The sequence below is a fragment of the Jiangella alkaliphila genome (assembly GCF_900105925.1).
Classification (GTDB): Bacteria; Actinomycetota; Actinomycetes; order Jiangellales; family Jiangellaceae; genus Jiangella; species Jiangella alkaliphila.
In genome coordinates this window covers 7,331,413-7,561,574 of the sequence record NZ_LT629791.1, presented here as the reverse complement: position 1 = coordinate 7,561,574, position 230,162 = coordinate 7,331,413, and the positions used below count along the sequence as shown (strand labels likewise).

General features: G+C 72.1%; 196 protein-coding genes and 3 pseudogenes (1 of these 199 running past the window's edge). 107 read left to right on the top strand and 92 right to left on the bottom strand.

Translation table 11 applies throughout. The annotated features are described in order from the left end of the window. Positions 1-8 precede the first annotated feature (8 nt). The 10 genes from BLV05_RS34645 (at position 9) to BLV05_RS34600 (ending at position 11,175) form a co-directional block, all read left to right on the top strand. Positions 9-1,079, top strand: a complete 1,071-nt coding sequence (locus BLV05_RS34645) for a hypothetical protein (RefSeq protein ID WP_083421466.1) — start codon at positions 9-11, stop codon at positions 1,077-1,079. Between the two features lie 189 nt (positions 1,080-1,268). Further along, on the top strand, positions 1,269-2,381 hold the full coding sequence (locus tag BLV05_RS34640; protein WP_046768950.1) for a BMP family lipoprotein: 1,113 nt from the start codon (positions 1,269-1,271) through the stop codon (positions 2,379-2,381). 97 nt (positions 2,382-2,478) lie between these two features. Further along, complete coding sequence (locus tag BLV05_RS34635) at positions 2,479-4,062, top strand: ABC transporter ATP-binding protein (RefSeq protein WP_046768949.1); 1,584 nt, start codon at positions 2,479-2,481, stop codon at positions 4,060-4,062. After that, positions 4,059-5,309 carry an ABC transporter permease gene (locus tag BLV05_RS34630; RefSeq protein ID WP_046768948.1) on the top strand — a complete coding sequence of 417 codons (1,251 nt, stop codon included), beginning with the start codon at positions 4,059-4,061 and terminating at the stop codon, positions 5,307-5,309. The genes BLV05_RS34635 and BLV05_RS34630 overlap by 4 nt, the downstream gene beginning before the upstream one ends. After that, positions 5,306-6,592 (top strand): ABC transporter permease, encoded by a 1,287-nt coding sequence (locus BLV05_RS34625; protein WP_046769025.1) that lies wholly within the window; start codon positions 5,306-5,308, stop codon positions 6,590-6,592. The genes BLV05_RS34630 and BLV05_RS34625 overlap by 4 nt, the downstream gene beginning before the upstream one ends. Further along, entirely contained in the window at positions 6,589-6,990 is a 402-nt protein-coding gene (locus tag BLV05_RS34620) for a cytidine deaminase (protein WP_046768947.1), read from the top strand. Before BLV05_RS34625 ends, BLV05_RS34620 begins: the two co-directional genes overlap by 4 nt. 38 nt (positions 6,991-7,028) lie before the next feature. Further along, entirely contained in the window at positions 7,029-7,973 is a 945-nt protein-coding gene (locus BLV05_RS34615) for a chymotrypsin family serine protease (RefSeq protein ID WP_046768946.1), read from the top strand. Between the two features lie 82 nt (positions 7,974-8,055). Further along, on the top strand, positions 8,056-9,354 hold the full coding sequence (locus BLV05_RS34610) for a thymidine phosphorylase (RefSeq protein ID WP_046768945.1): 1,299 nt from the start codon (positions 8,056-8,058) through the stop codon (positions 9,352-9,354). Between the two features lie 18 nt (positions 9,355-9,372). Further along, the gene (locus BLV05_RS34605) at positions 9,373-9,726 is read left to right on the top strand and encodes a cupin domain-containing protein (RefSeq protein WP_046768944.1); all 354 of its coding nucleotides are present in this window, start codon (positions 9,373-9,375) and stop codon (positions 9,724-9,726) included. Between the two features lie 117 nt (positions 9,727-9,843). After that, positions 9,844-11,175 (top strand): aminotransferase class I/II-fold pyridoxal phosphate-dependent enzyme, encoded by a 1,332-nt coding sequence (locus BLV05_RS34600; RefSeq protein ID WP_046768943.1) that lies wholly within the window; start codon positions 9,844-9,846, stop codon positions 11,173-11,175. An 81-nt stretch (positions 11,176-11,256) separates the two neighbouring features. On the opposite strand, the gene BLV05_RS34595 is transcribed toward BLV05_RS34600, so the two are convergent. After that, positions 11,257-11,931, bottom strand: coding sequence for an FMN-binding negative transcriptional regulator (locus tag BLV05_RS34595; RefSeq protein WP_052762486.1), 675 nt, complete (start codon positions 11,929-11,931; stop codon positions 11,257-11,259). Between the two features lie 184 nt (positions 11,932-12,115). On the opposite strand from BLV05_RS34595, the gene BLV05_RS34590 reads away from it, so the two are divergent. Together BLV05_RS34590 and BLV05_RS36375 are read left to right on the top strand one after the other, a co-directional pair. After that, entirely contained in the window at positions 12,116-13,711 is a 1,596-nt protein-coding gene (locus tag BLV05_RS34590; protein ID WP_046769023.1) for an amidohydrolase, read from the top strand. A 109-nt stretch (positions 13,712-13,820) separates the two neighbouring features. Beyond that, positions 13,821-13,982 carry a hypothetical protein gene (locus BLV05_RS36375; protein ID WP_157524378.1) on the top strand — a complete coding sequence of 54 codons (162 nt, stop codon included), beginning with the start codon at positions 13,821-13,823 and terminating at the stop codon, positions 13,980-13,982. Positions 13,983-14,049: 67 nt separating this feature from the next. On the opposite strand, the gene BLV05_RS34585 is transcribed toward BLV05_RS36375, so the two are convergent. Both BLV05_RS34585 and BLV05_RS36370 read right to left on the bottom strand, forming a co-directional pair. Then, complete coding sequence (locus BLV05_RS34585; protein ID WP_046768942.1) at positions 14,050-14,547, bottom strand: hypothetical protein; 498 nt, start codon at positions 14,545-14,547, stop codon at positions 14,050-14,052. Positions 14,548-15,041: 494 nt separating this feature from the next. Next, positions 15,042-15,203, bottom strand: coding sequence for a hypothetical protein (locus tag BLV05_RS36370; protein ID WP_157524376.1), 162 nt, complete (start codon positions 15,201-15,203; stop codon positions 15,042-15,044). A gap of 327 nt (positions 15,204-15,530) precedes the next feature. On the opposite strand from BLV05_RS36370, the gene BLV05_RS34580 reads away from it, so the two are divergent. Continuing rightward, a complete protein-coding gene (locus tag BLV05_RS34580; RefSeq protein WP_197683471.1) occupies positions 15,531-16,934 on the top strand; it encodes a hypothetical protein in 1,404 nt (467 codons plus the stop codon). After that, positions 16,931-17,815 (top strand): phosphotransferase enzyme family protein, encoded by an 885-nt coding sequence (locus BLV05_RS34575; RefSeq protein WP_046768940.1) that lies wholly within the window; start codon positions 16,931-16,933, stop codon positions 17,813-17,815. Before BLV05_RS34580 ends, BLV05_RS34575 begins: the two co-directional genes overlap by 4 nt. 25 nt (positions 17,816-17,840) lie before the next feature. On the opposite strand, the gene BLV05_RS34570 is transcribed toward BLV05_RS34575, so the two are convergent. After that, entirely contained in the window at positions 17,841-18,674 is an 834-nt protein-coding gene (locus BLV05_RS34570; RefSeq protein WP_046768939.1) for a DUF427 domain-containing protein, read from the bottom strand. 51 nt (positions 18,675-18,725) lie between these two features. Here BLV05_RS34570 and BLV05_RS34565 point away from each other — a divergent pair, with 51 nt between their 5' ends. Then, positions 18,726-19,988, top strand: a complete 1,263-nt coding sequence (locus tag BLV05_RS34565; protein ID WP_046769022.1) for a hypothetical protein — start codon at positions 18,726-18,728, stop codon at positions 19,986-19,988. 57 nt (positions 19,989-20,045) lie between these two features. On the opposite strand, the gene BLV05_RS34560 is transcribed toward BLV05_RS34565, so the two are convergent. Next, positions 20,046-21,137 (bottom strand): endonuclease/exonuclease/phosphatase family protein, encoded by a 1,092-nt coding sequence (locus BLV05_RS34560; protein ID WP_052762485.1) that lies wholly within the window; start codon positions 21,135-21,137, stop codon positions 20,046-20,048. Positions 21,138-21,257: 120 nt separating this feature from the next. On the opposite strand from BLV05_RS34560, the gene BLV05_RS34555 reads away from it, so the two are divergent. After that, entirely contained in the window at positions 21,258-21,923 is a 666-nt protein-coding gene (locus tag BLV05_RS34555; RefSeq protein WP_157524374.1) for a hypothetical protein, read from the top strand. An 85-nt stretch (positions 21,924-22,008) separates the two neighbouring features. Here BLV05_RS34555 and BLV05_RS34550 read toward each other — a convergent pair whose 3' ends face one another. After that, a complete protein-coding gene (locus tag BLV05_RS34550; protein WP_046768937.1) occupies positions 22,009-22,419 on the bottom strand; it encodes a YybH family protein in 411 nt (136 codons plus the stop codon). Between the two features lie 286 nt (positions 22,420-22,705). Next, positions 22,706-23,854 (bottom strand): acetate/propionate family kinase, encoded by a 1,149-nt coding sequence (locus tag BLV05_RS34545; RefSeq protein WP_046768936.1) that lies wholly within the window; start codon positions 23,852-23,854, stop codon positions 22,706-22,708. A gap of 168 nt (positions 23,855-24,022) precedes the next feature. Here BLV05_RS34545 and BLV05_RS34540 point away from each other — a divergent pair, with 168 nt between their 5' ends. After that, positions 24,023-24,988 (top strand): LLM class flavin-dependent oxidoreductase, encoded by a 966-nt coding sequence (locus tag BLV05_RS34540; protein WP_046768935.1) that lies wholly within the window; start codon positions 24,023-24,025, stop codon positions 24,986-24,988. Between the two features lie 5 nt (positions 24,989-24,993). Here BLV05_RS34540 and pta read toward each other — a convergent pair whose 3' ends face one another. From pta to BLV05_RS34525, 3 genes are read right to left on the bottom strand one after another with little or no spacing between them, the layout of a single operon-like run. Further along, positions 24,994-27,120, bottom strand: coding sequence for a phosphate acetyltransferase (pta, locus tag BLV05_RS34535; protein WP_046768934.1), 2,127 nt, complete (start codon positions 27,118-27,120; stop codon positions 24,994-24,996). 29 nt (positions 27,121-27,149) lie between these two features. Further along, positions 27,150-27,635 carry a DUF421 domain-containing protein gene (locus BLV05_RS34530; protein ID WP_046768933.1) on the bottom strand — a complete coding sequence of 162 codons (486 nt, stop codon included), beginning with the start codon at positions 27,633-27,635 and terminating at the stop codon, positions 27,150-27,152. After that, complete coding sequence (locus tag BLV05_RS34525; RefSeq protein ID WP_052762484.1) at positions 27,635-28,159, bottom strand: hypothetical protein; 525 nt, start codon at positions 28,157-28,159, stop codon at positions 27,635-27,637. The genes BLV05_RS34530 and BLV05_RS34525 overlap by 1 nt, the downstream gene beginning before the upstream one ends. A 53-nt stretch (positions 28,160-28,212) precedes the next feature. Here BLV05_RS34525 and BLV05_RS34520 point away from each other — a divergent pair, with 53 nt between their 5' ends. Further along, positions 28,213-29,352: an adenosine deaminase gene (locus BLV05_RS34520; protein ID WP_046768932.1), complete on the top strand. Its 1,140-nt coding sequence runs from the start codon at positions 28,213-28,215 to the stop codon at positions 29,350-29,352. Here the strand turns inward: BLV05_RS34520 and BLV05_RS34515 are convergent. The 3 genes from BLV05_RS34515 to BLV05_RS34505 form a co-directional block, all read right to left on the bottom strand. Then, entirely contained in the window at positions 29,333-29,545 is a 213-nt protein-coding gene (locus BLV05_RS34515; RefSeq protein WP_046768931.1) for a PspC domain-containing protein, read from the bottom strand. The two genes, BLV05_RS34520 and BLV05_RS34515, sit on opposite strands and share 20 nt — an antisense overlap. 71 nt (positions 29,546-29,616) lie before the next feature. Further along, on the bottom strand, positions 29,617-30,219 hold the full coding sequence (locus BLV05_RS34510; protein ID WP_046768930.1) for a uridine kinase family protein: 603 nt from the start codon (positions 30,217-30,219) through the stop codon (positions 29,617-29,619). A 40-nt stretch (positions 30,220-30,259) separates the two neighbouring features. After that, positions 30,260-30,841: a dihydrofolate reductase family protein gene (locus BLV05_RS34505; RefSeq protein ID WP_046768929.1), complete on the bottom strand. Its 582-nt coding sequence runs from the start codon at positions 30,839-30,841 to the stop codon at positions 30,260-30,262. Between the two features lie 275 nt (positions 30,842-31,116). On the opposite strand from BLV05_RS34505, the gene BLV05_RS34500 reads away from it, so the two are divergent. From BLV05_RS34500 to BLV05_RS34485, 4 genes are read left to right on the top strand one after another with little or no spacing between them, the layout of a single operon-like run. Next, positions 31,117-31,428, top strand: coding sequence for a metal-sensitive transcriptional regulator (locus tag BLV05_RS34500; protein ID WP_046768928.1), 312 nt, complete (start codon positions 31,117-31,119; stop codon positions 31,426-31,428). Between the two features lie 52 nt (positions 31,429-31,480). Continuing rightward, positions 31,481-31,690, top strand: coding sequence for a heavy-metal-associated domain-containing protein (locus BLV05_RS34495; RefSeq protein WP_046768927.1), 210 nt, complete (start codon positions 31,481-31,483; stop codon positions 31,688-31,690). 22 nt (positions 31,691-31,712) lie between these two features. Continuing rightward, positions 31,713-32,621, top strand: coding sequence for a hypothetical protein (locus tag BLV05_RS34490; protein ID WP_046768926.1), 909 nt, complete (start codon positions 31,713-31,715; stop codon positions 32,619-32,621). Further along, positions 32,618-34,834, top strand: coding sequence for a heavy metal translocating P-type ATPase (locus BLV05_RS34485; protein ID WP_046768925.1), 2,217 nt, complete (start codon positions 32,618-32,620; stop codon positions 34,832-34,834). Before BLV05_RS34490 ends, BLV05_RS34485 begins: the two co-directional genes overlap by 4 nt. Here the strand turns inward: BLV05_RS34485 and BLV05_RS34480 are convergent. Together BLV05_RS34480 and BLV05_RS34475 are read right to left on the bottom strand one after the other, a co-directional pair. Beyond that, positions 34,818-35,939, bottom strand: coding sequence for a CapA family protein (locus BLV05_RS34480; protein WP_046768924.1), 1,122 nt, complete (start codon positions 35,937-35,939; stop codon positions 34,818-34,820). The genes BLV05_RS34485 and BLV05_RS34480 overlap by 17 nt on opposite strands. A gap of 21 nt (positions 35,940-35,960) precedes the next feature. After that, the gene (locus tag BLV05_RS34475; RefSeq protein WP_160312746.1) at positions 35,961-36,416 is read right to left on the bottom strand and encodes a helix-turn-helix domain-containing protein; all 456 of its coding nucleotides are present in this window, start codon (positions 36,414-36,416) and stop codon (positions 35,961-35,963) included. A gap of 425 nt (positions 36,417-36,841) precedes the next feature. Between BLV05_RS34475 and BLV05_RS34470 the strand changes: the two genes are divergently transcribed. Together BLV05_RS34470 and BLV05_RS34465 are read left to right on the top strand one after the other, a co-directional pair. Continuing rightward, positions 36,842-37,177 (top strand): PadR family transcriptional regulator, encoded by a 336-nt coding sequence (locus BLV05_RS34470; protein ID WP_046768923.1) that lies wholly within the window; start codon positions 36,842-36,844, stop codon positions 37,175-37,177. Beyond that, positions 37,174-38,379 carry an HAAS signaling domain-containing protein gene (locus BLV05_RS34465; RefSeq protein ID WP_046768922.1) on the top strand — a complete coding sequence of 402 codons (1,206 nt, stop codon included), beginning with the start codon at positions 37,174-37,176 and terminating at the stop codon, positions 38,377-38,379. Before BLV05_RS34470 ends, BLV05_RS34465 begins: the two co-directional genes overlap by 4 nt. A gap of 4 nt (positions 38,380-38,383) precedes the next feature. On the opposite strand, the gene BLV05_RS34460 is transcribed toward BLV05_RS34465, so the two are convergent. Genes BLV05_RS34460 through BLV05_RS34445 form a run of 4 tightly spaced genes read right to left on the bottom strand, consistent with a single transcriptional unit; the run spans position 38,384 to position 42,587 of the window. After that, on the bottom strand, positions 38,384-39,256 hold the full coding sequence (locus BLV05_RS34460) for an aldehyde dehydrogenase family protein (RefSeq protein ID WP_046768921.1): 873 nt from the start codon (positions 39,254-39,256) through the stop codon (positions 38,384-38,386). After that, positions 39,256-40,698 carry an aldehyde dehydrogenase family protein gene (locus tag BLV05_RS34455; RefSeq protein WP_046768920.1) on the bottom strand — a complete coding sequence of 481 codons (1,443 nt, stop codon included), beginning with the start codon at positions 40,696-40,698 and terminating at the stop codon, positions 39,256-39,258. The genes BLV05_RS34460 and BLV05_RS34455 overlap by 1 nt, the downstream gene beginning before the upstream one ends. 8 nt (positions 40,699-40,706) lie before the next feature. Continuing rightward, positions 40,707-41,657, bottom strand: a complete 951-nt coding sequence (gene deoC, locus BLV05_RS34450; RefSeq protein WP_046769018.1) for a deoxyribose-phosphate aldolase — start codon at positions 41,655-41,657, stop codon at positions 40,707-40,709. 15 nt (positions 41,658-41,672) lie between these two features. Next, entirely contained in the window at positions 41,673-42,587 is a 915-nt protein-coding gene (locus BLV05_RS34445; RefSeq protein WP_046768919.1) for an AraC family transcriptional regulator, read from the bottom strand. Between the two features lie 73 nt (positions 42,588-42,660). Here BLV05_RS34445 and BLV05_RS34440 point away from each other — a divergent pair, with 73 nt between their 5' ends. The 4 genes from BLV05_RS34440 (at position 42,661) to BLV05_RS34425 (ending at position 47,054) form a co-directional block, all read left to right on the top strand. Continuing rightward, positions 42,661-43,680 carry an SDR family NAD(P)-dependent oxidoreductase gene (locus tag BLV05_RS34440; protein WP_046768918.1) on the top strand — a complete coding sequence of 340 codons (1,020 nt, stop codon included), beginning with the start codon at positions 42,661-42,663 and terminating at the stop codon, positions 43,678-43,680. Positions 43,681-43,715: 35 nt separating this feature from the next. Beyond that, a complete protein-coding gene (gene hisD / locus BLV05_RS34435; protein WP_046768917.1) occupies positions 43,716-45,035 on the top strand; it encodes a histidinol dehydrogenase in 1,320 nt (439 codons plus the stop codon). 5 nt (positions 45,036-45,040) lie between these two features. Continuing rightward, a complete protein-coding gene (locus tag BLV05_RS34430; RefSeq protein WP_046768916.1) occupies positions 45,041-46,036 on the top strand; it encodes a LacI family DNA-binding transcriptional regulator in 996 nt (331 codons plus the stop codon). A 64-nt stretch (positions 46,037-46,100) separates the two neighbouring features. Further along, positions 46,101-47,054: a fibronectin type III domain-containing protein gene (locus BLV05_RS34425; protein WP_152690759.1), complete on the top strand. Its 954-nt coding sequence runs from the start codon at positions 46,101-46,103 to the stop codon at positions 47,052-47,054. Here the strand turns inward: BLV05_RS34425 and BLV05_RS34420 are convergent. Together BLV05_RS34420 and BLV05_RS34415 are read right to left on the bottom strand one after the other, a co-directional pair. Beyond that, positions 47,051-47,662: a DUF1707 SHOCT-like domain-containing protein gene (locus BLV05_RS34420; RefSeq protein ID WP_052762481.1), complete on the bottom strand. Its 612-nt coding sequence runs from the start codon at positions 47,660-47,662 to the stop codon at positions 47,051-47,053. The genes BLV05_RS34425 and BLV05_RS34420 overlap by 4 nt on opposite strands. Beyond that, positions 47,659-49,344, bottom strand: a complete 1,686-nt coding sequence (locus BLV05_RS34415) for a phospho-sugar mutase (protein ID WP_046768914.1) — start codon at positions 49,342-49,344, stop codon at positions 47,659-47,661. Before BLV05_RS34415 ends, BLV05_RS34420 begins: the two co-directional genes overlap by 4 nt. Before the next feature lie 65 nt (positions 49,345-49,409). On the opposite strand from BLV05_RS34415, the gene BLV05_RS34410 reads away from it, so the two are divergent. Continuing rightward, the gene (locus BLV05_RS34410) at positions 49,410-52,610 is read left to right on the top strand and encodes a BTAD domain-containing putative transcriptional regulator (RefSeq protein ID WP_052762480.1); all 3,201 of its coding nucleotides are present in this window, start codon (positions 49,410-49,412) and stop codon (positions 52,608-52,610) included. Here BLV05_RS34410 and BLV05_RS34405 read toward each other — a convergent pair. The 4 genes from BLV05_RS34405 to lspA form a co-directional block, all read right to left on the bottom strand. Further along, on the bottom strand, positions 52,579-53,415 hold the full coding sequence (locus BLV05_RS34405; RefSeq protein ID WP_046768913.1) for an ABC transporter permease: 837 nt from the start codon (positions 53,413-53,415) through the stop codon (positions 52,579-52,581). The genes BLV05_RS34410 and BLV05_RS34405 overlap by 32 nt on opposite strands. After that, the gene (locus BLV05_RS34400) at positions 53,412-54,380 is read right to left on the bottom strand and encodes an ATP-binding cassette domain-containing protein (RefSeq protein ID WP_046768912.1); all 969 of its coding nucleotides are present in this window, start codon (positions 54,378-54,380) and stop codon (positions 53,412-53,414) included. Before BLV05_RS34400 ends, BLV05_RS34405 begins: the two co-directional genes overlap by 4 nt. 103 nt (positions 54,381-54,483) lie before the next feature. Further along, entirely contained in the window at positions 54,484-55,296 is an 813-nt protein-coding gene (locus BLV05_RS34395) for a purine-nucleoside phosphorylase (RefSeq protein ID WP_046768911.1), read from the bottom strand. Positions 55,297-55,305: 9 nt separating this feature from the next. Continuing rightward, entirely contained in the window at positions 55,306-55,875 is a 570-nt protein-coding gene (gene lspA, locus BLV05_RS34390; protein WP_046768910.1) for a signal peptidase II, read from the bottom strand. A gap of 82 nt (positions 55,876-55,957) precedes the next feature. Between lspA and BLV05_RS34385 the strand changes: the two genes are divergently transcribed. Both BLV05_RS34385 and BLV05_RS34380 read left to right on the top strand, forming a co-directional pair. Further along, the gene (locus BLV05_RS34385) at positions 55,958-57,331 is read left to right on the top strand and encodes an NAD(P)H-quinone dehydrogenase (protein WP_046768909.1); all 1,374 of its coding nucleotides are present in this window, start codon (positions 55,958-55,960) and stop codon (positions 57,329-57,331) included. Between the two features lie 81 nt (positions 57,332-57,412). Beyond that, positions 57,413-58,924 (top strand): HNH endonuclease signature motif containing protein, encoded by a 1,512-nt coding sequence (locus tag BLV05_RS34380; protein ID WP_083421465.1) that lies wholly within the window; start codon positions 57,413-57,415, stop codon positions 58,922-58,924. Here BLV05_RS34380 and BLV05_RS34375 read toward each other — a convergent pair. Together BLV05_RS34375 and BLV05_RS34370 are read right to left on the bottom strand one after the other, a co-directional pair. After that, positions 58,921-59,394 (bottom strand): NUDIX hydrolase, encoded by a 474-nt coding sequence (locus tag BLV05_RS34375; protein ID WP_046769498.1) that lies wholly within the window; start codon positions 59,392-59,394, stop codon positions 58,921-58,923. The genes BLV05_RS34380 and BLV05_RS34375 overlap by 4 nt on opposite strands. Before the next feature lie 19 nt (positions 59,395-59,413). Beyond that, positions 59,414-60,673: a hypothetical protein gene (locus tag BLV05_RS34370; protein ID WP_083421464.1), complete on the bottom strand. Its 1,260-nt coding sequence runs from the start codon at positions 60,671-60,673 to the stop codon at positions 59,414-59,416. A gap of 100 nt (positions 60,674-60,773) precedes the next feature. Between BLV05_RS34370 and BLV05_RS34365 the strand changes: the two genes are divergently transcribed. Next, positions 60,774-61,901, top strand: a complete 1,128-nt coding sequence (locus BLV05_RS34365) for a winged helix DNA-binding domain-containing protein (protein ID WP_052762579.1) — start codon at positions 60,774-60,776, stop codon at positions 61,899-61,901. 3 nt (positions 61,902-61,904) lie between these two features. Here the strand turns inward: BLV05_RS34365 and BLV05_RS34360 are convergent, their stop codons facing one another. Then, positions 61,905-63,686 carry an acetyl/propionyl/methylcrotonyl-CoA carboxylase subunit alpha gene (locus tag BLV05_RS34360; protein WP_046769534.1) on the bottom strand — a complete coding sequence of 594 codons (1,782 nt, stop codon included), beginning with the start codon at positions 63,684-63,686 and terminating at the stop codon, positions 61,905-61,907. 228 nt (positions 63,687-63,914) lie between these two features. Here BLV05_RS34360 and BLV05_RS34355 point away from each other — a divergent pair, with 228 nt between their 5' ends. The 4 genes from BLV05_RS34355 (at position 63,915) to BLV05_RS34340 (ending at position 67,781) form a co-directional block, all read left to right on the top strand. Beyond that, positions 63,915-64,394, top strand: a complete 480-nt coding sequence (locus BLV05_RS34355) for a SigE family RNA polymerase sigma factor (RefSeq protein WP_046769535.1) — start codon at positions 63,915-63,917, stop codon at positions 64,392-64,394. Further along, on the top strand, positions 64,391-65,761 hold the full coding sequence (locus BLV05_RS34350) for a hypothetical protein (RefSeq protein ID WP_046769499.1): 1,371 nt from the start codon (positions 64,391-64,393) through the stop codon (positions 65,759-65,761). Before BLV05_RS34355 ends, BLV05_RS34350 begins: the two co-directional genes overlap by 4 nt. A gap of 92 nt (positions 65,762-65,853) precedes the next feature. Continuing rightward, positions 65,854-66,420, top strand: a complete 567-nt coding sequence (locus tag BLV05_RS34345; RefSeq protein WP_082155323.1) for a SigE family RNA polymerase sigma factor — start codon at positions 65,854-65,856, stop codon at positions 66,418-66,420. Then, positions 66,417-67,781 (top strand): hypothetical protein, encoded by a 1,365-nt coding sequence (locus tag BLV05_RS34340; protein ID WP_046769501.1) that lies wholly within the window; start codon positions 66,417-66,419, stop codon positions 67,779-67,781. The genes BLV05_RS34345 and BLV05_RS34340 overlap by 4 nt, the downstream gene beginning before the upstream one ends. Positions 67,782-67,785: 4 nt before the next feature. Here BLV05_RS34340 and BLV05_RS34335 read toward each other — a convergent pair whose 3' ends face one another. Further along, positions 67,786-68,175 (bottom strand): MerR family transcriptional regulator, encoded by a 390-nt coding sequence (locus tag BLV05_RS34335; protein ID WP_046769502.1) that lies wholly within the window; start codon positions 68,173-68,175, stop codon positions 67,786-67,788. A 91-nt stretch (positions 68,176-68,266) separates the two neighbouring features. On the opposite strand from BLV05_RS34335, the gene BLV05_RS34330 reads away from it, so the two are divergent. Further along, positions 68,267-69,433, top strand: a complete 1,167-nt coding sequence (locus BLV05_RS34330; protein ID WP_046769503.1) for an acyl-CoA dehydrogenase family protein — start codon at positions 68,267-68,269, stop codon at positions 69,431-69,433. A gap of 26 nt (positions 69,434-69,459) precedes the next feature. Further along, positions 69,460-70,989 carry an acyl-CoA carboxylase subunit beta gene (locus BLV05_RS34325; protein WP_046769504.1) on the top strand — a complete coding sequence of 510 codons (1,530 nt, stop codon included), beginning with the start codon at positions 69,460-69,462 and terminating at the stop codon, positions 70,987-70,989. 159 nt (positions 70,990-71,148) lie between these two features. Here BLV05_RS34325 and BLV05_RS34320 read toward each other — a convergent pair whose 3' ends face one another. The 3 genes from BLV05_RS34320 to BLV05_RS38950 all read right to left on the bottom strand — a co-directional run bounded on the left by BLV05_RS34320 (position 71,149) and on the right by BLV05_RS38950 (position 73,510). Then, positions 71,149-71,838: a Maf family protein gene (locus tag BLV05_RS34320; RefSeq protein ID WP_063932564.1), complete on the bottom strand. Its 690-nt coding sequence runs from the start codon at positions 71,836-71,838 to the stop codon at positions 71,149-71,151. 82 nt (positions 71,839-71,920) lie between these two features. After that, positions 71,921-73,321, bottom strand: a complete 1,401-nt coding sequence (locus BLV05_RS34315; protein WP_046769506.1) for a dicarboxylate/amino acid:cation symporter — start codon at positions 73,319-73,321, stop codon at positions 71,921-71,923. A gap of 111 nt (positions 73,322-73,432) precedes the next feature. Next, entirely contained in the window at positions 73,433-73,510 is a 78-nt protein-coding gene (locus BLV05_RS38950) for a putative leader peptide (RefSeq protein WP_407717011.1), read from the bottom strand. Between the two features lie 149 nt (positions 73,511-73,659). Between BLV05_RS38950 and BLV05_RS34310 the strand changes: the two genes are divergently transcribed. Genes BLV05_RS34310 through BLV05_RS34300 form a run of 3 tightly spaced genes read left to right on the top strand, consistent with a single transcriptional unit; the run spans position 73,660 to position 78,199 of the window. Continuing rightward, positions 73,660-73,908, top strand: coding sequence for a hypothetical protein (locus tag BLV05_RS34310; RefSeq protein ID WP_152690801.1), 249 nt, complete (start codon positions 73,660-73,662; stop codon positions 73,906-73,908). Beyond that, on the top strand, positions 73,905-76,091 hold the full coding sequence (locus BLV05_RS34305) for a bifunctional polysaccharide deacetylase/glycosyltransferase family 2 protein (RefSeq protein ID WP_082155324.1): 2,187 nt from the start codon (positions 73,905-73,907) through the stop codon (positions 76,089-76,091). The genes BLV05_RS34310 and BLV05_RS34305 overlap by 4 nt, the downstream gene beginning before the upstream one ends. Next, positions 76,088-78,199 carry a glycosyl hydrolase family 18 protein gene (locus BLV05_RS34300; RefSeq protein WP_082155325.1) on the top strand — a complete coding sequence of 704 codons (2,112 nt, stop codon included), beginning with the start codon at positions 76,088-76,090 and terminating at the stop codon, positions 78,197-78,199. Before BLV05_RS34305 ends, BLV05_RS34300 begins: the two co-directional genes overlap by 4 nt. Here BLV05_RS34300 and BLV05_RS34295 read toward each other — a convergent pair. The 5 genes from BLV05_RS34295 to BLV05_RS34275 form a co-directional block, all read right to left on the bottom strand. Beyond that, on the bottom strand, positions 78,196-79,863 hold the full coding sequence (locus tag BLV05_RS34295; protein WP_046769508.1) for a DUF885 domain-containing protein: 1,668 nt from the start codon (positions 79,861-79,863) through the stop codon (positions 78,196-78,198). The genes BLV05_RS34300 and BLV05_RS34295 overlap by 4 nt on opposite strands. Before the next feature lie 60 nt (positions 79,864-79,923). Beyond that, positions 79,924-80,133 carry an acyl-CoA carboxylase subunit epsilon gene (locus tag BLV05_RS34290; protein ID WP_046769509.1) on the bottom strand — a complete coding sequence of 70 codons (210 nt, stop codon included), beginning with the start codon at positions 80,131-80,133 and terminating at the stop codon, positions 79,924-79,926. 50 nt (positions 80,134-80,183) lie between these two features. Beyond that, positions 80,184-80,582 carry a metallophosphoesterase family protein gene (locus BLV05_RS34285; RefSeq protein ID WP_052762581.1) on the bottom strand — a complete coding sequence of 133 codons (399 nt, stop codon included), beginning with the start codon at positions 80,580-80,582 and terminating at the stop codon, positions 80,184-80,186. Further along, positions 80,501-81,061, bottom strand: coding sequence for a metallophosphoesterase family protein (locus tag BLV05_RS34280; protein ID WP_052762582.1), 561 nt, complete (start codon positions 81,059-81,061; stop codon positions 80,501-80,503). The genes BLV05_RS34285 and BLV05_RS34280 overlap by 82 nt, the downstream gene beginning before the upstream one ends. A gap of 78 nt (positions 81,062-81,139) precedes the next feature. Beyond that, positions 81,140-82,723: an acyl-CoA carboxylase subunit beta gene (locus BLV05_RS34275; RefSeq protein WP_046769510.1), complete on the bottom strand. Its 1,584-nt coding sequence runs from the start codon at positions 82,721-82,723 to the stop codon at positions 81,140-81,142. A gap of 106 nt (positions 82,724-82,829) precedes the next feature. On the opposite strand from BLV05_RS34275, the gene BLV05_RS34270 reads away from it, so the two are divergent. Genes BLV05_RS34270 through BLV05_RS34240 form a run of 7 tightly spaced genes read left to right on the top strand, consistent with a single transcriptional unit; the run spans position 82,830 to position 90,272 of the window. Then, positions 82,830-85,487: a phosphoenolpyruvate carboxylase gene (locus BLV05_RS34270; protein WP_046769511.1), complete on the top strand. Its 2,658-nt coding sequence runs from the start codon at positions 82,830-82,832 to the stop codon at positions 85,485-85,487. A gap of 9 nt (positions 85,488-85,496) precedes the next feature. After that, positions 85,497-86,243, top strand: coding sequence for a biotin--[acetyl-CoA-carboxylase] ligase (locus BLV05_RS34265; protein WP_052762583.1), 747 nt, complete (start codon positions 85,497-85,499; stop codon positions 86,241-86,243). A 46-nt stretch (positions 86,244-86,289) separates the two neighbouring features. Then, entirely contained in the window at positions 86,290-86,799 is a 510-nt protein-coding gene (locus BLV05_RS34260; protein ID WP_046769512.1) for a PH domain-containing protein, read from the top strand. Continuing rightward, the gene (locus BLV05_RS34255; protein WP_046769513.1) at positions 86,796-87,818 is read left to right on the top strand and encodes an adenylate/guanylate cyclase domain-containing protein; all 1,023 of its coding nucleotides are present in this window, start codon (positions 86,796-86,798) and stop codon (positions 87,816-87,818) included. Before BLV05_RS34260 ends, BLV05_RS34255 begins: the two co-directional genes overlap by 4 nt. Positions 87,819-87,828: 10 nt before the next feature. Beyond that, a complete protein-coding gene (locus BLV05_RS34250) occupies positions 87,829-88,551 on the top strand; it encodes a nucleotidyltransferase family protein (RefSeq protein WP_046769514.1) in 723 nt (240 codons plus the stop codon). A 34-nt stretch (positions 88,552-88,585) separates the two neighbouring features. Next, positions 88,586-89,371: an enoyl-CoA hydratase/isomerase family protein gene (locus BLV05_RS34245; RefSeq protein WP_046769515.1), complete on the top strand. Its 786-nt coding sequence runs from the start codon at positions 88,586-88,588 to the stop codon at positions 89,369-89,371. 1 nt (position 89,372) lies between these two features. Next, positions 89,373-90,272, top strand: a complete 900-nt coding sequence (locus tag BLV05_RS34240; RefSeq protein ID WP_046769516.1) for a hydroxymethylglutaryl-CoA lyase — start codon at positions 89,373-89,375, stop codon at positions 90,270-90,272. Positions 90,273-90,282: 10 nt separating this feature from the next. Here the strand turns inward: BLV05_RS34240 and BLV05_RS34235 are convergent, their stop codons facing one another. After that, positions 90,283-90,798, bottom strand: a complete 516-nt coding sequence (locus BLV05_RS34235; protein ID WP_407717012.1) for a GtrA family protein — start codon at positions 90,796-90,798, stop codon at positions 90,283-90,285. A 121-nt stretch (positions 90,799-90,919) separates the two neighbouring features. Between BLV05_RS34235 and BLV05_RS34230 the strand changes: the two genes are divergently transcribed. Beyond that, a complete protein-coding gene (locus BLV05_RS34230) occupies positions 90,920-92,083 on the top strand; it encodes a 5-(carboxyamino)imidazole ribonucleotide synthase (RefSeq protein WP_231948658.1) in 1,164 nt (387 codons plus the stop codon). After that, a complete protein-coding gene (purE, locus tag BLV05_RS34225; RefSeq protein ID WP_046769518.1) occupies positions 92,076-92,639 on the top strand; it encodes a 5-(carboxyamino)imidazole ribonucleotide mutase in 564 nt (187 codons plus the stop codon). Before BLV05_RS34230 ends, purE begins: the two co-directional genes overlap by 8 nt. Positions 92,640-92,723: 84 nt before the next feature. Here the strand turns inward: purE and BLV05_RS36365 are convergent, their stop codons facing one another. Beyond that, a complete protein-coding gene (locus BLV05_RS36365) occupies positions 92,724-93,776 on the bottom strand; it encodes a hypothetical protein (protein ID WP_157524372.1) in 1,053 nt (350 codons plus the stop codon). 409 nt (positions 93,777-94,185) lie between these two features. Between BLV05_RS36365 and BLV05_RS34215 the strand changes: the two genes are divergently transcribed. Next, complete coding sequence (locus tag BLV05_RS34215) at positions 94,186-95,106, top strand: serine protein kinase RIO (RefSeq protein WP_046769520.1); 921 nt, start codon at positions 94,186-94,188, stop codon at positions 95,104-95,106. A 68-nt stretch (positions 95,107-95,174) separates the two neighbouring features. Here BLV05_RS34215 and BLV05_RS34210 read toward each other — a convergent pair whose 3' ends face one another. Then, a complete protein-coding gene (locus BLV05_RS34210; protein ID WP_160312756.1) occupies positions 95,175-99,596 on the bottom strand; it encodes a S8 family serine peptidase in 4,422 nt (1,473 codons plus the stop codon). A gap of 261 nt (positions 99,597-99,857) precedes the next feature. Here BLV05_RS34210 and BLV05_RS36360 point away from each other — a divergent pair, with 261 nt between their 5' ends. Continuing rightward, entirely contained in the window at positions 99,858-100,664 is an 807-nt protein-coding gene (locus BLV05_RS36360; protein ID WP_046769522.1) for a TrmB family transcriptional regulator, read from the top strand. A 4-nt stretch (positions 100,665-100,668) separates the two neighbouring features. Here the strand turns inward: BLV05_RS36360 and BLV05_RS34200 are convergent, their stop codons facing one another. From BLV05_RS34200 to BLV05_RS34170, 7 genes are read right to left on the bottom strand one after another with little or no spacing between them, the layout of a single operon-like run. Continuing rightward, positions 100,669-101,100, bottom strand: a complete 432-nt coding sequence (locus BLV05_RS34200; RefSeq protein ID WP_046769523.1) for a CoA-binding protein — start codon at positions 101,098-101,100, stop codon at positions 100,669-100,671. A gap of 42 nt (positions 101,101-101,142) precedes the next feature. Next, complete coding sequence (pip, locus tag BLV05_RS34195; RefSeq protein ID WP_046769524.1) at positions 101,143-102,078, bottom strand: prolyl aminopeptidase; 936 nt, start codon at positions 102,076-102,078, stop codon at positions 101,143-101,145. After that, a complete protein-coding gene (locus BLV05_RS34190) occupies positions 102,078-105,095 on the bottom strand; it encodes a coiled-coil domain-containing protein (RefSeq protein WP_046769525.1) in 3,018 nt (1,005 codons plus the stop codon). Before BLV05_RS34190 ends, pip begins: the two co-directional genes overlap by 1 nt. Beyond that, positions 105,092-105,763 carry a hypothetical protein gene (locus BLV05_RS34185; protein ID WP_046769540.1) on the bottom strand — a complete coding sequence of 224 codons (672 nt, stop codon included), beginning with the start codon at positions 105,761-105,763 and terminating at the stop codon, positions 105,092-105,094. Before BLV05_RS34185 ends, BLV05_RS34190 begins: the two co-directional genes overlap by 4 nt. Beyond that, complete coding sequence (locus tag BLV05_RS34180; RefSeq protein WP_046769541.1) at positions 105,760-106,293, bottom strand: hypothetical protein; 534 nt, start codon at positions 106,291-106,293, stop codon at positions 105,760-105,762. Before BLV05_RS34180 ends, BLV05_RS34185 begins: the two co-directional genes overlap by 4 nt. Further along, complete coding sequence (locus BLV05_RS34175; protein WP_046769526.1) at positions 106,293-107,501, bottom strand: hypothetical protein; 1,209 nt, start codon at positions 107,499-107,501, stop codon at positions 106,293-106,295. The genes BLV05_RS34180 and BLV05_RS34175 overlap by 1 nt, the downstream gene beginning before the upstream one ends. 43 nt (positions 107,502-107,544) lie before the next feature. Continuing rightward, a complete protein-coding gene (locus BLV05_RS34170) occupies positions 107,545-108,246 on the bottom strand; it encodes an SDR family oxidoreductase (protein WP_046769527.1) in 702 nt (233 codons plus the stop codon). Positions 108,247-108,377: 131 nt separating this feature from the next. Here BLV05_RS34170 and BLV05_RS34165 point away from each other — a divergent pair, with 131 nt between their 5' ends. From BLV05_RS34165 to BLV05_RS34135, 7 genes are all read left to right on the top strand, one after another. Continuing rightward, positions 108,378-109,526 carry an ROK family transcriptional regulator gene (locus tag BLV05_RS34165; protein WP_407717013.1) on the top strand — a complete coding sequence of 383 codons (1,149 nt, stop codon included), beginning with the start codon at positions 108,378-108,380 and terminating at the stop codon, positions 109,524-109,526. A 167-nt stretch (positions 109,527-109,693) separates the two neighbouring features. Then, the gene (locus tag BLV05_RS34160) at positions 109,694-110,989 is read left to right on the top strand and encodes an extracellular solute-binding protein (protein ID WP_046769529.1); all 1,296 of its coding nucleotides are present in this window, start codon (positions 109,694-109,696) and stop codon (positions 110,987-110,989) included. A 130-nt stretch (positions 110,990-111,119) separates the two neighbouring features. Beyond that, positions 111,120-111,992 carry a carbohydrate ABC transporter permease gene (locus BLV05_RS34155; RefSeq protein WP_197683466.1) on the top strand — a complete coding sequence of 291 codons (873 nt, stop codon included), beginning with the start codon at positions 111,120-111,122 and terminating at the stop codon, positions 111,990-111,992. Beyond that, positions 111,989-112,822, top strand: a complete 834-nt coding sequence (locus BLV05_RS34150) for a carbohydrate ABC transporter permease (RefSeq protein ID WP_046769530.1) — start codon at positions 111,989-111,991, stop codon at positions 112,820-112,822. The genes BLV05_RS34155 and BLV05_RS34150 overlap by 4 nt, the downstream gene beginning before the upstream one ends. Position 112,823: 1 nt before the next feature. Further along, complete coding sequence (locus BLV05_RS34145) at positions 112,824-114,305, top strand: glycoside hydrolase family 3 protein (protein ID WP_046769531.1); 1,482 nt, start codon at positions 112,824-112,826, stop codon at positions 114,303-114,305. A 66-nt stretch (positions 114,306-114,371) separates the two neighbouring features. Then, positions 114,372-115,289 (top strand): UbiA family prenyltransferase, encoded by a 918-nt coding sequence (locus BLV05_RS34140; RefSeq protein ID WP_082155329.1) that lies wholly within the window; start codon positions 114,372-114,374, stop codon positions 115,287-115,289. A gap of 109 nt (positions 115,290-115,398) precedes the next feature. Then, on the top strand, positions 115,399-116,385 hold the full coding sequence (locus tag BLV05_RS34135; RefSeq protein WP_046769532.1) for a type IV toxin-antitoxin system AbiEi family antitoxin domain-containing protein: 987 nt from the start codon (positions 115,399-115,401) through the stop codon (positions 116,383-116,385). On the opposite strand, the gene BLV05_RS36355 is transcribed toward BLV05_RS34135, so the two are convergent. The 3 genes from BLV05_RS36355 to BLV05_RS34125 all read right to left on the bottom strand — a co-directional run bounded on the left by BLV05_RS36355 (position 116,377) and on the right by BLV05_RS34125 (position 118,891). Beyond that, on the bottom strand, positions 116,377-116,646 hold the full coding sequence (locus BLV05_RS36355) for a hypothetical protein (protein WP_157524329.1): 270 nt from the start codon (positions 116,644-116,646) through the stop codon (positions 116,377-116,379). The two genes, BLV05_RS34135 and BLV05_RS36355, sit on opposite strands and share 9 nt — an antisense overlap. Positions 116,647-116,672: 26 nt before the next feature. Continuing rightward, entirely contained in the window at positions 116,673-117,749 is a 1,077-nt protein-coding gene (locus tag BLV05_RS34130; RefSeq protein ID WP_172860705.1) for an IS4 family transposase, read from the bottom strand. A gap of 179 nt (positions 117,750-117,928) precedes the next feature. Then, positions 117,929-118,891, bottom strand: a complete 963-nt coding sequence (locus BLV05_RS34125; protein WP_046769758.1) for an aldo/keto reductase — start codon at positions 118,889-118,891, stop codon at positions 117,929-117,931. Positions 118,892-118,981: 90 nt separating this feature from the next. On the opposite strand from BLV05_RS34125, the gene BLV05_RS34120 reads away from it, so the two are divergent. Next, positions 118,982-119,545 carry a TetR/AcrR family transcriptional regulator gene (locus tag BLV05_RS34120; RefSeq protein ID WP_046769757.1) on the top strand — a complete coding sequence of 188 codons (564 nt, stop codon included), beginning with the start codon at positions 118,982-118,984 and terminating at the stop codon, positions 119,543-119,545. A gap of 98 nt (positions 119,546-119,643) precedes the next feature. Further along, complete coding sequence (locus tag BLV05_RS34115; RefSeq protein WP_160312762.1) at positions 119,644-120,171, top strand: Uma2 family endonuclease; 528 nt, start codon at positions 119,644-119,646, stop codon at positions 120,169-120,171. Here BLV05_RS34115 and BLV05_RS34110 read toward each other — a convergent pair whose 3' ends face one another. From BLV05_RS34110 to BLV05_RS34100, 3 genes are all read right to left on the bottom strand, one after another. Continuing rightward, complete coding sequence (locus BLV05_RS34110; RefSeq protein ID WP_197683465.1) at positions 120,172-121,059, bottom strand: 2-hydroxy-3-oxopropionate reductase; 888 nt, start codon at positions 121,057-121,059, stop codon at positions 120,172-120,174. It abuts the gene before it with no gap. After that, on the bottom strand, positions 121,056-121,850 hold the full coding sequence (locus tag BLV05_RS34105) for a hydroxypyruvate isomerase family protein (RefSeq protein ID WP_046769755.1): 795 nt from the start codon (positions 121,848-121,850) through the stop codon (positions 121,056-121,058). The genes BLV05_RS34110 and BLV05_RS34105 overlap by 4 nt, the downstream gene beginning before the upstream one ends. A gap of 68 nt (positions 121,851-121,918) precedes the next feature. After that, positions 121,919-122,656, bottom strand: a complete 738-nt coding sequence (locus BLV05_RS34100; protein ID WP_046769754.1) for a FadR/GntR family transcriptional regulator — start codon at positions 122,654-122,656, stop codon at positions 121,919-121,921. 332 nt (positions 122,657-122,988) lie between these two features. Between BLV05_RS34100 and BLV05_RS34095 the strand changes: the two genes are divergently transcribed. Further along, a complete protein-coding gene (locus BLV05_RS34095) occupies positions 122,989-124,602 on the top strand; it encodes a cellulase family glycosylhydrolase (protein WP_046769753.1) in 1,614 nt (537 codons plus the stop codon). Between the two features lie 26 nt (positions 124,603-124,628). On the opposite strand, the gene BLV05_RS34090 is transcribed toward BLV05_RS34095, so the two are convergent. Then, positions 124,629-126,512, bottom strand: coding sequence for an ABC transporter ATP-binding protein (locus tag BLV05_RS34090; protein WP_046769752.1), 1,884 nt, complete (start codon positions 126,510-126,512; stop codon positions 124,629-124,631). An 88-nt stretch (positions 126,513-126,600) separates the two neighbouring features. Here BLV05_RS34090 and BLV05_RS34085 point away from each other — a divergent pair, with 88 nt between their 5' ends. Beyond that, positions 126,601-127,026 carry a MarR family winged helix-turn-helix transcriptional regulator gene (locus tag BLV05_RS34085; protein ID WP_052762626.1) on the top strand — a complete coding sequence of 142 codons (426 nt, stop codon included), beginning with the start codon at positions 126,601-126,603 and terminating at the stop codon, positions 127,024-127,026. A 33-nt stretch (positions 127,027-127,059) separates the two neighbouring features. Here the strand turns inward: BLV05_RS34085 and BLV05_RS34080 are convergent, their stop codons facing one another. From BLV05_RS34080 to BLV05_RS34045, 8 genes are all read right to left on the bottom strand, one after another. After that, the gene (locus BLV05_RS34080) at positions 127,060-127,476 is read right to left on the bottom strand and encodes an NUDIX hydrolase (RefSeq protein ID WP_046769751.1); all 417 of its coding nucleotides are present in this window, start codon (positions 127,474-127,476) and stop codon (positions 127,060-127,062) included. 89 nt (positions 127,477-127,565) lie between these two features. Then, a complete protein-coding gene (locus BLV05_RS34075) occupies positions 127,566-127,916 on the bottom strand; it encodes a DUF1330 domain-containing protein (RefSeq protein WP_046769750.1) in 351 nt (116 codons plus the stop codon). A gap of 26 nt (positions 127,917-127,942) precedes the next feature. Beyond that, positions 127,943-128,884, bottom strand: coding sequence for a DUF5996 family protein (locus BLV05_RS34070; RefSeq protein WP_046769749.1), 942 nt, complete (start codon positions 128,882-128,884; stop codon positions 127,943-127,945). A 4-nt stretch (positions 128,885-128,888) separates the two neighbouring features. Continuing rightward, entirely contained in the window at positions 128,889-130,307 is a 1,419-nt protein-coding gene (locus BLV05_RS34065; protein ID WP_082155369.1) for an MFS transporter, read from the bottom strand. Between the two features lie 25 nt (positions 130,308-130,332). After that, positions 130,333-130,797, bottom strand: a complete 465-nt coding sequence (locus BLV05_RS34060) for an SRPBCC family protein (RefSeq protein WP_046769748.1) — start codon at positions 130,795-130,797, stop codon at positions 130,333-130,335. 132 nt (positions 130,798-130,929) lie between these two features. Next, positions 130,930-131,316, bottom strand: a complete 387-nt coding sequence (locus BLV05_RS34055; RefSeq protein ID WP_046769747.1) for a VOC family protein — start codon at positions 131,314-131,316, stop codon at positions 130,930-130,932. Between the two features lie 393 nt (positions 131,317-131,709). After that, positions 131,710-132,183, bottom strand: coding sequence for an NUDIX domain-containing protein (locus BLV05_RS34050; protein WP_046769746.1), 474 nt, complete (start codon positions 132,181-132,183; stop codon positions 131,710-131,712). After that, on the bottom strand, positions 132,183-132,938 hold the full coding sequence (locus BLV05_RS34045) for a hypothetical protein (protein ID WP_046769745.1): 756 nt from the start codon (positions 132,936-132,938) through the stop codon (positions 132,183-132,185). Before BLV05_RS34045 ends, BLV05_RS34050 begins: the two co-directional genes overlap by 1 nt. Positions 132,939-133,539: 601 nt before the next feature. Between BLV05_RS34045 and BLV05_RS36790 the strand changes: the two genes are divergently transcribed. Beyond that, a complete protein-coding gene (locus BLV05_RS36790) occupies positions 133,540-133,749 on the top strand; it encodes a hypothetical protein (protein WP_162489671.1) in 210 nt (69 codons plus the stop codon). A 379-nt stretch (positions 133,750-134,128) separates the two neighbouring features. Here the strand turns inward: BLV05_RS36790 and BLV05_RS34035 are convergent, their stop codons facing one another. After that, complete coding sequence (locus BLV05_RS34035) at positions 134,129-134,953, bottom strand: nucleotidyltransferase domain-containing protein (RefSeq protein WP_197683464.1); 825 nt, start codon at positions 134,951-134,953, stop codon at positions 134,129-134,131. Between the two features lie 296 nt (positions 134,954-135,249). On the opposite strand from BLV05_RS34035, the gene BLV05_RS34030 reads away from it, so the two are divergent. Beyond that, the gene (locus BLV05_RS34030; RefSeq protein WP_172860593.1) at positions 135,250-136,656 is read left to right on the top strand and encodes an IS1380 family transposase; all 1,407 of its coding nucleotides are present in this window, start codon (positions 135,250-135,252) and stop codon (positions 136,654-136,656) included. 281 nt (positions 136,657-136,937) lie between these two features. Here the strand turns inward: BLV05_RS34030 and BLV05_RS34025 are convergent, their stop codons facing one another. Continuing rightward, entirely contained in the window at positions 136,938-137,789 is an 852-nt protein-coding gene (locus BLV05_RS34025; protein ID WP_197683463.1) for a mandelate racemase/muconate lactonizing enzyme family protein, read from the bottom strand. A gap of 200 nt (positions 137,790-137,989) precedes the next feature. After that, positions 137,990-139,159: an acyl-CoA dehydrogenase family protein gene (locus tag BLV05_RS34020; RefSeq protein ID WP_046772080.1), complete on the bottom strand. Its 1,170-nt coding sequence runs from the start codon at positions 139,157-139,159 to the stop codon at positions 137,990-137,992. A gap of 112 nt (positions 139,160-139,271) precedes the next feature. On the opposite strand from BLV05_RS34020, the gene BLV05_RS34015 reads away from it, so the two are divergent. Beyond that, positions 139,272-140,588 (top strand): UDP-glucose dehydrogenase family protein, encoded by a 1,317-nt coding sequence (locus BLV05_RS34015; RefSeq protein ID WP_046772097.1) that lies wholly within the window; start codon positions 139,272-139,274, stop codon positions 140,586-140,588. Between the two features lie 4 nt (positions 140,589-140,592). Here BLV05_RS34015 and BLV05_RS34010 read toward each other — a convergent pair whose 3' ends face one another. The 3 genes from BLV05_RS34010 to BLV05_RS34000 form a co-directional block, all read right to left on the bottom strand. Further along, positions 140,593-142,068, bottom strand: coding sequence for an FkbM family methyltransferase (locus tag BLV05_RS34010; protein WP_160312828.1), 1,476 nt, complete (start codon positions 142,066-142,068; stop codon positions 140,593-140,595). Between the two features lie 135 nt (positions 142,069-142,203). After that, positions 142,204-143,460, bottom strand: coding sequence for an LCP family protein (locus tag BLV05_RS34005; RefSeq protein WP_197683462.1), 1,257 nt, complete (start codon positions 143,458-143,460; stop codon positions 142,204-142,206). Between the two features lie 53 nt (positions 143,461-143,513). Beyond that, positions 143,514-144,335, bottom strand: coding sequence for an SAM hydroxide adenosyltransferase (locus BLV05_RS34000; protein WP_046772079.1), 822 nt, complete (start codon positions 144,333-144,335; stop codon positions 143,514-143,516). Positions 144,336-144,548: 213 nt separating this feature from the next. On the opposite strand from BLV05_RS34000, the gene BLV05_RS33995 reads away from it, so the two are divergent. Beyond that, complete coding sequence (locus tag BLV05_RS33995; RefSeq protein ID WP_046772078.1) at positions 144,549-145,061, top strand: acyl-CoA thioesterase; 513 nt, start codon at positions 144,549-144,551, stop codon at positions 145,059-145,061. A gap of 170 nt (positions 145,062-145,231) precedes the next feature. Next, positions 145,232-146,794 carry an LCP family glycopolymer transferase gene (locus tag BLV05_RS33990; protein ID WP_082155732.1) on the top strand — a complete coding sequence of 521 codons (1,563 nt, stop codon included), beginning with the start codon at positions 145,232-145,234 and terminating at the stop codon, positions 146,792-146,794. A 7-nt stretch (positions 146,795-146,801) separates the two neighbouring features. Here the strand turns inward: BLV05_RS33990 and BLV05_RS33985 are convergent, their stop codons facing one another. Further along, a complete protein-coding gene (locus tag BLV05_RS33985; protein WP_152691057.1) occupies positions 146,802-147,914 on the bottom strand; it encodes a COG1361 family protein in 1,113 nt (370 codons plus the stop codon). 124 nt (positions 147,915-148,038) lie between these two features. Between BLV05_RS33985 and BLV05_RS33980 the strand changes: the two genes are divergently transcribed. The 9 genes from BLV05_RS33980 to BLV05_RS33940 all read left to right on the top strand — a co-directional run bounded on the left by BLV05_RS33980 (position 148,039) and on the right by BLV05_RS33940 (position 158,960). Then, the gene (locus BLV05_RS33980; RefSeq protein ID WP_046772076.1) at positions 148,039-149,127 is read left to right on the top strand and encodes a glycosyltransferase family 2 protein; all 1,089 of its coding nucleotides are present in this window, start codon (positions 148,039-148,041) and stop codon (positions 149,125-149,127) included. Continuing rightward, positions 149,124-150,296, top strand: a complete 1,173-nt coding sequence (locus BLV05_RS33975; RefSeq protein ID WP_046772093.1) for a glycosyltransferase — start codon at positions 149,124-149,126, stop codon at positions 150,294-150,296. Before BLV05_RS33980 ends, BLV05_RS33975 begins: the two co-directional genes overlap by 4 nt. A 127-nt stretch (positions 150,297-150,423) precedes the next feature. Beyond that, on the top strand, positions 150,424-151,302 hold the full coding sequence (locus BLV05_RS33970) for an ABC transporter permease (RefSeq protein ID WP_046772075.1): 879 nt from the start codon (positions 150,424-150,426) through the stop codon (positions 151,300-151,302). Between the two features lie 10 nt (positions 151,303-151,312). Continuing rightward, complete coding sequence (locus tag BLV05_RS33965) at positions 151,313-152,098, top strand: ABC transporter ATP-binding protein (protein WP_046772092.1); 786 nt, start codon at positions 151,313-151,315, stop codon at positions 152,096-152,098. Between the two features lie 4 nt (positions 152,099-152,102). Beyond that, a complete protein-coding gene (locus BLV05_RS33960) occupies positions 152,103-153,200 on the top strand; it encodes a glycosyltransferase (protein WP_046772074.1) in 1,098 nt (365 codons plus the stop codon). Further along, positions 153,193-154,395, top strand: a complete 1,203-nt coding sequence (locus BLV05_RS33955) for a glycosyltransferase family protein (protein ID WP_152691056.1) — start codon at positions 153,193-153,195, stop codon at positions 154,393-154,395. Before BLV05_RS33960 ends, BLV05_RS33955 begins: the two co-directional genes overlap by 8 nt. Positions 154,396-154,430: 35 nt before the next feature. Then, positions 154,431-155,792, top strand: a complete 1,362-nt coding sequence (locus BLV05_RS33950) for a glycosyltransferase family 4 protein (protein ID WP_160312827.1) — start codon at positions 154,431-154,433, stop codon at positions 155,790-155,792. Further along, positions 155,773-157,470 carry a glycosyltransferase family 4 protein gene (locus BLV05_RS33945; RefSeq protein WP_152691055.1) on the top strand — a complete coding sequence of 566 codons (1,698 nt, stop codon included), beginning with the start codon at positions 155,773-155,775 and terminating at the stop codon, positions 157,468-157,470. The genes BLV05_RS33950 and BLV05_RS33945 overlap by 20 nt, the downstream gene beginning before the upstream one ends. Next, positions 157,467-158,960, top strand: a complete 1,494-nt coding sequence (locus tag BLV05_RS33940; protein WP_152691054.1) for a glycosyltransferase family 4 protein — start codon at positions 157,467-157,469, stop codon at positions 158,958-158,960. Before BLV05_RS33945 ends, BLV05_RS33940 begins: the two co-directional genes overlap by 4 nt. Positions 158,961-159,019: 59 nt before the next feature. Here the strand turns inward: BLV05_RS33940 and BLV05_RS38945 are convergent. Further along, positions 159,020-159,376: pseudogene (locus BLV05_RS38945) on the bottom strand (D-glucuronyl C5-epimerase family protein); the annotation flags it as partial. Between the two features lie 516 nt (positions 159,377-159,892). Here BLV05_RS38945 and BLV05_RS33930 point away from each other — a divergent pair. Genes BLV05_RS33930 through BLV05_RS33920 form a run of 3 tightly spaced genes read left to right on the top strand, consistent with a single transcriptional unit; the run spans position 159,893 to position 162,605 of the window. After that, on the top strand, positions 159,893-160,504 hold the full coding sequence (locus BLV05_RS33930; protein ID WP_046772071.1) for an acyltransferase: 612 nt from the start codon (positions 159,893-159,895) through the stop codon (positions 160,502-160,504). Continuing rightward, positions 160,501-161,592 carry a DegT/DnrJ/EryC1/StrS family aminotransferase gene (locus BLV05_RS33925; RefSeq protein ID WP_046772070.1) on the top strand — a complete coding sequence of 364 codons (1,092 nt, stop codon included), beginning with the start codon at positions 160,501-160,503 and terminating at the stop codon, positions 161,590-161,592. Before BLV05_RS33930 ends, BLV05_RS33925 begins: the two co-directional genes overlap by 4 nt. Next, positions 161,592-162,605, top strand: coding sequence for a Gfo/Idh/MocA family protein (locus tag BLV05_RS33920; protein ID WP_046772069.1), 1,014 nt, complete (start codon positions 161,592-161,594; stop codon positions 162,603-162,605). Before BLV05_RS33925 ends, BLV05_RS33920 begins: the two co-directional genes overlap by 1 nt. A gap of 118 nt (positions 162,606-162,723) precedes the next feature. Here the strand turns inward: BLV05_RS33920 and BLV05_RS33915 are convergent, their stop codons facing one another. From BLV05_RS33915 to BLV05_RS33905, 4 genes and pseudogenes are all read right to left on the bottom strand, one after another. Then, positions 162,724-164,037 carry a S1 family peptidase gene (locus BLV05_RS33915; RefSeq protein ID WP_152691053.1) on the bottom strand — a complete coding sequence of 438 codons (1,314 nt, stop codon included), beginning with the start codon at positions 164,035-164,037 and terminating at the stop codon, positions 162,724-162,726. A gap of 326 nt (positions 164,038-164,363) precedes the next feature. Continuing rightward, positions 164,364-164,762, bottom strand: coding sequence for a hypothetical protein (locus BLV05_RS36350; RefSeq protein WP_152691052.1), 399 nt, complete (start codon positions 164,760-164,762; stop codon positions 164,364-164,366). Between the two features lie 215 nt (positions 164,763-164,977). Next, a pseudogene (locus BLV05_RS38975) lies at positions 164,978-165,179 on the bottom strand (IS1634 family transposase); the annotation flags it as partial. 495 nt (positions 165,180-165,674) lie between these two features. Further along, positions 165,675-166,415: a twin-arginine translocation signal domain-containing protein gene (locus tag BLV05_RS33905; RefSeq protein ID WP_152691051.1), complete on the bottom strand. Its 741-nt coding sequence runs from the start codon at positions 166,413-166,415 to the stop codon at positions 165,675-165,677. A 509-nt stretch (positions 166,416-166,924) separates the two neighbouring features. Here BLV05_RS33905 and BLV05_RS36345 point away from each other — a divergent pair. Together BLV05_RS36345 and BLV05_RS36340 are read left to right on the top strand one after the other, a co-directional pair. After that, the gene (locus BLV05_RS36345) at positions 166,925-168,163 is read left to right on the top strand and encodes a hypothetical protein (RefSeq protein WP_152691050.1); all 1,239 of its coding nucleotides are present in this window, start codon (positions 166,925-166,927) and stop codon (positions 168,161-168,163) included. Positions 168,164-168,505: 342 nt separating this feature from the next. Then, entirely contained in the window at positions 168,506-169,774 is a 1,269-nt protein-coding gene (locus tag BLV05_RS36340) for a hypothetical protein (RefSeq protein WP_152691049.1), read from the top strand. Between the two features lie 180 nt (positions 169,775-169,954). Here BLV05_RS36340 and BLV05_RS37390 read toward each other — a convergent pair whose 3' ends face one another. Beyond that, positions 169,955-170,203, bottom strand: a complete 249-nt coding sequence (locus BLV05_RS37390; protein ID WP_046772067.1) for a UDP-N-acetylglucosamine 2-epimerase — start codon at positions 170,201-170,203, stop codon at positions 169,955-169,957. A gap of 232 nt (positions 170,204-170,435) precedes the next feature. Between BLV05_RS37390 and BLV05_RS33895 the strand changes: the two genes are divergently transcribed. Beyond that, positions 170,436-170,993, top strand: a complete 558-nt coding sequence (locus BLV05_RS33895) for a class I SAM-dependent methyltransferase (RefSeq protein WP_172860754.1) — start codon at positions 170,436-170,438, stop codon at positions 170,991-170,993. Between the two features lie 100 nt (positions 170,994-171,093). Next, a complete protein-coding gene (locus BLV05_RS33890; protein WP_152691048.1) occupies positions 171,094-171,795 on the top strand; it encodes a hypothetical protein in 702 nt (233 codons plus the stop codon). Between the two features lies 1 nt (position 171,796). On the opposite strand, the gene wecB (BLV05_RS33885) is transcribed toward BLV05_RS33890, so the two are convergent. Beyond that, complete coding sequence (gene wecB / locus BLV05_RS33885; RefSeq protein WP_046772065.1) at positions 171,797-172,861, bottom strand: non-hydrolyzing UDP-N-acetylglucosamine 2-epimerase; 1,065 nt, start codon at positions 172,859-172,861, stop codon at positions 171,797-171,799. 116 nt (positions 172,862-172,977) lie between these two features. On the opposite strand from wecB (BLV05_RS33885), the gene BLV05_RS33880 reads away from it, so the two are divergent. The 5 genes from BLV05_RS33880 to BLV05_RS33860 all read left to right on the top strand — a co-directional run bounded on the left by BLV05_RS33880 (position 172,978) and on the right by BLV05_RS33860 (position 179,866). Then, complete coding sequence (locus BLV05_RS33880) at positions 172,978-174,282, top strand: nucleotide sugar dehydrogenase (protein ID WP_046772064.1); 1,305 nt, start codon at positions 172,978-172,980, stop codon at positions 174,280-174,282. Continuing rightward, a complete protein-coding gene (locus BLV05_RS33875) occupies positions 174,282-175,490 on the top strand; it encodes a hypothetical protein (protein WP_052763051.1) in 1,209 nt (402 codons plus the stop codon). The genes BLV05_RS33880 and BLV05_RS33875 overlap by 1 nt, the downstream gene beginning before the upstream one ends. After that, positions 175,487-176,590, top strand: coding sequence for an acyltransferase (locus BLV05_RS33870; protein ID WP_052763050.1), 1,104 nt, complete (start codon positions 175,487-175,489; stop codon positions 176,588-176,590). Before BLV05_RS33875 ends, BLV05_RS33870 begins: the two co-directional genes overlap by 4 nt. Positions 176,591-176,696: 106 nt before the next feature. After that, on the top strand, positions 176,697-178,652 hold the full coding sequence (locus tag BLV05_RS33865) for an FG-GAP-like repeat-containing protein (protein ID WP_152691047.1): 1,956 nt from the start codon (positions 176,697-176,699) through the stop codon (positions 178,650-178,652). 74 nt (positions 178,653-178,726) lie between these two features. Then, complete coding sequence (locus BLV05_RS33860; RefSeq protein WP_152691046.1) at positions 178,727-179,866, top strand: SpoIID/LytB domain-containing protein; 1,140 nt, start codon at positions 178,727-178,729, stop codon at positions 179,864-179,866. 2 nt (positions 179,867-179,868) lie between these two features. Here the strand turns inward: BLV05_RS33860 and BLV05_RS33855 are convergent, their stop codons facing one another. Continuing rightward, complete coding sequence (locus tag BLV05_RS33855) at positions 179,869-180,858, bottom strand: glycosyltransferase (RefSeq protein WP_046772062.1); 990 nt, start codon at positions 180,856-180,858, stop codon at positions 179,869-179,871. 155 nt (positions 180,859-181,013) lie between these two features. Between BLV05_RS33855 and BLV05_RS33850 the strand changes: the two genes are divergently transcribed. Continuing rightward, positions 181,014-183,599, top strand: a complete 2,586-nt coding sequence (locus tag BLV05_RS33850) for a YfhO family protein (RefSeq protein ID WP_052763047.1) — start codon at positions 181,014-181,016, stop codon at positions 183,597-183,599. On the opposite strand, the gene BLV05_RS33845 is transcribed toward BLV05_RS33850, so the two are convergent. Then, positions 183,571-184,707, bottom strand: coding sequence for an epoxide hydrolase family protein (locus BLV05_RS33845; RefSeq protein WP_046772061.1), 1,137 nt, complete (start codon positions 184,705-184,707; stop codon positions 183,571-183,573). The two genes, BLV05_RS33850 and BLV05_RS33845, sit on opposite strands and share 29 nt — an antisense overlap. Before the next feature lie 117 nt (positions 184,708-184,824). On the opposite strand from BLV05_RS33845, the gene BLV05_RS33840 reads away from it, so the two are divergent. Further along, positions 184,825-186,033, top strand: a complete 1,209-nt coding sequence (locus BLV05_RS33840) for a metallophosphoesterase family protein (RefSeq protein WP_046772060.1) — start codon at positions 184,825-184,827, stop codon at positions 186,031-186,033. Between the two features lie 131 nt (positions 186,034-186,164). On the opposite strand, the gene BLV05_RS33835 is transcribed toward BLV05_RS33840, so the two are convergent. Further along, positions 186,165-188,126: an acetoacetate--CoA ligase gene (locus BLV05_RS33835; protein ID WP_046772059.1), complete on the bottom strand. Its 1,962-nt coding sequence runs from the start codon at positions 188,124-188,126 to the stop codon at positions 186,165-186,167. Positions 188,127-188,196: 70 nt separating this feature from the next. Here BLV05_RS33835 and BLV05_RS33830 point away from each other — a divergent pair, with 70 nt between their 5' ends. Beyond that, positions 188,197-188,787: a hypothetical protein gene (locus BLV05_RS33830; RefSeq protein WP_152691045.1), complete on the top strand. Its 591-nt coding sequence runs from the start codon at positions 188,197-188,199 to the stop codon at positions 188,785-188,787. Here the strand turns inward: BLV05_RS33830 and BLV05_RS33825 are convergent, their stop codons facing one another. Next, entirely contained in the window at positions 188,788-190,071 is a 1,284-nt protein-coding gene (locus BLV05_RS33825; RefSeq protein WP_172860752.1) for a nucleotide sugar dehydrogenase, read from the bottom strand. A 153-nt stretch (positions 190,072-190,224) separates the two neighbouring features. On the opposite strand from BLV05_RS33825, the gene BLV05_RS33820 reads away from it, so the two are divergent. Beyond that, complete coding sequence (locus BLV05_RS33820) at positions 190,225-191,355, top strand: aminoglycoside phosphotransferase family protein (RefSeq protein WP_046772056.1); 1,131 nt, start codon at positions 190,225-190,227, stop codon at positions 191,353-191,355. A gap of 228 nt (positions 191,356-191,583) precedes the next feature. Here the strand turns inward: BLV05_RS33820 and BLV05_RS33815 are convergent, their stop codons facing one another. Continuing rightward, positions 191,584-193,725, bottom strand: a complete 2,142-nt coding sequence (locus BLV05_RS33815) for an FG-GAP-like repeat-containing protein (protein ID WP_046772055.1) — start codon at positions 193,723-193,725, stop codon at positions 191,584-191,586. A gap of 85 nt (positions 193,726-193,810) precedes the next feature. Continuing rightward, a complete protein-coding gene (rfbB, locus tag BLV05_RS33810; RefSeq protein WP_046772054.1) occupies positions 193,811-194,785 on the bottom strand; it encodes a dTDP-glucose 4,6-dehydratase in 975 nt (324 codons plus the stop codon). 48 nt (positions 194,786-194,833) lie between these two features. Here rfbB and rfbA point away from each other — a divergent pair, with 48 nt between their 5' ends. From rfbA to BLV05_RS33785, 5 genes are all read left to right on the top strand, one after another. Beyond that, positions 194,834-195,706 carry a glucose-1-phosphate thymidylyltransferase RfbA gene (gene rfbA, locus BLV05_RS33805; protein ID WP_046772053.1) on the top strand — a complete coding sequence of 291 codons (873 nt, stop codon included), beginning with the start codon at positions 194,834-194,836 and terminating at the stop codon, positions 195,704-195,706. Continuing rightward, positions 195,703-196,332 (top strand): dTDP-4-dehydrorhamnose 3,5-epimerase, encoded by a 630-nt coding sequence (gene rfbC, locus BLV05_RS33800; RefSeq protein ID WP_046772052.1) that lies wholly within the window; start codon positions 195,703-195,705, stop codon positions 196,330-196,332. Before rfbA ends, rfbC begins: the two co-directional genes overlap by 4 nt. 33 nt (positions 196,333-196,365) lie before the next feature. After that, entirely contained in the window at positions 196,366-198,675 is a 2,310-nt protein-coding gene (locus BLV05_RS33795; protein ID WP_052763046.1) for a CehA/McbA family metallohydrolase, read from the top strand. Then, the gene (locus BLV05_RS33790; protein WP_152691044.1) at positions 198,660-199,052 is read left to right on the top strand and encodes a hypothetical protein; all 393 of its coding nucleotides are present in this window, start codon (positions 198,660-198,662) and stop codon (positions 199,050-199,052) included. Before BLV05_RS33795 ends, BLV05_RS33790 begins: the two co-directional genes overlap by 16 nt. Before the next feature lie 157 nt (positions 199,053-199,209). Next, positions 199,210-202,374 carry a glycosyltransferase gene (locus BLV05_RS33785; protein WP_152691043.1) on the top strand — a complete coding sequence of 1,055 codons (3,165 nt, stop codon included), beginning with the start codon at positions 199,210-199,212 and terminating at the stop codon, positions 202,372-202,374. Between the two features lie 232 nt (positions 202,375-202,606). Here BLV05_RS33785 and rfbD read toward each other — a convergent pair whose 3' ends face one another. Next, positions 202,607-203,455 carry a dTDP-4-dehydrorhamnose reductase gene (gene rfbD / locus BLV05_RS33780; protein ID WP_082155726.1) on the bottom strand — a complete coding sequence of 283 codons (849 nt, stop codon included), beginning with the start codon at positions 203,453-203,455 and terminating at the stop codon, positions 202,607-202,609. A gap of 119 nt (positions 203,456-203,574) precedes the next feature. Here rfbD and BLV05_RS33775 point away from each other — a divergent pair, with 119 nt between their 5' ends. Further along, a complete protein-coding gene (locus tag BLV05_RS33775) occupies positions 203,575-206,745 on the top strand; it encodes a glycosyltransferase (RefSeq protein ID WP_083421463.1) in 3,171 nt (1,056 codons plus the stop codon). Positions 206,746-206,770: 25 nt separating this feature from the next. On the opposite strand, the gene BLV05_RS33770 is transcribed toward BLV05_RS33775, so the two are convergent. Both BLV05_RS33770 and BLV05_RS33765 read right to left on the bottom strand, forming a co-directional pair. Next, positions 206,771-208,042, bottom strand: coding sequence for an ATP-binding protein (locus BLV05_RS33770; RefSeq protein ID WP_046771506.1), 1,272 nt, complete (start codon positions 208,040-208,042; stop codon positions 206,771-206,773). A gap of 122 nt (positions 208,043-208,164) precedes the next feature. Next, a complete protein-coding gene (locus BLV05_RS33765) occupies positions 208,165-209,334 on the bottom strand; it encodes a hypothetical protein (protein ID WP_046771505.1) in 1,170 nt (389 codons plus the stop codon). Between the two features lie 79 nt (positions 209,335-209,413). Between BLV05_RS33765 and BLV05_RS33760 the strand changes: the two genes are divergently transcribed. Continuing rightward, complete coding sequence (locus BLV05_RS33760) at positions 209,414-210,832, top strand: glycosyltransferase (protein WP_052762944.1); 1,419 nt, start codon at positions 209,414-209,416, stop codon at positions 210,830-210,832. Here BLV05_RS33760 and BLV05_RS33755 read toward each other — a convergent pair whose 3' ends face one another. Then, positions 210,833-211,486 (bottom strand): DsbA family oxidoreductase, encoded by a 654-nt coding sequence (locus tag BLV05_RS33755; protein ID WP_046771504.1) that lies wholly within the window; start codon positions 211,484-211,486, stop codon positions 210,833-210,835. A gap of 81 nt (positions 211,487-211,567) precedes the next feature. Here BLV05_RS33755 and BLV05_RS33750 point away from each other — a divergent pair, with 81 nt between their 5' ends. Beyond that, positions 211,568-211,948 (top strand): winged helix-turn-helix transcriptional regulator, encoded by a 381-nt coding sequence (locus BLV05_RS33750; protein WP_231948656.1) that lies wholly within the window; start codon positions 211,568-211,570, stop codon positions 211,946-211,948. On the opposite strand, the gene BLV05_RS33745 is transcribed toward BLV05_RS33750, so the two are convergent. The 3 genes from BLV05_RS33745 to BLV05_RS33735 form a co-directional block, all read right to left on the bottom strand. Beyond that, entirely contained in the window at positions 211,945-212,991 is a 1,047-nt protein-coding gene (locus BLV05_RS33745; RefSeq protein WP_052762943.1) for a class I SAM-dependent methyltransferase, read from the bottom strand. The two genes, BLV05_RS33750 and BLV05_RS33745, sit on opposite strands and share 4 nt — an antisense overlap. A gap of 51 nt (positions 212,992-213,042) precedes the next feature. After that, the gene (locus BLV05_RS33740) at positions 213,043-214,128 is read right to left on the bottom strand and encodes a glycosyltransferase (RefSeq protein ID WP_046771502.1); all 1,086 of its coding nucleotides are present in this window, start codon (positions 214,126-214,128) and stop codon (positions 213,043-213,045) included. A 234-nt stretch (positions 214,129-214,362) separates the two neighbouring features. Beyond that, positions 214,363-218,205, bottom strand: a complete 3,843-nt coding sequence (locus tag BLV05_RS33735; RefSeq protein ID WP_046771501.1) for an nSTAND1 domain-containing NTPase — start codon at positions 218,203-218,205, stop codon at positions 214,363-214,365. A 209-nt stretch (positions 218,206-218,414) separates the two neighbouring features. On the opposite strand from BLV05_RS33735, the gene BLV05_RS33730 reads away from it, so the two are divergent. Next, positions 218,415-218,978 carry a hypothetical protein gene (locus BLV05_RS33730; RefSeq protein ID WP_046771500.1) on the top strand — a complete coding sequence of 188 codons (564 nt, stop codon included), beginning with the start codon at positions 218,415-218,417 and terminating at the stop codon, positions 218,976-218,978. Between the two features lie 40 nt (positions 218,979-219,018). Here BLV05_RS33730 and BLV05_RS38005 read toward each other — a convergent pair. Both BLV05_RS38005 and BLV05_RS33725 read right to left on the bottom strand, forming a co-directional pair. Beyond that, positions 219,019-219,322 (bottom strand): annotated as a pseudogene (locus tag BLV05_RS38005) (IS1380 family transposase); the annotation flags it as partial. 88 nt (positions 219,323-219,410) lie between these two features. Next, complete coding sequence (locus BLV05_RS33725; protein WP_052762942.1) at positions 219,411-221,204, bottom strand: glycosyltransferase family 4 protein; 1,794 nt, start codon at positions 221,202-221,204, stop codon at positions 219,411-219,413. Positions 221,205-221,261: 57 nt separating this feature from the next. On the opposite strand from BLV05_RS33725, the gene wecB (BLV05_RS33720) reads away from it, so the two are divergent. The 5 genes from wecB (BLV05_RS33720) to BLV05_RS33700 all read left to right on the top strand — a co-directional run bounded on the left by wecB (BLV05_RS33720) (position 221,262) and on the right by BLV05_RS33700 (position 229,423). Further along, complete coding sequence (gene wecB, locus BLV05_RS33720) at positions 221,262-222,392, top strand: non-hydrolyzing UDP-N-acetylglucosamine 2-epimerase (RefSeq protein ID WP_407717049.1); 1,131 nt, start codon at positions 221,262-221,264, stop codon at positions 222,390-222,392. 82 nt (positions 222,393-222,474) lie between these two features. Next, positions 222,475-224,484, top strand: coding sequence for an acyltransferase family protein (locus tag BLV05_RS33715; RefSeq protein WP_046771498.1), 2,010 nt, complete (start codon positions 222,475-222,477; stop codon positions 224,482-224,484). A gap of 77 nt (positions 224,485-224,561) precedes the next feature. After that, complete coding sequence (locus tag BLV05_RS33710; RefSeq protein WP_052762940.1) at positions 224,562-226,376, top strand: glycosyltransferase family 2 protein; 1,815 nt, start codon at positions 224,562-224,564, stop codon at positions 226,374-226,376. After that, the gene (locus BLV05_RS33705) at positions 226,373-228,580 is read left to right on the top strand and encodes a glycosyltransferase family 4 protein (RefSeq protein WP_052762939.1); all 2,208 of its coding nucleotides are present in this window, start codon (positions 226,373-226,375) and stop codon (positions 228,578-228,580) included. Before BLV05_RS33710 ends, BLV05_RS33705 begins: the two co-directional genes overlap by 4 nt. Positions 228,581-228,700: 120 nt before the next feature. Next, positions 228,701-229,423, top strand: coding sequence for an aquaporin (locus tag BLV05_RS33700; protein ID WP_160312802.1), 723 nt, complete (start codon positions 228,701-228,703; stop codon positions 229,421-229,423). Positions 229,424-229,437: 14 nt separating this feature from the next. Here the strand turns inward: BLV05_RS33700 and BLV05_RS33695 are convergent, their stop codons facing one another. Then, a protein-coding gene (locus BLV05_RS33695) for a glycosyltransferase (protein WP_082155645.1) crosses the window boundary here: on the bottom strand, positions 229,438-230,162 show its 3' portion. Its footprint extends 1,606 nt past the window's final position; 725 of the gene's 2,331 nt are visible here — the last part of the coding sequence; the start codon falls outside the window, past its right edge; it ends in the stop codon at positions 229,438-229,440.

Sequence of the window (230,162 nt, the reverse complement as noted above, 5' to 3'; positions counted from 1 at the left end):
TGTGAGTCATGAGGCGTGTCGTCAGGGTCCTGTCCGCCGCCGTTGCCAGCGTGTCCCTGGTGCTGTCCGCGCCGGCGGTCGCCGGAGCGCGTGGCGGCTCCGGTGGCGACGACACCGGCGACGGCTACGAGGTCGGCATCGAGGTGACGTTCACCGGCGACGGCGCTCCCGGTGGCGGCGGCACCTACACCGTGCCGATCCCGCCGGTCTGCTGGTGGGTCACGCTGAACACCTCCATGCTCGACGGCACCTCGGTCGACGCCACCGACCCGCAGGCCGTGATGGAGTGGTACGAAGAGGCCTACCCGAACATCAACGGCAGCTTCACCTTCGCGCGTGAAATGTTCCCCGACCGGTCGGTGTTCGAGAACGCGATCGCTCGCGAGGCGGCCGGTGAGGACGTCACCTGGTACCGCATCGAGGCGGGCAGCTCGGGCGATCCGGGCGCGATGGCGAGCTGCTCGCCTGAGGTCAAGGAGCTCGGCGGTCCGTACGGCGACGTCCCGGTCATCTACTACCCGTGGGCCGCGGGCGACCCGCCGGAGCCGGCCATCGACCCCGAGACGCTGGCGATCGAAGCCCGCGACGTCATGGTGATCGACGAGCCGGAGGTCGACCGGAACCCGAAACTGTCCGACGGTCTCGACGGCGCCACGTTCGTCAACGTCGACACCTGGTTCTGGGTGGTCGACCCGGAGATGGTCGGCGGCAGCGGCGGCACCCGCACGATCCGCGCCGACATCGTGGGCACCGACGTGTGGGCCGAGGTCACCGCGACCACCGACGGGCTGTCGATCGCGTCGCCGAACGGCTCGCGCCAGTGCGACCCGGAGCGGGCGCTGCGCGTCTGGGAACCCGACGCGGCCGACGCCGACGGCTGCACCGTCGCGTTCACCCGTGCCTCCGTCGCCTACCCGGGCGGCTATCCCGTCACCGCCGCCACCGAGTGGACGGCCACGTGGGAGGGCCAGGAGCAGGACGGCACCACCGTCGGCGGCGACCTCGATCCGCTGCGCCGCGAAGCGACGGTGAACGTCCCGGTGGCCGAGGTGCAGACCATCGTCAAACGCACCCGCTGAGGCGACATTCGGGGCGCATTCGCTGTGCGGCGGTTCGACAGCGACTTGGTCACGGAAGTATCTCGGCTGTTCAGCGTGCGTTCAAATGGCGATATCGGCAGTTAGCCTACGCCTTGGATTCGTTCCGATTTCGGCCCCACCGGACACGAGTGGCTCGGCCGATCGACCATCTGGGGCCTGGAGGGGCAGATGAACAAGAGGTTTCGGCTTGCTGCCGTGGTGAGCGCGGTCGCGCTCGCGGTAGCGGCCTGTGGCGACGCTCCTGACGAGGAGAACGGCGGCGACGACACGTCGTCCCCCGACGGTGGCGGTGGCGGCGGCGACTTCACCGGCTGCATGGTCTCCGACCAGGGTGGCATCAACGACAGCTCGTTCAACGAGACGTCCTACAACGGCCTGGTGCTGGCCCAGGACGAGGGCATCATCGGCGAGCCGAAGTTCGCCGAGTCGCAGACCGACGCGGACTACGGCCCGAACGTCGACGCGATGGTCCAGGACGACTGCGGCATTATCGTCACGGTCGGCTTCCTGCTGGCCGACGCCACCCGCGAGGCGGCCGAGGCCAACCCCGAAGCGCGCTTCGCGATCGTCGACTTCCAGTACACCGACGACACCGGCACGCCGACGCCGATCGACAACGTCAAGCCGCTGGTGTTCAACACCCATGAGGCGGCGTTCCTGGCCGGCTACGCGTCGGCCGCCCACTCCACGACCGGCATCGTCGGCACCTGGGGCGGCGCGAAGATCCCGACCGTCACCATCTTCATGGACGGCTTCTACGACGGCGTCCAGTACTACAACGAGCAGAAGGGCGAAGATGTCCAGGTGCTCGGCTGGGACAAGGCCACCCAGGAGGGCCAGTTCGTCGGCGACTTCGCCAACACCGGCCTGGCCCGGCAGATCAGCGACAACCTGATCAGCCAGGGCGCCGACGTCCTGCACCCGGTCGCCGGCCCGCTGGCCGAGAGCGCGGCCATCGCGGCGCAGGCGGTCGGCAATGTCGCCATCGTGTGGGCCGACTCCGACGGCTTCGAGTCCGCGCCCGACTACGGCGACGTCATCCTGACGTCCGTCCTCAAGGGCATGGACCAGGCGGTCCTCGCGGCGACGCAGGAGACGGCGGACGACGCGTTCACCAACGAGCCGTACGTCGGCACGCTCGAGAACGGTGGCGTCGGCATCGCGCCGTTCCACGACTTCGACTCCACCGTCACGCAGGAGACGAAGGACGAGCTCGAGCAGATCCAGGAGCAGATCGTCTCCGGCGACCTCGTGGTCGAGTCGGACGCGGCATTCTCCTGACAGGCAGTCACGGCCACCCCGAACGGCTCGGATCGCGGGCCGTTCGGGGTACGGTCGTGCTCACTTCGCTCCGCACCACGAGGAGGGCGGTCGGCCGTTGAAGCTCGAACTGCGCGGCATCACCAAGCGCTTCGGCAGCCTGGTGGCCAACGATGCCATCGACCTGGTGGTCGAGCCCGGTGAGATCCACTGCCTGCTCGGTGAGAACGGGGCCGGCAAGAGCACGTTGATGAACGTGCTGTACGGCCTCTACCAGCCCGACGACGGCCAGATCGTCGTCGACGAGCAGAAGGTGGCCTTCGCCGGCCCGGGCGACGCCATGGCCGCCGGCATCGGCATGGTCCACCAGCACTTCATGCTGGTCCCGGTGTTCACCGTCGCCGAGAACGTCATGCTCGGCCAGGAGCACGTCGGCGCCGGTCGGCTGCTCGACATGGAGGCGGCCCGGCGCGACGTCCGCGAGATCTCCGATCGCTACGGCTTCAACGTCGACCCCGACGCCTACGTCGAGGATCTCCCCGTGGGCGTCCAGCAGCGGGTCGAGATCATCAAGGCGCTGGTCCGCAAGGCCGACGTGCTGATCCTCGACGAGCCGACCGCGGTGCTGACTCCGCAGGAGACCGACGAGCTGATCGCGATCATGCGCCAGCTCAAGGCCGACGGCACGTCGATCGTGTTCATCACGCACAAGCTGCGCGAGGTCAAGGCCATCGCCGACCGCATCACCGTCATCCGCCGCGGCGCCGTCGTCGGCGAGGCGTCGCCGGGCGCGTCCGAGGGCGAGCTGGCCTCGATGATGGTCGGCCGCGCCGTCAGCCTCACCGTCGACAAGGCGCCGGCCCAGCCCGGCGACGTCGCGTTCTCCGTCACCGACCTCAGCGTCGTCGACGAGCGCGGCTCCACCCTCGTCGACCACGTCTCCTTCGACGTGCGCGGCGGCGAGATCCTCGCCGTCGGCGGCGTCCAGGGCAACGGCCAGACGGAGCTGGTCGAGGCGATCCTCGGCGTGCAGGAGCACGTGACCGGGTCGATCCGGCTGGACGGCAACGAGCTGCTCGGCCGCGGCGTCGACGACGTGCTGAACGCCGGCGTCGGGTTCGTGCCCGAGGACCGCACCGTCGACGGCATCGTCTCCAGCTTCTCCGTCGCGGAGAACCTCGTCCTCGACCTCTACAAGCGGGCGCCGTTCGCGCGCGGGCTGTCGCTGCGCGGTTCCGAGCTGGCCCGCAACGCCGAGCAGCGGGTCGAGGAGTTCGACATCCGCACCAGCGGCATCGACACCCCGGCGGGGACGCTGTCGGGCGGCAACCAGCAGAAGGTGGTCGTCGCGCGCGAGCTGTCGCGGCCGCTGAAGCTGTTCATCGCCGCCCAGCCGACCCGCGGCCTCGACGTCGGCTCCATCGAGTTCGTGCACAAACGCATCGTCCGCGAACGCGACCACGGCACGCCGGTCATCATCGTCTCCACCGAGCTGGACGAGATCAGCGCGCTGGCCGACCGCATCGCCGTCATGTACCGCGGCCGCGTCGTCGGCATCGTGCCCGGCGACACCGGCCGCGACGTGCTCGGCCTGATGATGGCCGGCATCGCGCCCGACGAAGCGCAAGCGGAGGCCGAGGCGCACCCGACGGAGGTCTCGCTCGCCGTCGACGACGACGCCCCGAAGGACGGACAGCCGTGACCGAGACCAAGCCGCCCGCGGAGAGCGCGCCCGAGGAGCCGCCCTCGCCGCCTCAGGAGACCGTCTTCCAGCGGTTCATGCGCGAGCTGACCAGCGGCAGCATCCTGGTGACCATCCTCTCGGTGGTGCTGGCGCTGCTCATCGGCGCGGTGCTGATCGCCGTGTCGGACCCGGACGTGCAGGACCGCGCCGACTACTTCTTCTCCCGGCCCGGCGACACCTTCTCGGCCGCCTGGAGCGCCGTCAGCGACGCCTATGGCGCGCTGTTCACCGGCTCCATCATCGACGTCAACGAGTACATCGTCGGCCGCGCGCTGCGCCCGCTGGCCGAGACCGCGACCAACGCGGCGCCGCTGATCGCGGCCGGCCTCGGCATCGCGCTGGCCTTCCGCGCCGGCCTGTTCAACATCGGCGCCGAGGGCCAGATCATCCTGGGCGCCATCCTGGCCGGCTACGTCGGCTTCGCCTGGCACCTGCCGACCGGCCTGCACCTGATCGTCGGCGTGCTGGCCGGCATCGTGGGCGGCGCGATCTGGGGCGGCGTCGTGGGCCTGCTGAAGGCGCGCACCGGCGCCCACGAGGTCATCGTCACGATCATGCTCAACTACGTGGCGCGGTTCCTCATCGCCTACCTGCTGACGACGACGGCGTTCCAGCGGCCGGGCGCGTCGAACCCGGTCAGCCCGATCGTCGACGACTCCGCCCAGCTGACGCGGTTCTTCGACGACTCGCGGCTGCACCTCGGGTTCGTGCTGGTGATCCTCGCCGCCGTCGGCGTGTGGTGGCTGCTCGAGCGCAGCACCATGGGCTTCGAGTTCCGCGCGGTCGGCGCCAACCCGAACGCCGCGCGCACCGCCGGCATGTCCGTCAGCCGCACCTACATCTGGGTGATGCTGCTGGCCGGTGGGCTGGCCGGGCTCGCGGGCGTCATGCAGGTGCTCGGCACCGAGCGTTACCTCACCGCGGGCATCTCCGCCGGCATCGGCTTCGACGCGATCACCGTCGCGCTGCTCGGCCGGGCCAGTCCGTGGGGGACGGTGGCCGCGGGCCTGCTGTTCGGCGCGCTGCGCGCCGGCGGCGTGCCCATGCAGGCCAGCACCGGCACGCCCATCGACATCATCGTCGTCATCCAGTCGCTCATCGTGCTGTTCATCGCGGCGCCGCCGCTGGTGCGGGCCATCTTCCGGGTGCCCGTGCGCTCGGCCGGCCAACCCGTCGCCGGGCTGCAGAGGGGGTGGGGCGCGTGAGCGCGTCGACAGTCACGGCATCGCCCGCGCCGACCGTTCAGGACCTCGCCGTCCGGCCGAGCTGGAAGGCGCCCATCGCGTTCGCTCTCCTGGCGCTGGTCGCGCTCATCGCGTTCGGCATCCTCGGCGAGTCCGGCCAGACCAGCACGTTCGGCATCTCGACCGGCTCCGACGCCTGGCAGATCGACCCGCTGGCGCTGTCGTCGCGGCCGGTCGCGCTCGGGCTGTCGCTGGTGTGCGTCGTCATCGCGCTGTACGCGGCCTGGCTGGTGCGCGCCGGTCAGGCGGTGCCGAGTTGGCTGACCGTGCTGTTCGCGATCGCGTTCGTGCTGGCGTTCCTGGTCTGGGCGGTGGCCGGCGAGCAGATCTCGTTCACGTCGCTGATGCAGGGCGCGCTCGCGCTGTCGGTGCCGCTGGTGTTCGGCGCGCTGTCCGGTGTGCTGTGCGAGCGGGCCGGCGTCATCAACATCGCCATCGAGGGCCAGCTGCTGGCCGGTGCGTTCCTGTCCGCCGTCGTCGCGACGCTGACCGGGAGCCTGTACGCCGGGCTGGTCGCTGCGATCGTGGCCGGGTTGCTGGTGGCGTTCGTGCTGGCGGTGTTCGCGATCAAGTACATCGTCAACCAGATCATCGTCGGCGTCGTGCTGAACGTGCTGGTGCTGGGCGTGACGAACTTCCTCTACGGCCAGCTGCTGGCGCCCGAGGCGGCGACCTGGAACAGCCCCGGCACACTGCCGCGGGTGGAGATCCCGCTGCTCAGCGAGATCCCGGTGATCGGGCCGGTGCTGTTCGAGCAGACGATCATCGTCTACGCCATGTACGTCACGGTCGCGCTCGTGCACGTCGCGCTGTTCCGCACCCGCTGGGGCCTGCGCGTCCGCGCCGTCGGCGAGCACCCGAAGGCGGCCGACACGCTCGGCATCCGCGTCAACACCGTGCGGTTCCGCAACGTCCTGCTCGGCGGCGCCGTGGCCGGGCTCGGCGGTGCGTTCTTCACACTCGGCAACGTCGGCGCGTTCAGCCGCGAGATGTCCGCCGGCCAGGGCTTCATCGCGCTGGCCGCGATGATCTTCGGCCGGTGGAGCCCGCTGGGCGCGCTCGGCGCGGCGCTGCTGTTCGGGTTCGCCAACAACCTGCAGAGCGTGCTGGGCATCATCGGCACGCCGATCCCGAGCGAGTTCATGCTGATGCTGCCGTACATCCTGACGATCTTCGCGGTCGCCGGGCTGGTCGGCCGCGTGCGGGCGCCGGCCGCGGACGGCGAACCCTACGTGAAGTCGTGACGTCGATCGACTGGGCCGCGTTGCGCGCGGCCGCCGTCGAGGTGGCCGCGCGCGCCTACGCCCCGTACTCCGGGTTCCCGGTCGGCGCGGCGGCGATGGTCGACGACGGCCGCGTCGTCACCGGCTGCAACGTCGAGAACGCCGCCTACGGCGTCACACTGTGCGCCGAGTGCGGGCTGGTGTCGTCGCTGGTCGCCGGCGGTGGCGGCCGGCTGGTCGCGTTCACCTGCGTCGGCGGCGCGGACCGGCACCTGATCATGCCGTGCGGCCGCTGCCGCCAGCTGCTGTGGGAGCACGGCGGCGCGGAGCTGCTGGTCGAGACGCCGCTCGGGATCCAGACGATGGACCAGGTGCTGCCGCAGGCGTTCGGCCCCGAGGACCTGCCTGACCGCCCGTAGGGTGGGACTCCCACCGTCGACCGTCCCCGGGAGTCGCCATGGAGCTGCTGACCGCGCGTGAGATCAAGGCCGAACTTCGCCGGCGGACGGCGGTCCTGGCCGCGCCACCCCGTCCGCACACACCGACCGGCGGCGTCGCCGTCGGCGTCTGCGTCGTCGGCCCCGCCAGGTACGGGGTGGCTGTGCGGACGTTCGGGCCGTCCGAGCTGGCCGACGAGGTCATCGCCGCCGGCCGCGAACTGGCCGGTGACGAGTGCGACATCCGCGACGTCGGCGTGGTGCGGGCGCAGCAGTGGGAGCCCGGCGAGCTGCAGGGCCGCCACCGGCCGCTGCGGCCGGGGCTGTCCGTGGCGCACCTCGACGTGACGGCGGGCACGATCGGCGGGTTCGTCGTCGACGACTCCGGCGCGGTGCTGGTGCTGTCGAACAACCACGTGCTGGCCGACTCCGACCGCGGCGCCGCCGGTGACGTCGTCGTCCAGCCGGGTCCGGCCGACGGCGGTGCGGCGGCCGCCGACCGCATCGGCGTCCTCGACGGCGCCGTCGCCCTCGACGAGGTGGCGCCCAACCTCGTCGACGCCGCCACCGCCCGCCTCGACGACGGCGTCGAGATCTCGGCGGAGTACCCGGGCGGAGCGCTGACCGGCTGGGTCGCCGTCACCGACGACATCGCTGTCGAGAAGGCCGGCCGCACCACCGGCGTCACCCAGGGCCGGGTCAGCGCCATCGAGATCGACGGCATCAGCGTCCAGTACCCGTCCGGCGTGCTCGACTTCGACGACCAGCTCGAGGTCACCGGCACCGGCTCGTCCGGCTTCTCCGCCGGCGGCGACAGCGGCTCGCTGGTCTACCGGCCCGACACCCGCGAGGCGATCGGCCTGCTCTTCGCCGGCAGCGACACCGGCGGCCCGAACGGCCAGGGACTCACCTACTGCAACCCGATCGGCACGGTGCTGGAGCGGCTCGGCGTGCGGCTCGCGTGAGCGTCACGAGACACCAGCGGCACACCTGCCGCACCGTCATCCCGCCAGCCTAAGGGCGCGCCGGAAGTGCGATGATCCCACCATGGCAGCACCCGAACCCTTCGACGCCGTCGACGTCATCCGGACCAAGCGCGACCGCGGCGAGCTGTCCGACGGGCAGATCGACTGGGTCGTCGACGCGTACACGCGCGGCGTCGTGGCCGACGAGCAGATGTCGGCGCTGGCGATGGCGATCCTGCTCAACGGCATGGCCCGGCGAGAGGTCGCCCGCTGGACCGACGCGATGATCCGCACCGGCCGGCGCATGGACTGGTCCGCCGTCGAGCGACGCACCACCGACAAGCACTCCACCGGCGGCGTCGGCGACAAGATCACCCTGCCGCTGGCGCCGGCGGTCGCGGCGTGCGGCGCCGCCGTGCCGCAGTTGTCCGGCCGCGGCCTCGGCCACACCGGCGGCACGCTGGACAAGCTCGAGTCGATCCCGGGCTGGCGGGCGTCGCTGTCGGCCGAGGAGATGCTCGACGTGCTGCGCAGCGCCGGTGCCGTCGTGTGCGCCGCCGGCGACGACCTCGCGCCCGCGGACAAGAAGCTGTACGCGTTGCGCGACGTCACCGGCACCGTCGAGGCGATCCCGCTGATCGCGTCGTCGATCATGAGCAAGAAGATCGCCGAGGGCACCGGCGCGCTGGTCCTCGACGTCAAGGTCGGGTCGGGCGCGTTCATGAAGGACGCCGAGTCCGCGCGCGAGCTGGCCGAGACGATGGTCGCGCTCGGCACCGACGCCGGCGTGCGCACCGTCGCGCTGCTCACGAACATGGAGACGCCGCTCGGGCTGACCGCCGGCAACGCGCTGGAGGTGCGCGAGTCGGTCGAGGTGCTCGACGGCGGCGGGCCCGAGGACGTCGTCGAGCTGACGGTCACACTCGCCCGCGAGATGCTGGCCGCGGCCGGGCTCGACGGCGGCAAGGACCCGGCCGACGCGCTGAAGGACGGGTCGGCGATGGACGTCTGGCGGCGGATGATCGCGGCCCAGGGCGGCGACCCGGACGCGCCGCTGCCGGTCGCGCGCGAGACGCACGCCGTCCTCGCGCCCGCGGCCGGCCTGCTGACCAGGCTCGACGCGTACCAGGTCGGCGTCGCGGCCTGGCGGCTCGGGGCCGGCCGGGCGCGCAAGGACGAGTCCGTGCAGGCGGGTGCGGGCGTGGAGCTGCACGCCAAGCCGGGCGCCGTCGTCCGTGCCGGCGAGCCGCTGCTGACGCTGCACACCGACGAGCCGCTCCGGTTCGACCGCGCGCTCGATGCCCTCGACGGCGCGTACCTCATCGCGCCCGCGGGCGGCCGGCCGGACCTGCCGCCGCTGGTCATCGACCGCGTCGGCTGACGCGTCTACGCTCGGGTCATGGTCAGACTGATCGACGCGCCGGCGCGCATCCCGGTGCCCGGCGGCAAGGTCATCGACGAGTACGTCGGTCGCGTCGCGACCCAGAACGGCGCGGTCTCGGTGGCCCGCATGCAGGCGCCGCCCGGCTGGGACGAGCCCGCGCAGACGCCGGAGTTCGACGAGATCACGCTGGTGCTGAGCGGCAGCGTCGTCGTCGAGCACGACGGCGGCAGCACCACGGCCGCCGCCGGGCAGGCGCTGTTCACGGCGGCCGGCGAGCGGGTCCGGTACACAGCCGGCCCCGACGGCGCGGAGTACGTCGCGGTCTGCCTGCCGGCGTTCGCGCCCGACCTCGCGCGCCGGGCGGACTGACCGTTCGCCGCGCTTTGCAATGAGCACCAATACGCACCGCTCCGGCGGCCACGCCTGGTGGTGCGTATCCGTGCTCATTGCAAGGAGGGCCCCAGCTGTACCAGTACAGTTGCGGGCATGGCAGCCGAGCAGGTGATCGCCGGCCGCACGTCGCGGGCCATCGCCGACAGCGTCGAGGCGGCCATCGAGGGCGGACGGCTGGCCGAGTCCGAGCCGCTGCCGTCGGTCCGCGGCCTCGCGGCGCGCCTCGGCGTCAGCCCGACGACGGTGTCCGCCGCCTACCGCGACCTGCGGTTGCGCGGCGTCGTCACCAGCGAGGCGGGCCGGGTCACGCGGGTCGGCGTCCGGCCGGTCAGCCGGGCGCAGCAGTACGGCCCGGTCGGGCCCGGCGTCCGCGACCTCAGCGACGGCAACCCGGACCCCGAGCTGCTGCCCGACGCCGGCGCCGCGCTTCGTGAGCTGGAGCTGCCGCCGTTCCTCTACGGCGCGCCGGCGGTGCTGCCTGAGCTGGCCGAGATCGCCCTGGACCAGTTCGGCGACCTCCCGGCCGGGCTGCGGGCGAGTGCCGGGCCGGTCGCCGTCGTCGGCGGGGCGATGGACGGCGTCGAGCGGGTGCTGGCCAGCCGGGCCCGGCCCAACGACCGCGTCGCCGTCGAGGACCCCGGCTATCCGGGCGTGCTGGAGCTGGTCCGGTCGATGGGCATGGTCCCGGTCGGGGTGGCCATCGACGACGCCGGGCCGGTGCCGTCGTCGCTGGCGGACGCACTGGCCGGCGGGCCGGTCGCGTTCGTCGTCACGCCGCGGGCGCAGAACCCCACCGGCGCCGCCGTCGACGCGGCTCGGGCACGCGAGCTGCGCGCCGTCCTCACCGGCCACCCGGACGTACTGGTGGTCGAGGACGACCACGCGTCGCTGATCGCCGGCGCGCCGTACGTCTCCATCTGCGCCGGCCGCCGGTCGTGGGCGGTCGTGCGCACCACCAGCAAGGTGCTCGGGCCGGACCTGCGCACCGGCTTCCTGCTCGCCGACGCGCGCACCGCCCGCCGGGTGGCCGAACGGCAGCTGGTCGGGGCCGGCTGGGTCAGCCACGTGCTGCAGCACCTGGTCGTCCGGCTCTGGTCCGACGACGACGTCAGCGCCCGCATGCGCCGCGCCGCCGGCCTGTACCGCGACCGCCGCGAGACGCTGCTGGACCGGCTGGCCGAGCGGGGCATCGCGGCGCGCGGCCGGTCCGGGCTGAACGTCTGGGTGCCGGTGCCGCACGAGGTCCCCGTCGTGCAGGCGCTGCAGGCTCGCGGCTGGGCCGTCCGCGCCGGCGAGCCGCACCGCACGCACAGCGAGCCGTTCGTCCGCATCACGACGGCGACGCTGGCCGCCGCCGAGGCGGACCGGCTGGCCGCCGACGTCGCCGCGGTGCTCGGCCGGTCGCGGCGGACCCGGCTCGCGTGACCGCTCGCCGTTCCGCCAGGCGTTAGCAATGAGCACCTATGCGCACCGGTGCGTATAGGTGCTCATTGCAAAGGGGGTCGCTCAGCCGACGGCGCCGAGGCCGAGGAAATCGGTCATCAGCGCGGCGACCTCGCGGTCGCGGCCGTGCGCGCTGGCGGCCAGCGACGCGGCGACCCGGCGCTGGGTGTCGGCCGGCTTGTTCTGGCTGAGCTTGAACGTGCTGCGGACGTCCGCGGCGGCGAGCTCGAACGCGACGATGCCGGCCAGCAGCTTGTCGACGTACCCGAGCGACGGCGTCGGGTCCCAGGCAGTGCCGGCGTACGCCTCGGTCGCGTCGATGCTGGCGCGGACGATCGCCAGCGCCTCGTCCGGGTCGTCGACGACCCGCAGCGGCCCGCTGACGTGCACGGCCGCGTAGTTCCACGTCGGGACGTTCGGCCGGTCGCCGTCGTACCAGGTCGGCGAGACGTAGCCGTCCGGGCCGAGGAACACCGCCAGCGCCTCGTCCGCCTCGCGCAGCGCCGCGCTCTGCGGGTTCACCTTCGCCAGGTGGCCCACGATCGCGCCGCCGAGCAGCGGCTCGCCGTCGGCCGGCGGGCGTCCGTCCGTGCCGGGGCGGCGCAGCATCGGCACGTGCGTGGCCACCGGAGCGCCGGCCCCGGCGCCGCCGCAGACGATGAGACCGAACGGGTTCTCGCGGACCAGCCGGCCCTCGCGGTCCGGGGAGTCGGCGCGGAAGTGCCGGGGCGTGTGCATCGAGGCTCCAAAACGGTGTCTGCCGACCGCAAGGTGTGACGTCAGTCGGCAAGAATACTGTACTGGTACGGTTGCAGCGACCGTAACGTAACAGTCGCCGAACTGCCACACTGTGCCCGCGACGACGAGACGTGGAGGTGCGGTGGAGCTCGACCTGCTGGTGACCGGCGCCCGGATCGTGACCATGGACCCCGCGCGGCCGGCCGCCTCGCGGCTGGGCGTCTGGCGGGGCCGCATCGCCGGGCTGGACGAGGAGGTCGACGGGCTGCGGGCGCGGCGGACGGTCGATCTCGGCGGCGCGACCGTCCTGCCCGGGTTCGTCGACGCGCACAGCCACCTGGCGTGGACCGGCATGGCCGCCCGCATGGCCGACCTGTCGCAGTGCCGCACCCGCGACGCCGTCCTCGACGCCGTCGGCCGGGCCGCCGCGGCCGTCCCCGGCGACGGCTGGGTCGACCTCGCCGGCTACGACCAGCGCTCGCTCGGCGGCCACCTGACCCGCGACGACCTCGAGTCCGTCGCGCCCGGCCGCCGGCTCTACGTCAGGCACATCTCCGGGCACGCCTGCCTGGTCTCCGACGCCGTCCTGGCCACCGTCACCGGCGACGAGCTGGCCGCGGCCGGTCCGGGCGTCGTCCGCGACGCGAGCGGCCGGCCGACCGGGCTGTTGGAGGAGGGCGCGATGGCCGTCGCCCGCGCCCGCCGGCTGCCGTACACGCTGGACGAGATCGTCACCGCCGTCGAGACGGCCGGGCGCGAATGCCTGGCGCAGGGCATCACGACGGTCGCCGAGGCCGGCATCGTCACCGACCTCGCCGGGTCGTCGCCGGTTGAGCTGGCCGCCTACCAGGTCGCCCGGGAGCAGGGCCGGCTGCCGGTCCGCGTCCAGACGATGATCCCGGCGGCGATGCTGCGCCCGTCCGGCGCGGCGGTCGGCGACGGCATCGCGCGCGCGATCGACCTCGGCCTGCGCACCGGACTCGGCGACGACCGGCTGTCGATCGGGGCGCTGAAGCTCTGGCTGGACGGCGGCATGATGGCGCGCACGGCCGCGCTGACATCGCCGTACCTGACGCCGGACGGCACCGGCGGCAGCGGCACCGGCGGCAGCGGCCAGCTCGCCTTCGGCGACGACGAGCTGGCGGCGCTGATCCTGGACGCGCACCGGGCCGGCTGGCAGCTGGCCATCCACGCCATCGGCGACGCCGCGGTCGACCAGGCGATCGCCGTCGTCACCGCGGCGCAGGCGGCGCACCCGCGGCCCGATGTCCGGCACCGGGTCGAGCACTGCGGACTGGTCCGGCCCGAGCAGCTGCCGCGGCTCGCGGCGGCCGGGCTGACCGCCGTCGTACAGCCGACGTTCCTGGACGCCTTCGGCGACGACTACACGGCGATCATGGGACCCGAGCGCAGCGGCTGGATGTACCGCGGCCGGTCGTTCCTCGACCACGGCATCCCGGTCGCCGGCAGCTCCGACCGGCCGGTGGCCGACGGCGCGCCGCTGCGGGCGGTGCGGTTCATGGTCGAGCGGACCAGCTCCGGCGGCGCCCCCGTCGGCGCGGAGGAGGCGCTCACCGTCGACGAGGCGCTGGCCGCCTACACGACCGGCAGCGCCTACGCGTGCCGCGTCGACGACGTCGCCGGCAGCCTCGCCGCGGGGAAGCTCGCCGACCTCGTCGTGCTCGGCGCCGACCCGCGCGACGTCGCGCCGGCGGACATCGCGGCCGTCCCCGTGGTCGCGACGGTGCTCGGCGGCGACGTCGTGCACGGGTCCATCTGAGGTCCGCTCCGGGTACCCCTTACGGGAGAGCCCCTACGCCCAGCGGCGTAGACGGCGGCTCGGCTCCAGGACCGATGTGCGGGCCGCGTCGGGCTGGGACCGTTGACTCATGGTGTTCAGGACGCTGGCGGCGGGCTCGTTCCTCGTCGGCACGACCCCGGCGCCGGCCGACCTCGGCGCCGAGCCGGCGGAGTCGCCGTCGTCGCCGGGACCGGCCGACAACGAGCGCGAGCCGGACGCCGTCGCGGGGACGCGGCGTACCGGCTGCTGAACGGGGACGACGGAAGCGCCGGGCTCGCGGGGGACGAGCCCGGCGCTCCCGCCGGTCTGTGGTGTATTCAGTCTCTGCTCGGCTCCAGCCGCGCGCCCAGCGCCTTCGCGCCGATCACCATGACCGCCGCGGCCAGGATGATGTCCTTGAACACGTACTGCGCCTCGAGCGTCGGCGTCCCGTCCGGGAACATGTCGCCGAAGAACAGCACCAGCGGCGACATCATCCCCGCCAGCGCCCCGGCCAGGACGACCAGGCCGGTCCGCAGGAAGATGCCGGTGATCAGCGTCAGCCCGATGAAGGTCTCCATGACGGCGGTCAGTGTCACCGCTGCCTGGCCGTTCACCAGGCCCAGCGTCAAGGCGTCGACGGTGCGCATGACCAGCGGTTCCGCCGGGCTCGCGCCGGGGAAGAACTTGAGGACGCCGAACGCCAGGACCACGACGCCGAGGCTGATCTGCAGGGCCTGGATCCCGTGTGCCGCGAGCCACCGGGCGGCGACGGCGACCGGGTCGCGGCGGGCGGGAACTCCGGTGCTCTGACGTGCGGGGGCTGTGGTGGACATGATCTACCATCCTTCGTAGAGAGGGGTCCGCGGCTTGGGACTGTCCTTCTCGGCGGACCGCCGGAGTTGCCGCTCCGGCGGTCCTTCACCGACTCCGTTGGGAGTGGCTTCACGCTACGAAGGCGTGGTGTGCGGGCACGTCGGCTTGTGGGCGTATCTCCCGTCTACGTAGGGCGACGTACGGGGCGCGACGCGTCACCCAGGGGAGGTGCCGTCCGCGCGCGCCAAGCGACCGGGGGACCCGGGCGCTGCCTACGCCCAGATCCCCCGGCCATTCCCCGCGATCCCCGTCGTGCGGGTTCTGGAGGCGTTCCGCCGGCTGCGGCGGAGCACCCGAACGCCCCAATGTCAGATCAGCCGAACGGCCGACTGGACAATCGGGCTTTTCTCCACTTCCCCCGAGAATTGCACCCGTGTGATTGTTCCGTTCCCCGAAACGCGGGAACAATCCGGACGAATCACCCGCACGTTCGAATGGCGCCGCTACCGTCATTTCAGTCCGCCGCCGCGTCGGGGAAGACCGCCGGAAGGCGGCCGGCCGCGCCGTCGGGAGCGAGCGGGACGATGCGCCGCCCCTCGCGGCGGATGGGGCGCGCCTCCCACGCGTGGTCGGCGGCGTTCCAGGTCAGGACGTACTCCTTGTCGCGGTGCAGCATCGGCCTCAACTTTCCGAAACCTTCCCCAGCCCCCTGTTTCCCTGAAGTGCTGTGATCCCCCGGAAAGCCGCGGCGGGTTGCCGGGCTCGGGGTGGTCTGCCCGGCAACCCGCCTCAAGTCACGGCATCCATGAACGGTGTCGAATCGGGAGAAAGGCACCGGCCATGACTCGTGTTTCGATCATTTCGCCGGAATTGGGTGATCAGTAGGGCATCGAGGTGGGATCATCGGGGGAGGCGAGTGGGGATGGTTCGGGATTCTCCGGATCACCTGACAGCAATACGCCGAGAATGACATTATGTTCCTCCCCACGTATGTGGAGACATCGTGCGCGAACCGAACGAGCACCTTCGACTGGCCCGCGAGAGAACGCCGTCGGCTGAGGTCCCGGGTACCGCGATGTCCCGCCAGGAGCTGGCCGACCGCGTCAACGCCTACCTCTTCGAGCGCACCGGCCGGCTGCACGAGCTCGACGACAACTACGTCGGCAAGCTCGAGCGCGGCATCATCCGCTGGCCGCAGGCCACGTACCGCGAGGCCCTCCGGGCCGTTCTCGGCGTCGCGAGCGACCGCGACCTCGGCTTCGTCAACACCCGACGGCTGCAGGCCGCGCCGGTCGTCCACCTGGCGCCCGCGCCCCGGCAGCTGCTGGCCGACGCGCATCCGCCGCATCCGGGGGCCGCTCTCGAACCGGTGGGCGGTGAGCCGGACGTGAAACGGCAGGAGTTCCTCCGGGCCGCCTTCGTCGGGGTCGGCGGCCTGCTGGCGTCGCCGTCCACGCTGCTGGACCTGCTGGCGCCGTTGCGGCCCAGCGACGCGCCGAAGCGGGTCGGGCGCAGCGAGATCGAGCAGGTCCGCGGCGCCGCCGACCTGCTGGTCAGCTGGGGGCACAGCCACGGCGGCGCCGGGGTGCGCGAGGCCGCGAACGCCCAGCTGCGCTGGTTCGGCCAGCTGCTCGGCGCCCAGGCGACGCCCGAGGTGCGGGTCGAGCTGCACGAGGCGGTCGGCCTGCTCGGTCACGCCACCGCGCACATGGCCTTCGACGCGTGCGCCTACGACGACGCGCGGCAGATCTTCAAGTTCGCGCTGGCGTGCTCCGAGGAGGTCGGCAGCTGGCACCTGCGGGCGAAGGTGCTGTCGTCGCTGGCCCGGCAGGAGATCTGGCGCGGCGAGGCCGACCTCGGGCTGACGTACGCCGAGCTGGCGCTGGTACGCGCCGACCGGCTGACCGCCACCGAGCAGGCCATGCTGCACACCGCCCGCGCCCGCGCGCTGGCCAAGCTCGGCCGCTACCAGGACACCCTGCGCGCCGTCGGCCAGGCCGACGAGGCGTACGCGCACACCGAGCCGGCCGGCGACCCGCCGTGGATGGGCTACTACGACGCTGCGCAGCACGCCGGCGACACCGGTCACGCGCTGTTCGACCTGACGGTTCAGGGTCACCGCACCGAGGCCGCGCCCCGCCTGCGCACCGCCGTCGACGGCCACACCGCCGGCTACGTGCGCTCGCGGGCCATGTCGCAGACGAAGCTCGCGTCGCTCACGATGGCCGTCGGCGACCCCGACGACGCCGCCCGCATCGGCCTGGCCGCCGTCGCCGACGCCGGGGGGCTGCACTCCCGCCGCGCGGCGATGGACCTCGCCGAACTGCGCACCTACTCCGGCCGGCACGCCGGCGTCCCCGAGGTGGCCGAGCTACGGCACCGGCTCACCACCGCATTGGCGTCGTGACGTCCGACGACACCCACCGCGTTCTGCACCACGCCTGCCGACGCATCGGACTCGACCCGTCGCCGGCCCAGCTGATCCGCCGTGCCGAGAACTCCATCTACCGGCTGCCCGGCCAGGTCGTCGCCCGGGTCGGCCGGTCCGGCCAGACCGCCGCGGCCGGCAACGAGGTCCGCGTCGCCCGCTGGCTGGAGCGGTCCGGGCTGGCCGCCGTCCGCGTCCTGCCCGGCGTCGAGCAGCCGGTCGACGTCGACGGCATCCCCGTCACGTTCTGGCGGGCGCTGCCGCCGCACCAGGAGGCCGCCCACCGGCAGCTGGCGGGCGTCCTGCGGCGGCTGCACGCGCTGGACCCGCCGGGCGAGTTCGCGCTGCCGGAGCTGGCGCCGTTCGTGCGGGTCCGCGACCGGATCGAGGCGGCGCCGACGGTGTCCGCGGCGGACCGCCGGTGGCTGCTGGGGTACCTCGCCGACCTCGAGGCCCGGCACGCCGAGCTGCCGGACGGCCTTGCGGCCAGAGCCGTGCACGGCGACGCCTGGACGGGCAATGTGGTGTCCGACGATGACGGCACCGTCTGGCTGCTGGACCTGGAGCGGTTCGCCTTCGGCCCGCCGGAGTGGGACCTGGTGTCGACGGCGGTCCGCCTGACGTCGTTCGGGACGCTCGACGCCGCCGGGTACGCCGACTTCTGCGCCGCGTACGGCTACGACGTCACCGGCTGGGCCGGCTACGAGACGCTGCGCGACATCCGCGAGCTGCGCGCCTGCTCGTACATGTTGCAGCACGCCGGCCGCAGCGACGCGGCGCGGGCCGAGGCGGAGCTGCGGGTCGCCTGCCTGCGCGGCGTCTCCGGCGACCGGCCGTGGCGGTGGCGGCGGGTGTTCTGAGGCGCTGGAGTCCCGCTGACGACGGTCAGGACCACGGGGTCACCGGACGCGGCCGCGGCTTGCCGTCGACGGTGACGTCGACCCGCTCGTCGAAGAAGGTGATGCGGTTCTTCACCTCCACGCCGTCGGACAGCGGCTCCTCGTAGCTCCACGCGAGGTTCCGGCGCAGCTCCCCGTTCACCTGCGCCGACCAGTACCTGGCATGGCCCTTGTACGCACACCAGCTGCGGGTGTCGCTGGGGACCAGCAGGTCCATGCGCACGTCCTCGCGCGGGACGTAGCTGCGTGTGGGCAGGTGCGTCTCGAACAGCAGCTTCGCCCGCGTGGAGTCGGCCAGCACGACACCGTCGACGGAGACCGTGACGTGCCGGCTGGAGGAGCGCACGTCGATGCGCTTGAACGGGTCGCGCGCGTGGGCGAAGACCTCGTCGTCCTCCTCGAGCCACTGGTCGAAGGCCGACCAGTCGAGGCACACGTAGCCGGCGAGGTCGGGGTCGGCGGGCCGGAAGCCGGCGCCGTCGAGCAGCACCGAACCGCGGCGCAGCGACACCGGCTCGCCCTCGGTCGAGCGGACGGAGAACGGCGTGCGCGGGTCGAGGACGCCGCCGATGTCGGCATTGACGGCGACGGCGTGCGCTTCGGCCTGGGGGGCGGGCCCGGCCGGCAGCAGCTCGGCGTCGAGGTCGGTCTCCGGCACCGCGTAGCCGGGCACGATGCGCCGCGGCTCCCAGACGACCATGGCGGACGCGGTGTCGGCCCAGGTCTCGCCGCCGACGACGGCACGGATCCGTTTTGGGGTCGGCTCGTAGCGCAGCTCGGGCAGGACGCCCATGACCAGGCTGCTCATCCTGATGCCCATGGCTCACTATCCGCGCGCGAGAATGGGCACGTCAACGACGGAGGGGTGAACGTGGCGGCGAAGCTGACCGAGCAGGTGTCGACGGCGGCGGTGCTGGGCGCGCTGGGGGGCGCGGCGCTCGGGGCCGGACGGGACCGGCGTGCGGCCGGGCTGGGGGCGGTCGCGGGCGCCGCGGTCCTCGCCGCGTCGGAGTACGTGGCCCGGCGCCGGCAGCGGCCGGACGAGATCCCGGCGCTGCCGCATCGCATCCTGGCCAGCGGCGCCGTCGCCGCACCGCTGGGCTGGGCGGCCGGCGCGCTGACCCGCCAGTCTGCGGCACGGGTCGCGCTGGCGGCCGGCGGCGTGGCCGGCGGGCTCGGCGTCCGTCCGCAGAAGGTGCTGCTCGGCCCGGCCGTCGGGCTCGCGGTGCGCCCGGTCATCGCGGGCAGCACGCCGGCGCGGGCCGCCGCGCTCACCGTCGTCGCCTACCGGCTGGCCGCGGCCGCGCTGTTCCGCGACCCGCAGGTGTCGCTGCTGGCCGAGCGGGCCGCGCCGGCCGACCTGCCGTTCGTGGTGCCGCTGGCGGCGCAGGGCCGGTACGTCGGAACCGACTTCGTGCGGGCGCTGGCCGAGCAGCTGGACGGCGAGTACACCCGCGACGCCGCCGACGTCGGCATCGTCGCGTCGCTGGACGAGCTGGCCGGCGGCGACTTCTACCCGGCCGCCGTCGACCCGCTGGTGCGTGAGTTCTACGAGCACACGACCCGGTTCGCGCTCGACATCGTGCCCGAGTGGCGGGCCTGGGTGCGCCCGGGCTACCTGCTGTACCGGACGGCGCTGGCCCGCCCGCTCGGCCAGGCCAACGTGCCGATGAACCAGCGCCAGGCGCAACGCGGCGTCGTCAGCCGCATCGACACCGTCGACCAGCCCGACGGCGCCAGAGTCCGCGGCTGGATCCGCTCCTACGCCGACGACGACGAGCCGATCTACGTCGGTATCTACACGACCTACCGCCGCGACGGCCGCGGCTGGGTCAGCGTCGGCTTCCCGCTGCCCGGTGGCAGCTTCACCGCGACGCTCGAGCCGCGGCTGCGCCCGGGCGGCGGGCTGACGCTGACCAGCCACGGCGCGGCGGCCGACGCCGGGCACTACCTCTCCGTCGTCGACCCGGACACCGGTGAGCTGACGACGCTCGCGGTGCCCGGGTTCGGCGAGGAGCTGCAGGTCTGGGCCGACGGCGGCGAGCTGCGCGCCGACCACGCGTTCACGCTGTTCGGGCTGCCGTTCCTGGTGCTGCGCTACACCATCCGCCGCAAGCCGCACGCCGTCCCATGATCATGTTCCCTCGCGGTCGCTCAGGCGCCGCGAGGGGACATGATCATGGGATCCCGGTCAGCGGGTGAAGCGCAGCCGCGACACGACGCCGGCGTGGTCGGATGGCCAGAAGCCGGTCGGCACGGTGCGGTCGGCCTCCTCGTCGCCGATGATCTCGGTCGTGACGGCGCGGACGCCGGCGCCGGCGAGGACGTAGTCGATGCGGCTGCGCAGCCGGTTCTCGTCCAGCAGCGTCGCGGACTGGCCCGCGGTGAAGCCGGTGGCCGGGTCGCCGCCGGTGGCCAGCCAGGCGTCGGTGAGCCCGGTACCGGTGAGGATGCCGTACGCACCCGCGGTGTCGGCCGGCCGCGAGTTCAGGTCGCCGACCAGCACGGTGCGCAGCGGCGACGTGTCCAGCAGCCCGGCCAGCTCCGTCGCCTGCGCGTTGCGGATGGCGGCCGGCCCGGACGCCTCCAGGTGCGTGTTGGCGAACCGGAACGACGCGCCGAGCAGCCGGACGTCGACCGTGGACCAGCCGCGGGGTGACTGGAACGTCAGGCCGGGGATCGCCGTCGGGATCTCCAGGACCGCGCCGTACGTGCCCGACTGCGGGTTCGTCACGCGCAGCAGCGGGCGGGGGAGGTCGGCGCGGACGATGATGACGTCGCGGTCGCGGAACCGGGCCTGCTCGGTCGCCGAGATCGGCAGCGTCCCATCGAAGTTCCAGTTCGTCGCGACGGCGCGGTACGGGTGGCCGCGCTCGGCCAGCTCGTCCAGCAGCAGGTCGAGGAAGTCGTACGTGACCTGCAGCTTGCCGCCGAGCGGGCCCTTCTCCCAGAGCGCGACCTCCTGCAGGCCGACCACCTCGGGGTCGTGTCCGGCGATCTGGTCGGCGATCGCGCCGGCCCGCTCCGGGAAGTTCGTGGCCTCGACGCCGGCGTAGACCTCGCCGGCCAGCCGGACCAGCTCCTGCGGGTTCGTCGCGGTGAACAGCGGATCGAGCGTGGCGCCCAGGTAGACGTTGTAGGTGGCGACGTCGGCGGAGAACAGCGGGGGCAGGTCTTGCGCGCCGCGAGCGGCGTCGTCAGAGGCGGCGGCCGGCGCCAGCGAGAACGCGGTGGCGGCCGCGAGCGCGGTGACGAGCGCGGCGCGGCGGGTGATCCGGGGCATGGTGATCCTTCCGTGTGACCGGTGTCACTCGGGAGGACGCCTGGCACCGTGCCGAGGTTGCCTCAGGCGGGTCGCCGGCCGGTGCTGCGTGTTTCCGCAACGCTCACACACCCGCCGGGGGTGAGTGCGACGCAGAGTCGTCGGGGCTGTCATAGTCGCGTCATGACACGAAGGATGACGATCGCGGCCGCCGTGCTGGCCGCGCTGTTCACTTTGTCCGCATGTGGTGACGACACGGGCGGCGAGGACGGGTCGAGCCCGTCGGCCGGGACCGAGGACCAGACCGAGGACCAGACCGAGGACCAGACCGAGGACCAGACCGAGGACCAGACCGAGGACCAGATCGGTGGCGCCGAGGACGGTTCCGGCGACGCCAGTGAGTTGACGGGGGCCACGGTGGTCCCGGCTGATCAGAGCGACATCACTCCCGAGCAGGTCTGCGCGGCGATCCCCGTCGCCGAACTGCCGGTCCCGGTCGACGAGCTGAAACCCTTCGACGACCCCTCGCTGGTCGAATGCATGATCGACCGCACCGACAACTTGGACATCACCACCTCGGTGATCTTCTCGGCCGACACCGAGGTCGGTGGTGACGGAACCACCATCGACGGTCGTGATGCCAGTGTCATGGAGGCGCCCGGTGTTGGCTGCCTGGTGGAGTTCAGCCGAGGCGACGACTCGGTCAGCGTGGAACTGGCGACGGTCGAGTCCGCCGGCGCTGAGGGCATGTGTGACACCGCTCAGGCGATCGCCGAGGCTGTCGCGCCGTACTTCCCGGAGGACTGAGCCCGACGCTCGGCCCGGCGGTGAAGACGACCGCGTGCGCCCGCCCGAGAACCGCGAGGTAGTCGCATGCTTCGACGCCACATCGCTAGGCGCTGTGGTCGTCGGTGTCGTAGTCCGCCAGGATGCGCCACCGTCCTTCGCTCTTCCGCGAGAATGTGTGGAAGTGGCCGTGGAAGGTCTTTGTCTCACCGGTGGCGCGGATTGCGGTCAGCCCGTACACGCCTTGTTCGCTGGCGAGACCGGCGTTGACGAGACGCTCCGTGAATCGGAAGTCGATCGTGACTCGGTCGCCGCTGGCGGACAGGTCGGCGAACCATTGTCTGGTCGTGGCGGCGTATTCGGCGAAGGACTGCACCTGCTTGGTCGGACCGCCAGCGCGGATGAGTTCCGGGTCGTGCAGAGCCAGGAATCGCTCCGCGTCGCCTGTTCCGAAGGCGTGGCGATACGCGCGCCAGATGTCATGGTCCAGTTCATCGAGCACAGCAGTGAGGGTCATGTCGGGCCTCCGTAGTCGAGTGGTGGGAGATGCGAACGACGCACCACGACGGGAGGAGCGCGAACCGACCTAACGGGCAGCGGCAGACCTTTGACCGGAAATCACACAAATGATCGTGGTCAGGAGGGCGCGGCTTGTCAAACTGACCGGATGTGCCACACCGCAAGCGGCTGTTGATCTCGCCGTGTCGCTGCTTGCTGGCGCAGGCCGATCAATGCGGATAAGCCGGCGACGACGAGCAGTGCGGCATGCGGGTTGAGCAGCCAGCCGAGGTCCCATACGCCGATCAGGGCTCCCGTTGGCCGACCAGCCCGGCCGCCTGCCGCGCGATCTCCAGCTCCTCGTCGGTCGGGACGACCAGGACGGTGACGTCGGCCTCGTCGGGGGAGATGACCTGGGCGCGGCTGGCGGCGAAGGAGTTGCGGACGTGGTCGACCTCGACGCCGAGGTGGCGCAGGCCGGCCAGCGAGTGCGACCGCACCCACGAGTCGTTCTCGCCGACCCCGGCGGTGAACACGATGGCGTGCGTCGGCGCGAGCACCGCGAGGTAGGCGCCCACGTAGTGCCTGATCCGGTAGCAGTACAGCTCCCGCGCCAGCTGGGCCGCGGCGTCGCCGGCCTTGGCCAGGCGGTGCACCTCGCGCAGGTCGTTCGCGCCGGCCAGCCCGAGCAGCCCGCTGGACCGGTTGACCAGCCGGTCCAGCTCGTCGACGGAGAGCCCGGCCTCGCGGTGCAGGTAGAACAGCGCGCCCGGGTCGAGGTCGCCGGTCCGGGTGCCCATGACCAGGCCCTCCAGCGGCGTCAACCCCATGGACGTGTCGACGGAGCGGCCGCCGCGCACGGCCGTCGCCGACGCGCCGTTGCCGAGGTGCAGGACGACGAGGTTGGTGTCGGCCGGGTCGCGGTCCAGCAGCCGGGCCGCCTCGCGGCTGACGTAGGACACCGAGGTGCCGTGGAAGCCGTAGCGGCGCACGCCGTACCGGCCGGCGAGGTCGCGGTCGAGCGCGTACGTGTACGCGACCGGCGGCAGCGTCTGGTGGAACGCGGTGTCGAAGACGGCGACGTGCGGGACGTCGGGCAGCTCGCGCCGGGCCAGCCGCAGCGCCGTCAGCCCGGGCGGGTTGTGCAGCGGCGCCAGCGGCGCGAGCTCCTCGATGGCCCGCTCGACGTCGTCGTCGACCACGGTCGGCTCGGCGAACCGGTCGCCGCCGTGCACGATGCGGTGCCCGACGGCGGCCAGCCCGAGCTGGTCGAGCGGCCCGCACTCGGCCTCCAGCTCGGCGATGACCTGGCGCAGCGCGGCCGCGTGGTCCGCGACGCCGTCGTCCTCGCCGATCCGCTCGACGATGCCCTTGGCGAGGCGGGCCGGGCCGGCCGGATCGATCAGCTGGTACTTGATGGACGACGATCCGCAGTTGAGCACGAGGACGGTCATCGGGGGAGTCCGTTCCTGTCGGAGGGTGCCGTTACTGTGCGGCCTGTAGAGGGCCGTGCATACTGGCGACGACTGGGGGCCGGAGGCTCCCACGAGTCGTCGGTCCGGGCCGTGAGGTGACCGGAGCGAAGGAGTCCTCGTGCACGGGCCGAGACGTGAGGAATGTTGATGACCAACCGCCTGCAGGTCGGAATGAGCTTCGACCGATCCTTCCCGCCCGCCTTCGTCACCGAGGCCGCCCGTGTGCTCGAAGCAGGCGGCGCCCAGCAGCTCTGGGTCATCGAGGACTGCTTCTACACCGCCGGCCCGAGCCTGGCTGCCGCGGCGCTGACGGTCACCGAGCAGCTGACGGTCGGTGTCGGCATCCTGCCGGCGGTGGCCCGCACCGCGCCCGTCACGGCCATGGAGATCGCGACGCTGTGCGGGCTCGGCCCCGGCCGGGTGCTGCCCGGCATCGGCCATGGTGTGCAGTCGTGGATGGCGCAGATGGGCGTGCGGCCGGTCTCGCCGCTGACGGCGCTGGAAGAGGTCCTGGTCGCGGTCACGCGGCTGCTGGCCGGCGACGAGGTCACCAGCCACGGCCACTACGTCGACCTCGACGCCGTCCGGCTCGAGCACCCGCCGGCCGACCCGCCGCCGCTGCTGGCCGGCGTGTTCGGGCCGAAGTCGCTGGCGCTGGCCGGCCGGGTGGCCGGTGGGCTGGTGCTGGCCGAGCCGGCCAGCCCGTCGTACGTGCGCTGGTCGCTCGAGCAGGCCGGCCGCACGCCCGGCGACCCCGGCTTCCATCTCGCGGTGTTCGGCGTCCTCTGCGTGAAGAAGGACCGCGCCGAGGCCTACCGCACCATGGCGCCGTGGCTGGCGGGGCAGCTCGAGCAGCCGCGCACGCCGTACACCTCGCTGCCGTTCTTCGACGACCTCGCCGCCCGTTTCGCCGCGAAGGGCGTCGATGGCCTCGCGACCATGCCGTCGGAGTGGTGGACCGAGCTCGCGCCGGTCGGCACGCTCGACGACGCCGCCGCGCACCTGCAGGCGCTCGAGGACGCCGGCGTGCAGAGCATCGGCATGTTCCCCATCCGCGACGTCGAGGTCGCGCGCACGCAGCTGGCCGACGTCGTCGCGCTGGCCACCCGCTAGCGCGGTCACGACGCCTCCGCCGACTGCGCCTGGATCGCGGTGATCGCGATCGTGTTGACGATGTCGCGGACCAGCGCGCCGCGCGACAGGTCGTTCACCGGCTTGCGCAGGCCCTGCAGCACCGGGCCGACGGCGATGGCGCCGGCGCTGCGCTGCACGGCCTTGTAGGTGTTGTTGCCGGTGTTGAGGTCCGGGAACACGAACACCGTCGCGCGGCCGGCCACCTCGCTGCCGGGCAGCTTGGCCCTGGCGACGCTGGCGTCCACCGCGGCGTCGTACTGGATCGGGCCCTCCACGTCGAGGTCGGTCCGCCGCTCGCGGACCAGCGACGTCGCCGTCCGCACCTTGTCGACGTCGGTGCCGGTGCCGGACGTGCCGGTCGAGTACGACAGCATCGCGATGCGCGGCGCCACGCCGAACTGCGCCGCCGTCTCCGCCGACGAGATCGCGATGTCGGCCAGCTGCTCGGCGGTCGGGTCGGGGTTGACGGCGCAGTCGCCGTAGACGAGCACACGGTCGCGCAGGCACATGAAGAACACGCTGGACACGATCGAAACCGCAGTCCCTTTTCCCTTGTGGGACTCGCCGCGGCTTTGAACCTCGCGGTCGGCGGCGGCACTCGCCAGCGTCTTGATCACCTCGAACGCCGGCCTGATGGTGTGCGCCGTCGTGTGCGCGGCGCCGGACACCATGCCGTCGGCGAGGCCGAGCTGCACCATCATCGTGCCGAAGTAGGAGACGTCGGCGACCTGGTCCCAGGCGGCCTCCTGCGTGACGCCGCGGTGGGCGCGCAGCCGGGCGTACTCGTGCGCGAACCGCCCGCGCAGCTCGCTCTCCCGCGGGTCGACGACCTGGGCGGCGCCGATGTCGACGCCGATGCGGTCGGCGGCGGCCGCGACGTCGGACGGCGGGCCGAGCAGCGTGAGGTCGGCGATGCCGCGGCGCAGCACGGTGTCGGCGGCGCGCAGGATCCGCTCCTCGGTGCCCTCGGGCAGCACGATGTGGCGTAGCGACGCGCGGGCGCGGTCGACGAGGTCGTGCTCGAACATCAGCGGCGTGACGACGTCGCTGCGGGTGACGTCGAGGCGGTCGAGCAGGTCGTCGGCGTCGACGTGCCGGTCGAACAGCGCCAGCGCGGTCTGCACCTTGCGGGTGGCGTCGTAGGTCAGCCGGCCACGCACCGCGGCCAGCGCGGTCGCCGTCCCGAACGTGTCGCCCGGCGCGGTCGCGATCGGCAGCCCGACGTCGAGGCCGTCCATCAGCCGGACGATCTGCGGCGGCAGCTCGAACCCGCCGTTCAGCACGACGCCGGCCAGGGTCGGGAGCGTCTTCGACGCGTGCGCGGCCAGCACGCCGAGCAGGACGTCGCTGCGGTCGGCCGGGGTGATGACGACGGCGTCGTCGAACAGCCGGTCCAGCACGTGCGGCAGCGTCATGCCGGCGACGACCAGCCCGCCGACCTCGCGGCCCAGCCGCGACGGGTCACCGCGGAACAGCTCGCCGCCGGCGGCCGCGACGAGATCGCCCATCGTCGGCGCGGACAGCAACGGCTCCTCGGGCAGCGCGTAGGCCGGGCCGAGACCGCTCAGCGCCTCGCGGGCGGCGTCCAGCGCGTCCGGCGGCACCCGGTTGGCCACCAGCGCGGCGACCGTGCCGTAGTTCGCGGTCAGCTCGGCGGTGGCCAGCTCGGCGACGGCGCGCAGGTCGGCCGGCGACCGGTCGTGCCCGTTGAGCACCAGCACCACCGGTGCGCCCAGGTTCGCCGCCACCCGCGCGTTGAAGGAGAACTCCGTCGGGCTGTCGACGTCGGTGTAGTCGCTGCCGACCACCACGACGGCCTCGCACTGGGCCGCCACGGTGCGGTACCGGTCGAGGATGGTGCTCATGGCGGCGTCGGGGTCGGCGTGCACGTCCTCGTAGGTGACGCCCGCGCACACGTCGTACGGCAGGTCGACGCCGTCGTGCTCGAGCAGCAGTTCCAGCACGTAGTCGGACTGGGCGCCGGCGCGGACGACCGGACGGAACACGCCGACCCGGCCCAGCCGCCGGGTGAGTGCCTCCAGCGCGCCGAGCGCAACCGTCGACTTCCCGGTCTCGCCCGTCACCGATGCGACGTAGACGCTGCGAACCACCCCGAGAGGCTATATCGGGGTGGGGCCGGTCAGCTTGCCACCGCGCCGCGTTTCGGTGGCTCCTCGCCGTCGGATTCCGACTTCGTGAAGACGGAGAAGGTGCCGTCGGCCTCCAGCACCATGAGGTCGACGGCGGCGAGGTCGCGGACGCCGTGTTCGCGCGCCGCCGCGAGCACGTCGTCGACCGGCAGCCGTTCGAACCGCAGCACCGCGTCGTCGACGTGGCCGTCCTTGACCAGGATGGTCGGCTCGCCCTCGAGCAGCCGCCGCGACCGCCGGAAGCGCCAGCTCAGCCACGACAGCAGGACCGAGAGCAGCGCGAACGTCGCGACCGCGAGCGTGCCGCCGGTGAGCGACAGGTCGTCCTGCAGGACGGTCTGGCTGATCAGGTCGCCGAGCGTCACCAGCAGGATCAGCTCGAACGCGGACAGCTGCGTCACCTGCCGCTTGCCCGACACCCGCAGCACGAACCACAGCAGGACGAACACGACCGTGGCGCGGATGACGATGTCCATCAGGGCAGCACCGCCATCCGGAACGTCGCCTCGGCCAGCACCGCGCCGCCGGAGTCGACGACGGCGACGGCGTACCGCCGCAGGCTGGGCAGCTGGCCGGGTGCCGTCCGGGCGTCCAGCAACACGTGCAGCTCGTCACCGCGCGGCGGGGTGAACTCGTACTCCACCCGGTCCGGGCCGACGCTCTCGCCGTCGGCGTTCGGCGACCAGTTGTTGAAGTCCAGCCGGTCGAGCAGGCCACGGCTCACCGACACCGTGACCGGGCCGTCGAACCCGCCGGTCCGCTCGACGGTGATCTCCAGCGGGACGGGGAGGCCGGGCCGGGTGATCTGGCCGTGCCGGACGCTGAGCTCGTACCCGCCGCCGGACGCCGTCGTCGTCGCCGCTCGCGGGCCCAGCGCGCCGGCGAGCGCGGCCAGCACCAGGGCGATGAGCGCCACGATGCCGACGCGCCGCAGGTTCCGGCCGCGGCGGGCGGCGACGGCGTCGCGGGTGCTCGGCAGCGTCGCGAGATGCTGGCTCACATCGGGCATGTACCCAGCGGCGATGTACGCAACCGGAGCGGTAGGTTCGGACCATGCGACCGACCGACGCCGAGATCCTGGCCGCGCCGAAGGTGCTGCTGCACGACCACCTCGACGGCGGGCTGCGGCCGGCCACCGTCCTCGAGCTGGCCGCGGAGATCGGGCACGAGCTGCCGGCCGCCGACGAGCCCGGCCTGCGGCGGTGGTTCACCGAGGCCGCCGACTCCGGGTCGCTGGAGCGGTACCTGACGACGTTCGAGCACACCGTCGCGGTCATGCAGACGCGCGACGCGCTGGTCCGGGTGGCCGCCGAGTGCGCCGAGGACCTCGCCGCCGACGGCGTCGTCTACGCCGAGGTGCGGTACGCGCCCGAGCAGCACCTCAGCGGCGGCCTGTCGCTCGACGACGTGGTCGCGGCGGTCGAGGAGGGATTCCGGCTGGGTGAGTCGCGGGCGGCCGCGGCGGGCCGGCCGATCCGCGTCGCGACGCTGCTCACGGCCATGCGGCACGCGGCCCGGTCCCGCGAGATCGCCGAGCTCGCCGTCGCGAACCGCGAGGCCGGCGTCGTCGGCTTCGACATCGCCGGCGCCGAGGCGGGCTTCCCACCCACCCGCCACCTCGACGCGTTCGAGTACCTGCGCCGCGAGAACGCGCACTTCACCATCCACGCCGGCGAGGCGTTCGGGCTGCCGTCCATCTGGGAGGCGCTGCAGTGGTGCGGCGCGGACCGCCTGGGCCACGGCGTGCGCATCATCGACGACGTCGCGGTGGGCGCCGACGGCGCGGTGACGCTCGGGCGGCTGGCGGCGTACGTCCGCGACAAGCGGATCCCGCTGGAGCTGTGCCCGTCGTCGAACATCCAGACCGGCGCGGCGGGCTCGATCGCCGAGCACCCGATCGAGCTGCTCGCGCGGCTGCGGTTCCGGGTCACCGTCAACACCGACAACCGGCTGATGAGCGGGACCTCGATGTCCCGCGAGTTCGCGCTGCTGGCCGACGCGTTCGGCTACGACCTGCCCGACTTCCAGTGGTTCACGGTCAATGCGCTCAAGAGCGCGTTCATCCCGTTCGACCAGCGGCTCGCGCTGATCAACGACGTCGTCAAGCCCGGGTACACCGCGCTGGGTGCCCAGCGGGCGTTCGACCAGGTCCGCGCCGCCGGGACGGAACGGCTCAGTCCTCGCTCGGCATGATCAGCCAGAGCGCCAGGTAGACCAGGATCTGCGGGCCGGGCAGCAGGCAGGACAGGATGAAGAGCAGCCGCACGGTGCGGGTCTTCATGCCGAACCGCCGGGCCAGGCCGGCGCAGACACCGCCGATCATGCGGTTGCCGGTCGGGCGGACCAGACCGCCCCGGGCCTCGGGGTAATAGCTGCTTGTGCTCATACCTCAACGGTAGGCGCGCGGGCCTGCCGGCGGCGTCCGTCTCGCGGATGGTCCGTCCCGGAGTCGGCAGGTCAGGGCATCCCGGAGGGCGCATCGGCGGCATCCCTGATGGCGTTGCGAGCGTCCTCCGCGTCGGCCGGCCGGGCGCCGAGGCCGAGCTGCCGGTCGACGATCGCCTGCTCGGTCCGCATCAGCTCGCGGCCGCGGCGCAGCAGCGTCAGCGGCGGCTTGCGGTGCTCGGCGAGGTCGCGGGTGAGCCGGCGCAGGAAGTTCTTCCACGGCTTGCGGCGCAGCACGATCGCGTCGGCCAGGATGCCCCTCGCCCGGCACGCGTCGACGATGTCGGCCGCGAACAACCCCTCGGCCACGAACACCGGCACGTCACCGACGGTGAACAGCTCCGTGCCGACGGTGCGGTCGTGCGCGATGTCGTAGACCGGGATCTGCGCGCTGCCCGTGCGGCACAGCTGCACCAGCGTGTCGACGGCCCGCTCGGCGTCCCACGCGCGCGGGTCGTCCCAGTCGACGATGCCCAGCTCCGGATGGCGCGGCATGTCCGGGTCGTCGCCGTCGCGGTAGAAGTGGTCGAGGTTGAGCACCGGCAGGCCGCTCTCGCGGGCCAGCCGGGACTTGCCGCTGCCCGACGGGCCGGCGAGAAGGACGACACGATGCACGGGCGCACAGTCTGTCACGACCGGCGCCGGCCGCTTCAGGTCAGTGGAGCGTGGGCCGGTAGATGAGCTCCTGGGTGCGGCCGTCGAGGGTGCGGGTCTCGATCAGCTCGAGGTCGAAGTCGGCTGCGCCCTGGAAGATCGGCTCCTCACCGCTCCGGCCCGTGATGACGGGGAACAGCGTCACCTGGACGACGTCGACCAGGCCGGCCGCCATCAGCGCCCGGTTCAGCGACAGGCTGCCGTGCGAGCGCAACGGCACGTCGGACTGCTCCTTGAGCCGGGCCACGACGTCGACGGCGTCGCCGGTCTCGAGCGTCGCGTCCGGCCAGTCGAGGGGTCCTTCCAGGGTGCTCGACACCACCGTGGTCGGCAGGTTCCGCATCCGGGTCACCCACGGGTCGCGGACGTCGTCGCCCTCGGAGCTCTCGGCCAGCATCCGCGCGAACGCCCGGTACGTGGTGGCCCCGAAGACGATCCGCTGCTCCTCGCCGTACAGGGAGAGGCGGTGGTCGAGCAGCTCCGGGCCCTGTTTGCCCCAGTAGCCGCCCCAGTCGGCGCCGGCGGCGACGGAGCCGAACCCGTCGAGGCTGCAAAAGACGTCGAAGGTGTAGGTCGCGCTCATGGTGTTCTCCCGTGGTCGGGGGCGCCCTCGTGGTGCGCCGCTCACCTCTTCTACGTACGCGGCTACCCCGATCCGACACCGCGGCGCGGACTTTTCTCAGCGGACGATCCGGTAGCGGATGTGGGTGGCCTCCGGCGTGTCGACCACCTGGACGATCTCCAGCCGCGAACGGGTGGACATACCCTAGGGGGGTAATGTATGAATGTACGCAGACGCCGATACCGCACCGGGGTACCGTGTACGGGACGGGGTTGGCGTCGACGCGAGGAGGACACATGACCGAGACACCCGATGAGGACCACGGCCACCACGGCTACATCCACCGCAAGGACGACTACCTCAAGCGGCTCACCCGCATCGAGGGTCAGGCGCGGGGGCTGCAGCGGATGGTCGCCGAGGAGAAGTACTGCATCGACATCCTCACGCAGGTCTCGGCCATGACGAAGGCGCTGGAGTCGGTCGCGCTCGGGCTGCTCGAGGAGCACCTGGCGCACTGCGTCGTCGAGGCGGCTCGGCAGGGCGGTCCCGAGGCCGACGCCAAGGTCAAGGAGGCGTCCGACGCCATCGCCAGGTTGGTCCGGTCCTGACTCGCGAGTCCACGCAGCACTGTTCCGCACAGCCACGAGGGAAGGCTTCAGCATGACCACGTCCACTTACACCGTCGTCGGCATGACCTGCGACCACTGCGCAGGCTCGGTCCGCGAGGAGCTCGGCCGGCTCGACGGCGTCAGCCGCGTCGACGTCGACCTCGCCACCGGCAATGTCGACGTCACCAGCGCCGCGCCGCTCGACGGCGGCGACGTCAAGGTCGCGGTCGAAGAGGCCGGCTACCAGCTCGCCGGTTCCTGATCCCAACCACGGAGGTAGTGCCATGAACGCGCCGGCCAAACTCGGCGTCTACGCGCTGTGCCTCGCCGGCGCGTTCGGCCTGGCGGCCGGGGTCGGCCGCATCGTCGGCCCGATCGGCACGGACGAGGCAGCGCCCGCCGCGCACAGCGACGACGCCGGTCACGAGGAGGAGGCCGGCGGCCACGCCGAGTCCGCCGCCGACGCCGAAGGCGCCGAGCACCTGCCCGGCGGGCTGATGGTCTCCGACCGCGGCTACACGTTCGCCCTCGCCACCGACACGCTGGCGGCGGGCGAGGACCAGCAGCTCAGCTTCACCATCGACGGCCCCGACGGCGTCGTCACCGAGTTCGACGTCGAGCACGAGCAGGAGCTGCACCTCATCGCCGTCCGCCGCGACCTCACCGGCTACCAGCACGTCCACCCGGTCCGGGCCGCCGACGGCACCTGGTCCACGGCGCTGGACCTCACGCCCGGCGAGTGGAAGCTGTTCGCCGACTTCTCCACCCACGGCGAGGCGCTGACGCTCGGCACCGGCCTCTCCGTCCCCGGCGACTACCAGCCGGCCGCGCTCCCCGCCTCCAGCACCACGGCGGAGGTCGACGGGTACACCGTCACGCTCGACGCCCACCTGGACGCCGGCGAGGAGACCGAGCTCACCCTGAGCGTCAGCCGCGACGGCGTCCCGGTCACCGACCTCGAGCCGTACCTCGGCGCCTACGGGCACCTCGTGGCGCTGCGCGACGGCGACCTCGCCTACCTGCACGTCCATCCCGAGGGCGAGCCCGGCGACGGCGTCACGCCGCCCGGACCGGACGTCTCGTTCTTCGCCACCGCGGCGTCGGCCGCCGACTACCGGCTGTTCTTCGACTTCCAGCACGACGGCGTCGTCCGCACGGCCGAGTTCACCATCGCGGCGGAGGAGCACCCATGAGCATCGTCGACCTCGAGATCGGCGGCATGACCTGCGCGTCCTGCGCCAACCGGGTCGAGCGGAAGCTGAACAAGCTCGACGGCGTCACCGCCACCGTCAACTACGCGACCGAGAAGGCGCGGGTGACCTACGGCGAGGGCGTCGGCACCGACCGGCTGATCCAGGCGGTCGAGGCCGCCGGCTACACCGCGCGGGTGCCGCAGCCGACCCCGTCACCCCAGACCGAGGCCGCCGCCGACCCCGTCCGCACCCTCCGCGACCGGCTGATCCTGTCCGTCGTGCTCAGCGTGCCGGTCATCGTGCTCGCGATGGTGCCGGCCTGGCAGTTCGACTACTGGCAGTGGCTGTCGCTGACGCTGGCAGCGCCGGTGGTGCTGGGCGCCGGGCTCCCGTTCCACAAGGCCGCATGGACCAACCTGCGCCACGGCACCGCCACCATGGACACGCTCATCTCGATGGGCACGCTGGCCGCGCTCGGCTGGTCGGTGTACGCGCTGTTCCGCGGCACCGCCGGCATCCCGGGCATGACGCACCCGTTCGAGCTGACCATCGAGCGCAGCAGCGGCGCCGGCGAGATCTACCTCGAGGTCGCCGCGGGCGTCACGACGTTCATCCTGGCCGGGCGGTACTTCGAGGCCCGGTCGAAGCGACGGGCCGGCGCGGCGCTGCGGGCGCTGCTGGAGCTGGGCGCCAAGGAGGTCTCCGTCCTGCGTGACGGCGTCGAGCTGCGGGTCCCGGCCGGCGACCTCGCCGTCGGCGACCTGTTCGTGGTCCGGCCGGGCGAGAAGATCGCCACCGACGGCGTCGTCACCGAGGGCGCGTCGGCCGTCGACCGATCGATGCTCACCGGCGAGTCCGTCCCGGTCGAGGTGGCCGCGGGCGACGAGGTTGCCGGCGCCACCGTCAACGCGCACGGGCGGCTGGTCGTGCGGGCCACCCGGGTCGGCGCCGACACCCAGCTCGCGCAGCTGGCCAAGCTGGTCGAGGACGCGCAGAACGGCAAGGCCGAGGTCCAGCGGCTGGCCGACCGCGTGTCGGGCATCTTCGTGCCGATCGTCATCGGGCTGGCCGTCGCCACGCTGGGCTTCTGGCTGGGCACCGGCGGCGGGTCCGGGGCGGCGTTCGCGGCCGCCGTGGCGGTGCTGATCATCGCCTGCCCGTGCGCGCTCGGCCTCGCCACGCCGACGGCGCTGCTGGTCGGCACCGGGCGCGGCGCGCAGCTCGGCATCATCATCAAGGGCCCGCAGGTGCTGGAGTCGACCCGCCGCGTCGACACCGTCGTGCTGGACAAGACCGGCACGGTCACCACCGGCACGATGACGCTGGTCGAGGTCGTCACCGCCGACGGCGAGTCCGAGGACGACCTGCTGCGGCTGGCCGGCGCGCTCGAGGACGCCTCCGAGCACCCGATCGCCCGGGCCGTCGCCGACGGCGCCCGCTCGCGGGTCGGCGCGCTGCCCGCCGTCGAGGGCTTCCGCAACGTCGAGGGCCTCGGCGTCCAGGGCGTCGTCGACGGGCACGGCCTGCTGGCCGGCCGGCCGCGGCTGCTGGCCGACTGGTCGGTCGCGCTGCCCGCGGAGCTGACCGAGGCGATGGAGCGGGCCGAAGCCGCGGGCCGCACCGCCGTCGCCGTCGCGTGGGACGGCGCCGCGCGCGGCGTGCTCGTGGTCGCCGACGCCGTGAAGCCGACGTCGGCCGCCGCGATCGCGCGGCTGCGCGGGCTGGGGCTGACGCCGATTCTGCTGACCGGCGACAACGAGGCGACCGCCCGGACGGTGGCGCGCGAGGTCGACATCGACCACGTCGTCGCCGAGGTGCTGCCGGCCGACAAGGTCGACGTCCTCAAGCGGCTGCAGAGCGAGGGCAAGGTCGTCGCGATGGTGGGCGACGGGGTCAACGACGCCGCCGCGCTGGCCCAGGCCGACCTCGGCCTGGCGATGGGCACCGGCACCGACGTCGCGATCGAGGCGTCCGACCTCACGCTGGTCCGCGGCGACCTGAACGCGGCCGCCGACGCGATCCGGCTGGCCCGGCGCACGCTCACGACGATCAAGGGCAACCTGTTCTGGGCGTTCGGCTACAACGTCATGGCGCTGCCGCTGGCCGCGGCCGGGCTGCTCAACCCGATGCTGGCGGGCGCGGCCATGGCGTTCTCGTCGGTGTTCGTCGTGTCGAACAGCCTGCGGCTGCGCGGGTTCAAGGCAGCGGCCTGAGGTCGGTGCACTCGCGCAGGGCGGCCAGGTCGGCGGTCATCTGGTCGGCCTCGCCGCCCGACGCGAACGCCGGCAGCCCGTCGGCGCCGATCCGCGCGGGGGCCCAGCTGTCCGCCGTCACCGCGCCGTTCTCGACGGTCACCGTGAGTACGCCGGTCACGGTGGTCACCTCCCTCCGCTGCGTGTACCAGACGAAGTTGCCCAGCCCGTAGGCCACGTAGGCGTCGCCGGCCGGGGCCAGCCCGGTGCCCTGCAACTGGTGCGTGTGGGCGCCGACGACGACGTCCGCGCTCGCCGCCAGCGCTCCGGCCAGGGCGGTCTGCGACGGGCTCGGGCAGCTCTCGCCCTGGTTGCCCCAGTGCAGGTAGACCACGACGACGTCGGCCTGCGCGCGGGCGGCGTCGACGGCGGCCAGCAGCGCCGCCGGGTCGAGCGCCATCGCGACGCCGGCGGTCGTCTCGGTGGCGGCCCAGTGGCCGGTCGGATCGCCGGTCGGGTCGTCGGGCACGCTCGCCCCGATGACGGCGACCGTCGTGCCGCCGACCTCGCGGATCGCCGGGGTGAATGCCTCGGCGAGGTTCGCGCCGACGCCGACGACGTCCAGCCCCGGGGCGGTCGTGCGGGCGGCGAGCGTGTCGGCCAGGCCCTCCGGGCCGAAGTCCATGCCGTGGTTGTTCGCCATCGTCACGACGTCGACGCCGGCGGTCTGGAGCGCGGTGAGGGCGGACGGCGGTGCCTGGAAGGTGAACTCCTTGCCCGGCTCCGGCTCGCCGCTGGTCCCGACCGACGACTCCAGGTTGACGATCGTGAGGTCGGCCGCGCTCAGCTGCGGTGCGATCGGCGCCAGCGCCGTCGCCGGGTCGTCCAGCAGCGGACGCAGCTCGCCCTCGAAGTGGATGTCGCCGGCGAACGCCAGCGTGACGGGTCCCGGCGGCGGCGTGGGCGTCGGCGTGGGCGTCGAGGTGGGCGCGGGCGGAGTTGTGGCCGGCGTCGCCGAGGTCGGCGGAGCGGACGGTGCGCTGACCCCGTCATCGTCGTCGCCCGCACAGCCCGCGAGCACTACGACGGCCGCCACCGCCGCCGCGAGTGCCCTGCGCCCGTACATGGCACGAGCCTACGAGTGTGCTCACACCTTGGGTGGCGGAGAATCGTGCCGGAACTGTTTGACCCGCACCTCCCACGCACTGCGCCGGCGCTTCGCGTCGCGCCACGCGCGGTCGCGATGGTAGGTCTCCGGTGGCTTCGCGAGGCCGTAGCGGCTCGCCCACCAGTCGTCGGACGCTGGATCCAGGACCAGATCGAGGTGCGCCGGGAACACCTTCTCGCCACCGTCGCGCGTCTCGTCCCAGACGCGCATGGGTTCGATGACGTTGCCATCCGCGTCCGTCACGACGAGCAGCAGTTCGGCGACATCGACGATGCGGAGCAGTGTGGCGATGCTCGGCACGACACGTCCCGCCTCAAGTCGCGAGATGGTCGAATGCGAGACACAAATGCGCGCGGCCAGCTCGCGTTGGCTCAGATCGGCGAGGCGCCGTACCCGCCTGACGAGCCCCGGCAGTGTCGACTGCTCGATCCGCACCAGTGGCTCGTCATCTTCGGGCGGTTGGACTGGCGTCATGGGTCAAGCCTCGGGTGTCGTTGGTTGCTCCGCATGGCGCTGGACCTCGAATGTGGACAACCTTCCTGATCGGCTCGACCTGTGGACGGGCGGACCGTGGCCCGTCCGGAGGTCGCGTCGGGCGCTTTGCAATGAGCACCTATACGCACCGCCCACCGCCGGGGCTGCGTGGCCTGCCTGCGCGGGACGGGGGCGCACAGCACACCGTCTAGATCCAGTCGCGCTCGTCGTGACGTATCGCACCCGGCCTGCCTCGAGGCGACATGGTGCGTATAGGTGCTCATTGCAAAAGCGCGCAGGCCGGCAGGTCACCGAGCCCGCCGGCCGTCGGTCAGGCACGGCGTGTCGCGTCGTGCACAGTAGTGCGTAATGCATAATAGTCCGCCATGGACACCAGTCAGCTCCTCAAAGGAGTGCTCGACCTCGCCGTGCTCGCGGTGCTCCGCGAAGAGGACGGCTACGGCTACGACGTCGTGCGGCGGCTGCGCGCGGCCGGGCTGACGGAGGTCGGCGACGCCTCGGTCTACGGGACGCTGCGGCGGCTGTACCACGCCGGCGCGCTGACCACGTACGTCGTGCCCTCCGAGGAGGGCCCGCACCGCAAGTACTACAGCCTCAACGGCACCGGCCGCGACCTGCTGCGCCGATCGGCGAAGACGTGGCGCGAGTTCGCCGGGGTGCTGACGGAGCTGGTCGACCACGCCACCAAGGAGGCAGCGTGAGCAGCACCCGGGCGACGGCCCACCCGGCCGTCGCGACGTACCTCGCGGCGGTCCGCGACGAGCTCGGCGACCTGCCGGCCGACGAGCTCGCGGAGATCGCCGAGGACGTCCGCGACCACCTCGACCACGTCGCCGGCGAGTACGGCGACGACGTCACGATCGACGTGCTGATCGACCGGCTGGGCGCGCCGGCGGCGTACGCGGCGGAACTGCGGGCCGCGGCCGGGCTGCCGGAGCCGGCACCGGAACCCGCGCCGGTGCGGGTCGGCTTCGTGCGCCGGCTGCTGCGGTTCATGGTCGCGTTCTTCGGCTGGAGCGCCGTCGGCTTGGGCGCGCTGGCGTTCGTCGACACACTGTTCGGGCTGAGCGGCGCCCCGGCGTTCTTCGGCGTCCCGGCGATCGTCGCGGTCGTCCTCGCCGCGGCCGCCACCGTGCTCTTGGTGACCGGGCGCGACGACCCGGTCGGCGAATTGCGCCAGGTGCCGACAGCCGTGCTGCTGGCGCAGGTGGAGGAATGGGTGCGCAGCATGCCGTGGGGGCGGCCGGCGATCGAGCTGGTGACGTCGCTGCGCTCGGCCTGGTGGCTCGCGCGGGCCGTCGCGCTGGCGCTGATCGTGTTCGCCGTCTTCCGCAGCGCCCCGTTCAGCGTCGCGGTGTTCCTGCTCGCCGTCGTCGGGTCGGTGTGGCTGGGCCGGCGGACGGCGGCTGGCGAGGTCCGCGGGCCGCGGCTGGTCGCCGTTCAACTGGCCAACGCCGGCCTGGCGATCGGCGGCGTCGTCATGGCCGGCGTGGTGGCCGCCAACGGCACCTGGGACGGCGTGCAGTACGTCGACGGCGGCTACGACTACACCGGCCCGGCCATGGACGACGGCCCGATCTTCTACGGCGAGAACGGCACGCAGGTGACCAACATCTTCCCGTACGGCGCCGACGGCACGCTGCTGGAGAACGTCCGGCTCTACGACCAGGACGGCAACCCGATCAGCCTCGGCTGGTTCGAGGAGTGCTACGGGGGCGCCTACGACGAGCAGTCGTTCGTCGCCGCCAACCCCTGGGGCGACCACGTCTTCCCGCGGCCGACCGTCGAGGTGTCGCCGAACGGTGAGTGCGAGCAGCCGCACCTGAACGCGCCGTTCGGGCCGCAGCTCCCGGGCACGCCGACCGCGGGCACCGCGACGCCGGCGCCGGACCCGCTGAAGTGACCAGTCACACGCCGACCGGGTGCCAGACGGTCTTCGTCTCGAGGTAGGCGGTGATGCGCTCGAGGCCGGGCTCGACCAGCCAGTCGGGCTCGGCCGCGGGCGCGCGCACGACCCGCTTGAGGTTGTCGGCGGCGGCCAGTTCCAGCTCGCGGGCCCGCTCGGCGTCGCCCGCCGCGGCGGCGAGGTCGACGGCGTTGACGTCCATGTGCGCGGCCAGGATCGGCGCGGTGTCGGCCAGCGCGCCGGTGAGGATGTTCACCACGCCGCCGGGCACGTCGGAGGTCGCCAGCACCTCGGACAGCGTGATGGCCGGCAGCGGCCGGTCCGCCGACGCCGTCAGCACGACGGTGTTGCCGCCGACGATGGCCGGCGCCAGCACCGACACCAGGCCCAGCAGCGACGACCGCTGCGGCGCCAGCACCGCCACGACGCCGGTCGGCTCGGGCACGGAGAAGTCGAAGTACGGCCCGGCGACCGGGTTGCTCGACCCGACCACTTGGGCGATCTTGTCCGACCACCCGGCGTACCAGACCCAGCGGTCGATCGCCTCGTCGACCAGCGCCGTGGCCTTGGCGCGGGTGACGCCCTCGCCGGCCGCGACCTCGTCGACGAACTGGGCGTGCCGGCCCTCCATGACCTCGGCGACGCGGTAGAGCACCTGGCCGCGGTTGTACGCCGTCGCCCCGGACCAGCCGGTCAGCGCCTTGCGGGCGGCGACGACGGCGTCGCGGGCGTCCTTGCGCGAGGCCCAGGCGGCGTTGGCGAGGAACCTGCCCTTCGCGTCCACCACCTCGTAGGACCGGCCGGACTCCGAGCGCGGGAACTTGCCGCCGACGTACAGCTTGTAGGTCTTCTTCACAGCCAGCCGCTCGGCCATCAGTGCTCGCCCTTCAGGTATGCCAGCAGACCGTGCCGGCCGCCCTCGCGGCCGTAGCCCGACTCCTTGTAGCCGCCGAACGGCGACGTGGGGTCGAACCGGTTGAACGTGTTGGCCCAGACGACGCCGGCGCGCAGCTGCTGCGCCATGGACAGGATGCGCGAGCCCTTCTCCGTCCACACGCCCGCGGACAGCCCGTACGGCGTGTTGTTGGCCTTCTCGACCGCCTCGGCCGGGGTGCGGAACGTCAGCACCGACAACACCGGGCCGAAGATCTCCTCACGGGCGATGCGGTGCGCCTGGCTGACGCCGGTGAACAGCGTCGGCGGGAACCAGAAGCCGCGCTCGGGCAGCTCGCACTCGGGCGACCAGCGCTCGGCACCCTCGGCCTCGCCGACCTCGGACAGCTCGCGGATGCGGGCCAGCTGCTCGGCGGAGTTGATGGCGCCGATGTCGGTGTTCTTGTCCAGCGGGTCGCCGACGCGCAGTGTGCCGAGCCGCCGCTTCAGCCGGGTCAGGACCTCGTCGTACACCGACTCCTGCACCAGCAGCCGCGAGCCCGCGCAGCACACGTGGCCCTGGTTGAAGAAGATGCCGTTGACGATGCCCTCGACGGCCTGGTCGATGGGCGCGTCCTCGAACACGATGTTCGCGGCCTTGCCGCCCAGCTCGAGCGTCGCCTTCTTGGCCGTGCCGGCGACGCTGCGGGCGATCTGCTTGCCGACCTCGGTGGACCCGGTGAACGCGACCTTGTCGACGCCCGCGTGCTCGACCAGCGCGCGGCCGGTGTCGCCGGCGCCGGTGAGGATGTTGACGACGCCCGGCGGGAGGTCGGCCTGCTGGCAGATCTCCGCGAACAGCAGCGCCGTCAGCGGGGTGGTCTCGGCCGGCTTGAGCACGACGGTGTTCCCTGCGGCCAGCGCCGGCGCGATCTTCCACGACAACATGAGCAGCGGGAAGTTCCACGGGATGACCTGGCCGGCGACGCCGTGCGGCTTCGGGTCGGGGCCGGCGCCGGCCCACGCGAGCTTGTCGGCCCAGCCGGCGTAGTAGAAGAAGTGCGCCGCGACCAGGGGGATGTCGACGTCGCGTGACTCGCGGATCGGCTTGCCATTGTCGATCGACTCGAGGACGGCCAGCTCGCGGGCGCGCTCCTGGATGAGCCGCGCGATGCGGAACAGGTACTTGCCGCGGTCGCGCCCGGACAGCTTCGACCAGGTGTGATCGTAGGCGCGGCGGGCGGCCTGGACGGCGCGGTCGACGTCCTCGGCGCCGGCCGACGCGATCTCGGCCAGCACCTCCTCGGTGGCCGGATTGACCGACTTGAACATCGACCCGTCGACCGGCTCGACGAACTCGCCGTTCACGAACAGGCCGTACGAGCTCTTGATGTCGACGATGGCCCGCGACTCCGGCGCGGGCGCGTACTCGAACTTCGTCATGGTGCGCCTCAGTCCAGCGTGAAGTAGTCGGGGCCCGCGTAGCGGCCGGTGGCGAGCTTCTGCCGCTGCATGAGCAGGTCGTTCAGCAGGCTCGACGCACCCAGCCGGAACCAGTCGGGGTCGAGCCAGTCGTCGCCGGCGGTCTCGTTGACCAGGACCAGGTACCTGACGGCGTCCTTGCTGGTGCGGATGCCCCCGGCCGGCTTGACGCCGACCTGGCGGCCGGTCGTCTCGCGGAAGTCGCGGACCGCCTCGAGCATGACCAGCGTGACCGGCAGCGTCGCGGCCGGCGCGACCTTGCCGGTGCTGGTCTTGATGAAGTCGGCGCCGGCCAGCATGGCCAGCCAGGACGCGCGCCGGACGTTGTCGTAGGTGGCCAGCTCGCCGGTCTCGAGGATGACCTTGAGGTGGGCGTCGCCGGCCGCCTGCTTGACCGCGACGATCTCGTCGAACACCGCGCCGTAGCGCCCGCCCAGGAATGCGCCGCGGTCGATGACCATGTCGACCTCGTCGGCGCCGGCCGCGACCGCGTCGCGGGTGTCGGCCTCCTTGACCGCCAGGCTCGTGCGCCCGGACGGGAAGCCGGTGGCGACGCTGGCGACCTTGACGTCGGAGCCCTTCAGGGCCTCCTTGGCCGTCGCGACGAGGTCGGGATAGACGCAGACCGCCGCGACCGGCGGGACGGAGCGGTCGGACGGGTCGGGGCGCATGGCCTTCGCGCAGAGCGCCCGCACCTTGCCCGGGGTGTCCTGGCCCTCGAGCGTGGTGAGGTCGATCATCGAGATGGCGAGGTCGATGGCGTACTGCTTGGCCGTGGTCTTGATGGACCGCGTGGCCAGCGTGGCCGCCCGAGCGTCGGCGCCGGTCTGGTCGACCCCCGGCAGGCCGTGCAGGAAGCGGCGCAGCGTCGCCTCGGAGGAGGCGCTGTCGGGCAGTGAGCTTCGCGCGTCGTCGAGCATGGTCACGCACAGAGTCTAGTCGCGCAGGCGATGGCGGTAGCGCAGCGGCGACTCGCCGACCTCCCGCTTGAACGCGGTGCTGAACGCGCTCTCCGACGCGTAGCCCAGGTCGAAGGCCAGCGACCCGACGCGGACGTCGTCATCGCGGAGTGCCCGCTGGGCCAGCAGCATCCGCCAGCGGTTCAGGTAGGTCAGCGGCGGCACGCCGGAGACGCTGCGGAACCGCTCCGCGAACGTGGTCCGCGACATCGCCGCGGCCCGGGCCAGTTCCTGCAGGCCCCACCGCCGCCCCGGCTCGGCGTGCATCAGGCCCAGCGCCGGCCGCAGCCGCTCGTCGGCCAGCAGCCGCAGCCAGCCCGGCGGCGGCTCGGCCTGGCCGACGTAGGCGCGCAGCACCTCGAGCAGCAGCAGCTGGCCGTGCTGCCGGACCGCGAACGCGGAGCCGATGCGGTACTCGGTCAGCTCGCCGACCAGCCGGTAGAGGCTGCCGCGCAGGTTGGCCGCCGCCGTGCCTGACCCGCGGACGTGCGCGACCGGCGGGAGCGCCTGCAGCAGCAGCGCCCGGCCGGCCGGGTTGAGGTCGACGTGGCCTCCGACGACGACGTCCGCGCCGGCCCCGTGGGCGCCGAGCAGGTGGATGGACGTGAAGTCCGCCTCCGGCGTCACCTCGCGGGGCGGCCCGTCGCCGCTGCCGCCCTCGGCCGTGAGCCAGGTCCGGTCGTTGAGGACGGCGACGTCGCCCGCCTCGAGCTGGAGCGGTTCGTCGAGACCGTCGGTGCTCAGCCGGGCCCGGCCGCTCACCATGGCGAAGAACTTCAGCCCCTCGATCGCCGCGCGCGAGGCCCAGGGGCCCTGGACCGCGAACCCGCCCGACACCACGCCGCGCACCTCGACGAGGTCGAACACCTCGGACAACTGGTCGTCCGCCACCTCCGTACTATCGCGCAAGAAATACGGATCGACAAGTATTCAGAGTCCGGCCGTGCGGGCGCAGCCTGGAGGCATGACACACAAGCAGCACCTCATCGGAACCGGGTTCACCGCCGCCTCGACCGCCGACGACGTCCTCAAGGGCATCGACCTGACCGGCACGAACGCCGTCGTCACCGGCGGCCACGCCGGGCTCGGCCTGGAGATCACCCGGGCGCTCAGCAAAGCCGGCGCCTCGGTCACCGTCGCCGCGCGCAACCCCGGCCGCGCCGCGTCGCCGCTGGCCGGGATCGAGCGGGTCGACGTCGGCCGGCTCGACCTGCTGGACCCGGCGTCCATCGACGCCTTCGCCGCCGGCTACCTCGGCTCCGGCCGGCCGCTGCACGTCCTGCTCAACAACGCCGGCATCATGGGCGGCCCGCTGGTCCGCGACGCCCGCGGTTACGAGTCGCAGTTCGCGACCAACCACCTGGGCCACTTCCAGCTCACCCTCGGCCTGCTGCCAGCGCTGCGCGCCGCGCACGGCGCGCGGGTCGTCAACACGACTTCCGGGGGTCACCGGCTGTCCGACATCCGCTGGGACGACCCGCACTTCGCCAGCGGCTACGACGACCTGGGCCTGCTCGGCTACGGCCAGTCCAAGACCGCGAACGTCCTGTTCGCCGTCGAGCTGGACCGCCGCTGGGCCGGCGACGGGATCCGCGGCTACGCGGCGCACCCGGGCATCGTCGTGACGACGAACCTGGGGCCGTGGCGGGCCGAGGGCGAGGCGCGGCCGGAGTTCCTCAGCGACGACCAGCTGCGCGCCATGGGGCTGCTGGACGAGTCGGGCCGCCCGGTCGTCGACCCCGACCGGGAGATGAAGACCCCGCAGCAGGGCGCCAGCACCCCGGTGTTCGGCGCGACCAGCCCGCTGCTGGCCGGCATCGGCGGCGTCTACCTCAAGGACAACGACGTCTCGCCGCTGGACACGCCCACGCAGATCGACTTCGGCGCGAGCGAGGACGTCCGCTCCGACGTCGTGCCGTACGCCGTCGACCCCGAGTCGGCACGGCGGCTGTGGACGCTGAGCGAGCGGCTGCTCGAGGCCTAGCCTGCCTGGTCGGCGGTGGTGTATACGTATACACCATGAGGACACTCAAGGACCGCTCCGCCGCCGTCGACCGCAGCGCCGACGCCGCCGCCGTCACGGCCACCGTCGCGCGCATGCTGGCCGAGATCGAGACCGGCGGCGACGCCGCCGTCCGCACCTACTCCGAGCAGCTGGACTCGTGGTCGCCGCCCTCGTTCCGGCTGTCCGGCGAGGAGATCGAGAAGATCGTCGCGACGGTGCCGGAGCAGGCGCTGGAGGACATCCGGTTCGCGCAGGCGCAGGTGCGCGGGTTCGCCGAGCGGCAGCTGGCGTCGTTGCGGGAGTTCGAGGTCGAGACGCTGCCGGGCGTGTTCCTGGGGCAGAAGCACCTGCCGATCGCGTCCGTCGGCGCCTACATCCCGGGCGGGCGCTACCCGCTGACCGCGTCGGCGCACATGACCATCGTGACGGCGAAGGTCGCCGGCGTGCCGCGGGTGGCCGCCTGCACGCCGCCGATCCGCGGCGAGATCCCGGCCGCCACCATCGCGGCGATGTCGCTGGCCGGCGCCGACGAGATCTACCTGCTCGGCGGCGTCCAGGCGATCGGCGCGCTCGCGCTGGGCACCGAGACGGTCCCGCCGGTCGACCTCGTCGCCGGGCCGGGCAACGCGTACGTCGCGGAGGCGAAGAAGCAGCTCTACGGCCGGGTCGGGCTGGACCTGTTCGCCGGGCCGACGGAGATCCTGGTGCTCGCCGACGAGACCGCCGACCCGTTCACCGTCGCCGTCGACCTGCTGTCGCAGGCCGAGCACGGGCCGGACTCGCCCGCCGTCCTCATCACGACCAGCGAATCGGTGGCGCGGGCGGCGATCGCGCACGTCGAGGAGATCCTGCCCGGCATGCCGACGAAGGACATGGCCGAGCCGGCCTGGCGCGACTACGGCGAGGTGCACGTCGCCTCCTCGCTGGACGAGGCGTACGCGCTGGTCGACGAGCGGGCGTTCGAGCACGTCGAGGTGCTGACGGCGAACCCGCGGGCGGCGCTGTCGCGGCTGCGCAACTACGGCAGCCTGTTCCTCGGCGCGCTGACGACGGTGTCGTACGGCGACAAGGTCATCGGCACCAACCACGTGCTGCCGACGCGCGGTGCGGCTCGCTACACCGGCGGGCTGTGGGTCGGGAAGTACCTCAAGACGGTGACGTACCAGGAGATCACCGACCCGGCGTCCAGCGCCCTGCTCGGCGAGGTCTGCGGCCGCGCGTCGCGGGTCGAGCTGTTCGAGGGGCACGCCCGCTCCGGCGACATCCGCACGGCCGCCCACACCGGCGGGTCGCTGACGTGGACAGATCACGCGTTCGGGGGCGTGCGAGACTGACCGGCATGGCGAAGCCGGGCGGTCGCGGACGCCCGCCCACCAGCGTCGACATCGCGCGGGCGGCGGGCACCTCGCAGGCGACGGTGTCGCGTGCGCTCAACGGCGGCCGGGTCGCGGCGGCCACCCGCGACCGGATCCTGGCGATCAGCCGGGAGCTCGGCTACACCCCGAACGCCGCCGCCCGCAGCATGGTGACCAGCCGGACCGGGTTGGTCGGGGTGGTCGTGTCAGACCTCACCAACCCGTTCTACCCGGAGTTCCTCGAAGAGATCGCCGCCGCCGTCGCCGCCCGGGGGCAGCACATGCTGCTGCAGAACGCCGGTTCGGTCGAGCTGCTGCTCCAGCAGCGGGTCGACGGCATCGTGTTCACCGCCGCGGTCGAAGGCTCCGCCGAGGTCGCGGACCTGGCGGCCCGCCGGTTCCCGGTGGTGCTGGCCAACCGTGTGGTCGACGCGGGCTGCGACAGCGTCGAAGGGGACCATCCGGCCGGCGCCGCCGCGGTCGTCGACCACCTGGCCGAGCTGGGGCACCGGCGCATCGCCGTCCTCGCCGGACTGCCCGGCGCGAGCACGTCGGCGCGGCGGCTCGACGGGATCGGCCGGCGGCTGGCCGAGCGCGGGTTGCCGCCGCCCGACGTGCGGGAGACGGGTTTCGACTACGACCGCGCCGTCGACGCCGCGACCGACCTGCTCACCGCCGCGGCGCCGCCGACGGCGATCGTCGGGCTCAACGACCAGGTCGCGTTCGCCGTCCTCAACGCGGCCGCCGCCCTTGGCGTCGCGGTGCCGGGTGAACTCTCCGTGGCCGGCTTCGACGACGTGCGCCAGGCGGCCTGGCCGACGCTCGGGCTGACGACGGTGCGCCAGCCGCTCGCCGCGATGGCCGCCCGGTCCGTCGCGCTGCTGAACGAGCGCATCGACGAGCCGGGCCTGCCGCCGCGGCACGAGGTGCTGCCGGCCGACCTGATCGTCCGCAGAACAACAGGTCCCGTACGGACCTGACGCAATCCTTCCGGCCGGTTTCCGCGTACTCCACGCGACGCACTCCGACCGAGGAGGTTCGACCATGCACGTCCGCAGGCGTCTCATCGCATTGGTCGCAGGGCTGGCCGCCGGGTTGTCACTGGGCCTCACCGGGCCTGCGACGGCGACGGCGGGGTCCGCGCCACCGACCCCGTTCAACTTCTACGTCAACAACGTCACCGCCACGCAGGTGTCGATGCAGTGGTCGCCCGGGTACCTCACCGAGCCGACCAGGTGGCGGGTCTACCAGAACGACGTGCTGGTGACCACGAGCTTCGGCAGCGCCTACGTCGCCCGGAACCTCGTGCCGGGGCAGACGTACGGCTTCCGGATCGTCGCGGTCGACGCGTCCGGCGACGTCGCGGCACCGACTCGCACGATCACCGTCACGACCCGCGGCCCCGGCGTGCAGCCAGGAGCGCCGTCCGGCCTGCGCACCACCGAGGTGTCGCCGGCCCGGGTGCTGCTGGAGTTCGACCGCCCCGGCGACGAGTTCGACGTCGGCGCATATCAGGTCTTCGACGGGTCGACGCTGGTCGCCTGGGCGGCCGCGCCGTTCGCGCAGCCGACGGCGACCGTGACGATCCGGCAGCTGACGCCGGGCAGCACGCACCACTACACCGTCCGCGCCAGCCGGAGCAGCGGCCTGTCGGCGCCGACGAACACGCTCACGGTCACGACGCCGACGACCACCGACGTCACGCCGCCGGGCACGCCGTCCGGGCTGGCCGGCCGGATCGTCCGCTACACCTGCGACAACGCCGCGCTCACGTGGACACCGTCGACGGACGACCGGGACGCGCCCGGCGCGATCGACTACGAGGTGTTCGGCAACGGCCGGATCATCTCGGTCGCGCGCGGCACCGGCGCCACGACCGTGTGGCTGCCCGACCTCGGCGCGAACACGGTCAAGGTGCGCGCCGTAGACAGTTCGGGCAACGCGTCCGCCTTCAGCAACGCGATCACGCTGACGGTGGACCCGGCCTGCGAGCCCTAGGCGCTCTCGACACGGATGCTCCCGCCGAACATCGTGCCGGTCACGGTGACCACATGCGTCACCGTGCCCGGCACGGCGCGCCGGGAGGCGTGGTCGCGGATCCGTCCGCCGGCCGCCGCGACCCCGCTCAAGTCCACCGCGACCCCCGGCGGCACCGTCAGCCGCAACCGTCCGCCGGCCGTCGAGATGCGCAGCGTGCTCTGCCCGCCCTCCGGGAGCCGCGCCACGGTGTAGTCCAGCCGGGCCGAGCCGCCCATCATGGCGAGCTCGATGACGCGCGGCACGGTCCACGCGCCCTCGCGGCGCAGCCGCTGGCCGGCCACCTCCCACCGCACGATCTCGTCGGCCGGCGGCGCTGCCGGAACCGCCGGCGCCGGCGCGGGCGGTGCGACCGGCGCGACCGGCAGGCCCTCTGTCAGCGGCTCCAGGTCGGCGAAGGTGCGCGCGGTGAGCGCCCGCTCCACCCGCTCCTCCAGCTCCTCGGTGTCCAGCCGTCCGTCCGCGGCCGCGTCGCGCAGGATCTCGACCATCCGGTCGCGGTCGGCGTGCGAGACCCGCATCAGGCTCGCGTCGCGCTCGGCCGGGCCGCGCGGCTCCTCGGTGCTCATACCGGCTCAGCCTCCAGGCCCAGCGCGGCGGCGACGTCGGCGCGGACGGCGGCCAGCCGCTCGCGGGCGACGGCGCGAGCGGTGCCGACGTCGCCGTCGCCGACCGGCACCACGACCTCGAGGTAGCACTTGAGCTTCGGCTCGGTCCCGCTCGGCCGGACGACGGCGCGGGTGGCGTCGGCGGTCAGGTAGCGCAGGCCGTCGGTGGGTGGCAGGCCGCCGTCGCCGGCCAGCAGGTCGTCCGCCGTCACGACCTCGGACCCGCCCAGCGACGGCGGTGACGCCGAGCGCAGCCGGGCCATCGCGCCGGCGATCAGCGACAGGTCGTCGACGCGGACGGACAGCTGGTCGGTGGCGTGCAGGCCGTGCGCCACGGCGAGATCGTCGAGCAGGTCCCACAGCGTCCGGCCGGCCGCCTTCGCCTGTGCCGCCAGCTCGGCCACCAGCACGGCCGTCGAGATGCCGTCCTTGTCGCGCACCGACTCAGGGTCGACGCAGTAGCCCAGCGCCTCTTCGTAGCCGAACGTGAGGCCGGGCACCCGGGAGATCCACTTGAACCCCGTGAGGGTCTCCTCGTGCGACAGCCCGAGCGCGGCCGCGATGCGCCCGAGCAGCCGCGACGACACGATCGAGTTGGCCAGCACGCCGGTCCGCCCGCGCCGGGCGAGATGCTCGCCCAGCAGCCCCCCGACCTCGTCGCCGTGCAACATCCGCCACTCGCCGCCGGCGTCGGGCAGCGCGACCGCGCACCGGTCCGCGTCGGGGTCGTTGGCGATGACGACGTCCGCGCCGACCCGCCGCGCCAGCGCCAGCGCGAGGTCGATGGCGCCGGGTTCCTCGGGGTTGGGGAACGCGACGGTGGGGAAGTCGGGGTCGGGCTCGGCCTGCTCGGCGACGGTGTGCAGGTCGGTGAAGCCGGCCCGGATCAGCGCCTCGCCGGCCGTCACGCCGCCGACGCCGTGCAACGACGTGTGCACGATGCGCAGGTCGCGGGGGCCGCCAGGCTCGGCCACCCCCGCGGCGGCCGCCAGGTACGCCGTCACGACCTCCTCGCCGATCTCCGCCCAGCCCGACTCCGTCCGCGGGACCGAGGCGACGGAGTCGACGGCGTCGATGTGCGCGGCGATCTCGGCGTCGGCGGGGGCGACCAGTTGCGAGCCGCCGTCGGGGCCGCCGAGGTACACCTTGTAGCCGTTGTCCTGCGGCGGGTTGTGGCTGGCCGTCACCATGACGCCGGCGTCGGCGGACAGGTGGCGCACCGAGAACGCGAGCACCGGCGTCGGCAGCAGCCGCGGCATGACCAGCGCCTCGATGCCGGCCGCGGTCAGGACGGCGGCAGTGTCGGTGGCGAAGTCGTACGACCGGTACCGGGCGTCGTAGCCGACGATCACGCGGTGCCGTGCGCCATTCACCGGCGTGCGGGCCGCCAGCAGGAAGGCGGCGAGGCCGGCGGCGGCGCGGATGACGACGGCGCGGTTCATCCGGCTCGGGCCGGCGCCGATGGCGCCGCGCAGCCCGGCGGTGCCGAACTGCAGGATGCCGGCGAACCGGTCGGAGAGGTCCGCGGCGGCGTCGGTGTCACCGGCCACGGCGGCGTCGAGCACCGCCTGCAGCTCCGCCCGGGTGGCCGGGTCGGGGTCGTCGGCCAGCCAGGCGCGGGCCTGCTCGAGCACGTCGGTCATCGCGTGACCTTCCCTTCTCACGGGGCGGACACAGCGCCGCACCGTGTTCAGGAGATCCTAGGAGCATGCAGGTCTCCATCCTCGGGCCGGTGCGCGTCGGCGCGGCCGGTGAGATCCCCGGCGCCGGCGTGCGCGCGCTGCTCGCGCGCCTGGCGCTGGCGCCCGGCCGGGTGGTCGGGGTCGAGACGATCGTCGACGACCTGTGGGCCGGCCGCCCCGCCAACCCCGCCAACGCCGTGCAGGCGGCGGCGTCGCGGCTGCGCAAGGCGCTGAACGGGCACCCGGTGACGGTCGATGCGGCGGCCGGCGGGTACCGGCTCGCGGTCGGCCGCGACGACGTCGACGCCGCCGTGGCCGACGTCCTGCTGGCGTCCGCGACGGCGGCGCTGCGCGACGGCGACCCCGAGGCGGCGGCGGCCGACGCCACGCGGGCGCTGGACCTGTGGCGCGGCGAGCCGCTGGCCGACGTCGGCGACGCGCCGTTCGCATCGGTCGAGGCGGCCCGGCTCGGCACGTTGCGGCTGGACCTGCGCCGCGCCCGCATCGAGGCCGACCTGCGCCGCGGCGCCCACGCCGACCTCCCGGCCGAGCTGGTCGCGCTGGTCGACGACCACCCGCTCGACGAGGCGCTGCTCGGCCAGCTGATGCGCGCGCTGGTCGCGACCGGGCGGCCGGCCGAGGCACTGGCCGCCTACGAGGACGGACGCGAACGGCTCGCGGAGGCGTTCGGCGCCGACCCCGGGCCGCAGCTGCGCGACGTCCACCTGGCGGTGCTGACGCACGAGTTGCCTGAGCAGGCCGGTCCGAGCGTGCGGGCGCCGCGGCTGCGCCGGTCGGCGACGCCGCTGCTGGGCCGCGACGACGAGCTGGCGTGGGTCGAGCGGCTGCTGGAGGACACCCGGCTGATCACGCTGCTGGGTCCCGGCGGCGTCGGCAAGACCCGGTTCGCCACCGAGCTGGGGCTGCGGTGGCTGAACCGGATGAGCCGGCCGGTGCACCTCGTCGAGCTGGCCGGCCTGCGCGACGACGCCGACGTGCTGCCCGCGGTGCTGGCCGCGCTGGGCGTCCGCGAGGCCAGCCTGATGGAGCGCGGCACGTACCAGCTGTCGCGGTCGCCGATCGAGCGGCTGCGCGACATGCTGGCCGACAGCGACGCGTTGATCATCGTCGACAACTGCGAACACCTGGTCGACGCCGTCGCACAGGTCGTGCACGAGATCGTGACGGCGTCGGAGCTGGTCAGGGTGGTGGCGACCAGTCGGACGCCGCTGGCCGTCGACGGCGAGGTCGTGCACCCGCTGCCCGCGCTGGCGCTGCCGCCGGACGGCGACGGCGCGCTGGACTACCCGGCCGTGCGGCTGTTCCACGACCGCGCCAAGGCGGCCCGGCCGGCCGCGCACCTGGACCCGGCCGTCGTCGTGGACGTCTGCCGGCACCTCGACGGCCTGCCGCTGGCGATCGAGCTGGCCGCGGCGAAGGTGCGGTCGATGTCGGTGGAGCAGCTCGCCGCCCGGCTCGATGACCGGTTCGGGCTGCTGGTCGGCGGCCCGCGCTCGGCGCCGGAACGACACCGCACGCTGCTGGCCGTCGTCCGCTGGAGCTGGGAGCTGCTGGACGCGACCGAGCAGGCGGTGCTGCGCAGGCTGGCCGTGCTGCCGGGCGGGGCCGACGCGGCGACCGCGGCCGCCGTCTGCGGGTTCGGGACGGCCGGTGGGGCGCCGGTCGACGCCGCCGCCGTCGACGCCGCGCTGGCCGGGCTGGCCGACCAGTCGCTGCTGGTGGTCGACGAGTCCGGCGGGACGGTCCGGTTCCGGCTGCTGGAGACCGTCCGCGAGTTCGCCGACGCCGAGCTCGAAGCCGCGGGCGAGCGGGCGGCGGCGACGGCCGGGCTGGTCGCCTGGGCGGTCGACCTCGCCATCCGGGCCGAGCCGCACCTGCGCGGCAGCGGCCAGGTCGAGTGGTTCGGCGTGCTGGCGGCCGAGCACGACAACCTGGTCGCCGGGCTGCGGGCCGCCATCGACGCCGGCGACACCCCGTCCGCCTACTCCATCGCGTTGACCATGTGCTGGTACTGGGCCGCGCTCGGCCTGCACTTCGAGGTGGCTGGCTGGGGCGAGCAGCTGATCCGCATGGACGGCGCGGCCGACCCCAGCACCGCCGCCGTCCTCTACACGCTCATCGTCCCCAACTCGCTGGTCGCCGGGCCGACGCGGATGGGCGTGGGGTTCATCCGGCGGCTGCGGCGGCTGGTGCGCGGCGACGTGGAGCTGACCCCGCTGGCACGGGCGTTCGGCGAGCTGCTGCTCGCCGCGATGAACGGGCGGCCGGCCCAGCTGGAGCGGGCCCGCGTGGTCGTCGAGGCGTCCGGCGAGCCGTGGGTGCGGGCCATGGGTGCGCTGTTCTTCAGCATGATGGCCGACAACGAGGGTGAGCGGGAGCGGTCGCGCCGGCTGGCCCAGGAGGCGCGCGCGGGGTTCGCGGCGCTCGGCGACCGGTGGGGCCTGGCGATGACCTCGATGACCCTGGGCATGACGGAGGCGGCCGACGGCGACAGCGCCACGGCCGTGAAGCTGCTGGACGAGGCGGTGCTCGGCTTCGACGTCCTCGGCGCGGGCGACGACGGCCGCCAGGTTCAGCTGCTGCGCGCGATCGTGCGGGTCCGTGCCGGTGACGTCGCGGGCGGGGTGGCCGAGCTGACGGCGATGCTGGAGCGCTACCCGAACGACCCCGAGGTCGCCACCATGGCCGAGACCGGGCTGGCCGAGGCGGCGGCGCACCTCGGCGACGTCATGTCCATGCTGGCGCACTATGACGTCGCGGTGGCGGCGGCCCGGTCCGAGGAGATCGGCGGGCCGCCGCAGCTGCGGGTCATGGCGCTGGCCGGCGCGGCCGTCGCCCGGCTGCGGGTCGGTCGCGACGACATCGACGACCTGCTGACCGGCGCGTTCGACCTCGCCCTCGCCGACGGCGACCGTCCGGTCATCGGCATCGTCGCCATCGTGTACGGGCGGCTGGCGCTGGTCCGCGGCGACGGCGCCCGCGCGGCCCGGCTGATCGCGCTCGGCCGCCGCATCGGCGCCGTGGAGCTGCTCGGCGACGTCCGCCACCCGGCGCTCGTCGACCTCCCCGAGCCCGACGAAAAGCTGCTGGCGGCCGAGCGGGACCGCGCCCGCGATCTCACCGCCATCGCCGCGGTGCGCGAGATCGGGGCGCTGGTCCTGGGTGAGCGTGGCGTCACGCCTTCCGGCGATACGCCTGCACCGTGAGCGGGGCGAACACCGCGACCAGCACCGCGCAGCCGATCAGCGACCAGGCGATCGCGCCGGCGTCCGGGCTGCCCGCCATCAGCCCGCGGACCGCCGTGACCAGGTGCGACACCGGGTTGACGTCGACCCAGCTGCGCAGCCAGCTGGGCATGGTCGACGGGTCGACGAACACGTTGCTGGCGAACGTCAGCGGGAACATCGCCAGCATGCTGACGCCCTGCACCGCGCCGGCCGAGCGCATGACCAGCCCGAGGAAGGCGAAGATCCAGCTCAGCGAGAACGCGAACACCAGCACCATCAGGCAGGCGGCGACCACCTCGAGCACGGTGCCGTCCGGCCGGAAGCCCATCGCCATGCCGACGGCGAGGCAGACGGCGGCCGCCACGACGTAGCGGATGCTGTCGGCCAGCAGTGCGCCGACCAGCGCCGCTGGCCGCCAGATCGGCAGCGACCGGAACCGGTCGAAGATGCCCTTGCCGATGTCGGTGTTCAGCGAGATGCCGGTGTACAGCGACGCCATCACGACGGTCTGCACGAGGATGCCGGGCAGCACGAACTGCAGGTACTCCGTCGTGCTGCCGGAGACCGCGCCGCCGAACAGGTAGACGAACATCACGATGAAGATCACCGGCTGGAACGTCACGTCGAACAGCTGCTCCGGGATGCGGCGGATCTTCAGCACGCTGCGCCAGCCCAGCGTCAGGCTGGCCGACAGCGCACTCGGCGGCTCCGGCCGGTCGACCCGGGCGGCGGCGATGGTGCGGACCGGCCGCTCGACGGCGGCGGTCTCGGTGGTGGTGGTCATGCGGCGGTCCTCTCGGTGTCGTCGTCCTCGGCCGCGTGGCCGGTCAGGGTGAGGAAGACCTCGTCCAGGCTGGGGCGTTGCACCCCGATCTCGTCGATGCCGACGCCCTCGGCGCGCAGCCGGAGCATCAGGTCGGCGACGAGGTCGGGGTCGGCGACCGGAGCCGTGATGACGCCGGCCTCCGGGGTGCGGCGCGGGGTGGTGTCCAGCGTCAGCGCGACCAGCCGCTCGGCGAGATCGCACTGCGCCTCGTCCGCCAGGCGCAGGTGCAGCGAGCTGCGGCCCACGGACGCCTTGAGGTCGGTGCTGGTGCCTTCGGCGATGACGGTGCCGCGGTCGATGACGGCGATCCGGTCGGCCAGCTGGTCCGCCTCGTCGAGGTACTGGGTGGTGAGCAGGACGGTCGTGCCGCCGGCGACGAGGTCGCGGACGATGTCCCAGACCTGCCCGCGGCTGCGCGGGTCCAGACCGGTCGTCGGCTCGTCCAGGAACAGCACGTCCGGCGTGACGACGATGCTGGCCGCGAGGTCGATGCGTCGTCGCATGCCGCCGGAGAAGTGCTTGACCGGCCGGCTCGCGGCCTCGGTGAGGTCGAAGCTCTCCAGCAGCTCGGCCGCTCGGCGCTTCGACTGCGCGCGGCTCAGCCCGACCAGCCGCGACTGCAGCACCAGGTTCTCGGTGCCGGTCAGGTCCTCGTCGACCGAGGCGTACTGCCCGGTCAGGCCGATCAGCCGCCGCACCTGGTCGGCGTCGTCGACGACGTCGTGGCCCAGCACCCGCGCGCTGCCACCGTCGGGGCGCAGCAGGGTGGTGAGCATGCGGACGGTCGTGGTCTTGCCGGCCCCGTTCGGCCCGAGGACCCCGTACACGGTGCCGGCGCGGACGGCGAGGTCGACGCCGTCGACGGCGCGGTTCTCGCCGAACGTCTTGACCAGGCCGTGCGCCTCGATGGCCAGTGTGGGCATGCGTTCCTCCTGCGGTTCTTGGGCACGGTTGTGCTCGAGAACCAGACTCGGAGACGCGGCTGACCGGCCGCTGACAGTCCGCTGACGACGTCGCGTCAGGCTGTCAGAGCTTGGCGACGACCGCCGCGAGGAGCGCGCTGATGCGGGGACCGGCGGCCTGACCTGCCTCGATGACCTCGGCGTGGCTCAGCGGCGTCGCGCTGATGCCGGCGGCGAGGTTGGTGACCAGCGAGACGCCGAGCACCTCGAGGCCGGCCTCGCGCGCGGCGATGGCCTCCAGCGCCGTCGACATGCCGACGAGGTCGCCGCCGACGCGCTGCGCCATGCGGACCTCGGCCGGGGTCTCGTAGTGCGGGCCGCGGAACTGGACGTAGACGCCCTCGGGCAGGCTCGGGTCGATCTCGCGGGCGACGGCGCGCAGCCGGCTGGAGTAGAGGTCGGTGAGGTCGACGAAGTTCGCCCCCTCGACCGGCGAGGTGGCCGTCAGGTTGATGTGGTCGCTGATCAGCACCGGCGTGCCCGCTGTCCACTCCTCACGCAGTCCGCCGCAGCCGTTCGTCAGCACCAGCGTCCGCGCGCCCGCCGCTGCCGCCGTCCGCACACCGTGCACGACGGCGCGCACGCCGCGGCCCTCGTAGAGATGGGTGCGGGCGCCGAGGACGAGCGCGTGCTTGCCGCTGCCGTGGACGCGGATGGAGCGCAGGGTGCCGACGTGGCCGACGACCGCCGGCGCGGCGAAGCCGGGGACCTCGGTGCTGGGCAGCTCGGCGACGGTCTCGCCGATGAGGTCGGCCGCGCCGCCCCACCCGGACCCCAGCACCAGCGCGATGTCGTGTCGCTCGACGCCGGTGGCCGCGGCCAGGTGCTCGGCCGCGGCCTGCGCGGCGGCCCGCGGATCGTCCAGCAGCTCGGTCACCGGCCGACCCTACCGCGCGGTGCCGCGGCGGATGCCGTCGATGCTGACGCCGCGCCAGGTGAGGACGGCTATCAGGATGGCCGCGGCGGTGATGGCGATGTCGGCGATGTTGCCCACGAACAGGCCGCCGTAGTCGATGAAGTCGACGACGTGCCCCTCGGGGAAGCCAGGATCGCGGAACAGCCGGTCGATCAGATTGCCGAACGCGCCGCCGAGCAGCAGCCCGAGCGCGATCGCCCACGCCGTCGAGCCCAGCTTCGCCGACGCCCGGATCACCGCCGCGATCACCGCGACCACGATCAGCGTCAGCAGCCACGTCATGCCGGTCGCGATCGAGAACGCCGCGCCGGAGTTGTAGAGCAGCCGCAGCTGCAGCAGGTCGCCGACGATCTCGATCGGCTCCCGGCCGGCCAGCTCGTTCTCGGCCCACCACTTCGTCAGCTGGTCGACCGCCGTCACGACGACGGTGAGGGCGGCGAGCCGGCCGATCAGCCGCCAGTTGACCGGTGCGGGCGTTGCGGGCGCCGCGTCGCCGGCCGCGGGATCGTCGCCGGCCGCGGGGTCGGGTGTGGTCGGCACGGTGTAAGGGTGCCATGCCGGTCGGCGACCTCCGAGCACCGGGCGGGCGACGCGGCGTCGCCGGGTACGCGACAATGGCCGCGTGACACGTGTGGCGATTCTCGGCGGCGGACCCGGCGGCTACGAGGCGGCGCTGGTGGCGGCGCAGCTCGGAGGTGAGGTCACGCTGGTCGATCGCGACGGCGTCGGCGGCTCGGCCGTGCTCACCGACTGCGTGCCCAGCAAGACCCTCATCGCGACCGCCGAGGTGGTCAGCGACGCCGCGGAGTCGGCGGAGCTGGGTGTCGAGCTGGGCGACGACTCCGTCGGTGTCGACCTGCGGCGGGTCAACCGGCGGGTGCTCGACCTCGCCAAGGCGCAGTCGGCCGACACCACGGCGGCGGTCGAGAAGGCCGGCGTGCGGATCCTGCGCGGCGCCGGCCGGCTGGCGCCCGGCGACCGCGTCGTCGTCGACGACGGCGCCCACGAGTTCGTCGCCGACGTCGCGCTGCTGGCCACCGGCGCGCGGCCGCGCATCTTGCCCGAGGCCGAGCCCGACGGCGAGCGGATCCTCACCTGGGAGCAGGTCTACGACCTCGACGAGCTGCCGTCGCACCTGGTCGTCGTCGGGTCGGGCGTCACCGGTGCTGAGTTCGCCAGCGCCTACAACGCCCTCGGCTCCGACGTCACGCTGGTGTCGTCGCGCGACCGCGTCCTGCCCGGCGAGGACGCCGACGCCGCGTACGTCTTGGAAGAGGTGTTCGCGCGGCGCGGGCTGAACGTACTGTCGCGGTCGCGCGCGGCCTCGGTACGGCGCGACGACGACGGCGGCGGCGTGATCGTCGAGCTGACCGACGGGCGGACGGTGCATGGCTCGCACTGCCTGATGGCGGTCGGGTCGGTGCCGAACACCGAGGGTCTGGGGCTGTCCGAGTGCGGCGTCGCCCTCGACGACCGCGGTTTCGTCAAGGTCGACCGCGTCTCCCGCACGTCCGCCCGCGGCGTCTACGCGGCCGGCGACGTCACTGGCGTCAACATGCTTGCGTCGGTGGCGGCCATGCAGGGGCGAACGGCGATGTGGCACGCCCTCGGTGACGCCGTGTCGCCGCTGAACCTCAAGACCGTCGCCGCGAACGTCTTCACCGACCCCGAGATCGCCACCGTCGGCTGGAGCCAGGCCGCCGTCGACGCCGGCGACATCGACGCCGTCGCCGTCAAGCTGCCGCTGGCCACCAACGCGCGGGCGAAGATGCTGGGCATCCGCGACGGCTTCGTGAAGCTGTTCTGCCGGCCCGGCACCGGCATCATCGTCGGCGGCGTCGTGGTGGCGCCGCGGGCCAGCGAGCTGATCCACCCCATCTCACTCGCCGTCGAGGCGTCCCTCACCGTCGACCAGATGGCCCGCGCCTTCACCGTCTACCCGTCGCTGTCGGGGTCGGTGGCCGAGGCGGCACGGCAGCTGCACCGCCGCGACTGAGCCACCGCGACCGAGCCGCCGTCTGGGCTGGTCGCTGCCGCTTTTCTGACCTTGTCGGTGGGCCCGGCTAGGGTGGTTCGCATGTTCGAGGAAGCGCTGCTGTCTGCTCCGTTGCCGGGTATAGGCCCGGCGTCGGAGGGTCAGTGCGTGGCGCCGGACCCGTGCGATGTGATCGATCCCGACCTGGATGCTCAGCTGGACCAGCTGGCCGCCGGCTACGCCGCGGTGCCTGCGGCAGCGGTGTTCCCGCCCGACGCGGACGAGTTGCCTCCGGGGCCGGAGCTGGCGGCGATGGTCGCCCGGTTCGACCCGGCGCATGCCGAGGCGGGTGACCTGCTGGAGGTGGCCGCGGCGCTCGGCCGGTTGGAGGCGTGGACCGAGGGTCTGCAGGCGGCGGTCTCGGCCGCGCTCGCCTCACGGGCGGAGATGCGCCCCGACCAGACCGGATACAGGTCGGCGAACCCGGTGACGAACACCGCGGTCGCGGTGGCCGGGCGCCGCCACCTCACCGCCAGGCAGGCGGAGAACCTGGTCGGTCACTCGCTGCAGCTGGTCGAGGACTTCCCCGACACGCACGCTTGCCTGTCGGCCGGGTTGATCGATCTGCGGCGTGCTCGAGTCATCACCGACGAGCTCGGCGGACAGGACCCGGCCGTGCGGGAGCGGGTGGAGGCCGCGGTGTTGCCGAAGGCGCCGCACCTGGATTCTGTTGCTCTGCGGGCGCTGATCAAGCGGTTGCTGCATGAGCTCGCGCCGGTCGAGACCGCCGAGCGTCACCGGCGTGCTCGTGACCGCCGGTATGTGGCCGTCACGCCGGCGTCGGACGGGATGTCGTTCGTCGAGGCGCTGATGCCGGCGGAGGACGCCACCGCGATCGACACGGCGTTGAACGTCGCCGCCGCGGACGCCAAGCGCGCCGACGCCGCCGCCGGGAGGCCGGCCCGCACCCGAGACCAGCGCCGCGCCGACGCCCTCGCCGACCTGGGCTGGGAAGCCCTCACCGCCTGCGCCGACGCCGCCACTCGCCCCACCCCCGACCCCACCCCCGGCCAGACTGCCGCGGCTGCGACGAGCAGCGGCCCGCCCGAGCGAGCAACGGCGGTGACGACCGGGCCGCGGCGGCGGCCGATCAGCGTGCACGTCACGATCCCGTTCACGGCACTGTGCGGGCTGACCGACGAGCCCGGCGAGCTGGACGGGTACGGGCCGATCCCCGCCCACGTCGCGCGAGCCTTGGCCGCCGAGGGGGTGTGGACCTGGCTATCCACCGATCCCGGCACCGGGCAGCTGCTCGACCTCGGGCGCAGGAAGTATCGGCCCACCAAGGCGCTGGCCGACTTCATCACCGCCCGCGACCGCACCTGCCGCGCACCGGGCTGCCACCGGGCCGCCCGCAGCTGCGACATCGACCACATCGTGTCCTTCGCCGCCGGCGGCGCCACCTCGGCCGCGAACTGCCACGCGCTGTGCGAAACCCACCACCTGCTCAAACACCACGCCAAGTGGGCCGTCGAACGACAACCCGACGGCACCACCCGATGGCGCAGCCCGACCGGACACCACTTCCTGAAGCCGCCCGCGCGGGCGGGCTAGGGCTGGACGAAGTAGGCGGCGGGCTCGTCCTTCAGCGCCCGCAGCAGCCTGGCCCGGTGGTCGTCATCCAGGGGCGGTAGGTCGTCGGGCGCGAACCACCCGACCGCCAGCGACTCGTCGTCGTTCACCTGTGCCTCGCCGCCGACCGGCCGGCACCGGAACGCGACGTCCATGAACTGGACGCGGTCGCCGTTCGGGTAAGCGACGGCCGGTCCGGTGAGGACGCTGGTGATGCGGTCGACCTCGATGTGCACGCCCGTCTCCTCGAACGCCTCCCGCACGACGGCGACGGCGGGCTGCTCGCCGGGCTCGAGGATGCCGGAGATCAGCGCCCACTGGCCGGTGTCGGAGCGCTGGTGCAACAACACCCGCCCCTCGTCGTCGACGATCACCGCGGTCACGCCGGTCAGCCACAGCAGGTCGTGGCCGACGTGTTCGCGCAGGTTCAGGATGAACTCAGGAGTCGGCACGGATCAGGACGTTACCGCGTCACTCGAAGCCGCCGAAGTCGCCACCGCCGCCGTCGAAGCCGCCGCCGCCCCAGTCGCCACCGCCGCCGTCGAAGCCGCCGCCGCCCCAGTCGCCACCGCCGCCGTCGAAGCCGCCGCCGCCGTCGCCGCCTCCACCGTCGATGTAGACCGGGCTCGACATCGCAGACCCGAGCATCGTGCCGATGAGCATGCCGGGCAACAGGCCGCCGAAGTAGCCGCCCGCCCAGCCGCCGTACGCAGGCCCGGCGTCGTAGTACGGCCGCCGCTCACCGTCGTCGCCGACCGGGACCATGCGGGTCTCGGGGTCCTCCCCGTTCCTGACCCGGAACGCGTCGGCCGCGCATGCCGGGACGGTACGCGGCGCACCGCCGGCGGGCGCCCACTCGATGTCCTCGACCGACGGGCCGTGACCGGGGTCGAAGAAGCAGGGCAGCCGCCGCGCGGGCAGTGGCTCGCCCTTGGCGCGGGCGTCGACGCACGCCAGCAGCCAGCGACCTTCTTCCAGGGCGTGGGTGACCGGCTTGAGGTCGGTGGGCCTCTCGGCGCGGTCGGCGAACGTCTTGGCGTTCTCGTAGAGGTCGAGGGCGCGGCCGTACTCGTTGCGGGCCTCGATCGGGACCTTGGAGTCCTGGCGCAGGTCGAGGTCGAGCTCGGAGAGCCGCTCACCGTATTTGGTGATGTCTTCCTCGAGAGCTCCGCGGACCTGCTGGAGCTGAGCGCGTTCCTTGCTCCGCTTGTTGCGGCGGTACAGCAGGAAACCCCCACCGCCCGCCGCCGCCAGGATCGCAAGGGGCAGCAGCCCGCCGCCGGCACCGCCGCCGTCGCCCGACCCGGAGCTCGCACCTCCGTCGCCTCCGGAGCCTTGTCCGGAGATGGTTTGCTCTGCCGTGTCGACGAAGCTGGAGATGCCCTCGCCGAGATTGTCGGGGGAGTTTCCAAGCTGCTGAGTGGCCATCTGGTCGGCGTCGGTGAAGGCGGTGGAGCCGGCGCTCAGCCGCTGATCACCGAAGACCACGAGATAGGTGCCCTCTCCGAGCTGCTGGTTCAGCTGGCCGGCCACGCCGGGATCGGCCATGGCAGTAGGAAGGACAGCGACGAAGAACGTCGAGGACGCCCCTTCGATGGCGGAGCGCGCATCGGACTGGGCGGCGTCGTCGAACGTGACTCCCTCGTCGTTGAGTTCGCCGACCGCGTCGGGGTGCACGTAGAGGGGGGAACGTTCGAGCTCGGAAGCGACGTCGTCCAAGTTGCTCGCCATGTACCCATCATCCACGGTCTTGGCCTCTGTGCCACGAGCAGGTCCGCCTGAGTCGATCAGGCGGCGCGACGTTGTCGGGGACAGGTGGTTCGATGGACCCGTGGAGAAGGTCACCTGGGGCCAGGTGCTCGCCCGCCGGCTGCGGCGCCTGCACGTCACCGACCCGTCCGCCGATCTGGTCGGCACGGCGGGCCGGCTGGTCGGGCTGCACGCGCAGGTGGCGTCGTCCGCCGAGCTCATCGCCGGGGTGCGCACACCCGGCTACCGGCTGGGCGACGCCTCGACGGCGCTGTGGACCGACCGCACGCTGGTGAAGACGTGGGGCATGCGCGGCACGCTGCACCTGTTCCCGGCCGACGATCTGCCGCTGCTGGTCTCGGCGTGGGAGCACCGGCAGTGGCCTAACGTCAACGCCGCCTGGGAGCGCTACCACGGCATCAACCTCGCGGCGCTCAAACAGATCACCGAGGTCATCGGCGAGGTGCTGCCGGGCAAGGTGCTCACGCGCGAGGAACTGCTGGCCGAGATCGCCACCGTCGTGAAGGCGCCGGGGCTCGAGGAGGCCGTGCGGTCCGGCTGGGGCCAGATGTTCAAGCCGGCCGCCGCGGGCGGCCTGCTCTGCTCGGGGCCTGAGCGCGACCGCAACGTCACCTTCACCAGCCCGCGCACCTGGCTGCCCGACGTCTCGTGGGACGCGCAGCCCGACCACTCGACCGCCATGACGGCCGTCCTCGAGCGGTTCCTCGACGTCTACGGTCCGGCCACGCACGAGGACTTCAGCCGCTGGTGGGGCGTCGACGCCGCCAAGGCGCGCCGGCTGTTCAAGGAATACGCCGAGGTCATGGTCCAGGTCGAGGTCGACGGCATCGCCCACTGGTCCACGCCGGCCACGCTGGCCGACCTCCAGAAAGAGAAGGCCGACGCCACCGGGGTGCAGCTGCTGCCGGGGTTCGACCCGTACGTCATCGCGCCCATCGGGCACCGCGAGCAGACGGTGCCCGACGGCTTCATCGACCGCGTGTCGCGCGCCGCCGGCTGGATCTCGCCGGTCCTGCTGGTCGACGGCGTCGCCCGCGGCGTGTGGAGCCATGAGCTGAAGAACGGCACCCTCACCGTTACCGTCGAGCCGTTCGCGAAGGTCACAGCCGCCACGAAGAAGGCGGCCAAGACCGCCGCCGCCCGCTACGGTGAGCTGTACGACGCCGAGCCGCGGCTCACCTGGGGGTGAGGGTCAGCCCTCGATGGTGCAGATGACGGCGCCGTTGCCGATCGTCGTGCCCACCTCGGCGCTCAGCCCGGTGACCGTGCCGGCCTTGTGCGCCGTGATCGGCTGCTCCATCTTCATCGCCTCCATGACGACCACGACGTCGCCCTCGGCGACCGTCTGCCCGTCCTCGGCGACCACCTTGATGATCGTGCCCTGCATCGGCGACGTGAGCGCGTCGCCACCCGCCGCCCCCGCGGCCCCGCCGGCCCGACCGGCGGCGCGGCGCACCGGCCGCCGGGCAGTACCCGGGTTGACGGCCCCAGCGCTCGCCGACGCCCCGAGCCCGGCCGGCAGCACGACCTCCAGCCGCTTCCCGCCGACCTCGACGGTGACCCGCTCGCGCGCGTCGTCGCCCTCGGCGCCGTCTGCGTCGCCGCCGGTGAACGGGGGGACGGGGTTCGCCCACTCGGTCTCGATCCAGCGGGTGTGGACGGCGAACGGCTCGCCGTCGGCGGCCGGGACGAACGCGGCGTCGTCGAGGACCGCGCGGTGGAACGGGATGACGGTGGCCAGCCCGCCGACCTCGAACTCGGCCAGCGCCCGCCGGGCCCGCTCGACCGCCTGCCGCCGCGTGGTGCCGGTGACGATCAGCTTGGCCAGCAGCGAGTCGAAGTTCTGCCCGACGACGCTGCCCGCTTCGACGCCCGCGTCGACCCGCACGCCGGGCCCCGACGGTGGCCGGAACGTCGTGACCCTGCCCGGGGTGGGCAGGAAGTTGCGGCCGGGGTCCTCGCCGTTGATGCGGAACTCGATGGAGTGGCCGCGGACGACCGGGTCGTCGTAGCCCAGCTCCTCACCCTCGGCGATGCGGAACATCTCGCGGACGAGGTCGAGGCCGGTGACCTCCTCGGTGACCGGGTGCTCGACCTGCAACCGGGTGTTGACCTCGAGGAACGAGATGGTGCCGTCGGTGCCGACGAGGAACTCGCAGGTGCCGGCGCCGACGTAGCCGGCCTCGCGCAGGATCGCCTTGGACGCGCGGTAGAGCTGCGCGTTCTGCTCGTCGGTGAGGAACGGCGCGGGCGCCTCCTCGACCAACTTCTGGTGCCGCCGCTGCAGCGAGCAGTCGCGGGTCGAAATCACAGCGACCGCGCCATATCGGTCGGCCAGGCACTGGGTCTCGACGTGCCGCGGCCGGTCGAGATAGCGCTCGACGAAGCACTCGCCGCGGCCGAACGCCGCGACCGCCTCGCGCACCGCGGACTCGTACAGCTCCGGGATCTCCTCCAGCGTGCGAGCGACCTTGAGGCCGCGGCCGCCGCCGCCGTAGGCCGCCTTGATGGCGACCGGCAGGCCGTGCTCCTCGGCGAACGCGACGACCTCGGCGGCGCCGGTGACGGGGTCGGACGTGCCCGCGACCAGCGGGGCGCCGGCCCGGGCGGCGATGTGGCGCGCGCTGACCTTGTCGCCGAGCGCGGTGATGGCGGCCGGCGGCGGGCCGATCCAGACCAGCCCGGCGTCGAGGACGGCCTGCGCGAACTCGGCGTTCTCGGCCAGGAAGCCGTAGCCCGGGTGGACGGCGTCGGCGCCGGCCCGCTCGGCGACGTCGAGCAGCTTGGCGATGACCAGGTAGGTCTCGGCGGCGGTCGCGCCGTCGAGCGCGTAGGCCTCGTCGGCGAGCCGGGCGTGTGGCGCGTCGCGGTCGCCGTCGGCGTAGACGGCGACGCCGGCCAGGCCGGCGTCGCGGCAGGCGCGGAGTACCCGCACCGCGATCTCGCCGCGGTTGGCCACGAGAACCTTGCTGATCCGGCGGTACTCCACGCTGACTCCTCCCAGAACTGGAGGCGAGTCTAAGCGGAACGCCGGGTGTCTCCTGGTCGCGGGCAACCGGCGCGGCCCGTCCTGCGTGTTCACGGCATCGAGGCAGACAGGCGAAGCGGGGTCGTGATGCTTATAGAGTCCCCAGACGGGGAAGCCGCACCGGCCGTGGGTGCGACGGTGATCGCGGGCCGCTCCGAGCCGGACGAGGCGACCATGGAGTTCGAGGAGTTCGCCCGGGCCAGTCTGCCTGGCCTGCTGCGCTACGGATACGCGCTGACCGGGTCGCCGCACGACGCGGCCGACCTCGTGCAGACGGCGCTGGAGAAGGCCGGCGCGCGCTGGTCGAAGATCATCCGGCACGACACCGACCCGCTCGCCTACGTGCGGCGGTCGATGGCGAACGCGCACGTGAGCCGTTGGCGGCGGCGCCGGCGCGAGGTGCTGGTCGACGAGCTGCCCGATCGCGGCGTGTCCCTTCCGGACCGTCTCGACGGCGAGCCGCTCTGGCAGGCACTGGCCGGCCTGCCGCCGCGGCAGCGCGCCGTGGTGGTGCTGCGCTACTACGAGGACCTGTCCGAGGCGGAGATCGCCGCGGCTCTGGGCATCACCGCGGGCACGGTGAAGAGCCAGGCGAGCAAGGCCCTGACGAAGTGGAGGACGACCATGTCCTCGGTGGAGGGAAGAGACCGATGAACGAGTTCGACGACGAACTGCGCCGCCTGCTGGGCGACGACCGGCTCGCGCTCACACCGCGCGCCGACGCCGTCGACCGGATCGTGCGGGGCGCCCGGCGCCGCCGCGCCGCCCGGCTGGCCGCGACGACGGTGGGCTCCGTCGGCATGGTCGCCGCGCTGACTGTGGGATCGTTCGCCGTGGCGGACCAGTTCACCGCCGGTCCGGACGCTGTCGGCCCGGCGGGGACGCCGTCCGGCGCGACGGACGATCCGACGACCCCGGCGCCGACCACCACCACGCCGGCCGAGCCGGTCATGGTGTACCCGAACGAGGGCATCGACGGGCTCACCGTCGGCACGAAGCTCGCCGACCTGGAGAACCTCGACGGCGTCGAGATCACCCGGTTCGAACCGGAGGACGGGTACACCGAGCTCTGCTACGGCGAGTACCGCAGCGCCAACGCGCACGGGTACATCTCGACCCGCGGCACGTTCGGCGTGACCCCGGACGACCTGAACCCGTACTACGAGGTGTCCACCATGCACTTCGACGTGCCGGTGGCGACGCCCGAGGGCATCACGCCGGGCTCGTCCGAGAGCGACCTCCTCGCGGCGTACCCGAACCTCGACCTCTTCGGCAAGCCCGACAACGGGCACCGCGCGACGTTCGAGGGCGAGGACATCATCGTGCGCGGCTGGGAGTTCACGATGGCCGGCGGCGTGGTCACCGAGATCATGATGGAGGGCCTGCAGCAGTGCCACCGCGCGCCGATCCTCGACCCGCCCACCGGCGGCGACGAAGGCGGCGAGGGCGACGAGACCGGCGAGGAGCCGCAGGATCCGCCCGCCGGCACCGAGCCGCCGAACGACGAGACCGGCGCCGACGAGGGGACCGAGACCGGCACCGAGACGCCCGGCGGCGAGACCGACGCCAGCTGGCGGGTTGAGGGGGAGGACATCTTCGCTCCGATCCGGCTCGGCATGACGCTGACCGAGCTGCAGGCCGTCGACGGCGTCGTCATCACGCCGATGGAGGACGAGTTCGGGGTGTGCCACAGCCGCTTCGAGCTGGGCGACGACGTCTCCGGGTGGGTCTCCGTGCGCTCCGACTGGGTCACCGAGGCGGAGCGTGCGGAATCCGACGACGACTACCGCGTCACGGCTGTCACCTCGCTGGCGGCGGGCCTCACGACGCCGCTCGGCATCGGGCCCGGGTCGACGATCGAGCAGGTCCGCGAGGCCTACCCGGACGTCAGGGAGGGCGACACGTTCGACCCGTTCGTCGCGGACCCCGGCAACCCGGCGGTGCGCTGGATCTTCCTCAGCAGCGACGGCGAGACGGTGTCGGGCCTCGGCCTCGACGCCGGACAGATCTGCGCTGGCTGACCCGACAGGAACCTGCATTGGACACAGGCAACCGGACGGCTCGTCCGGGCGTCATCACAGCAACGAGGCAGAACGGGCGAAGCGGGGTCGTGATGTTCCTTCAGTCTCCTGGCGAGGAGGCCGCACCGGCGGTGGGTGCGGCGGCGTTCGCGGGCCGTTCCGAGGCGGGCGAGGCGACGGTCGAGTTCGAGGACTTCGTCCGGGCGAGTCTGCCCGGGCTGCTCCGATACGCGCACGCGCTGACCGGGTCGCCGCACGACGGCGCCGACCTGGTGCAGACGGTGCTGGAGAAGGTGGGGTCGCGCTGGGGGAAGCTCATGCGCCAGAACGTCGACCCGCAGGCCTACGTCCGCCGGGCGATCGCGAACGCGCACGTGAGCCGCTGGCGTCGTCGTCGCCGTGAGGTGCTGGTCGACGAGTTCCCCGAGCGCGCCGACCTGCCGGCCGACCGCCTCGACGGCGAGCCGGTCTGGCAGGCACTGGCCGAGCTGCCGCCACGGCAGCGGGCGGTGCTGGTGCTGCGCTACTACGAGGACCTGTCCGAGGCGCAGATCGCGGCGGCACTCGGGATCTCCACGGGCACGGTGAAGAGCCAGGCGAGCAAGGCGCTGGCGAAATTGAGGGCGAGTCTGTCCTCGGTGGAGGGAAGCGACCGATGAACGACTTCGACGACGAGTTGCGCCGGATCTTCGGCGACGACCGGCTCGCGGTGCCGTCCAGCACCGACGCGGTCGGGCGGATCGTCCGCGGCGCTCGCCGGCGACGCACGGTGCGCATGGTCGCGTCCACGGCGGCTTCGGTCGGTGTGGTGGCCGCGCTGGCGGTCGGCTCGATGGCCGTCACCGGTCAGTTCTCCGCCGACGCCGGGTACGAGCCGGAACCGGCCGAGTCGCCGGCCATGCTCGCCCCGGAGCTGACTCCGGACCCGGTGACGCTGCCGGCTCCCGCGGCCAGCCCGTCCGAAACGCCCGTCGGCGACCCCACCGGAGCGGCCACCGGAGAGCCGGCCGGCGACGTGACGGGCGACCCGACGGGGTCGTCGGCCGGTGGCGCCGATCCGGGCGGCGAGCAGCCCACGGACGTCCCGGTCCCGGTGGACGTCATCGGCCTGCCGCTGCTCGACCCGGCCGCGCCGTTCGACGGCGTCCAGGTGCGCATGACGCTGGCCGAGCTGCAGCAGGTGCCCGGGGTGCAGATCACCCGGCTGCGCGGCGACTCCGACCGGCCGGAGCTGTGCTACGGCGAGTTCCGCACCGAGCGGGCGCACGGCTACATCTCGCTGCGCGGGGCGATCGGCGAACCGCCGGAGGACATCATGGCCGCCTACGAGGTGGCGACCCTGGTGCCGGACGTCCCGGTGCGCACGCCCGAGGGCATCGGGGTGGGCAGCCTCGCCGCCGACGTCTGGACCGCGTATCCGGAGACCTCCGCGGACGACGGCGACGACCTCGCCACGGTGATCCGCGGGCTGGACGGCGTGATCTCGTTCTGGGCATTCGAGGTCACCGACGGCCTGGTGAGCCGGATCGTCCACGACGGCCTGGACAACTGCGGCGCGAACCCGCAGCCATACGAGGAACCGGACCTGCCGGTGTTCGACCCGGCAGGGCTGGAAGGCGTCCAGATCGGCATGACGCTGGCCGAGCTGGAGGCGTTGGGCAACGTCGAGATCGATACCACCCATCAGGGCGGCGCCTGCTACGGCAGCTTCGTCCGCGGGCAGGTGTCGGGATGGATCTCACACCGGCGCGACCTGTCAGGGGACGGCTCGATCGACGACAGCGAGTGGCGGGTCACGGTGCTCCGGTCCAGTGCGGAGGTCCGGACGCCGGAGGGGATCAGGGTCGGGTCGACGAGGAGCGAGGTGCTCGCCGCCTATCCGGGTCTGATCGAGGGTGACTCGTTCGACCCCTATGTGACCGTCGCGGGCCGGCCAGACCTGCAGTGGGTCATCAACTTCGCCGGCGGTGACCTGGTGGACAACTTCCATCTCGACGGCGGGCAGAACTGCTACGGGTGAACCGTCAGCCGGTGAGGCGGCCCAGGTCGGCGCGGCAGCGGCGCTCCAGTTCGGCGAGGTCGGACAGGGTGGCGTCGATGTCGCGCCGCCGCTGTTCCAGCTCGTCGCGCCGGTGCTCGATCTGGTCGAGCAGGTAGCGCAGCTGGCCGACTTCGCCGGGCTCGGCGTCGTACATGCCGATGATCTTCTTGATCTCGTCCAGCGGGAAGCCGAGCCGCTTGCCGCGCAACACCAGGCCCAGCCGCACGCGGTCGCCGTCGTGGAAGACCCGGCGGGTCCCGTTGCGGGCGGGGGTGAGCAGGCCCTGCTCCTCGTAGAACCGGATCGTGCGCAGCGTGATGCCGTACTCGTCGGCCAGTTCGGCGATGCTCCACGTCCGCTCGGTCTCGGTCACACCCACTCCTCCGGTCCCATCACTGGTACGACGGTCGAACTTACGTTAACGTAAACGTCAAGTACGCACGCGCTACGGAAGCGGGAACCACATGTTCGAGCTCTCCACCGAACACGAGGAGTTCCGCGCGGTCGTCCGCGACTTCGCCCGGGCCGAGATCGCGCCGCACGCCGCCGAGTGGGACCGCAAGCACGAGTTCCCGACCTCCGTCCTCCGGGCCATGGGCGAGCTGGGGCTGTTCGGCCTGACCGCGCCCGAGGAGTACGGCGGCGCGGGCGGCGGCCTCACCAGCCTGTGCGTGGCGATCGAGGAGATCGGCCGGGTCGACCAGTCGATGGGCATCACGCTCGAGGCGGCCGTCGGTCTGGGCATCACGCCGATCCTGTCCTACGGCACCGACGAGCAGAAGGCCCGCTGGCTGCCCGACCTGCTCGCCGGCCGCGCGCTGGCCGCGTTCGGCCTCACCGAACCCGGCTCCGGATCCGACGCCGGCGCCACGACGACCCGTGCGGTCCTCGACGGCGACCAGTGGGTCGTCGACGGCGCCAAGCAGTTCATCACCAACTCCGGCACCGAGCTGACCAGCTGCGTCACCATCACCGCACGCACCGGCGAGCGGCCCGGCGGCGGCGCGGAGATCTCCGCGATCATCGTCCCCGCCGGCACGCCGGGCTTCATCGTCGAGCCGGCCTACGACAAGCTCGGCTGGCACGCGTCCGACACCCACCCGCTGACGTTCGACGGCGCCCGGGTGCCGGCCGACCACCTGCTCGGGCAGCGGGGCCAGGGGTTCGCGCAGTTCCTGGCGACGCTCGACGACGGCCGCATCGCCATCGCGGCGCTGGCGGTCGGCTGCATCCAGGCCATGCTCGACGCGTCGGTCGGCTACGCGCACGAGCGGACATCATTCGGCGTGCCGATCGGCGCCAAGCAGGCCGTCGCGTTCCAGATCGCCGACCTCGAGGTCATGGCACAGGCCGCCCGGCTGCTGACGTACCGCGCGGCGGCCCTGCGCGACGCCGGCGCGCCGGCCGAGCAGGTGAAGCAGGCGGCGGCGTCGGCCAAGCTCTACGCGACGGAGTCCGCCGTCACCGCGACCCGGGTCGCGACCCAGGTGCACGGCGGCTACGGGTTCATGGAGGAGTACCCGGTGGCGCGCTTCTACCGCGACGCGAAGATCCTCGAGATCGGCGAGGGGACCAGCGAGATCCAGCGGCTCGTGCTCGCGCGCGGACTGGGGCTGCCGGTTCAGGCATGATCGTGCCCGTGACAGGGAGGGGCGCCGTGGGGCGCGACCACTACGCCGAGGTCGACGCGGCGCGCAAGGCGACCGAGGTCCCGTCGGACGCCGGCGCCGCCAAGCTCGCGGCGCAGGGCAAGCTCTACGTCCGCGACCGCATCGACCTGCTGTTCGACACCGGTACGTTCGTCGAGGACGGCCAGCTGGCCAACGCGCTGGCCACCGGCCTGCCCGCCGACGGCGTCGTCACCGGCCGCGGGCTGGTCGAGGGCCGGCCGGCGCTGGTCGTCGCGAACGACTCCACCGTCAAGGCCGGTTCGTGGGGCGCCCGCACCGTCGAGAAGATCGTCCGGGTCACCGAGACGGCGCTGCGCGACGAGCTGCCGGTGTTCTGGTTCATCGACTCCGCCGGCGCCCGCATCACCGACCAGGTCGACCTGTTCCCCGGCCGCCGCGGCGCCGGTCGCATCTTCCACAACCAGGTCGCGCTGTCCGGCCGGGTGCCGCAGATCTGCTGCCTGTTCGGGCCCAGCGCGGCCGGCGGCGCCTACATCCCGTCGTTCTGCGACATCGTGATCATGGTCGAGGGCAACGCGTCGATGTACCTCGGCTCGCCGCGGATGGCCGAGATGGTCGTCGGCGAGAAGGTCACGCTCGAGGAGATGGGCGGCGCCCGTATGCACGCGACGGTGTCGGGCTGCGGCGACAACCTCGCCGCCGACGACGCCGAGGCGATCGAGCAGGCGAAGGCGTTCCTCTCCTACCTGCCCGGGTCGTGGCGCCAGGCCCCGCCCACGTACGCCGCCGGCGGCGCGGCCCGCGAGTTCACCCGCGACCTCGTCCCCGCCGAGGAGTCGGTCGGCTACGACATCCACGATGTCATCGGCGCGCTCGTCGACGACGACTCGTTCTTCGAGGTCAAGCCGCTGTTCGCGGCCGAGCTGGTGACCGGGTTCGGGCTGCTGGAGGGGCAGCCGGTCGGCGTCGTCGCGAACCAGCCCGCCGTCAAGGGCGGCGTGCTGTTCACCGACTCCGCGGACAAGGCGGCCCGGTTCATCTGGCTGTGCGACGCGTTCAACGTGCCGCTGATCTACCTCGCCGACGTGCCCGGCTTCATGATCGGCTCCGAGGTCGAGCGGCAGGGCATCATCCGGCACGGCGCCAAGATGATCACGGCGGTCGCCGAGGCGACGGTGCCGACGGTCTCGGTGATCGTCCGCAAGGCCTACGGCGCCGGCCTCTACGCGATGTGCGGTCCCGGCTTCGGCCCGGACGCCTGCCTCGCGCTGCCGACGGCGAAGATCGCGGTCATGGGCCCGGAGGCGGCCGTCAACGCCGTCTACTTCAACAAGATCGCCGCCATCGAGGACGAGGCCGAGCGGGCCGCGTACGTGGCCGGGCTGCGGCTGGAGTACGAGGCCGACATCGACATCCTGCGGCTGGCGTCCGACCTCGTCATCGACGCGATCGTGGAGCCTGAGGAGCTACGGGGCCAGCTGGTCGCCCGCCTGGCGGCCGCCGCCGGCAAGGACCGCCGCTTCTCCGAACGTCGCCACGGGGTGCCGCCGGTCTAGGGGGTGTCTGATGGATCTTGGTGGATGCGGGCGGCGTCCAGTCGTCGGTCCAGCAAGGCGGAGGAGGAGATCGATGCGGTGCCATCGGGCGACGACGCCAACGCAGCTGGTCGGCGTCTGGGCGTCGATCCGCGCCGCCGAAGATCCATCAGACACCCCCTAGCCTTCGCGGGTGGCGGCGCGACGGGCGCGGCGGCGGACCGGCTCGTGGTCGGGGTCGGTGCGCCACAGCTCGGTGATCGAGACGCCGAGCCGGCCGAGCAAGGTCCGCAGCAGGGGCAGCGACAGCCCGACGACGCTGTGGTGGTCGCCGTCGATGGCGGTGACGAACGGGCCGCCGAGGCCGTCGATGGTGAAGGCGCCGGCGACGCGCATCGGCTCGCCGGTGGCGACGTAGGCGCGGATCTCGGCGTCGGAGAGGTCGGCGAAGTGCACCGTCGTGCTGGCGGTGTCGCCGATGGACCGGCCGGTGCCGCCGTCGTCGGGTTCGCGCAGGTCGATCAGCCAGTGGCCGGTGTGCAGGACGCCGGACCGGCCGCGCATGCGCCGCCAGCGGCGGACGGCGTCGAGGGCGTCGGCGGGCTTGCCGTGGATCTCGCCGTCGAGTTCGAGGACGGAGTCGCAGCCGAGGACGATCATGCCGGCGAACGTCTTGCCGGCGACCCGTTCGGCCTTGGCCCGGCCGAGCAGCAGCGGCACGTCGTGCGGCGGTATGGGGCCTCTGGCGCGGGCCTCGGCCAGGACCGCGTCCTCGTCGACGCCGGAGACCTGGACCACGGGTTCGATGCCGGCCGAGCGCAGGGTCGCCAGCCGGGCGGGGGACTGGGAAGCGAGCAGCAGGCGCACCACGGACCTCACGTTACCGAAAATGATCATCGGCGGTCGATGCCTGTGACTGGATCGACCGCCGACGATCATCGGGTGAGTATGATCACGGAGAGGTTAACGCCAAGTCGGCCGTCTTGTCTCGATCTTCGCCGCCGTCGGCGAACACGTCACCGCGCCGGTCGGAGTTGTAGACGTCGAGGTCCAGCAGGCCCTCACGCTTGGCGACGATGGTCGGGACCAGCGCCTGCCCGGCGACGTTGACCGCCGTGCGGCCCATGTCGAGGATGGGGTCGACGGCGAGCAGCAGGCCCACGCCGGCCAGCGGCAGGCCCAGCGTCGACAGCGTCAGCGTGAGCATGACGGTGGCGCCCGTCGTGCCGGCGGTCGCGGCCGAGCCGACGACGGAGACCAGCGCGATCAGCAGGTAGTCCGACACCGACAGGTCGAGGCCGAAGAACTGCGCCACGAAGATCGCCGAGATCGCCGGGTAGATCGCGGCGCACCCGTCCATCTTCGTCGTCGAGCCGAACGGCACCGCGAACGACGCGTAGGACCGCGAGACGCCGAGGTTGCGCTCGGTGACCTGCTCGGTCACCGGCAGCGTGCCGACCGACGAGCGGGACACGAAGCCCAGCTGGATCGCCGGCCAGGCGCCGGTGAAGAACTTCAGCGGGTTCAGGCCGTGCGCCCGCAGCAGGACCGGGTAGACGACGAACAGCACCAGCGCCAGCCCGACGTAGATGGCCAGCGTGAACCGGCCGAGCGAGCCGATCGCGTCCCAGCCGTAGTCGGCGACGGCGTAGCCGAGCAGGCCGATGGTGCCGATCGGGGCCAGCCGGATGATCCACCAGAGCACCTTCTGGACGATCGACAGCGCGGCCCGGTTGAACGCCAGGAACGGCTCGGCCTTGTCGCCGATCTTCAGCGCGGCGATGCCGATGGCCGCGGATACGACCACGAACTGCAGCACGTTGAACGACAGGCTGGTGGCCGCCGCCCCGGACTCCGGGTCGATCGACGTCGACGCCGTCAGTGCGAGGAAGTTGGTCGGCACCAGGCTGGTGAGGAACGCCCACCAGTCGCCGGTGCGGCCCGGCTCGGCGGCCTGGTCCTGGGTGACGGACGTGTGGTCGCCCGGCTGCAGGATCAGGCCGAGCGCGATGCCGATGGCGACCGCGATCAAGGCGGTGATCGCGAACCACAGCAGCGTCTGCCCGGCCAGCCGGGCCGCGTTGGTGACGTTGCGCAGGTTCGCGATGCTCGCGACGATCGCGGTGAAGATCAGCGGGATGACGGCCGCGCGCAGCAGGTCGACGAACAGCCCGCCGACGGTGTCGAGGGTGCTGGTCAGCCAGTTCGGGTTGCCGTCGGCGGCCGGGCCCAGCTCACGGGCCACGAGGCCGAGGACGACCCCGAGCGCCAGGCCGAGCAGGACCTGGACGGAGAACGAGGGCAGACGCAGCCGGCGGGACGCGGGCGCGCCGGCGGTCGTGGTTTCGGACATGCAGAGACCTTCCGGAACGGGGGGAGGGGACGGGGTGAGGCGGGAGCCGCGCGCGGGCAGACTGCGTCGCCGGGGCAGGGCTACGCCCTGGGCGCGCGCGGGTGCTGCGGACTAGGCCGGACAGGCAGAACTGGCCTGACGTCGCAGATCGACGTGCAGGCGCTGAGTGAGACCCCAGATATTCACCATGTCAGCGTGCTCAACGAGCCGTCATGACCTGGGTATTCCCGATTCCGGGAGATTTTCCGGGACAATTCGGCACGATCATGCCCACGAGTGGCAACATTGGCCCCAGGCGACTGCCGGCTACGCCGGCAGTGTCGACCGAGCCTGTGATCGTGCGATGGGGGGCCATCATGCACGACGTCCATCGTGCCGCCGGGACGCCGGTGTTCCTCGACCCACGCGGCCGGCGGCGCCGCTGGCTGGTCGGCTACGGGCTGGCGGTGGCGGTGCTCTGCATCCTGTACGTCGTGCTGCTGGTCGCGGGCCTGACCGCCGATCCGGTCCGGCCCGGCGGCGCGGAGTCCGTGGAACCGCCGGCCGAGCGGGCACCGCGGCCCGCCGAGGTCGGCGTCTCGCGATGAGACGCGGCCGGCCGCTCGCCCTGCAGGGCCGGCGATCGCGGGTCGTGCGCACGAACCCGGCCGCCGCGCCGCGGCTGCACTGGCTGCTGCTCAGCGTGATCGCCGTCCTCCTCGCCGTCCTGTTGCTGGTGAACGGGCTGGTGATGGCGCAATTCGGCGCCGATCACGAGGTCGAGGCGCCCGGCGGCGCCCACGGCGTGCCGGACCTGGTCCACGCCGGTGGCCCGCTGATCGACCTGCGCGGCGGCGTCGCTCGCACCCACCCGATCCCGGACCGGACCGTGGTGCTCACGTTCGACGACGGGCCTGACCCGGTGTGGACGCCGCAGATCCTCGAGGTGCTGCGCCGGCACGACGTCCCCGCCACGTTCTTCGTCGTCGGCAACCTCGCCGCACGCCGGCCGGACCTGGTCCGCGACATCCGGGCGGCCGGCGGCGAGGTGGGCGTCCACACATTCACCCATCCGGACCTCGCCTACGTGCCGGACTGGCGGCGCGAGCTGGAGCTCTCGCAGACCCAGCTCGCTGTCGCCGGCGCCGCGGGCGTGACGTCGTCGCTGGTGCGGCCGCCGTACTCGTCGGTGGCGGAGGCCGTGGACGACGTCAGCTGGCGGGCCCTGCGCTACCTCGGCCAGGAGGGCTATCTCACCGTCCTGACCACGCACGACACCAAGGACTGGGCCCGTCCCGGCGCGGCGGCGATCGTGCGCGACGCCATCCCGAGCGACGGCGCGGGCGGCGTCATACTGATGCACGACGCCGGTGGCGACCGGTCGCAGACGGTCGAGGCGCTGGACCGGCTGATCCCCGAGCTGCGGGCCCGCGGCTACCGGTTCAGCACGGTCGGTGAGCTGGTCGGGAACGAGGAGGTCAACCCGCCGGCCGGCTGGACGGAGGAACTGCGCGGCGCGACCTTGCTCGTCCTGGTGCGGGCGGCGACGGCGACGACGACCGTCCTGGCCGTGCTGACGGCAGTGGCGGGCGGCCTGGTGATCCTGCGGCTGCTGACGCTGGTGGTCCTGGCCGGCCGGCACGCACGGCGGTGGCGCAGGAGAACGCGGCGGACGGCGGTCCGCGAGCCGGTGTCGGTGATCGTCCCCGCGTACAACGAGGAGGCGTGCATCGCCGCCACGGTCCGGTCGGTGGCCCGCAGCGATCACCCGATCGAGGTGATCGTGGTGGACGACGGCTCCACCGACGCGACGGCGGAGGTGGTGGGCGCGCTGGACCTGCCGGGCGTCACGGTGATCAGGCAGCCCAACGGCGGCAAGCCGGCTGCCCTGAACACCGGCATCGCGCGCGCCCGGCACGACCTCATCGTCATGATGGACGGCGACACCACCTTCGGCCGGGACACCGTCCGCCGGCTCGTGCAGCCGTTCGCCGACCCCGGTGTCGGCGCCGTCGCCGGCAACACCAAGGTCGCGAACCGGTCCGGGGTGCTCGGCGCCTGGCAGCACATCGAGTACGTCGTCGGCTTCAACATCGACCGCCGGGCCTACGACGTGCTGCAATGCATGACGACGGTGCCCGGCGCCGTCGGCGCGTACCGGAGGCGCGCGTTGACCGGTGTCGGCGGCGTCAGCGACGACACGCTGGCCGAGGACACCGACCTGACCATGGCGATCTCGCGGGCCGGCTGGCGGGTCGTCTACGAGCCCGGCGCCATTGCCTGGACCGAGGTGCCCGCCGGCATGGGCGAGCTGTGGCGGCAGCGCTACCGCTGGAGCTACGGGACCATCCAGGCGATGTGGAAGCACCGGCGGGCCGTGGTCGAGCCGGGGCGGTCGGGCCGCTTCGGCCGGGTCGGGCTGCTGCACCTGGCGCTCTACCAGGTGCTGCTGCCGTTGCTGGCGCCGCTGATGGACGTGTTCCTCGTGTACGGCCTGCTCTTCCTCGACCCGGTCCGCACGGTCGTGGCCTGGCTCGCGCTGGTCGTCAGCCAGCTGCTGGCCGGGGCCTACGCGTGCCGGCTCGACGGCGAGCGCATGCGCGGCCTGTGGCTGCTGCCGCTGCAGCAGCTGGTGTACCGGCAGCTGATGTACGCGGTCGTGATCCAGTCGATCGTCACGGCGCTGGCCGGGATCCGGCTGCGCTGGCAGAAGCTGCGCCGGGCCGGCGGCCTGCCGGGACCGGCGGATCGGCCCGGTGCCGTCCCCGCCGCCGCGGAGCCGCCGCGATGACCGGGTCGGCTGTGACGCCTCGCGAGCGGTACCTCGACGTGTACCTGTCGGTGGCGCTGGTGTGCGTGATGGGCGCTCAGCTGGCCGGCACCGCCTGGCGGCCGGTCGTGGTCCCGGCGATGGGTGTGCTGTTCGCCGTGGCGGGCTCGCTGATGGCGCGGTCGCTGGAGCACGGCGGCGGTTTCGACGCGGTCGCCCGGCAGCTGCGCCGGCTGCTGCCGCCGCTGTGGCTGCTGGGCGCGGTGGTCGTGCCCGCGATGTTCTGGCACGGCTGGACCGTCCGCGACGGCGTCGACCCGCTGCGCTGGAACGAGCTCGTCTACTGGATCGTGCCGCTGCTGGACCCGCCCGGCAGCGCGTGGGCGGCCGACGTCACCGAGCCGCTGTGGTACGTCCGTGCCTACCTCTGGTTCGTCGTCCTGTCACCGGTGCTGATGTGGGCGTTCCGCCGCTGGCCGGTGGGTACGGTGCTCGCGCCGCTCGCCCTCGTCGTCGCGATCGGCGCCGGCGGACTGGATCCGGACGCGCTCGGCGCGGCCGCCGGTGGTGTGCGCGACTTCGCCACGTTCGGTGCCTGCTGGCTGCTCGGCTTCGCCGACCGCACCGGGGCGCTGCGCCGGCTGCCCGTCTCGGGCGCCGTGGCCCCAGCCGTCTCCGTCGCGATCTGCGCCGGCCTGGCCTGGGCGCTGACCCATCGCGGCACCGGGTGGGGCGACCTCGACGGCATCCCGCTGGCGCTCTGGTCGGTGGCGATCGTCCTGCTGCTGTTGCGCTGGTCGCCGTCGGCGGATCCGGTCGAGCGTCTGCCAGGGGCGAGCCGGCTGGTCGACTTCACGGCGGCGCGCGCCGTGACGCTCTACCTGTGGCACAGCGTCGCCATCGCCCTGGCGTGGGCGGCCGGCGACGAGTTCGGCGTCGCCCGGCTGGGGCCGGTCGCCGTCGTCGCGGCGGCGCTGACGGTGCTGGCCGCGGTCCTGTTCGGCTGGGTCGAGGTCATCGCCGCCGGGCGGCCGCGCCGTCCGTGGTGGAACCGTGGCGTCGCGGTCGTGTTCAGCCGGACCGGCCTGGCGGCGCTCACCGCCGTGCTGGTGGCCGCCTGGGCGACGGCGCCGGACCCGCCCGCGAACCCCGAGCCGGAGCGGTTCGGCACCGTCGGCGCCTACATCGTCCCGTGGGACCAGGACCGCGGCCTGGCGTCGCTGCCCGACACGGCCGGTGCGCTGAACTCGCTGAGTCCGGTCTGGTACACGCCGACGGACGGCGGCGGCCTCGAGCGCAACCAGTCCTCCGAGATCGAGCCGGTGGTCCGCCGGGCCGAGTCGCTCGGCCTGGAGGTGATCCCGTCGATCAGCAACTACCGCGACGACCACTGGGACGGCGCGCTGGTGCACCGGCTGGTCACCGACCCGCAGCTGCGGGCCGTCCACGTCGCGGCGATCACCAGCACCGTCCGCACGAACGGCTGGGACGGGATCGACATCGACTACGAGGCGCTGACCCCTGTCAGCTACGCCGCCTTCGGCGAGTTCCTCCGCGAGCTCGGCGACGCCCTGCACGCCAGCGGTCACCGGCTGACGGCGGCGCTGCCGGCGGTGACCGCCGACGACCCGCGCGGTGTCGCCGGCCTCTACGCGGTGGCCGGCGAGGCCGTCGACGAGGTGCGCATCATGGCCTACGACCACGCGTGGTCCGGCTCCGACCCGGGCCCGATCGCGCCGGTCGCGTGGGTGGCCGACGTCGTACGGTTCGCCGTCGTGCACGTCCCGCGCGACCGGCTGGTGCTCGGGCTGGCCGCGCACGGCTACGACTGGAACGCCGGCGGCGAGGGACCCGCCCAGAGCGTGATGTTCGCCGACGCCATGGCCGCCGCCGAGCATCACGCCGGCTCCGTCTACTGGGACACCGACGCGCAGGCGCCTTGGTTCGCCTACCTCGACGGCGGCGACCAGCACGCCGTCTGGTTCGAGGACGCGGCCAGCCTCGCCGCCAAGGTCGAGCTCGTCGACGAGCACGGCCTCGGCGGCGTGTTCCTCTGGCGGCTGGGCGGCGAGGACCCGCAGCTCTGGCGCGTCCTGCGGGCGCCGGCGGACGGTGACCGGCGCGGCTAGAGGCGGGCCAGGGCCTCGCGCAGCGGGTCGAGGCCGAGCGAGCCGAGGTCGAGTGCCGCGCGGTGGAACTCGCGCAGGTCGAACGCGTCGCCCTTGCGCCGCCGGGCGTCGTCGCGGGCGGCCAGCCAGATCCGCTCGCCGATCTTGTACGACGGCGCCTGGCCCGGCCAGCCGAGGTAGCGGTCGACCTCGAAGCGGAGGAACTCGGCGGGCATGCGGCAGTGCGCCCGCATGAAGGTGTACGCCGACTCCGGCGTCCACCGGCCGGCCGGCAGCCCGTCCGCCGCGACCAGCGACGCGGGGACGTCCTTGCCCAGGTGGAAGCCGATGTCGACGACGACGCGGGCGGCCCGGAATGTCTGGCTGTCGAGCATGCCGAGGCGGTCGCCGGGGTCGTCGAGGAAGCCGAGATCGGCCATCAGCCGCTCGGCGTACAGCGCCCAGCCCTCGCCGTGGCCGGACACCCAGCAAAGCAGCCGCTGCCAGCGGTTGAGCACCTCGCGCCGGTACATGACCTGGGAGACCTGCAGGTGGTGGCCGGGCACGCCCTCGTGGAACACCGTCGTCGTCTCGCGCCAGGTGGAGAACTCCTCGACGCCTTCGGGGACCGACCACCACATGCGGCCCGGACGGCTGAAGTCGTCGCTCGGGCTGGTGTAGTAGATGCCGCCCTCCTGGGTGGGCGCGATGCGGCACTCCAGCCGGCGGATCGGCTCCGGGATGTCGAAGTGCACGCCGTTCATGGCCTCGATGGTGCGGTCGGACAGTTTCTGCATCCACGACTGCAGCCCGTCGGTCCCGGTGATCTTGCGGGCCGGGTCGGCGTCGAGCGCGGCGACGGCGTCGTCGACGGTGCCGCCGGGGACGATGTCCTGCGCGACCTCGGCCAGCTCGGCCTCGAGGCGGGCCAGCTCGGCGACGCCCCACTCGTAGGTCTCGTCGAGGTCGACGGCCGCGCCGAGGAAGTACCGGGAGGCGACGGCGTAGACGTCACGGCCGACGGCGTCCTGCTCGCGGGCCGCCGGCGCCGCCGTCTCGCCGAGGTAGCCGCCGAACGCCCGGAACGCCTCGGACGCCGCCGCGGCGGCCGCGTCGAGGTCGGCGCGCAGTGCGTCGGGCCCGCCCGCGGCCAGCCCGGTGAAGAACGTGTCGGCGACCCGTGCGGCCTGCTCGGCGACGGCGAGCACCTGGCGGCGGGCCGGCGGGAGGCCCGCGGCGATGTCGGCGTCCATCGTCGCGCGGTACTGCTCCAGCGTGGCCGGCACCGCGCGCATGCGGGCGGCGATGTTCGCCCACTGCTCGTCGGTGTCGGTGGGCATCAGGTCGAACGTCTCGCGGGTCCAGTGCATGGGGCTCTCGATGACGTTGAGGCTGCGGTTCAGCCCGGCCTCATCCATCTCGACGTCGAGCGACAGCCGCTCGCGCATCGCCGCGCCGGCGACCCGCTCGCGCTCGTCGGCCGCGGTGGCCGTCTCGAGCGCGGCGAGGGTCCGCTCCGCGAGCGCCCGGCGCTGCGCGAACCCGTCCGGCGACAGGTCCGTGCTCTGGTCGTCGTAGCCGCTCAGGCCGGCGTAGGTGGCGGTGTACGGGTCGAGGGCGGCGTACTCGTCGACGTAGGCGTCAGCGATCTCGTCGACGGTGCGCGGCGGCTGCGGAGTGGTCACGTGGGTGACCTTATCCGGGCGATCCTGGGGCGAGAAGGACGCTTGACGGGCAGATCTTCGTCAGCGCGGCAGCGCGCTGGCCCGCCACGCTCCGGCGCCCGGCGTCAGAGGCGCCCGCCGCCTCGTCCAGTACGACGCCCACGCCGACCGCGGCGGACCGGACGGCGCGCGCCCACCCGCCGCCTTCGCCGTCAGCACGACGACGAGCGCGGCCAGCTCGTCGTCGGTGGGCGTCCCCTTGACGACCCGGAACAGCGGCGCATCGCTCACGCTGCCGACTCTAACGCGTCAATGCCCCTCAACGTCACTGCCCCTCAACGTCACTGCGACCGGAACGGCAGCAGCCGGTCCGGCTCGCGCCCGTAGCCGTCGACGCGCAGGTGGTCGGGGCGGACGTGGACGATCGAGTAGGCGTTGGTGTCCAGCTCGACCATGCCGCGGAACGTCACGTAGTGGACGCCGTTCCGGAAGCCGTAGTTGCCGGCGTGGTTGTGCCCGTTGAAGTAGCCGATGACGTTGTCGAACTCGTCGATCAGCGCGAGCAGCTCGTCGTCGTTCCACGCGTTGTGGGCGTTCTTCGGGAAGACCGGGTGGTGCGAGCTGAGCACGACCTTCTCGCCGCGCCGCCGGGCCATGGTCAGCACGCCGCGCAGCCAGGCCAGCTGGTCCTCGCCGACGGCGCCGTTCCAGGTCTGCGCGTTGGGCGCGCCCTGCCGCACCAGCTCCGCGTACATGTCCTGTGCCAGCTCGTGCTTCTCCGAGCCGGGCGGGTGCGCGTACGTGCTGACGTCGTTGGTGTCGAGGACGACGAACCGCCAGTCCTGGCGGCGGTAGTGTAATAGGGCGCGGGCGGGTGGTACTTCACCCGCCGCGCCTTCTCGAACGTCGGCAGCAGTTCGGCGAAGCTGCGCTCGAACCGGTCGACGAAGTCGCCCAGGTGCGTGATGAAGTCCAGGTCGGCCTGGTTGAACGTGTCGACGGCCTCGGCCAGCTTGCCGATGGACGAGCGGTAGTAGCGGGTGCCGGTGTCGGGGAAGTCGGCGTACTGGCAATCGGCGATGACGCCGAACCGGAACCCGTCCTCGTCGGCAGCCGCGGCTGTCGCCGTCCCGCCCAGTGCGAGCGGGATCGCCACGGCGCCGGCCGATGCGCCCAGGAAGCCTCGGCGGCTCAGCCTCGCGCGTGCGCTGTCGTCCATGGTGACAGCCAACCCAGCCGACCGGGCGGCCCGCGGAAGCGGCCGCGAACGCGGCGTGAACTCCCGATGACTCCGGCTTCAGAGCGGGATGTTGCCGTGCTTCTTCGGCGGCAGCGTCTCGCGCTTCGTGCGCAAGGCCCGCAGCGCCTGCGTCACCGCGACCCGGGTGCGCGACGGCTCGATGACGGCGTCGACGTAGCCGCGTTCGGCGGCGACATATGGGTTGGCCAGGGTGTCCTCGTACTCGGTGACGAGCTGGGCGCGGCGCTCGGCCGGGTCGTCGGCGTCGGCCAGCTCGCGGCGGTAGAGGATGTTCACCGCTCCCTGGGCGCCCATGACGGCGATCTGTGCGCTCGGCCAGGCGAGGTTGACGTCGGCGCCGAGGTGCTTGGAGCCCATGACGTCGTAGGCGCCGCCGTAGGCCTTGCGGGTGATGGTCGTCACCAGCGGCACGGTCGCCTCGGCATAGGCGTAGATGAGCTTCGCGCCGCGCCGGATGATGCCGTTCCACTCCTGGTCGGTGCCGGGCAGGAAGCCGGGCACGTCGACGAAGGTGAGGACGGGGAGGTTGAACGCGTCGCAGGTGCGGACGAACCGCGCGGCCTTCTCCGACGCGTCGATGTCGAGGGTGCCGGCGAACTGCATCGGCTGGTTCGCGACAACGCCGACGGACTGGCCCTCGACCCGGCCGAAACCGACGATGATGTTGCCGGCGAACAGCGGCTGCACCTCGAGGAAATCGCCGTCGTCGAGCACGGTCTCGATGACCGTGTGCATGTCGTACGGCTGGTTCGCACTGTCCGGCACCAGGGTGTCCAGGGCCAGGTCGGAGTCGGTGACGTCGAGCGAGGCGACGGCGTCGGGGAACGACGGCGCGGGGTCGAGGTTGTTCTGCGGCAGGTACGACAGCAGCGCCTTGACGTAGTCGACGGCGTCGGCCTCGTCGCCGGCCATGTAGTGGGCGTTGCCGCTCTTGGTGTTGTGCGCCCGGGCCCCGCCCAGCTCCTCGAAGCCGACGTCCTCGCCGGTGACGGTCTTGATGACGTCGGGCCCGGTGATGAACATGTGCGACGTCTGGTCGACCATGACGGTGAAGTCGGTGATGGCCGGCGAGTACACGGCGCCGCCGGCGCACGGGCCCATGATCAGCGAGATCTGCGGGATGACGCCCGACGCGTGCACGTTGCGGCGGAAGATCTCGCCGTACAGCCCGAGCGAGACGACCCCCTCCTGGATGCGCGCGCCGCCGGAGTCGTTGATGCCGATCATCGGGCAGCCGGTCCGCAGCGCGAAGTCCATGACCTTGACGATCTTCTCGCCGAAGACCTGGCCGAGGCTGCCGCCGAACACGGTGAAGTCCTGGGCGAACACCGCGACCTGGCGGCCGTCGACGGTGCCGAAGCCGGTGACGACGCCGTCGCCGTAGGGCCGGTTCTTCTCCATCCCGAACGCCGTGGAGCGGTGCCGGGCCAGCTCGTCGAACTCGACGAACGAGCCCTCGTCGAGCAGCATCGCGATGCGCTCGCGGGCGGTCCGCTTGCCCCGCGCGTGCTGCTTCTCGACCGCTCGCTCGGAGCCGGCGTGCACGGCGTCGTCCATCCGCTGCCGCAGGTCGGCGAGCTTGCCCGCGGTCGTGTGGATGTCCGGAACCTCGTCGGTCATCGGGGGCCCTCCGTCAGTCAGTCGAGCCTCTGCAGGGTAAGGCACGCGTGTCTCGCACTGTGGGGCGCGGGCACGGCGTTCCATGTCGGCTGTCTACGCTGAGCGCATGGCCTCCACTGCCACCGGATCCCGCGAAGCCGCGCGCTTCGAGATGCCCGAACGGCTCCGCGCCGACGTCAGGCAGCTCGGCGACGCGCTGGGCCAGGTGCTGCGCGAGTACGGCGGCGACGCCCTGCTGGCCGACGTCGAGCGGCTGCGCGAGCTGACCATCGCCTCGCACCACGAGGACCAGACGGTTGGTGACGACGCCGCCGCTCAGGCCGAGCAGCTGGTGTCGTCGTGGACGCTGGACCGCGCCGACGAGGTCGCCCGCGCGTTCACCGTCTACTTCCACCTGGTCAACGCCGCCGAGGAGTACCACCGCGTCCGCTCGCTGCGGGCCGGCGACCGCGCCGACCACCCGCTGGCCGGCACCGTCGCCAAGGCGGTCGAGGACGTCGCCCGCCTCGCCGGGCACGACAAGGCCAAGCACCTGCTCGACGGACTGGAGTTCCGGCCCGTGCTGACGGCGCACCCGACGGAGGCACGCCGCCGGGCCATTGTCACCGCCATCCGGCGCATCGCCGCCCTGCTGGAGCGCCGCGACGACCCCCGTCTGGGCGCGTCCGAGGACGCCGAGACGCAGCGGATGCTGCTCGAGCAGATCGACGTGCTGTGGCGGACGGCGCCGCTGCGGGTCGACCGCCCCGGCCCGCTCGACGAGGTCCGCACCGCGATGTCCGCGTTCGACGACGTCCTGTTCCACGTCGTGCCGCAGGTGTACCGGCGGGCCGAGATGGCGCTGGCCGGCGGTGCGGCGGTCGTGGCGGCCCCGCAGGTGCCGGCGTTCGTCCGGCTCGGCTCCTGGATCGGCGGCGACCGCGACGGCAACCCGCACGTCACCAGCGCCGTCACCCGTCAGGCCATGGCCATCCAGTCCGACCACGTGCTGCTGGCGCTGGAGGCGGCCTGCACCCGGGTCGGCCGCGGGCTGACGCTCGACGCCACCACCACGCCGGCGGCCACCGAGCTGCGCCGCATCCTGGCCGACGCCGAGGCCGCCCAGCCCGACCTGTACACCGAGCTGGCCTCGCGCTCGCCCAACGAGCCGCACCGCATCGCCGTCCTGTACGCGGCCGCCCGCATCGCCGCCACCCGCCGCCGCGACGCCGACCTCGCCTACGCGGCCGCGGCGGAGCTGCTGGCCGACCTCCGCGCCGTCCAGGCCAGCCTGGCCGAGGCCGGCGCCGCGCGGCAGGCCTACGGCGAGCTGCAGGGCCTCATCTGGCAGGTCGAGTCGTTCGGGTTCCACCTGGCCGAGCTCGAGGTCCGCCAGCACAGCGCCGTGCACCGGGCGGCGCTGGAGGAGATCCGGGCCGGCGGCGTGCTGTCCGACCGCACCGAAGAGGTCCTGGCGACCATCCGCGTGATGGCGCAGATCCAGTCCCGGTTCGGCCCCGACGCCTGCCGCCGCTACGTCGTCTCGTTCACCCAGTCCGCCGCCGACGTCGCCACGGTGTTCGAGCTGGCCCGGCACGCGCTCGACGGCCGGCCGCTCGCGCTCGACGTCGTGCCGCTGTTCGAGACCGGCGCCGACCTCGCGGCCTGCGTCGACATCCTCGACGGCGTCCTGGAGCTGCCCGAGGTGCGGTCGCGGCTCGAGGACACCGGCCGGCGCATGGAGATCATGCTCGGCTACTCCGACTCCGCGAAGGACGTCGGCCCGGTGTCGGCGACGCTCGCGCTGTACGACGCGCAGGACCGACTCACGGTGTGGGCGCGCGAGCACGAGGTCACGCTGACGATGTTCCACGGCCGCGGCGGGGCGCTGGGGCGGGGCGGCGGGCCGGCCAACCGGGCCGTCCTGGCGCAGGCGCCGGGCTCGGTCGACGGGCGGTTCAAGCTGACGGAGCAGGGCGAGGTCATCTTCGCCCGCTACGGCGACCCCGCCATCGCGCGGCGGCACATCGAGCAGGTCGCGTCGGCCGTGCTGCTGGCGTCGACGCCGTCGGTCGAGGAGCGGGCCCACGCGGCCGCCGCCGAGTTCGCCTCGGTCGCGGCGGTCCTCGACACCGCCGCCCGCGAGACCTACCACGCGCTGGTGCGCACCGACGGCTTCCCCGAGTGGTTCGCCCGGGTCACCCCGCTGGAAGAGGTCGGCTCGCTGCCGATCGGCTCGCGCCCGGCCCGGCGCGGGCTGACGGTGTCGTCGCTGGACGACCTGCGGGCCATCCCGTGGGTGTTCTCGTGGTCGCAGACCCGCGTCACGCTGCCCGGCTGGTACGGCCTCGGCTCCGGCCTGGCCGCCGTCGGCGACCTCGACGTCCTGCGCCGCGCGTACGAGGAGTGGCCGCTGTTCACCGTCATGATGGAGAACGCGGAGATGTCGCTGGCCAAGTCCGACCGCCGCATCGCCGCGCGCTACCTCGCGCTCGGCGACCGGCCGGAGCTGACCCGGCAGATCCTCGACGAGCACGCGCTGACCACCCGCTGGGTGCTCGACGTCACCGGGCACAGCCGGCTGCTGGAGGACCGCCACGTGCTCGGCCGGGCGGTCGCGCTGCGCAACCCGTACGTCGACGCGCTCTCGTATCTGCAGGTCCGGGCGCTGCGGGCGCTGCGGCATGCCGACGTCGAGGCCGGCTCGGCGGACGAGGCGGCCACCCGGCGGCTGCTGCAGATCAGCGTCAACGGCGTCGCCGCCGGCCTGCAGAACACCGGCTGAGGGTCGACGATGCTCGCGTGGGACGTCCACCGCGTCGCCACGACGGGGTCGACGAACGCCGACGTCGCCGTCGCGGCCCGCGAGGGCGCGGCTGAGGGGTACGCCGTCGTCGCCGGCCACCAGAGCGCGGGCCGCGGCCGGCTGGACCGGCGCTGGGAGGCCCCGCCCGGCACGTCGCTGGCGATGTCGTTCCTGCTCCGGCCCGACGGCGTCCCGGTGACCCGGTGGGCCTGGCTGCCGCTGCTGGCCGGGGTCGTCGTCGTCGACGCGGTCGCCGCGGCGGCCGGCGCGTCCGCCGTCCTCAAGTGGCCGAACGACGTCCTGCTCGACGGCGGCAAGCTGTCCGGCATCCTCACCGAGCGGATCGAGACGCCGTCCGGCCCGGCCGCCGTCGTCGGCATCGGCCTGAACGTCGCGCAGACGCCTGAGCAGCTGCCGCCCGGCGGGGTGTCGCTGGCGTCGTACGGCGCCGCCGCCGACGCCGTCCTCGACGCCGTCGCGGAACGGCTGGCCGCGCGGTACGCGGACTGGCGCGCGGCCGGCGGCGACCCGGACGCCGCCGGGCTGGCCGCCGACTACGCCAGCCGCTGCGACACGATCGGCCGCGAGGTTCGCGCCATGCTGCCCGGCGGCGACACCGTCGAGGGCCGGGCGGAGGCCGTCGACGGGTCGGGGCGGCTGCTCATCGCACCGGCCGACGGCGGCAAGCCGATCGCCGTCGGGGCCGGTGACGTCGTCCATCTGCGCCCGCGGTGAGAGTGGCGGTTCTCGCAGGCGGTGGTGACGTGCCAGGATGCACGCCATGGGGTTTTCCGACAAGCAGCTCAGTGATGACGAGCAGGTGATCTACCACCTGCATACACATGTCAAGGCGCTGATCGTGCCGGTGCTCGTACTGCTGGTGCTGGCGGCCGGCGTGGGCTTCGGCCTGGGCGCGCTGCCCGACGACGAACTGGTCGGCACGGTGGGCCGCTGGGCCATCGTCATCGTCGCCATCGTGGCGGTGGGCGTATGGGTCATCTGGCCGTTCCTCACCTGGCTGACCACGACGTACACCATCACCAGCGAACGGCTGATCACGCGGCAGGGCGTCATCACCCGCACCGGCCGCGACATCCCGCACACCGTCATCAACGACGTCGCGTACGAGATGCAGCTGACCGACCGCATCCTGCGCTGCGGCACGCTGGTGGTCTCGGCCGCCAGCGAGCAGGGCCAGGTCCGGCTGCACGACGTCCCGCGGGTGCACCAGGTGCAGCTGCGGCTCAGCGAACTCGTGCGCGAGGCGCACGACCTGGACGAGCGCACGTGACCTTGCCGCCCGAACCGCCGCGGAAACCGACTGCGGACGAGCTCGAACGGCTGCTGCTCGGCGCGTCCCGCCGTTACACGCGGGAACAGATCGCCGAGGGCGCCGGGCTCACCGTCGACGAGGTGACGCGGTACTGGCGGGCGCTGGGTTTCCCGGACGTCGGCGAGGAGCAGGCGTTCACCGTCTGGGACATGGAGGCGCTGCGCGGCGTCACCGAGCTGGTGCAGGACGAGGTGGTCGACGAGGCCACCGCGGTGCAGATGGTGCGGGCGCTGGGCCGCATGACCGGCCGCCTGGCGGAGTGGCACGTCGAGACGCTCGCCGAGATCATCGAGGACAACGAGGCCGCCGGGCGCGGCACCGGCAGCCGGCTGACGTCGGCCTACCTGGTGGCGCAGAAGCTGCTGCCCGAGTTCGAGCGGCTGCTCATCTACGCGTGGCGGCGCAAGCTGGCCGCGTCGGTCAGCCGGCTGGTCGTCATCGGCCGCATCGGCGAGGCGCCGCTGCTGGCCGCGCCCGCCTCCGTCGGGTTCGCCGACCTCGTGTCGTTCACCCGGCTGTCCCGCGGCCTGAGCGTCGACGAGCTCGGCGTGCTGGTCGAGCGGTTCGAGGCCACGACCAACGACGTCATCTTCGGCACGGGCGGGCGGGTGATCAAGACCCTCGGCGACGAGGTCGTGTTCACCGCCGACGACTCGGAGACCGCGGCCGCGATCGGCTGCCGGCTGGTCGAGGAGATCGGCGAGAACGACGACCTGCCCGACATCCGGGTCGGCATCGCGACCGGGCCCGTGGTGGCTCGCCTGGGCGACGTGTTCGGGACCCCGACGAATCTCGCCGCCCGGCTCACCGCTCTGGCCGAGCGCAACACTGTCCTCGTCGACGACGTGACGGCGAAGGAGCTGGCCGATGCGCCCGCGTTCGCGCTGCGCGCGCTGCCGCCGACGACGGTGCGCGGCCTCGGCACCGTCAACGCGTTCACCGTGACCCCGCGGCGGGATGTCCCCGGTCCCCTGTAATGTCCGCGACATGACGAGCGGAGCGACCGTGCGCCAGGCCGTGATCCTCGCCGGTGGGCAGGGGTCGCGGCTCAAGCCGTACACCGACACCGTCCCGAAGGTGATGATCGAGATCGACGGCCGGTGCATCATCGATCACCAGTTGGACTGGCTGGCCGAGGCCGGCGTCACCGACGTCGTCGTGTCGGCCGGGCACCTCAGCGAGGTCCTGCTGGCCCACCTCGACTCCCGCGAGCTGCCGGTCCGCGTGCGCACCGTCGTCGAGGACCAGCCGCTGGGCCGCGGCGGCGGGCTGAAGTTCGCCGGCAAGCAGCTGCCCGCGCCCGACGAGGGCTGGTACGCGCTCAACGGCGACATCTGGACCCGCTTCGACCTGCGCGGCATGACGGCCTACCACCGCGAGCGGCAGGCCGTCGCCACCATCGGGCTGGCCCGGCCGCGCCTGCCGTGGGGCGTCGTCGAGCTCGACGAGCTGGGCCGGGTCACCGACTTCGTCGAGTCGCCGCCGTCGCCGTACCCGATCAACGGCGGTGTGTACGTGTTCTCGCCGCAGATCCTCGACCTGCTGCCCGACGTCGGCGACCACGAGCGCACGACGTTCCCGTCGCTGGCCAAGGAGCGGCGGCTGGCCGGGTACCCGATCGAGACGTACTGGCGGGCCATCGACACCGCGAAGGACCTGTCCGAGGCGGCCAAGGAGCTGGCGTCGCTGCGCTCGACGCTGGGCGACTGAGGGACCGCCGTCCTGCGCCGGTAAGTTGGCTGCCATGGGAAGTGTGACGGTCAATCGGCACGATGATGCGCCGGGTGTCACGGAGCTGGTCCTCGACCGGCCCGAGGCGCACAACGCGATCTCCACCGACCACGCGCGGCAGCTGGCCGCGGCGACGGCTGACGTCGCCGCCGACCCGTCCGTCCGCGCCGTCGTGCTGTCGTCGTCGGCGCCGCGCTCGTTCTGTGTGGGTGCGGACCTCAAGGAACGCAACACCATCGACGACGACGGCCTGCGGGCGCAGCGGCTGGTGTTCCGGGCGATGTTCACCGGGCTGCTGGAGCTGCCGGTGCCCGTTGTTGCCGCCGTGCACGGCCACGCGCTCGGCGGCGGGCTGGAGCTGGCGCTGTCCTGCGACCTCGTCGTCATCGACGAGACCGCCGTCCTCGGGCTGCCCGAGGTGTCCGTCGGCGTCATCCCGGGCGGCGGCGGCACGCAGCTGCTGACCCGGCGGCTGGGCTGGAGCCGGGCCGCCGACCTCATCTTCACCGCGCGTCGGCTCGACGCCGCCGAGGCGTACCGGCTGGGGCTGGCCGACCGGCTGGTCGACGCGGGCGCGGCGCGTCCGGCCGCCCTCGAACTGGCCGCGACGATCGCTGCTCATTCGCCGGTCGGGGTCCGCAACGCGAAGCGGGCCATGCGGCAGGGCTTCGACGCGCCGCTCGCGGCCGGACTGGACATCGAGGACGCCGCCTGGCGCGCCACCGCCTTCAGCCGGGATAGAAAGGAGGGCGTCGCGGCGTTCAACGAGAAACGGCGTCCGGATTGGCCAGGTGAGTGACGTGGCGTTCCCAGCGAAGGTGAGCGTGCGCGAGGTCGGCCCGCGCGACGGCCTGCAGAACGAGGACCCGATCTCGACGGCCGCCAAGGTCGAGCTGATCGACGCGCTCGGGAAGACCGGCGTGCGGCGCATCGAGGCGGTGTCGTTCGTCCATCCCAAGGCGATCCCGCAGATGGCCGACGCCGACGAGGTCTGGTCGCGGGTGGTGCGCGACCCGGCGGTCCGCTACTCGGCACTGGTGCCGAACCTGCGCGGCGCCGAGCGGGCCTTGGCGGCCGGGTTCACCGAGCTCGAGGTCGTCGTGTCCGCGTCCGACACGCATAACCGGCGCAACATCAACCGTTCCACCGAGGAGTCTTTGGGGGAATTGCCTGAGCTGTCGACTCTGGTGCACGCGGCGGGCGGGACGTTGCAGCTGATCGTGTCGACGGCGTGGGGCTGCCCGTACGAGGGTGACGTGCCGGTCGACCGGGTGCTGTGGGTGGTCGAGCGGGGCGTCGCGGCCGGCGTCGACTCGCTGGCCTACGGCGACACGACGGGCATGGCGACGCCGCCGCGGGTGACCCGGCTGGTCGAGGCGACGCGGTCGGCGCACCCGGAGCTGCCGCTGGGCCTGCACTTCCACAACACCCGCGGCACCGGGCTGGCCAACGTCTACGCGGCGTTGGAGTTGGGTGTCGACGACTTCGACGCCTCGGTCGGCGGCCTGGGCGGCTGCCCGTACGCGCCCGGGGCGTCGGGCAACATCGCGACGGAGGAGCTGGTGTACCTGCTCGAGGACATGGGCATCGACACCGGCATCGACCTGCCGGCCATGATCGAGGCGGCCGGGCTGGCCGAGCGGCTGGTCGGCCGCAAGCTCGACTCCCAGGTCCTGCGGGCCGGGCCCGCGGTGCGCTGAGACCGCAGCCTTAAGTCGTCTGCTCCTGGACCCGGTGCGCCGGGAACACCCAGGTGCGGTACGACCAGAACCGGAACAGCGTGCCAAGCAGCAGCCCGACGACGTTGGCGGCGATGTTGTCGGCCAGCGGGCCGGACAGGCCCAGCACGTAGCGGGAGAACCCGAGGCAGGCCAGCGCGATGCCCAGCCCGATGCCGTTGAGCACGAAGAACAGCGTGTACTCGCGGGCCAGGCCGGTGCGGGCGCGGTGCCGGAACGTCCAGAGCCGGTTCCCGGTGTAGGTGACCGAGGTGGCGCCGACGACGGCGATGGTCTTGGCCCACAGCGGGGAGTCGTGCAGCGGGCCGACGCCGCCCGGGCCCCAGAACAGCAGCGCGTTGAAGATCGCGAGGTCGACGATGAAGCCGACGCCACCGACGGTGGCGAACTTGGCTGCCTCGCGGATCAGGTGGTGCAGGCCGTACCAGAGTCGGGACACCGCACCCGGCAGACGCGGGGTGCGGCGCTTCGGCGGTGCGGTATCCAGCACGGCCCCAGGGTAAGGCACGCCGCCCGGATAGTCGCATTCTGCTCTTTCGCCGCAGGTCAGGCGTTGATCGTTCGTCTCACGGCGTGGCTGTGCGGCCGGTGCCGTACGCTCGTGGCCCGTGGGTGATGATGCGACGTGGCCCGTGGTGGGCATGGTCGGCGGGGGCCAACTGGCCCGGATGACCCAGCCGGCCGCGGTGGCCCTCGGCGTGCGGCTGAAGGTGCTGGCCGCGACTGCGGAGGAGTCGGCGGCGCAGGTGGTCAACGACCCGGTGATCGCCGACGAGAAGGCGCTGGCCGACCTGCGCGCGTTCGCCGCCGGGTGCGACGTGCTGACGTTCGACCACGAGCACGTGCCGCCTTTCGCTCTGGAGGCGTTGGAGGCCGACGGTGTGCTGGTGCGGCCCGGTTCGGTGGCGCTGCTGCACGCCCAGGACAAGGGCGTGATGCGGTCGCGGCTGACGTCGCTCGGGATCCCCTGCCCGCGCTGGACGATCGTGGCCTCGCCGGCCGACGTCGCGCCGTTCGCCGCCTCGGTGGGCGGCGACGTCGTCCTCAAGACCACGCGTGGCGGGTACGACGGCAAGGGCGTCTGGCTGGTGCCCGCCGGGACGCCGGAGTCTTCCGAGACCGTCGCCGAGCCGTTCCGGGCCGGTGTCCCCGTGCTGGCGGAGGAGCGGGTCGACTACGCACGCGAGCTGTCCGCCGTCGTCGCCCGCTCGCCGCACGGCCAGGCCGTCGCGTACCCCGTCGTCGAGTCCGTGCAGCGCGACGGCATCTGCGTCGAGGTGGTCGCGCCGGCGCCGGGGCTGTCGTCCGAGCTCGCGGTCGAGGCGCAGCGGCTCGCGCTGGCGGTGGCGTCATCGCTGGACGTGGTCGGTGTGCTGGCGGTCGAGCTGTTCGAGACCGTCGACGGGCGGCTGCTGGTCAACGAGCTGGCGATGCGGCCGCACAACTCCGGGCACTGGTCCATCGACGGCGCCGTCACCAGCCAGTTCGAGAACCACCTGCGGGCGGTGCTGGACCTCCCGCTGGGCTCCCCGGTCGCGCGGGCGCCGTACACCGTCATGGTCAACCTGCTGGGCGGCGACCTCCCCGACGTCTACCCGGCGTATCGCCACGTCATGGCGCGCGATCCGGAGCTGAAGGTGCACTGGTACGGCAAGGGCGTGCGACCCGGCCGGAAGGTCGGCCATGTGACGGCGTACGGTTCGGACCTGGCTGAGCTGCGGGAACGGGCCTGGCACGCCGCCGACTACATCCGAGGGGACATCGATGAGTGAGGTCGGGGCCGGCACGGACGTCGGCTCGTTGGTCACGCCCCGCGGTGGGGACGCGCCGCTCGCTGGCATCGTGATGGGCTCGGATTCCGACTGGCCGGTGATGTCCGCCGCCGCCGAGGCGCTGGACGAGCTGGCCGTGCCGTACGAGGTCGGCGTGGTGTCGGCACACCGGATGCCGCAGGCCATGCTCGCCTACGGCGCGGCGGCGGCCGGCCGCGGACTGCGCGTCCTGATCGCCGGCGCCGGCGGGGCCGCGCACCTGCCCGGCATGCTCGCCTCGGTGACGTCGCTGCCCGTCATCGGGGTCCCGGTGCCGCTGAAGTACCTGGACGGCCTGGACTCGCTGCTGTCCATCGTCCAGATGCCCGCCGGCGTCCCCGTCGCCACAGTCTCCGTCGGCGGTGCCCGGAACGCCGGCCTGCTGGCCGCCCGCATCCTGGCGACGGCCGACTCCGCACTACGCGACCGCCTCGACGTCTTCCGCACGTCCCTCGAGGAGGCGGCGACCGAGAAGGGCGCCGCCCTCCGCGCCCGCCTCACGTCCACCGAGTCCTGAGCCGGCGTCGTCCGGCGTCCTTTGCGAGTTCCATAGCCGGCGACGCGCGAAACGGTCCAGTTCGGCCCCGTAGCGTAACTGGCGCTATCGAGGTCGTCCGGCCGGCCGCTCCCAGCCGGCCGGCAGCTCGATTGACGTCGGCGCCGGACTCGGCCAGTCATCGGGCCGGGGTTCTGCCGGACCGATGCCGGGAACGTCCTTCCACCAGCGGACGGGTGCTGACCGCGCATGGTTGGCGGCCAGCAGTGCCTGGAATCTCTGGGCCAGATCGCCCCTGCGCCGGAACGCGAGGTTCCACCCGAACCGGGCGACATCGAGTCCGAGCCGGCGCAGTCGCCACTCCCGTTCGACCTGGCGGGCGACGATGCGCGATGCGTCCGGGCGGTTGTCGTACTTGATCGCGCCGTCCGCCTCGAAGACGGCCCAGTGGAACGGCCACAGACCGTCGACCCGGTACTCCGGCTGGTCAGCTCCGACCCACGCGTTGGCCACCGGCATCGGCAGGCCGAACTCGATGCAGGTGAACCGGCCCAGCGTCTCGATCGGCGTCTCGGCGCATGGGTCGGCGTGGGTGGCGACCCATCGCGCGCGTCCCTTGCCCGGCCACCTGCCCATCTGGCGAAGGGCGTCGTCGAGGTCGGCGCCAGACCTGACAGCGGAATCGGCGGCGATCAGTGCGTCGATGACCGGCGCGGTGGTGGCGAGCGTGCACACAGCCCAGGCCGGACTCATGACGCCGACATCGGCCACCGTCCGGCAGTGTTCCTCAGGCAGGCGCGAGACCAGGATCCGTCCACCTGGCGTGCTCGTCGCCCCTCGCCCAGGAGCGCAAGGACGGGCGACCGCGGGTGGCATGGAGTACTGGTGGGTCGCCGGCAATCGCCACGTCGCCGCGGCCGACCACTCGGTCAGGTAGACGTCGGGGCCGCATCGACGGGCGAACGCGCGGGCGGTGATCGTATGCCGTTCGGCCGGATCGGCTCGGCGAAGCACCTCTGCTGAGGTGTACGACCCGGGGCCGAGGCGTACCAGCAGGCCGGCATCGACCAGACGGGAGAGGCGGCCGGCCGTGACACCGCCCGCCGCGGCCGCAGAGGTGTGGATGAGTCCGGCGCCGGCGCGCAGGAGCTCGGTCACGTCGGGTGGCAGGCACGTCAGTCGCGATCCCATATGGACAGCCTGTCCAGAGAAGATCATCCGGGCCGGGCCGGTCTGGTGATTTGTGGACGACTCGGCCAAGTCGAGGGCCTTGTGGACGACGCGGTGCTCGGCCGGCGGCGGGAAATTGGGTTGCGCTGGGGGTTGCGGAACGGGTTGGCTTGGCGGCGGAGAGATGGGCCGGGGTCGAGGAGACGCCCGGCGAGGCGAAGGGAGGCGTGTCCGATGGCTGCCCACTCGAGGCGGCGCGCTGTCGTCTGCGCGCCATACGGCCCTCACTTCGCCGTTCCCACCGCCTGACACCGGACTACCGGAGCCGACAGCACACGGTGGGGACCTCCTTCGTCAGGAGACCACCGCAGTGCCCAACCACGATGAGTTCCGCCCCATGCGTTCCCGCGGGCGCGCCCGCACCCGCGAAGACCGCGGCGAGGTCGCCCACCGCAGCCTCGACACCACGTTCGCGGAGTACGCCGCGAAGTACGGCCTTACCCCGCCCGGCGAAGAGGCGGTCACCGACGACCCGCCGTACGGGGACCGATGGACCACCTGGCCCGACTCGACGCCGACCCAGCGGGGTCCGCGGCCGCACCCGGACTGGGTCATCACCGAGCTCGGCGCCGTCGACACCGAGCTCGGCATCCTCAAGACCGGCAAGGAGGCCGACGTCTTCCTGGTGGAGCGGTCGGTCCCGGAGGCCACCCGTCGCACGCTCATGGCGGCCAAGCGCTACCGCGACCCGAAGCATCGCATGTTCCACCGCGACGTCGGCTACCGCGAGGGCCGCCGCGACCGGGAGTCGCGCGTCAACCGGGCCATGGCCAAGGGCAGCGCGTTCGGCCGCGAGGCGGTCGCCGGGCAGTGGGCGCACGCCGAGTTCGCCGCACTCTCGACGCTCCATAGCGCGGGCGTCGCCGTCCCCTACCCGGTACAGATCGTCGGCACTGAACTGCTCATGGAGTTCATCGACGACGACGGTGGCGGCGCGGCGCCGCGACTGGCCCAGCTGCGCCCCGACACCGCCGAGCTGCACGACCTGTGGGAGCAGCTGGCGCACAACCTGTCGCTGCTGGCGCTGGCCGGGTACGCGCACGGCGACCTGTCCGCGTACAACCTGCTGGTGCAGCACGGCCGGCTGGTGGTCATCGACGTGCCGCAGATCGTGGATGTGGTCGGGAACCCGCACGGCCGCGAGTTTCTCGACCGCGACGTGCGCAACGTCGGCGGCTGGTTCGTCGCCCGCGGCCTCGACCCGGCCCGCGTCGACCGGCTCGGCAGCGACCTCGCCGCCGACGCCAGGCTGGACTGACGTCAAAACACCGGCGCGGCGGGCCCCGAGAGGAACCCGCCGCGCCGGCGTCAGTGCTGGTCAGATCATCAACGTCCGTCGCTGACGATGTCGACCGTCGCCGCGGCCGGGTCACCGACCACGTACCCCGCACCGTCCGAGACGGTCACCGTCACAGCACGAGGTCGTGGGCTGGGCCCGCGCCTGTCGATCACCCCGACGGTCTCGACCGCGGTGGTCTGGCCGGGGGCGAACGTGACGGTGCCGTCCAGCGGCTCGTAGTCGCGACCCGGCCGGGTGTACCGGTTGTTCTCGACCGAGTACGTGACGGTCAGCTCGCCGGCCGTGGATCCGGCCGGACGGGTGAACGTCAGCGCGCCATCGGTGGCCGGCTCGACCGCGTCGGCCGTCGCCGCGACCGTGATGGCCGGCAGCGACACCGTCACGCTGTCGGAGACGGTGACCTCCTGCGCGCCCGGGTTGTCGTTGACGTGCACCGCCGAGTTCGTCAGCACCGTGCCGTCGGCGACGTCGCCGTCGACGGTGACGTCGTACGTGATGACGACGGGGTCGAGGTCCGGTCCCGCGTAGTCGGCGCACACCACGGTGTCGTTGGCGATGACGCCGGCCGCGCTGCCCGCGTTGACCAGCGACGACGCCGCCGTCCCGGTGAGGTTCTCGGTGCCGACGGTGATCGGGCCCGCCAGCGGCCCGGTGAGGTTGTCGTAGGCGAACACCAGGTCGTTGCTGTTGGTGAAGAGGAACGCCTCCATGTCGTACGTCCCCTGCGCACCGGTCGGGTCGCCGGCCAGCCGCAGGTCGTCGACCTCGATGACGGCGATCCCGGCACCGGCTGTCGCGACCGAGAGGCCGGAGTTGGCCGCCTGGTTGTAGACGATCTCCATGTCCTGCCAGAGCAGCGCCGCCAGGTTGTTCGGCCGGGCCGCCGTCGGCAGCGACTGCGGGGAGTCCGGCCGGAGGCCGTCGTTGTTGGCCCAGTCGTAGATCAGGAAACCGTCGTCGGTCATCCCGACCCCGGCGTACGGCCGGTCGTAGTGCCCGTAGGTGCGGCTGCCGAGCGCGGTGACGACGATGTCGTCGCCCTCGAGGCCGGCCTGCGCCAGAATGCCGAAGTCCTGCAGGTTCGAGTACTCCTGCGTCCCGGAGACGGGGTTGACGCACTGCGGGTTGGTCGCGCTGGTCGTGATCGTGTACGACCCCTCCGCGCCGACCGGCGTGGGCAGGGAGCCGGACCAGGACAGCACGCCGTCCTCGACGGTGGCCCCCTCGGTCGCCGACCCCTCCACGTACGTGGTGCCCTCGGGCAGGGTGTCGGTGATCGTGTAGGCGAGGTCCTCCGGCGTGACGTTCGGCGCGACCGTCAGCGTGTACCTGATCGTGTCGCCCGGCCCGGCGGTGTCGACGGACGCCGTCTTGGTGACGTCGTCGGCGTGCCGCTCGACGGTGACCGGGATGACGCCGATGTTGCCTGGCGTGTCCGGCGACGAGCCCAGCGCGACGGCGCCGAACCAGGTCTCGCCCGGGTCGAGGTCGGGCTCGTCATAGAACGCGCGGACGGTGAACGGCTCGCCCAGCGGCTGCGTCTCCGGCCCCTCGACGGTCAGGTTGCCCTCTCCGGCCGTCACGACCGCGGTGCCGAGTGTGACGGTGTCGGTGCCGCCCGGCGCCGACGCCTGCCAGTTCTGCACCAGGATCCACCACGTGCCGGCCTCCGGGCTGCCGACGTCGCAGAACTCGTCAGCACTGCCGGTGGCGCTGGAACAGACCTGGGTCGCCAGGCTCGGCGTGTCGCCGGTCCCGACGAACAGGTCGAGGTCGGGCGCGGTCGAGTCGGACAGCTGGGCGACCAGCCGCGCGGTGTCGGCCGGCACGTCGACCAGGATCGCCACCGTGCCGTTGCCGTCGTAGGGGTCGGTGTTGGTACTGTCCTCGACGATCGACAGCTGCTGCTCCTCGACCGGGACCAGCCCGCCCACCGTCGCGGTGAAGTCCTCGATCTCGATCGACTCGATCGGGTCGGACTCCTGCGAGCCGGCGTCGCGGCGGGTGTCGATGTCGATGGCGTCGGGCAGCACGCCGTTCGACGGCAGCGCGGCGACCGGCAGGTGGGCGACCGGCGCGGCCGAGCCCTCCGCCGGCGTCAGGACGACGTTGCCGAGCTGGTAGGCGTCGGTCGCCGAGCCGGAGACGTCCGCCGTGATCGTCAGCTCGATGTCCTGGCCCTCGGCGATGGTGAACGTCGACGGCTCCACCGTCACGTCGATGCCGTCGGTGATCGAGTCGGTGCTGACGGTCCAGGTGCCGGCGCCGGTCGAGGTGCCGGTGACGGTCCGGGTCCACTCGCAGGTCTGCAGGCACTGGCGGTCGGCCAGGCTGGCGGTGTTGAGCTCCTTGACGTCGCCGCCCTCGGACGGGTCGGCGGCGGCGTACTCGGCCGGGGTGACGTCCAGGACGAGGCCGGCCATCGCGGCGACGTTGAGGTCGACCCGGCCCGAGCCCATGTCGAACCAGTCCGCCGGCGTGCCGTCGTTGTCGGTGACGTCGGTGATCGACGTCGTCATCAGCGCGGATTGCGCCTCGGCCGGCGTCCAGTCGTCGCCGTGCAGCGCCTTGAGCAGCGTGTACGAGCCGGCGACGTGCGGGCTGGCCATCGAGGTGCCGGAGATGAAGCCCCAGGAGACCTCGTTGCCGAGGCCGTTCGCGGCCAGCACGTCGACGCCGGGTGCGGTGACGGCCGGCGAGATCAGCTCGACGGCGCGGTTCGGGCCGCGGCTGGAGAACGACGCCATGATGTCGCCGAGGTCGTCGGAGATCACCTCGAGGCCGCCGGACAGCGACCCCCGCTCGCCGGTGACCGACGCCATCCACGCCTTCAGCGCGACGCCGTCGTCGAAGCTGATGTGCACCGCCGGGATGACGTGCGCGTCGGCGTTCAGCGACGTGCCGCTGGCGGCGTCGTTGGCGAGGATGAAGCCCGCGGCGCCCAGGTCGCCGACGACCTGGCCCTTCTCGACCCGGCCGTTCCCGCCGCGGTCGCAGACCACGATCTGGCCGGTGAAGTCGGTGCCGGCCGGGAACCCGTTCGCCAGGCACAGCGGGTTGTCGAGGTCACCGGCGTCGACCAGCGGGAGCGTGCCGTCGCTGGCGCCGCTGAAGCCCTGGCCACGGATCGCCGGCAGCGTCGCGCCACCGTCGGCCGTGAGGTTCTGCATCTCGGCCTGCCACTGGCGGTTGTGCTGCGCGGCGCCGACGGCGGTCACCCACGGCACGTCGCCGGGCGAGCCGGTCGTGGCCGCGCCCGGGCCCTCGTTGCCGGCGGACGTGGCGACGTAGATGCCGGTGGCGCGGGCGTTGAGGAACGCGACGGAGTCGGTGTCGCTCCACGGGTCGGGCGAGGCCGACGGGCTGCCGATGGAGTAGTTGATGACGTCGACGCCGTCGATGATGGCCTGGTTGATGCTGGCCAGCGTCGCCGCTCCGGGGCAGCCGGCGGCGCAGGCGTCGTAGGCAATGACGTTCGCGTGCGGCGCGACGCCCTTGATGGTGCGGGTCGCGCTGAACTCGTGCTCGGTGCCCTCGGCGCTGAACGTGGTGGCCGAGACCTGGTTGCCGGCCGACGTGCTGGCCGTGTGGCTGCCGTGGCCGTCGGAGTCGTACGGGTTGGTGCCGTCGACGCTGGTGAAGTCCCAGGCGCCGATCAGCTTGTCGTTGCAGCCCCAGTTCGGGAGGAACGCCGGGTTCGCCGGGTCGCAGACGCCGACGTAGCTGCCCGCGCCGCGGGGGTTGGTGTGGTCGAACCCGTCGCCGCCCTCGGCCGCGGGCACGACGTCGGCGAAGGACGGGTTGGCCGGGTTGATGCCGGTGTCGATGACGCCGACGACGACGCCCTCGCCCTTCGTGCCGGTGTCGCCGGCGTCAGGGGTGGCGGACCCGTCCCACAGCGACGGCGCGCCGATCCACTCCGGGCCGACGTCGGTCTGCAGCTCCTTCAGCGTGTCGACCTGGACGGACGTGACGCCGGGCAGCTCGGCGACGGCCCGCGCCTCGTCGCTGGTCAGCTCGACGGCGATGCCGTTGAGTGCGTACGTGTAGGTGTATGCGACGTCGGGCGCGCGGCCGATCTCGTCGTCGATCCGCGTGACCAGCTCGGCCTGCGCCTCCTCGAGGTGGCCGGCGTACGCCTCGGCCGCCCGGGTGTCCGGGTCGAGCGGCGCGGAGCCGCGGGCCTCGGGGCCGGTGGCCGAGAGGCCGTCGATGCCGCCGCCGTAGGCGGGGACGGCGGCCTGCTCCAGCTGCACGATGTACAGCTCGGGCGCGTCGGCCGTGCCGAGCGTGAGCGCGACGCCCTTCTCCTGGTGCTGGACGGAGACGTCGGTCACCGCCTCGAACTGGTCGGGTAGCGGCGGTTCCGCGGGGGCGGCGCCGGCGGCCTGGGTGAGGCCCAGGGCCAGGGCCACGGCCGCCGGAAGGGTCAAGCTGCGACGCAACATGCGGGCTCCTTCAACGACGAACCCGCCGGCCACTCCGGGGTGTGGTGGCCGGCGGATCTGTAGTACGCGCGAACGGGCGGGCGGGATTGGAGTGGGTGCCGGAGACAACGCGATCGCGTCGGCATCACCGGCCTCCTCCGGAGCGAGGGTTTCCGGGCCGATGGCGTGCGGCGCCATGCATTGCCAGGAGCTGCCCGGTAACGGGTGAAACTAGACGAAGGCTGTCACCACTGTCAATGGTGACACATTAGGGTGAAGCGCATGGACACGTCCGCGAACGTCGCCGGCCTGGTCGACCTGGGCCTGACCAGCTACGAAGCGCGGGCCTACGTCGCGCTCGCCGGCCGCCGCGACGCCACCCCCGCGGAGATCTCGCGCATGGCGTCCGTCCCGCGGCAGCGCGCTTACGACGTCCTGGCGACGCTGGCCGAGCGCGGGCTGGTGGTGCAGGTGCCCGGCCAGGCGGTCCGCTATCGGGCGCAGCCGCCCGACCACGTCACCGAGCTGCTGCTGGCCGTGCGCCGGCGCGAGCTGGACCGGCTGGCGCAGGCCACGACGGACCTCGCCGGCCAGCTGCGGCCGCTGTTCCAGGCCGGCCAGGACCACGGCCACCCCTTCGACTACGTCGAGGTGCTGCGCGACCGCGAGCACGCCGTCGAGCGGGTCCAGCAGCTGTGGACCGAGGCCCGGCACGAGGTGCTGACGTTCGTCCACCCGCCCTACCTGGGCGCGGCGACGCCGACGGTCGCCGCGGTGCCGCCGGGCATCGTGCAGCGCTCCATCTACGAGACGTCCATCCTCGACGACCCGGTCATGGCCGAGCGGGTGCGCACGTGGGCGGCGCTGGGCGAGCAGATCAGGCTGACCACCGACCTGCCGCTGAAGCTGACCATCGTCGACGGCCGGTCGGTGGCGTTCAACATGCCCGACCCCGCCGAGGGTGACGGCTCGGTGACGACCTTGGTCGTGCAGCACGAGGCGCTGGCAGCGACGCTGAAGATCGCGTTCGAGAGCCTGTGGTCGCAGTCGCGGACGCTCGAGGACGTCGCGGCGGCGCGCTCGTACTGACGCGTCAGAGGCCGAGGCGGGGCGCCTCGATGGCCGGGCAGGTGTCCATGACGACCTCCAGCCCGGCCGCCTTCGCCCGCTCCGCCGCCTGTTCGTCGATGACCCCGAGCTGCAGCCAGACGGCCGTGATGCCGAGCCGCTCCTTCTCCGCGATGGCGTCGTCGACCACCTCGCCGACCCGCCGGCTGTTCACGAAGCAGTCCACGACGTCGACCGGTCCCGGCACGTCGGCCAGCGTCTTGTAGCCGGTCTCGCCCAGCGTGTCCTCGCCGCGCAGGTTCACCGGCACGATCGTCATGCCGAGGTGGTCGCGGACGAACCGGGCGACCCCGTACGCCGCGCGCTCCTGGTTCTGCGACAGGCCGACGACCGCCCAGGTGGCAGGGGTGGTCAGGAGGCGGCGGACGGTGCCGGCGTCGTTCACATGCGTGCTCACCCTTGGAGCGTATGTCGGCTCGGCGCCGTCGTCCCGCGGCTGTCAGCCGGCGAGATCGGCGGTGGCGCGGCGCAGCTCGGCGGCCACCGTCCCGCCGGTGGAGGCGTGCCCGCCGTCGGCCACGACGAGCCGCGCGTCGGGCCAGGCCCGGGCCAGCTCCCACGCCGCGCGGATCGGCGTCTGCACGTCGGCGCGGCCGGCCACCAGGACGCCCGGGATGCCGCGCAGCCGGCCGGCGTCGCGCAGCAGCTGGTCCTCCGCGAGCCAGCCGCCGTGGCGGAAGTAGTGCAGGGCCAGCCGCACGAACGTGGCCGCGAACCGCGGGTCGGCGAACGCCTCGGCCGCGTGCGGGTCCGGGTGCAGGCTCAGCGTCGCCGCCTCCCAGGCGCACCAGGCCGCGACGGCACCGTCGCGGACGGCGGGGTCGGGGTCGTGCAGCAGCCGGTGGTAGGCGTCGAAGACCGCGGCGGCTCCAGTCGCCCGCGGCGCTGGGGCGCTGAACCCCGCCCACGCCTCGGGGAAGAACCGGCCGGCGCCGCCGCCGTAGAGCCAGTCGTCGTCGGCCGGACGCAGCAGCGCGACGCTGGTCAGCACCATCGCGGTGACGCGGTCCGGGTGGGCCTGCGCGTACGCCAGCCCCAGCGTGCTGCCCCACGACCCGCCGAGCACCAGCCAGCGGTCGATACCGAGGTGCTCGCGCAGCCGCTCGAGGTCGCCGACCAGCGCCCAGGTGTGGTTCGCGGACAGGTCGGCGTGGTGGTCCAGGACCCGCGGCGTGCTGCGGCCGCAGCCGCGCTGGTCGAGCAGCACGACGCGGTACAGCGCCGGGTCGAACAGGGAACGGTGCGCCGGCGTGCAGCCGCTGCCCGGTCCGCCGTGCAGCACGACCGCGGGCCGGCCGTCGGGGTTGCCGCACTCCTCCCAGTAGACGCGGTGCCCGTCGCCGGCGTCGAGCAGGCCGTGCGCGTACGGCTCCATCAGTCGACGTCGAGGGTGCCGGGGCGGTAGGACGACATCCACGAGCGCAGCAGCTCGACCCGCTCGGAGTTGGCGTCGTTGCCGACGACCACGGGCTCCTCGTTGTAGGCCATCGTGTCCGAGCGGCGCCGCAGCTTGACGTAGAGCCCGGACGCCTCGATGGCGTAGCGCTCCATGTCGTCCTGCAGCGCGCCGACGACGGTGATGTTGTGGTCGTTGCCAATGCGCTCGAACAGCGCGACGGCCTCGCGGCGGTGCTGCTTGCCGAGGTTGCGGCCGAGCTCGTCGAGGATCAGCAGCAGCGGCCGGTCGCCGCCGCGGGCCAGCGCCGCGGCGCAGACCAGCTTGACCGCCTTCTCATCCATCTGGGCGGTGTTGCTGCGCAGCGTGTACGCGGACATCCGCTGGCCCTCGGCCCGCCGCCACTTCGGGCTGACGGTCCACCGCCACGGCTTGTCGGGCTCGGACGGCGGCTCCGGCTCGGGGTAGTCCAGCCCGGCGCCGTAGCCGCCGTATTCCTGGTCGAGGCGGTCGAACTCGGCGGCCACCTTGCGGAGCATGGTCTTGATGCCGGCCGCCAGCGACGTACGGTGCGCGCGGACGGTCTGCTCGGCCTCGCCGTACCCGAGCCGCGCGGCGTCGAGGTCGGCGGTGCGCCGGGCTCGCTGCTCGGCGATCTGCTTGAGCTGGTGCCGGTCGTGGTCCTCGTGGTCGCGCAGGTGGCCGTCCAGCGCCCGGAGCAGCGCCGCGACCAGCGACACCCGCGTCTCCAGCGCCGCGCCGGACCAGTTCGGCGTGACGAGCAGCTCGCGCAGCTCCGCGGTCAGCTCCTCCGGCGGCGTGCCGGGCGGGAAGCAGCGGACGGCGACCTCGTCCGTCAGCCGGGTGGCGTCCTCGTCCCAGGCGGCGGTCGTGCGGGCCTGCAGGTCGTCCGGCAGCTCGACGAGGTAGCGGCGGGCGGCGTCGGGGGAGTCGCCCCAGGCCTTCTCCCGGTCCAGCAGGGCGAGGCCGTCGCGCTCCTCGATCAGCTCCAGCCGCTCGGTCCCCTTGTCGCGCAGCGTCGACGCCAGCCGCTTGCGGGTGTCGCGCAGGCTGGTGATGCGCTCCTCGCGCGAGTTGTGCACGCCCAGCTCGTGGGCGTACGCGGCCTCGGCCTCGGTCAGCTCGGGGGCGAGCGCGTCGCGGTGCTCCTGACGTTCGGCGTTGGCCGCGCGCAGGTCGCCGATCTCGTCCTGCAGACCGTCGGCCCGCTGCGCCGCGTCGGCCGCCTTGGCCCGGGTCTCGGCGCGGGCCAGCGCCGTCCGGGCCTGCTCGACCACGGCGGTCGCGGCGTCGAGGGACGTGGTCAGCTCGCAGTGCGCCTCCTGCGCGGCGGCGACGCGGGCCGGCTGACCGGTGATCGGCTCGGCGAACCCGCCGATGGCCAGCACGCCGGCGGCCTCGTCGACGACGGCGCCCTTGCCGGCCCGGGCGGCGACGGCGTCGAGGAACGTCGTGAGGTCGCGGTCGCCGTCGGCCAGGACCAGCAGCGATCCGGGCAGGCCGGCCAGTGCCTTCGCCGCCTTGGCCGCGTCCTTCCGGCCGACCACGACGGCCTCGCGGTACGGGGACAGCCGCGGCTCCCAGACCTTCCGCTCGGCGGGGTCGACGGCGACGACGTCGACCAGCGCGGCGGCGTCGAGACCGGCCGCGCGCAGCCGTTCGACCTGCTCGGCTGCGACGTCGTCGCCTGACTCGGCCGCCGTCACGCGGCGGGCCGCCTCGGTCGCCGCGGCCCGGGCGACGGCCTGCGCCGCGATGGCCTCCTCCAGCGCGGTCCGCGCCTGCGCCAGCTCCGCGGCTGCGGTGTCGGACGTGCGGCCGTCGGCGGCGCGTGCCTCGTCGAGGAGCTGCCGCTGCGTCGTCGTCAGACGATCGAGGTGCTGGGTGGCGGCCAGCAGGGCCGCCTCCAGCTCGCGGTCGCGGGCGATCAGCTCGTTGCGCTTGCGCTGAGCCGCCTCGAACCGGCGCGCGGACTCGTCGTCGTCGGTCAGCGCCGCCAGCCGGTCCTCGACCGCGTCGAGCTCCTGGCGCAGCGCTGCCTCGGAGTCGTCCAGCTCGGCCAGCGCCTGACGCAGCTCGGCCGTCCGCTCGACGCCGTCGAGCAGGTGCCGCGCGCACCGCGACCGCCACGCCGTCCGGGCGTCGCCGAGCAGCTCGCGGGCCGCGAGCCGGCGGGCGATGCCGGCCTCGATGACGGCGACCTCGCCCTCCCAGTCGGCGATCTGCCGCTCGGTCTCCTCGACCTCGCTGCGGTGCCGGTGCTCGGCCGAGCGCAGCACCTGCTCGTGCTCCAGCTCGCGGTCGAGCCCGGTGAGCGTGGCGATCGCGTCGAAGATCCGGTGCGGCGGGAGGTCGTTGAGCGGCTGGGCCAGCAGGTTCGCCGCCTGGCTGGACCGCACCGACGTCGACAGGAACGACACGCAGCGCGCGTTCTGGCCGAACAGCACCCGCGACAGCTGGCCGGCGTGGAAGTCGGTCCTGCCGTTGCTGCGCGGCAGCTGCGCCCACAGCTCGTCGACGCGCGCGGCCCGCTCGGACTCCGTCGCGCCGTACGGCACGTGCAGCCCGCCGGTCCAGCGCAGGTCGAGGTAGGGCGCCTTACGGTTGATCCGCAGCCAGACGGTGACGGCGTCGTCCTGCGGCGCGCTGCCGGGCGGCGCGAACACGCCGATGACGTAGCCGCGGTCGACGTTGGACCAGCGGCCCTCCTGGGCGGCCAGCTCGGCGGTGAACAGCAGCTCGGCCGCGCCGGCGGCGCCGCTGGCCAGCTTCCACTGCTCGTCGGCGTGCAGCAGGCTCAGCGCGGCGATGAACGAGGACTTCCCGGCGCCGTTGGAGTCCTTCGGGCCCTGTCCGGCGACGGTGACCAGCCCCTGGCCGATCATCGGGACCGGGTGGGTGGACAGCCGGGAGATGTCGACGACCTGGACGCCGACGAGCACCCGCTCGCCGACGACGTCGAAGGCTGCGCTCACGTGTCGCCGTTCCTCTCTGGGGGCCGTTCTGGGGGGCGGCGCGCGCGGATGGCCGCGGCCAGCGGGCTGTCCGGCGCGGCGGCCAGGATCAGCTCGTGCTCCAGCCGCTCGCGAGCGGCCTTCGTCAGCCGGTGCAGCGCGGGTCCGGGCAGGTAGGCGGGGCCGTCGACGACGGCGGACCTCCCGCGCGGCGGCGCGATCTGCACCAGCCCGGCGGCCCGCAGCCGTTGCAGCGCGGGCCGGATCTCGCCGCGCGGCAGCTGCGTGTACCGCGTCAGCTCGTCGACCGACGTCGGGTGCGCCGACGTCCACGAGTCGCCGCTGACCAGCCCCTGGCTGCGCGGGATCGCGACCGAGTGGACCAGCACCAGGACCAGGACGGCGCGGTCGGTGCGCGACTGCGCCGTGGCGCCCTCGGCGGCCAGCTGCTCGGTGACGTCGTCGCGGAACCCGGACGTCCAGTGCGTGCTGCCGACCCGGACCAGCGTGCGGCCGAGCCGGTACAGCAGGCGTTGCAGGTCGCGGCGGACGGTCGCGTCGCGCAGCGCCAGGAGCTGCGCCTCGGCGACCGGCTCGCGGCCGTGCTCCAGCGCGGCGAACGCGGCCAGCACCTCGTCGCGGTGCCGCTCGTTCAGCTCGGCGAGGGCGCTGTCGAAGACCGTGGTCATGTGGCCCCCGCCGGTGGTGCGGGCAGCGACCGCCACAGCTCGCGCAGGGTGCTCAGCTCGGCGGCCGTCCACGACGCGACCCGCGGCCCGAGCCGGACGACGCGGGTGTCCTCGTCGAACAGCACCCAGCCGGCGCCGGCCAGCCGGCGGACCGCGCCCATCGCGGCGGCGTGCAGCGCGCGCTCGTCGCGGCTGCCGGTGATGGCCCGGAACACGCCGATGACGTGGTCGAACGGCGCCGGCACGGCGGGCCAGACCGGCCCGCTCGGCTCCGTCCAGCAGCAGCGCAGGCAGGCCGCGAGCACGCGGGCGGTGTCGTTCGGCTGGTCGACGGCGACGCCCGGCAGCCCGAGCTCGTCGAGCACGTCCGGGCGGGCGTTGTCGGGCAGCCCGGGCAGCAGCCAGACGGCGCTCGCGTCCGGCTCGACCAGGCGGATCATGCCGGTCGGGTGGGCGCTTGCGGGCGGGACGCGCTGCGGTCCGGCCGCGCGGTGCCGCGCCCACCACAGGGCGGTGTCGTCGACGCTCATCAGCCCGCGGCCCGCCGGAAGGTCCCGTCGGACACCCACGACAGGTCGCCGCCGGGGTCGACGCGGAGGCCGTCGGACCAGGTCAGCTCGTACGCGAGGTCGGGATGATGGTGCGCGGCGGTGAGGTCGGCGAGCAGCCGGCGGGCGGCGAGCCAGTCGCCGGCGTCGTCGAGCACGGCCGTCACGGCCACGGCGTCGCCCTCGCGCAGCAGCCGTTCGGCCGTCTCGCGCAGGCTCGCGGCGTCGTCGGCGGGGCGTACGTCGTCGGGCGGCGGCGCCGTGGTGCCCTCGGGGCGGGGCGGCGGCTGCCTGACGGTGTTGGCGCCGCGGCCGCTCTCGACCGCCTCGGTGAGCAGGTTCGGCGAGAACCACGGCGCCGGCGCGTCGAAGACGAACGTGTCGAGCACCCCGGCGAGGTCGTCCTCGTCGGCCGTTCGCGCGTAGCTGAGCCACGTTTCCGCCGACAGCAGCCCGAGCGCCCGCGTCGTCCCGGCCCGCTCGATCAGCCGCCCGGCCGCCTTCTCGACGGCATCGCCGTACGCGGCCAGCGCGACCCGCAGCGCGGTGCACTCGCGGTCCAGCTGCGGCCAGCGGCCCAGCACGACGGTGTGGACCTCTTCGGCCTGGCTGATCAGGCCCTTGTTGCCCCACAGCAGCTGCGCGTGGTCGCCCAGCTGCTCGGCGGTGCTGCCCGCGGCGAGGATGGCCAGCTCGTTGCCGAGATGGCGGAAGATCCTGGTCAGCCTGCTGATCGTGGTCTGCCCGGTCGCGGGCTCGGCGTCGGGCGCGGTGACGCTGACGTGCTCGAGCGTCAGCAGCTGGTGCAGCTCGGCCTGGCCGCCTTGCTCGGCCAGCCGGCGCAGGAACAGCAGCATGACGTACGGCGCGAACGCCGCCCGGTGGAACCGCTCGTTCGGGCGCTCGACGACCTTGCTGATGGCGCCGTACTCGCGCAGCACCTCGAACCGGCGGTGGATCAGGCCCGGGTCGATCGGCCGGCACGCGGCGACCGCCTGGTCGACGGTGAGTCCGTCGCGCCCGGCGTCGGCGAACGCGTCGAGGATCGCCTCGTCGACGTCGAGCAGTTCGAGGTCGCTGATCATCGCGCCGGACTCGCGCGCCAGTACCGCGAAGACCTGCCGGTAGAGCCGCTCGACGGCGGCGTCGCCGGCGAGCTGGTCCAACGTCAGCTCGGGTCCGGCGGTCATCGGGACAGCATGCCATCCGAGATGGGGCGGCTGTCCAACCGACTCAATTCCGCTGGCCGACCGGCCGGACGATGATCTCGTTGACGTCCACGTGCGGCGGCTGCCCGACCGCGTAGAGCACCGCCGCGGCGACGTCGTCGGCGTCCAGTTTCGGGTCGTTCGCGCGGCTCGGCGGGATCGACTCGGTGTCGACGAGCCCCGGTTGCAGCAGCGTGACCCGGATGCCGGTGCCGATGCACTCCGCGCGGATCGCCTGCGCCAGCCCGGTGACCGCCCACTTGGTGGCCGAGTACAGATTGCCGGGCCGGACGCCACGCCCGGCGGCGGATCCGGTGAGCAGCAGGTGGCCTTGCGTTCGGCGCAACGCCGGCAGGGTCGCGCGGGCGGTCAGCGCCGGGCCGTAGACGTTCGTCAGCACGAGGTCGCGCCACTCCTCCGGTGGCGCTCCGCCGTCGCCCAGGAAGGACGTGACGACGCTCGCGCCGGCGTTGGCGAGGACGGCGTCGAGGCGTCCCCACCGCTCCTCGGCCTCCGCGACGACGCTGGTCAGCGCGGTCCAGTCGGTGACGTCGGCGGTGCGGGCGACGGCGCGGGACGGCCCGCCGAGTTCGCCGGCCAGGGCCTCGAGCGGGCCGGGCGTGCGGCCGACCAGGACGAGCCGGTAGCCGGCGGCCGCGGCGCGGCGGGCGACGGCCGCGCCGATGCCGCGCGAGGCGCCGGTGATGAGGAAGACCGGGTCGGTCATGCTGCGACCCTAGAGCGCCGTGTCGCGCGGGCCGGCTCCGGATCGGTAATACTTTTCATCGGAAGGTCTCTTTCCGGATGGAGCGAGCAGACGTGTCGCAACGACCTGGCACCCCGAGCCTGCTGCGGGCGATGAACGACCGCAGCGCGCTCGAGCTGTTGCTCGACGCCGGGCCGCTGACCCGGGTCGACCTCGGCCGCATGACCGGACTGTCCAAGGTGACCGCGTCGCAGCTGCTCGCGCGGCTGCAGGACCGCGACCTCGTCGAGGTCGTCGGCACCCGGTCGGCCGGCCGCGGCCCCAACGCCGAGCTGTACGCCGTCCGGCCCGGCTGCACCTACTCCATCGGCGTCGAGCTCAACCCCGACGTCGCCGAGGCCGCCGTCGCCGACGTCACCGGCGCGGTCATCGGCTCGGTGACGGCCCCGGTGGCGGCCGAGATCACCGCGGTGGGCGGCGCCGACTCGCGCCGGCTCGTGCACGACATGGCGCTGGCCGCGGCCGCCGAGGCCGGCATCACCCTCGCCGAGGTCGACGACGTCGTCATCGGCATGCCCGGTGTCGTCGACCCGTCGACCGGCGACATCGAGCTCTCCTTCGACCTCCCCGGCTGGCACCGCGGCATGCGCGACCTGCTCTCCGCCGACCTCGGCTGCGACGTCACGTTCGAGAACGACGTCAACCTGGCCGCCGTCGCCGAACGCTCGGTCGGCGCTGGTCGCGACGTCGACGACATGGTGCTGCTGTGGATTGGGCGTGGTGTCGGTCTCGCGGTCGTGCTCAGCGGTCACCTGCATCGCGGTGCGACCGGAGCGGCCGGCGAGATCGGCTACCTCCCGATGCCCGGCGTCCCGTCCCCGGCCAGCGTCGAACGGCCGGCGAAGGGCGCGTTCCAGGCGCTCGTCGGCGCCGGCGCGGTCGACGAGCTGGCGGCGGAGTACGGCATTCCGGCCGACGGCGCGGCCGCGGCGGTCCGGGCCGCGCTGGCCGGCGGTGGCGCCGCGGCGGACGGTTTCCTGCAGGCGTTCTCGCACCGGCTGGCGCTCGGTGTGGCGTCCGTGTGCACGGTGGTCGACCCGGCGCTGGTGGTCGTGGCCGGTGAGGTGGGGGCGGCGGGTGGGGTGCGGTTGTGCGAGATGGTCGGCGACGACGTCGCGCGCATCGCCCCGGTCAACCCCCGCGTCGTCCCCACGACCGTCCCCGGCGCCCCCGTCCTCCGCGGTGCCGTCCTGACCGCGGTCGATCACGCTCGTCAGACCCTCTTCGCGTCGACCGAGTAGGTCGTCGCTCCCTCCGCCGTCTGCCGTACCCGAATTGGGTAGCGGGACGTTACGGAAACGTGATCACTGAGACTGGCAAGAAACCTTACAGTAGGCACAATTACTGGAAGGTTAGCTTCCAGTTCAACGTCACGCGCCCTGCTCGGGCCGAACCGGAGGAACCCGCCGTGAACAGAGCACTTCGCCTCACCGCCGGCCTGGCCGCCGCGGCGCTCGCCCTCTCCGCATGCGGCGACGGCGACGACGACACCACCGAACCCGCCGCCGACGGCGAGACCGCCGGCACGCCGGAGCCCGCCGACCTGCGGCTGTGGCTCAACGGCCCGGACACGCCCCAGCCGATGCGCGACTGGCTGATCGCCGAGTTCGAGGAGCAGAACCCCGGCTCGACGTTGACCATCGAGGAGCAGGAGTGGGAGGGCCTGGTCGACCGTCTGACGACGTCGCTGGGCAGCGAGTCGGAGACCCCTGACGTCGTGGAGGTCGGCAACACGCAGGCGCCGACGTTCACCACGGTCGGCGCGTTCACCGACATCACCGAGCTGGTGCCCGACCTGGGCGGCGACGACCTGCTGCAGGGCTTCGTCGAGGCGGGCAGCGCGGACGGCAGCACGTACGCCGTCCCGTTGTATGCCGGCTCGTCCTACATCTTCTACCGCAAGGACCTGTTCGCGGCGTCGGGCATCGAGGTGCCGACGAACATGCAGGAGTTCGTCGATGCGGCAGTGCAGCTGAAGCAGGACAACGCGAGCGTCCCGAACTTCTCCGGCTTCTGGCTGCCCGGCCAGGACTGGCGCGACGGCGCCGCGTTCCTGTGGGACGCCGGCGGCGACTTCGCCGCCGAGGACGGCGGGGAATGGTCCGGCGCGCTGTCGTCGCCTGAGTCGCAGGAGGGCCTGGAGCTGGTGCAGCGGCTGTTCACCGAGGCCTCCGGCGCGCCGAAGGACGGCAACGAGGCCGACGGCCACATCCCGTTCTGCGCCGGCGAGATCGGCATGATGCTGCGTCCGGGCTGGCTGCGCGGCCAGATCGAGGACCCGGAGCTCGGCTGCCCGGACATGATCGGGAACGTCGGCGTCTTCGCCCTGCCCGGCACTGACGGCGAGCCGGCCCCCGTCCTGCTCGGCGGCTCGAACATCGCCATCTCGGCGACGTCGCAGAACCAGGAGCTGTCCGCGAACCTGCTCGAGATCATCCTGAGCGACGAGTTCCAGAGCCAGTACGCCGAGAACGGCCTCACCCCCGCGAAGGTGTCGCTGGCCGAGGGCCTGGGCACCGACGAGTTCGCCGCCGCCACCATCGAGGCGGTCACGAACGCGAAGCTGACCCCGGCCGCCGCGAACTGGGCCACGGTCGAAGGCTCCCGCGTGCTCGAGGACCTGTTCGTCGCCATCGCGAACGGCGGCGACGTGCAGCAGCTGGCCGAGGAAGCCGATGCCACCATCGCCGACCAGCTCGGCTAGTCGGGAGGGGTCGGCCGTCCCGGACCAGGGACCCGGCCGGCCGACCCCTCCCGGCGATGCCGACCGGACCGGCCGGGGGCCGGCGGGTGATGTCGCACCCCGCCGGCCCCAACGGCCTCGACGTTCGCTGTTGCCGTACGTGCTGCTGCTGCCGGCGCTGGCCATCCTGGTCGCCGCCCTCGGCTACCCGCTGTACCGCCAGGCGGTGATGTCGTTCCAGGAGTACGGCCTGGCCCAGCAGTTCGGCCAGCCGCCGGAGTGGGTCGGCCTGGACAACTACGTCACGCTGGTCACCGACTCGTACCTGTGGACGGTCGTCCTCCGGTCGATCCTGTTCTGCTTCGCCAACGCCGCCATCACGATGGTGATCGGCGTGGCGCTGGCGGTCCTGATGACGATGATCAGCCGCGGGCCGCGGCTGATGCTGCAGATCGGCCTGCTGCTGGCGTGGGCGATGCCGCACCTGGCGTCGCTGACGGTGTGGCAGTGGCTGTTCGACTCGCAGTACGGCGTCATCAACTGGCTGCTGGTGAACCTCGGGCTGGACGGGTTCGCCGGGCACTCGTGGCTGATCGACCAGCTGTCGTTCTTCGTCGTCGCGACGGTGATCGTCGTCTGGATGAGCGTGCCGTTCGTCGCGTTCGCCGTCTACGCGGGCCTGACGCAGGTGCCGGACGAGCTGTACGAGGCGGCCGAGATCGACGGCGCGTCGGCGTGGGCGCGGTTCCGCACCGTGACCGTCCCGCTGGTGAAGCCGGTGCTGCTGATCGTCGCGCTGCTGCAGATCATCTGGGACCTGAAGGTGTTCACCCAGATCTTCGTGCTGCAGGACGCGGGCGGCATCACCGCGCAGACGAACCTGATCGGCACGTACATCTACCGGCTCGGGCTGGGCGAGGGCGAGTTCGGGCTGGCGGCGGCCGCGTCGTGGTTCGTGCTGCTGCTGACCGTCGTGCTGAGCCTGTACTACGTGCGGGTCCTGGTCCGCGAGGAGGATTTGTGAGCACCCGTTCCCGCACCCGGCAGCGGACGTTCGGCGGGCTGGCCATCGTCATCGCGCTGATCTGGATGTTCCCGGTCTACTGGATGCTGAACAGCTCCTTCCTGCCGTACAACCGCATCCGCGCGGCCGAGCCGACGTTCCTGCCGCTGAACGGGACGCTGTCCGCGTACGGCCGCGTGTTCGACAGCAACTTCTTCGACACGCTGCGGATCAGCGCGATGGTCACCGGGCTCACCGTGGTCGCGGCGCTGCTGTTCGCGTTCCTGGCGGCGCTGGCGCTGTCGCGGTTCCGGTTCAAGGGCCGGCGCAGCTTCATCCTGGCGGTGCTGATCATCCAGATGATCCCGGCCGAGGGCCTGTTCATCTCGCAGTTCAAGCTGCTGGAGGGCTGGCAGCTGCTGAACAGCGTCGTCGGGCTGTCGCTGCTGTACATCGCGGCGGTCGTGCCGTTCACGATCTGGATGCTGCGCGGGTTCGTCAACGGCGTCCCACGCGAGCTGGAGGAGGCGGCGCTGGTCGACGGCTGCAGCCGGCTGCAGGCCTTCTTCCGCATCACCTTCCCACTGCTGGCGCCGGGTCTGGTCGCCAGCGGGGTGTACGCGTTCCTGCAGGCCTGGAACGAGTTCACCCTCTCCCTAGTGATCATGACGAGACCGGAGAACATGACTCTTCCACTGTGGCTGCGCTCGTTCACCGAGGCGAATCGCGTCAGTGACTGGGCCGGTATCATGGCCGGATCCGTCCTCGTCGCGGTGCCGGTGATGATCTTCTTCCTGGCCGTCCAGCACCGCATGACGTCGGGGCTGGTGTCCGGGGCGGTGAAGGGCTGACATGAACGCCAGTGACCTGCGAGGCCTCGCCCTCGCCACGATCTTCCCGGGCTTCCTCGGCGCGCACGACGTCCCGCCGTGGCTGACCGCCATGGCGGCCGAGGGGCTCGGCGGCGTCGTGCTGTTCGGCCGCAACGTCGACCCCGACCGCGGCGACGCCGGTGTAGCCGCGCTCACGGGCGCGCTGCACGCGACCAACCCGGACCTGCTGGTCGGCATCGACGAGGAGGGCGGCGACGTCACGCGGCTCGACGTCGCGGCCGGGTCCATGCTGCCCGGCAACGCCGCGCTCGGCGCGCTGGACGACCCGGAGGCGACGGAGCGGGTGGCGGCCGAGGTGGCCGCCCGGCTGCGGGCCTGCGGCATCGACCTCAACTTCGCGCCCGTCGCCGACGTCGACTCCAACCCGCTGAACCCCGTCATCGGGGTCCGCTCGTTCGGCTTCGACCCCGACCTCGTCGCACGGCACGTCGCCGCGTACGTCGCCGGGCAGCAGGCGCAGGGCATCGGCGCCACGGCCAAGCACTTCCCGGGCCACGGCGGCACCAGCGAGGACAGCCATCTCACCGTGCCGTCCATCGACGACCCGCTCGACGTCATCCAGGCACGCGACCTGCCGCCGTTCCGGGCGGCGGTGAAGGCCGACGTCAAGATCGTCATGACGGCGCACATCCGGTTCCCGGCAATCGACGCCGACAGCCCGGCCACCCTGTCGCGGCCGGTCATCACCGGCGTGCTGCGCGACGAGCTGGGCTACGACGGCCTGGTCATGACCGACGGCATGGACATGCACGCCATCAGCCAGACCGTCGGGCACGCCGAGGGCGCGGTACTGGCGCTGCTGGCCGGCGTCGACGCGCTGTGCGTCGGCGGCGACACCGTCGGCCCCGAGACGCTCGAGGCCATGGTGGCGGCGCTGATCGACGCCGTGCGGACCGGGCGGCTGCCGGAGGAGCGGCTGGCCGAGGCGGCCGGCCGGGTCCAGGCGCTGCGCCGCTGGGTGCGCGACGTGTCGCCGTCGCCGGTGCTGCACGGGTCGGCGGCCGACGCCGCGCGGCAGGCCGTCACCGTCCACGGCGACGTCACGCTCACCGCGCCGCCGCTGGTCGTCGAGCTCGACGACGAACCGTCCGTCGCCGCCGGCCCGATCCCGTGGGGCGTCGGCCGGCACCTCGTCGACCGCCTGCCCGGCACCGTCCTGGCCCGGGTGACGGAGTCGACGGCGGACCTGCCGGCGGTGCTCGCCGCGCTGCCGGGGCGCCGGCTGGTCGTCGGCGTCCGCGGGGTGCGACGGCGTCCGTGGCAGGTCGCGCTCGTCGAGGCCGCGCGCGCCGCCCGGCCGGACCTCATCGTCGTCGACCACGACGTGAACCCGCTGCCCGAGGTGCTCGGCGAGAACTACCTGCTCACCCACGGCGCCGCCCGGGTCACCGCCGAAGCCGCCGCCGAGCGGCTGGCCGCCGCACTAGCACCACCGGGGTAACGCCCACCACCCTGATCCCTCCTACGGGGGAGTTCCGGCCCGGCCCGGACCGGGAGCATCGTCGGTATGACGACTGTGCGCACCCGGTCCGGGGCGGTCCGGCCTCGGCAACTGGCCGGCGACGTCCTGGCGATCGGCCGGCCATGGTTCTGGTTCGTCTCGCTGGTGCCGTACTACCTGGGCATCGTGCTGGCGACGCGGCAGCTCGTGCCGCCTATGGCGGACTGGCCGGTGCTGGCGCTCGGCGCGGTGGTGATCGGGCCGCTGATGTGGATCTCCGTGCTCGCCGTCAACGACGCGCACGACCTGCGCGGCGACCGGCTGAACCCGCGCAAGGCCGGGTCACCGCTGGTCGGCGGCCGGTTGACGCCGGTCGGAGCGCAGGTCCTGGCGTTGCTGGCCGGCGTGCTGGCGGTCGCCGCTGCGCTGTTCGTGAGCCCGCTGTTCGCCCTCGGGACGGCGATCGTGCTGCTCGTCGGCTGGGCCTACAGCGCGCCGCCGCTGCGGCTCAAGGCCCGCCCCGGCTTCGACGTCGCCGTCAACGCGCTGGCCATCGGCGCCGCCGGACAGCTGGCCGGGTGGTCGCTGCTGCGGCCGCTCGCGGAGTTCCCCTGGCCGATGGCGGTGCTCGGGACGCTCGTCGGCGCCGCTTTGTACGTCCCGACGACCTTGGCCGACCTCGAGGCGGACCGGATCAGCGGCTACACGACGGTCGCTGTGCGGCTCGGCCCGCGGCGGGCGTACCTGCTGGGGCTCGCGCTGTGGCTGGCGGCGGGGACGTTGTCGCTGGTGATGTCCGCCGCCGACGTGGTGATCCCGCGGTCGATGCTGCCGATGGAGATCGTGCTGGTGCCGTCGCTGGTCGTCGCGTACCGGCACCTCGTGCGGGCCGAGCGGAGCTTCCGCGGCATCGTCGCCGTCGCCGTCCTCTTCCTGGTGCCCAGCCTGACCTTCGTCCTCACCTACACCGGCACCCTCCCATGATCATCAAGGATCCGTGGCGTCATCACCCACCGATCCTTGATGATCCCCGTTGTCCACAGATCGCGAATCGGGTCTGGCACGGCGACCGTCGTCCGATCAGGCTGGACGGGTGTCCGATCTCGATCAGTTGGCCGATCTCCAGCACGGCGTGATCAGTCGCGCCCAGGCGCTGGCCGCCGGCTTGACGGTCGACGCGCTGCTCTGGTCGCTGCGGTCGGGACGCTGGCAGCGGGTGCACGCCGGTGTGTACGCCACGCACACCGGGCCGCTGCCGTACGAGGCCCAGGTGTGGGCGGCGATCCTGCGCGCCGGCCGCGGCGCCGTCGCCAGCCACCGCACCGCCGCCCACCTGGACGGACTGTACGACGACCCCGGCCCGGTCATCCACGTGACCGTGCCCGCCGACCGGTACGTGGAGCCTCGCATCGACGGCGTCCGGGTCCACTACGCGCACCGATTGCCACTGACCCGGCATCCGGCGAAGAACCCGCCACGCACGCGCCTCGACGAGACCGTCCTCGATCTCGTCGACGTCGCACCCCACCCACGCGACGCCGAGACCTGGGTCACCGCCGCCTGCCAGCGCCGCCTCACCACGCCGGAACGGTTGGCCGATTCGCTGGGACGGCGCAAGAAGATCCGCTGGCGGCCGATGGTCGAGGCGATGCTGGCCGACGTCGCCGACGGAGCCCAGTCACCGCTCGAACTCCGTCACCTGCGCCGGGTCGAACGCGCCCACGGCCTGCCCACCGGCTGCCGTCAGCGGCGGGTCGCCGGCAGCCGCGTCATCTGGATCGACGTCGACTACCCCGACTACCACCTCCGGGTCGAACTCGACGGCCGCATCGGGCACACCGGCGAAGGCCGCTTCCGCGACCGTCGTCGGGACAACCGCGCCACCGTCGACGGCCACGCCACACTCCGCTACGGCCACGCCGACATCTTCGCCAGCCCCTGCACCGTCGCCGCCGAACAAGCCCGCGTCCTACGAACCCGCGGCTGGACCGGACGCCCCCGGCCGTGCGCGCCGTCATGCCCCGTCCGACCCGTGATCATCAAGGATCGGTGGGGTGATGACGCAATGCCGTTAAGTTAGGGCGGTTTTGCTGGCCCGGCGAACTTTGATCTTGTGGGTGGCGTGGCTGGGTGGGCGGGTCTGGTCTCGTCGTTTGGCTTTGAAGGTGTTCCGGGGTGGTTTCTTGACGCGCTGCGTGACGCGGGCTCGTCGTGGCGGGTTGAGGTCGCTGCTGATGGCGGCGATGGCCAGGACGCGCGTGTTCTGGTCGAGTCGGCCGGCGGTGATGGTGTCTCGGGTGACGCGGATGGTGATGGTGAAGGAGATCCGGCGCGGGTCCACGCCGACGGTGTCCGCGGCGTCGGTTCTCAGGGTGCAGAGGGCTTGGTAGGTGACGAGCAGGGCGTAGATCTCCTGATCGACGAGGTCGGGTGACTTCGAGCGCAGGATGAACCCGGCGCCACGCAGTCGGGTCTTGAGTTCCTGGTAGCTGTTCTCCGATTCCCACCGCTGGTGGTAGGCCTCGGCGACGGCTCGGGCGGGCGCCTCGGCCGGGTCGAGCAGGGTGGTGACGAGCCTGATATCGCTGATGGTGACGGTATCGCCGACGTGGGTGGTGACTCGGTAGTCGACGATACGCACCGGGTGCCGGGCATCGGAGGCTCCGGCCAGCCCCGCCGGGCGGCGGTGCGCCAGCGCTTCTTGTAGCGTTGCGCGGTGATCACTGACAGGTAGGAGCCGTCGTCGAGGATCTTCATGGCGGGGAAGTCGGCGTTGCCCTTGATCCGCCAGATCAGGTCCGCGCCGGTGCTGGTGGCGATCTGGGCGAACAACCGGTGACCGAAGTTGCGGTCGGCGAGCACCAGCATCCCCGGACGCATCGCACCGATCAGCCGCTGGGTCAGTTCCTGCTCGCTGTGCCGGCACGCGTCGAACACCGCGTCGATGATCGCGTGGGTGGCGCATTCGATCAGCGCGACCAGCCGCACCTGTGCGAACCCCGAGGGCGTGCCGATGTGGCCGAACGCGGCCACGTTGGCCGCGGTGTCGGCCAGGTCCAGGGCGGTGCCGTCGAAGGCGACCAGCCGCCGCCCGAACAGCCACGCTCCCGCCGCGTCGGGCGCCGCGCGTGGGCCTCGGACCCGGTCGAACAGCAGCCGCAGCGGCGTGACGCCCAGGCGTTTGCGGGCCTGGCACAGCGCCGACGCGCTCGGCACGACCAGCCCCCGCAGGTACCCGAACGTGCTGGTCAGCCAGCACATCACCATGCGGTATCCCGGCGGGGAATGCGAGTCGGCGCCGCAGAACACGCATAACCCGAGCACGAAGACCATCACCGTCCGGGCCGGCAACAGCCGCCGCCGCTGCTCGCGCACACCGGCCTGCTCGATCACCTCGTCCAGCAGCTCCGGACAAAGATCACTTTCCAGTGCGCCCAGACTCACCTCGCCCGATCGCCACGTGGCAGACTCAGAACTCACAGGGCCCTCCGGCAGACGATGATCTTCGACAATCACCGTTCTAACGGAGGGCCCTGCCCACGAACCCCACCGACACGCCGCTGACCAGCACAAACCGCCCTAACTTAACGGCATTGGGTGATGACGCCACGGATCCTTGATGATCATGGGGTCACGTCGGCGAGGCGGTCCAGCTCGCGCTGGGTGAGGTGCAGGCTCATGGCGCCGGCGCTCTCGTCGGCGTGCCGGGGCTTCGACGCGCCCGGGATCGCGACGACGGTGTCGCCGTAGTAGCTGGTCAGCCAGCTCAGCGCGACCTGGCTCAGCGTGGCCCCGTGTGCGGCGGCGACGGCGCGCAGCTCGTCGATCAGCGGCGCCGTGCGGGTGAGCGTCGCGGACGAGAACCCGGCCAGCCGCCGCCGGATCCGCCGCACGTCGCGGAACAGCGTGGGGTCCTCGTGGAACCTCCCGGTGAGCAGGCCGGTGTGCAGCGGCGCCAGCGCGATCAGCGTCACCCCGAGCCGGCGCGCCGCGGCCAGGACGCCGTCGCGCTCGATGCGCCGCTCCAGCAGGCTGATCTGCACCTGGTTCGACGCGAGCGGGATGCCGTACTCGGCGAGGACGGCGTGCGCCCGCTCCATTTGCGCGGCGGAGAAGTTGCTGACGCCGACCGCGCGGATGCGTCCCTGCCGGTGCAGCTGCGCCATGGCTCGGACCTGGCTGGCGAGGGACGAGAGACTGCCGTGTGGCATGTGGATCTGGTGCAGGCCGAGCGGGTAGCCCTGCAGCGCCGCCAGCCGGTCGCCGACGGTGCGGCCGATGCTGGCCGCGGTGCGGAACCACGGCGTCCACTTGCTGGCGATGACGACGTCGCCGGTGCCGGCGCCGAGCTGGTGCAGCGCCGTCGTCAGCGTTCGTTCGGAGTAGCCCCGGCCGTACATCTCGGCGGTGTCGAACCAGGTCACGCCGCCGTCGAGGGCGGTGCGGACGATCATCGTGGCGGTCGCCTGGTCGAGCGTGGGGTAGTAGCGGTTCGCGATGCCGGGCCCGCCGAACGGCATGCAGCCCAGCCCGATCGGGGTGATCTCGAGGTCGGTGCGGCCGAGCCGCCGGGTCGTCGTGGCCATGTGAGTGACTCCCGTCTAATGATGAGACATCACTATCTCAACACGAGGCTATGCCATCTCGCAATGAGACATCGGCCGTAGGATGGCGCCATGGTCCGGCACCCCGCCATTCGCGACCGCATCGCCGCGGGCATCCTCGACACCGCCGCTTCGGTGCTGGCCGAGCGTGGCGAGTCGGTGAGCATGGCCGACATCGCCCAGGCCGCCGGCGTCGGCCGGGCCACGCTGTACCGCTACTTCCCGACCCGCGAGGCGCTGCTGCTCGGCCTCACCCGGGCCGCGTTCGAGGAGCTGAGCGACCGCATCGCCGCAGCCGAGCTGGACGCCGTCCCGCTGCGCGAGGGCGTGGCCCGGGCGGCGCGCGCCTTCATCGCGGCCGGGCGCCGCTACGCCGCCGTCATCCACGTCGGCAAGACCTACCTCGAGGACCCCGCCGAGTTCGACCGCGCGGTCGCCGAACCGGTGCGCGCCCTGATCCGCCGCGGCGTCGCCGACGGTGAGCTGCGCGCCGATGTGCCGCCCGACGTGCTGTTCGAGATGTTCACCGCGCTGCTCGAGCGGGCGCTACACCTGGTCGGCAGCGAGCGCCTCGGCGTCGAGCAAGCCGGCGCCGTCATCACGACGACCTTCCTCGACGGCGCTGGGCGCCGTTGAACACAGGCGAACGCCTATGCAAATGTCTATACACTGGGCACGAGTAGGGGAGGGCTGCCGTGACCTTGACGTATCCCGCGACTCACGAGCCCATCGGCGTGGTGCTGACCGCCGATGAGTACGACGCCCTGCCTCCGAACAACCTGCGAGAGCTCGTGGATGGAGTGGTCCGGGTGATGGCAACCCCGACGTTCTGGCACCAGGATGTCGCGGACGCTCTGAAGAATGCCCTACGCGGTGCTGGCGAGCATGGCTACCGGGTCAGTGGGCCGATCGAGGTCCGTCTCGGCAACCTCCTGCGTCGCAACCCTGATGTCGTCGTCGTGCGCCGAGAGCACTACGACCGCCGCGCCAGCCGAGTCCTGCCCGAGCACGTCGTTCTCGCGGTCGAGGTGGTGAGCCCGGGTTCGGAGACCGACGATCGGCGGGAGAAGCCGGTCGAGTACGCCGAGGCTGGGATGGAGCACTACTGGCGGGTCGAGATCGACCCGGAGATCGCCATCCACACCTTCCGGCTCGGCGACAACGGTTATCTCGAGACCGGCGTCTGGAAGGCAGGCGACGTCGTCGACGCGCCCGGGGTGCGCTGGGCCAGGATTCTGGTCGACGACATCATCGACGCCTGATCAGTCCGCGGGGGTGCGGCCGGAGAGCTGCTCGACCTGCAGCAGCAGGCCGGCGTGGTCGAGGTCGCCGTGGCCCTGGGCGCGCAGGGCGCCTATCAGCGTCGCCGCGAGGGAGCCGGCCGGGATGGCCACCCCGGCGTCGCGGGCGGCGGCGGTGACGATGCCGAGGTCCTTGTGGTGCAGGTCGACCCGGAAGCCGGGCTGGAAGTTGCGGGCCAGCATGGCCGGCGCCTTGCGGTCCAGGACGGCGCTGCCGGCCAGGCCGCCGGCCAGCACCTCCACCGCCCGCTCGCGGTCCACGCCGTGGGCGGAGAGGAAGACCAGCGCCTCGGCGACCAGCTGCAACGTGCCGGCGACGATGAGCTGGTTGGCCGCCTTGACGGTCTGGCCGGCGCCGGGCGGGCCGACGTGGACGACGGTGCGGCCGAGCGCGTCGAGCACCGGCTTCGCGGCCTCGAAGGTCGAGGCGTCGCCGCCCACCATGATCGACAGCGTGGCGTCGACCGCGCCCTGCTCGCCGCCGCTGACTGGGGCGTCCAGCACCCGCACACCTCGGGCGTCCCCGGCCGCGGCCAGCGAACGGGCGACGTCCGGCCGGATGGTGCTCATGTCGACGACGATCGTGCCGGGCGCCAGCCGCTCCAGCACGCCGCCGTCGCCGAGCAGGACCGCCTCGACGTCGGGGGAGTCGGGCAGCATCGTGACGACGACGTCGGCGCCCTCGGCGGCCGCGGCGGCCGACGATGCGCCGCGCCCGCCCGCCTCGACCAGCCGCTGGACCTTCGCCGGGCTGCGGTTGAACCCGGTGACGTCGAACCCGGCCTGGACCAGGTTCGCCGCCATCGGCGCGCCCATGACCCCCAGACCGATGAAGCCGATGACCGTCATCGCCAGCTCCCTTCCTTGCGCCACGCGAACGGGTCCGCGTCGTCGCTCACGTGTTCCAGCGCCATCCACCCGTCGTACCCGCCGGCGACGAGGTCGTCGATCCAGGCCCGCAGCGGCAGCGTCCCGGTGCCGGGCGCGCCCCGTCCCGGCGCGTCGGCCAGCTGGACGTGCGCGATGCGGTCGCGGTACAGCTCGATCGCGGCCGCGACGTCGTCGCCGTTGACGGCCAGGTGGTAGACGTCGAGCAGCAGGCCGAGGTTGGTGGCGCCCACCCGGTCGGCGACCGCGACCACCTGCGCCGCCGTGCGCAACGGGTAGGCGTCGATACCGCTGACCGGTTCCAGCAGCACCGTCGCGCCGATGCCGGCCAGCCCGTCGGCCGCGGCCGCGAGGGCCTCGACGGCGACGGCGTCCTGCTCGGCGGGGTCGCGGCCGGGCAGCCGGTTGCCGTACAGCGCGTTGAAGTGACGGCAGCCCAGCTCGGCGCCGACGTACGCCGCCACCCGCACGCTGGCCAGCAGCTCGTCCTCGCGGCCGGGCCACGACACGACGCCGCGCTCACCGGCCGGCAGGTCGCCGGCGAACAGGTTCAGCCCGGCCAGCCGCAGCCCGGACGCCCGGACCGCGTCGACGAACGCCTCGACCTCGGCGTCGCCGGGCGTCGCGGTGGCGAACGGCCACCAGAACTCGGCCGCCTCGAACCCCGCCGCACGGACGGCGTCGAGCCGCTCGCGCAGCGGCAGCCGGGTCAGGAGGATCGAGCAGTTGACGGCGAATCGCGGTTCAGGCATAGCACCCCGTCGTAGATTGGTCTGACCACCCATCCGATAGCGACCATAGAAGCGCCATGACGGCGCTGTCAACCGTCGTGCCCCAGCTCGGCCAGCAGGCCGGTCTCGATGGCGCTCATGTGCATCGCCATCAGCTGGCCGGCCCGCCGCGGGTCGCGCTGCCGGATCGCCTCCAGCACCAGCTGGTGGTGCTCGAGGTAGGCCTCCGAGGCGTGCGACCGCGACCGTGAGCGGTGCTTGAGGTCGCTCCACGTCTGCTCGTGCATGAGGTCGTTCAGCGTGCGCTGCAGCGCCACCAGGACGCCGTTGTGCGAAGCCACCGCGACGGCCAGGTGGAAGGCGGCGTCGGCCTCGCTGGGGTCGCCGCCGGCGCGGGTGACGTCGGCCTGCTCGGTCACCGCGTCGTCGATGGCCTGCAGGTCACTGGGGTGGTGCGAGCGCGCCGCGTGCTCGGCGCAGACCGGCTCGATGGCGGCCCGGGCGACCATGAGGTCCAGCGGGCTGTGCTCGCCGATCATCGCCGCCTGGGCGCGCAGGATGGTGGTGTCGGAGCCGCTGTCGAGGGTGACGTAGGTGCCGCTGCCGACGCGGACGTCCAGCACGCCGGCGTGCTCGAGCACCCGGATCGCCTCGCGCAGCGAGCCGCGGCTCACCTGCAGCTGGTTGGCCAGGATGCGCTCGGCCGGCAGCGCGCTGCCCGGCGGCAGCCGGCCGTCGCGGATGCTGGCGAGGATCTGGTCGACGACCGAGGAGTACACCTTCGACCGTTCGACCGCGTGGAACGCGGGGCCGCCTGGCTGAGTCACCTGATGTCGATCCTCTCGTCTCCGGTGAGGCCACTGTAGCCGTCGTTCCGCGCCGAGTGGAGTGACGAACGCACAGGTCAGCGCCGGCGTGACGGCCCTTGCCCGGCCCGGCCTGCCGCGGCGGCCACCCGCGTCACCGCAGCTCAGCGGGCGTCGACAGTGGTGTGGGCACCCCTCAAATCTGGACTGGCTGGGTGGTTGGACCAATCTGCGAACGCGCACCGGAGTGGTGCGTAGACGTGCTCATTGCAAAACGCGGCTATGCTCCGTCCTGCACAGCGGCATCGGACGGGCACTGACGATTCCGCGTCGTCGATCCAGGGAGCCCGTTCGTGAAGCGCACCGCCCGGCTGGCCGCCGCGCTGGCCGTCGCCGCCGCCGTCGCCGCATCCTTCACCGCCCCCGCGCCTGCCGCGGACGTCGTCCCCGTCGCCGACCCGTTGCCGCGCATCGCCGCCGGGCCGGACCGGGCGCTGGTCGACACCGAGACCGGTGCGCCGTTCGAGCCGCGCGGCTTCAACTACGTGCGGCTGACGGCGATGCCGTCGAACGCAGCCAACCCGTACCACTCGACGTTCGAGCCGGGGCTGTACGACGCCGCCCGCGCCGACGCCATGCTCGCCGACGTGACGATGCGCGGCTACAACACCGTCCGCGTGTTCCTCGACCCCGGCAACGGGCAGGACAACCTGATGGGCGAGCCGCACGGGCTGGGTCACGGCGACGCCGACCTGAGCCCGGCGAACGCCGCCTACCTCGACAACGTCGCCGACTTCGTCCGCCGCGCCGCCGGGTACGGCGTGTACGTGCTGCCGTCGATGGACGTGTTCCCGCAGAACGGCTACTACCGCGACATCATCGTGAACAGCCCGCAGCCGGTGAACATCGTGGGCCGCAACCGCAGCTACATGTACGAGGGCTACATCCGCGCGAAGGAGGAGTACCTCCGCGTCTTCACGACGGAGATGACGGCCCGGCTCGGCGACCTGATGAGCACGTTCCTCGCGCTGCAGCTGGACAACGAGGCGTACCTCAACCACACCGAGGCGCCGTTCCACCAGTTCTCCGGCCAGATGACGGTGGCCGGCCGCACCTACCAGATGGCCGACCGCATGCAGCGGCAGGCGGCGGCCGACGCCGCGTTCGTCGCCTACGCCGACCGCGGTGTGGCCGCCGTCAAGGCCGTCGACCCGGATCTCATGGTGACGATGGGCGCGTTCACGAACCTGGCCGTCAAGAAGACCTTCGACGGCCTGTCCGGCGTGTGCGACGGTGCGCCGTGCGGCGATCCGCGGTACCCGGTCCGGGTGTCGACGCTGACCCGCGACTCCGACCTCGACTTCCTCGACATCCACCTCTACCTCGCCACCGGCCGGACGCTGGCGGCGTCGCTGGGCTCGATGGAGTGGTCGCAGGTCACCGGGCCGGTCATCAACGGCGAGTTCGGCACCGAGCGCCGGTGGTTCGGCAACGACATCCAGCAGGCCTGGCCGGCGCTGGTGGACCACCAGGTCGGCAGCTGCACGTACGGCATCACCGGCTGGCTGTACTGGACGTGGGACACGAACGAGGACGCCACGCAGCAGAAGTTCTTCACCGGCGTCGAGGCCGGCGGTGTGATCGCCGGCGCCCTGTCGCCGCGGCAGCGGCCCGACCCGTGCAGTACGACGCAGGTGCGCGTCCGGCACATGACGGTGTACCCGCTGGCCGCCGCCGAGCGCCCGCTCGCGCGCCCGCAGTTCCGCGGCGGCGGCCCGGACGGCACCGTCACCCTGTCGGTGAACGGCGAAGAGGCCGGCCGGACCACGTCCGACGGGCGCGGCTGGCAGCTGCGCCCGGCCCGCGACCTGCCGCTGGGCGAGCCGTTCGACGCGGTCTTCCGGCTCTACCGCGACGGCCGGCTCGCCGACCTCGTCACCATCGAGGACGTCGTCCTCGGCGGGTAGCCGCCCGTGGCCCGGTTGACCCGTCGTCAGGCGGCGGCCGGCGTGAGCGTCTCCTGCGAGCGGAACTGCGTGCGGTAGAGGTCGGCGTACGCGCCGCCCGCGGCCAGCAGTTCGTCGTGCGTGCCCCGCTCGACGATGCGGCCGTCGTCGACGACCAGGATCTGGTCGGCGTCGCGGACGGTGGACAGCCGGTGCGCGATGACCAGCGACGTCCGGCCGGCGAGCGCGGTCTCGAGGGCCCGTTGGACGGCGGCCTCGGACTCGGAGTCGAGGTGCGCCGTGGCCTCGTCGAGTACGACGATGCGGGGCGCCTTGAGCAGCAGCCGGGCGATGGCCAGGCGCTGCTTCTCGCCGCCGGAGAGCCGGTAGCCGCGCTCGCCGACGACGGTGTCGAGACCGTCCGGCAGCGACCGGACCACCGGGGCGATCTGCGCCGCCTCGAGCGCCGCCCAGATCTCGTCGTCGGCGGCGCCGGGCCGGGCGTAGCTCAGGTTGGCGCGCAGCGTGGTGTGGAACAGGTGCGCGTCCTGCGTGACGACGCCGATCGCGTCGCGCAGCGACTGCTGCGTGACGTCGCGGACGTCGTGGCCGCCGACCCGCACGGCGCCGCCGGTGACGTCGTAAAGCCGCGAGACCAGGCTGGTCACCGTGGACTTGCCTGCGCCGGACGGCCCGACCAGCGCGATCATCTCCCCCGGCCGCGCGGTGAAGGTGATGTCGTGCAGCACCTGGCCGCCGGGCGTGCTCGGCAGGCCGGCCGCCGACTCGAGCGAGGCGAGTGAGACGTCGGACGCGGCGGGGTAGCCGAAGTCGGCGTGGTCGAACTCGACCGACGCCGCGCCGGCCGGCAGCGGCTTCGCGTCGGCGGCGTCGCGGACCATCGGCTCCAGGTCGAGGACCTCGAGCACGCGCTCGAAGCTGACCAGCGTCGTCATGATGTCGACCTGCAGGTTCGAGAGCGACGTGATGGGCCCGTACAGGCGGCCGAGGTACGCCGTCAGCGCGACGATGGTGCCGACGCCCAGCGTGCCGGCGATGGCGAGCACGCCGCCGAGGCCGTAGACGAACGCCGTCGCCAGCGCGGCGAGCAGGCCGAGCGACGTCATGAGCACCCGCGAGTAGACCGCGGTCGTCACGCCGATGTCGCGGACCCGGGCGGCCCGCTCGTCGAACTCGGCGGACTCGGCCTCGGGCCGGCCGAAGATCTTGACCAGCAGCGCGCCGGCGACGTTGAACCGCTCGGTCATGGTCTGGCCCATGTCGGCGGTGAGGTCGTAGCGCTCGCGGGTGAGGTCGGCGAGCTTGCGGCCGACCAGCTTGGCGGGCAGCACGAACAGCGGCACGAGGACGAGCGCCGCGACGGTGATCTGCCACGACAGCACGAACATGGCGGCCAGCACGGCCGCCGTCGTCGCGACGTTGCCGACCACCGTCGACAGCGTGGACGTGAACGCCTGCTGCGCGCCCTGGACGTCGCCGTTGAGGCGGCTGACCAGCGCGCCGGTCTGGGTGCGGCTGAAGAACGCGATGGGCATGCGCTGGACGTGCGCGAAGACCTGGCTGCGCAGGTCGTGGACCAGCCCCTGGCCGATGATCGCGGAGACGTAGCGCTGCGTGAGCCCGACGGCCGCCGTGACGACGGCCAGGCCGGCGACCGCGAGGGCCAGGCCGATGACCAGGCCCTGGTCGTCCTTGAGGACGCCCTCGTCGATGATCAGCTTGAACAGCAGCGGCTGGGCGGCGCCCAGCACCGCGTCGACCAGGATCAGCGAGAGGAAGACGGCGAGCTGCTTCTTGTAGGGGCGGGCGAAGGTGAGGATGCGCCGGACGGTGCCGGGCGCGAGCTTGTGGGCGGTGACGGAGCGGTCCTTGACGAAGGAGCGGGTCCGGCCGCGAGTGGAGTCATCCACGGGGACCTCCTAGTGGTGCATCGTAAAGTCTGATACGGAGTTTACCTCGTAAAGAGGTTGAAGCGCAAATCGGTGATAGGCTGGCGTCGTGGAGAGGGAGCCGGCCGCCCGCATCGCCGACCTGCTGAGCAGCGCCAACCGGCGCATGCGCCGGGCGTCGAAACTCGAGCTCGAGCGCGCCGGCGTCACGCACAGTCAGCTGCGCGTGCTCCGGCTGCTGTCCGCCGCCGGCGAGCCGCTGCGGGTGAGCGAGCTGGCCCGCCGGCTCGACGTCATCCCGCGCTCCGCGACGTCGGTGGTCGACCTGCTCGAGGCCGGCGGCCTGGTCGAGCGGCGGCCCGACCCCGCTGATCGCCGGGCCATCCTCGTCGCGCTGACCCCGGCCGGCGACGGCGTCCTCCGGTCGATGCGCGCCCATCGCGCCGCCGGCCTGGCGCAGATGCTCGATCGCCTCACCGACGACGAGCAGGCCGAGCTGATCCGCCTGCTCACCGTCCTCACCGCCGACGACTGAGCGGGCGCAGCCGTGGGCCAGGCCGGGCGCCGGTCAGCCGTTGAGCCCGATGCGGACGGTGTCGAGCAGGTCGGCGGGCTTGCAACGGTCCGCCGCCTGCTCGACGGGGACCCATTCGGACGCGGTGTACTCGGCGTTGAGCTGCACGGGCGTTCCCCAGGGCACCTCGAGCCGGTACACACCGACCTCCTCAGAGGCATCGACGCGGACGGGTCGCGGCTCGGCGACGATGCCGGTCTCTTCCCGCAGCTCACGGGCGGCACAGTCGGCGATCTTCTCGCCCGGCTCGCGGACGCCGCCGGGCGGCACCCAGGACCATTCGCCGTCGAGGGACTCGATGTCGGCGGGGTGCAGCAGGAGCACGTGCTGCCCCTTCGGCCCCTTGCTCGTCACGACGATCGTGGCCACGAACGGGCTCGTCTCGAGCGGCTCGTTGGTCGGGTCGGTCATGGCGGACAAGTGTGACGCATGACGTGGCCGAATGCTGGCGGATCGCCCAGGATGTAGCCGTCCGGGCGAGTCGCGAGCACCTGCCTCGGCTACTCGGCCGCCAGCGCGGCAGCCCGGATCGACGCCGCGGTCGTCGTCGGGTCGTAGCCCTCGGGCACGCCGTCGATCATGATGATGTCGCCGTCGATGTGCCGGGAGCGCAACGGCGCGATCTCCTGGTACTCGGGGGAGTCCCACCAGCTGCGCGCCTCGGCGAGCCCGGGAAAGCCGATCATCACGACACCGCCGGGCCAGCTGCCCTCCTTCACCTCGTGCCGCGTGGCGTGCACGAGGAAGCGGCCGCCGTATGGCTCGAAGGTGCCGGAGATGCGCTCGATGTACTCGGCGATGTCCGGGTGCGGGGCGGCGTCCTGCAGGTGGGCGATGACGTAGGCGGGCATGCCGATCAGCGTAGATCGGCGCACCGTCACCCGAGCGTCGCCCCCGCGCGTCCGGGGCCGGCCTCGAGCGCCGTCCGGTCCCAGCCTCCGAGGTCGGCGCCGGCGCGATAGGTGGTCTCGAAGAACTCGGCGAGCATGCCCTCCGGGTCGGACGCGGAGGCGACGGCCTCGTAGGGCAGCAGGAACTCGCCGTCCGCATAGGTCGTGCCCGCCGGCCCGACGGGGTGCGCCGCGTACCCGTCGGGCTCGGGATAGGCGTAGGCGTAGAACGCGCCCTCGTCACCGCCGCCCGGCCAGAACCCGCAGCTGGCCAGCTCGTGCGAGTAGCCCTCGTGCATGACCGACGGCGGGCAGTTGGGCGCGCCGCCGGGGTGACGTGGCGCCGTGCGGCCGGAGAAGCGAGTGCAGGCGAGGTCCATGGCGCCCCAGAAGAAGTGCACGGGGCTGACCTTGCCGACGTACCCGGAGCGGAACGTGGTCAGCGCCTGGTGCGCCTGGAGCAGCTGACGGCGGTAGAGCTCGACGGCGTGCGGGTCGTACGAGGCGTGCTGGGTGTCCTGGGCGAACGGGATCGCGGGGTCGACCTCGTTCGGAGTGGCGTGGATGCGGGTGCTCAGGCCGAGCCCGTCGAGCGCGTCCATCGTCTCGGCGTAGAAGACGGCGACCGGCTTGGGCTCGAGCGCGACGCTGCTGTGCCTGCCCTCGCTGGTGCGAATCTGCAGCTGGTGGTCGACGAGGTCGAACTCGATCTCGAACGCGCGGTCCCCGTACGGGATCGTCGACGTGGTGAGGCCGCGCGGGGTGACGTACAGGGTGACGTGCCACCAGTGGTTCACCGCCGGCGCGTGGGCCATGCGGATCTTCCCGACGATCTGGGTCCACAGATGCAGCGTGTCCCTGGTGTCGGCCCAGTCCGCCGTGCGCAGCCGAGGCCACGCCAGACCCGGGTCGATGCTCTGCTCGGCCATCGGCTCAGTCTGCGCCGGGGTGGGCCCTGCGGGCGAATCCGATGGCGGCGGTGAGGACGCCGAGGGTCGCGAGGAGGGCGATGAATGCGAAGGCGGCGCGGAAGCCGTCGATGCCGGATCCCGTGACCAGCACGGTCGACACCGCGGCGACGCCGGCGGCGCCGCCGATCTCACGCATGGTCTCCACCAGGCCGGACGCCAGTCCCGATTCCGACCGCGACGTGCCGGACAGCGCGCCGATCTGCAGCGTGGGCGCGAAGAGTCCGGCGCCGATCCCGGCGAGCAGGAAGGCCGGCAGGACGTCGGCGAGATAACTGGCATCCGCGGGAACTCTGGTCAACCACAGCACCCCGACGGTGAAGATCGAAATGCCGGTGATCAACAGCGACCGTACGCCCACGTAGGTGACGAGCCGGGCGGCGGCCATGGCTGCCGCGAAGCAGGTCGTGGTCGTGGCCAGCCACGCCACCCCGGTCGTCGTCGGTGAGTAGCCGAGCGCCTGCTGCATCAGCAAGGATCCGACGAAGATGAACGACAGGAAGGCGCAGGAGGCGAGGAACGCGGTCACGTTGGCCGCGACGAGGGTGCGGTTTCTCAGCGTCGAGGCCGGCACGAGCGGCGCGGCGGCTCGTGCCTCGATCCGCACGAACGCCGCCAGCAGCGCGGCGGCCACCGCCAACATCGCGAGCGTCGATCCGGCGGCCCAGCCGTGGTTCGCGCCGTGGTGCAGCGCGTACACGAAGACCAGCAGCCCGCCCGTCACCGTCGTCGCCCCAGCGATGTCGAGCCGCGTGGTGCGGTCAGCAGCCCGATCCCGAGCCAGGAACACGACGGCGAGCATGATCAGCAACGCGCCGACCGGCACGTTGATCAAGAACGACCAGCGCCAGCCCGGACCCCCGGCGAACAGCCCGCCGGCGACGACGCCGACCGACCCGGCCACCCCGCCCACGGCCCCGAACAGACCGATCGCACGATGGCGTTCGCGTCCCTCCGCGAAGGTGACGGCCAGCAGCGACAAGGCCGCCGGCGCGATCAGCGCGGCGCCGAACCCTTGAACGGCCCGCGCGGCGATCAACAGGCCGCCGCCTTGCGCGGCACCGGCCGAGAACGACGCGACCGTGAAGACCGCGAGGCCGGCCAGGAGGATGCGCCGGCGTCCCAGCTGATCGGCCATTCTGCCGCCGAGCAGGAGAAACCCACCGAGCAGCAGTCCATAGGCCACCACCACCCACTGCACCATGCTCTGACCGACACCGAGATCACGCTGGATCGACGGCAGTGCCACATTCACGATGGCGATGTCGAGTCCGACCATCGCCTGGGCCACACATACCAGCGCCAGTACCAGTCCCTTTCTGATGGGCGTCCGTGTCGACGGGTCGGTGACGGCAGGAGCAACCTGGGCTTCGATGAGCGACATCGTTCGACTCCCTTCTGGTCTGGGGTCAGCCGCGGATCTTCGGCATGGGCTGTCCGGTGCCGGTGGCGATCAGCCTCGGCAGGCTCTCGGTGATGTAGAAGGTCCAGCCGCGCGAGCAGGCCTCGAAGCAGGCGGAGTCCGCGGCGTTCAGGCCCTCGTGGGTGAAGTGGACCGTCGTGCCGTCCGAACCCGCGGAGATGTCGAAGACGACCTGGGTATCGGTCCATTCGTCGTGGTCCTCGATGAAGACGAGGTAGGAGTCCACGACGTGCCAGACGACTCGCCTGCCTGGGACGACCTCCGTGAGACGAAACCGGCTGAAGCGGATGCCGTCGCCGGCCTCGTAGAAGACGAACTCGTCGTCAGCGGCGGCGGTGGCGCCGATGATGTTCTCGCTCCACCAGCCACGCACGTTGGTGATGGCTGCGAAGACTTCGTCCGGGGTGTGGCTGACCGAGATCGTGGCGGTCAGGTGATCGGTGCGCGACATCTGTCGTGCCTCCTTCTTCTTGGTGGCCGTTTGACCGACCGACGAAGAAGGAGGCTGAGGATCGACATCGACGTCGAAGAAATTTCCGCACCGCCGCGATGAGAAGGTGCGGCGCTGCGTCTGACTCGTCCGTCAGCGGGCCTGGGCGCCGGCAGACCAGTCCGGGAGCTGCTGCAGGGCCCAGCCGTTGCCGTCCGGGTCGGAGAAGAAGACGAACCGGCCCCACGGCTGGTCGTCGACCTCGCTGACCTCGATGCCGCGCGCGAGCAGGTCGGCACGGGCGGCGTCGGCGTCGGCCACCACCATCTGCAGGTTGTCCAGCGACCCGGGTTCCATGCCGGTCAGCCCCAGGCCGAGCGCGATCGAGCAGGCCGACCCCGGCGGAGTGAGCTGCACGAACCGGACCGTTTCGCTGACCGCGTGGTCATGGTCGGCGTTGAAGCCGGCCCGCACGTAGAACTCCTTCGCCCGGTCGACGTCGGTCACGGGCACCGCCACGAGCTCCAGTTTCATGTCCATGCCGCGAGCGTAGCCACTCCGAAGGCCACTGCTCAGTCGCTCCAGCGGCCGAGTTGGCCGAGGCGCAGAAGGCGCTCACCGGCCTGGAACGTCTGCGCTGGGCCTCCATCGACAACGCCCGGGGTCCGGAACACGTAGCAGTCGAGTGTGAATGTGCAGCTAAGGGGCGTGCGGACGAGCGTTCGCGACCGTGGAGGCATGACGATTCCGGCGTTCAGCGATCCGGCCATTGTGGTCGCCGCGACGCCCGCCGATCCTGAGCGGGGAACGTGCGGAGTGGCGGGCGTGGTGGTCCACCCTGCCCGCGGTCGAGCGCTATCGGCCGGCGGCTGAGGTGCTCGGCGAGATCCGCGGCGGGGCTAGCCCCGCCGCGAGGCCGTCTCGAACGGGGCGCTAGTCAACGTGCGGGTAACGGCCAGCCAGGTACAGGTCGATCTGCCGCCGCATCGTGGGGTGGATGTCCAGCGTCTCCAGGTCGGCCGGCGCGACCCATCGCACGTCGGACGCCTCGTCATTGGTCGTCGGTGCGCCGCTCACCGGACGAGCCAGCAGCGCGACCTCGTACTCCTGCCGGACCTCGCCGTTGCTGGTGTACTCGATGATGTGCGCGGGGTCGGAGAAGATGCCGAGGATGCCGGTGACCTCGACGGTGACGCCCGTCTCTTCCTGGGTCTCGCGGATCGCGCACTCGGTGATCGTTTCGCCCTTCTCTTGCGCGCCCATGGGCAGCGCCCACTGCCCGGTATCGCGGCGGCGCTGCAGCAGGATCTCGCCGGCGTCGTTGACGGCGAGCACGCCGGCAGCCGGGACCAGGCTGTTCGGCGCCGGCGCGTCGGGATCGTGCCAGTACTCGATGCGACGAGCCATCAGACCTCCTCGCCGTGCCACGAAGCCGCGGTCGTCCAGACCGTCTCGAAGCTCGAGGTGTAGGCGTCGAAGATCCCGCCGTCCTCGCCGCGGCGCAGGTGTAGGGCCGGGTTCGAGCTGGCCGGCTCGCCGAAGACGTGCGGGTTGACGATCAGCTCGTCGTCGTAGCGGAACAGAGACGCGTACACGACGGCGTTGTGCAGGCGGACCTCGACGCCGTCGACGTCGACGAGGTCACGGTAGTACTTCAGCGACGTCCTGATCTTCCCCGCGAGCACGCCCGGGCCGAGCAGGGGTTCCTCGAGCTCGCGGCCGGCGACCGCGGTCCCGGCGGGCTGACCCAGGCACAGCCGCACCCGCACGCCGCGGCCGGCCGCGGCGGCGAGCTGGCGGCCGATGCGCGGCTGTACCTGGTGGAAGAACGTCGCCGCCCACGCCCACAGGTCGACCGACTCGTCTGCGCCGGACAGGAGTCGCGCCCACAGCTCGTGCGGCACGCTGCCCCGGTGCGGGTAGACCTCGACGACCTCGCCGAGCGCCGCCTTGGCGGCCTTCCCACGTCCTAGCGTGGGCCATAGCTGCTTCACGTCCACCTCGAGCATGGTCGCCACTTCGTCGGCGATGCGCGGGTACGGCACGCGGCCCAGGCTGACCCATCTCTGGACGGTCTTCTGGTCGACACCGACCTTCTCGGCCAGCGCCTGGGCGGTGACCCCGCGCTCGATCATCGTGGCCTTCAACTGCCCGTTCTGCATAGCCCTGCTCCTGGACGTCTCACGGGGACGTCTACACCGGAGCAAGACGTCCTTCAGTTGTCCCAATCTGGCGGTACCGACGTCCCTGGTCAACCCGCATGCTGAAGATCCACCCAGACGGGGGCAGGCGACCACGGGCCATCTGGCCGGCGCCTGGCCGGAGCCCCCGTCACTCGCGCCCTGCCGGGCGAGCCTCAGCGCCCCGGCAGGGCGCCGCCTCAACGTCCGAGACCGGGAAGTCGCAGATGCCGACCATCAGCCTCCAGTCGATCGACTGGTCCGTGATCGCCGTGTTCGTGCTCCCCGTTCTGTGGCTCGGTGCGCTGCTCGTGATCCGCCGGCGCCAGAGGCGCGGCCGATGACTGTACGGGTCCAGGACGAGGTCGCGCCGGCCTACCGCGCCCACTGCCCGACCTGCAGGAAGTCCGGGCGCCAGTTCCGCAGCTATGGACTCGCGGAACAAGCCGCCGGTGGGCACACGGACAAGTTCAGACACACGACCTACGTGATTGACCACTACGGCGTGCGGGTCACTGGCTCCACCCAGCGGCCAGAGCCGACCTGATCCCGGGGCGCACAGTTCATCCGCGGATTCGTCGAGGTGTTCGCGCTGCCCAAGGGCGACAAGGAGCGGATCGTCCCCTCTGCCCACTGGGTCGCGCAGTTCCTGCGGCTGCGCATCGTCGCGCACACACCCCGGCCGCGGGCGCTCAGCACCGCGCCTGGCGCGCACGGAGCAGCCACGGAGCATGAGGCCTGTCGTGATCAGCTCGCTGATTGGCTGCGGCGTTTGACCAGTTCAGAAGGCTAGGGTGCCCTTCAACAGCTGGCGGGCCATGACCATGCGCTGGATCTGGTTGGTGCCTTCGTAGATCTGGGTGTTCTGCGGCGTACGGATCTGCGACCTGCGCAATCTTCCGCAAGGAGGCTTTGACCAGCGCATACAGCGTTTGCTTGCGTTGGCAGCAATCGGTTGTATTTGACTGTCTCACGGAACAGGCACGGAACAACGCGGTCCTAGCCGCTTCCGAAACCACACCACCAACAGGTCAGCTCGACGCGGCGAGGCAGGCCCGTGTGGCCGGAGCGGCGCTCTGTTCAGAGTTGGTCTGCCTCTTCGGGAACTGGCGCTATCTGATGCGGGTGGCGAGCCAGTGGTCGGCTCGCCGCTGGTGTTGGGGTGATGCCCGTTATCTACGCGGTCTCAGCTGGTCCAGGTCGGCGCCCCAGGCGTCGAGGTTGGCGCCGTGTCCGGCTGCACGTGCTGCGGCTTCCACGTGGGCGAAGATCGCCTGCTGTGTGGTGGCATCGCCGGTCGTGAGGATCGCATCGAGCTGGGGGATGAGGTGCCGGGCATCCCACTGCGGCGTGCCGAGCGGGTGTGTTTCAAGGTCCCATTGCAGGTACTTGTTATACGGGCATACCCGGTGGTGGAGCGCGAAGATGACGTTGAGCAGGAAGGGGATCGATCCGGCGGCGTCCAGGCGCGCGGCGAAGAGGCGGCCGTCGCGGTGGCTCTTGAGCGACCGGTACATGGAGTTGACGTAGGCGTCGAGGTACTGGCCGATCTTCTCGTCCGCCTCCTGGGGGCTGAGTGACGCCTTCCGCTCCACCAGGTTGGTGATTTCTCCGCCGCGGCGGTCGAGCACGACCTGGGCGCCGACGAAGGAGTAGCGGTTCCAGTCCGTCATGTCCCCGGAGAGCGCATGGGTGTGCCATTCGGACAGAGGGCCGACGGCCAGGTCCAGATGCGCCGAACGGAACCCGTCGAGGCCGGTCAGATCCGTGGATGCCCCGTCCTCGAGGATCACGTACAGGTCGTAGTCCGAGTGCGCGGTGGCCATTCCTTCACGGGCCATGGAGCCGGACAGGACCAGGCCGGCTACGGCCGGCTCCGCGGTGGCGCGTTCCACGAAGGCGGTGAAGGTGGCGTGCGCGCTCGGGCCCAGCACGGGCGGCGTGTTGTCGGGCGAGGCGAAGACGATGTCGTTCACGATGGTGATGGTCGCTTCCATGTCGAGGTGCCCGCAGTCGGGAACGGCGGGCGGGAGTACGTGCTCGACGGTGCGCGGGCCAGGGCACCGCGCTGGAGATCACATCACGCGGTGAGCGTAGCTACCCGCGGATCTGGCGCGCAACCGAATTGTGCGGGGTGCCCTCCGCCGCTCGAGGATCACGGCCAACTGCCTAAGCCTCGATCCGTGGACTGGCTGGCTGGTCGTTCGGTGTGGTGACGAAGAAAGTGCCTTCTGTGCAGGGAGGATCTGGATTGTCTAGGTCCTGATCGCCACTGCTGCGGAAGGCACTCTCGGTGCGACTATCTCACGTCTGGTCGAAGGCGATGCCGAGGTTCGATGACGAGAATCTCGTGTCGTGCGCGGGGCTGGTGCCGGTGATGGCCTTGGCCGAGCAGGCTGGCCTGTCCGAGCTGATCTCGTCCAAGGTCGCGGTCGGCTCGGTGAGGGTGAAGTCGGCCGGCGTGAACCCGGCGGGCAAGATCACCTCGATCGTGGCGGGGATGGCTGCCGGCGCGGACTGCATCGACGATCTGGACGTGGTCCGTTCCGGCGGGATGGGCCGGTTGTTCGGCGGCGTGTATGCGCCGGCCACGCTGGGGCAGTTCCTGCGGGAGTTCACCCATGGCCATGCCCTGCAGTTGGCCTCGGTCGCGCGGGCGCATCTGGTCGGCCTCGTCACGACGACGGGGCTGTTGCCCGGGATCGGGACTCGGGCGTTCGTCGACATCGATTCGCTGCTGCGCCCGGTCTACGGGCACGCCAAGCAGGGCGCCAGCTTCGGGCACACCAAGATCGCCGGGCGGCAGGTGCTCCGCAAGGGCCTGTCGCCGCTGGCCACCAGCATCAGTACCGAGCACGGTGCGCCGGTGGTGGCCGGGATCCGGCTACGGGCCGGGCGGGCCGGTTCCGGGAAGGGCGCGGCGACGATGGTCGCCGAGGCGATCCGGACCGCCCGCGCCGCCGGCGCGGCGGGTGAGATCCTGGTCCGCGGTGATTCGGCCTACGGCAACAGCGTCGTCGTCGGCGCCTGCGTGAGGGCGGGGGCCCGGTTCTCCGTGGCGCTGACCAAGAACCGTGCGGTGAGCAGGGCGATCGCGACCATCCCCGCCGACGCGTGGACACCGGTGCACTACCCCGGCGCGGTCGTCGACCCGGACACCGGGCAGTTGATCTCCGACGCCCACGTCGCCGAAGTACCGTTCACCGCGTTCGGCTCCAAGGCCAAGAAGCACCAGGTCACCGCCCGGCTGATCGTGCGCCGGGTCCGCGACCGCGCCAAGACCGATGAACTGTTCCCGGTCTGGCGGCACCACCCGTTCTTCACCGACAACACCGAACCGACCGCCGACGCGGACATCACCCACCGCGCGCACGCGATCATCGAGACCGTGTTCGCCGACCTCATCGACGGGCCGCTGGCCCACCTGCCGTCTGGCCGGTTCGCCGCGAACGCCGCCTGGGCGACCTGCGCCGCGATGACCCACAACCTGCTCCGCGCCGCCGGCACCCTGACCAGTCCGCGGCATGCCGTCGCGCGCGGCGCGACACTGCGCCGACAGATCGTCACCGTGCCCGCCCGGCTGGCCCGCCCGCAACGCCGCCGCGTGTTGCACCTGCCCACGCACTGGCCCTGGGCCCAGCAGTGGACCCGCCTCTGGAACCACGTGCTCGCCACCGGGCCACCCGCCGCGGCGGCCTGACCGTCGACCACCGCCCGCACCGGGCCCCGACCGGACACCGACACGTGGAAGAGCTGGGCAGACCAGCCGACCAGCCCTGCCCACGACCCCGATCAAGATCAACAGTCAGGAGCGAAGATCACCCGATAGCCCTTCCACGGATCGAGGCTAAGCACGGCGTCGCCGGTCGCCACCGACAGTGACGGTACATCCGCATCACGAATGACGGCCTACAAGCTGCGCCGCCCCTGCCTGACCAAGTGGTGGCCAGGTCGGCACGGGTGACTTACGCCCGCGAACCGCTATTCGCGGCGTAAGGCCCCGACGCCGCGGATCTGCCAGTTGCGGCGGGCGTCGAGGTGGATGGCGGTGGAGGCGCCGGGGGCTTGCGGACGTTCGAGGTAGCCCTCCCGGACGATGCTGCGTTCGACGTAGGCGTCCTGGGTCCAAGGGATGAACTCGACGAGTGGCGGGACGGCGGACAGGCCGACGCCGACGAGGTGCTGGTGGAGCTGCATCATGTCGCCGGCGTGCGGGCTGACGCGCAGGCCGCGGCCGGACGCGAGACTTGCGACCTGCAGCCATTCGGTGACGCCGCCGAGGCGGGTGGCGTCTGGCTGGACGACGCGGATGGCGTCATGTGCGATGAAGCCGCTGAACTGCTGGTAGCTGTAGATGCTCTCGCCGGCGGCGATGTCAAGGTTGGTGGAGCGCTGCAGTGCGACGTGGCCGTCGAGGTCGTCGGCGTGCAAGGGCTCCTCGACCCAGTCCATCTGGGTCTCTTCGAGCACGGGCATGATGCGGTTGGCGGTGGAAAGGTCCCAGCGCTGGTTGGCGTCGCACATGAGGGTCACGTCGTCGCCGAGGGCGGCGCGGACGGCGCGCAGGCGGCGGGCGTCGTCGCGCCAGTCGGGGGTTCCGACCTTGACCTTCACCCGGCGCCAGCCCTGGTCCAGCAGCGAGGTCAGGCTGCGGATGAGCTCGTCGGCGGGGACGTTGAGCCAGCCGCCGTCGGTGTTGTAGGCCTCGACGGGGTCCGGAGTGCCGCCGAGCAGCCGCCAGAGCGGGACGCCGGCCCGCTGGGCGGCGAGGTCCCAGAGGGCGATGTCGACCATCGCGAGCGCCATGTGGACGGCGCCGGCCCGCCCGGGCACAGCGATCCGGGGTTCACGCTCCGGGTCTACGCGCACATGCTGCCGTCGTCGCACGAGCGCGCGCGGGCCGCGATCGACGGCAGGATGTTCCGGCCGCGGCCGGTTTCTCACGGAACAGGGACGGAACAGGCCGCGACAGCATGATCACGGCGAACATGCTCCAGCGTCGCATGCAGAGTGGCATGTCGTGTCTGACCTGGTCAGAAGCTCACAATTCCTTTGAGGAGTTGGCGGGCCATGACCATGCGCTGGATCTGGTTGGTGCCCTCGTAGATCTGGGTGATCTTCGCGTCGCGCATCATGCGTTCCACCGGGTAGTCGCGCGTGTAGCCGTACCCGCCGAACAACTGCACCGCGTCGGTCGTCACGGACATGGCGACGTCGGAGGCGAAGCACTTGGCGGCGGCGCCGAGGAAGCCCAGCGAACTCTCGTCCCGCTCGGAGGCGGCAGCGGCGCGGTAGACCATCTGACGCGCAGCCTCGGTCTTCATGGCCATGTCGGCGAGCATGAACTGGACGCCCTGGAAGTCCGAGATCGGGCGGCCGAACTGCTGGCGTTCCTGGACGTACGCGGTGGCGGCGGCGACCGCGCCGGCGGCGATGCCGACCGCCTGGGCGCCGATGGTGACGCGGGTGTGGTCCAGCGTGCGCAGCGCGATCTTCAGGCCCTGCCCGAGGTCGCCGACCAGGCGGTCGGACGGGATCCGGCACTTGTCAAACAGCAGCTCGCGCGTCGGCGAGCCCTTGATGCCGAGCTTGCGCTCCAGCGCCCCGACGGAGAACCCCTCGTCGGACGCCTCGACGACGAACGAGGAGATGCCCCGCGAGCCCGCGGAGGGGTCGGTGACGGCCATGACGGTGTAGTACTGCGACACCCCGGCGTTGGTGATCCACGACTTCTGCCCGGACAGCACCCAGCCGTCGCCGTCGGGGACGGCGCGGGTCTTCATCGACGCGGTGTCCGAGCCGGCCTCGCGTTCGGACAGGCCGTAGGAGAACATCGCCTCGCCGGCGGCGACCGGCGGCAGGTACTTCTCCTTGACCGCGGGAGAGGCGGCCAGCAGCAGCGGCATCGTGCCCAGCTTGTTGACCGCCGGGATGAGCGAGGACGACGCGCAGGCGCGGGCGATCTCCTCGATGACGATGCAGGTGGCCAGCGCGTCGGCGCCGGCGCCGCCGTACTCCTCCGGGATGTGCGGCGCGTGGAAGTCGGCCGAGCGCAGCGCGTCGTACGAGGCCTGCGGGAACGTGCTGGTCTCGTCAGCCTCGGCGGCGTGCGGCGCCACCTTGTCGGTACACAGCTCGCGCACCGCTAACCGGATCGCCTCGTGCTCGTCGCTGAGCCGGTACAGATCGAAGTCGGCATCCATGCTCCGATGCTACTCGCGAGTAGGGTCGGCACCGCAAGTGCGGCATGGCGGCCCCGCCCGCGGACTTGTAACCTCGACCCCGTCAATCGGGCTTCACGGGTTGGGACTGATCGTGACCTTGCGCATCTCCGTCATCGGCACCGGCTACCTGGGCGCCGTCCACGCGGTCGGCATGGCCGAGCTGGGCTACACGGTCGTCGGCGTCGACGTCGACGCGGACAAGGTGGCGGCGCTGGCCCGCGGCGAGGCGCCGTTCTACGAGCCCGGGCTGGACGAGCTGCTGGCCAAGCACTCCGCCACCGGCCGCCTGACGTTCACGACCGACTTCGCCGCGGTCGCCGGCGCCGACGTCCACTTCGTCTGCGTCGGCACCCCGCAGCGCCGCGACGGCCTGGCCGCCGACATGCGCTACGTCGAGGCGGCCATCGACTCCCTCGCGCCGCACCTCGGCAGCGAGTGCCTGGTGGTGGGGAAGTCGACGGTGCCGGTGGGCACCGCCGCGGCGATGGCCGACCGGCTGGCCAAGACGGCGCCCGTCGGGGCCGGCGCGGAGCTGGCGTGGAACCCGGAGTTCCTGCGCGAGGGGTACGCCGTCGAGGACACACTCCGCCCCGACCGCCTGGTCTTCGGCGTGACGTCCGGCGACGCGGAGCGGCGGCTGCGCGGGGTCTACGCGCGCGCCATCGACGACGACACCCCGGTCATCGTCACCGACCTCCCGACGGCCGAGCTGGTCAAGGTGTCCGCCAACGCGTTCCTGGCGACGAAGATCTCCTTCATCAACGCGATGGCCGAGATCGCCGAGGTGGCCGGCGCCGACGTCACCAAGCTGGCCGACGCCATCGGGCACGACGCCCGCATCGGCCGCAAGTACCTGAACTCCGGCATCGGGTTCGGCGGCGGCTGCCTGCCCAAGGACATCCGTGCGTTCATGGCCCGCGCCGGTGAGCTGGGCGCGTCGCACTCGCTGGCCTTCCTCGCCGAGGTCGACGCCATCAACCTGCGCCGCCGCCAGTACGTCGTTGACCTCACCCGCGAGCTGGTCGGCGGCAGCGTCGCCAACCGGCGCATCGCGGTGCTGGGCGCGGCGTTCAAGCCGCACTCCGACGACGTCCGCGACTCGCCCGCGCTGAACATCGCCGGGCAGCTGCACCTGCAGGGCGCCCGGGTGTCGGTCTACGACCCGAAGGCCATCGCCAACGCCCGCAAGGTCTTCCCGACGCTGCCCTACGCCGAGTCCGCCATGGAGGCGTGCCGCGACGCCAGCGTCGTCCTGCACCTCACCGAGTGGCAGGAGTTCCGCGAGCTCGACCCCGCCGAGTTGGCCGGCATCGTCGAGACCCCCGTGGTGGTCGACGGCCGCAACTGCCTGGACGCCGACGCGTGGCGGGCCGCCGGCTGGACGTACCGGGGTCTCGGCCGCCCCTGACCGATCAGCGGCGGCGCGGCTGACGGGGGCGTGGTGTCGCCTCCAATGCCGCTTGCCAGCCCCGGGCCGCGGCGGCCAGCTCATCGTCGATCGGGCCGGGGGCGAATAGGTAGTTCATGTGCTCGTAGGTCGGGTCACCCTTGATGACATCCTTCTCGGGCAGCGGGTCGGAACCGTTGAGGTGGAAGAAGTGGTACCCCAGGTCTCCGAGCAGCTCGGTGAGCGGCTGCTCGGGTGCCCGGCCGGACAGCACCTCGCAGACGATCCACGGCCGGTGCTCGGCGAGAACGTCACGGGCGCCGCGCAGCACGTGGTGCTCGGTGGTCTCTGTGTCCACCTTCATCACCGCGGGCACTGAGCCGGTGCGCCGCGCATACCGGTCGAGGGGCTCGACGAGCACGTCGAGCTGCCGCTTGGAGACCCTGAAGCCTTCGGCAAGCGAGTTGGACGAGTCGCTGCTCTCGGACAAGTAGAAGGTGGCGGTGCCGGCGGTCTCGCCGGCGGCGATCTGCTCCAGCCGGTAGGGCAGGTCGTTGATCTCTGACAGATGCCGCGCCCAGTGCGCGAGATCCGGCGTCGGCTCGAACGCGACGATGTCGCGGTCGGAATATGCGCGGGCGAGCAGGGCGTAGGGGCCGAGGTTGGCGCCGACATCCCAGACGGCGCCGGCGGGCGCGGTATCGCAGAGCGCGAGGTACCAGGCGATCGTCGAGGGCTCGTAGCCCCCGATGCCGTTCTTCAACAAATGCCGGGCGACCAGGTAGGTGTTCGGGACGGTGATGTGCAGCTCCCGCGGCTGGCCGCGGTCGGGGCCGGGCGGGACCGGCATCGGCACGTAGAAGTTCATGCGCGGAGGGCCGTCCGCCGCGGTCCGCACGGCCGGCCGCGTGGTGCGCCGGGGTGCGGGCGCACGGTGCGACCGCCAGGCGTCGCGGAGGATGCCCGCCGCGCGGCGGGCACCGCGGACCGGGTGCCGTCCGACCGCGACGGCCGCCTGCCCGACGCGCATCGTCGTGGACGAGAGGGTGTTCTCGAGCCTGGCCTCGGCGGTTCGGCGGTGCGCCTCCGCGGACCGCAGCTCGGCCTGGACGTCGTGCAGCGCCTCGAGCGTGGACTCGTACTGCGCGGCCATTTTCCCGAAGGCGGCCCGTGCGCGTTCCCAGTTGGGTTGGCCATCGACGGTGACCGCGTCGAGGTTCGCCCTGGTGAGGCCGGCGTCGCCTGAGGTGCCGACCCGCAGGACCGCCAGCCCGCCGACGGCCTGGATGTCGATGGCGTCGTCGAGGTAGACGGCGTGCAGGATCTCGAAGCCGCGCTTGGTCAGCGCGGTCCTGAGCATGTGGATGGCCGGTTCGACGGGGAGCGCGTCGATGAGTAGCACCGCGCGGTCGCCGACGGTGACGTCATCCAGGTGGTCCAGGCCATCGGGTAGGTCGGCTGTGAGGACGATGGACACCTGAACGGGCCGGCGCTTGTCCACGCCGGCGACCGGAAGCCCCGCCAGTGCCGGATGCGTCGGCAGCGGCGATCCTGTCCAGGCAAGGTCGTTGTGACAGGGTGCTTGCGACGTCAGAAAGTCGCTGATCAGCATCATGCCCTCCGAATTGCACGCTGCCTACGGTTGAGCGTCAATGACCTCGGAGGGTATATCACTACCGTTCTGCAGGGCAGTCCACAGCGCGCCGGACAGTTCCGGGTCCCAGGTGACGGTGTTGCCGATGTTGCCGAGGGGGACGGTGATGGTGTCGCCGGAGCCGCCGGAGACCGAGCCGATGCCACGAATGAACGCGAACATGTCCATCGGGCCGGTGTCGTTGTCGAGCACCAGCGCGTCGCCGCCGGCCAGCGCCGTCCGCGTCAGCTCGATCGGGTTGACCAGCGTGCCGGGGGACAGCGCCTTGTCGGAGATGGCGGAGATCAGCTCACGCTGCCGCTGCACCCGGCCGATGTCGGACGTCGGGTCGAAGTGCCGGGCCCGGGCGTAGCCGAGCGCGTCGGGACCCTGCAGCGTCTGGCAGCCGGCCGGCAGGTCGATGTGCGCCTGCTCGTCCTGGACCGGCTCGTCGAGGCAGATCTCGACGCCGCCGAGGGCATCGACGATGCCGGCGAAGCCGCCGAAGCCGATCTGCACGTAGTCGTCGATGGCGACGCCGGTGGCCCCTTCGATGGTCTCGACCAGCAGCGGCGCGCCGCCGAACGCGAACGCGGCATTGATGCGGTTCTCGCCGTGGCCGGGGATGTCGACGACGGAGTCGCGCGGGAGGCTGATGAGCGCGTTGCGGGCGCCGCCGCCGGGCACGTGCAGCAGCATGATGGTGTCGGTGCGCTGGCCCTCGGTGCTGCCGGTGCCCAGCTCGCTCTGCTCCTCGTCGGAGAGGTCCTCGCGGCTGTCCGAGCCGACCAGCAGGAAGACCCGGCCGTCGGAGACCGCCGAGCCGTGGTCGGACGGGATGGCGTCGACCTTCTCGATGCGGCCCCACACGTACCAGACCAGCGCGACGAGCGCGACGATGACGACCAGCCAGAACGCCAGGAACCAGCGGAGGAAGCGGACGAAGCCGGAGCGCTTCTTCTTCGGCCGGCCGGGTGGCTCGGCGCCGTCGCGGCGACGACGGGTGGGCGGCGACGCGGGTGGTGCGCCGGCGCCGTCGGTGTCGGCCGGTCCGTACTGGTCGGCCGGCATGACGCTGGTGCCGGCGGGCGCGGCCGCGGCCGGCGCGGGCTCGTCGTCGCGCGGGCTGTGCGCCACCCCGCCGCGATAGGACACCCCCGGGACGTTGCCGGTTTGGTACGTGGTGACCTTGACCTCGGTCCCCCGCGCACCGCCGTCAGCCCCGTACGCCGCCATCCCTGCCTCGCCGTCTGCTCGCATCACGTTTGACCATACCGTCGCCGACCGGCTCTGTAACCTGCCGATCTCGCGTGTCAGCCCTGGAGATCGACGGTGTCGCCGGCGCGCAGCCCGAGCTCGTCCGCCGCCGAGCCGCCGCTCACGACCAGCTCCAGGAATCCGGGGCCGGAGCTGCCCGTGACCAGCGCGGCCGTGCCTGCGCGGACGTCGGAGAGCCGCTCGTGGTAGCGCACCTTCCGTGCCTCACCACGTCCGGTGTCGACGGCGACACGGTCGCCCTCCGCCACGCCGGGGTCGGCGGCGGTGCAGGTCAGCTTGCAGTTGCCGAAGTTGTCGACCAGCGCGACGCGGACACCGCCGGGCCGCTCGGGGACGGGCAGCTCCACCGGCGACGACGGCACCGGCCGGTCGTCGAGCACCCACTTCGCCAGCAGGGGCAGGTACCAGAGGCTGCGGAACTGCGTGGCCGCGAGGTCGGCGGCGTCGGACTCGCCGATGGACGCCCACTCGGCCGCCGCCAGCACCGTCCGCGCGTCCGTCACCGAGACCGAGGTCACGCCGAGGTGTCGTCGCACCGGGTCCAGCAGCGCCGGGTCGTACGTGGTGAACACGGTGTGCCGGCCGTGCCGGAACCAGCCGAACGGCGCGCCGTTGGGCCAGCGGCCGTCCCGCGGCGCCACGTTGACCAGCGTCACCGTCGGGTGGCCGTCCTCGCCGAGCAGCCGCGTCGACAGCAGCACGTCCAGCAGCGTCAGCCCGGCCGACTCCACCGGCGCCGGCCCGTCCAGCGGCAGCACCACCGGCGACCGCCCGAACAGCGCCGCCATGCGGGTGGTCAGCCGGGCCCGCGCGTTGGTGTCCGAACAGTCGGTCAGATAGGTGATCGGCGGATACATGGTTCCCCTCGGGGCCGGGCGGACACACAAGTCATGGGCAAAACAAAAGGGCCCCCGCGCAGTGCGGGAGCCCGGTGTCTGACGGTGGACGCGTCAGGCCAGCATCGAACGGCCGCACTTGAAGTGCAGCATTCGCATCATGGCCTGGCCGTGCGTCACGTCACAGACCGTACCGACGCGTGTTCGGCATGGTCAAGCCGTACGGTGTCGAGCATGAGTCCCGAGGGCCGGCCGTCGTCGGCCGCGCATACCAGCCTGTCGCGCATCATGACCGCGCTCGACACGAACCTGCTCGGCACGGTGCACGGTGGCGTGATCATGAAACTGGTCGACGACGTCGCCGGCGCGGTGGCGCAGCGGCACTCCGGCGGGCCGGCCGTCACGGCGTCGATGGACGAGATGACGTTGCTCGAGCCGGTGCACGTCGGCAACCTCGTGCACGCGCACGCGAAGGTGAACTGGACCGGCCGGACGTCGATGGAGGTCGGCGTGCGGGTGCTCGCGGAGCCGTGGAACGAGGTCCGGCCGGCCACGCCCGTCGCCACCGCCTACCTCGTGTTCGTCGCGCTCGGGGCCGACGGCGCGCCGCGCGAGGTGCCGCCGGTGCTCCCGGAGACCGACGAGGACCGCCGCCGGTTCGCCGAGGCCGAGATCCGCCGGACGCACCGGCTGGCCCGGCGCGCGGCCATCCTGCACTCCCGCGAGCAGGGCCACGCCGAGGTCTGACGGCGGCCGAGTCCGAAATGACCCGGTTCCACCTACTCATGTGACAGATGTGACTAGAGAGGCGCCTGGGCTCGGCGTGCCGCCCGTGAATTCGGCCGGCCCTGTGGTGATACTGACGAAGCGGCGAGCACGGGGACTCGCCGGCTCGTCCGGTTCATTGGGGGAAGTGCATGACGACAGCGGCACGGCCGCCGGATCCGCGGCGTGTGCGGGCCCGTCGCGAGGCGATCGCCGCGCTCCGCGCCCAGCGGGCCGAGGCGGCGCGGTTCCGTCGTTCGGTGACGCTCATGGCCATGTCCGTCGTCGCGCCCGGCAGCGCCCAGCTCGTCGCCGGCCACAAGAAGACGGGGAAGATCGCGCTCGGTGTCTACGGCGGCCTGATCGGCGTGGCGCTGCTGGTGTTCTGGCTGGTGCCGCTGCAGGACCTCGCCGGGCTCGCCGTCCGGCCGTGGCTGCTGACGATGTTCAAGCTGCTCGCCTTCGGGGTCGCGGCGGCGTGGGTCGTGCTGCTGCTGGACGCGTGGCGCCTGGGCCACCCACCGGGGCTGAGCCAGAAGCACCGGCTGATCATGATCGGCGCGACGCTCGGGCTGGCGGCGCTGGTGTCGACGCCGTTCGTCGTCGCCGCCCGGTACGCGACGGCCGCGCACGACGCCGTCGTCGAGATGTTCCCGTCCGGCGAGGTCGCCGCGGCCAGCGACGGCCGGCTCAACATCCTGCTGCTCGGCGTCGACGCCGGCGACGGCCGGGTCGGCGTCCGTCCCGACAGCATCAACCTGGTCTCCATCGACGTCCGCACCGGTGAGCCGGCGATGATCAGCCTGCCGCGCAACCTGGAGAACGCCCGGTTCCCCGACGGCACCCCCGCCGACGACGAGTTCCCGCGCGGCTTCGCCGGCGACGACGACAGCGACGAGTCCGACTACATGCTGAACGCGACGTGGACGTTCGGCGAGGAGAACCCGGAGCTGTTCGAGGGCCCGTCCGGTCCCGGCCCCACCGCGGTCAAGCAGGCCGTCGAGGGCACGCTCGGCCTGCCGGTGCACTACTACGTGGCCGTCGACCTGCAGGGGTTCCGCGACATCATCGACGCGATCGGCGGCGTCACGATCCGCGTGAACGAGGAGCTGCCGATCGGCGAGAAGGGCCGCGTCCTCGAGCCCGGGCTGCAGGAGCTCGACGGCTACCACGCGCTCTGGTACGCCCGGTCGCGTGAGGGGTCGTCGGACTACGCCCGCATGGCCCGGCAGCGCTGCGTCATCGGCGCGCTGGTCAACCAGGCCGACCCGCAGACCGTGCTGTCGAACTTCATCGAGCTGACCGACGCGTCGAAGTCGGTCATCACCACCGACATCCCGCGGCAGGACCTCGCCAACCTCGTGAACCTCGCGTCGAAGGCGAAGGACCAGGAGATCACCTCGCTGCAGTTCGTGCCGCCGCTCATCGTGCCGGCCGACCCGGACATCGGGCTCATCCACGACGAGGTCGACGCGCTGTTGTCCGGCGACGCGGAGCCGGCGCCGTCGGAGTCCGCATCCGAGGAGCCGAGCGACGAGGCGAGCGACGAGCCGGCCGCCGACGAGCCGGCCGACGAGCCGACCGAGGAGTCCCGTGACGAAGCGGCCGACGAGCCGTCCGAGCAGCCGGCCTCCGACGAGACCGGCGACCCGGACGACGAGGAGACGGACGAGACGGAGCCGGTCGAGATGTCGTCCGTCTGCTCCTACGAGTAGCCGGAGGTCAGGTCCGGCGGGTGCGCAGCAGCAGCGCGCCGCCGGCCGCCAGCAGCACGGCGCCGGCCAGCAGGACGGGCAGCCGGCCCGCGCCGGTGTCGGCCAGCTCGTCGCCGCCGGTGTTCGGCAGCTCGTTCCCGCCGGCCGTGCCACCGTCGCCGCCGGTCTCCGTGCCGGTCTCGGTGCCGCCCGTCTCCGTGCCGCCGCCCTCGAGCACCGTCAGCACGACCTCGGCGGTGTCGACGGTGTCGTCGCCGCCCTGGTCGCCCGCGCCGCGGACGGTCGCGACGCCCAGCTCGCCGGCCGGCGCGTCGTCGTCGAAGAGCACCTCGACCGTGGCCTCGTAGTAGCCGTCGTAGGCGATCAGCGTCTGCTCCGTGTGGCACTCCAGGCGCCGCGGGGTCACGATCGCGCAGCCCTCGTCCGGGCGCTCGGTGCCGGGCACGAGGTCCGGAACGGTCACGCCGGTGATGGTGGCGCCGTCGGGCACCTCGACGTCGAGGCTCGCGCCGGCGAGGTCGATGCCGCCGTCGTTGCTCACGGTGGTGAGCAGGTCGACGGACTCGGCGGCCGCGCCCTCGGCGGATGCCGGGGCCGTGACCCGCAGGTGGTAGCCGTCGGGCGGGCCGACCTCGAGGATCGACGTGGCGGTGGCCTCACCGCCGTTGTCGCCGGCGACGGTCAGCGTGGCGTCGCCCACGATCGTCTCGGACACGTTGTCGGGCAGCTGGACCTCGAAGGTCGCGGTGGCCGACTCGCCCGCCGCCAGCGCGGCGTCGGTGTGGCACTCCACCCGCTGCGGCGACACCTGCTCGCAGCCGTCGCCGGGCTCGACGCCGACGACGGTGGCGTCGCCGGTCACCTCGAAGTCGGCGCTCCCGCCGGTCATGTCCGCCGTCCCGGTGTTTGTCACCGTCGCCTCGAGCGGGACGACCGAGCCCGGCGACGCGAAGACGTTCCGCGGGTCCAGGGTCGCCTCCAGGACCACCTCGGCCTCGGCCGTGGGCTCCGGGCTCGGCGTGGCCGCGGCGCTCCCGGCGAGCGGGCCGAGAGCGAGCGCGGACGCGGCCAGCAACAGCCCGAGTGGGCGGTGCCGTCGATGGGTATGGGTGCGTGGCATCGTGATCCCCTCCGAGGATTCGCCTTCAAGGGGACGACGCCCGGGCGGCGACGGAGGTTGCCCGGCGCCGGTGAGTGGATCAATGAGCTGCCGGCGACCGGTAGCGGGTAAGGTGCCTGCCGACATGAACGCCGCCGATCACACCCGTACCGACCGGCCGGCCGCGCCCGAGGAGCGGGAGTGGCCGGCCGTCTCGGTGATCATGCCCGTGCTCGACGAGGAACGGCACCTGGCCGAGGCCGTCGCCGGGGTGCTCGCGCAGCAGTACCCGGGCGAGCTCGAGCTGGTGCTCGCGCTCGGCCCGTCGCGCGACCGCACCGACGACCTCGCCCGCGAGCTCGCCGCCGCCGACCCTCGGGTCAGGCTGGTCGCGAACCCGGCCGGCCGCACGCCCGCCGGACTCAACGCCGCGCTCGGCGCCGCCCGGCACGGCGTCGTCGTGCGGGTCGACGGTCACGGCGTGCTGTCCGACCACTACATCCGCACCGCCGTCGCCGAGCTGGAGCGCACCGGTGCGGCCAACGTCGGCGGCATCATGAACGCCGAGGGGCAGACCGACTTCGAGCGCGCCGTCGCCTGGGCGTACACGTCGCCGTTCGGGCTGGGCGGCGCGAAGTTCCACCTCGGCGGGCAGGCCGGCCCCGCTGACACCGTCTATCTCGGGGTGTTCCGGCGCGAGGTGCTCGACCGCCTCGGCGGCTTCGACGAGCACTTCGTCCGGGCCCAGGACTGGGAGCTGAACTACCGCATCCGGGCGGCCGGCGAGACCGTCTGGTTCACGCCCGACCTCGTCGTCAGCTACCGGCCGCGGCCGAACCTGCGCGCACTGGCCCGGCAGTTCCTCAAGACCGGGCAGTGGCGCCGCGAGGTGGTCCGCCGGTACCCCGACACCGCGAACGTCCGCTACCTCGCCGCGCCCGCCGTCACCGTGGCCGTCACCGTGGGCACCGTGGCCGGGCTGGCCGGCCTGGTGGGGCCGTCGTGGCTGCTGATCGGCTGGCTGGCGCCGGCCGGGTACGCCCTCGGCGTGACGGCCGCAGCGGCGCTGGCCGGTCGTGGGCTGCCCGCCCGCGCCCGCGCCTGGCTGCCGCCCGTCCTGGCGACGATGCACCTGACGTGGGGCGCCGGGTTCATCCTCGGGTCACGCGACGCCGCCCGGTCGCGGCGCGGCGCCGCCCGCGACGCCGCGGCCGCGGGAGGACCGGCGACGTGAAGGTCCTGATGCTCGTGCAGTCCCCGGTGGCCGGCGACTCGCGGGTGCTCCGCGAGGCCGCCACGCTGACGGCCGAGGGGCACTCCGTGCACATCGTCGGCCGCGACGTCCCGGACGGCTTCGACCCAGGCGACGACGTCACCGTCGAGTCGGTCACCCGGTCCCGCGGCATGCGCCCGCCCGGCACCCCGCGCGGCGTCGGCGTCGCGCTGGCGTCCTCGTCGGGCCCCAAGGCGCTGGTGCGCCGGGCCGGGCGCTGGCTGCTGCTGCCCGAGCACCGCGAGCGCACCGAGCGGCGCTGGCGCGACGACGCCGCCCGGCTGCTGGCCGGCCGGCCAGCCCACGACGTCGTGCACGCCCACGACTTCAACACGCTGGCGCTCGGCGCCGACCTCGCCCGCCAGTGGTCGGCGAAGCTGGTCTACGACAGCCACGAGCTGTGGTTCGACCGCGGGCTGCCGGGCCGGCCCACCCCGCTCGCGCGGTGGCGCGGCCGGCGCAGCGAGACCCGGCTGGCCGGACAGGCGCGGGTGGTGCTGACCGTCAGCGAGGGCATCGCCGCCCGGCTGCGCGGCCGTGGCCTGCCCGACGTCCGCGTGGTGCGCAACACCTTCCCGCTGGCCGAGCACGAGCCGCCGGAGCTGCCGGACCAGCCGGCCGGGTTCGCCTACGCCGGGCGCATCGGCCCCGGCCGCGACCTCGAGGCGGTCGTCGGTGCGGCCGCCCGGCTGCCGTCGCTGCGCACCGTCGTCGCCGGACCGGCCGACCCCGGCTACCGCCTCGACACCACCGGCGTCGAGGTGCTGCCGCCGATGCCGTTGCCCGAGGTCGACCGGTTGTACCAGGAGGTCGGAGTGGCGGTCGTCACGCTGACCGATACCTGTGCGAACCACCGGCTGGCGCTGCCGAACAAGCTCTTCCACGCCGTGCGTGCGGGCGTTCCGGTCGTGGCGGCCAACCTGCCGGAACTCCACGCATTCGTGCTCCGTTACGGACTCGGCCGCCTGTACGTGCCTGGCGACGCGTCGTCGCTGGCCACGGCCGTAGAGGCGGTCGCGTCCGGCTATACTGGCTACGTCGAGGCGGTGGGCAAGGCTCGGCTGCAACTGGCCTGGGAGCACGACTCCCGTGTGCTCGCCGGCGTGTACGCGGACCTGGGGACGGCGTGAGATGGCATACATCGTCGCGCGTGGCCCACGGGTGCGATATTTCGTCTGTGTGTCGTCTACCCTTGACCCGATCCGGTGCGGATCCACCCGATCCAGCGCCCGGCCGCGGTAGAAAGGCAAGCCTTCGATGAACGCCACTCGTGTCGACGAGGAATTCACCTCGTATGTGCACGTGTACGAGCCGCACAGGGCGGGGCTGCCCAAGCTGCGGACGTACTTCCGCGCGCTGTGGCAGCGCCGGCAGTTCGCCGCCGAGCTCTCACGCACCGGCATGCGGGCGGCCAACACGAACACGACGTTCGGGCAGCTCTGGCTGGTCATCAACCCGCTGCTGCTCGCGATCGTCTACTACCTGCTCGTGACGATCATCGGCGGCGGTGGCGATGCCTCGGAGCGGTTCGTCCACCTGTGCGCCGGGCTTTTCTTCTTCTACTACTTCTCCGGCGCACTGCAGAGTGGAGCGTCCAGTGTGGTGAGCGGCAGCAGCCTGCTGCTCAACATGCCGTTCCCGAAGCTCCTGCTGCCGTTGTCAGCGGTGCGTACGGCGTTCTTCCGGTTCCTTCCGACGCTCATCGTCTACATCCCCATCCACCTGGCCTTCGGTCATCCGCTGCGATGGGAGATGCTGCTCGGGCTCTACTTCCTCATCATGCTGACGGTGTTCGCCGCCGGTATGGCGATGGTGTTCGGAACCCTGCAGGTGTACTTCCGCGACACCGCCAGCTTCCTGCCGTACTTCGTGCGTATCTGGCTCTACCTGTCGCCGGTGCTCTGGTACCCGGAGATGGGGCAGCAACGGCTGGAAGACGCCTTCGGCGATGTCGGCTGGCTCATGTACTTGAACCCGCTGTTCTCCATGATCGGCGGCTGGACCGACCTCATCGTCCGCGGGGTCGTGCCCAGCGTGACGCTCTGGGTCGCCGCAGCCCTGTGGGCGATCGCGGCGTTGCTGCTCGGTGGTTGGTACTTCATGTCGAGGGAGCGGGAATTTGTCGTCCGTCTCTGAGGTGACCCAGGTGCCTGCCGCCAAGCGCCGCGATCTCGCGGTGCGAGTCGAGGACGTCTCGCTCACGTACCGCACGACGTTCGAGCGAGTACCGACCTTCAAGACCGCTCTCGTCCGGTTCGGCCGGGGTGAGCGGGCGGTCAAAGAGGTACACGCGGTCCAGAACGTCTCGTTCGATGTCGAGCACGGCACCACCGTCGGCATCATCGGCGCCAACGGTGCCGGGAAGTCGACGCTGATGCGCATGCTTGCCGGAATCCTCCCGCCGTCCAAGGGTCGCATCGAGGTGCACGGCCGGGTCAGCACCCTGCTCTCGCTCGGTGTCGGCTTCAACCCGACGCTGTCGGGTCGCGAGAACGTCGTCCTCGGCGGCCTCGCCGGCGGGCTGAGCCGCAAGGAGATCCAGGAGAAGTACGAGGAGATCGCGGCGTTCGCCGAACTCGACGACTTCATCGACATGCCGATGCGCACCTACTCCTCAGGCATGTACCAGCGGCTGGCCTTCGCCGTCGCGGTGAACATGGACCCTGACATCCTGCTGATCGACGAGGCGCTCTCAGCCGGTGACGCCAAGTTCAAGCAGAAGGCCGCGGCCAAGATGAAGGAAGTGGTCGGTACCGCACGCACCATGTTCCTGGTCAGCCACTCCGCCGCCAGCATCCGCGACCTCTGCGAGGAGGCCATCTGGCTGCACAAGGGCAAGTTGATGCTGCGGGGGCCGTCGGCGGACGTGAACGCGGCGTACAACAAGTTCCTGAAGGTGGGCGAGGACGCCTTCAGCCTCGAGGATCTCTGACACAGTGGGCGCGCTCCGGTCCGACGTCGGCATCGTCTCCGCGGGTCACGACGTTGCCGACGCGCGGCTGCACAAGATCGCCGCGGCATTGGTCCGGCAGGGACTGTCCGTCGAGGTCTTCGGGCTCGGTGACGTCACCGGTGGGCCGCGCGACGCTCGCGTGGTCACGTCGCCACGAGGGAGCCTCATCCGCCGTGCGTTTCGCGCGGTGAACTCGCCGCTGCGCTGCCGTGCCAAGGTGCTCATCACCCTCGACCCCGACGTCGTGCCAGTCGCACGAGCGGTCGGGGCGCTGCGCGGCCGCAAGGTCGTCGTCGACGTCCACGAGGACTACGCCCGGCTGCTGGCCGACCGCGCCTGGGCGCGCGGCGCGCTGGGTCTGGGTGCCAAGCTCGTGGTGCGGTTGAGCACGAAGCTCGCCGCGTCTGCCGATATCACCTCAGTTGTCGACCACCACATCCCGCCCACCACGGCACGGCACCGGATGGTCGTCGAGAACATGCCTGACCTCGGCCTGTTGAGCTCTGCCGACGGCGTCGACCCGGAGCCGCGGGCGGTCTATGTCGGCGATCTGCGTGAGAGCCGCGGACTGTTCGACATGGTCGAGGCTGTGGCACGGGTGCCAGAATGGACCCTCGACCTCGTGGGGCCGGTCGCGCCGGGCGATGCGGCGCGGCTGCGCGAGCGGTTACTCGAACCCGACGTCGCCGGCCGGGTGCGACTGCACGGCCGCAAGCCGCCGGCCGAGGCGTGGCGCATCGTCGCGGGTGCCTGGGTCGGCCTGGTGTTCCTCCGCGAGACCCCGGCGTTCCGCGAGGCGATGCCGACCAAGCTGTACGAGTACCTCGCCAGCGGCATGCCGGTACTCACCACCCGGCTGCCCCGGCAGGCGGCGCTGGTTGAGCAGACCGGTGCGGGCGTCGTCGTCGACAGCGTCGACGACGCGGCGTCCGCGTTGCGACGGTGGTCCGAGTCCCGGACCGAGCTCGACGTCCTGGCCAAGGCGGCTCATGACTGGGCCACGGCCCAGCAGGGCGCCAGTCCCTACGACGAACTGGCCGTCGCGGTGGCCCGCCTCCTCGGACGGGACGTCCATGCCTGACGTGAAGGCTCCGCTGCGCCGTATTCGGGGGCGCGCGAACCGCCTGGGCAGGCGTGTTGCCGAGCTGCGTGAGCCGGTCGTGCTGCCATCTCGCCCGCCGATGCCGGACACACCGGTCCGACTTCTGGTGGGCCCGGCCAACTTCGCCGGGCAGGGCTGGGCCTGGGCCCGTGCGGCTGAGGACGCCGCACCAGGTGTGACCGCGCAAGCCTTCGCCGTCCTCAACGACCGCATCGACTTCGATGCCGACTATGCGGTGCCGCGCGAGACCTTCCTGTCGCCGCGTTGGCAGCGGCAGCAACGCACCTATGTCACCCGCGCATACACACACGTGCTCATCGAGGCGGCCCGTCCGGTGCTGGGCGCGCGCGACCCGTGGGGCGACCGATGCACCGGCGATCTCCCGATCCTGCGGTCGGCCGGGCTTCGGGTCGCCATGGTGTCCCACGGTTCCGATGTCAGGGTGCCGTCCGACCATATCGACCGCTATCCGTGGTCGCCGTTCACCGACCTACCAGCAGCGCGGCTGCGCAGTCTCCAGATCAACTCCACTGCCAACCGCGACCTCATGCGCGCCCATGACGGCCCGGTGTACGTGTCCACCCCCGACCTGCTGGACGATCTGCCGGATGCCGCGTGGCTGCCGGTCATCGTCGACGTCGGCCGGTGGGCTACCGGCCTGCCCGTGATGGCGCGCGACCGGCCCGTCGTCGCGCACGCCCCCAGCAATTCACCCATGAAGGGATCGGACCTGGTGGACCCGGTGGTCCGCGCGCTGGCTGACAGGGGCGTCGTCGAGTACCGCCGCGTCGAAGGTGTGTCGCCCGCGGACATGCCTGCGGTCTACCAGGATGCCGATGTCGTCCTCGACCAGTTCCGGCTCGGCAGCTACGGTGTCGCCGCGTGCGAGGCGATGGCCGCCGGACGCGTGGTCGTCGGGCACGTCACCGAGGAGGTCCGTGCGCGGGTGCGCGAGTACACCGGCCGCGAGCTGCCCATCGTTGAGTCCACGCCCGAAACTCTGGAACAGGTGTTGCGGGCCCTCGTCGCGGACCGTGACGCGGCGGCCAAGCATGCGGCGGCTGGTGCCGACTTCGCCGCCGAGATCCACGACGGCCGCCGATCCGCCTCCGTCCTCGCCGCCTTCGTGGGCACGGTGCCCGAGCCGGCCGGCTCCGCGCCGCGCCGCGCCTGACCACCGGCGGTCCCATGTCGCCCGAGGTCGTGATGGTGAGCGCGAATGCCGTCGTCCACGACGCCCGCGTGGTGAAGTACGCGACGACGGTGGCCGGTCTCGGCCATCGCGTCACCGCCGTCGGGCTGTCGCCAACAGGCGCCCGGACCGAGACGACGCTCGGTGCCGTGCCCGTCGTCCAAGCCGCCTTGCAGCGGCCAACTGCGGTAGCGCGTATCTGGACCCGCCTGACCGTCCGGCTCGGCCGCGAGCTGCGCACCCGCCGTCGTCGCGACGGCGGGCACGCCCTGCTTCGCGGCAGCGGACGGCGGATCGAGGTCTACCGGCGCCATCCGTGGCTGGTACCCGGCCGCCTGGTGCTGCGCGACGTCCGGCGGCAGGAGCGGGCCATCGCCGTCGAGTTGCGCCGGCTGCGGCCGGGGGTCGTTCACGTCCACGACATCTACCTGCTCGGCGCCGCCGTGCGGTTCGCCCGCGCGTCCGCTCGCGACGGTCGTCCCGTACGAGTCGTGTACGACGCGCACGAGTACGTCCTGGGCCTGGCCAACGTCGCGCCGCGACGGGTCGCCGCGCTGCGCCTGCTCGAGGAGCGGTTCATCAGCGCCGTGGACCGCGTCGTCACCGTCTCCGATCCGCTGGCCGACCTCCTTCAGCGCGACCACGGGCTGGCCGAGCGGCCGCTCGTCGTGCTCAACGCGCCGGTCGAGTCCGCCTCCGGTGCCGCCGTGCGGCCGCTGCGGGAGGTGGCCGGGGTCGCCGCGGGCACGCCACTGCTGGTATATGCCGGCGGCCTCGTCGTCGAACGGGGCGTGCAGACGGTCGTCGACGCTCTGCCGGAGTTGCCTGGTGTGCAGTTGGTGGTCGTCGTCAACCGGCCTGGGTCGATGACCCGCTGGCTGCAGGCCCGCGCGACGGCGCTCGGCGTGGGGGACCAGCTGCACTTCGCGCCATTCGTGCCGCCGGACCAGGTCGCGGCCTACATCTCGTCCGCCACTCTCGGGCTGAGCCCGCTGTTGCGTGCGCCGAACCACGACGTCGCGGTGACGAACAAGTTCTGCGAGTATCTCGCCGCTGGACTGCCGATCGTCACCAGCGACACCCCGGCGCAGGCCGCGCTGGTGCGTGAGCTGGACCTCGGCACTGTGCACCAGGCCGGCGACGCCGCCGACTGCGCCCGTGCGGTGCGTGCCGCGCTGGCTGACCACGACCGGCTCGCGGCGCGGATGCGCGCGGACTCCGAACTACGACACCGCTTCTCCTGGGCCGCTCAGGTCGAGGTGATCCGCGGCCTCTACGAGAGCGTGGCGGGAGCGACGCCGGTCCGTGACATACTCGCAAGCCGACAGGACAAGGTGCGGGCGACAGCACGCGATGAACATGATCGACGAGAGAACTGACACGATGCACAAGGCCGACGAGACCGCGCCCGACCACACTGAGCACGCCGGCGACAGCCGTCCGCACGTGGTGATGATGAGCGCCAATACGGTCGTCGTCGATGCTCGGGTCCTCAAGTACGCCCGGACGGTCGCGCAGTTCGGCGTGCGCGTGACCGCCGTGGGGCTGTCGTCCGGTCGTTCCAGCCGCGACCTGCTCTTCCAGAACCTGGACGTCGTGCAGGTCGCGGTGCCTGCCCGGTACCGCGGGGCGGGTCTCCGCGCGCGGCTGCGGCGGCTAGGGCACGGGTTCGCCGAGATCTACCGGGCGATCCGTCCCTGGTACGTCACACAGGAGGAGTACCGGGTGGGCCTCGCGCCGTGGCAGCGCGCCACTCGCGCGATCCGGTCGGTCCGCGGCCGCACGCAGCGCGACCACGACCGCCCCGCGGGTCCTGCACCGCAGCGCCCGGCGCCGCCCGGCGCGCTGCTGAAACTCAGCTGGCGCTACCGCAAGGTCCAGCGCTACGTGCTCGCGGCCATGGCGACGCCGCTGCGGTTCACCAGCCGGCGCCGTCGCGGAAAGGACCGCACGTCCAGTCTGCGTGGGAACGGCAACCGGCTGGCGCTCTACCAGCGGTTCCCGCGGCTGGCGCGGTGGCGCGACGTCGCGCCGGAGATCGTGGACCAGGAGCTGGCCATCGGGCCTGTTCTCGACTCGCTGCGCCCCGACGTCGTCCATGTCCACGATGTCTATCTCCTCGGCGCCGCGGCCCAGCACGCACACCGGGCGGCTCTCGACGGCCGCATGGTCAAGGTCGTGTACGACGCGCACGAGTACGTCCTGGGCCTGGCCAACGTGAAGCCGCGTCGCGTCGCCGCCATGCGTGCGCTCGAGCAGGAGTACCTGGGCGACACCGATAAGATCATCACCGTGTCGCCGCAGATCGCCGAGGTGCTGCGCACCGACTACCACCTGCGCGAGACCCCTGATGTGGTGCTGAACGCGACGGTGGCCGGCGACCCGGAGGCGGAGGTCCCGTCGGTCCGCGACCTCGCCGAGGTGCCCGAGGACGTGCCGCTGCTCGTGTACGGCGGTGGCGTGGTGTACGAGCGCGGTGTCCACACCGTCGTCGGCGCCCTGCCGCAGCTGCCTGGCGTCCATCTCGTCGTCGTGGTCAAGCGCGCGAACACCGCGACCGTGGCGCTCGAGCATCTCGCCGAGGACCTCGCTGTCCGTGACCGGCTGCACTTCGCGCCCTATGTCGACGCTGAGTCGGTGCCGAGGTACTTCCGCTCCGCCACGGTCGGGGTCAGTCCGCTGCTGCATGCGCCCAACCACGACATGGCCATCACGAACAAGTTCTGCGAGTATCTCGCCGCAGGCATCCCGATCGTGACCAGCGACACCCAGGCGCAGGCGGAACTGGTGCGCGATCTCGACCTCGGCGCGGTCCATCGTGCCGACGACGCCGACGACTGCGCCCGCGCGCTCCGCGAGGTCCTGGACCGGCTGCCGGAGCTGCGCAAGCGGATCGCCGACGACGACAAGCTGCGCCATCGCTTCTCCTGGGCGGCGCAGGCGGAGAAGGTCCGCGAGATCTACGCCGAGCTCATGGGCGGCCTGCCCGACCAGGCCTGGCGGCCGGAGGCCACCGTTGTCCGGCAGCTGCTTGCGCCCGCGGAGGAGACCCCATGAAGACCGGGCAACGACCATGCATCGTCGTGGTGGTCCCGAACCGGATCACCGGCGACTCCAGGGTCATCAAGACCGCGGTGGCGGCGGCGCGCGCGGGCTGGGACGTGACCCTGATCGGCCTCGGCCGGGGACGTCGCCAGGAGACTCGGCTCGGTCCGATCACGGTGCTGCGCATCCCGATTCGGCGGACGAACCACGACGCCTACGAGCGCAGCCTGCGCACCGTGGCCCCTCGCCGGTCGCCGCTGGCCTACCGCGACGATACGCAGGCGAAGGCGGCCGGCGCGGCCCTCGGGCGCTACGTGGCGCGCAAGCGCGCCGCCGCCCCGGGCTGGCGGCGTCCGGTGGTCGAGGCGGAGCTGCAGGCCCGCCGGCTCCTGCACCGGGTCCGTGGCTGGGGACGTGGCCGCGAGACCGTGCGCACCCCCGACGTCCCGGCCGACCAGGTGCAGTGGCGCCGCGACTGGCCGATCCTGCTGGACTGGCAGCAGACCTTCGGGCCGGTGCTCGAGGAGCTCGAGCCGGATCTCATTCACGCCAACGACGCCATCATGATCGGCGTGGTGGCCGAGGCCGTACGGCGCATGCGCGCGGCCGGGCGGACCGTCGCCTGGGCCTACGACGCCCATGAGCACGTGTCGGCCGTCGACTGGGGGGGCGCGGTCACCACCGCGGCCTACTGCGCCTACGAGAAGGAGTACATTCACCAGCCCGACGCCGTGGTCACGGTGAGCGGCGAGATCGCCGGGATGCTCCAGGACGAGTACGGGCTGGCGCAGTTGCCCGCGGTCGTGCGCAACGTCCCCATCCGCGACGTCCAGCTGGCCGATCCGCCGTCCGTACGCGCGGCCGCCGGTGTGCCCGCGGACGCGCCGCTGCTGGTCTACAGCGGGTATCTTGCCCGTGAACGGGGCATCGACACCGTCATCGCCGCGCTCACGCGGCTCCCCGACGTCTGGCTGGCCATCGTCGCCAATCCGTCGGCTCTACTGGACGAGTTCCTCGGACTCGCCGATGAGCTAGGGGTCAGGGACCGCATCGGGGTCGCTCCGTACGTGCCTCCGCATGCGGTCCCCGCCTACCTGTCCACGGCCGACTTCGGTGTGATCGCGTCCCTGCACTCGCCCAACTACGAGGCGTCCACGCCGACCAAGCTGTCGGAGTATCTGCACGCCCGGATCCCGCTGCTGGTCAGCGATCTGCGCGCCAACTCGCAGTTCGTCCGCGACCACGGCGTCGGCGAGGTCTTCGTCGCAGGTGACCCGGACTCGCTGGCGGCCACGTACCGTGCCGCGGTCCCGCGCCGGGACGACCTGCGCGCGAACATCGCCGGGCCGCTTTTGGCCGAGCTGTCGTGGGAGACCCAGACCGAGGTGCTGTTCGAGGTGTACGCCAAGGTCGCCGGCCGGGTACCGGAGCCGTCGGCCGAGCCGGTGGGCTGGGATGTGGTCGAGACGACAGTGACGGGGGAGCCGGTCGTGTCGCTCTGAGCTGTACCGCCTGGGTGCCCCATGGTTGAGCGCCTGCAGGCGCTGCCGGTCAAGACGGCGTAGTCATACAACCCGAAGAGGGCGAAGACGTGGCCGTTCAGGACGCGCAGCGGCTCGGTCCGCCCGGCGTACTCCTCGAACCACGCGAAGCCGTTGTCAACGTACAGCCGCCAAGGAGCGTCGCCGGTGCGCTGCACGGAGGAGCTCCGGATGCCGTCGCCGGTGGCCTGGTATTGCCGGGTGAACAGCGACGGCGCCTGTCCCTGGGCCATCCGGGACCACCACGGCGCCGGGATCACCTCGCCGCCGTGGCCGAGCGGGTAGTCGAAGGGATGGGCGAACCAGAGCGCACCGGCCGACTCCGTCCCGGTCGCGAGCAGCTGAGCGGCGTCGGCATCGGCGACGGCCCGCCGCATGTACTCGTCATCGCCGGTCGGGGTCCAGCCGGCCAGCGCGTTGATGCCGTAGCAGGCCAGCACGACCGGGTGGTCGTAGGCGCGTCCGTCGCGCTCGTAGACCGCAACGCCGTCGGTCCCGACAGGGTGCTCTGGGTCGTCCAGGCGGAGTATGCCGTCCCCGCAGTACGGGCCGTCTGGGGCGGGCCGGACGCGGATGCCCGACGTCCGCAGCCCGGGTGGCAGTTGGGCAGCGAGCGCGCCGCCACCCCCGCCAGCCCGGCCGCTTTCGGCGCGATTTGGTCGGCCGGCCCGGGCATCGCCCGAGGCGTGCCACGAGTGCGGGAACGGTCGCGAGGAGCCGGTTCGGGGCGAGCAGGACGTGCGCCACGAAGCGTCTCGGTACCCTCCCGCGCGTGACCGGTTCGGGTGAATGGCCGGATCCTCGGCCGAGCGCCGGGATGCGGCCGCGCGCCGGGTAGGCTGGCCTCCGTTTCCAGCACATGACCAGATCGATTCAGTGGAGGCTGTGACAGCGTGAGCGTCCGGATCGTCGAGAGCGCCGACGTCGACTCCGAGGCCCAGGTCGGCGACGGCTCCTCGGTGTGGCACCTGGCCCAGGTGCGCGAGGGCGCCGTGCTGGGCCGCAACTGCGTCATCGGCCGCGGCGCCTACGTGGGCCCTGCAGTCCGGCTCGGCGACAATTGCAAGGTGCAGAACTACGCGCTGGTCTACGAGCCCGCGGTGGCCGAGGACGGCGTGTTCATCGGGCCCGCGGTGGTCCTGACCAACGACACCTTCCCGCGTGCGGTCAATCCCGACGGCTCGCTGAAGAGCGGAGCCGACTGGGAGGCGGTGGGTGTCACGTTGCGCGAGGGCTGCTCCGTCGGCGCCCGGGCGGTGTGCGTGGCGCCGGTCACGGTGGGCCGGTGGGCTACCGTGGCCGCGGGGGCGGTCGTCACGCGCGACGTGCCAGATTTCGCGCTGGTGGTCGGTGTGCCGGCGCGGCGGGTCGGCTGGGTGGGCCGGGCGGGCGTGCCTCTCGAGGATGCCGGCGGCGGTCGCTGGCGGTGCCCTCAGACCAAAGATGTCTACGTGGAGCACGACGGGCGGCTGCGAGAGGCCGACCCGGCAACGGAGGAAGCATGAGCACCAGCCCGATCCCCGCCGCGAAGCCGATCATCGGCGACGAGGAGCGGGAGGCGGTCGACCGCGTGCTGCGCAGCGGCATGATGGCGCAGGGACCCGAGGTCGCGGCGTTCGAGCAGGAGTTCGCGGCCGAGCTGGTCGCCGGGCGCGCCTGCGTCGCCGTCAACTCCGGCACCTCCGGCCTGCACCTGGGCCTGCTGGCCGCCGGCGTCGGGCCCGGCGACGAGGTCATCGTCCCGTCGTTCACGTTCGCCGCCACGGCCAACTCCGTCGCACTCACCGGCGCCACCCCGGTGTTCGCCGACATCGAGCCGCGCTACTTCGGCCTCGACCCGGCCGCCGTCGAGGCCGCCGTCACCGAGCGGACCGTCGGCGTCATGCCGGTGCACCTGTACGGCCACCCGGCCGACCTGACGGGGCTCGGCGAGGTCGCCGAGCGGCGCGGCCTGCAGGTGTTCGAGGACGCCGCGCAGGCGCACGCCGCCACCTGGAATGGCGCGCCGGTCGGCTCGTTCGGCACGTTCGCCATGTTCAGCCTGTACCCGACCAAGAACATGACGTCGGGCGAGGGCGGCATGGTCAGCACCGCCGACCTCGACCTCGAGCGCCGGCTGCGGCTGCTGCGCAACCAGGGCATGCTGCGCCAGTACGAGAACGAGCTGGTCGGCGTCAACAACCGCATGACCGACATCCACGCCGCCATCGGCCGGGTGCAGCTGACCAAGCTGGCCGGCTGGACGAAGCAGCGGCAGGAGAACGCCGCGTTCCTCGACGCCAACCTCGAGGGCGTCGTGGTGCCGCCGGTCTCCGAGCACGCGACGCACGTCTACCACCAGTACACGATCCGGGTGGCCGGCGACCGCGACCGCTTCGCGGCGGCGCTGCGCGAGGAGTACGGCGTCGGCTGCGGCGTCTACTACCCGATCCCCAACCACCGGCTGCCGTCGTTCGCCCGCGACCTCGACCTCCCCGAGACCGAGCGGGCCGCGGCCGAGGTCATCTCGCTGCCGGTCCATCCGTCGCTGAGCGCGGACGATCTCGACCGCATCGTGACGGCCGTCAACACCCTGGCGAAGGCGGGAGCCTGATGACCAACCTGCGAGCCGGGCTGATCGGCCTGGGCATGATGGGCCGGCACCACGCGCGGGTCCTGCGCTCCCTCGACGGCGTCGACCTCGTGGGCGTGGCCGACCCGGCCGGCGACCCGCACAAGGTGGCCGGCGGGCTGACCGTGCAGCCCGACATCGAGGCGCTCATCGAGACCGGCCTCGACTACTGCGTCGTCGCCACGCCGACCGCGTACCACGAGGAGATCGGCCTGGCGCTGGCGTCGGCCGGCGTGCACGCGCTGATCGAGAAGCCGCTGTCCAAGGACAGCGAGGGCTCGGCCAAGCTGGCCGCGGCGTTCCAGGCGGCCGGCCTGGTCGGCGCCGTCGGCCACATCGAGCGGTATAACCCGGCGCTGCAGAGCCTGCGCTCGCGGCTGCTCGACGGCGAGCTCGGCGACATCTACCAGATCATCACCCGCCGGCAGGGCCCGTTCCCGGCCCGCATCGCCGACGTCGGCGTCGTCAAGGACCTCGCCACCCACGACATCGACCTCACCGCCTGGGTGGTGGGCTCGCCGTTCGTGTCCGTGGCGGCCCGGACGGTGCACAAGAGCGGCCGCGACCACGAGGACCTCGTCGCCGTCACCGGCCAGCTCGCCGACGGCACCGTCACCAGCCACCTCGTCAACTGGCTGTCGCCGATGAAGGAGCGGGTCACCATCGTCACCGGTGACCGCGGCGCCTACATCGCCGACACCCTGCACGCCGACCTCACGTTCCACGCCAACGGGTCCATCCCGACGGCCTGGGACGACCTCGCCCAGTTTCGCGGCGTGTCCGAGGGCGACGTCGTGCGGTACGCCATCGCCAAGCCTGAGCCGCTGCGCACCGAGCACGAGGCGTTCCGCGACGCCATTCTGGGCAAAGAGGAGACCGACATCGTCACCATGCTGCAGGGCCTGGCGACCGTCGAGGTTGCCGAGGCCGTCCTCGACTCCGCCAGAGACGGCACCACAGTGCGCCTGGAACGTCAGCGACAGGTGGAAGAGTAGAGCAAGTATCGGATAGACCGAGACGCCGGGTAGCGCGGCCGCAGTTCCTTGACTCCCGCCGGTGCTGAAGGCCAAGCCTCAGCACCAGCGGGAATGATCGTGGTGGATAGGCTTCGGACTAACTGACGATCAAAGAAACCTGTGCCGTTGCGGAAATCACGACGACTGGGACAAAGATTCCTGCGCAGTCACCGCCGCCTTCCGACGGCGATCCGATGTGTTGGCCGAAGGCGTAGATGTTCCCGTTGGTGTAGGTGCTGAAGACGGGAGCGCCTGAGTCGCCACCTCGGCCCAGGTCGTAGACAGAGGCAACGCAGGTCAGGTTGCGGATCGTATAGAATCCACCTTCCCCGTTGCTGAATCTGATAGTCTGATTTACGGCGCTGATCTCTCCACAAGACATCGGGAACTCACTTACTGTTCGCGCCCCACTGATGCAAACGCGAGTTCCGATGATGCTCTGATCGTTGGCATTGTCGGCACTAACCACACGTCGCAGAACGTCCTGGTAGTCGATGACGTTCCACATCGAGTTGTCGACGGAACCAACTCGAGGCTGGATCAACTCGAAGTCCATAGGCCCGTTGTCGGTATACCATCGGGCTACAGTGACGCCTATTCTCTGGGTCGCGTTGTTGCCGTTGTAGACGCTCGTGTTCCTACTGAAACAGTGGCCTGCAGTCCCCATGAACCTTGCGTTGTCAGACCAGCGGCGCCAGTTAAAGCCCTGTGTGCAATAGATCTCAATCGAGTTTGGGGCGTGTGTTAACGCATTGCCGGCCGTCCAGGGCGACGTGTCATCATACCGATTAGCCTCGTTCTCGTACTCGGCGCCGAGCGTCTCGAATATGAAGTCTTCTGAGAACGTGGACGTTGCTCGCTGCTGAAGCTCGGGGGAGTGCTCAGTGGACTCGACAAGAATGCTCTGAGCATCGTAGTCGGGCCCGATGCGCACGACTATTGAAGCGAGGTCGCCCGCCCAGTCGTCGAGCGTTGCTGCCACTTCGTTGGCCGCCGCTGTGAGTTGGTCGTCGGAGAACTCCGCCTGAACAATCTCTATGTCGGCTTCGTACCCGAGAGATTCGGCGAGCCGCTCGAATTGCGTTTCGAGGTCAGTGGCCGAGGCCTGCGAGCTGCCCGTCACAACAATATCAAGCGACTTATCCGTCTCAGCGTCTCGTGAAACATGTTGAAAATCGACGCCCGTAGGCAGTTGGAAATCCTGCGCGGCATCGCGGAACGCGAGATACTTCTGATCGCCGGGCGAGAGCTCGGCTGGTGCCGGTCTTGGGCCGCCGGGTCCGATGTCATCCGCGACGGCGCGCGGAGAATCTGGCTCGGAGGAATTGCTGACGGCGGGCATGCTAACTAGGGCCGTCACCATAGCGATGGTCGCTGCGGCGAGAACCTGACGCCGGCGGGCTCTGCTCATGGCTGCTCCCCATGTGTTGGCCAAAGGCAAGGGAGATCGTAACCTGGTATGTCCAGATTGTCACGGGTGTCTGTGATGGGAGGATCTTGGGTGCACCTGGGTGACGTAGGTGCCCAATCTGCTGTGGGCGCCGGGCGATTGGACGGTCAAACGACCTGGTGGCCGGACACTGGCCGGCTCGGCTACGTTGCCGGCCGGGTGCACTGATCGCGGCCCGCCGGGCCTTCGACCAGGGCAGCAAGGTGGAAACCGCGTATATGTCGCCGCACCAGGGGTAGTCGGAAGGCCGATCCGACCGGTGTGCGCCACGGCCGCTTACGGAAACGTCACCCGTTTCGTGCGTCGGGGCCTGGAGTTGGTCTGTCCATCATCACGAACGTGGGAGTGTTTCGAACGCCGCACACCATTTCGGGCGTGGGCGAGAGGCCGCCGCGGACGGTGAATGTGTCGCCTTCGCCGAGGGCGGGTTCTCCATCCTCGTCCAAGACGTAGGTCCTGCCGTTTATCTGTTGCGTGGACCAGCCTCGAGGCCATGCCAAACCGGTGATGGAATAGCTGCCATTCTCATCTCGGTCGGACACCGCGTAGACGCAGCCGTCGGGCGTGGCGCGGAGGATGCCGCCCAGTTGGGCATCGAGGCCGAATTCGCCTTGGGTCCATGCGGATGTGGGTAGAGGTTCACGGTTCTCAAGTGGGTCTTCGTAGGAGCTGTACGTGGTTGCCAAGATTGTCGACGCTGCTAGGACGCCGATGAGGACGTGGATGACTTGCCGACGTTGGCGTGGCCGTCCCGGCGGTAGGTAGTCGGAGCGGCGATAGCGGTTGAGATCGCGTCCGCTGTGCAATCGCTCCATGTCTGGAAACATTGGTCCTCCCGCCGGCATCTGGACCATTGCTTGAACCACTTCGACGTTTCTCGGCCCGTGCGGGTTCCGTCAAGCGCTTCGATCGAGTCGCGGTTGTGGTGGTAGATCGGGCGGTCGGCGAGGTCGGACTTGGACATGCGGAAGGATTCTCGACCTGCAGCAGGCGGCTGTAGGCGGCGATGACCTGCTCGGAGTCCGGGTTTGGCAGGTTGGTGACGTAGCCCTTGATCCCGGCCAGCGCGCGGCCTTGGTCTCCAACGCACGATTTACGCTCTTGACCACCGGTCGGACGCACGTTCCGGCGACGTGCTCGAGTCTCGCGATCCGCAGTGCTGGGAGTGCAAGATCTGCAGCGCCCGCGCCCCCGACCCACGGCCGACAGGACAGGACCCGCCCGTTTAGTGCGTGCCGACGACACCAACACCGCAGGTCACAGCATTGCGAGCCCCGAAATCAGCCAACCGTGAGCCAAGTCGGGTCTGTGTTGTCGCCTCTAACGGCTCGTTCAGCCGCTCAGCGCGCATGAGCGACTGCGTCAAGCCGATGCCGAGGGTAGGTGGATACACGTGGCGGGACGGGACTGGGATCAGTGTCCGCTCTTGGTACCTGTGTCGCACTGACATCGGCCGTTCCGACCATGCGGCACGGCGCCTGGCGACGTCATCCGAATGACCACGCTGGTGAAGAGGCAACGTCTGACATCTGGTCTGCTGGCCGGTAGTAGAACAAGCGACCGGGGTACTCGAGCTGCCGGCAACAGCTCCGTCACGGTCACGTTCCTTCGACTGCTTGGACGATCAATTCGTTGCGAGCGTCTTGGCCGAGCGGCACAGTCGTGTGGACGCCGTCGCTGAGGTACGCAGTAAGGCGACTGAGCTTGGCTGCAAGAAACTCTGCCCATCTAACGATCCTGAGTTGTGGATACGTCCGCTGGGCGTCCGCCAATTGAAGATTGACCCATGCGCTGTTTCGTTGATCTGCCAACCGCATGCTCTCGGACACGCGCGTCCGCGCGGCCTGGGTGTTGACCCAGAAAACAGTCCTGTTCGGTCCGACGATCGACATCGTGCGAGCGATCTGAGGGCCGAACGCTGGCGGATTGAAGATGTCGTTGCTACCCGTTGCCATAATGATCCGACGAGGGAGACCGTAAGTACTCGCCCATTGCTGAAGGGCGTCAACGGCCGGCGCCGTCGGCCGGCCGGACCAGTTGTGGACAGCGATGAGATCGCCTGTCCGATCTTGGAGCCGAAGCGCCAGCGCGTAACCATCTTGTACGGCAATGCTGTCGCCGAACATGAAGAACCCATCGTTGGCCAGCACCGGGTTGATCTGCTTCTCGGTCGAAATTGCGCGAGACAGGTCTTGCCACGGCCCGAGTTGGCCGGACCCGTAGTCGTCCGCCATCGCCTCTTGCGTCCCGGCAAAGGTCACGGTCGCAGTGGCCAGCCCAGCAGCGGTGAGGAAGCGTCGACGGGTTGTGGTGGAGGTGAGCGCTTGCCGTGCCGTCATCTTCTTTGTCGCCTTTCGTGGCGTCCGAGCAGATCAGGTCGATGACGCGAGGCTAGCCGACGTCGGCGATGTTGGGCAGTGCCGTCACCGTGCCTGAGCACGCCCCTGATCGCGTCACCGGACGGCGTCGCCGGCTCTAGCTCTGAGCGCTCGCGTGGACCTTCCGCCTATGGTCGTCCGTCCGTGCAGTCCACTCCCGCGGTTCGAGGGCGCTAGCCGATTCATGGTTGTCGTCAGATGGTCGAGCTGGCACGGCGTTCGTGGTCAGGATGCCCAGTCGCTTGGCTCAGCTGCGGCGAGCGAACAGCCTCGTGGGTCGGCAGCCGATCGGCCCGTTGAGACGCACGGCAATCAATCAGGGTATCGCTCATCGGAACTAGTGATTCGTGCAGCGGATCACCTCAACTCGCAGCGCGCGATGCCCGTGGTTGACACACAGTGTCGCTATGTGAATAATTGTTGGTTCTTGTCCCTTTCGCTCCTCGTAATTCCCCGGATCGGAGATCGAAATGCGGCGAAGTCTTCCTGTTCTGGCCTCGGTTGCCTTAGTTCTGGCGGCGGCTGGTGCAGGCGCCCAAGCGGCTGAATTCGAACCAGATCAGGTTCCCGAGCCAGCAGAGACCTTCGGCGAACCGATTACGCCGGTCGCCGCCCAGTACGTCAATGCGACCTTCGAGGCACTTCAGGCAACGCTTGAGGCAGCTCCTGACGTCTATGGCGGGTCATATTGGCATCCCCGGACGGAGTCGCTACGTATACAGATTCGGCCAGGTGCCGATTCTGTCCAGGTGGCTCAACTGGAGCGCGAAGTGGATGATGTCCTGGCGGCGTTGGCGGAATCTTCCAAGGTGACCTTTGCTGTCGAATCCGAGTCCGTCGTCGACGGTCAAGCAATGGCGGAGGACCTCGGCCTGGATACGGCGTGGGCCGGCGCGGAGTCGCAGGCAGTCAAGGGCGCTTACTATGACATGAGCGCCGCCACCGTCAAGGTATTGGTGGACGCTTCGGCGGAGTCTCGGCTTGAAGGGGCGCTGCGAGGTCTCCGCACCGCTGTGCCGGTTCGCATCGAGCCCGTCACCGAACCTGGGTCAGGCGATGCTGCAAGTGACACAGTGGGCTCTGCGGCAGCCCTGCTGGCGGGCAGCAGGTTTAATGACAGGGGCGGTTGGACCGGCGGGAACCTGATCAGGGGATCACTTACTAATTTTTATTGCACCCAAGGTTTCACCTGGAGGCTTTGGAGTAACAATCGCCTGTATGGCGGGATCGCAGAGTACTGTAGCGATCGGGACAATTCTTGGCTTCACGCTGGCCGCAGTGTCGGTGCGGTAGGGGTAGTAGAACCCACTGTGGACGCTGGGCTAATGGGCGCCGCCTCGGGGACGTCCTACAATGCGGACGTCTGGGTCGGTGCGACGAACACGGCCGACGTGCGGCCGGTTCGATCCGCTGCCGGATCGGTCGTGGTAGGTACTCATATCGCCATTAGCGGTGCCTATGCGGGGCTGGACGAGGGGCTCATCACAGGGCCGGTATACGGGCCTGGTTGGCCAAACGGATTGGTGCGAGTGACTGGTATCGACTGTGAGTCTGACTTTGGCGCGCCGTACCTGACAACCTATTCGGACGGCGCGGTGATGGCGCACGGTCAAGCATGGCAAGAGTCTGATGATGATCCCGACTGCTATTACGTCAATGTGACCGCTATTTCCAGCGCCTTGAACGCGTCGATCGCGGTCGTGCCCTGATTGATTCCTTCAAGCGAAAGGCGCGCATCGGATACCTTACCTTTGTATCGTGGTCAGCTTACGATCCTGGTCAATAGTTGAGCGGATTTCGAGCACGTGGTCGATCAAATGCGTAACCCTCTTGATTTCGCGCATGCGTCGGCCGGGTCCGCGCCTTCCGGTCGTGCCGGAGTCTCCGGTCGCCTCAATGCCCGTCCGAGTGAGTGTGGCTCTCCTCTGGGGCAGGCCGCAGGCTGCGAGCTGGTGGTGGCGAGTGTGAGCGGATGTCCCTGTTCGACACACAGTGCCGCTATTTGGATAATTGTTGGTTCTTGTCCTTCTCGCTCCTTGTAATTTCCCGGATTGGAGATCGAAATGCGGCGAAGTCTTCCCGTCCTGGCTTCTGTGGCCTTGGTTCTAGCGGCGGCGAGTGGAGGCGCCCAAGCGGCCGAATTCGAACCAGATCAGGTTCCCGAGCCGGCGGAGACGTTCGGTGAGCCTATTACGCCCGTCGCTGCCCAGTACGTCAATGAGACGTACGAGGCACTTCAAGGCACGCTCGAGGCAGCCCCTGACGTCTATGGCGGCTCCTATTGGCACACCGAGACCGAGTCGCTGCGAATTCAGCTCCGACCAGGTGCTGATCCTAGCCAGTCAGCGCAGTTGGAAAGCGACGTCAAGGACGTCTTGGCCGGTCTGAAAGAGTCTGCTGAAGTGACCTTCGCTGTTGAATCCGCCTCCGTCGTCGACGGTCAAGCAATGGCGGAGGATCTTGGGCTGTCTACGGCATGGGCAGGTGCGCAGTCGCATGCGATTAAGGGTGCCTACTACGATGTGCGTGCGTCGGCAGTTACAGTCCTGGTCGACAATGCCGCCGCAGGGCAGGTTGAAGGTTCGTTGCAGCATCTTCGTACTAGTGTGCCCGTTCGTATCGAGCCCATCGTCGAAGCTGCGGCGAGTGATGAGCTGAGTGGCGAGGCGACGGACGCTGAATTTGGCGTGCTGTCGGGCAGCAGGATGATCGACAGGGGCGGATGGACCGCCGGGAATACGCTGAAATCATACTACACGGGAAGCCATGTCTGCAGTCAGGGCTTCACTTGGAGGCTCTGGAGTAACAACCGCCTGTATGGTGGAATTTCGGAAGACTGCAGCAATAGGTGGAGCACCTGGGAAAATGATGGTCGAACCGTAGGCACGGTTGGGAACGTGGAAACCAGTGTCGCCGCTGGGCTCATGGGGCCGGCGGCGGGCACATCATTCAATGCAGACGTCTGGGTCGGTGGAACGTCCACGAATCCTAATACGACCGACGTGCGACCGGTACGATCTGCGGCCGGCTCGGTCGTACGAAATGCTCCCATTGCCATTAGTGGTGCCAGGGCAGGGCTGGATTCCGGGTATATCACTGGACCGGTAAGTGCGACCGGATGGCCAAATGGGCTAGTGCTCGTAAATGGCATTAACTGCGACAATGACTGGGGTGCGCCGTTCCTGACCACCTATTCAGATGGTGCAGTGATGGCGCATGGCCAGGCATGGAGGGAGCCTCAGTTAAATTCCAACTGCTACTATGTGAACGTGACTGCCATTTCCAGTGCGCTGAGCGCCTCGATCGCGGTCGTACCCTGATCGGCTTCAAGTGAAAGTTGCGCTGCCGCCGCGCTGGTGACTTGCTTGATCCTGCATATTTGGTCAATAGCGTCGCGGCCTTATGTGCATCTTGTTGTTCATGCGTGGCCGCCGGGACCTCGTGCCATCCCCACCGTCCGGGATGGCACGAGGTCTGGGCGAACCTGAGCGTCGGTGTGCTCATGCCGCTCCGCCGCGCAGCAGTGCCTCGACCACCTGCCCAGCCGCGTGCCCGTCACCGTACGGTGTGCCCTGGGGCGCGGCCGGCGTCGGCCGGGTGACGGCGGCGGCGAGGTCGGCCGGCTCAGGGACCAGCACGTTCCAGCCGTCGTGCAGGGTCTCCGGCCACTCCGTCTCGGTGCGCAGCGTGCCGCACGGCTGGCCGAGCAGGTAGGCCCACTTCTGTAGGGGGCCTGAGTTGGTCACCACGCCCGCGAAGTGCAGACGGCCGCGACTATGAGCGAGTCGGGCAGCGGTAACACCTGCAGGCACAGTGCCGCCCAACCAGCCGAGGTCGTCCAGACCGCGGCGCAGCGTGGCGAGACGGTTATCCTTGGGCCGAACGGGCGATAATCCGGCGATGAGAGCCATGAACTCCGACGAGACCACGGCGTACTGGGACCAGCGACACCGCCGGTTCTCGCCGCTGAGCTCGGGAGGCGTGGTCGGCATCGACGCCGGCGCCAACGAGATCTTCTACGCCATGCGGCTGGGCAGGCTGCTCGACCTGGTCGGCGATGTGTCCGAGAGCAGGGCGCCACTGCGTGTCCTCGACGCCGGGTGCGGGAAGGGCTGGTTCGCCCGTGCCATGGCGCGGTTCGGCCATCGCGTCGACGGCATCGACATCAGCCAGGCCGCCATCGAGGAGTGCCGGGCACAGGCCGCGGACCAGGACGAGTACGCGGTCAGCGCCCTCGCGGACTGGCACCCGCCGTACATGTACGACGTCGTATACAGCGTCGACGTCTTGTTCCACGTCATGGACGACGATGCCTGGGCCGACTCGGTGCGCAACCTCGCGTCGCTGGTTCGCCTAGGGGCAGGCTCATCCTGTCCGACCACGGGGCCGAGGCCGACCACACCTGGTCCACCTACCAGCGGACCCGGGGGCTGTCCCGGTACCGTGCGCTGGTGCAGCCGTTGGGCTACGGTTCCGACCAGTTCCGCTCCTACGGCTTCCGCAACACGCCGGTCGGATTCATCGTCTTCGACAGGGTGAGCTGATGCGACGCAACGACATCCTCCGAACCTTGGTGGCGCGGTACGGTCCGGTGCTGGACCGTACCGGTGGCGCGCTCTCGTTCCCGGCTGACATCAGTATGGTCACCGAGCTGTCCGACGGCCCCGCGGCTCCGGCCGCCGCGGTCGACCTCGTCGCCGCCGATGACCCCGCCGCCGGCCTCGGCCGCCGGCTGTCAGAGGCCGGGGTCGCGACTGTGGTCCTTCTGCTGCCTTGGGACGGCGGCTCGCTGCCTACCGGTGAACTCGTGCAGGGCGTCGGCGCGTCCGGCTACCAGGTCACCGGCATGCTGCCCCTCGATGAGGCGGACACGCCGACGGCCTTGATCGCGGGCCGGGTCGATGCGGGCGGGCCGATGTTGCATCCGTATCTGCGATGGGACGGCGACGCGGCGCCCGTCGATCCTCCGGCCGTGCTGCGGCTGGTCAACGAGCATCACGTCGAGGGCTTCGTCTGGCGGGTGCTCGACCAGCGTGTCCGCGAACTCGACGAGCGAGCTCGCGACCTCGAGAGCCGGCGAGCCGAGGCGGAGAAGGCCGGCGCCGAGGCGACTGCCGAGAACGAGCGCCTGACCGCGGAGAACGAACGGCTGATCGCGGACAACGCCACTGCTCTGAAGCGGTTGTCCGACGCCACGGCGAGCCTGGCCCAGGCGCACGCGGAGCGCGATGCCGTCCAGGCCCGCATGTCCCGAATCGAGGGCAGTTCCTCCTACCGGCTCGCACGACGGCTGGCCGCAGGCAAGCAGGCGATGGCTCGACTGGTGGGCGCTGGGCGTTGACTCAACCGTGGCCGGCGAGGGCGGCGATCACGCGCGCAGCTGCGTGCCCGTCGCCGTAGGGCGTGCCCTGCTCGGCGACGGGCACCGGTCGGCGCACCACTTGGTCGAGGTCGTTCAGGTCCGCGGCCAGGACGTTCCAGCCGTCCTCGAGCGTCTCGACCCACTCGGTCTCGGTGCGAAGCGTCGTGCAGGTGCGGCCGAGGAGATACGCCTCCTTCTGCAGGCCGCCGGAGTCGGTGACCACGCCGGCCGAGCCGAGCACTGCGGCCACCATCTGCGGGTATGCGAGCGGCTCGGCGACCCGCAGCGACCCGCCATTGCGCTCCAGCTTGATGCCGAACTCGTGGCAGCGCGCCACCAGACGCGGGTGCGCCAGCAGCAGCACGTCGGCGGAGAGGCCGTCGAGAGCATCGACGATGGCCGTCAGCCGGTCGGGGTCGTCGGTGTTCTCGGCACGGTGGATGGTCGAGACCACGTACTCACCGGCGGTCAGCCCGAGCGGGACCTGCGGCGCCCCGGCCAGAACGGCATCGCGCACGCGGAAGCAGACGTCGGTCATGACGTCGCCGACCAGCACGGACCGTTCCCGCAGGCCCTCGGCGGCCAGTTGCCCCATGGCGACCTCGGTGGGCGCCAGCAGTAGGTCGGCGGCGTGGTCGGTGAGGACGCGGTTGTGCTCCTCGGGCATCCGCCGGTTGAACGAGCGCAGGCCGGCCTCGAGGTGGGCGACGGGAAGGTGCAGCTTCACCGCCGCCAGCGCGCCGGCCAGCGTCGAGTTGGTGTCGCCGTAGACCAGCACCCAGTCGGGCCGGTGCTCGTCGAGCACGGCGTCCAGAGCGGACAGCATGGAGCCGGTCTGCACGCCGTGGCTGCCGGAGCCGACGCCCAGGTGGACGTCCGGGTCCGGGATGCGGAGGTCGGCGAAGAAGACATCGGACATGCGAGTGTCGTAGTGCTGCCCGGTGTGCACGATGACGTGGTCGTGCACGGTGGCGGCGAAGGCCTCGGCGACCGGCGCGAGCTTCACGAACTGCGGGCGCGCTCCGACGATGCTGAGCACTCTCATCGGTGTGACCGACCTCCGGCTGGGTACATCAGATGGAACGTGCGAAGCATGGGCCGACCCGCGTTACCCTATACGGCGGTCCGCCAAGTCCACGCAACGTCACCGAAGGTCACTCCGTGAAAATCACCGTCGTCGCCCTGGGGAAGATCGGGCTTCCGCTCGCCGTCCAGTTCGCCAGCAAGGGCCACGAGGTCGTCGGGGTGGACATCAACGCCGCCGTCGTCGACCTCGTCAACCGCGGCCAGGAACCGTTCCCCGGTGAGGCGCAGCTGGCCGAGAAGCTGGCCGAACTGGTCCCAGCGGGCCGGCTTCGCGCCACCACAGACTACGCCGACGCGGTCCCCGGCAGTGACGCTGTCGTGGTGGTCGTCCCGCTGTTCGTGAACGACGACACCTGGGAGCCTGACTTCGGCTGGATGGACGCCGCCACCCGTTCGCTCGCCGAGCACCTCACTCCCGGCACGCTCGTGTCCTACGAGACGACGCTGCCGGTGGGCACCACCCGCACCCGCTGGACGCCGCTCATCGAGGAGGTCTCCGGCCTCACCGAGGGTACCGACTTCCACCTGGTGTTCTCGCCGGAGCGGGTGCTGACCGGTCGGGTCTTCGCCGACCTGCGCAAGTACCCGAAGCTCGTCGGCGGACTGACTGCCGAGGGTGCCAAGCGCGCCACCGAGTTCTACGAGGCCGTCCTCGACTTCGACGACCGGCCCGACCTCGACCGTGCGAACGGCGTGTGGGACCTCGGCAGCGCCGAGGCGGCAGAGATGGCCAAGCTCGCCGAAACGACGTATCGCGACGTCAACATCGGCCTGGCCAACCAGTTCGGGCGGTTCGCCGCGCAGCACGGCATCGACGTCTACGAGGTCATCGCGGCGTCGAACTCGCAGCCCTACAGCCACATCCATCGGCCCGGCATCGCCGTGGGCGGCCACTGCATCCCTGTGTACCCGCGGCTGTACCTGTGGACCGATCCCGAAGCCACCATCGTCCGGGCCGCCCGAGAGGCCAACGCGGGCATGCCGTCGTACACGGTCGGGCTGGTCGAGGCCGCCTACGGCGGCTCGCTGGCCGGCGCGCGGGTGGTCGTGCTCGGCGCCTCCTACCGCGGCAAGGTCAAGGAGACCGCGTTCTCCGGTGTCTTCCCGGCAGTCGCGGCGCTGCGCGAGCGCGGCGCCGCCGTCCTGGTGCACGACCCCATGTACACCGACGAAGAGCTGGCGAAGTACGGCTTCGAGGCCTACCACGTAGGCGAGCCGGCCGACGCCGCCGTCGTGCAGGCCGACCACCCGGAGTACCGCGAGCTCGGCGCCGCTGATCTCCCTGGTGTCAAGGTGCTGGTCGACGGCCGCAACGTCACCGACGAGTCGCGCTGGGCGGGCGTCACCCGCATCGTTGTCGGCCGGTCCACCGCGTCCTGATGGCGGCGTGGACCTGGCGGCGCATCCGCCGCGGACTCCGTCGCCGGGCCGGGGTGCTGAAGCGGCGCGTGCGTGGTGGTGGTGCGACGGCACCCGCGGGCGGCGCGGCGAAGCCGGCGTTCATCGAAACCGCCGTCGCCACCGGGCACACGCTCGACATCACCCGGCCGGTGCGGTTGCTCATCGGGCCGGCCAACATGGCCGGCCAAGGTTGGCAGTGGGCCCGCGCCGCCGAGCACTTCCTCGACGGCGTGTCAGCCGAGTCGCTGACCGCTGCGCGGAGCCGGCCGGGGTTCCAGTTCCGCACCGACACCGTGCTGTCGGGGCCGCAGCAGCGTGGCGACCTCACCTGGCACCGTGACCGTGTCGTCCGCGAGGTCACCCACGTCCTCTTCGAGGCCGGCCGGCCGATCCTGCGCGACTTCCACGCCGGCTCCATGAGCAACGACGTCGACGAGCTTCGTGCCGCCGGACTGCATCTCGGCGCGGTGTTCCACGGCTCCGAGGTCCGCGACCCCAGCAAGCACCGTGAGCTGTACCCGGTCACCGCGTTCGACGATCCACGCGAGGATCTCACCGAGCGGCTTCAGGTGGTCGTCGACGACGTCCAGGAGCGCATCGCCCGGTTCGACGGGCCGCGGTTCGTCTCCACCCCCGACCTGCTCGACTTCGTGCCGGACGCCATCTGGATGCCGGTCGTCGTCGGCGTCGACGAGTTCGCCACCGACAACCCGGTGCTGGAACGGCCGAAACCGGTCGTCCTGCACGCGCCGTCGAACTCCGCGCTCAAGGGCACGTCGTTCATCGATCCGGCGCTGCAGTCCCTGCATGACGACGGCCTGATCGAGTACCGGCGAGCCTCCGGGCTACCGCACGCCGAGCTGGTCGAGCTGGTGAAGGACTGTGACATCGTCGTCGACCAGGCCGTGCTCGGCCTCTACGGCGTGTTCGCCGCGGAGTCCATGGCCGCCGGCCGGGTCACGCTGGCGCACGTCGCGCCGCATGTGCGGGCGCGGGTGCCGGTGGAGCTGCCGATCGTCGAGATCACGCCGCCCACCGTCCGCGATGTCATCGCCGAGATCGTCCGTCAGCGCGACGAGGCGATCAAGACCGCTCACGCCGGCGTCGAGTTCGCCCGCATGTACCACGACGGCCGCATGGCCGCCCGGGCACTGGCCGGGTTCCTCGGCCGCGAGGAGCGACCGTGACGGCCGTCGAGGAGAGGACCACCACGCGAGAGCACACCGGCGCAGGCGAAGAGCTGGCCTGGATCTCGTGGCTGAGGGTTCTTGCCATCGCCGGTGTCGTCACCATCCACACCGCCGCGGCGACGGCGGTGATCGAAGGAGCACGTGACCAGCGGCGCGGCCTCGTCGCGATCATTCTCGACATCGGTGCGGTGTTCACCGTGCCGGTCTTCGTGATGGTCAGTGGCGCACTGCTGCTCGATCCCCGGCGCTTCCGCGGCGCCGGCGACTTCCTGCGCAGGCGGGCCTGGCGGCTGGTGCCGGCGATCCTCTTCTGGCACGTCTTCTACCTGGGTTTCCGCTATTGGTACAAGGAGGAGACGCTCACCTGGGACCAGGTGGTCAACGAGTTCCTCAACGGCCGCACCTACACGGCGCTGTACTTCTTCTGGATCGTGCTCGGCCTCGCCCTCATCACGCCGATGCTGGTGCCGTGGATCGCGACGGCGAGCCGGCGGGCGGTGCTGGTCGCCGGCGCCGGAGCGGCGGCGATGCCGATCCTCACCATGGCCACGCTGGAGCTGCGCGGCACGACGGTGACCTGGATCGTCACGCCGTGGACCTGGTGGACGCCGTACCTCGGCTTCTATCTGCTCGGCTGGGCGCTGCGCGGGGTCGTGCTGCGCGGATTCGCACTGGCCGGTGTCGCCGTTGCGGCGGCCGGCCTCGGCGCGATGACGATCTGGCAATGGAACAACCCGGCAGCGCCGGACTGGCTGCAGACGATCTCGCCGGTCACCTACTACGGGCTCGGCGTGCACTTGTACTCGATCGCTGTCTTCCTGCTCGCGCAGGCGCTGATCCGTCCGGGTGCCCTGCTCGGCGGGCTGGCCCGCCCGCGGATGGCCGGGCTGGGCCGGCTGCTGGGCGACGCCACGTTGGGTGTGTTCGCGCTGCACCTGGCGGTGCTCGGCGTCGTGGTCGACGAGCGGTGGATCGGCAACGACGTCGCCGCCGGGTCAGCGGCCGAGCTGTTGCTGCGCATCGCGGTCGTGCTGGTGGCGACGTACGCCATCGTGCTGCTCGCGCGCCTCGTCCCAGTGGTTCGCCGGGTCTTCTGACCAGCGCGGACGACCTGAGCTGGATCGTCGCTTCTCCTGACAGTTGCGTCACACTGAGCTAATCTGGTCGCTTGAGTCACACCAGTAACGCCGATCGGGGGAAGTCGTGACTCTGCGACCGTGGCGGCACGCCGCCCTCTTCATGGCCGTCGGGACGCTGGTTGCCACCGCGCTCCCGGTGACAGCCGTCGCTGCGCCGACGCCGCCGGACACCCATACGCCGTCGTCTGCCGCGCCAGTGCTCGACCCCAGCAGCGGCGCGTTGCAGACCGTCCCGCTCCGCGGCAGCACCCGGTCCTTCGGCTCGCTGCCGGCCATGCCCGCGGCGCCCTGGGACACCGAGGACGCGCACGCCGGGCTGGTCCCCGTGGTGTACAGCGAGGAACTCGAGGTCGACCCGTTCCGGCTGGCCGCCGTCACCTGGGTCGGTGAGGGAGATGTCACCGCGTGGGTCCGAACCCGTCAGGACGGTGAGTGGTCGCAGTGGTACGAGCTGCCGCACGGCGACGACCACGCGCCAGATCCGGACAGCGCCGAGGGCGCGGACGTGCGCAACGGAACCGACCCGTTGCTGGTCCCGTCGTCGGACGCGGTGCAGGTGCGGGTCGACGCGCCGCGCGGCCGCGCCGCGACCGACCTACGCCTGGATCTGATCGATCCCGGACTGTCGTCCGCCGCGTCGCCGCCGGATGCCGAGATCCAGACCGAGCCGAGCGCCTCGGTCGCGGCCGCCCGGCCGAGCATCGTGACCCGGGCGCAGTGGGGCGCGGACGAGTCGCTGCGCGGCACGCCGCCGCAGTACGGCCAGGTGAACGGGGCGTTCGTCCACCACACCGTCAACGCCAACGACTACTCCGAGGCCGAGGTCCCGGCGCTCATCCGGTCGATCTACCTGTACCACGTGCAATCCCGGGGCTGGAGCGACATCGGGTACAACTTCATCATCGATCGCTTCGGCCGGATCTGGGAGGGCCGCTACGGCGGGATGGACCGCGCCGTGATCGGCGCGCACACCCTCGGTTACAACGACGACGCGTTCGCGGCGTCGGCCCTGGGGAACTACGAGGACGCGACGCCCACCAACGCCATGCTGTCGGCCTACGCACGGTTGTTCGCGTGGAAGTTCAGCGTCCACGGGGTCAACCCGCTCGCCCGGGTGAACTACGACGGCGAGTCCTGGCCCGCCGTCGCCGGTCACCGCGACGCCGCCTCCACGGCCTGCCCGGGCGCGCGGCTCTACGCACGGCTCGCCACGATTCGGTCTGGCGTGCTGCGCGAGATGAACATCGGCGGCGACGCGACCCATGGACGCGACTTCGACGGCAACGGTCGTGCCGACCTCGTCGCCCGGCAGCGTTCGGACGCGTCGCTCTGGTTCTGGGGCGGGCTGGGTTCGGCCACGTTCGACCGGCGGGACCGGCTGGGGACTGGCTGGAGCGCCTTCAACGCGCTTGTCCTGCCTGGCGACTGGGACGGCGACGGCCGCGACGACGTGATCGCCCGGCGGCGCGCGGACGCCAGCCTGTGGCTCTATCCCGGAGCCCGTGGCGGAAACCTCGGGCCTCCGCTGGTCATCGGCCGCGGCTGGCGTTCGGTGAGCGCGATCGTCGCTCCGGGTGACTGGGATCGCGACGGTGCCGCAGATTTGATCGCCCGGCGGACGAACGGTGAGCTGTGGCTCTACCCGGGCAATGGAAGCGGCAGGTTCGGAACGCCGCGACCGATCGGCAGCGGGTGGGCTGGCATGACCGCAATCGTCGGCCCGGGTGACTGGAACAGTGACGGTATCGTCGACCTCGTTGCCCGGCGGTCCAACGGTGAGCTGTGGCTCTACCCCGGCAATGGCCGCGACGGGTTCGGTAAAGCGCGTCGGATCGGGACCGGTTGGAACAGCGTGGCCGGAATCGTCGGGTCCGGCGACATCGACGGCGACCGTGTCCTGGACCTCCTCGCCTGGCGGCCCAACGGCGTCATGTTGCTCTACCCGGGCATCGGCACCGGTGGCTTCCGGACCGTCCGTGAGATCGGGACCGGATGGAACGCCTACGACTTGCGCAGCTGATTGCCGTCCTGGTGGGCGCTCTGGTGCCCTTCGCTGCCGCTCCGGCATCGCCAGTGGGCGTCGCCACGGAGGTCGTGCCACTGCCGCCGTCGGGGGACGTGGTCATCGAGGGCCGTGGATTCGGGCACGGCCGGGGCATGTCGCAATGGGGCGCCTACGGTGCCGCCGTCAGCGGGCTGAGCTATGACCGGATCCTCGCGCACTACTACCGCGGAACGTCGCTGGTCGAGCGCGACGACATCCAGCTGAAGGTCCGCATCACCGCCGCCGGCGACGACCAGACCGTCGTGGCCCCGGCGTCCGGGCTCACGGCGGCGGCGAGCGGCGCGACACTGAACCTGCCGTCGTCGATCCGAGGCGAGCGGGTGACCGCGTGGCGGGTGGTCCGGAACGGCGGCGGACTGGCGCTGCAGGGGCGCGCCGGCACCTGGCGCGACGTCGCGGTCGGCGGCCTGGTCGTGCATGCCGCCCCGGTGCGCTTCACATCGCCGGCGGGGACGGTCCGGCTCATCCTGGGCGCCACCTACCGCGACTACCGCGGCGCCGTTGAGGCCGTCGCCGCCGGATCCGGGGCCGGCACCCGCGTGGTCGCGTCGCTGGAGTCATATCTACGCAGCGTCGTGCCGGCCGAAATGCCCGCGAGCTGGCCGGCGGCTGCCGTCCAGGCGCAGGCCGTGGCGGCCCGCAGCTACGCGCGGTGGCAGCGGACGGAAGAGCCAGGTAGCTGGTACGACACCTGCGACAGCACCCGCTGCCAGGTCTTCAACGGCGTCGCGGACTACACGGCGGCCGGCGAGCTGAAACGCCGCTATGAGCACCCCGCGAGCGACGCGGCGGTGGCCGCCACCGCCGGGCGGCTGCTGATCCATGACGGCGTACCCGCGTTTACCCAGTTCGGGTCGTCGAACGGCGGCTGGACGGTGCGAGGGAGCCGGTCGTACCTGCGGGCCTTCGAGGACCCGTACGACGGTGTCGTGTCCGGATCGCCGCACACCTGGCGCTCGTCACTGTCCGCCGCCGACGTCGCGGCCGCCTATCCCGCGGTCGGCCGGGTCGCTGCGCTGCGGGTGACCGCCCGTGACGGCCTCGGCGCCTGGGGCGGCCGGATCACATCGGTCGTCGTCGAGGGCGGCTCCGGCTCGGTGGAGCTCAGCGGGGAGGCGTTCCGGATCGCGCTCGGGCTGCGCAGCAGTTGGTGGCGCCCGGCCGGCTGACGTCAGCCGGGGACACCCAGCGTCGGCGGGTCGGCGATGACAGGCTCGGCGACGGGGATGGGTCGCAGGGCGGGCAGGCGCAGGTACGACAGCCGAGCGGCCTCCTCCCGGCCGCGGCGGATCGCGTCCAGCAGATAGCCGAGCCCGAGCGTCGCGAAGGCGATGATCGCGATGGCGGAGGCGAGGATGGCTGTCGGGAAACGCGGGACCAGCCCGGTCTCGAGATAGTCCATGATCACCGGCAGGCCGAGGATCAACGCGATCAGCGCGAAGGCGCCGGCAAGGACTCCGTGGAACAAGGCGGGCCGTTCGTGCCGCGTGATCTCGATGATCCAGCGCAGGATCCGCCAGCCGTCGCGGTACGTGCGCAGTTTGCTCTCGCCGCCGTCGGGGCGCTCTTTGTACCCGACCGGGAGTTCGGCCACCGGCACCCGAAGATGCAATGAATGGATGGTCAGCTCGGTCTCGATCTCGAATTCTCGCGACAGTGCCGGAAACGACTTCACATAGCGTCGCGAGAACGCCCGGTAGCCACTGAGCATGTCGGTGATCTGGCGGCCGAAGAGCGCGCCGACCACCCCGGTGAGCAACCGATTGCCGAGCACGTGGCCCGGTCGGTACGCCGCCTCGTCCACGTGGGTGCGGACCCCGACGACGTGATCGTGCGGGCCGTCCAGCAGTACGTCGACCAGCGCGGGCGCCTGCGCGGCGTCGTAGGTGTCGTCACCGTCGACGAGCACGTAGACGTCCGCGTCGATGTCCGCGAACGCGCGCCGCACCACGTTGCCCTTGCCCTGCCGGGTCTCGGTGCGCACGATCGCCCCAGCCGCGAGCGCCTCGTGAACGGTCGTGTCGGTGGAATTGTTGTCGTACACATAAATGTCCGCGGACGGCAGCGCCGCGCGGATATCCGAGACGACTCTGGCAATGGCCGCGGCCTCGTTGTGGCACGGAATGATGACGGCGATGCCGAGCTCACCGAGCTCGTTCATCACTGGCCCCCTGATGGTCTCTATAGAGCAGTTCTCGTGGTATGTTGCCCGCGCTGGAGGTTCGGTTCTCTCCGTGCTCATGCGCCACTGCATTGGCGCACTACCAGGTAGACGCTCAGGGGCGTCTGGACGGTTGCACGGGGAAGGACACGAAAATGCTCGACATCGCAACGACGTCCGCGCCGCGCGTCGAGGCACGGCGCACGAGGCGGGCGCCGGCGCTGCTCGTCTGCGCAGTGGCGACACTCCTCGCGGCTGGGGCGTTCGTCGCCAGCGGCATGCTGCGCGGGACGTTCCCGTTCGGCGACGCGTCGCGCAACACGAACGACCTCGGCCAGCAGTTCATCCCCATGCACGCGCACCTGCGTGACGTGCTCACGGGCGATGCTCCCGGCGACCTGATCTTCACCTGGTCCAGCGGCTTCGGCGTCCCGTTCCTCGGCGACTTCATGGCCTACCTCGGCGGCACGTTCTCGTGGATCGTCGTCTTCTTCCCGCGCGACGGCATGGACCTGGCGCTGTACGTCATCGCGGTGCTGGCGGTCGCCGCGGCAGCGGCGGGGATGACGGCGTACCTCCGGCTTCTCCGGCCCAGCGGCCCGGCCTGGCTCGCCGTCGTCGCCGGGGTGTCCTACGCCCTGTGCGGGTGGGCCTTGGATGACGCCGTCTACATGACCGTGTGGCTGAACGGCCTAGTGGCGTTCCCCGTCCTCTGCCTGGTCTGCGAGTGGATCCTGCGGCGGCGGACGCTGCTGCCGCTCGTCGTATCGCCGTTCGTGGTGGCGCTGCTCTGGACGTCGCACTTCTACACCGTTTACATGGCGACGATCGGCGCGGCGATCGTCGTCCTCGCGCGGGTGATCTCGGCTGGCTCGGAGGTCCCGCTGCGGCACCGCGTCACCGGCGTGCTGCGCTGCGCCCTCGCCGTCGTCGCCGGCATCGGGCTCGCCGCGCCGCTGCTGGTGCCGACGTTCTGGGCCGTGCGGTACTCGCGGCCCAGCCCGGAGATCAAGTTCCAGGCGATGGACTGGACGGACTTCCTGTCGCGGCTGCTGGCCGGCAGCGAGGGCGTCGGCAGCAGTCCCGGGCTTGCGGTCGGGACGGTCCTGCTGCTGCTCGCGCTGAGCCTGCCGGTCAACTCCGCCGTCGCCCGGCGCGAGCGGCTCGTGTGGACCGTCGCCATCGCGTTGACGCTGGTCAGCATGCAGGTCACGCTGACCCACGAGATCTGGCACGGGTTCGACACCCCCAACGGCAGCCCGTTCCGGCAGGCGTTCGTCGTCGCCGGCATGCTCGTCATCGCCGGGTGGCTGTCCGGCTCGTCGAGGCTACGCGGCGTGCTTCCCGTTCTGGTGCCACTCGGCCTCGTCGCGGCGCTCTACCTCGGCGTGCGGGACGGGCAGTTCGTCACCGGGACCACCCGGATGGTGGTGCCGATCGTGGCGCTGGTTGCGGTCGTCGCTTGGCTGCTGGCCGGACGGCGGCCGCGGCCACCGTCCTGGGCGGCGGTGCCGGCCGTCATCATCGTCGGGGCCGCCGTCGTCGTCGAGGCGACGGCCGGGGCGGCGGCGATCGACGAGGCGCGGTCGCAGATCATCGGCGCTCACCCGACCTGGGGCGACACGAACGATCAGGTGCGCGAGCTGGTGCTCGCCGCCGACGCCTGGCCGGAGTCGCGGGTGGCGCCCGGCGGGTACGTGACGCAGAACGACCCCATGCTGCTGGGCGGGCAGGGCCCTCAGTACTACTCCAGCACCATCCCCGACGCCGTGGCGCGGACCCTGGTCGACCTCGGCTTCGGCTACGCCGGGTTCGGCCGGGCCAACTACGACCCGGCCAACCCCGTCATCGACACAGTGTTCGCGATCTCCGCGCGGCCGGTGCCCGACGCGAACGGGGTCATGAGCCTGGAGCGCTACGACGCCGGCCCGCTGGTCACCGTCCGCTCTGGCTCGGGCTGGTCGTCCGCCGATCCCGGCGCGTTCGGCCGGCAGGAGACCGCCCTCGGCGCCGACGTCTACACGGTGCCCGACGCCGAGTTGGCCGCGAACCCGTCGGTCTCGGTCCTCACGCGGGCCGACGACCTGGTGATCGCGCCCATACCCGCCGCCGAACTGCCGGTCGAGCTGCACCTGAGCGCCGTCTGCCCCGCCGGGACGGAGCGCTACCTCGCCGCGCCCTCGTTCGTCGGCGACGTCCTCGACGCGGAGACCGGCTGGCGGCCCGTGCTGCCGCCGTACGCCCGCTACCCCGGTTTGCACCAGGGCGCGGGCATGCAGCGCGTTGGCGGGCCGGTCGGTGGCGACCTGACGCTACGCATCCAGGGCCAGACGGTGCTGCCGCGCAATCCCGTCGGCTGCCTCGACCGCGCGCGGCTCGACACCGTGGCCGGGCTGCCGGAGCGTCGGCCGGCGTCGATCGACGTGAGCACCCGCGGTATCGACGTCCATTTCGCGCCCGGCTCGGCGGCCGGCACGGTCGTGTTCGGCGTGATCCGCTCGCCCGGCTGGCGCTGCTCGGCGGGCGACGGCCCAGCCGTCACCCCGACGACGGTCGGCGGCCTGATCGCCGTCCCGGTCGACGCGGGGGTCACCGCGGTGTCCTGCTCGTACCAGCCGCGTGGCCTTCGGATGGGCCTCGCCCTCGGCGCCGGCGCGCTCGGCGTCGTCGCCGTCCTGGGCCTCGTGGCTCTTGTGCAGCGCCGCCGGCGGCTCAGCGCACCAGACGGAAGAACGTCCTGATCTCGTCGACGACGATCTCCGGCTGCTCGAGGGCGGCGAAGTGGCCGCCGCGGGCCGGCTCGGACCAGTGCCGGATGTTCGTGAACCGCTGCTCCGCCCACCGCCGCGACGGCCGCTGCAGCTCCTTCGGGAAGACCGTGCAGCCGGTGGGGACGTCGACGGCGGCGCCGGCGGTGTTCGAGATCCACTCGTCGACCTGCTGGATGCTCTCCCAGTAGAGCCGGGCCGCCGAGGCGCCGGCGGCGGGCAGCCAGTAGAGCATGACGGTGTCGAGCAGCTCGTCGCGGCTGACGACGTCGTCGAGGTCGCCGTCGTGGTCGGTCCAGAACCAGTACTTCTCCGCGATCCACGCGCACAGCGCCGCCGGCGAGTCGACCAGGCCGTAGCCGACGGTCTGCGGCCGGGTGGCCTGCTGCCGCGAGTAGCCCGAGCCCCACTCGTCCGCCTCGCGCAGGCTGTCCAGCGCCGACTCCTCGGCGTCGGTGAGGTCGCCGAACGTCGCCGGGTCGGGCGGCGCGAGAGGTGGCATCAGGTGGATCCCGGCGACGCGGTCAGGGTGCGCGACGCCGAGCAGCGTCGACACCGTCGTGCCCCAGTCGCTGCCCTGGGCGCCGTAGCGGTCGTAGCCGAGCCGGTCCATCAGCGTCGTCCACGCGGCGGCGATGCGCTCGACGCCCCAGCCGGCGCGGGCCGGCTTGTCGCTGAACCCGTAGCCCGGCAGCGACGGGACGACGACGTGGAAGGCGTCGGCGGGGTCGGGCGGGTCGGTGAGTGGCTCGATCAGCTTGCGGAACTCCAGGATCGAGCCAGGCCAGCCGTGCGTCAGCACCAGCGGGAACGCGTCGTCGTGCAGGGAGCGGACGTGCAGCAGGTGGACGCCGAGCCCGTCGATCTCGGTCCGGAACTGCGGCAGTCCGCTCAGCCACGCCTCCGCCCGCCGCCAGTCGTACGTCGTCGACCAGTAGTGGCAGAGGTCGCGCAGGTAGTCCAGTGGAACCCCCTGCGACCAGTCGTCGACGGTGGCCGGCTCGGGCCAGCGGGTGGCGCGCAGCCGCGCTTTGAGGTCGTCGAGGTCGGACTCGGGGACGTCGATGCGGAACGGTTCCACGCCGACGACCCTATTCGAGTGGGCTTCATCCGCTCATCACCCTTGCGACGGCTGCTGGTGCCCGTCGCTCGCTAGCGTCCCCGGCACCACCCCGTCGTCACAGGAGATGAGGCCGCCATGACCGAGCACGACCAGCAGCCGACCGAGACCGCGCCCGGCTGGGACCGGCGCGACTTCGTCCGGATGGGCGGCATCGGCACCGCCGCCATCGCGCTCGGCGCCACCGGTGCGCTCGCGGGCGCGACGCCGGCCGGCGCGGCGGACGAGGACAAGCCGCTGCGGTTCAAGGCCGACGGCACCTTCAAGATCGCCCAGTTCAACGACACCCAGGACGACGAGCGGATCGACCGGCGCACCATCGAGCTGATGGAGAAGGTCCTCGACGCCGAGCAGCCCGACCTCGTCGTCCACAACGGCGACAACATCACCGGCGGCTGCGCGAACGCCACCGAGATGAAGCAAGCGATGAACAACATCGTCCAGCCGATGGAGGAGCGGGAGATCCCGTGGGTGATCACCTACGGCAACCACGACGAGGACTCCACGCCTGACACCGGGATGGACGAGGAGGACATGCTCGCCTTCTACCGGGCCTACGGCCACAACCTCAACCAGCCCAGCCCGCGCGGCGTCACCGGCAGCGGCAACATGAACCTGCTGATCCGCGGCGCCCGTGGTCAGCGGCCGATCTTCAACCTGTTCCTGCTCGACAGCGGCCGCTACGCGCCGTCGACCATCGACGGTCAGGACTTCGCCGGCTACCCGACGTGGGACTGGCTGCGGATGAACCAGGTGCACTGGTACACCGAGACGTCCGAGCTGGTCGAGAAGCGGGCCGGGCAGAAAGTGCCGGCGCTGCTGTTCATTCACATCCCCCTGTGGGAGTACCGCTTCATGTGGTTCGCCAGCGTCGACAGCCGCACCGCCGCCGACCACGAGCGCGCCGTCGCCAAGCACGGCATCGTCGGCGAGCGCAACGAGGACGAGTGCCCCGGCCCGTTCAACAGCGGCATGTTCTCGGCCATCCTCGACCGCGGCGACGTGCGCGGCGTGTTCTGCGGCCACGACCACGTCAACACGTACGTCGGCAACTACTACGGCGTCATGCTCGGCTACGCCGGCAACACCGGCTTCGGCACCTACGGCCTCAGCGGCGCCGAGCGGAACCGGCTGCGCGGCGCCCGCGTCTTCAACCTCACCCAGCAGGACGACGACGTCGACATCGAGACCCACATGGTGTTCGCCGCCGACCTCGGCATCGACCTGACCGCGAACGACCAGAGCATCGACCCGCTCCCACTGCCGCCCGGCTCGCGCCGCAAGTAGCGCAGTCGCGCCGCCCCGCCGCCCCGTTGATCTCGGAGTTGTTCGGGTATCTACCGGACATTTCACCCCGCAATTGCCGAACAACTCCAAGATCAACTCGAGGCGGGGCGGGGTCCGCGGGCGGCGGCCCGTCAGCGGGCGGCGGCGAGGGCGACGAAGGGGTCGAGGGCCGCGGGGTTGCGCAGCGCCTCGCGGCTGACCGCGTGATCCGCCGCCACGCCGGCGAGGATCCGCTTCACCGGCACCTCGCACTTCTTGCCCGTCAGGGTCCGCGGCACGTCGTCGACCACCACGAAGCGGTCGGGGACGTGTCGCGGCGACAGCTCGGCGCGCAGCGTCTTGCGCAGTTCGGGCTCCACCTCGTCCAGGGCGGTGCCCGGCGCGAGCACCAGGAAGCAGAGCAGCTCGCCGTCCGGCGAACCCGCGCCGGACGTGTCGATGACCAGCGAGTCGAGCACCGCCGGGTGGCCCTCGACGACGCGGTAGAACTCGGCGGTGCCCATGCGGACGCCGCCGCGGTTGAGGGTGGAGTCGCTGCGGCCGTGGATGACGGCGGATCCGCGCGGCGTGATCGTGATCCAGTCGCCGTGCCGCCACACGCCCTGGTAGTCCTCGAAGTAGGCCGCCCGCAGCCGCGAGCCGTCGGCGTCGCCCCAGAAGGAGACCGGCATCGACGGCAGCGGCGCGGTGAGCACCAGCTCGCCGACCTCGCCGATGACGGGGTGACCGGCCTCGTCGAACGCGGCCAGCGCGGCGCCCAGCGCCGGCCGGGACAGCTCGCCCAGCCACACGGGGACGTCCGGCGCCGGCCCGACGAACGCGGTGCAGGCGTCGGTGCCGCCGGAGAGGCTGGCGATCTGCACCGACGGGCCCAGGTTGCGGCTCAGCCAGCGGAACCCGTCGGTCGACAGCGGCGAGCCGGTGCTGCCCACCGCGCGCAACGCGGGCCGGGCGGACGGGTCCAGCATCAGGCCGTCCTTGAGGCAGGCCTGCACGAACGGCGCGGACGTGCCGAGGACGGCGACCCGCTCCTCGGCGGCGAGGTCCCACATCGACCGCAGCGACGGGCGGCCCGGGCTGCCGTCGTACAGCACCACCGTCGAGCCGACCAGCAGGGCGCCGACGAGGAAGTTCCACATCATCCAGCCGGTGGTGGTGAACCAGAAGAACCGCTCGCCCGGCTGGAGGTCCAGCTGCAGGCTGAGCGCCTTGACGTGCTCGAGCACGATGCCGCCGTGGCCGTGGACGATCCCCTTGGGCAGGCCGGTCGTGCCGGACGAGTACAGCACCCAGAGCGGGTGGTCGAACGGCACCGGCGTGAACTCCAGCGGCGCGCCGTCGTGCCGTGCCAGCAGCTCGTCCCAGGCGAGCGCGTCGGGCACGGCCGTCCCGCCGAACGGGAAGGCGACGACGGCCCGGACAGTGGGCAGCTGCGCCCGCAGCGCCGCCACCGTCGGGCGGACGTCGACCGCCTTGCCGTTGTAGACGTAGCCGTCGCAGGTGACCAGCACGACCGGTTCGATCTGCGCGAACCGGTCGGCCGCCGCGCGCACGCCGAAGTCGGGGGAGCAGGACGACCAGACGGCGCCCAGGCTGGCCGTCGCCAGGAACGCGACCAGCGTCTCCGGGGCGTTGGGGGCGAGCGCGGCCACCCGGTCGCCGCGGCCGACGCCGAGCGAGACCAGCGCCGCCCGCAGCGCCGCGACCTGCCGGCGCAGCTCGCCGTGGGTCAGCTCGCTGCGCAGCCCGTCCTCGCGCCGGAACACGACCGCGACGTCGTCGTCGCCCTTGCCGTCGCCGGGCCGCAGCGCCTGCTCGGCGTAGTTGAGCGTCGCGCCGGGGAACCAGCGGGTGCCCGGCATCGCGACGTCGGGCAACACGTCCTCGGGCGGGGAGTGGAACTTCACGTCGAAGAAGCGGGCGACGGCGCCCCAGAACGCGCCCGGCTCGGCCACGGACCAGCGCCACAGCTCGTCGTAGTCGGCGGCGTCGACCACGCCCTCGGCGCGCAGCCAGTCGCGGAAGGCGGTCATCCGGCCCTGGGCGACGGCCTCGGGATCGGGCCGCCACACGACTTCGGCGTCGTCGGTCATGCGGCTCAACCTAACGCAACCCGGATCGCGCCTGCGCACGTCCATAAGGTGAGGCCGGAAGGGGCAAACCATGGGGTCCAGACCTTGGCGGCATGCGGTGCCCGCGGCCCTGCTCGTGGCGCTGACGGCCGCCTGTGGCGGTGTGCAGGAGGACGGCGCGACGGCGGCGCCCGAGCCGAGCTGGCAGGACCACGTCCTGCCCAGCGACTACGACCTGCCTGATACGCCACCCGAAACGTTGGCCGCGGCCGAACTCGTCAGTCAGGTGTTCGCTGACCCGAGCCGCGATGGGCTCTGGGGCAAGTACCACTACACCGACGACGGCGACGGGGTCGTCGTGAACCTCGTCCCCGGCTGGGAGGACTCTGTCATCGGCGACGAGATGCGCCAGGTCATCGCGACGGCGCCGGCGCCGGTCGAGGTGCGCGAGGTCGAGCACAGCAACCGTGAGCTCATGCACGCGTTCATGGACATCGCCCTCACCGATCCGGTCATCGCCGGCGCGTCGCTGACATCCGGTGTCGTCGATGCGGAGCTGAACGCGCTCGTCATCGGCCTGACGGAGGTCGACGAGCAGTCCGTCGCCGCCGTCACCGAGGTGTTCGGCCCGGACGTCTACGTGCGCCAGGAGGAGCAGGCGACGTCCGATCCGGCCTGGTGATCACATGTGCTCGACGTTGTCACCGAGCGGCGTGATGCCGCGGGTGTCGAAGACCCGCTTCGCGGTCTTGGCGATCAGGGTGCCGTCGTAGTCGCTGTGCGGCTGCAGGACGACGGTGAGGTCGGCCGAGGCCAGCGCGGCGTCGAGGTCGGGCACGGCCTCGAGCACGGCGCCGTCGACCTTCCAGGTGGGCACCTTGGGGTCGTGGAAGACGACGTTCGCGCCGAGCGAGGCGAGCCGCTTCGCCAGCGGGACGGCGGGCGACTCGCGCTGGTCGGCGATGTCGGGCTTGTACGTGACGCCGAGCAGCAGGATGGTCGAGCCGTTGATGGCCTTGCCGTCGGTGTTGAGGATGTTCATCACGCGCTGCGTGACGTACGCCGGCATGGTGGCGTTGATCTCCTGCGCCAGCTCGACGAACCGGAACGGGTAGCCGAGGCGCACGCGCACGTTGTGGCTCAGGTAGTTCGGGTCGATCGGGATGCAGTGGCCGCCGACGCCGGGGCCGGGGTAGAACGCCTGGAACCCGAACGGCTTGGTCTTGGCCAGCCGGATGACGTCCCAGAGGTCGATGCCGAGCTCGTGGCAGAACCGCGCCATCTCGTTGACCAGCGCGATGTTCACGTGCCGGTAGGTGTTCTCGAGCAGCTTCGCGGTCTCGGCCTCGCGGGTGCCCTTGGCCTCGACGACGGTGTCGACGAAGCGGCGGTAGAACGTGGCCGCCCGCTCGGTGCAGGCCGGCGTCTGGCCGCCCACGACCTTCGGGGTGTTGCGCATGCCGAACTTCGGGTTGCCCGGGTCGATGCGCTCGGGCGAGAACGCGAGGTGGAAGTCGCGGCCGGCGGTCAGGCCGGAGGCCTCCTCCAGCATCGGCCGGACGACCTCGTCGGTGGTGCCCGGGTAGGTGGTCGACTCGAGCACCACCAGCATGCCGGCGGACAGGTGCCGCCCGACGGTGGCCACCGCGGCCTTGACCGCGCCGAGGTCGGGCCCGCCCTCGTCGGACAGCGGCGTCGGCACGCAGATGACGATCGCGTCGGCGCTGTCGAGGTCGGCTTCGTCGGCCGACGCCTGGAAGCCCGCCGACCGCATCGCCTCGATGTCGGCATCGGACAGGTCGTCGACGTGCGACCGGCCCTCGTTCAGACCTTCGACGACCCTGGTGCTGACGTCGAAGCCCATGACGTTCAGGCCGGAGCGGCTGGCCTCCTGTGCCAGCGGCAAGCCCACGTATCCCAGTCCAACAACCGCGACATCAGTCGACACTGCTTCGTTCCCGTCCATAGTGGCGCTCGTGACCGGATGACTTTACAGCAGGTATGAGCGGGTGGCCGTTACCGCGGCCCGCGAATGGCCGTTCCGAAGATGAGAACACTCTCATCGAATTACTAGCGTAACGCGGCCTGAACTGCGGTGTTGCACTGATAAACATATCTGATGCCCGCAGCCTCCGACGCCATCAGGTCCCTCGAGTGGACCGCCGCGATCGAACGGACGACGGACAGTCTGCCGTCCGCACGGGGCGTCGCCCGGCTGCGTCGCCGGCAGTTCTTCCACGACAACCGCATCGCGTTCTCCGTCGAGCTGGACCCGGCCTCGGCCTTCCCGTCCAGCGGCGTCTTCGTCGACCAGCGGACCGGCGCGTCGGTGCTGGTCGCGGGCGACCGGCCGCTGGTGAAGTCGGCGGCCGCCGCTGACGTCGTCCTCGCCGGGGCGATGCGCACGGCCGAGCAGCTGCGGTTCCGCGCGTTCTACGTCACCGAGGCGCTCCGGACCCTCGTCGTGCAACAGCGCTTCGCCCCCGGGTCGCCGACGCCGCTGGTCGCCGGCAGCGCGCACCAGCGGACGCTGGCCGGCCGCACGCCGTTCGCCGTGCCGAAGGTGCTGGAGAGCGGGCTGGCCGGGCGCGGCCTGTCCGGCGACGCCGTCGCCGACTGGCTGGTCGAGGAGGCCGTCGACGGCGCCGCCGTCCGGCCCGAGGACGCCGAGGCCACCGTCCACGAAGTGCTCGCCCTGCTGGCCGAGACCTGGCAGCGGCTGGGCGTGACGCACGAGCCGCTCGGCGCCGAGCAGCGCTCCCGTGCGCTGACGGCGTTCACCGGCCTGGTCGAGGACCCGCCGCCCGGCAGCTGGCTCCCCGGCCTCGACCCCGACGCCACCCTGCACCGCGCCCGCGCCCTGCTCGACGACGCCCGTCCGCTCACCGTCGGCCTCAGCCACGGCGACCCCGGTCTCGGCAACGTCCTGCGGCTGCCGGACGGCCGGCTCGCCCTGGTCGACTGGGAGGACGCCGGCCACCGGCCGCTCGCCCACGACGTCCTCAAGGTGCTGATGTCCGGACCCGGCCCGCGCGACCTCGCGGCGGCGCTGGAGGTGCCGGCCTCGCTACGTCCCGCCCTGACGTCCGCCGGCGCGGTCCCGTGGCGGCTCCAGGTCGCGCTCGCCCTGCTGCTGTTCATGAGCGGCTGGCGCAACCGCTACTTCCGCGCCGTCAAGCGGGGCAGCGGCAGGGTGGCCAACCGGCGCATGCACACGATGCTCGGCCTGCTGGACGACCTGCTGCCCTGAGCGGTTCGCGGGGTGTGGCGACGGTCTTCACTCGGGTGGGGAGTACCTCACTCGCGTGCGGACCGGATGGCGGCCGGATCGGTGCCGGGTGCGATCCTACGGCGGGTGAGGTGCCTCGGTGACGGGTGAGGACGCCCACCTCGGCAATATCCCTCGCGCCGAGTTGATCATGGAGAAGGTCGGGTTCCGAGCGCCTCCAGGGCCGCCCTTCTCCATGATCAACTCGGGCTAGTCGGGCGGGGGGAGCTTGGCGCGCGTGGAGCAGGCGGCGGTGAAGGCGGTGCCGTCGCTCACGTGGTACCGCCACTGTGACTCGCCGTCGCCGCAGCGGCCGCGGTAGCCGAGGTCGGCGTCGCCGTCGCCGTCGATGTCGCCGACGGAGATGCCGAAGTGGGCGGTGGTGCCGTCGGCCGCGGGCCAGAACGCGTCGCCCCAGCTGCTCACCTCGAAGCCGTCGTCGCCGCTGACGTGCACGCGGAAGCATGGCTCGCCTGCGTCGCCGCAGGCACCGCGGTAGGCGACGTCGTCGCGGCCGTCGCCGCTGAAGTCGGCGACGAACAGGCCGTAGACGTCCGACTCGGAGGTCCAGGCGACGGCGTCGCCCCAGGATGTGGCGTGGAAGGACTCGCCGTCGCTGCTGAGCATGCGCCAGCAGGGTTCGCCGGGGGAGCCGCAGGCGCCGCGGAAGAGCAGGTCGTCGCGGGCGTCGCCGTCGAAGTCGCCGACCTGGACGCCGAACCGGGAGGTCTCGGCGGTGACCGGCCCGAGCCGCGCCCACGGCCGGGGCGGCGCGAAGCCGTCGTCGCCGGCCAGCGCGACGCGCCAGCAGTTGCCCTGGTCGCGGCAGGCGCCGGCCCAGGCGAGGTCGTCGCGGCCGTCGCCGTCGAAGTCGCCGACCTGGACGCCGAGCTGCGCGGCCAGCTGGGCGCCGCCGACCTGCGCGGGCCACTCCTCGATCTGGACGCCGTTGCCGGCGCTCAGGTGCGCTCGCCAGTACGGGTCCTCGCCGTCGTCGCGGACCAGCTGGACGAAGTCCTCGCGGCCGTCGCCGTCGAAGTCGCCGCGCTGCACGCCGGCGAACGGCTCCTCCCACTCCGGTGCGGGGGGACAGTCGCTGGTCTGGACGTTGCCGAGGTGCGAGATCAGTGCGGCGGCGCTGTTCCCCTGGACGCAGAAGGCGGCGGCGCGATCGGTGGAGACGGAGATCAGCCCGCCGTCGACGAACGCGTTGCCGCCGATGAACACGTCGCTCTCCGGCACACCCTGCTGGCCGAGGATCTCCGCGTCGCGCCAGTACGTCACGCCGCAGTAGTGCCGGCAGCCGGTCGCGCCGAGCATGTCGATGCTGTTGTCGCGGATGGAGACCCGGCGGAACACCTCGGGCATGTTCTGGCTGGCGTAGACGTAGGTGTAAATGCCCGACGAGCGCATTCGGTTGCCGACCACGAATGTGTCGTGCTGGTTGCGCAGCTTCATCGAGCCGCCCGCGGGTGACGCGTCCCAGCCGTCGGCGCGGTTGCCGACGATCGACAGCCGCCGGCTGCCCCACGCGTACAGCCCGTGGTCCTGGCAGAACTCGCAGCCGGCCGGCGAGCCGATGCCGGGCGTGCGCCGCCACACGTTGCCGTCGACGACGACCTCGTCGTTGCCCTGTCCGGTGCTGAGGTCGTGGCCCCAGAAGTTGATCGCGGTGCGGAACCAGCCGTCCTGCACCGACGGGTCGAGGTCGGCGGTGGTGCCGAACCAGGAGTCCTTGACGACGGTGAGCCTGCTGCTGTCCGAGACGACGCCGCGGCCGGGATGCTCGCTGTCGCGGAGGAACTCGCAGCCGTCGACCGTCACGCCGACGGTGTGCCGCAGCAGCACGTGCGCGACGCCCCACTCGCTGCCGACCGGCCCGTTGCGGAACGTGCAGTCGCGCAGCGTCACGTCGACGATTGCCTCGCTGTCCTCCTCAGCGGTCAGCTCGAGGCGGACGTTGTCGAACTGCAGCCCGCTGATGGTGACGTCGCGCAGTTCCTCGTGGCCGAGCGTGACGCCCTTGTCGCCGGAGCCCCGCAGCACGACCTCGGCGCCCTCGGCGGCGGTGTAGTTGCGGCCGGACCTGAACCGGATCGGCCGGTCCAGCTGGTAGACGCCCTCGGGGAAGACGACGGTCTGGCCGGGCTCGGCGGCGTCGATGGCGGCCTGGACGGTGGAGGCGTCGCCCCGGCCGGCGGTGAGGAAGACGCCGACGTCGACGGTCTTCGAGGCGGGCCGGCGCACGTCGCGGGGCGCGTCAGGCTCACCGCCGGGCCAGCCGGGCGACCAGCCGGTGAGGAGGGTCGCCGCCAGCACCGCCGCCAGAATGACGCCGAGCCCACGCCGCAAGTCCTCGTATCCTCCCGATCGACCACAGATCGACTTCGAGTATGCCCCGGACCGGGCCGTTCCAACCGCCAGGACGACCGGCGCGTCAGCGGTTCTTCAGCGGCTCCCACCACGACCGCTGGTCGCGGTACCAGGCCACCGTCCCCGCCAGCCCGGACGCGAAGTCCTGCCGCGGCACGTACCCCAGCTCGGCCCGGATCTTGCCGTCGTCGACGGAGTAGCGGCGGTCGTGGGCGAGGCGGTCCTCGACGTGGTCGACGCGGCTCCAGCCGGCGCCGCACGCTTCCAGCAGCTGGCCGGTGAGCTCTTTGTTCGTCAGCTCGCGGCCGCCGCCGATGTTGTAGATCTCGCCGGACCGGCCGCCCGAGCGGACCAGCTCGATGCCCTGGCAGTGGTCGTCGACGTGCAGCCAGTCGCGCACGTTGAGGCCGTCGCCGTACAGCGGCACGTTCAACCCGTCGAGCAGGTTGGTCACGAACAGCGGGATGACCTTCTCGGGGTACTGGTACGGCCCGTAGTTGTTCGAGCATCGGGTCACCGACACCGGCACGCCGTGGGTGCGGTGGTAGGCCAGCGCGACGAGGTCGCTGCTGGCCTTGCTGGCGCTGTACGGCGAGTTCGGCGCCAGGATGTGGTCCTCGGTCCACGAGCCGGACTCGATGGAGCCGTACACCTCGTCGGTGGAGACGTGCACGAACCGGTCGACGCCGTGGCGGCGGGCGGCGTCGAGCAGCGTCTGCGTGCCCACCACGTTGGTCTGGACGAACGCGGCGGCGCCCTGGATGGAGCGGTCGACGTGGCTCTCGGCGGCGAAGTGCACCACCTGGTCGGTCTCGGCCAGCAGTTCGTCGACCAGGCCGGTGTCGAGGATGTCGCCCTTGACGAAGGAGAACCGCGGGTGGTCGGCGACCGGCTCGAGGTTGGCCGGGTTGCCGGCGTAGGTCAGCTTGTCCAGCACGACGACGTCGGCGCCGTCGAGGCCGGGGTACGCGCCGGACAGCGCCTGGCGGACGTAGTGCGAGCCGATGAAGCCGGCCCCGCCCGTGATCAACAGCCGCATGTCGTCCCCTCCTGGAGCGGTCCCTGTCGCGGGCTATCGTAGGCGCTCATGCGAGGAATCATCCTGGCGGGCGGCTCGGGAACCCGGCTGCATCCGCTCACCATGGCGGTCAGCAAGCAGATGCTCCCGGTCTTCGACAAGCCGATGATCTACTACCCGCTGACCACGCTCATGCTGGCCGGTATCCGCGACATCCTCGTCATCACGACGCCGCGCGACGCCGAACAGTTCAGCTCACTGCTCGGCGACGGCTCCGACCTGGGGTTGTCCATCACCTACGCGCAGCAGCCGAGCCCCGACGGGCTGGCGCAGGCGTTCGTCATCGGCGCCGAGTTCGTCGGCTCCGAGCACGTCGCGCTGGTGCTGGGCGACAACATCTTCTACGGCGCCGGCCTCGGCACCCAGCTGCGCAAGTACACCGAGATCGACGGGGGGCTGGTTTTCGCCCACCACGTCGCCGACCCCACCGCCTACGGCGTCGTGGAGTTCGACGCCGACGGCCGGGCGATCAGCCTGGAGGAGAAGCCGGCCAAGCCGCGCAGCAACTTCGCCGTCCCCGGCCTCTACTTCTACGACAGCGAGGTCGTCGAGATCGCCCGCGGCCTGCGGCCGTCGGCCCGCGGCGAGCTGGAGATCACCGACGTCAACCGCACCTACCTCGACCGCGGCTCACTGCACGTCGAGGTGCTGCCGCGCGGCACGGCCTGGCTCGACACCGGCACGTTCGACAACCTCATGGCCGCCGGCGAGTACGTCCGCGTCATCGAGGCACGGCAGGGCCAGAAGATCGGCTGCCCCGAGGAGGTGGCCTGGCGCATGGGCTTCATCGACGACGACCAGCTGCGGGTCCGCGGCGAGGCGCTGGCGAAGTCCGGCTACGGCGACTACCTCGTCGAACTGCTCGAGGGCGCGCCGGCATGAGCGGGCCGAAGGTCGAGCCGCTGTCGGTGCCCGGCTCGTGGGTCGTGACGCCGCAGCAGTTCGGCGACTCCCGCGGCGTCTTCCTCGAGTCCTTCCGCGGCGACCTGCTGGCGCCGCATGTCGGCCACCGTCCCGACATCGTCCAGACCAACCTGTCCGTCTCGGCCGCCGGTGTGCTGCGCGGACTGCACTTCGCCGACGTCCCGCCCAGCCAGGCGAAGTACGTCACCTGCGTCAGCGGCGCCGTCCTCGACGTCGTGGTCGACATCCGGGTGGGGTCGCCGACGTTCGGCGCGTGGGACTCAGTGCTGCTCGACGACGCCGACCGGCGCTCGGTGTACGTGGCGGAGGGGCTCGGGCACGCGTTCCTCTCGCTGGCCGACGACTCCGCCGTCATGTACCTGTGCACGACCCCGTACGCGCCCGGCCGCGAGCACGGCATCGACCCGCTCGACCCCGAGCTGGGCATCGACTGGCCGGCGACCGCCCGCGACGGCCGGCCGATCACGCCGATCCTGTCCGGCAAGGACCGCGACGCGCCGTCGCTGGCCGCCGCGCGCGAGGCCGGGCTGCTGCCGGACTACGCCGCAACAATTGAGTTCTACGCGGCCCTCGCCGCGAGGTAGCGTCGATCGGACCCCCGCCGACAGGAGGACTCGGTGTCCGAGCCCGCTGCCCAGCCCCTGCTCGCCTCCGCCAACCGCGCCGCTCGCGCCATGCGTGACCTCGGCGACCCGCTGCCCGACGACGTCACCGCCCGGCTGACAGAGCTGGCGGCCGACCGGCGCCCCGACGCCGAGGTCGTCGCCGAGGCCGAGGCGCTGCTGCGCCCGCACGTACTCGTCGACGTGCATGTCGACGAGCGGGCCGAGACCACGAGCTCGCCCGGCGCGGCGCCGCCGCGGCTGGTCCAGCACGGCTGGCGCAGTTTCCTGGTCCGGGTCGCGAACCCGCACCGCATCGAGGCGCGGCTGCACGGCATGACCCCCGGCGTGTTCGGGATCATCGACCAGAAGAGCCACGCCGCCCGCACCGTCCTGCCCGACACCCTCGACAGCGTGCCGCGCATCGAGGGCGCCTGGCTGCAGGCGAAGCTCGCGTCGTCCGGCGACCTGTCCGGGCTGGAGGCCGAGTACCTGGTCGTCAGCGTGTACAGCCGCGAGGCCGGCCCGCGCAAGGGCGGGCTGACGTTCGCCGCGGCCGTCCAGGAGTCGCCGGAGAGCCTGACCCGCCCGCCGGAGCACCTGGCCGGCCGCCGGATGATGTTCGACCCTCGCGACTACGGCGCGAGCTTCGAGTTCGACTGCACTGCGGCGCGGGAGATCCGGTTCGACGTCCGCGAGCCCGACGGCGCCAGCAGCGTCGCAGCCATCACCGTGCGCGACGCCCAGGGCCGGTCGTACCCGTCGACGGCGATGCGCCTGGCGCCGGACATGTTCTTCCACGAGCACGTGTACCGCGCCACCGGCGAAGTGATCCGGCTGCCGGAGGGGCGGTACGAGATCACCGCGCGGCGCGGGCCGGAGTACCGCGAGGCCCAGGTGGACGTCCACGTCGAGGCCGCCACTGACGCCGTCGACCTACGGCTGGACCGCTGGATCGACCCGGCCGGGCACGGCTACTACTCCGGCGACCCGCACATCCACGCCGGCGGCTGCTCGCACTACAACGTGCCGAGCGAGGGCGTGACGCCGGAGACGATGATCAGGCACGTCCGCGGCGAGGGCCTGTGGCTGGGCAGCGTGCTGACCTGGGGTCCCTGCTACTACCACCAGAAGCAGTTCTTCAGCGGCGAGTCGATCAGTCCGCCGGCGTTGCTGGAGAACCCGGCCATGCAGCGGGCCCAGGGCATGACCTGGGAGCCGCAGAAGACCGACCGCGACGGCCAGAGCCTGCTGCGCTACGACGTGGAGGTGTCCGGTTTCCCGTCCAGCCACTCCGGGCACGTCATCCTGCTCGGGCTGACCGACCAGGACTACCCGGGCACCGAGCTGATCGAGGACTGGCCGTCCTGGAACCTGCCGATCATGCGCTGGGGCCACTCGCAGAACGCCCTGGTCGGCTACGCGCACTGCGGACTCGGGCTGGCCGCCGGCACCGACGAGCTGCCCAACTACGTCGTCCCCGGGTTCCACTCGATCGGGTCCAACGAGATCATCGTCGACGTGCCGCTGGGCGCCGCCGACTTCCAGGCCGGCGCCGAGCTGGCCCCGGCGGCCGAGCTGAACATCTGGTACCACCTGCTCAACGTGGGTTTCCGCACGTTGATGCTAGGCGAGACCGACTACCCGTGCATCTACGACGAGGGCCCGGGCGTCGGGCGCACCTACGTCCGGCTGCCGTCGCCGCCGCAGGGGCCACAGGCGCTGGAGACGTGGATCGCCGGGCTGAAGGACGGCGCGTCGTACTTCGGCGACGGCCGCAGCCACGTGTTCGACCTCGCCGTCGACGGCGAGGTGGCGCGCGAGCACGCAGCTGCGGCGCCGGGCGCCGTCCGGGTGACGGCGACGGTCGCCGCGTGGCTGCCCGAGCAGCCGCCACCGCCGCCCGAGCCGGGCCGTCCCGCCTACAGCGCGCCAGTCGGCTGGCACCTGGAGCGGGCTCGCCTCGGCGAGAGCCGCGAGGTGCTGCTGGAGCTGGTGGTGAACGGCGTCGCGGTGGCCTCGCAGTGGGTGCTCGCGGACGGCGTCGAGCGGGACGTGGCGTTCGACGTCACGCTGGAGCGCTCGTCGTGGGTGGCGCTGCGGATCCTGCGCAGCGTGCACACCCAGCCGGTCTTCGTCGAGGCCGGCGGCCGGCCGATCCGCGCCTCCAAGCGCAGCGCCCAGTGGCTGCACGACTCGGTCGACGCGCTGTGGGCGGCGAAGTCCGGGTTCATCCGCGAGGCCGAGCGGGCCGACGCGCGAGCGGCGTACGACGCCGCGCAGGCCGTCTACCTGACCCGGCGCGACGAATGCGAGGCCGACTGATGGAGCACTGCTGCGGTCCGGTCGACACCACGGCCCCGATCTCGGTCAGCGTCAACCCGGAGGCGCGGGTCAACGTCGCCCGCACCGCGACCCGGCTGGGCGCGCTGGCACCGGGCGACTGGCACACGATCGACGTCACCATCGTCAACGACGGCTACGTGACCGGCCCGCTGACCATCGAGAGCGACCCGGTCCGCGGGGTCGAGCTGGACCTCCCCGTCCACCAGCTCACCGGCGAGCCGCGTCAGGACGGCGGCTTCCGGGTCCGCTTCGACTCGCCCGCCACCGTCGACGTCACACTGACGTTCCGGGCGCTGAACGCCCTGGGCGGCCTCGCCACCCACAGCTCGCTCAGTCTGCTGCTGCGCTCGTCCTAGCCCTCCCGGGCAACCCACAGGCCCGGCCCGCGCGTCTTCCGGTCCGAGGGCCGGGGGTCGGTGACGTCCGGGAAATCGGGGCGAAACGGAACGAGCCCGAACGGCCCGTAGCGTCCGCCGCCAGAACGCGGCGGACGGCACGGGAAGGTGGCCGGCTTTGGGCAGAGTCAGCGGGATCAGGCAGGTGCGCTCGGGGCTGCTCCGGCGGCGGGTGGCGCTGGGTGCCGGCCTCCGGGCGTATCGGCGCCGGGTCGGCCGGCCGCTGGGCCCGTGGCCGCCGAAGCGGCGGGTCCGCGTCGAGCCGGTCGAGGAGTTCCTCACCTGGAACGTGCTGGACCGGGAGTTCTACGCCGCCCAGGCCGGCAAGGAGTTCGCCGACGACGCCGTCGCGGCCCGGCACTACCTGCGCTGGGGGCTGCAGCGCGGGCTCTCGCCGCATCCGTTGTACGAGCCGGAGTTCCACGACCCGAAGTACCGGGCGCGCAAGGGGGTCGACCCGTTCCGTCGCGCGCGCCTGGCCACGACGGGCGCGCTGGGGCCGCTGTTCGACGTCGCGACGTATCTCGAGCGGCGCCCCGAGGCGGCCGAGCACCCGGGGGGCGTGCTCGGCCACTTCCTCTCCTGGGCCGGTCCGGAGACGCCGCTGCCGGTGCGGCCCGACCATGTCGGCGCCGTGCCGGGGCTGGGCGTGGTCCGGGACCGGGCGGTCGCGGCCGCCCGGCGGTGGCGTGAGCAGCACGACGTCGGCCACGGCACGCGGCTGAGCGAGCAGCTCGATACGGCCGCGGAGCTGGACTGGATCACCCGGACGTCCCGGCTGCCGCTGCCGTCCGGCGAGGACGGGCCACTGGTCAGCGTCGTCATCGCGGTCCGGAACCGGCCGGCGCAGATCCGGGCGGCGGTCGCGTCGGTGCTACGGCAGAGCCTGCGCGACCTCGAGCTGATCGTCGTCGACGACGGGTCCGACGACGAGACGCCGGACGTGCTGCGGGAGCTGGCCGGCCGCGACTACCGGGTCCGGGTGCTGGCCCGTCCGTGGCGCGGGGTGTGCGCCGCCCGCAACACCGGGATCGCGGCGGCCCGCGGCCGCTACGTCGCCTTCCTCGACTCCGACGACCTGTACCGCCCGCGTTTCCTGGAGCTGGCGGTGAAGGCGATGGCCGCCGACGGCCTGCGGGCCGCGCACGCCGTCTTGGACCACGGGGCGGACGCGCCGCTGCGGTACCTCGCCTTCGACGGCACGCAGGACCATCTGCTGGTCAAGAACCACGTGAACATGATCTCGCTGGTGGTCGAGCGGTCTGTGCTGACGGCCATCGGCGGGTTCGACGAGTCGCTGCGCCGCTGGGTCGACCACGACTTCGTGATCCGGATCGCCGGCGAGACGTCGCTGCGGCTGCTGCCGTTCGTCGGCGGAGCGGTGGGTGGGACGGCGGCGAGCCAGGACCGGATCACGCTGACCGAGGCGCCGGGCTGGGAGTACGTCGTGCTGGCCAAGCACCACGTGGACTGGGCCGCCGTCGCCGCCGGGCTGGACACCCGCGTGCCCGGGCGGGTGTCGGTGCTGGTCCCGACCTTCCAGGACTGGCGCATGACGGCGGACGCGGTGGCGTCGGTGCTGGCCGCGGCGGCGGACGAGGGCGACGACGTCGAGGTGGTCGTGGTCGACAACGGGTCGCGGCGGGCGGTCTCCGCGATCCTGGCGGCCCGGTTCGCCGCGTCGCGCGAGGTGACGGTGGTGCGGGCGGCCCGCAACCTCAACTTCGCACTCGGCTCGAACCTGGCGTTCGCGCATTCCACCGGCGCCGCCGTCGTGTTCCTCAACAACGACACCGTCGTACGCCCCGGTTGGCTGCGGCCGCTGGTCGGCGCGCTCGACGACGACGCCGTCATCGGGGCGCAGCCGCTGCTGGTGTACCCCGACGGGACGATCCAGTCGGCCGGCACCATCTTCGCCGGCGGCGACAGCTTCCCGCACGCCTTCCTGGCCCACCATCCGGCCGAGGACGCGCAGGCGCTCGGCACGATGAGCGGCTTCACCGCCGTCACCGCCGCTGCCCTGGCCATGCGGGCCGCCGACGTCGTCGCGCTGCGCGGCTTAGACCCGATGTACATCAACGGCTGCGAGGACATCGACCTGTGCCTGCGCGCCGGCGAGGAGTTGGGCGGCCGGTTCGCCGTCGTCACCGGGTCCGTCGTCGAGCACCACGAGAGCAAGACGCCGGGCCGGTCGGCCTTCGGCGGCGCGAACCGGCTGGCCTTCGAGGCGCGCTGGGCCGGCCGGCTGCCGGCGTCGGAGCTGAGCCGGTACGAGGACGCCGGGTTCGCGGTGGCGCACGTGCAGCCGGGCGTCGTCGACCCGGCCGGGCTGCGGACGGCGGTGCCGGTGCTGGTCCGCCCGGCGTCGCCGGCGCTGCGCTGGGCGGTCAAGATCGGCGCGCACGCCGGCCCACGGGGCGACACCTGGGGCGACGTGCACTTCGCCCGCGACCTCGCGGCCGCGCTGCGCCGGCTCGGCCAGCAGGTCGTCGTCGACCGCAGGCTGGCCTTCGACCGCCCCACCGGCTACCTCGACGACGTCACACTCACGTTGCGCGGGCTGGAGCCGTACGCGCCCGGTCCCGGCCGCATCAACCTGCTCTGGGTGATCAGCCACCCCGACACGGTGACCGCGAGCGAGGCACGCCGCTACGACGCGGTGTTCGCGGCGTCAGTGCCGTGGGCAGCGTCGGTGTCGCAGCGATGGGGGCTGGACGTGCGACCGCTGCTGCAGGCCACCGAGCCGGCCCGGTTCCAGCCCGGCGCGGCCGGCGCGGCGGCGGGTCCGGTGCTGTTCGTCGGCTCCGGCCGGCGCGGCGAGGTCCGGCCGATCGTCCGCGACGCCATCCTGGCCGGCGTCGACCTGCACGTGTACGGGCTGAACTGGCGCGACGCGATCCCCGCGCGGTACGTGCGCGGCGAGTACCTGGCCAACGACGCGGCCGGCGCGGCCTACGGGCGGGCCCGCGTGGTGCTCAACGACCACTGGGCGGACATGCGGGCGAACGGCTTCGTGTCGAACCGGGTCTTCGACGTGGTGGCGGCGGGCGGGCGGGTGATCAGCGACCCGATCGAGGGCCTGTCCGAGCTGTTCGGGCCGGCCGTGCGGACGTACTCGTCACCGGAGGAGCTGGCGGCGCTGTGCGCGCTGGAACCGGACGAGCTGTGCCCGCCCGAGGTGCTGAAGCTGGTGTCCGAGGAGGTCCGGACCCTGCACTCGTTCGACGCCCGGGCCCGGGTGCTACTCGATGCCGCCCTGGCCGCCCGCTCGCACGCCGACTGACATTGCGGCCGGTTCGCTCATGTCAGAAGTCGCATGCGGGCCCTTTTGCAATGAGCACCTTTACGCACCACCTGAGCCGTGTCCGTCGGACGCCGATCCCGTCGCGTCGAGATGGGCCATGACCGCCGGAGCCGCTGCTCGACGCGACGCGGTGCGTATTGGTGCTCATTGCAAAGCACGCGGTGCATGCTTCCTGCGTGGGACCACGCCGGGCGTCGGGCAGAGCGCCCGGTCAGTGCTGGGGCAGGACGGCGGGGGCTGCGGCTGCCAGCGCCTCGTCCCAGGGGCGCAGCGGCGGCAGGCCGGCCCGGGCCCAGCCGTCGTGGCCGAGGACGGAGTACGCGGGCCGCGGCGCCGGGCGCGGGAACTTGTCGGTCGTGGTGGGCCGGACCCGCTCGGGGTCGAGGCCCAGTTGCGCGAAGACCGCGCGGGCCAGGCCGAACCACGTCGTCTCGCCGCTGTTCGTGGCGTGGTAGACGCCGGCCGGCGCCTCGGCGCGGACGAGGCCGACCAGGGCCGTCGCGACGTCCATCGACCACGTCGGCTGGCCGCGCTGGTCGTCGACGACGTCGAGGGTCTCGCGGGCGGCCGAGAGCCGGGCCATCGTCTTGACGAAGTTGCCGCCGTGCTCGCCGTAGAGCCAGGCCGTGCGGACGACGTAGCCGGCGTCGGGCAGCGCCGACAGCACCGCGCGCTCGCCGGCCAGCTTGCCGCGTCCGTACGCCGACCGGGGCGCGGTGGGCGCGTCCTCGGGGTACGGCGTGGTCGCGGCGCCGTCGAACACGTAGTCGGTCGAGACGTGCACCAGCCGGGCGCCGTGGCGGGCGCAGGACGCGGCCAGGTGCGCCGGTGCGGTGCCGTTGACCGCCGCGGCCGCAGCCTCGGCCGTCTCGGCGCCGTCGACGTCGGTCCACGCGGCGGTGTTGACGACGACGTCGTGCCCGCGAACCGCGTCGTCGACCGCCGCGGCGTCGGTGATGTCGAGCTGCGACCGGCCCAGGGCGGTGACGTCGGCGTCGTCCAGCACCGTCGCGACGTCACGGCCCAGCATGCCCGCCGCACCCGTGATCAACCACCGCACTTCGGCACCTCCCAGTGTCGTCGAACGTCTAAGATATCGAGCGTCCGCACGCGTCCGATGCACTTGGGTCCGATGGCCTGGGGCACCAGGGTCATGATCGTTCCCGAGGAGTTAGTCGCATGAAACTGCCGCTCGGCAGGGTCCGTCGGTTGGTCAAGAAGGTACTGCCGCAGGCGTACCTCGACGACGTCGCGCGGCGCCGCCGCATCGCGTCGGCCATCCGTGCCAGTGGGCTGTTCGACGCCGCCTGGTACCGCGAGCAGCTGGACGAGCCGATCCCGTCCGGCGTCGACCCGATCGACCACTACGTCACGGTCGGCTCGGCCACCGACGTCTCGCCGAACCCGTGCTTCGTCAGCGAGTGGTACCGCGACCACCCCGACAGCCCGAAGAAGCTCGACGTCTCGCCGTTCATCCACTACGTCAACCGCGGCATCGCCCGCGGGCTGTCGCCGCATCCGCTGTTCGACCCCGAGTTCTACACCGAGCGGCACCCCGAGGCGGCCAAACACCGTGGCGGCCCGCTCGGGCACTACCTCGAGACCGGCTGGAAGTCCGGCGCGCAGCCCAGCGCCGCCTTCGACGTCGAGGCCTACACCACGAACTTCGACGACGTTCAGGGCGCGCCGCTGGCCGACTTCGCCCGCCGCACCCGCCGGCTCATGCAGGAGACTCGCGGCTGGGAGCACCTGCCGCGCACCGCCGACACCTTCGACCACGACGCCGCCGAGGCGTTCAAGCGCCGCGTCATCGCCGAGTACGCCGGGCGTGGCGAGGCGCCGCCGCTGGTCACCGTCGTCATCCCGACGAAGGACCGGCGCGAGGGCGTGCTCGCCGCCATCGACTCCGTCGTCGCGCAGACGTACCGGAACTGGCAGCTGATCGTCGTCGACGACGGCAGCACCGACGGCACCGCCGAGGCGATCGAGCCGCTGCTGGCCGACGAGCGCATCGAGCTGGTCCGCCGCGAACGGGCCGGCGGCGTCTCTGCGGCCCGCAACGCCGGCCTGGCGCAGGCCCGCGGCGACTACGTCGCCTACCTCGACAGCGACAACGTCTGGACGCCCGATTTCCTCGAGGTCATGGTCGCGTTCGTGCGCACCCGGTCGCTGCGGTTCGGCTACGCCGTCTCCGAGCTGGTCGAGGAGAAGAAGAACGGCCGCCGCGGCTACCGGTCGCTGCCGTACAACCGCGCCGCGCTGGTGGAACGCAACTTCATCGACTGCATCGTCGTCCTGCACGAGCGGTCGCTGCTCGACGAGGTCGGCGCGTTCGACGAGGACCTGCGCCGCAACGTCGACTGGGACCTGTTCATCCGGATGTCCGCGGTCACCGACTTCGAGCTGGCGCCGTTCATCGCCACCGTCTACGACGCGTGGGAAGAGCGCAGCGACCGCATCACCATCAACGAGCTGTTCGGCTACCGCTTCGTCATCCGGGCCAAGCACCTGGTCGACTGGGCCGCCGTCGACGCCGGGCTGGCCGGCCGCCGGCCGGGGACCGTCTCCGTCGTCATCCACGCGGGCGACGACGCCCAGGCCGTCACGGCCACCGTCGAGCGGCTGCTCGACGACGGCGTTGACGGCGCCGGCGGTGGCGATGACCTCGAGGTGGTCGTCGTCGACGCGAAGGCGTCCGAGGCCGAGGCCATGCGGCTGCAGTTCCTGCCCATCCGGTTCCCGAACGTGCGGGTGCTGCGGCAGACCCAGCGGCTTTCGACCGAGTTGTCGCGGACCATCGGCGCCGCGCAGTCCACCAGCGAGACCGTCGTCTTCCTGACCCCGGGCGGCTGGGTCGAGCCCGGCTGGCTGGGGCCGCTGACCACCGCGCTGTCCGACGGCGCCGCGGCGGCCCAGCCGCTGGTGCTGCTGCGCGACGGCACGGTGTGGTCGGCCGGCGTGGCGTTCGCCCGTGGCGCGCACCCGCACAACCTCTACCAGCGGTTCCCCGGCGACGCGCCCGAGGTGGTCGCGCCGTCGTCGCCGGCCGGGCTGACGCCGGTCGCGCTCGCCGTCCGGGCCGCCGACTTCGCCGCCGTCCGCGGCTTCGAGCCGCTGTTCGTCAACGACCCCGACAACCCCGACCTCAGCCTCCGGCTGGCCCGCGAGACCGGCCGCCCGCTGCGGTACGTGCCTGACAGCCAGGTCGCTCTCACCGAGATCCCGGAGCGCCGCACCACGGCGTCGGCCGTCACCACGGCGACCGACAACCAGGAGCTGTTCACCGGCCGCTGGAAGGACACCGTCGCCCAGGACGACGTCACCGTGTGGGGCGAGCGCGGCTACGCCATCGTCGGCTACGACGGCGGGGCCACGACGCACTGGGGGTTCGACCCGATCGTCGTGCAGGACCGGCCGGACCGGCCGCTGCGCTGGGCCATCAAGATCGGCGCGCCCGACGTCGCCCGGCGCACCAACTGGGGCGACTGGCACTACGCCATCGGCCTCAAGGAGGCGCTCGAGCGGCTCGGCCACGAGGCCGTCATCGACGCCAAGCGGGCGTGGTACCGGCCGACCTCCCGGTTCGACGACGTCGCCCTCGTGCTGCGCGGCGTCAGCGTCTACACGGTGAACCCGCAGCAGATCAACCTGTCCTGGGTGATCAGCCACCCCGAGCGGGTCACCCGGCGCGAGCTGGCCTCCTACGACGCCGTCTTCGCCGCGTCGACCAGCCTCGCCCGGCGGATGTCGACCGACCTCGGCGCGCCGGTGCGGCCGCTGCTGCAGGCCACCGACCAGTACCGCTTCCACCCCGTCCCCGCCGACCCGCGCCGCCGCCACGACGTGCTGTTCGTCGGCAACGCGCGCGGCATGCGGGCCTCGGTCGGCGCGGCGCTGTCGGCCGGCATCGTGCCGTCTGTCTACGGCGTGCGCTGGCGCGGGCTGCTGCCCGAGGGCGCCTGGCTCGGCGAGTACATCCCGAACGAGGATCTGCCCGCCGTCTACGCCGGCGCCGGCGTCGTCCTCAACGACCACTGGGACGACATGAAGGCCGAGGGCCTGATGTCCAACCGGCTGTTCGACCTCGCCGCCTGCGGGGCGCGGGTGGTGACCGACGTCGTCCCCGGCGTCGAGGAGGTCTTCGGCGACGTCGTCCTGACCTACTCGACGCCGCAGGAGCTGGCCGCCGCCGTGAACCTGCAGTTGGCCGAGACGCCGGAGCGTGCGGCGGCTCGCGAGAAGCTGTCCGAGCTGGTCCGGCGCGAGCACTCGTTCGACGCCCGGGCCGAGGAGCTGGTCGAGACGGTGCGCAAGCTGCAGGCCGAACGGATCGTCGCCGGCCCGGCCTGAGCCGTTGGTCGGGCCCGTCGAGCGCCTACGGACCTAGCAGGGCGAGTGGGATGACGGCGACGCCGTCGGGGCGACGATAGGCGTACTGGCCAGTCGTGACGATGACGCGGTCGGAGAGTCGGCTGCCGATCTGTTGCTGGAGCCAGTTCAGGTGGCGCACGTCGTGATCGCTGATGGTCGCCGCAAGTTTCACCTCGATCGCGACAACTCGACGGTCGCTGCCTTCGACGATGAGGTCGATCTCACGCGCCGTGTCCTTGGTGCGTAGGTGTCCGACCTCCGCGCCGACCGCGCTGGCGTATACGCGCACGCTCTGCGCCGTGAGCGACTCGAAGAGGGCGCCTAGCCACGTGCCCGTCGGTGCAGCGACCCTGTCGCCCTCACCCCTCAGCAGGCCTGCCTTCCCGATTTTCACAAGGCGGGCCGCGATGGCTGGGTCGACGAGGTGATGCTTGGGCGTGTGAGTCAGGCGTTTGAGGGGGTTGAAGATGGGAATCCACGCCGGGATCGGGTCGAGCACGAAGATCCGCGTAAGGTGCTCGCGATAGGAGTCAACCGTCCCGCGCGCGGGCTTGTCGTCCTCGCCAGCCGTGGCAGCATCAAGGATCTTCGAGTACGAGGCGTCCGTCGCGGTGGCAGCTCCATATGAGGTGAGCCAAGCGCGGAGCCGGTCGGGCCGGCGGATAGAGACGCCGTTCTCCGGCAGCTCCCGCTCCACGATGCGGGCGATGTAGCTGTCGAGTTGGATCTGCCGTGCTCGTTCGGGGAGGACGCGGATACCTGGGAACCCGGAGCTGAGAATCTCATCGGTGTAGGTGGAGACATCGATCGGAGAGTGACCCTCGATCGAGGGCTGGCCACCGGCGAGTAGATCGCTGAGCGAGACCGTCGGTTCGAGCAAGCCACGCTCGCTGAAGGCGAGCGGTCGCATCGGAAAGCTGACGATCCGGCCTGCACCGGAGTGGATGCGTACGCCCGGGGCGATGCCGGCAGAACCGGCTAGCAGGAATCGCCCGCCGGTGTTGTCGTCATCCACGGCCCTGCGGACTCGGTCCCAGACAGGCGGCTCGAGCTGCCACTCGTCGATCAGGACGGGCGGCGGAACCTGAATGATGTGGTCGAGGTTTGCCGCCAGGATCTCTCGCTGCGCAGGTTCGTCGAGGGACAAGATGGTCTTGGCTCGTTGGGTGGCGGTTGCCGTCTTGCCTACGCCCTTGGCCCCCTCCAGGGCGATCGCCGCGAGGTGGGGAAACAGCTCGTCGAGGAGGTCGTCAACGATGCGGCGCCGGTAGGCCATGTCTGTAAATCTAGCAGATGGCCGCCTGTCTATTAGGCAGTTCGCCGCCTGCTTACCAAGCAACTCGCCGCCTCTGAATCATGCAACTCGCCACCCTGCGGGTCCTGATGCAGGAGCGCAGCTCACGCGGTGCGGGCGAAGTAGGAGGCGTATCCGGCGTCGACCCGGCCGGAGCCGGTGACCTGCCGCCCGCCCGCCCGCAGTGCCGCGTCCGTCCCGGCGGCGTCGCGGACCACGCGCCGCACACCGAGGTCGTGGATGGCGTACCCGCCGTCGCCGGTGTCGACCGGCGCCAGAGCGTCGTCGAGGCCGTCGACACCCAGGGCCAGCAGGTCGGCCGGCGAGCCGAGCACCGTCGGCGCGGTCAGCGAGCCGGCCGGCCGCTCCGACGGCTCGCCCGGCGCCCGCACGGTGGTGTCCAGCGCCGGCAGGAACGTGCGCCGGACCCGGACCCCGCTCAGCGGCAGCTGGCCGTACCCGCGGCCGAGCACGAGGTCCTCGACGTGTTCCGGGGCGTAGCTCAGCCCGGCCGCCGGCAGCGTGACCAGGTCGGTCTCGCAGGTCTCCAGCGCCCGCCGGCGCTCCGCGGCGCCGTCGGCGACCCGCACCGTCAGCGCGGGCCAGGTCTGCCGGCGCAGCTCGCGCAGCAGCGCGGCCTCGCCGGGCGCGATGACGGCGGTGACCGACGGCAGCGACGACGCGACGCCGGCGGCGGCCGTGGCGGAGCGCAGGGCGGCGCGGCGGGCAGCGACAGACCAGCGCTCGCGCCTGTCCGGGTCGGTCAGCTCCGACGGGGTCAGCGTGGCCACCAGCTCGCCGAGCACCGGCCCGAGCAGCCGCCGGACCACCAGCGGGAGGTCGGGCGCGAGCACCGGGACCCCGCCGACCAGCAGCTGGCGCAGGAACCCGGCCAGCTCGACCGGGCCGGCCGCCGCGCCGAACGGCACCCGCACGCCGGCGTAGCGGCGCAGCAGCGTCAGCGTGGCGGCGTCGACGACCGCGGGCCGGCCGAGGTCGACGAGCCGGGAGCGGCTGGTGTAGAGCCGCAGGACGCCGGATGGCGTGGTGCGCAGCTGCGCGAGCGGCCGGGGCGGCGCGCCGGGGCCGTCGTCGTCGAACGGGTCGAACCCGGCGGGGGAGACCAGCATCGTGTTCACCACGGGCAGCGGCGCCGCGACGACGGCGTCGGCCGCCGCCCGGAGCGCGGACGGGGCGAGCGTGGCCAGGTCGGTCCAGTTCGGGACAAACGACTCAGCGATCGGTGCTGGTGGGAGGTCGGTTTTGGTCGGCATCACAGGGCCCGGTAGGTTCTCAGCGTGGCGCCGCCCGGAGAGCGGCGACCCCACACTACCCGGCTGCAGCGGAGGAACGATGTCGCCCACGGCGCGGACGCCGGACGCCGTACCCCGTCAGGACTGGACCACCGTCCAGGTGCCCGAGCTCGGCACCTGGACACCGACTCTGACGGTGACGGTGGTGCTCCCGGCGAAGGACTGTCAGGACGAGCTGGAGCTCACGCTGGCCGCGCTCGCGGCGCAGTCCTACCCGGCCGAACTGCTGGACGTCATCGTCGTCGACGACGCATCCGCCGAGCCGCTGCGGCTGCCCGCCGTCCACCCTGCGCGGGCCCGCGTGCTGCGGCTGCCGCCCGGCGACGGGCACGGGTCCGGGCGGGCCCGGCACGCCGGCGCCGAGGCCGCCACCGGCGACATCGTGCTGTTCCTCGACGCCGACATCGTCGCCACGCGGACGCACGTCGAGGCGCACGCCCGGTGGCACCACACTGCCGCCGACGCCGTCGTGCTCGGGCACAAGCTGTTCGTCGACTTCGACGACATCACCGCCGCCGACGTCCTCGCCGCCGCCCGCGACGACACGTTCGACCGGCTGCTCGAGGGCCGCAAGCAGAAGAAGCACACCTGGCTCGAGGACTTCATTCGCGAGGCCGGCCGGCTCACCACGTACGCCGACGACACCTTCATCGCCGTGGTCGGCGCCAGCGTGTCGGCGCCGCGGTCGCTGTACACCGAGAGCGGCGGCTTCTCGACGTTCGGGCTGCGCGGCATCGTCGACACCGAGTTCGGCTACCGCATCTTCACCGCCGGTGCCGTGATCGTCCCCGAGCCGGCGGCGCGCAGCTACCACCAGGGCACCCGCAACTTCGCCGTCCGCGGCGACGAGATCAAGCGGGAGCGGTCCGGGCTGGCCGCCAACCACCTGCCGATCCCGCTGTTCCGCCCGTCCGACGTCGGACGCATGTGGCAGGTGCCGGTCGTGCACGCGGTCGTCGACGCCTCCGGCGGGACGCCCGAGGACGTCCAGGTCACCGTCGACAGCCTGCTGGCCTCGGCCTACACCGACCTCGTCGTCACGGTGTCGCCGAGCAAGGAGCTGCCGCGCTGGATCGAGGACTACTTCGCCGCCGACGCCCGGGTGCGGTTCGCGCCCGAGCCCGTCCGCACCGGCTTCCCGGCGCCGTTCTCGCTGATCGTGCCCGCCGGCGCGGCCGTCGGCCGGTCAGCGGTCGGGTCGCTGCTGGCGCTGTCGGCGTCCGAGCAGGTCGGGCTGGTCCGGGCGACGGTGTCCGACGAGCCCGGCCCGCCGGTCGAGCTGTGGGCCACCCGGGCGTTGCACCGCGCGCGCCGGCACGCCGGGACCGACGGGCTGGACGAGACCGCGCGGCGGCTGTTCGGGGTGCACTGGGTCAGCGGCGCCGAGATCGGCGTCCGGCCGGCCGTCGTCGGCGTCACCAAGCAGGGCATGCTGGTCGAGGCATCGGCCGCGGACTGATCAGGGCGTCGCGTCCTGCTCGCCGGCCCGGCGCAGCGCGTCGGCGAACACCTCGACCGGCTGCGCGCCGGCCAGCAGGAAGCGCCCTCCGACCAGGAACGTCGGCACGCCGCTGACGCCCACCCGGCGGCCCAGCTCCTCGTCCGCGCGGACGTCGTCCGCGTGCGCGTCGCCGGCCAGCATCCGGGCGGCTGCGTCCGCGTCCAGGCCCGCCTCGGCGGCCAGCCGGACCAGCTCGCCGCGGTCGGCGATGTTCACGCCCTCGCTGGTGAACGCGCGCAGCAGCCGGTCCTGCACCCGGTCGCCGACCCCGGCGCTCGCGGCGTACTGGACGAGCCGGTGCGCGTCGAAGCTGTTCACCGGGCGGGCGCGGTCGAGGTGGTAGTCCAGGCCGGCGTCTGCGGCCATCGCGGTGATCCGGCGCAGCCCGGCCGCCGCCTGCTGCGGCGTCATGCCGAGGTCGTCGCGCATCCGCTCCGGGGTCGTGCGCGGGTCGTCGGGACGCCCGTGCGGGTCCAGCTCGAAGGCGCGCAGCCGCACGTCGACGTCGTCGGCACGCTCGAAACCGGCGAGTGCGAGGTCGAATCGGCGCTTCCCGAGGTGGCGCCACGGGCAGACGATGTCGGACCAGATGTCTACGGTGATCTTCTCCACGAGCAGTACGCTAACCAGCTGGCTAAACTTTCGTAAGGGCATACATTTGAGTAAGCTCCGCACGTGGACGATGGTGCCGAGGTGAGGCGTCCCCAGCCCGATCCGCTGAGTGACGTGTTCAACAGCGACTGTCCCGGCCGCCGCGTGCTCGACCGCGTCACCAGCCGGTGGGGCGTCCTCGTGCTCGCTGCGCTGAGTGATGGGCCGCTGCGGTTCTACCTACTGCGCGACCGCATCGGCGGCATCAGCGAGCGGATGCTCTCGCTCAAGCTGCGCGAGCTGACCCGCGACGGCATGGTGCTGCGCACGGTCGAGCCCACGGTGCCGCCGCGGGTCAGTTACGAGCTCAGCCCGCTGGGCCGCGAGCTGACCGTCCCGCTGCAGGGCCTGCTGGACTGGATCGCCCTGCGCACCCACGACGTCGTCGCGGCACAGGAGGCGTACGACGCCGCCGGGCGCTAGCGCGTGGCGGTGAAGAAGCGGGTGCGGCCGACCAGGTCGTCGTCGGCGAGCCGGACACCGTCGACGGCTTCGGCCAGCCAGTCGGCGGCGATGTCGGCCTCGTCGGGCCGCTGCGCGTCGTCGAGCGCGACGACGGCGCCGTCGTCGAGGGCGGTCGCCAGCAGCGGGAACGCGGGGTACCGCGAGCGCGGCCCGACGCTGCCGGGCGGCCCGTCGACGAACAGCAGGTCGATGCCGCGCAGGTCGGTCCACTGGGGCGCGGCGTACCAGTCGTGCTTCTCGCCGCCGACGGTGACCGGCTCGAGCGGCGCGGCCCGCACCTCGGCGACGTCGCCGAGGCCGTGCCGGGCCAGCGCCTCGCGGGTGCGCCCGGCGTATAGCTCGTGGTGCTCGAGCGCGACGACGCGGCCCTTCCCGGCCTTCCGGCAGGCCAGCGCGAGCCAGACCGTCGAGCTGCCGCTGCCGCACTCGACGATCAGCGCGTCGGCCGGCAGCCGGCGCACCAGCGAGGCCAGCCGGAGCACCGTCTGCGGCGACGCCGCGAACCCGCCGAACGCCGGGACCTCGTCGTCGGCGCCGAGCATCGCGTACAGGTTGGCCAGCGCGGACAGCTCGGCCAGCTGCTGCTCGGTCAGCGTGGCGTGCAGATCGGCGCGCAGCCCTTCGTGCAGCGCGACCAGCTCGTCGTGGCGCACCGCGGCGTCGAGCCGCTGCGCCCCGATGATCGCGGCGAGCGGCCCGCCGCTGGGGTCGTTCTGCCGCGCCTCGACCGCCTGGACCGACGTCGCGACCGACGCGACGGAGTCGGCGAGCGATTTGAGCTGCTTCTCCGTCTTGCGGGCGCGCTGCTCCGCCTCGCGGGCGCTCGACCCGACCACGACCAGGCCGATCAACGTCAATCCCAGCAGCAGGGCGAGCGCCGCCTGCGCGAGGCTGCCGCCCGTGGCGGCGACGATGATGGCCACCACGACGGCGGCGAGGGCGCCGGCCATGCCGAGCAGGGGCCAGCGGGAGCCGAGTAGCGCGCGTACCGCCCGTTGCATCGAATCTCCGTCGTTGGTCTGGTCCGGAAGGAGAACTGTACCGACGCCGGGTCAGCGCGCGGTCGCGTGTGCCAGCTTCTCCAGGGAGTGAACGAACAGGTCGGCGTCGGCGTCCCAGCTGTAGTGCGCGATGACGGCCGCGCGCCCCGCCTCGGCCATGCGGCGCCGCTCGGCCGGGTCGGCCTGGAGCGCCCGCACCGCCGCCTCCGCCGCGCCGACGTCGCCGAACGGGACGATCGTGCCGCACCGGTGCCGCATGATCAGCTCTGCAGACGCCGGGTTCGGCGTGCTGATGACCGGCACGCCGTGCGCCATGTACTCGACGATCTTCGTGGGCCGCGAGTGCGCGTAGTTCGGCTGCTCGTGCAGCAGGCTGAGCCCCGCGAGCGCGCCCGGCAGCATCGTCAGCGCCTCGTCGTTAGGGACGAAGCCGTGCCAGGTGACCGCTCCGTCGGCCTGGGCGGCCTCGATGGCGGCCGCGCAGTCGGCGTCGGCCGGGCCGACCAGGTGCACCTTGATGTCCGGCGCCAGCCGGCGGCCCAGCTCGACGAGGTCGAGGCCGCCGCGGGCCGCCGTCAGCCGGCCCAGGTAGATGACGCGGTCGTCGACCCGCGCGTCGACGTCGTCGGGGATCGCGACGCTGTTCCGGACGATGGTGTGCTCCTTGCGGAAGCGGCCGGCGTAGGACTCCTCGGCCAGCAGCAGCGGCATCCGGCGCTCAGCGTGCCGCTCGATGGCCCGGATGAGCGCCGCCCCCGCCGGGCGGCCCACCTTCGGCAGCCACTGCTTCATCCGCAGCGCCGCCGCGGTGTCCTCGTGGACGTCCCACACCAGGCCCGGGATGCGCAGGCCGATGCTGGCCAGCACCAGCTCGGGGTCGTGCATGAGTACGATGTCGTAGTCGCGGCCGTGCCGCTTCAGCAGCCGCCGGGCCGTGCGCATGGCCGTCAGCCGGTGCCGTCCGTGCGAGCGCGGGATGTCGATGACGGCGAGGTCTGACGGAACCTCCCGGCCGGTGTCGCCGAACGGCGCCGCCAGCGTGACCTCGTGGCCCGCCTCGCGCAACGCGACGATCTGCCGGTGCCTGATGCGAGCGTCTTCCGGGTCGTGCACCACGGTCAGGACGAGGACGCGCATGGCGCTAGCTAGCCCGCCCGCTGACCGTGAGTCGTTGCTGCACGTTGGTCCCCGACTTCCCTTCGACACGGCCACACCAGGAGGACGCCCTTGCCCACCCACGCGGTTGCACGGTGAGCGTCCCCAGTTTCGTACGCCCCCACCTGGCCGTTGGCCGCCCTGCGGGGCGGCGCATCCTCGGTGATCCTACAGCAGCACAGGTGCTCACCCCAGGGCTCGCTGGATTGTGCGGATTCAGCCGGCGTCAGGTCTGCCGCACGGTGCCGAGAACCGCTGCCCGGGCACATGGCGGCGCCACTCGTCGGCGGTCAGCTCGGAACCGGCGAGCTCGCACAGCCGGTCGGCGACCTGGCCGGAGTCGGTGTTCCAGGAGTAGGGGATCCGGTCCGCGCCACCCGCGACGATGCGATCGGCCACCGGTGACGCGGCCACGGCCAGCAGCGCTCCCTCGCTCACCCGCAGTGTCTCCGTCAGCGCCGCACGGGACGGATCGGCAACGTCCCAGATCCACACTACGCCGTCGGCGACGGCGGCCACGCTGGAACCGTCGCGGGTGAACGTGACCGAGTAGACGTAGCCGTTCGGTCCGGTCAGGGGCTCACCCAGCAGCCGCGGGCGGGCCGGCTCGCGCAGGTCGTAGAGCCGCACGGTCTCGTCGTCGCTGCCGATGGCCATCGTGTCGCCGCCGGGCGCGAAGGCCACGGAGTGGACGAAGTTGCCGAAGTCGTCGAGCTGGGTGAGCAACCGCGGCCGAGCGGGGTCGGCCACGTCGTAGACGTAGGCCGACTGGTCGGCGCTGGCCGCGACGAGAGTGCGGCCGTCTGGACTGAACGCGACCGCCAGCACGCGGTCGTCGGCATCGGTGAGGGTGGCTCGCGGCTGTGGGTCGGCTGGGTCGGCCACGTCCCACACGGTGACCTCGCCGTCGTCGGCGGCGACCGCGAGGACCCGCGTGTCGGCGGTGATCGCCAGCTGCTGGATGAGGGTCGGCGAGACCGAGATCCGGCTGCGCAGTCGCGGACTCGCCGGCGTGCGCACGTCCCACAGCTGGACCTCGCCGGTGGCCGTGCCGGCCGCGAGCAGGGTCGCGTCGGCACTCAGCGCCGCCTCGCCATTGAGCAGGACGCCTGACTCGGGTGACCTGATGGTGCCGAGCCTGTGTGCCACGGCCGGATCGACGACGTCCCACAGCTGCACCTCGCCACCCGGGCCGGAGCCGGTTCCGACGGCCAGCAGCCCGCCGCCGGCCGCGTAGCCGAGGCTCGCGACGGGGTACGGCGCCGCAGGCAGGGCCGCACCGGGCCTCCGCCACAACCGCACGTAGCCGTCCGGCGAGCCGAACACCAGCTGCTTGCTCGCTCCCACGTAGAACAGCGACGTGATCGGCGTGGTGCTCTCCAACCGCCCGGTTTCCGTGCGGCTCGCGACGTCGAAGGTACGCACCGTGGTGTCCGAGCTGCCGGCGGCGAGTTCGGTGCCGTCGGCGCTGAACTCGAGGTGGTTGATCTGCGCGGCGAAGTCACCGAGCGGCGCCCCGTCCGGCTCGAGACCGGTGTGGCCGACGTGGAACAGGTGCACCTTCCCGTCGCGGGCGCCAACGGCGAGCAGGCGGCCGTGGGGACTGAAGTCGACAGCGGGGACGGCGTTGGCGGTCGGCCCGGCCGGGGTGTCGACCGCACCTCCGACCGTCACCTCGGCCAGCGGGGTGCTGGTCGCACCCGGCGCGTGTGCGCCCCACAGCCGGACCCGGCCGTCGCTGCTCGAGGTCGCGATCAGTCGGCCGTCCGCGCTGAAGTCGGACCAGTGCAGGTACCCGCCGAAGCCCTGCAGGGTGCCCAGCGCGGTCGCGGAGCCGTCGGCCGCGAGCCGCCATCGGTGCGCGAGGTCCACCGCCGTGCTCGCGACCAGCATCGTGCCGTCCGGGCTGAACCGCATGCCTTCGACCGACGCCGCGGGCAGGAGCTGGTCGAGCAGCCGCGGGTCGGTGGGGTCGCTGATGTCGACCAGCCGCGCCACCGAACCCGTGCCACCGACCGCGGCCAGCTGCTTGTCCGGGCTGATGGCGACGCCGTACAGCTGCTCCTCGGCGTCGACGGTGATGCTGCCGAGCTCACGGATCCGGCCGTCACCGGAGGTGAAGAGCCGCATCCTGCCGTCCGTGTTGCCGGTCGCGATCAGCTGCCCGTCGATGGAGATCGCCACCGCCGCCGGACCGGCCGGAACGGCGATCCGCGTCACCGGTGCCTGTGCGGAGACGTCCAGCAGCGCCGAGCGCGCTTCGATGGTCGGCGCGATCCGGAAGGCGGCCAGCGCCAGCTGCTGGGCCAGCGCCGGATCCTGGGTGGTCAACGACCCCGCCTGGATCGCGACCTGCCGAGACTGCGCGGCCTCGCGCTGCGCGTCGGCTTCGTCGGCCGCGTCCCGGGCCCGCCGCTCGCTGGAGATCGCGACCGCGGCCAGCGTGACCGCGACGGCGGCGAACACCTCCGTCGCACCGAGCAACAGCCGCAGCCGGCGGGTGCGACGCTGATGCAGCGCCGCCGCCGCGTCCTCGGTCTGCCGGCTGGCGGTCAGGAACGCCTGTTCGGCAGGGTTGAGCAGGGCCGGCTGGTCGGCGTCGGCGACCCACGCCCGGGCGGCCTCCAGCCGCCCGCCGCGCCACAGCAGGCCGGGATCGCGGTCCGCGGCGTTCCAGTCGGCGGCGGCCTCGGTGAGCAGCCGGTGCAGCTTCAGCCCGTCGCGGTCCTCGTCGATCCACTTCTGGATCCGCGGCCACGCTGTCAGCAGCGCCTCGTGGCTGACCTCGACGAACTCGGCGTCGGCGGTGAGCAGCCGTGCCGCGACGAACCGTTCGAGCACCGCGGCGGCCAGGTCGTCGGTGTGGTCCGGGTCGATGAGCTCCTCCCACTTCATCCGGCGGCGGGCCGCGACCTCGCCGTCGTCGGCCACCAAGCGCAGGAACAGCTGCCTGGCCAGGTCCTTGCCGTCCGGGCTGAGCGACTCGTACACCTCGTTGGCGGTCTGCGACACGGCGCCGTGCAGTCCGCCGGTGGCCTCGTAGTCGGCCAGCGTGAGCGACTGCCGGTCGGCTCGCGCCCAGGTGGCCCGCAGGGCATGCGAGAGCAACGGCAGCGCTCCGGCGTCGTGGGCTCCGTGCCGCCAGGTGGTCGGTGCGATGTCGCTGAGCAGCCGGTCGACCAGACGGGCGTCGAGGTCCACGCCGGCACGGCGGGCCGGCTCGGTGATCGCCGTCTCGAGCTCCGCCACCGACATCGGCGTGACGACGAGCTGCGCCTGCTGGAGCGCGGGCGCCAGGGCCGGCACGCGGGTCGCGAAGGCGTAGTAGTCCGCGCGCAGGCCGATCAGCACGACGAGCAGCGGGTTCGCCCGCGTCAGCGCCGACACGAACTCGGCGCGTTCGGGCTCGTCGTCGCAGAGCGTGAACAGCTCCTCGAACTGGTCGACCACCAGCAGCGTCCGACCGGATGCGGCGCCGACGTCCAGCACGGCGGCCAGCTCCGCCGCGGGGTGCTCGCCGGGGGTCATCAGCCGGACCTGCCAGGCGCCGGGCAGCGCGCCGCCTCGGAGTCTCGGGATCACGCCGGCCCGCAGGATCGAGGACTTCCCCGACCCCGACGGCCCGACGACCACGACCTGCCCGCCGGCGGGGGCGCGGTCCCGCACTGCGCCGACGATCCGCGCCGTCAGGTCATCGCGGCCGAAGAACCAGTCGGCGTCCTCGGGCTGGTAGCTGTCCAGGCCCTTATACGGCGCGCTGCGGTCGGCCAGCCGCTTCGACCGCGACCAGCGGACGCGCTCGAGCGCATCGACCCAGGGGGCGTGGTCGCCGATGCCGAGCGCGTCCAGGACGGCGTGGAACGGCTCCAGGAACGTGAGGTTGGGCAGGTGGCGCCCGCTGAAGTAGCCGCCGACGGTGCCGGTGGGCACCCCGGCCGCCGCGGCGACCTCGCGGACCGTGAGCCGGGCCTGCTTGCGCGCGGCGGTGAGGGCCTGAGCGAAGTCGCCGCGCGTGACGATGTCACTCGGACCCGCGCCTTGCGTTGTCTCACCGGTCATCGGCCCACCCGTGTCCGTACGTGCCTACCCAGACGACACCTGCTCGGCATGATGCCCGCTCCGGGAAACACCTGCCAGTTGTGACGGCGAACAAGGAGCTCAATAGCGCCTGTATTGACCTTGTCCGGACTCCCGCGAAGGCCTTCCGCACGCTGTGGGTGGCGCGCTGTGCTGGCTGAGACCAAGCTCACACTACAGAGGAGACCGACATGAACCTCAAGCACCTCGCCCGCCGCACGATCACGCTCGCCACGGTCGCGGCCGCCGCGCTCGTCGGCGGGGCCGCCGGCGGCATCGCGCTGGCCGACCAGCAGGCCGACCAGCGGGCCACCACCACCATGAGCGGCGGCGGGATCGTCGCGCACCGGGTCGCGACCAGCGACCAGATCTACGACACCACGGCCCCCAACATCTGGCAGACCCTGCCCGGCTCCACCCTGTCCTACGCGGTGCCGAGCAACACTACTCGGCTCGTCACCGCCGAGTTCACCGCTGAGGCCAATGGACGGGATGGCACCGGTGGCTGCGCCGTGCGCGTCGTCACCCGCAAGGCGGGCAGCACAACGCTGACGGAGCTCCACCCCCGATCCGGCGTCGACTTCATCTGGGCTTTGGAACAGGACGGGTCTGCCGCGCACGCGATGAGCCGCTCCCTCACCGTCGCCTCCGGGACCCGCTCCTTCATCGTGCAGGTGCAGGCATCCACCGCCGACACCCTGGTGTGCCGGCTCGACGACTGGCACTTCCAGATCGACGTCCACACCTCGTCGTGACGACAGGGCCCTCGAGCCGCATTCGCCAGGTTGGTACGGTTCAGGCCGCCGAGGGTGGTGGCCCGGTGGGTGGGGCGAACAGGTGGTGCCATAACGCGGTCCACTGCCTGGCCCAGGGCCAGTGCGTGGGCAGGTGCAGCACGCGGCGGCGTTGCGGGCGGACCAGCCGGGCTGGAACGGTGACGTGAACCGGCCTGGACGAGCGGCATCGTAGCGTCGCGAGCCACGGCATGCCGGTCGCTTGTCAGGGTGCCGGCGGCGCGTAGCAGGGTGTGCGTCATTGCGGCGCAGATGGTCCAGGCACTGTTGGCGGCGAAGCGGACCGAGGGCAGCTGGGTCAGCGGGTGCGTCGATGAGGATGGTCGCCAGCCAAATGTGATGGAAACTCTCATACTTGCGCCGATGGCGCTCAAGTATGACGTCCGTGCCGGGTCAACGACCGCCGAGGACGGCGGCGTAGATGGCGCGGTAACGCGCGGCGTTCGCCGACCACTGGTGTTCGGCGACGACCCAGTCTCGACCCCGTTTCGCGAGGTCACGGCGTGTGTCGGGGTCGAGGTTCAGTTCGGCCAGGACGTCGGCCAGTGCGCTGGCGTCGCCCGGCGGGAACGAGCGTCCCCGATCGCCCGCGCCGATGATCTCGAGGAGTGGATCGAGGGCCGCGACGACCAGCGGGACGCCGGCCGCCATCGCCTCAAACGGCTTCAGAGGCGTCACCAGTCGCGCCGCTCGCTCGTCGGCTCGCGGCACGACGAACACGTCGAGCGACCGGTAGTAGTCGAGCACCTGGTCGTGCGGCACGCGGCCGGTGAACAGCACGGAGTCGCCGGCCCGCTCGTCGGCCGCCAGCTTCTCCAGCTCAGCGCGGCGGTCGCCATCGCCGACGATGAGTGCGACGGCGGGCACGCCGCGGGCGCGTAACTCGACGGCGGCGCGGATCAGCGTCTCGTGGCCTTCTCGCCGGTGGTCGAGGTTGCTGATGTAGCCGAACACCAGCTTGCCCTCCAAGCCCAGCCGCTCGGCCAGCCGGGACGGACGGGCGCCGGGGGTGAACGCCGTGACGTCGACGCCGTTGGGCGCCACATGCACCTTCTGGGGGGCGATGCCGCGGGCGATGATCTGCGCCCGCATCGACTCGCTCAGCGTCACCACGGCGTCGGCCGCGGCCATGCAGCGCGCCTCCGTCGCCATGCGCCGCTCGTAGAGCTCACCGGACTCGTTCCACGGCCGTTCACGGCTCCACAGCGACTCGAAGAAGCCGCGGACCTCGTACACCAGCGGCAGCCGAAAGGCGCGGGCAAGGGTGACGCCGACCAGCGCGGCCTCGTAGCCGCGGTGGCCGGAGTGGACGTGGATCAGCGACGGTGCGATCTCCGGGACCCGGCGGGCGGCCGCCGAGGCGTAGGCGTCGAGATATTGGTCCACCGGGCCCTTGAGCACGGACGCCGGCGGTTGTTCGAGGTAGTGGTGGACGACGCCGCCGATCACCTCGGTGGCGGGCGGGTGCTCGAGGCCTGCCTCGTGGGGGAAGCCGGCGGCCGTGATCACGACCGGGTCGAGGCCGGCCGCCCGCTGGGCGTCGATGATGTAGCGGCTGCGCATCGTGTAGCCGGTCTGCCGGTACGGCATCGCCGACTTCAGCAGATGCAGGACGCGCCCGTCCACCGGGTCCGTCACGGGGGAAGCCGCCGGCACCCGGGGCAGCCAGCCAGCCTCGGTCTCGCGGATGCGGCCGACGACCTTGCGCTCCTGGGACTCGCGCGACGGGGTGTTCTCCAGCTCGCGCAGCGCGGACGTCGCCCGGAGCTGCAGGCTCAGGGCACCCGCCCGGGCGAAGGCGTTCCTGGCGAGGTCGAGGAACTCCGTGTCGGTGGCCTTCGCCGGCAGTAGTGCGGCTGCCAGGGCGATGGCTTCGTCGTGCCGTGCGGCGTCCATCAGGGAACGCACGGCGTCGAGGTCGGCTTGGGCCGGCTTGACCCCGCTGACGGTGGGGCGCAGCGCACGGCGGAAGTCGCCCGGGTAGCGGTGCAGTCGCCAGGCGTTGCGGCGGGCGCGGCGCAGGGCGCGGACGACACGCTGATTCAGCGGCTGGGACTCGGCCAGGGCAGCGGTCAGCTCCACGTTGCGCCGATGCTGTGCGAGCAACTGCGTGAGCGCACCGTCGGCGATCTGAAGCTTCGCCGCCTCGTGGACCGTGCCCCTCGCGGACTTTCCGTCCGTGACCATGGTGGTGGAGGATACCCTGTGCCACGGCGTCTCCAAGGACGCCGGAACCGATCAACGATATCCCGGAAGGCGCCATTGTCCAGCGAACTCGTCGTTCACATCACAGGTGCCCGACCGAATTTTCCCAAGGCGGCACCGGTCATCCGCGCCCTCGAGGCCAGAGGTGTGTCGCAGGAGCTGGTCCACACCGGCCAGCACTACGACGAGGCCATGGCGAAGGTCTTCTTTCGTCAGCTGGGCCTGCCTGAGCCTGACGTCGACCTCGGTGTCGGGTCAGGCTCGCACGCACGGCAGACGGCGGCGATCATGACCGGTCTGGAGGAACTGTTCCTCGACCGCGACCCGGCCCTGGTGGTCGTGTACGGCGACGTCAACTCGACTGTGGGCGCTGCGATGGTGGCCGCAAAGCTGGGGATCGCGCTGGCGCATGTTGAGGCCGGACTGCGCAGCTTCGACCGGACGATGCCGGAAGAGATCAACCGGGTCGTGACCGACCAGTTGGCCGACCTGCTGTTCACGACGAGCCCCGACGCGCTGGTGCACCTCGGCCACGAGGGCGTTCCGGCCGATCGCGTGCACTTCGTCGGTAACCCGATGATCGACACCCTGCTGGCGAATCTCGACCGGTTCGACGGCGACCAGGTCCGGGGCGCCCTAGGTCTCGGAGCCGAGTACGTGGTCGCCACGCTGCACCGTCCCGGCAACGTCGATGATCCGGCCGATGCCGCAGAACTGGTCAAGGCCGTGCACGCGGTTGCGGACCAGGTCGAGATCGCGTTGCCGCTGCACCCGCGTGGGCGAGCCCGCCTCGAAGCGGCGGGCCTGTTCACCCACGAGCGTCTCCGGGTGATCGACCCGCTGGGATACGTTGAGTTCCTGGGCCTGGTCCGCGGGGCGCGCGCTGTCGTGACCGACTCCGGTGGTGTGCAAGAAGAGACCACGATCCTCGGCGTGCCCTGCCTGACTCTGCGGCCCAACACCGAGCGTCCAGTCACCATCACGCACGGCACCAACCGCTTGGTCACCCGGCCCGAGCTGGCGGCGGCCGCGGCCGAAGTGCTCGCGGCTGGGCGTGCAACGACCTGGTCGGTGCCGCCGCTCTGGGACGGCCGTGCCGGCGAGCGCATCGCGGACGTCATCACGGCCTTCGTCGGTGTAGCGGTCTCGCCATGGGAGGCCCGTGGTTAGTTACACCCCCACACGCCGTCGGATGGCGGGCCGGGTCCCAGGCCGGCCTCCGCCGCCGCGATTCCGTCCCGATGTGGAGGGCATGCGTGCGGTCGCTGTCGTGTTGGTGTTGCTGTACCACGCGAGCCCCGGCATCGTGCCCGGAGGCTTCGTCGGGGTGGACGTCTTCTTCGTGATCTCCGGCTTCCTCATCACCGGCATGCTGGTGCGCGAGCTCGAGCAGTCCGGAACCGTCTCGCTGGCCCGGTTCTACGCGCGCCGGGCCAAGCGGCTGCTGCCCGCGTCAGTGCTCGTCCTGGTCCTGACGGCCGTTGCCGCTTGGTTGATGGTGCCTGCGGTCGACCGGCGCCCGTTCGGTGGTGACATCGCCGCGTCGGCGCTGTACTTCGTCAACTGGCGGCTGGCCGACCGGTCGGTCGACTACCTCGCCGAGGGCGTCGGGACATCGCCCGTGCAGCATTTCTGGTCTCTCGCCGTCGAGGAGCAGTTCTACCTGCTCTGGCCGCTGTTCATCCTCGCCATCGCGGCGTGGACACGCCGGGCGGGTGAGCCGGCCAGGCCCTGGCTGGCCGTCGGGCTGATCGTGGTCGCGCTGCCGTCGTTCGCGTGGTCGGTCATCATGACGATGACGAACCCGTCGGCGGCGTTCTTCGTGTCGACCACCCGGCTGTGGGAGCTGGCCGCGGGCGCGGGCGTCGCGTTGGCGCTGCCGGCGCTGGAGCGGCTGCCCGAGCGCTTCGCCGCGGCACTCGCCTGGGCCGGCCTCGGCGCCGTCGTGTTGTCCGCCTTCGTCGTCACGACGGGGACCGCCTGGCCGGGTGCGGCGGCGCTGTTGCCCGTCGCGGGCACCGCCGCCGTGATCGCCGGCGGTGTTGCGGCACGACGACGCGGCCCCGTCACCGTCCTCGGCATCCCGCTGCTCGTGGGCATCGGGGCACTCTCGTACTCGCTGTACCTGTGGCACTGGCCGATGCTCGTTCTCGCCGAGGCGCAGTGGGGCGACCTGAGCACCGGGCAGGCGCTCGGCATGGTCGCGGCCTCCTTCGTCCCCGCATGGCTGGCATACCGGTTCGTCGAGAACCCTGTGCGGCATGCCGGCGCCATGGTCCGATCGCCGCGCTTCGCGCTGAGTATCGGCGCGAATCTGTCGCTGGCCGGCGTGGTGGCGGGCCTCGCGCTCGTGGCTGCGGTCCCGTCGGCCACGAGCGCGACAGAACCGGCCGCGCCCCCGCCCGGCGCCGCCGTCCTCGACCTCGAGAACCCGCGCGACGACCCCGACGGCCGCCCCGTCGACGAGGTCGGCTCGATCACGCCCGACCCGCTGGACGCGCCGGAGGACGTCCCGCCCGCCTATGCCGATGGCTGCCAGGTCGGCATCGACTCCACCGAGGTCGCGACGTGCGAGTACGGCGACCCAGATGGCGAGGTCACGATCGCGCTGGTCGGCGATTCGAAGGCGCTGCAATGGATCACCGCGTTGGACACCATCGGTCGGACGAACGGCTGGCGCGTCGTCACCTATACGAAGTCGACCTGCTCGTTCACCGCGGCGACGCTCGGCCGTGACGGGGAGCCGTTCGAGGCCTGCACCGAGTGGAACGACGCAGTCGTCGACCGGCTCCGCGACCTCCGTCCTGACCTGGTGCTCACCTCGCAGGGCCGGAACCGGGCGATGGATGACCCGGAGGACCCCGACGCGGGAGAGTCGCACGACGCCATGGTTGAAGGCCTGGTCCGGCGCTGGACCGACCTTTCCGACGAGGACATCCCGGTGGCGGTGCTCGCAGACACTCCACAACCCGGCTTTGACGTGTACGAGTGCGCGGCTGAGCACCGGGACCGGCTCACGGAGTGCTCCTTCGATCGTGCGGAGGCTGTAGCGAATAGCGCCGCCGCCGTCCTGGAACGGGCCGCCGAGGAGTCCGGCCGGGTGGCGTGGATCAACCTCAACCGCGCCATCTGCCCGGGAGAATCGTGCGCACCGGTCATCGGTAACGTTCTCGTCTACCGTCAGGGCTCACACCTGACCGTCACGTACGTCGACACGCTCGAGCCGCGGCTGGCGCGGGCGCTGGAGGAGATCGTCCCATGACTCGAGGCGTCCGGGACACGGCGCGGAGAGTGGTCCGGAGGCTCACAACAGGGCCGCCGGCCGGACCGCCCGGCGCAGTGGCCCCGGCTGCCGGCGGCGTGACGACGGCGCCGTCTGATCCGGCGCCGGCCGCGGCGGCAGAGAAGCCGGTCGACGATGCCACCCGCCGCATCCGCCTCGTGCGCGACGCGCTCCGCGCCAAGTCCCCGGCCCGCACACCGGCCCGTCCGGAACTGCGCGTGGCTGTCGCTGCGTCGCCGCGGCTGGCCCGGGCTCTGGCCTGGGAGTGGGATCAGGTCGACCTGGTTCCCGAGGCGGCCGGGACCGGCCTCACCGGCGCCGAGCTCGTGCTGATCGAGGTGCACGGAGGGGTCGTGCCAGGCTGGGGCGCGCCCGCCGGGCGGGCCTCGGAGCTGGCGGCTTCAGCGCATGACCGCGGTCTTCCGGTCCTGGTATGGGTCACCGCGGGTTCGTCCGACCCGGAGTCCGCCGCGGCCCTGATGCCGCTCGCCGCAGCGGTGTTCGTCGCGGATCCGGCGGCCACGGGCACTTGGCGCGAGCGGTGGCCGGATGCCGTCGTCGAGGCGCTGCCGCCCGCGGCGGCGCCCCGGTCGCACTCGCCGGCCCACGGCGGCACCGGCGCGAAGCGGATCGGTGACGTCGCCGCCGTCATCGACGAGTCGCCGCTGGACACCGCCGCGGCGGTGGGGCTCGAGCGGCTGCTGGTACCCGCGACCGAGCGGCCGGCCGTGCCCAGGCCGCACGTCTGGCGATCCCGCCTCGGCAAGCGCGACGGACGTGCGGAGGCGGTGCTGCCTGAGGCGGTGAAGGAGGTCGTCGCCGGGGCGACGGTCGGCGATCTCGCCGAGCCTGTGGCCGACCACTACCGTGTCGTCGTCGATGCCGCCCGGTGTGCGCCCGACTCGGCCTGGACCCTGGTGGAGGCCGGCGCCGCCCAGACCACGGTCGTGACGCTGCCCGAGTATCACGCGACGCTACCGGGCGACCTGGCCGAGCACGTCGGCACCGCGGACGAGTCGGAGGCGTTCGCGCGTGAGATCGCGATCAGGGCGGCGCAACCGGAGTTCCGTGACCGCGAAGCGTTGCGGCTGCACCGGGCCGTGCTGGCCGGCCACACGACCGGGCAGCGGGCCGAGGCCATGCTGACGGCCATCGGCCGCTCGCCCGCACCCGCCGACCGGTCCGTGTCCGTCGTCGTGCCGACCAACCGCGAGCACCAGATCGACAACGTGCTGGCGAACGTCGGCCGGCAGGCGCACCGCGACCTCGAGCTGATCCTCGTGCTGCACGGTCTCGGCCTGGACCACGCCGGTCTCCGCGCCCGGGCGGCCGAGCAAGGTATCGACCGGCTCCAGGTGATCGACGCCGACCCGTCGGTGGCCCTCGGTGGCCTGATGAACCTCGGCGTCGACGCCGCCGGCGGCCGCTACACGGCGAAGATGGACGACGACAACTACTACGGCCGCCACTACTTGGCCGACCTCGTCAACGCGTTCGCCGGCACCGACGCCGGCATCGTCGGGAAGTGGGCGCACTACGTCTGGCTGCGGGCCTCCGACGCTGTCGTGCTGCGGTACGAGAACTTCCAGAACCGGTATCACCAGTGGGTGCAGGGCGGCTCGATCGTCGTCGAGAGCGCACTGGCGAAGGACCTGCGGTTCAGCGAGATCCCGCGGGCTGTCGACACCGACTTCCTGAACCGCGCCTGGGCTGACGGTGTGCGGACCTATTCCGCAGACCGGTTCAACTTCGTGAGCGTGCGGGAGGCCGACCGCGACCGGCACACCTGGAAGGTCACCGACGCGGAGATGATGGCCGCCGGCGCCCGGGTCTGCTTCTACGGCGACCCACGCCCGCAGGTCGACGCGTGACGACGTCCGGCACGCAGACGCCGGGGCCGCTGTCGCGCTGGGGCGCCCGGCTCGCTCTGGTGGCGCCGCCGGCCGCGGGCCCGCAGCGGTGGCAGCGGTTTGTGACCGAGAGCCGGCTCGAAGCGGCGGCCGCACGGCTGCGGGACGAGCCGGCGACGGCGGCGCTACTGGCCGCGTCGGTCGCCGACCACGCCGAGCGACCGGGTGAGGCGTGGCGGATCGCAGCGGCCGCACGCGAGCTGGCCGGTGACGACGCCGGTGCGCTCGACGCCGTCCGCCGCGCCATCGACGCCGGTGAGCAGACCGTCGCGACCGCGTTGATGTGGCGGCGGTCCGCCGCCCGCCTGGGCCGGACCGCCCAGGCGCACGACGCGCTGGTCATGCTCGCGCGGACGCCGCCGCGCAACCACGTCGAGCTGGAACGCGCCATCACCGGGATCGTGCTGGCCGGCCGCGACCTCGTCGACGAGTTCGACGCGATGGTCTCGGCGCTGCCGTTCGCGGAGCGGGCGGACCGCTCCCGCCTGGACGACCTGCTCGACGAGTTCGCCCTCGGCGATGCCGCTGTGGCCGGCCCGGAGGCGTTCGCCGCCGCCCGCGCGCGAGTCCTGCGCGAACGCGAGGCTCCGCTGCTGTGGATGACCCAGGCGCTGGTCCGGGCGCGGGCCTGGCGCAGGCTTGCGGAGTTCATCGTGACGACGCCGCCGGACAGCCCGGAGATCGGCCCGCGTGGCGCCGGCGCGCCATTCCCGACAGCGGAGGTCGGACGGGCGGCAGTGCAGGCACTGCGGGCCGGCGACGCGCACGCGGCCTCGATGCTCGCTGCCCGGGCACTGGTGGCGCGCCCCGGCCGCGACGACTTCCGGCGGACGTTCGCGGCGGCCCGCGACCAGCTGTCCATCTCCAGGAGTGGCTGGACGTTCCCCCCTCGGGCCGTCGCCACCCCGTACGAGCCCGATACGCGCGCCGTCCTGTCGGTGCTCTCGCAGTCCGCGCCGATCCGGTCCGGTGGCTACGCCGCGCGCTCGCATGGCGTCGCCACCGCCCTCACCGCCCGCGGCTGGGACGTCCAGGCCGTCACCCGCCTGGGGTTCCCGTACGACGGGTGGGACCCGGGCGACACGAGGGAGGTCCCGGCGAGCGACACCGTCGACGGGATCGTCTACCACCGCCTGCTGGATCCGGGCGTCCGCGGCTACCCCCAGGTCCCGCTGGCCGACTACGTCGACCGGTTCGAACGCGGCGTTCGCGACCTCGCCGCCAGACACCGGGTTGCCCTGATCCACGGGTCGAGCTTCTACGTCGTGGGCTTGGCGGGGCTGACGGCGGCCCGGCGGCTGGGACTGCCGTTCATCTACGAGATGCGTGGGCTCGAGGAGTTGATGACGCTCTCCCGTGACCCCGCCTTCGCCGGTTCCGATCGGCACCGCTTCCTCGAGCGCGTCGAGACGGCAGTCGCCCGCGAATCCGACCTGGTGTTCGTGATCACCGAGGCGCTCGGGCGCGAGATGGTGGGGCGTGGGGTCGCGGAGGACCGCATCGTCGTCGTCCCGAACGGCGTGCACACCGATCGGTTCACTCCACGCGGGCGGGACCGCGAGCTCGAGTCGCGGCTGCGGCTGGCCGGCAAGACCGTCATCGGCTACGCCGGCGGCCTGGTCGACTATGAGGGCCTCGAGCTGCTGCTCGACGCGGTCGCCGGCCTCGGCCTCCGCGACGACCTGCAGGTGCTGATCGTGGGCGATGGCGCGGCCGAGCCGTCGCTGCGGGACCGTGCGGAGCGGCTGGGCCTCGGCGCGAGCGTCAGCTTCACCGGACGGGTGCCGCACGACCAGGTGCGCCGCTACCTGTCGCTGGTCGACGTTGCGCCGTTCCCGCGGCTGCCACTGCCGGTCTGCGAGCTGATCTCGCCGATCAAGCCGTTCGAGTCGATGGCCATGGAGAAGGCAGTGGTGGTGTCCGACGTCGCGGCGCTCACGGAGTTCGTCGACGACGGCGTCACCGGCCGGGTGTTCCGCAAAGGCGACGCGGGCGATCTGCGGCGGGTGCTGGCGGACCTGCTCGACGATGCGGGCCAGCGCCGGGAGCTTGGCGTTGCCGCGCGCGACTGGGTGCTGCGCAACCGCGACTGGAGCACGCTCACGGACGTCGTGGACGCTGCCTACACGGCCGCGCTCACGGGTGCGACCGGCAGCCGGGGATGATCCTGACGGCGCCTGCGGCGCACGGTAGAGTCCTCGTGACAAGCTGGCGGGTCGATACGACCCAGGGTGGGACTGGGCCACGGCGCGCAGGCGGCGACCCGGACGGGAGTGATGTCCTCGATGACTGACGCGTGGATCCGTAACGCCATCGCGGAGGCGGTCGGCGCCCTCATCATCGTTAGTGGCACGCTGCTGGCGGTCGAAGCCGGCGCGACTCCGCGCGCGCTCACCTACGGGTTCCTAATTGCCGGGCTCACCGCCGCGTTCGGCCATGTGTCGGGTGGTCATTTCAACCCCGCTGTCACGCTGGCGATGCTGCTGGACAAGAAGATCGACGTCCTCGGCGCCGTCGCCTACTGGGTGGCGCAGTTCGCCGGTGGCGCGGCCGGTGCGGTGCTCGTCATGCTGACGACCGACCGCGTGGTCGTGGAGGCGGGCACGCCGGTGGTGGCCGAGCCGATGGACATCGGCGGCGCCATCGCGCTCGAAGCGTTGTTCACGATGATCATCGTCCTGGTGATCTTCGGCGCGGTGGTCGACGACCGCGCACCGCTCTCGGCCTACCCGTTCGGCATCGGCCTGACGGTGGCCGGCGCGGCCTTCGCCACCGACGCCTTCACTGGCGCGGCGCTGAATCCGGTGCGCGGCTTCGGCCCGGCCGTGGTCGGCGGCGAATGGGACTCCGTCGCGTCTTGGCTGGCCGGCCCGATCATCGGCGGCGTGGTCGCATGGCTGCTATACCGCTACGTCATCGCGCCACCGAATCGCGGCAACTCCTTCGGACGCCGGCGTAGCCCGTACCCGGAGCCGGTGCCGCCACCCGGGCCGTCGCTGCTGCCCTGACGGTCCAGCCGGGGTCAGCCGGCCGGCGGGACCTTCGCCGCCACCAGCCGTAGGAGCAGCTCCGCAGCCGCGTCGACATCGCCCGTGGGCGTCGCATACGTGAGCGGCTCACGGCTCAGCGGGCTACCGGGCTCGACCAGCCCCCACACCGGCGTTCCGCTGCCCATGTAGTCGCTCCACTTCGAGGGCAGGTACGGGTTCACCGAGTGGCTGCTGCCGGTCTTCGCGTCGTTGACCAGCAGGCAGTCGAACGCCGTGGTGAGGTTGAGGAACTGCAGGTACGGGCGGTACGGCCGCACGACGATCACGTCGTCTAGCTGGGCCGTCCGCACCTGCTCGCTGATCTCCTCGGCATTGCCGGTGAAGACGTGCAGCCGCACCTGCTTCCTGGTGTCGTCCTCGAGCCGCGCGATCGCGTCGACCACTTCGGTGAGGCCGCGGGTGGCGTAGAACGTGCCGAAGTAGGCCAGGTTGACGGTGTCGGCGGGCAGGTCGTCGAGCGTCGCCGGGGACGCCGTGTAGAACTCCGCCGGGAGCGAGGGGTGCGGGTCCACCCGTGCCTTGAGCCGGGCCGTCTCGGCCAGGGCCGGCGGGCAGTACGACAACATGTAGTCGCGCTGGTTCTCGTTGGTGAAGACGAGTTCGTCGGCGAGGGCGTACGCGATGTTCTCCGCCGCCGCGTACATGTTGTCCGGCATCGGCAGGTCGGCGCCGGCCTTCCGGGCCGCCGCCAGCAGCT

Excerpts from the sequence above, each read along its gene's own strand:
- BLV05_RS34645 (WP_083421466.1), top strand. The coding sequence starts at position 9 with ATGAGGCGTGTCGTCAGGGTCCTGTCCGCCGCCGTTGCCAGCGTGTCC.
- BLV05_RS34640 (WP_046768950.1), top strand. The coding sequence starts at position 1,269 with ATGAACAAGAGGTTTCGGCTTGCTGCCGTGGTGAGCGCGGTCGCGCTC.
- BLV05_RS34615 (WP_046768946.1), top strand. The coding sequence starts at position 7,029 with ATGGAGCTGCTGACCGCGCGTGAGATCAAGGCCGAACTTCGCCGGCGG.
- BLV05_RS34610 (WP_046768945.1), top strand. The coding sequence starts at position 8,056 with ATGGCAGCACCCGAACCCTTCGACGCCGTCGACGTCATCCGGACCAAG.
- BLV05_RS34605 (WP_046768944.1), top strand. The coding sequence starts at position 9,373 with ATGGTCAGACTGATCGACGCGCCGGCGCGCATCCCGGTGCCCGGCGGC.
- BLV05_RS34600 (WP_046768943.1), top strand. The coding sequence starts at position 9,844 with ATGGCAGCCGAGCAGGTGATCGCCGGCCGCACGTCGCGGGCCATCGCC.
- BLV05_RS34595 (WP_052762486.1), bottom strand. The coding sequence starts at position 11,931 with ATGCACACGCCCCGGCACTTCCGCGCCGACTCCCCGGACCGCGAGGGC.
- BLV05_RS34590 (WP_046769023.1), top strand. The coding sequence starts at position 12,116 with ATGGACCCCGCGCGGCCGGCCGCCTCGCGGCTGGGCGTCTGGCGGGGC.
- BLV05_RS36375 (WP_157524378.1), top strand. The coding sequence starts at position 13,821 with ATGGTGTTCAGGACGCTGGCGGCGGGCTCGTTCCTCGTCGGCACGACC.
- BLV05_RS34585 (WP_046768942.1), bottom strand. The coding sequence starts at position 14,547 with ATGTCCACCACAGCCCCCGCACGTCAGAGCACCGGAGTTCCCGCCCGC.
- BLV05_RS36370 (WP_157524376.1), bottom strand. The coding sequence starts at position 15,203 with ATGCTGCACCGCGACAAGGAGTACGTCCTGACCTGGAACGCCGCCGAC.
- BLV05_RS34570 (WP_046768939.1), bottom strand. The coding sequence starts at position 18,674 with ATGGGCATCAGGATGAGCAGCCTGGTCATGGGCGTCCTGCCCGAGCTG.
- BLV05_RS34560 (WP_052762485.1), bottom strand. The coding sequence starts at position 21,137 with ATGCCCCGGATCACCCGCCGCGCCGCGCTCGTCACCGCGCTCGCGGCC.
- BLV05_RS34550 (WP_046768937.1), bottom strand. The coding sequence starts at position 22,419 with ATGACCCTCACTGCTGTGCTCGATGAACTGGACCATGACATCTGGCGC.
- BLV05_RS34545 (WP_046768936.1), bottom strand. The coding sequence starts at position 23,854 with ATGACCGTCCTCGTGCTCAACTGCGGATCGTCGTCCATCAAGTACCAG.
- BLV05_RS34540 (WP_046768935.1), top strand. The coding sequence starts at position 24,023 with ATGACCAACCGCCTGCAGGTCGGAATGAGCTTCGACCGATCCTTCCCG.
- BLV05_RS34530 (WP_046768933.1), bottom strand. The coding sequence starts at position 27,635 with ATGGACATCGTCATCCGCGCCACGGTCGTGTTCGTCCTGCTGTGGTTC.
- BLV05_RS34520 (WP_046768932.1), top strand. The coding sequence starts at position 28,213 with ATGCGACCGACCGACGCCGAGATCCTGGCCGCGCCGAAGGTGCTGCTG.
- BLV05_RS34515 (WP_046768931.1), bottom strand. The coding sequence starts at position 29,545 with ATGAGCACAAGCAGCTATTACCCCGAGGCCCGGGGCGGTCTGGTCCGC.
- BLV05_RS34505 (WP_046768929.1), bottom strand. The coding sequence starts at position 30,841 with ATGAGCGCGACCTACACCTTCGACGTCTTTTGCAGCCTCGACGGGTTC.
- BLV05_RS34500 (WP_046768928.1), top strand. The coding sequence starts at position 31,117 with ATGACCGAGACACCCGATGAGGACCACGGCCACCACGGCTACATCCAC.
- BLV05_RS34495 (WP_046768927.1), top strand. The coding sequence starts at position 31,481 with ATGACCACGTCCACTTACACCGTCGTCGGCATGACCTGCGACCACTGC.
- BLV05_RS34490 (WP_046768926.1), top strand. The coding sequence starts at position 31,713 with ATGAACGCGCCGGCCAAACTCGGCGTCTACGCGCTGTGCCTCGCCGGC.
- BLV05_RS34485 (WP_046768925.1), top strand. The coding sequence starts at position 32,618 with ATGAGCATCGTCGACCTCGAGATCGGCGGCATGACCTGCGCGTCCTGC.
- BLV05_RS34480 (WP_046768924.1), bottom strand. The coding sequence starts at position 35,939 with ATGTACGGGCGCAGGGCACTCGCGGCGGCGGTGGCGGCCGTCGTAGTG.
- BLV05_RS34470 (WP_046768923.1), top strand. The coding sequence starts at position 36,842 with ATGGACACCAGTCAGCTCCTCAAAGGAGTGCTCGACCTCGCCGTGCTC.
- BLV05_RS34460 (WP_046768921.1), bottom strand. The coding sequence starts at position 39,256 with ATGGCCGAGCGGCTGGCTGTGAAGAAGACCTACAAGCTGTACGTCGGC.
- BLV05_RS34455 (WP_046768920.1), bottom strand. The coding sequence starts at position 40,698 with ATGACGAAGTTCGAGTACGCGCCCGCGCCGGAGTCGCGGGCCATCGTC.
- deoC (WP_046769018.1), bottom strand. The coding sequence starts at position 41,657 with ATGCTCGACGACGCGCGAAGCTCACTGCCCGACAGCGCCTCCTCCGAG.
- BLV05_RS34440 (WP_046768918.1), top strand. The coding sequence starts at position 42,661 with ATGACACACAAGCAGCACCTCATCGGAACCGGGTTCACCGCCGCCTCG.
- hisD (WP_046768917.1), top strand. The coding sequence starts at position 43,716 with ATGAGGACACTCAAGGACCGCTCCGCCGCCGTCGACCGCAGCGCCGAC.
- BLV05_RS34430 (WP_046768916.1), top strand. The coding sequence starts at position 45,041 with ATGGCGAAGCCGGGCGGTCGCGGACGCCCGCCCACCAGCGTCGACATC.
- BLV05_RS34425 (WP_152690759.1), top strand. The coding sequence starts at position 46,101 with ATGCACGTCCGCAGGCGTCTCATCGCATTGGTCGCAGGGCTGGCCGCC.
- BLV05_RS34420 (WP_052762481.1), bottom strand. The coding sequence starts at position 47,662 with ATGAGCACCGAGGAGCCGCGCGGCCCGGCCGAGCGCGACGCGAGCCTG.
- BLV05_RS34415 (WP_046768914.1), bottom strand. The coding sequence starts at position 49,344 with ATGACCGACGTGCTCGAGCAGGCCCGCGCCTGGCTGGCCGACGACCCC.
- BLV05_RS34410 (WP_052762480.1), top strand. The coding sequence starts at position 49,410 with ATGCAGGTCTCCATCCTCGGGCCGGTGCGCGTCGGCGCGGCCGGTGAG.
- BLV05_RS34405 (WP_046768913.1), bottom strand. The coding sequence starts at position 53,415 with ATGACCACCACCACCGAGACCGCCGCCGTCGAGCGGCCGGTCCGCACC.
- BLV05_RS34400 (WP_046768912.1), bottom strand. The coding sequence starts at position 54,380 with ATGCCCACACTGGCCATCGAGGCGCACGGCCTGGTCAAGACGTTCGGC.
- BLV05_RS34380 (WP_083421465.1), top strand. The coding sequence starts at position 57,413 with ATGTTCGAGGAAGCGCTGCTGTCTGCTCCGTTGCCGGGTATAGGCCCG.
- BLV05_RS34370 (WP_083421464.1), bottom strand. The coding sequence starts at position 60,673 with ATGGCGAGCAACTTGGACGACGTCGCTTCCGAGCTCGAACGTTCCCCC.
- BLV05_RS34355 (WP_046769535.1), top strand. The coding sequence starts at position 63,915 with ATGGAGTTCGAGGAGTTCGCCCGGGCCAGTCTGCCTGGCCTGCTGCGC.
- BLV05_RS34350 (WP_046769499.1), top strand. The coding sequence starts at position 64,391 with ATGAACGAGTTCGACGACGAACTGCGCCGCCTGCTGGGCGACGACCGG.
- BLV05_RS34345 (WP_082155323.1), top strand. The coding sequence starts at position 65,854 with ATGTTCCTTCAGTCTCCTGGCGAGGAGGCCGCACCGGCGGTGGGTGCG.
- BLV05_RS34340 (WP_046769501.1), top strand. The coding sequence starts at position 66,417 with ATGAACGACTTCGACGACGAGTTGCGCCGGATCTTCGGCGACGACCGG.
- BLV05_RS34330 (WP_046769503.1), top strand. The coding sequence starts at position 68,267 with ATGTTCGAGCTCTCCACCGAACACGAGGAGTTCCGCGCGGTCGTCCGC.
- BLV05_RS34315 (WP_046769506.1), bottom strand. The coding sequence starts at position 73,321 with ATGTCCGAAACCACGACCGCCGGCGCGCCCGCGTCCCGCCGGCTGCGT.
- BLV05_RS38950 (WP_407717011.1), bottom strand. The coding sequence starts at position 73,510 with ATGGTGAATATCTGGGGTCTCACTCAGCGCCTGCACGTCGATCTGCGA.
- BLV05_RS34305 (WP_082155324.1), top strand. The coding sequence starts at position 73,905 with ATGAGACGCGGCCGGCCGCTCGCCCTGCAGGGCCGGCGATCGCGGGTC.
- BLV05_RS34300 (WP_082155325.1), top strand. The coding sequence starts at position 76,088 with ATGACCGGGTCGGCTGTGACGCCTCGCGAGCGGTACCTCGACGTGTAC.
- BLV05_RS34280 (WP_052762582.1), bottom strand. The coding sequence starts at position 81,061 with ATGGACGACAGCGCACGCGCGAGGCTGAGCCGCCGAGGCTTCCTGGGC.
- BLV05_RS34275 (WP_046769510.1), bottom strand. The coding sequence starts at position 82,723 with ATGACCGACGAGGTTCCGGACATCCACACGACCGCGGGCAAGCTCGCC.
- BLV05_RS34270 (WP_046769511.1), top strand. The coding sequence starts at position 82,830 with ATGGCCTCCACTGCCACCGGATCCCGCGAAGCCGCGCGCTTCGAGATG.
- BLV05_RS34265 (WP_052762583.1), top strand. The coding sequence starts at position 85,497 with ATGCTCGCGTGGGACGTCCACCGCGTCGCCACGACGGGGTCGACGAAC.
- BLV05_RS34260 (WP_046769512.1), top strand. The coding sequence starts at position 86,290 with ATGGGGTTTTCCGACAAGCAGCTCAGTGATGACGAGCAGGTGATCTAC.
- BLV05_RS34250 (WP_046769514.1), top strand. The coding sequence starts at position 87,829 with ATGACGAGCGGAGCGACCGTGCGCCAGGCCGTGATCCTCGCCGGTGGG.
- BLV05_RS34245 (WP_046769515.1), top strand. The coding sequence starts at position 88,586 with ATGGGAAGTGTGACGGTCAATCGGCACGATGATGCGCCGGGTGTCACG.
- purE (WP_046769518.1), top strand. The coding sequence starts at position 92,076 with ATGAGTGAGGTCGGGGCCGGCACGGACGTCGGCTCGTTGGTCACGCCC.
- BLV05_RS34215 (WP_046769520.1), top strand. The coding sequence starts at position 94,186 with ATGCGTTCCCGCGGGCGCGCCCGCACCCGCGAAGACCGCGGCGAGGTC.
- BLV05_RS34210 (WP_160312756.1), bottom strand. The coding sequence starts at position 99,596 with ATGTTGCGTCGCAGCTTGACCCTTCCGGCGGCCGTGGCCCTGGCCCTG.
- BLV05_RS36360 (WP_046769522.1), top strand. The coding sequence starts at position 99,858 with ATGGACACGTCCGCGAACGTCGCCGGCCTGGTCGACCTGGGCCTGACC.
- pip (WP_046769524.1), bottom strand. The coding sequence starts at position 102,078 with ATGGAGCCGTACGCGCACGGCCTGCTCGACGCCGGCGACGGGCACCGC.
- BLV05_RS34185 (WP_046769540.1), bottom strand. The coding sequence starts at position 105,763 with ATGACCACGGTCTTCGACAGCGCCCTCGCCGAGCTGAACGAGCGGCAC.
- BLV05_RS34180 (WP_046769541.1), bottom strand. The coding sequence starts at position 106,293 with ATGAGCGTCGACGACACCGCCCTGTGGTGGGCGCGGCACCGCGCGGCC.
- BLV05_RS34175 (WP_046769526.1), bottom strand. The coding sequence starts at position 107,501 with ATGACCGCCGGACCCGAGCTGACGTTGGACCAGCTCGCCGGCGACGCC.
- BLV05_RS34170 (WP_046769527.1), bottom strand. The coding sequence starts at position 108,246 with ATGACCGACCCGGTCTTCCTCATCACCGGCGCCTCGCGCGGCATCGGC.
- BLV05_RS34165 (WP_407717013.1), top strand. The coding sequence starts at position 108,378 with ATGAACGACCGCAGCGCGCTCGAGCTGTTGCTCGACGCCGGGCCGCTG.
- BLV05_RS34145 (WP_046769531.1), top strand. The coding sequence starts at position 112,824 with ATGAACGCCAGTGACCTGCGAGGCCTCGCCCTCGCCACGATCTTCCCG.
- BLV05_RS34140 (WP_082155329.1), top strand. The coding sequence starts at position 114,372 with ATGACGACTGTGCGCACCCGGTCCGGGGCGGTCCGGCCTCGGCAACTG.
- BLV05_RS34125 (WP_046769758.1), bottom strand. The coding sequence starts at position 118,891 with ATGGCCACGACGACCCGGCGGCTCGGCCGCACCGACCTCGAGATCACC.
- BLV05_RS34120 (WP_046769757.1), top strand. The coding sequence starts at position 118,982 with ATGGTCCGGCACCCCGCCATTCGCGACCGCATCGCCGCGGGCATCCTC.
- BLV05_RS34110 (WP_197683465.1), bottom strand. The coding sequence starts at position 121,059 with ATGACGGTCATCGGCTTCATCGGTCTGGGGGTCATGGGCGCGCCGATG.
- BLV05_RS34105 (WP_046769755.1), bottom strand. The coding sequence starts at position 121,850 with ATGCCTGAACCGCGATTCGCCGTCAACTGCTCGATCCTCCTGACCCGG.
- BLV05_RS34080 (WP_046769751.1), bottom strand. The coding sequence starts at position 127,476 with ATGACCGACCCGACCAACGAGCCGCTCGAGACGAGCCCGTTCGTGGCC.
- BLV05_RS34075 (WP_046769750.1), bottom strand. The coding sequence starts at position 127,916 with ATGCCCGCCTACGTCATCGCCCACCTGCAGGACGCCGCCCCGCACCCG.
- BLV05_RS34070 (WP_046769749.1), bottom strand. The coding sequence starts at position 128,884 with ATGGCCGAGCAGAGCATCGACCCGGGTCTGGCGTGGCCTCGGCTGCGC.
- BLV05_RS34065 (WP_082155369.1), bottom strand. The coding sequence starts at position 130,307 with ATGTCGCTCATCGAAGCCCAGGTTGCTCCTGCCGTCACCGACCCGTCG.
- BLV05_RS34060 (WP_046769748.1), bottom strand. The coding sequence starts at position 130,797 with ATGTCGCGCACCGATCACCTGACCGCCACGATCTCGGTCAGCCACACC.
- BLV05_RS34055 (WP_046769747.1), bottom strand. The coding sequence starts at position 131,316 with ATGGACATGAAACTGGAGCTCGTGGCGGTGCCCGTGACCGACGTCGAC.
- BLV05_RS34050 (WP_046769746.1), bottom strand. The coding sequence starts at position 132,183 with ATGGCTCGTCGCATCGAGTACTGGCACGATCCCGACGCGCCGGCGCCG.
- BLV05_RS34045 (WP_046769745.1), bottom strand. The coding sequence starts at position 132,938 with ATGCAGAACGGGCAGTTGAAGGCCACGATGATCGAGCGCGGGGTCACC.
- BLV05_RS34035 (WP_197683464.1), bottom strand. The coding sequence starts at position 134,953 with ATGGAAGCGACCATCACCATCGTGAACGACATCGTCTTCGCCTCGCCC.
- BLV05_RS34020 (WP_046772080.1), bottom strand. The coding sequence starts at position 139,159 with ATGGATGCCGACTTCGATCTGTACCGGCTCAGCGACGAGCACGAGGCG.
- BLV05_RS34005 (WP_197683462.1), bottom strand. The coding sequence starts at position 143,460 with ATGCGAGCAGACGGCGAGGCAGGGATGGCGGCGTACGGGGCTGACGGC.
- BLV05_RS34000 (WP_046772079.1), bottom strand. The coding sequence starts at position 144,335 with ATGTATCCGCCGATCACCTATCTGACCGACTGTTCGGACACCAACGCG.
- BLV05_RS33995 (WP_046772078.1), top strand. The coding sequence starts at position 144,549 with ATGAGTCCCGAGGGCCGGCCGTCGTCGGCCGCGCATACCAGCCTGTCG.
- BLV05_RS33990 (WP_082155732.1), top strand. The coding sequence starts at position 145,232 with ATGACGACAGCGGCACGGCCGCCGGATCCGCGGCGTGTGCGGGCCCGT.
- BLV05_RS33985 (WP_152691057.1), bottom strand. The coding sequence starts at position 147,914 with ATGCCACGCACCCATACCCATCGACGGCACCGCCCACTCGGGCTGTTG.
- BLV05_RS33980 (WP_046772076.1), top strand. The coding sequence starts at position 148,039 with ATGAACGCCGCCGATCACACCCGTACCGACCGGCCGGCCGCGCCCGAG.
- BLV05_RS33970 (WP_046772075.1), top strand. The coding sequence starts at position 150,424 with ATGAACGCCACTCGTGTCGACGAGGAATTCACCTCGTATGTGCACGTG.
- BLV05_RS33955 (WP_152691056.1), top strand. The coding sequence starts at position 153,193 with ATGCCTGACGTGAAGGCTCCGCTGCGCCGTATTCGGGGGCGCGCGAAC.
- BLV05_RS33945 (WP_152691055.1), top strand. The coding sequence starts at position 155,773 with ATGATCGACGAGAGAACTGACACGATGCACAAGGCCGACGAGACCGCG.
- BLV05_RS33940 (WP_152691054.1), top strand. The coding sequence starts at position 157,467 with ATGAAGACCGGGCAACGACCATGCATCGTCGTGGTGGTCCCGAACCGG.
- BLV05_RS33925 (WP_046772070.1), top strand. The coding sequence starts at position 160,501 with ATGAGCACCAGCCCGATCCCCGCCGCGAAGCCGATCATCGGCGACGAG.
- BLV05_RS33920 (WP_046772069.1), top strand. The coding sequence starts at position 161,592 with ATGACCAACCTGCGAGCCGGGCTGATCGGCCTGGGCATGATGGGCCGG.
- BLV05_RS33915 (WP_152691053.1), bottom strand. The coding sequence starts at position 164,037 with ATGAGCAGAGCCCGCCGGCGTCAGGTTCTCGCCGCAGCGACCATCGCT.
- BLV05_RS33905 (WP_152691051.1), bottom strand. The coding sequence starts at position 166,415 with ATGACGGCACGGCAAGCGCTCACCTCCACCACAACCCGTCGACGCTTC.
- BLV05_RS36345 (WP_152691050.1), top strand. The coding sequence starts at position 166,925 with ATGCGGCGAAGTCTTCCTGTTCTGGCCTCGGTTGCCTTAGTTCTGGCG.
- BLV05_RS33890 (WP_152691048.1), top strand. The coding sequence starts at position 171,094 with ATGGTCACCGAGCTGTCCGACGGCCCCGCGGCTCCGGCCGCCGCGGTC.
- wecB (WP_046772065.1), bottom strand. The coding sequence starts at position 172,861 with ATGAGAGTGCTCAGCATCGTCGGAGCGCGCCCGCAGTTCGTGAAGCTC.
- BLV05_RS33875 (WP_052763051.1), top strand. The coding sequence starts at position 174,282 with ATGGCGGCGTGGACCTGGCGGCGCATCCGCCGCGGACTCCGTCGCCGG.
- BLV05_RS33855 (WP_046772062.1), bottom strand. The coding sequence starts at position 180,858 with ATGAACGAGCTCGGTGAGCTCGGCATCGCCGTCATCATTCCGTGCCAC.
- BLV05_RS33850 (WP_052763047.1), top strand. The coding sequence starts at position 181,014 with ATGCTCGACATCGCAACGACGTCCGCGCCGCGCGTCGAGGCACGGCGC.
- BLV05_RS33840 (WP_046772060.1), top strand. The coding sequence starts at position 184,825 with ATGACCGAGCACGACCAGCAGCCGACCGAGACCGCGCCCGGCTGGGAC.
- BLV05_RS33835 (WP_046772059.1), bottom strand. The coding sequence starts at position 188,126 with ATGACCGACGACGCCGAAGTCGTGTGGCGGCCCGATCCCGAGGCCGTC.
- BLV05_RS33830 (WP_152691045.1), top strand. The coding sequence starts at position 188,197 with ATGGGGTCCAGACCTTGGCGGCATGCGGTGCCCGCGGCCCTGCTCGTG.
- BLV05_RS33825 (WP_172860752.1), bottom strand. The coding sequence starts at position 190,071 with ATGGACGGGAACGAAGCAGTGTCGACTGATGTCGCGGTTGTTGGACTG.
- BLV05_RS33820 (WP_046772056.1), top strand. The coding sequence starts at position 190,225 with ATGCCCGCAGCCTCCGACGCCATCAGGTCCCTCGAGTGGACCGCCGCG.
- rfbB (WP_046772054.1), bottom strand. The coding sequence starts at position 194,785 with ATGCGGCTGTTGATCACGGGCGGGGCCGGCTTCATCGGCTCGCACTAC.
- rfbA (WP_046772053.1), top strand. The coding sequence starts at position 194,834 with ATGCGAGGAATCATCCTGGCGGGCGGCTCGGGAACCCGGCTGCATCCG.
- rfbC (WP_046772052.1), top strand. The coding sequence starts at position 195,703 with ATGAGCGGGCCGAAGGTCGAGCCGCTGTCGGTGCCCGGCTCGTGGGTC.
- BLV05_RS33790 (WP_152691044.1), top strand. The coding sequence starts at position 198,660 with ATGCGAGGCCGACTGATGGAGCACTGCTGCGGTCCGGTCGACACCACG.
- BLV05_RS33775 (WP_083421463.1), top strand. The coding sequence starts at position 203,575 with ATGAAACTGCCGCTCGGCAGGGTCCGTCGGTTGGTCAAGAAGGTACTG.
- BLV05_RS33770 (WP_046771506.1), bottom strand. The coding sequence starts at position 208,042 with ATGGCCTACCGGCGCCGCATCGTTGACGACCTCCTCGACGAGCTGTTT.
- BLV05_RS33765 (WP_046771505.1), bottom strand. The coding sequence starts at position 209,334 with ATGCCGACCAAAACCGACCTCCCACCAGCACCGATCGCTGAGTCGTTT.
- BLV05_RS33760 (WP_052762944.1), top strand. The coding sequence starts at position 209,414 with ATGTCGCCCACGGCGCGGACGCCGGACGCCGTACCCCGTCAGGACTGG.
- BLV05_RS33745 (WP_052762943.1), bottom strand. The coding sequence starts at position 212,991 with ATGCAACGGGCGGTACGCGCGCTACTCGGCTCCCGCTGGCCCCTGCTC.
- BLV05_RS33740 (WP_046771502.1), bottom strand. The coding sequence starts at position 214,128 with ATGCGCGTCCTCGTCCTGACCGTGGTGCACGACCCGGAAGACGCTCGC.
- BLV05_RS33735 (WP_046771501.1), bottom strand. The coding sequence starts at position 218,205 with ATGACCGGTGAGACAACGCAAGGCGCGGGTCCGAGTGACATCGTCACG.
- BLV05_RS33730 (WP_046771500.1), top strand. The coding sequence starts at position 218,415 with ATGAACCTCAAGCACCTCGCCCGCCGCACGATCACGCTCGCCACGGTC.
- BLV05_RS33725 (WP_052762942.1), bottom strand. The coding sequence starts at position 221,204 with ATGGTCACGGACGGAAAGTCCGCGAGGGGCACGGTCCACGAGGCGGCG.
- BLV05_RS33715 (WP_046771498.1), top strand. The coding sequence starts at position 222,475 with ATGCGTGCGGTCGCTGTCGTGTTGGTGTTGCTGTACCACGCGAGCCCC.
- BLV05_RS33700 (WP_160312802.1), top strand. The coding sequence starts at position 228,701 with ATGACTGACGCGTGGATCCGTAACGCCATCGCGGAGGCGGTCGGCGCC.